This is a genomic window from Terribacillus sp. JSM ZJ617, assembly GCF_044383785.1.
Taxonomy (GTDB): Bacteria; Bacillota; Bacilli; order Bacillales; family Amphibacillaceae; genus Terribacillus.
This window is the reverse complement of sequence record NZ_JBISEQ010000004.1, coordinates 112459-343144: the sequence shown is the minus strand read 5'-3', so window position 1 is coordinate 343144 and position 230686 is coordinate 112459. Positions and strand designations below refer to the sequence as shown.

Here is a 230686-nt window from a genome sequence, read left to right as displayed (position 1 = left end):
GCTATATGTACTGCTCCTTTAAATAAAGAAGCACTTCATTTAGGCGGGCATAGATATCCTGGCCATACCGAGATCCTTGCAGAACTGACCGGAACCAAGGATTATTCGATGATGCTTTCCTCGCCAAGCCTTCGTGTCATCCATTTAACAACACATATTGGGTTGTTGGATGCCATATCCGCCATTAATCCGGAGCGGACATACACTGTCATTAAATTGGCGTATGAGACGCTGACAAAAGCGGGATATGATAATCCGCGTATCGCGGTATGCGGTATCAACCCGCATGCGGGGGAAAACGGTTTATTTGGAAATGGGGAAGAAGAGGAGAAGCTGACGCCTGCCATTGTGAAAGCACAGCAGGAAGGAATCGATGTCAGCGGTCCACACCCGGCAGATACACTATTCTTCCGTGCGGTCAGAGGAGACTTTGATATCGTAGTAGCCTGTTATCACGACCAAGGACACGTTCCGATTAAAGTGCTTGGATTAGAAGAAGGGGTTAACATAACAGTGGGTCTAAAAGGCGGACTGGTGAGAACCTCAGTAGATCATGGAACAGCATTTGATATAGCTGGAAAGAATATTGCGGATGAACGCAGTATGCTTGCAGCTTTACAGACTGCAGCCGATTTAGCTCCGAAACAATCCATTACAAGGTAATAGTTGAGCGGCAAGATGTATTACGTGCTAGTGCAAATGATGCATCTTCCGCTGTTCTTTTATAAGATGGTGAATTGATTCAGAATAAGCGCTATACGATGCACCTTAGAGGATTGATAGCTTGCTATTTATTGTAAGCGCTATCAAATTAGGGGGTAAAAGCGATGAATAAGAGCTTGAAGGAAAGTGAAGCACCTGTCAAGGAAATGAAAGAAGCACCATCTGCATTACCTAAAACATTTATGGAGTACATGCGCAGTCTGGGGCCGGGCCTTGTACTGGCAATGACTTTCCTTGGAACGGGAGATTTGGTCAGTTCTACAGTCTCGGGTGCAAACTACGGGTATGCGCTTTTATGGACATTGGTCGTCGCGCTGGCTGCTCGTTATTTCATGGTTTCCGCGGTAGCGAAGTATAAATTGCAGAACCGTCATGGAGATACTTCGATCCTGCAAGGATTTCAGAGAGTATGGCGCGGGTTCCCTTTACTGCTGGGTGTTGCAATTTTGTTCCTTGGAATAGTCATTCAGATGAGCTTCCTCCGTGCATGTGCTGTTGCACTTTATAATTTGTTTGGCGGATTCGGCGGTGAGACTTGGGGTGTCTTCCTCTTCAGTTTAGTGGTTGTCGGACTTACGTTCCTATTATTGATCAATCCAAACCAATATAGGTTATTGGAAATGCTGGCTCGCTTTGCTTCTGTAGCAATCATTGTAGCGTTCGTTTTTGCCCTCTTCCGAATTGGTTCATTTGATGTCATCGGGTTCTTGAAGGGACTGACATTCGATATGCCGCCAAACCAAGGGCCATTCAATGCCATATTTATAGCAGTTGCTACTATAGGAGCGATTGGCGGGTCAGCTGTAAATCTGCTGTATCCTTATTTCATGGATGATAAAGGCTGGGATAAACCGAAATACCGGAAGATACAGCAATTGGACCTAATTACGGGAATGCTGCCACTCTTGGTAATCAATGTGCTTTTCTGGGTAGTAGCTGCGGAAGTATTCTATGGAACCGGCATACCAGTCAGCAATGAAAATGACTTGGCGCTTATGATGGAATTGGCTGTTGGTCCAGCGGGTCCGACGATGCTTTGGGTCTGCCTGTTCCTAGCGGCTTTTACAAGTTTTCCAGCTCAAGCCCGCGGCTTTACTTTGCTGATGCTTAATGGCTTTCATCTATCCGCAAAGAAGGATTATAAAAAAACAGATGAAGATCCCAAATTCCGCTACTTATCCATTGGTCTATTTCTTTTGCTTCCTATTCTTATATCGATTCCTGGAGCGCCGGACTTGGTACTGCTGAATGTATTCGGCACTAGTGTCATCACTGCTTTGATCCTTCCGCCTATTGTCGTTGGATTGGTATTGATGACAAGCAGCCGGAAATATATGATGGATGGTTACAAAAATAGATGGTGGGAGACAGGAATCCTAGTAATTATTGCTGCTATCGGAATCTGGTCGACGGTGGAAATCATTCGTAATTTTGTCGATCAGATAAGTAAATTCATATAAAAAAAGAATCCGGTATTTACCGGATTCTTTTTTTATATGTCATAAGTCTTGTGAAGGATATGAATAGGAGGGTTAAAAGTCCTTTTAATAGATAAGATAGCTGCTGAAGTGGGGAATACGATAAAAGGGGTGTTTATATGTATATATTTCCCATATTGCTCGAGTTTAAGTTCTCTTCTGAGGGTTAGAGTTATAATAGATGAGATTAAAAAGAGCTTAGTTTCACAGCTTTCGGATAAAAGATAGACGTTAAAGTGTACTGTATTAACTAAATATAAATCTTTTGAACTGAGTACAAGGTTTTGATTGTACGGTTGATTAATTATTAAATCTAAAATTGACAGAAAATTATTACTATTATCCCGCAGGAAATCCCATCATCTACGCATATGCTCCTCTTTTCTCCCGACACTCTTCCCGTAACCGACAGAATCTCGTAATCTATCTATAACATCTGAGCGATATTACATAATCTGTCATTTAACAGGCGGAGGTGGATAAGGTTAACGGGCAGGACCAAATCAGGGAAAAGGAGAATGAGAAGATGCAAAAACGAATGGCAAAATGGCTCAGTATTCTGGCGGTCGGTGTTTTTCTCTTGTCCTTGCTTTCTCCTACAGCTTCACGAGCACAGTCTTCTGAGCGAACTTCTGTAAAAGCGAGTGAGGGTGTAGCAGCGAAGGTGGACAAGGATGTTACGTCGCAGTTCAAAGCGGATGAGCAGGTGACGTATCTAGTTAAGTTAAAGGAACAGGCGGATACGAAGAAGGCTGCAGAGATTGCTGTCGAGAAGGCGAAGAAGCAGATTGCAAGTTTGTCTGCCAAGGAACAGAAGCGCATCCAAAACTCAGCTGTGGTCAGCGATTTGCGGGTGACTGCAGATGCAACTCAAGCAAATTTGCTTGATTACTTGAAGCAGGCAAAGGACAAGGGCGTTGTTAAGGAGTATGACTCTTACTATATCGTCAATGCATTGAAGGTAACCAGCTCCAAAGAGGTGATGGAGGAGATTGCTGCTTCTGAGGAAGTAGAGAAAATCCTGCCAAACAGAGAGCGTAAAATTCTCGAGCCTGCAAAAGCAGAAGAAAAGCAGGTTGCCGCTTTGGCTGAGGAAGTCGAAGCTTGGGGCGTAGAAAGGGTCGGAGCACCTGCGGTATGGCAGGAAACTGGCTTGGATGGAACGGGTGTCGTCATCGGCGGGCTGGATACTGGTGTGCAGTATGACCATCCTGCGCTGCTGGAAAAATACCGCGGCTATAATCCAGCTGATCCGGATAATGTTTCCCATGAATTCAACTGGTATGATGCAGTCGATGGGGAAGCAGTACCGTATGATGACCTGGATCACGGTACACATACAATCGGTACAGCTGTCGGTGCAGAACCTGATGGCTCTCAGGATATTGGGGTTGCACCAGGTGCAAAATGGATTGCGGTAAAAGCTTTCCATCCTGATACCGGACAGGGGCAAACAACGGATGCCATCCTGCTCGATGCGGCTGAATGGATGCTTGCACCAAAGGATGAAGAAGGCAACCCGCATCCAGAGCAGGCGCCAGATATCGTCAATAACTCTTGGGGCGGCGGTCCAGGATTGGATGAATGGTATAGGGATGTTGTCCAAAGTTGGCGAAATGCTGGCATCGTCCCAGTATTCTCCGCTGGTAATGACGGGGACGGAGACGCAACAGTGTCAGCACCTTCCAACTATCCAGAATCGATCTCAGTCGCTGCAACAGATAGTGAAGATGGTTTGGCCAGTTTCTCCTCCCGAGGCCCTTCGCCTTATGAAGGAGAAATCAAGCCGGATATTGCGGCTCCGGGAGTGAATGTCTATTCTGCGGTAAGCGGCAGTGAGTATAGTGCAGCATTCAGCGGCACATCGATGGCAGCTCCGCATATAAGCGGTGTCATTGCTTTGCTTCTGCAGGCAGATAGCTCGCTGACTGTCGATGAGATCGAAACGATCTTGTACGATACAGCTGATCGCCAGACGAGCAGTGAGTATCCAGATGAAATCAATGAAGGATTTGGTCACGGTATTGTGAATGCATACTTGGCTGTATCCACGATTGCGACTGGTGTCGGAGAAATCAATGGCAACGTCTATCAGGACGGCGAGGACGAGGAACCTGCTGTCATTACACATGAAGCAGTGTCAGAAGTGTATCAGGGTGTTGCCACGCCACTCACAGCAGAAGTAACAGATAACATCAGCGCAGACACGGTAACGCTTCAATACAAAAAAGATGAGGGAGAATGGCAATCTGTTGAGGCAGCGCTTGTAGAAGGAAATGCAGCAAGCGGTACGTTTCAAGCGGTGCTGCCAGCTGAAGCGACAACAGGTGACACACTCGCATATAAATTCGTTGTAACCGACTTTGGCGGCAACACAACAGAGACGGATACGTACGACGTGGAGCTCATTGCACCACTGTCAGTTGGCTATAGCCAGGACTTTGAAGAGGAGCCATCTGGCTGGACATCATTTGGTGATCAGAACTCCTGGGAGTGGGGTGCTCCAGCTGCAGGCCCTGAGGCAGCAGCTTCTGGCGAGAATGTATACGGAACAGGTGCTTATCCAAACAATGCAGATGCGACTTTGCTAGCTCCGCCGGTAGCAGTGCCAGAGGATGGAGAAGCGTATTTGCAGTTCCAAACATGGTTCGACTTGGAAAGCCGTTATGATTATGGCCATGTGGTCGTTTCGACGGACAAGGAGAGCTGGGAGCAGGTAGGCACATACAATGGAGCAAATGGAGCCTGGTCTGCTGAACAAATCGATTTGGGTGACTTTGCCGGACAAACGGTTTACGTAGGTTTTCATCTGGAGACGGACGGAAGCATCAGCAAACAAGGCTGGTATATCGATGATGTAGCCATTTCGGATTCCTCCAATACCTCTGCTTCCATTATGAAGGACACAATGAAGGTGAAAGAGGACGCAAAGCAGACAAAGGATAGTGCAAAGAGTAAGAAGAAGGTAGATGCGAAGAAGCTTGCTCCAACACCGATCAAAAATGTACAAGGTCCAACGCTGCCGGATGGACAAGCAGATCCATCTGATATCAGCCCAGCTGCTTTACCGGTTGATGCAACAGTGACAGTACAAGAAACGGGCCGGAGCGTACAGACAGATCCAGCAGATGGCAGCTACCGCTTGCTGCAGGCTGCAGGTGATGTGACATTGGAGGCTTCCGCATACGGCTTCCACTCCAGCACAGCACCAGTAACCGTAACAGAGGGATCTGCCGTTACACAGAATTTCACGCTGGACCCTATTGCGGAAGGAACAGTTTCAGGCACTGTGACGAATGCCCAAACAGGTGAACCGATTGCTGGTGCCAACGTATATGTAGTCGAGGATGCGGCCATACAACCAGTACAAACCGATGAGAGCGGGGCGTATACGCTGACTGCTTATGAAGGAACGTACACACTTAAAATCACGGCACCATCCTTCAAAGGAGCAGAATTCGAAGTCACGGTGAATGCGGCTGAAGCGACAGAACAAAACGTTGAGCTGGAGCCATTCATCGGATTTGGCGGAGAAATCGGCTATGATGATGGAACTGCTGAGAATGCACATGCCTTCTATGATGGCGGAAATGGCTGGGCAGTTAAATTCACGCTGGCAGAAGGGCAATCTTCAGCACAGGTGACAGGCGGATTATTCCGTTTCTGGGATGAAAGCTTTCCGACACCTGGAGGCACGAACTTTGCAGTTGAAATCTATGATGATACCGGTGAAGACGGTGCACCAGGTAAGAAGCTCGCCGGACCAATTACTGGGGAAGCACTCCGGAATGGAGAATGGACCCAGGTTGATTTGGCGGGAGAAGGCGTTGTAGTGGATTCTGATTTCTATATTCTTTATGTCCAAACAGATCCGAATCCGAATACTCCTGCATTGGCGACGGATGAAGACGGAGAATTCTCCGGCCGCAGCTGGCAGAACGTAGGTGGGGAATGGAGCCCTGTGCCGGAAGAGGACGGGAACTACATGATTCGTGCTCTTGTTGATTACGAAGCACAGTCCCCAGTCATCACGTCGCCTGCACCGGACACAGTCACGAAAGAAGACAGTGTGACAGTGGAAGGAACAGCCGCACCTGGCGGGACAGTAGAGATCAGTAATAACGGTGAGGCTGCTGCGTCAGTAGAAGCATCGGATGAAGGGGCTTTTGCAGCGGAAGTAGAGCTGACAGAAGGGGAAAACAGTCTGACAGCCGTCACAAAACTGGAAAATGGCAGCACAGCCCCATCTGAACCTGTAACGGTAATCCGGGATCAAACGGCACCGGAATTAACGATTACAGCCCCGGAAGATGGTTCCAAGACAAATAAAGAGACGGTAACCGTTACAGGGACAGCATCAGATGATTATTTGAACAAGCTGACAATCAATGGTGCGAAAACAGATGTAAATGAAGACGGGACTTTCTCCAAACGTATCCTATTGGATGAAGGCGTCAATGAAATTAAAGTAGTCGCGACAGATGAGGCAGGAAATAAAGCAAGGAAAGTTATCGAGCTGGAAGCAGACTACACTGCGCCTGTACTGGAAAATGTGAAGCCAGATCAGGATGCAGAGGTGCAGCCTGGTGAAACAGTTTTGATCTCCTTCGAATCAGAGCCTGGTCTAGAGGATGCGACCTTCTACTTGAAGGCACCGCTGACCAATTTCCGGACATCATCCCAAGCTACAGAGCTGCCGATGAGGGAAACCGAAGATGGCCTTTATGTAGGCTACTGGACAGCAACGTCATCTGCGAAACTAGATGGAGCGGATGTGGTCGTGAAAGCAACAGATGCATTCGGGAATGAGACGGAAGCAACTGCGGCTGGAAAGGTATTTGTGGAATAACGAAGAAGAGGCTTCTCCGAATTATTGGAGAGGCCTTCTTTTTATCGTTAATCATCGATACGACATTGCTTTTAAGCTTTCGGACATAAGATTGAGGAATAGCTTCATGAAGAGTATGGAAGACGGAACTGGCGCAAAGGGTATGTACCATTAGGATAAACCCTTGTCTAGTTTAATTCATAATAATAATAATTCGGCTTACACTTTCCTTAATATAAAGAAGAAAGCTTTATCTGGTAATTGTTCTTTTATATCCATAATACCTAAAAGCGTGTTTGCATCAACTTTTCTAAAAACATCTATTATCCCTTTATTGTCGTAGATCATTGCTGAGGTAACTTTTCCTCTATGTTTTACTTTTCGTAACCTTGCTTTACTCTTATTTGTTTTTAAGATAGGTCGTAATATTGTCATAGATGAGGGGAGGATTTTCTTGGGAATGTTATGCAAGCTTTGCAAAAGAAAATTGATAGGAAGCAAATTTGGATTAATAGTATAGAGAACCTCATTACTTTTTTTGAAAATTAAAGGGTGGACATGTTCTTCACCGATAAATTCTTTGCCGTACCAACCTGATGCTGTTAAAAGTCCTTCCAGCGGGTGTCCAGTTACGATTTCTTCTCCTTTCCACATCCCTATCATTTCTTCTGGCTCAGCAATATCCAGCTGATCATAAAAAGCAAAGGCCTCTTCTTGTGACGTACCATTACGCAATATTACGTTTAGAAAATCGATATTCTCCATCTGTCCAACTCCTTTGTGATAAAGATCTTTCAAGACCAATCTAATAGTATCATAGGATTAATTCTGGACATGCTGCAGTGACAACTAAAGCTATAAGAAGAAGGACCCGTCACTGACGGGTCCTTCTTTTATATACCGATTGAGATATATTTTGTTTCCAGATACGGCTCGATTCCTTCGATTCCGCCTTCGCGGCCGACGCCGCTTTCCTTCATACCGCCAAATGGAGCTTGAACGGCAGATGGACCGCCGTCATTCCAGCCGACAATACCATATTTCAGATTCTCGGCAATATACAGGCCGCGGCGATAGTTTTCTGTGAAGAAGTATGCCGCCAAGCCATATGGTGTATCATTTGCCAGACGAATCGCTTCATCGATTTCTGTATAAGTGGTAATCGGAGCAACTGGCCCGAATGTTTCCTCATGCATGATGTCCATGTCATCCGTTACGTGATCAAGAACAGTCGGATTGACGAAGAAGTAGCCTTTGTCGGCATCTGCATTATACGTGCCACCAGTAAGGACTTTAGCGCCTTTGGACTTTGCATCATCAATTTGAGCCACAATTTTATCAAAGCCTTTCTTATTGATGACAGGGCCGATTGCTACACCTTCTTCTGTACCAAGACCTACCTTCATTTCGGAGACTGCTTTAGTGAAGGCTGTTGTAAATTCGTCTTTTATGGATTCGTGGACGAGCAGTCTATTGGCACAAACGCATGTCTGTCCCGCGTTCCGGAATTTTGATGCCAGAGCATGCTTCACAGCACGGTCAATATCTGCAAATGCATCAACAATAAGCGGAGCATGTCCGCCGAGCTCCATGGATACATGTTTGACACTATCGGCGCTCTGTTTCATGAGCAGTTTGCCGACAGGAGTAGAGCCGGTAAAGGAAATCTTCCGGATATGAGGGTGCTCAGTGAAGATTTTCCCTACCATCTCGCCATCAGCATTTACATATTGGATAACGTCTTCCGGAATTCCGACTTCATGTGCCATTTCGACTAACCGTATGGCTGTCAGCGGTGTATCGGGTGCGGGTTTGATAATGAACGTACAGCCCGCAGCCAATGCTGGAGCAGCTTTTCTTGTAATCATTGCTGCTGGGAAATTCCAAGGTGTGATTGCGGCTACTGGACCGACAGCTTCCCGAGTTACCAGCAAACGCTTATCGGTAGTGGAGGCAGGGATGGTACGGCCGTATACACGTTTTGCCTCTTCTGCAAACCATTCGATATAGCCAGCTGCATATAATACTTCACCTTCTGACTCTTTTAGCGGCTTGCCGTTTTCTTCTGTCATCAATGCAGCAAGCTCTGCTTTGTTTTCGATCATCTTGTCATGCCAAGCTCGGAGGAGCTTACTGCGTTCCGTTGCAGAAGTTCGGGACCAGGAAGGGAAGGCTTGATTGATTTTTTCTATTTTCTCGTTTATTGCTTCTTCTGAATCGATTGTTACTCTTTTGATCAATTCACCGGTGGCTGGATTCGTTACATCAAATGTTTCAGTCATGTCGAATGCCCCTTTTCTTGTTTATTTCATAGTAAAAGCATAACAAGGATTTTTTCTATCAGACAAAAAAATGCTCACAATTTTTGATGTTCATGTTTATATTCCTGTTATGAGAGGAAAATATGCAAGAAGAACAGAAGTAATAAAATTAGCTATAAACGTTGATGTACCGGGGTTTTTGGCAAGAGGGAAGGGGTGTAATCTACCGATTAATTATCTGAATTAAAAGAAATTAAGAAAGTGGGTTTACAAAGCCTTGCATTCCTGTATATAATAACTCTTGTCAGTTTCGAGTTACGAAAAACGTAACGATGAAAAACAGACATCCTGGCCCGTTGGTCAAGCGGTTAAGACACCGCCCTTTCACGGCGGTAACACGGGTTCGAATCCCGTACGGGTCATCAAGTTTTTGGAGGATTAGCTCAGCTGGGAGAGCATCTGCCTTACAAGCAGAGGGTCGGCGGTTCGAGCCCGTCATCCTCCACCACTTGCTTGAAAAAAGTAATTAAAAAGTGTTGACAAGTTGTTTGAATGATGATATGATATCATTCGTGACGTTCGAGTCAATGAATTAAATAGCTTGCCGGTCTAGCTCAATTGGTAGAGCAACTGACTTGTAATCAGTAGGTTGGGGGTTCAAGTCCTCTGGCCGGCACCACTTATGCTGGAGGGATAGCGAAGTTGGCCAAACGCGGCGGACTGTAAATCCGCTCCCATCGGGTTCGTAGGTTCGAGTCCTACTCCCTCCACCATTTATTGGGCTATAGCCAAGCGGTAAGGCAACGGGTTTTGGTCCCGTGATCGTTGGTTCGAATCCAGCTAGCCCAGCCATTTACTTCTTTTCAATAGAATGTTTTTGAGCCATTAGCTCAGTTGGTAGAGCATCTGACTTTTAATCAGAGGGTCGAAGGTTCGAGTCCTTCATGGCTCACTTTATAGATCAGTTCCAGTAACTGTTTCTATTACGCGGGTGTGGTGGAATTGGCAGACACGCTAGACTTAGGATCTAGTGCTTCGGCGTGGGGGTTCAAGTCCCTCCACCCGCATCATCATTACTATACTGCTGAGCGGAAGTAGTTCAGTGGTAGAACACCACCTTGCCAAGGTGGGGGTCGCGGGTTCAAATCCCGTCTTCCGCTCCATATGGGGCCTTAGCTCAGCTGGGAGAGCGCCTGCCTTGCACGCAGGAGGTCAGCGGTTCGATCCCGCTAGGCTCCACTCATATAAAAAATCGTCCATCTGGGCGGTTTTTTTCATTTTTTAAGGCATAGGAGTAAATCTCCTATGCCTTTTTTGTTTATTCTTAAGCCGATCGGGAAACAGTTTAGATAAAAGTCTTTTGGTAGGAGGATACGAATGGAGGATAGATCTACATATAAACGCAGGAATATCTTTTCTGGATTTATGTTCGGCGTCGGTCTGGTTGCCTTCATAGATGAAGCTGTTTTTCATCAGCTTTTGCATTGGCATCATTTTTATGATTTGTCTTCTACGGCTTTGGGGCTTGTATCGGATGGGTTCTTTCATGCGCTGAGCTGGTTTGCGACGGTTGGAGGATTATTCCTTTTTGCTGATCTTCGCAGACGCAGAGGTTTTATTCCGCTTAGATGGAGTGGTGCTGTTTTGGCGGGAAGTGGTGTCTTCCAGTTGTATGATGGCCTGATTCAGCATAAGTTGTTCCGCATTCACCAGATTCGATATGGAGTCGATATCTTCTATTATGACTTGGTTTGGAACATCATCGCTGTCCTGTTGATTGCGGCGGGTATATGGTGTATCCGTCTTTCGAGGGGGAAAGAGCATGTACGTTGAAAGATTGGCTCTGATTATAGCCTCCTGCTGTATACTGTCTTATCTGCTGGCAATGAAGTATTCTGCCAAGCGCTTCGAAACCTGGCCGCTGCGCAAGCTTGTGTTATTTGTAAGCGGCGTTGTAATCGGCCTTCAGGCTGTTGCAGGGCCAATAGCAATGCATGCGCATCATAGCTTTGTCTATCATATGATTGGGCATTTGCTGCTCGGCATGCTTGCTCCCTTGCTGCTCGTCTTATCGCAGCCTGTAACCTTGCTCCTGCGCGCGCTTTCGCAATCGGGAGCAAGGTCAGTTTCCCGTGTTTTTCGCAGCAGATATGCACGTTTCCTCATTCATCCGATCACTGCAGCCATACTGAATATCGGAGGTCTATGGCTTCTCTATACAACGCACCTATTCCATCTCATGCATGAATCAGCCGTGGTTTCGATGCTGGTCCATCTGCATGTATTTGCCGCGGGATATTTATTCACACTGGCTATGTTGTATACAGATCCCGTCCCATACCGGAAGAGCTATCTTTACCGGGTGATCGTATTTGTCTTTGCCCTTGCTGGACACGGCATACTGTCGAAGTATTTGTACGCTAATCCGCCTATGGGCATAGCTCCTGCTGATGCACAGCAGGGAGCAATATTAATGTACTATGGCGGTGATCTGATCGATCTCACTATAATCGTCATTTTGTGCTGGCAATGGTATCAAGCTGCTGCACCTAAAACTTCATTATCTGCTGCAAAAGCTGCCGAGTAAGGCAGCTTTTTTAATGGCTGCTGCTATTTTTGGTAAAAATACCGTTGTAACTGATTTACAAAGTGTCAAGACACCTGTAAACTTGATGTGTCACATAATACTTTTCGCAGAGGTGCTGGAATGGAACGAACAGTAGCAGGTCATAAAACAACTAAACCGATTTCAGAACGAAAACTTCTCGGGATTGTCGGAACAGGCTGGTTGTTTGATGCAATGGATGTTGGTATTTTATCTTTTATTATTACGGCGCTGACATTGGACTGGGGATTATCATCGCAGCAAGCGGGCTGGATTGGCAGTATCAATAGCATCGGTATGGCTGTTGGGGCATTTGTATTCGGAATTATGGCGGACCGTATAGGCCGGCGGACGGTCTTTATGATCACGATTTTGATTTTCTCCATAGCGAGCGGATTATCTGCTTTAGCAGCTTCTTACTTTATTTTCGTTGTGCTGCGCTTCTTTATCGGTGCAGGACTCGGCGGGGAGCTGCCGGTTGCATCTACATTAGTGTCGGAGTCTGTAGCACCAGAGAGACGGGGGCGCATGGTCGTGCTGCTGGAGAGCTTCTGGGCTGTAGGCTGGCTGCTTGCGGCGATTATCTCTTACTTCGTCATCCCCGATTACGGCTGGAGAGTTGCTCTCTTGCTGACAGCTATACCTGCGTTATTCGCGGTCTTTCTTCGTAAGAATCTGCCGGATTCACCGTCTTATACGAAGCTGAAACAAAAAACTTCTGTTATGTCGGGTATCCGTCAATTGCTGGCGAAAGGATTTGCTAAACGAAGCCTGATGCTCTGGATTGTTTGGTTCTGCATTATGCTCAGCTACTATGGCATGTTTCTGTGGCTGCCGAGTGTGATGGTAGAAAAAGGATTCGATATGGTGCGAAGCTTCGAGTACGTCTTGATCATGACACTCGCCCAGCTGCCAGGTTACTTCTCTGCTGCTTGGCTGATTGAGAAGGTGGGCAGGAAGCCGATACTTATCATTTATCTGGTAGGTACGGCCATCAGCGCAGTGCTGTTCGGCAATGCGGAGTCAGCAAGCATGCTGCTGACAGCGGGCATGCTGCTTTCGTTCTTCAATCTGGGAGCTTACGGTATTTTATACGCTTATACCCCTGAGCAGTATCCTACTGCTATCCGTGCAACAGGCTCGGGGATCGCAGCAACTGCCGGGAGGATCGGTGGAATCCTGGGGCCATTGCTAATTGGATATCGAGGCACGTTAGGTATATCTGTCAGCACTGTTTTCCTTCTATTCTGTGTCACAGTTCTCGTTGCTGCAGCGGCAGTTTGGCTCCTTGGAGAAGAAACGAAGGGTAAGACGCTTGCTTGATGCGTTCTTTCACTCCTGTATGGTAAAGTAGAGCGAGAGTAAGAAGGAGGGGTAACGCTTTGTTTTCCATACAAGATTATACTGAGGCAGTAAGTGTCTCCTTGGAGAAGCATTCGGAGGATGTCATAAACGAATTGAAGCAGATTTTCCAGCTGCCGTTCCTCCCGGAAGTGGAGAAAATTGCTTTTCGTATGTTCAAGGAGCCGATGGCTTTTGAGCTGACGATCATGTATTATGCACTCGATGCAGATGGTAATGAACGCTATTATGATGAAATGGGCGATAAATACGCTGGCGGAAGTGAAGAAGTGGCAGAGGAGATTCCGTACTTCCAGCTGCCGGATACGGCTTCTGATGCATTCGAAGCTTTCCGTGAACTGCAGGAGGACGCTGTGGATAAAGCGGATGAACAGGTGATGATTGCCTGGTTTGCTGACTGCTACAAGCGAGCGGGCGGAGATGCTTTCCTGCTTGAGGCGAGTGTCGGTTTTCATAATGATGTGAAAGCTTACTTCCTTAAACAAGGTGCTTGGGCAGAAGATCGCCATTAATAGAAAGTGCGTACCTCGTGTACGTGCTTTTTTATGCAAAAAAAATTAACAGCTTCCCTTACAGGCTGTTAATTGGCACTACATGTTTTTTCTTTGTTTTTCGTATTCATTCAATAGATCATCCAGTTCAACGCTAGCCGTGACAACTGCATCGGATGTAAGCGGCATGCGGCGTGAAAGGTTTAGCATATGATTGCGCGTCTGTTCGATTTTTTCCAAAAGATTGTCTAATGTAACCATTTTTACCTCCAGAATCTGATATACTATTTGCTGATAAGATTACCCTTTGCTCTTTCATTTAAAACGTCATTTTTAAAAAAAATATAAAAAACAAGAAAAAACTGTTGCTGGCCCACTTTAAGGTTTGAAATAAGATATTTTTTTGGGAAAGTGAAACCTTTTCGGAACGTCATTCGTTATCAAGAAGCCGCAGTTAGGCGGGAGGATTTTCATGGAGAACATCATAAAATATCATATAAAAAACGTCAAGAAGGGTGATCATGCGGCCTTCGAGGAGATTGTTTCCTTTTATCAGAACAAGGTGTACCATATCGTATACCGAATGGTCGGAGACAGCCACGAAGCGCAGGATATTGCCCAAGAGGCGTTTATCCGTGCGTATACCAACATCCATTCTTTTGACGAGAACCGGAAATTCTCCACATGGCTTTACCGGATCGCAACGAATTTGAGCATCGACCGTCTGCGGAAGAAAAAGCCGGATTTTCATCTGGATGCCGAGGTGAAGGGAACAGAAGGATTGGATATGTATTCTCAGCTGGCGGCTGATCAGGCACTGCCTGAGGAAGAAGTCGAAAGCATGGAGCTGCAGAGTTATATCCATAAGGAAATACTTTCCCTTCCGCCAAAGTACCGAAGTGTTATCGTATTACGGTTCCTGGATGATTTATCATTAGCGGAGATCGGCGAAATCTTGGACCTGCCGCTCGGGACAGTGAAGACGCGTATCCACCGTGGCAGAGAGCTACTACGGAAAAAACTGCGCCACGTATAAAGGGGGGTAACACATGAATTGCGAAGAAAGCATTGCGCTCATGCATCTGTATCTGGATGGAGACGCTTCGGAGGAAGAAGCACAGCAGCTTCGGGAGCACCTGAAAACCTGCCCAGATTGTAATCAGCATTACCGAGAGCTCAAACAGACGGAAAGCCTGCTTAGCGGCGCTGCCTATGAGTTGAGTGCACCGGCCGGCTTCACCGCCAGTGTCATGGCGAACCTGCCGAAAGAAAAGAAGCGCGCTGCATATATGAGATGGTTCCGTACGCATCCTGTCATCACAGCTGCTGCGGTATTCTTCCTATTCATGTTCACAAGCGGATTATCTGCTTGGAATAGTGATAGCAGTGTAAGTGTATCGAAGCAAGAGGGTTTGATAGTAGAGAATGATCTAGTCATCGTACCGGAAGGCGTCACGGTCAAGGGGGACCTGGTCGTCGAAAATGGCGATTTGGATATCAAGGGTCAAGTTGATGGTGATGTCACCATCATCAACGGCGACCTCGTCGAAGATCCTGGTGCTAATGTGAATATGGCTTCTGTTGATAATATATCAGGTGAATATCAGGAAATTGATCGGATATTCGGCTGGGCTTGGTACCATATAAAAGAATTGGTTACTTTCTAATAAGACTATGTTGAGCTGCTTGTAAAAGGGCTCTCTTTTTTTACCCTTAAATTATTGGCGGAACAAGCCCGTATTACGTTAAGATAACAGGGGACAGTAAGGTTTACATACACACCCTGTTGGTAAGCGACTGCTATAGGGGAACTGTGCTATAATGAACGAAGAAATTCGAGCTATTCATATATAAAAGGACGTGTATCCATGTTTGGGGGATTAAGTGAACTTTCTATATTATCCATACTGCGGATTATCGTGGACATTGCAGCAGTATGGTTCATTTTCTACAAAGTCTTAATGCTCATAAGGGGAACGAAAGCGATTCAGCTGCTGAAGGGGATCTTCATCGTTGTTATAATCGCTTTTTTGAGCAGTGAGCAGATACTCGACTTCCCGATGCTCGCCTTCCTGAGCTCACAGGCGATTACGTGGGGATTCGTGGCCATTGTCGTTTTGTTCCAGCCGGAGATCAGGCGTGCTTTGGAGCAGCTCGGACGAGGCAGCTTCTTCTCCCGGAACGTGCGATCGGAGGAAGAACAAACGAATAAGAACATAGAAGCGATCGTAAAGTCCTGTAATTATATGGCGAAGCGGCGAATCGGTGCGCTGATCACGATTGAACGCGAGACAGGCATGGGAGATTATATCGAGACAGGAATTCCGGTGAATGGTCACCTGACATTCGAACTGCTCACGAATATTTTCGTCCCGAATACGCCATTGCATGACGGAGCTGTCATTCTGAAAGAAAACCAGATTGCAGCTGCTGCCTGCTATCTGCCGCTATCGGAGAGTCCGTTCATTTCCAAGGAACTTGGGACGCGTCACCGGGCGGCCATGGGGATCAGTGAAGTGACAGATGCACTGACAATCATCGTTTCCGAAGAGACAGGGGCGATTTCCTGTACGAAGAACGGAGAGTTGTTCCGTGACATCACGCCAGATGCTTTGAAAGAGATTCTCGATAGAGAAGTAGGCGTACCAGCTTCCGGTTCCAAGGCGAGAAGATGGAGGGGTAAGAATGGATAAATGGCTGAAGAGTCCATGGACATTGCGTGTTGTATCGCTTGTGTTTGCTGTCCTTCTCTATGCCTATGTAAGTGCGGAATCGGACGTAGATAACCGTGCGGGTGAGGTTCCGATCACCAGCTCGGATGAAACAAACACAGTGGATGCACCTGTCGGCATCCGGATCGATGATTCCAAATATGTCGTCAGCGGCGTACCGGAGTATGTATCCATGCAGCTTGTCGGACCGGCAAGTGATGTAACGGCAGCGATACAGCAGAAGAACTATGAAGCGTATGTCGATCTGAGAGATCTGGATACCGGCACGCATACAGTGAAGCTGCATTATGAAAATGTCTCGGACAACCTGCAGGTATATATGCAGCCAGCCTCGATCGAGGTGACGATTCAGGAAAAAGCTTCACAGCAATTTAACGTAAACGTAGGCTATACCAATGAAGATCAAATGGCAGCAGGATTCCAAGTTGATAGCTCCACTGTGGAACCTCAGACGGTTTCAATCGTAAGTACACAGGAGGTCATCGACCAAATTGCCAGTGTGCGTGCTTATGTGGATCTGACAGATATCGATGCTGACATTAATAGCAGGGAAGCGCCTGTAAAAGTATATGACGCCCAGGGCAATGAGCTGAGTGTGAATGTACAGCCGGAAACAGTCGAAGTTTCGGTGCAGGTGAGCAATCCGAGCAAGACTGTCCCTGTAGAAGTAAAGACAAAAGGGCAAGCGCCAGATGATGTATCCGTTGCTTCGCTCACACCTGAAAAACAGGAAGTGACCATCTATGCACCTCAGGATACATTGGATGGTATCGATTCGATCAGTACCGAAGAGATTGATTTGTCCAAGGTGACGGAGAACCAGACGATAGATGCGGACTTGCGGCTGCCGGATAATGTACGCTCAGCAAGTGACGAGCAGGTATCAGTTGATATCGAGCTGGAAGAAACGAGCGAAACGACAATCGAGAACGTTCCAATTACAATCGAAGACCTGCCTGATGGTCTGGAAGCAACGCTTACAGATCCGCAGAATGAGCAGATCGATGTAACAGTAAGTGGAGCGCAGAGTGAAATCGAAGGCTTGTCGGCTGACGATATTACGGCGACAATTGATGGAAGCGGCCTGGAAGAAGGGGAGCAGACAGTCCAGATCGATGTATCAGGACCTCAGAACATCGAGCTTACCCCGAGCCAGGAGGAAGCCACAATAACTGTTCAATCCGCAGAAAATGCAACGAGTGAAGAAGATACGAATACAGATACACAGACACAGTGACTGTGAGCCATGTGAAGGAGAGGTAACAATGGGAAAATATTTTGGAACGGACGGCGTCAGGGGGATTGCGAATGAGGAGCTCACCCCGGAGCTGGCCTTCAAGCTAGGCAGATATGGCGGCTATGTGCTGACAAAGACAAGTGAAGACAGACCAAAAGTGATGATTGGCAGGGATACACGTATTTCTGGTGAAATGCTTGAAGGAGCGCTAGTTGCGGGCCTCTTGTCCATCGGGGCTGAGGTAATGCGCGTCGGTGTCATCAGTACACCAGGTGTTGCTTATCTTACAAAGAATATGGGAGCAGCTGCAGGTATTATGATTTCTGCATCCCATAACCCTGTACAGGATAACGGAATCAAGTTCTTCGGTCCGGATGGCTTCAAGCTTTCTGATGAGCAGGAGAACGAAATTGAGCAGTTGATCGATGCAGAGACAGATGAACTGCCTCGTCCATCCGGAGCTGACCTAGGTCAGATCAATGATTATTTCGAAGGCGGCCAAAAGTATATTCAATACTTGAAAGGTACGATCGATAACGATTTCGAAGGGCTTCACATTGCGATTGACAGTGCCCACGGAGCAACTTCTTCCATTGCGACTCACTTGTTTGCGGATCTGGAAGCGGATATCTCTTCGATTGGTTCATCGCCTGATGGATTGAATATTAACAAAAACGTCGGGTCCACGCATCCAGAAACATTGCGTGATTTCCTTCTGGAAAAAGAAGCAGATGTCGGACTTGCCTTCGATGGTGATGGTGACAGATTGATCGCTATCGATGAAAAAGGACAAATCGTTGATGGTGACAAGATCATGTACATCTGTGCTAAATTCCTGAACGATCATGGACGTTTGCGTCACAACACAGTTGTATCGACCGTCATGAGTAATATCGGCTTCTACCGTGCGCTGGATAAGCATAATATCAAGAGCAACAAGACAGCTGTCGGCGACAGATATGTGATGGAAGAAATGCGCCGCGGTGATTTCAATCTTGGCGGTGAGCAATCCGGTCATATCATCTTCCTGGATTACATGACAACTGGTGATGGGATGCTTGCAGCATTGCAGCTGATCAATGTTATGAAAGAAACAGGCAAGAAGCTGTCCGAGCTTGCTGAAGAAGTAGAGATCTTCCCGCAGATCCTGAAAAATGTGCCGGTAACAGATAAACAGGAGGCACTTGTGAACCAGCAAATCCTTGACTCCATCGCAGAAGTTGAGCAGGAGCTTGGTGATCAAGGACGCGTTCTTGTACGACCTTCCGGTACGGAATCGCTTGTACGGGTAATGGTGGAAGCACCAACGAAAGAAGACTGTGAGAAATATGCAGATAAAGTTGTTGCTGTCATCGAACAAGTACTAGGAACTAAATAAAATCAATGTATGTATGCGCAGAGGAACGGAACACTACCTTTGCGCATACTTTATTTACATGCAAGAAAGAATTGACCAACATGATTTCCTTCATGTAAAATGAAGAGGTTAGTCATTCAAGCAGGAAAGTGAGGATAGAGGTTACAACATTATAAAAGCGCCAGGACTTATCCCGAGCGGTGGGGTAAGTTGACGAGGTGGAGGTTTATCGAACCATTCGGCGGATGCCTCCCGATTGCACACATCTCAGTCGTCATGTTTTAGAGCTGAAAGCAGAGAGGCGACTCTCTGGATAAGGACAAAACAAGATGTGAAAAATAGATAAAACGAGAAAGGGGCAAACAACGCCCCTAAGCTTAGCGCAGGCCGTTCGTTTGCCCCTTCCAAGTCTTGAGGAGGACAACAACGACATGTGTGGAATTGTAGGATATATTGGACAGAATGATACGAAGGAAGTATTGCTTAACGGACTAGAGAAGCTGGAGTATCGCGGATACGATTCAGCTGGTATCGCAATCGAAAACGAGCAAGGTGTGAACCTTTTCAAAGTAAAAGGCCGTATTGCTGCATTGCGTGAAAAAGTAGATCACAGCGTTTCATCCACAATGGGAATCGGCCATACACGCTGGGCGACACACGGTGCACCGAACGAAGACAACGCGCACCCGCACCAAAGCGCTTCTGGCAAATTCACGATTGTGCATAACGGTGTAATCGAGAACTATGTCGACATCCGTAAAGAGTATCTTTCTGACGTAACATTGAAAAGTGATACCGATACAGAAATCGTTGTACAGCTTGTAGAGAAAATGTATGAAGAGACAGGGGATACAGCAGCAGCATTCCGTAAAGCGGTTAGCTTGCTTACTGGTTCTTATGCTCTTGCAATGATCGATAAAGACGATAAAGAAACAATCTTTGTGGCAAAAAACAAAAGCCCATTGCTTGTAGGTATCGGCGAAGGCTTCAACGTCGTAGCAAGTGACGCGATGGCAACACTTCGTGAAACAGATACGTACAAAGAGATCCGTGACAAAGAAATCGTTATCGTTCGCCGTGACAGCGTGGAAATCCAGCTGCTTGACGGTACGACAGTAGAGCGCGATAGCTTCAAAACGGAAATCGATGCAGCCGATACAGAAAAAGGCACATACGATCACTTCATGCTGAAAGAAACAGATGAGCAGCCATTCGTTATCCGTAAAATCATCCAGCACTACCAGGATGAAGCGGAACAAATCAAAATGGAACCTGCTATCCGTAACGCGATGATAAATGCAGACCGTGTTTACATCGTAGCGGCAGGAACAAGCTACAACGCTGGACTAGTCGGTAAACAATTCATCGAAAACCTGGCTAAAATTCCGGTTGAAGTGCATATCGCGAGTGAATTCGCATATAATATGCCGCTTCTATCTGAGAAGCCATTATTCATATTCCTTTCCCAATCTGGTGAAACTGCCGACAGCAGAGCCGTATTGGTGAAAATCAAAGAACTCGGACACCCAGCACTTACCATCACAAACGTGCCAGGATCCACCCTTTCTCGTGAAGCAGACTTCACATTGCCGCTTTACGCTGGCCCAGAAATCGCGGTAGCCTCTACTAAAGCATATACAGCACAGATGGCAGTTATGCTATTGCTAGCTGTAGACGCAGCAAAAGGCAAAGAAATCACACTTGATTTCAACCCGCTTCAGGAGCTTGCAATCGTTGCGAACGCAATGGAAGTACTGACAGACCAAAAAGAAACATTCGAAACACTAGCACAAAGCTATCTTAGTGAATCCCGCAACGCTTTCTTCATCGGCCGCGGCGTCGATTACTTCGTCTGCGTCGAAGGATCACTGAAACTAAAAGAAATCTCCTACATCCAAGCAGAAGGCTTCGCTGGAGGAGAACTGAAACACGGAACGATCGCCCTGATCGAAGAAGGCACACCGGTAATCGCGCTAGCTACACAAAGCTCCCTGAACCACTCCATCCGAGGTAACGTACAGGAAGTTAACGCACGCGGTGCCAACACATTGCTCATCAGCATGAAAGGCCTGGAGCATGACGAAGACGCCTTCGTCATCCCAGCAGTGCATGAGCTATTAACACCACTTGCAAGTGTCGTACCGCTTCAATTGCTTGCTTATTATGCAGCAGTACAACGCGGCGCTGATGTTGATAAGCCACGTAACTTGGCTAAGAGTGTAACGGTGGAATAAGTAATATAGTTAAGACTGTACCTATAGCGGTACAGTCTTTTTTATTTTAATTTAATTTTTATTCTGTAGTGACTTTACTTTTTTTACCATAAAGGAGATGATTTATACATCTAAAAAGAGCTAATTTATAAAGAAATCTATAATATAGAACTATGTCATATAGAGGGGGGATGCAACTATGAAGAAAACATATTTTATCTGGCTTGCTATCCACTTTATTGTCTGGATTTTGCCTTTTTGGGGAATTGCTACAGATCCTAATGCAAGACAATTGACAGGTATAAGTATCTTTATAATCTTACTATTCATTGTGCCGCTCCTTAACAATAAACCATTACTACAAACTTTAACATTCTGTATTCAATCTTTAATGGCAATCCTCATCTTTTACCCTGTAGATAATGAACTAAGCTCATATGCAATCCTCATACAATCCTTAGTAATGGCAGAAGCCGTCTTTTATCTTTCTCGTACTAAAAGTTTGATTGTAATAGCTGTACAGCTCGTGAGTGCTGCAGTGTTTTTAACGATATCGACAATAACTTTCGTACAATTAGTCTGGTGTGCATTATATTACCTTTTACTGGTAGCTGCTTTGCTATACTTTCAAGTTATACATAACCGAGAAAAAGAGGCTCGAATGAGCAATGAAGCCTTACTTGAAGAATACCGTAAGATGAAAAGACAACTACTTGTAGAGGAACAGCAGGCGAGACAAGATGAGCGAATGCTAATCGGCCATGAGATTCATGATTCGGTCGGGCACAAGCTGACGGCTTTGCTGTATCAGTTTGAAGCTTTTCGTTTAACGGCAGCAGAAAAAGACAAGGAAACGGTCGGGAAACTGAAGGATTTGGCTGAACAGAGCTTGGAGGAAACAAGGCAGGCGGTGCGTTCATTCAAGCAAAGGGAAGTGGGCGGATTGCAGGGTGTGATTCAGCTTATCCGGAAGTTAGAAATAGAGAGTTTTATGAAGATCAACTTTTCCGTAAAGCATGGGGCGTTTGCAGCCCCTTTGACGGGGGAGCAGTCTTTTGCGATTTATCGTGCTGTGCAGGAGGCGTTGACGAATATAATGAAGCATAGTTCCACTAGGGAGGCGCAAGTGATTTTTGAAACGCCTGGCGGGAGTATTTTTCGGTTTGAGGTGGTCAATGCTGCGACGCATGAACGCTACTTTCAAGAAGGATTTGGATTGAAGGCGATGCGGGATCGCTTAGAAAAAGTGGGCGGTTCGCTTGAGATCGATTATGATGCGCATCGGTTTTTAGTGAGAGGCACGATAAGATTAGCAGACTGGGGCGGTTCTGATGATTAAGATTTTATTGGCTGAAGATCAAGTAATGGTTCGTCAAGGTTTAAAGGCGATGATTGAGACGGATGAAGAGATTAGCGTTACCGGGGAAGCGAATAATGGGAAAGAAGCAGTCAGACTATGTGAAAAGCAGCTTTTCGATGTGGTGATTTTGGATATTCGTATGCCTGTGATGGATGGCATTGAAGCGGCGAAAATCCTACGCACGCGTTTCCCTCATATTAAAATCCTTATGCTTACCACCTTTGATGATAACGAGTATGTTATGAATGCTTTGAAGCTGGGAGTCAGCGGCTATATGCTGAAAAACGGAGATACGGCCTCACTTATTCGTTCCATTAAAAGTGCGTTGAGCGGCGGCTTGTCGTTGGAGGATCAGGTTGCTTCAAAGGTGATGCCGATTCTGCTGCAAAACCAAGAGGAGAGACAAATTGATCCGACGCTGACGCCGAGGGAAAGAGCGATATTGAAGTGTATCGGTGAAGGGCTGAATAATAAGGAAGTGGCGGAAAGGCTGGGGTTGTCGGTTGGGACGGTCAAGAATCAGACAAGTCATGTTTTAGATAAATTGGAATTGAGAGACCGCACGCAATTAGCCATTTATGCGATACGTCATCGTCTTGTATAAAAAAGTGACGAAAGTAATAAGTGCCCAATCGCGGAATGACCATAGTCAGTAGTGGCTTTGGTCTTTTTTCATTATGATGCAAGTAACAACATTAAAGGGGGCAGAAACATGCTGGAGACGATCAACTTAAGCAAGTCCTTCAAAGGTAAAAAAGTTGTGCAGGATCTAAACTTGTATCTTGCTGATGGCGAGTCGGTTGGTTTGCTGGGGCCAAATGGAGCGGGCAAATCGACGACGATTTCCATGATTTCCACTTTGATCAAACCGTCGGGTGGTAGGATTACGTTGAACGGTGTGAACGCGATTGATAAGCCAGGTGAAATTAGAAGGGTTTCAGGTGTGGTGCCACAGGAATTGGCGCTGTATGAGGAGTTATCTGCTTATGAGAATCTGAAGTTTTTCGGATCGATTTATAAATTGAAAGGCACTGAATTAGAGAGTGCGATTCAGCAGGCTTTGGAGTTTGTCGGATTGGAAGATCGCAAAAAGGACATGGTGAAGACGTATTCTGGCGGGATGAAGCGCCGGCTTAATATAGCGGCAGCATTATTGCATCGCCCGCAGATTCTTATCTTGGATGAACCTACAGTCGGTATCGATCCGCAGTCAAGAAATCATATCTTGGAAGCTGTGCGAACACTGAACAAGCAAGAAGGAACGACGATTCTTTACACGAGTCATTATATGGAGGAAGTGGAGCAGCTTTGCGATCGATTGTACATCATGGATCATGGCAAAGTCATTGCCGCTGGGACAAAAGAGGAGCTGCTTAGCATTTTATCAACTGAGGATAAAATAAAAGTGGAGGTCAGCAAGTTAGATGAAGCCTTTGTCCAGCAGGTAGAGGCGCTTGAAGGGGTTCATAAAATTGAAGCAGCTGAGTTACAGCTGAAGATTATCGCAGCTAAAGGCAGTAACTTGATCAGCAAACTTGTTCATCTAACCGAACAGCATGATATCCAGTTGATTAATTTCCATACAGAAACGCCTAGTTTGGAAGATGTATTCCTTCATTTAACCGGACGTACACTGAGAGATTAAAGGGGTGATAGGATGCGAAGTTTCATAAAGAAGGACTTATTGATTTTTTTGCGGGATTGGAAAGAGCTGCTTTCTGTCCTGGTGCTTCCTATCATTTTGGTCGTAGTACTGAATTTTGCCTTTGCTGGATTGTTTGGTGATGGTGACAAGGTATCGATGGATTTACAGCTAGCAATCGTGAATCAAGACGATGAATCAGAGGCTATGGAACAACTGAACGAAAGATTGGTCAGTGAAGCAGGTCTGGGAGAACAGGAAGCAAATGCGATAGTGGAAGCGGCAGGTGACATACAGCCTGTTCAACTGCTGTCGGATTATCTGGAAAGTGACGAATTAAAAGATTGGATGACGGTTCATCATCTGGAGGAAAAAGAAGCTGCCAACAAAGTGAAAGAAGGCGAACTTGATGGCATGCTGATCATACCTGATGGATATACGGCGGATAGTTTATATGCGAGCTTCGCAGACGAATCTGCAACCAAATCACTGGTTTATAAGATGGAAGAAGAGACACTCGACAGCAGTGCATTGCAGCAGCTCGTTCAGGGATTTATCAACCAACTAAATCATCAATTTGCGATTCAAGAAATTACGGGCGGAGCAGATATGGACGTGGTGCTCCCGGAAGGTGGATTTGAGGATTTAGACACGGAGCATAACTTCACGTTAACGCAGTATTTTACCATCTCGATGGGAGCTTTATTTGCATTGTTCGTAGTAACAACGGTGGCTATGAAAACGGGATTGGAAATCAGGGGCCAAGTATTCAATCGAATATTATTGACCAATAGCCATCCCATGCGGTTCCTGATTGGTAAGATGGTATCGACGATCTGTCTTGTGATCCTGCAAATCATCTTTGTCTTGATGGTGTCGCACTTCATCTTGGATGTTTTTCCGGGGCGCACGCTCGGCTTTTGGGGAGGTATCTTGGTAATGATCGTCCTGCTTGCCTTGGTAATGTCCGGATTGGCGGCTATCTTCACAGTAGTCTTATTACGGATGGCGAATATAGATGCAGCCAATGGATTGTTCATGTTTATTTTGTTGCTTCTTGGTACGCTTGGAGGAGGATTTGTTCCGATTTATATGATGCCGGAATGGATGCGATCCATAGGAGAATGGACTCCGAACGGTTTATTTCTGAAGATGCTGACAGGATGGGTCCAATTTGAAGACATCTCCTTCATCGTCCAGCCAAGCATATTCTTGATCGGCATATTCCTAGTATTCACTTTCATTGGTTTAGCTTTGTTTCCGAAAAGGGGGAAAGCACAATGAAATCTGTATTATGGGCGCAGTTTTTAAAGGACAAACGAAATCCTTTGCTCCTTCTGTTATTTATCGCAGGAAGTATTGTCGCTACGCTTATATTGGGTGGAGGAGTCCAATCACTGACGACAGTTGCCATTTTCAGTGAGAAGTCCAATGCTTCGGAAATTGAGGAGAAGTGGGAAGCATTGCTGAATACGAATGACTCCTTCAAATTTGAAGTTGTGGATCCGGAGAAAGCGCGGGAAGATGTGCGAAATGGTAATAGTGATGTCGCTGTAAGCTTGAGTGAAAATGATTACGAGCTACTTGTCGCGAGGAAAATGCCGAACGTTTCTTATGTGGAACAGCATGTGGCAAGCGTGTTTCAGCAGGAAGCGCAAATCAAAGCAATTGAATCGCAAAAAGAGGGCGATGTACGAAATGAAATGAAAGACTATCTGGCTGATGCACCTTTTCAGCTGGAATCGCAAGGCGTGGACGACGAACAAATTCCTAAGTTCAACATTCGCACACAGCTGCTGTTTGCTTTCATCTTCTTGATTTCCATGTTCATCATTGGATTCAAAGTGAATAATGTGACACAAGATAGAGTTTCTGGTATTTGGGATCGGATGATTTTATCACCGGTGAAGAAATCGAGTATGTACACCGGATATTTGCTATATAGCTTTTTAATTACGATGCTTCAAATCGTCATCGTGCTGATCGTGTTTAAATATATCATGAAGTACGATTTAGGAGATAATCTTTGGCTGATCATACTGATTAGCGCATGCTTCACCTTCGGCATGATCAGCATAGCGATGCTGATTACCGGCTTTGTCAAGACGCCCGAACAGTTTTATGCCATCTACCCGGCTCTGATTCCCTTGGTTCCGCTCGTCAGCGGAGCGTATATGATGCCAGGAACGATTACGAATCCAGTGTTACTTTTCATTGCTGATCTCTTTCCGCTAGCCCATGCCATGGAAGCAATCATGTCGATTGTATTTTATGGAGCAGGTCTGCAGGAAGTCACGATGTCGCTGCTGTATATGCTGCTGATCGGGATTGTGGCGATGGGGGTGGGGATAAATCTTGTGGAGCGGCGGAGTAGTTAGTGTAGGTCTTGATGATTATATTTTAAAAGGAATAGAATTAAAGGGAAGGGAACTCTGACAGAGATGGCTGATTTTAATGCAGCCATCTTTTTTGTGATTATTTACCGCGATTTTCATGTGCCCTTATGTCAAAAACCTGCAGTTGCACAAACGAACGTGACCACAAAGAATACTAATGGCATCAATAGTAAACAAAAAACTACATGTATTAGAATTAAAGCAATTTTCCATCCTTTGGTGGTAGCAAATGGAGCAGTTACAAGACCGAATAATGGGGATATTGCAACCAAAACTGCTGTTATGGGAAATAATCTTTTGGCGAAAGTCGACCATTCGCTGTAGAAAACAGGTTCATCGTCTAATAGCATATAAAATAGTACAGCAATAACGATGGTCCAAAGTGCTGTTATAGATGAAATTTTGGTCTTGCCCTCGAATATTCGCTTCACAATTTCACAGCCTTTCCGGGTCTTAACCAATACTGTTTCTAAGTCCTTTTAGTTTGAGACTTTTCGATAACAATAATTAATAATCACAGAAACGTTCCTGACACCCTTCCTTAAATTCGGGGAAACCTTCTTCCGTACTAATCCCTGCTACTCGTATATCTTCATGAAATTTCATTGAAAAGCCAGAATTATTCACTGCTCCATCTATAGTCAGGCTGCCCATAGGTGCAGTATAAGGTTCGCCTAAATCAATCGACTCGACACCTTCAAAATTAGCAGAAATATAGCTTTCAGCAGTGGCTTTAGCTTTGTTTACTGTTTCTTCATCGTACTCGTTCGCTTTACAACTTCCAAGTAGTATTACGGATAGAATAGAAACCAATGCAAAAAAGACAACTTTTCTCATATTTACACCTCGAAACCAGTATAGCAAAAGGAGAACTTATGATAATGAGCAAATGGAATGATTACTAATCAGGTTGAGGTTGATCACTAAATAATAGAACATTAGGGGAACTTGTTTGATGTATTAAAATTTTGAAAAAGATTCCTTGTTATTTCTGTACATTTTATTCCATCAACCAGATAATTTACATATTAATCTTGAGAATAAATATATAACCAATTAGGAGACTGTTAGAATGCGAGCAATGGAATTACCATACGTAGAACTAAGGAATTAACTATTGGGTTGTGGAGGAAGGTATATTGATGAAGGGTGGGGGATTGGTTGATCGGCTAAGGATGAGTATGCTTAGAAGTGAGTTTTTGTATAATGAGTTTCACCTGCGGAATAAAATGTAGTAGCTATGGATAACGGAAAGGAGCCGATCATAATAGAACTTTTAGAGTTGTATTACAAGAAATATACAAATACTGTACAGGCGTCGGATTATGTTGCATGGGCAATTGATCATTTATATTTAGAGGTTTATGAGATTAAGAAACTTGCCAGTATGACAGGGCGGTTAAATATATTTGAGATAGAAGAGATGTTTGAAGCTGCTAGGAAAAGCATACGGATAAAGCGCCTTCTGAAGAAGAAAGTGTTTCCTACCATATAAGACAGCTTTACGCTCAATTGATTACGCCTAATGTCAAGGCTGTTTCTATTGCAAAAGAAATCTATCGCTGTGCTATGACACATGAGTTATCGGAAATACAGATGCAGTGGCAGGAGATCAGTGACGCTATTGATGATTTTCAATATGGAAAAAATCAGGACGGTTATTCCTTGGATAAGTTACAAAGCATGATTGTAGCCCATGCATGCAGATTATGGCATATGCAACCCAGCGAATATACCTTCAAAGAATTCGTAGGTCAAAAAGTAACAGCAGTTAATTCAGAGACTCAGTTCATTATTCTTTTGGAAAAGGGATCTATTGTGGTGGAATGCCCGTGGCGAATCCGGGATGCAAATGGCATAAAAATAGGAGAAACAGATATACAAACCAATCAAAGCGAATGGAAGACTGTGCAATCCATGCTTACTGGTAAGACAATAGTAGATGTACAGCTGTTTGAACAATTTCCGCTTCTAATCATCCAAATTAATGATCTCTTTCTAGATATCTTCCATGCCAGCTCATTTTTTGATGGCTGGACATTATCCGATGATGAGGATTTTTACATGTTTTCTGTGCATGGCGGGGAGATTGGATAAATAAATCTTTGCATTAATTGATATCTGTACGATAAGAGACCTCTGATCTTTCTTGGTGAAAGGAGCGAGTTTATGAAAGTGCATGGACAAAAACTTCTGCATGTGGATCGACGACCGCCCAAACCAAGCAGCATGCGGTTTGATAGAAAGTATGTGTCGAAAGCTTGGAGGAATTTGATGATGGAAAGGAGCTGGAATGCGTGGAATCGATAAAAAAATTCGGAGCAATAATTGGGTATACGGCATTGGGTATCTTTATCTCAGTATTATTTATATATATTGCTGTTACTTCTGCTAAAGAAGTTTATAGTTCGCTATTTCCTAAAGCTGAGATCAACGACATCACCGTAGAAGGTAAAGTTGTTTACAATGACTTATTCGGCAATTTGACTTATTATGCAGCCGCTGATGAAAAGGCAGAAACTGCTTTAACCGTTGACGCGGAAGGTTTAATGCCGATCTCGGCTGAAGAGTACAAGACATTGCAAAAAGGGGATGTCATTGTTGGCGAAACGATTCAATCTTTCCTCTTGGAGAATTTGATTGATATAGATTTATTCGTTAACTTTCTTTTATTTATCGCATTCTCATTTATTATATTGTTCGCACTTGTAGGAGTTATAGAGGCGATTCCCGTTATTGGAAAGAAGACGGTTCTCTTGGGATCCATATTGAAATGGGTATACCTTGTGCTGATAATAGTTGGATTTTCTCTTGTTTACATATCCTTTGGTAAAAGTGTGGTTACTGCCATCCAAGCTCACAGCGGGGAACAAATTCAAACAGAAGCAACAATAACTGATAGCTATAGCGATCCCGGGTATGGCCGATATGAGTCTTCCTATTATTATTTAGCTTTATCATATGACGACGAGCAAGGAAATCCAATCCATATGACCAAGCAAGTAAAGCCCAGTGTCTATTATGAAAGTGATGATGCTATTATGATCAGCCACCCGTCTGGTGACCCATTCAAAGTACACTTTGGAGAAGCTGGTTCAATGGATCTGTTTTTTTATTTAGGGCATTTAATGATGTATATAATGATTTTCATTTTGACCGGTCTCTTTATCTTTGTAGCTGTATTAATGAGGAGACATAAGAAAACGGGTTCCTATTGGAAGAAGAAAGATAAAAAACAGGAAGTGGTTTAGGACAGTGGACAAAAATGCACATCCGTTTTCATTAATATTTGTACGTACAAGTGTATAGATTCTGTTTGAAAACATTCGTATTCTTAAAGATTAATAAAGAATCTATCTAATAAACAGGGATTTTATACTTATTGACAACTTTATCTATTCCTCCTAATCTTAAACCAGTAATATGAAAGCGTTATCATATGTTGAGGAGGAATGAGATGAAAGCTAATAAACGTATACTCGTAACGTCGATGCTGTCTGCCGCATTACTAATTCCTGCTATACCAGGCGCGGATACCCTGGCAAAGGATAAAGGGGGAAAAGAAAAAATACCTGTATTTGAGAATGCCTCTGTTCACGATCCTTCTTTCATTGAAGTAGACGACCAATACTATGTCTTTGGCTCTCACCTAGCTGCAGCAAAAACAAAAGACCTTATGAAATGGAAAATGGTCGACTCTGGTGTGCGTGATGGGAATAAGCTCATTCCTAATGTAACGGAAGAACTCAAAGAGACGCTAGAATGGGCACAGACGGATACGCTTTGGGCTGCGGATGTGATTCAGCTGGCGGATGGGAAGTTCTATATGTACTACAATGCATGTAAAGGGGATTCACCGCGTTCTGCGATGGGTGTGGCAGTGGCAGATGATATTGAAGGTCCATACAAGGATACAGGGATCATCTTGAAGTCAGGTATGTGGGACGAGCCAAGTGAGGATGGCACGATTTATGATGCGACAAAGCATCCGAATGTGGTAGATCCGGATGTGTTCTATGACGAGGATGGCAAGCTATGGATGGTGTATGGATCTTACTCTGGCGGTATTTTCATTATGGAAATGGATGAAGAGACAGGCAAGCCGCTTCCAGGGCAAGGGTATGGGAAGAAGCTAATGGGCGGAAACCATAGCCGGATTGAAGGACCGGCGATGATGTACAGCCCAGAAACAGATTATTATTATATGTTCCTATCATTTGGTGGGCTGGACGCTATTGGCGGCTACAATATTCGTGTGGCACGTTCTAAATCTCCAGATGGTCCGTTCTACGATGCAGAAGGAAATGACATGATTGATGTGAAGGCAGATCCGAATTTACCTCTATTTGATGATAAGTCGATTGAACCTTATGGCGTGAAGCTGCTTGGGAATAACTTATTCGAGAAGAAGGTCGGTGATCCAGGAGAGGACCCGGGTATTGGCTATGTCTCACCAGGACATAACACTGCTTTTTATGATGAAGATACGAAGAATCACTACCTCATTTTCCATTCTCGTTTCCCTGAGCGTGGTGAAGAGCATGAAGTGCGGGTCCATCAGATGCATATGAACGATAAAGGCTGGCCAGTCGTAGCTCCATCTCGTAATACAAATGAGAAAGAGGTAAAGATTAAACACAAGGATATGGCTGGTGACTATCAATATGTGAACCACGGAAAAGATATTTCTGCTGACGTGAAAACTTCTGAACAAATTACCCTGAAAGAGAATGGGAAAGTCGAAGGTGCTGTGAAAGGAAAGTGGAAGCAGGGCAAGGATAACGAGATTAACTTAACGATTGATGGCGAGAAGTATAATGGATTCTTCTTGAAACAGTGGGATGAAGCGGCAGAAGAATATGATACGACGTTCACCGCTTTATCTGACAAAGGTGTCGCGATCTGGGGTAATCGAATGGAGGATATGAAAGATAAAGAAGTTGTCGCAGCAGTTAAAAAGGATCTAAACCTTTCGAACAGCGACAGTCTGTATCAAAATGTGGAGCTGCCAATAGAAGGGACGCACGAATCCACGATAGAGTGGACTTCATCCAATCCAAAGGTGATCGAGGCGGATGGTACGATACACCGGCCTCAGGCAGGAAGTGGAGATGGCAAAGCTACACTGACTGCAAGCATTCAAGCAGGAAAAAAGAAAGATACGAAAACCTTCCAAGTCACGGTGAAGCAGCAGGCTTCCGAGCCGGAAATTGCGCAATATAACTTTGGCAATCTGGGCAGTAAGGAAGCAGCTGATTCCTCCGGCAGCAATCTGCCAGCACAATTGAAAGGAAATGCTGTGCAAACCGAGGATGGCAAGCTGGCGTTGGATGGGAAAGATGCTCATGTGGAACTCTCCCCTCTCGTTGCAGATGCAGAGGATTTCACATTCTCCGCCTGGGTGAACTGGCAAGGCGGTGCAGCATGGCAGCGAATCTTTGATATTGGCGAAAGCAACGGCAAAAACATGTTCTTCACACCGTCTGATGGCAGCGGCAAGCTTCGATTTACCATCCATAATGGAGTTGACCAGAACATAACAGCTGATAGTGCATTGGCTGCAGGTGATTGGGTACATCTTGCGGTGACACTGGAAGGTAATACCGGAAAGCTGTACGTGAATGGAGAGCTTGCGGGAACTAATGAAAATATAACGGCTAACCCATCTGATATTCTTGGAGATACTAATTATTTAGGGCGAAGCAGGTATGCTTCGGATGCGTTCTTTGGCGGGCAGATGGATGATGTTGCCGTGTATCGGAAGGCTTTGAGTGAAACGGAAATAAAAGAACTGGCTAACTAACCGGCAGTTGAGAACACCTCTTGTGAAGGAGGTGTTCTTTTGCTTTACTCATAGAATATTACCCAAGTTATCTGTTTCAATTAAGGTAAGTACTAATAGTGAATACAATATGGTTAAGGAATAATATTCCTATAATGTTTATAATAGAAAGTATATAGTGAAAGTTAAAGTAGGGTGATGATGTTGTTGCGTATCGAGAAATATAATCAGCAAACAGGGAATCCAGCTTATTGTCATGAAGCTATATTCTCTCTTATTATAGGAATCTTTTCGATTCTAGGAGTTATTTTTATGGATAATGGGGCAACACTAGGTGGATTTGGACTAGGAATTGCGTACATAGCGCATAGAGAGATTAAGAAGGGCAAACTAAAAGGGCGGAAGTTTGTAGTGTTAGGTATAGTGTGCAGTCTGATCGGTATAGTAGGCAGTTTCCTGTGGTAGATACCAAACCATCTAGCATAAAGTCGGTAATAGAATAGTCTCTATTACTAGTCATCTTTTCTTTTTCTAGGCTTGTGGTTATAGTAGAGATACAATAAGATCTTCGATAATTGTTTTTGGGGGTAAGTAAAATGATAACATTCGCAGATTATCTGGCTCAAATAGACAACCCACAGCATCGGGAACGAACGGAAGAAGTGCTGAAATGGGTGGCTGAGAAATATCCTAATATGGAACAGAAAATAGCCTGGAATCAGCCGATGTTTACTGATCATGGCACATTTATTATTGGCTTTAGCATCGCCAAACAGCATTTGGCTGTGGCGCCGGAAAAGGCAGGAATAGATCATTTTTCTGACGACATAATTCAGGCAGGCTATGACCATACGAAGCAGTTGGTTCGTATCAAATGGGATACGCCAGTTAATTATTCATTATTAGAAAGAATGATAGAGTTCAATATTACAGATAAAGCAGACTGTACGACTTTTTGGCGAAAATAATGAAAGTGAATGAAAAACACCTCTAAATGGTTTTTCTTTGCTGGGGATTCTCTCAGCGTGCTGGACAGAGTAAGGAGAAGACATATGGAACAATCTAATCAATTAAAACAGAATGCCTCACGTATTGGAGTCATTGTATTAGTCTTAAGTATTTTGCTTATCGGTGCTAACTTGCGTGCGCCGATAACAGGGTTAAGTCCTTTAATAGACAACATTCGTTCAGATACAGGCATTGGCAATGCTTCAACAGGCATGCTGACTACTTTGCCTTTGATTGCATTTGCGGTATTTGCGCTGGTTGCGCCAAGAATTGCTAGGCGTGCAGGTATTGAAAGAACTTTATTTGCCGGACTGATTATCATAGCTGTTGGACTTATATTTCGGTTTTTCTCACCGGTATGGATGCTTTTCGTTGGTACGGCTTTAGCAGGAATCGGAATCGCCATGGGAAATGTACTTTTGCCAGGCTTGATCAAGCGGGAATTCCCTAAAAATGTAGGCGTGATGACTGGAGCTTATGCAATGACCATGAATGGGATGGCTGCGCTTGCATCTGGAATTAGTGTTCCTCTTTCAAACGGTCTTGGCAGTGGATGGCATGGCTCACTCGCAGTATGGGTGATTTTGACGCTTGTAACGATGGTCGCTTGGATACCGCAGCTGCGCCAGAGAGTAACAACATCATCTATTTCCCTACCTAAGAAAGGAAAGAAACTGTGGTCGTCGGGTCTCGCCTGGAAGGTAACAGGTTTTATGGGATTGCAATCGCTATTGTATTACATCATGATCACCTGGATGCCCACAATACTTCAAAATCAAGGCTTTAGTGAATCAACAGCTGGCTGGCTTTTAGCTCTCACGCAGCTTTGTAGCTTGCCAACTTCATTCTTGCTACCGATCCTAGCAGGGCGTTTGGCGGGACAAAGGGGAATAGTAAGCATAATAGCTTTGTGTTTCGTTATGAGCTTCTCCGGGCTGTTGACGGGTATCACATGGATCAGTGTTATCAGTGTATTACTATTCGGATTAGCGGGAGGCGGTGTGTTCAGTCTCGCAACAATGTTTTTTGTATTACGGACACAGTCTGCTCAGGAATCAGCAGAATTATCTGGAATGGCGCAGTTTGTCGGGTATCTATTAGCCGCAGTAGGACCGACATTATTTGGTTTGCTGCATGATGTTACGTCAAGCTGGACAGTGCCGCTAGCATTGTTGGTTACTGTTGCTGTAGTACTCTGGATCGTTGGTATGGGAGCGGGGAAAAACGCTTATATCAATGAGCATCAGCACTAAACAAAAAAGGCTAACTCCTTATCACAGGGAGTTAGCCTTTTTTGTATATTGTTGTTAGCTGCCTTTTAGTTCGGCAGTGGTGCATCTGGTGAAATCAATTCTTTATCCAGCAATTCCTGCCAAAATGCTTCTGGTATATCTGCTTTCATGGCTGCCAAATCTTCCTTGATTCGTTCAGGGCGTGTAGAACCAGGAATAACGGCTGCAACCGCTGGATGAGCTGTTGAGAACTGAAGCGCCGCAGCTTTTAAGCTGACATCATGGCGCTGGGCGATTTCTTCGAATTGTTTTACCCGCTCTTTGATCTCTGCCGATGCTTCTTTGTAGTCAAAGTAAGGACCGCCGAGCAGGGCACCTGAGTTGAATGCGCCGCCGACAACAATGCCGATACCTCTTTCCTGAGCAGTCGGAAGCATACGCTGCAATGCTTTCTTATGCTGCAGCAGTGTATATTGCGTAGCGGATAAGCACAAGTCAGGCTGTACCTCTTCCAGCTCCATCGCTACTTCGATCGGAATGGTGGTATTGACGCCAAGGCCCCACGACTTAATAACGCCTTCCTCACGAAGACGCGAGAGCACACGGAAAGCGCCTTTTCTAGCTTCATCGAATTTGGCAATCCACTCATCGCCATGGAAATCAGGGGAAAGGTCATGTACATAGACAATATCAATCCGATCTGTCTGCAAACGTTCCAAGCTCTGTTCGATGGAACGAAGCGTGGCTTCCTCCGTGTAATCAGTGATGACTTTGTTTTTACGTCCTTCTTCATATAGGCCTTCCTTATCTTCCTCTTCCTCTGTAAGATAGCGACCTACTTTTGTGCTGATTACGTAATCATCCCGATCATATTTGGAAAGGACTTTTCCTAATCGTAATTCCGCCAAACCTGCACCATAGAAAGGCGCGGTATCAAAATAGCGAATACCTTGGTCCCATGCTGTTTGAATTGTTTCGATGGCTTCTACCTCTGGGACGTTGCGGAACATGTTTCCTAGTGGTGCTGTTCCTAAGCCGATCTTATCTTTTAATAATTGTTTAGAGTCGTTCATATTAATGTCCTCCTTAACACACATCTTCATATACTGATTTACATAGCCGTCTATCTCTAAGGTGAAACCTTTGAGTAATATTGAAAGGTGAACTGATTTGTGTTGAGAGAGGAGTTATATAAGAGACAGCTAATTAGGAGCATTCTGTTCCTTTTAAAGATCAAAATCAAAATTCACAATCCTTGCCTTGGCATTCTGCTTTCCGCTCAGGAAAGCCTGCATTTTCACCTATTGAATTAACGGAAAAATCACTGCTCAGACTCACCGAAAATCCTACTCCATTAACAGTACCATCTACCATAATACTTCCCATTGGCGACTCTTCTGGCTCCACTAACTCGATAGATTCTATATTGTTATAATTACTTTCTATATAACTTCTAGTTACAGCCTTTGCCTTAGAAATAGCCTCTTCATCATACTGTTCTGAACAACCGGTAATAACCAGTAGTAAAAGAAGTAATGAAATGATAGAGTGCCTCAAATTACATCACCTCGTTTAAAAGTATTTTAAAAGAACCCAAACTAATACTCGCAGCTTTTCTTTCTGCATGCTGCTTTTTCTTCGGGGAAATCATCACTTTGTATAACGAGGCTGGCAACAGTTAAATCTTCATTTAAACTAATAGAAAATGCCTTACCATTGTTAACTGATCCATCCACTGTCATACTGCCCATTGGTGACTTTACAGGTTCCTCTAGCTCAATCGATTCGATATTTTCATAATTATTTTCTAAATAACTTCTAGTTACAGTCTTAGCTTCGGCAACTGTAGCTTCGTCATATGTTTCCGAGCAGCCAGTAAATACTAAAATCATTGTGAAAAGCAGAAATAATATGGTTAAGTCTTTCATAATATTTGTCACCTGCTAAAGGTTTTTACAGTTAGTAATCGCAGTCCTTTTTTTCGCAAACATCTTTATGCTCCGGAAAACCTTCCTTTTCTCCTACTATAGCAACAGTAAAGTCTTTGTTCAGATCGATAGTAAAGCCGGCTCCATTTACTGTTCCGTCAATTGATAGGCTTCCCATTGGCGATTGATACTGTTCTTCTAACTGATTCTACATCTTGATAATTATTCCTAAGGTAACTTTCAGCAGTCTGTTTTGCTTTCGTGATCTTCTCTTCATCGTATTCTTCTGTACACCCAGTGAAAATCAAGAGTAGGATGATTAGCGATAATGATATGTTTAGCTTTTTCATATAGATATACTTCTAATTATAGTAAAGAGTGAATTGCGGTTTGTTCCTGCTATTCGCAAAATTGCTTCCTGCATTTTTTCTTTTCCTCAGGAAAACCTTCATCTTCCGCTATGCCTGATACGTTTAGATTTTCATCAAAGCTAATGGAGAAGCCTGCATTACCATTAACAGTACCATCTACTGTTAGACTTCCCATTTGTCCTCGATAAGGCTCATCTAACTTAATAGATTCTATGGATTCGTAATTGTTTTCAATATAACTTGTTGCTATTTCTTTAATGTCGCTGGCAATTACATTATCAATGTTAACCTGCGCAACGCAACCTCCCAATAGTATCAATATGATGATACATATAAGGGAATATATTATTTTGTGTTTGTGCATTATGACACCTCATATTCTTGGTCTAGCAAAGAAGAGCATATCTATATAGAAATTATTTACAAAAGGAGGGAGTAGATGAGGATTGCAAAAAGTGCCCACCAATAGAATTGGAAGGCACCTTTAATATACTTTTATTCATAAATAGAATCTTATCAGTATTCACAATCCCTCTCTTTACATTCCTCTTTTTTCTCAGGGAAACCTTCTTTTTTGCCAATAGAACTTACAGTAAAGTCATTGTTTAAATGTATTGTGAATCCTTTGTCATTAACTGTACCATCAATAGATAAACTACCCATTTGCGATTGATATGGTTCTTCTAATTCTATTGATTTTACATCAACGTAGTTATTTTTTAAGTAACTCTCGGTAGTTTCCTTGGCTTTACTAATAGTTTCATCATCATAATTGCCTTCATTATTATTCACATTACAACCTCCTAATATTATAATGGAGATAATTAATAAAAATGGAGTTATATGTAATCTATTCATAAAAACACCTCTTGATTGATTGTAGCAAGAAAAGGAGTCAGAATCCATGAGCGAAATGACGGATATTGAAGCAAGCATCTTGTCTCAAGGAGCTTACGAAGATGAACAAGGAGACTTTGAAAGTAAGGTTTCGGGTAGGAGTATTATCTGGGAAACCCAAGAGATTATAGAAGATAAAGAGACGGGTCTTTATGGGTACGTACTCCAAAACCCTGATACTAAAGAGGTTGTTATCAGCTTCCGCGGTACTGAACCCCCTAAAACTACCACAAAAGAAGTGGAACTTAAAGGTCTGGATGAACATACGAAGAATGCCATTATGAGTGAGGCTGGTGATAGAGCCACGCTTAAAGGTGATACTGTAATCTATGAATCTGATAAAAAGGTAGATTATTCCGGGTTCCTTAAAGATGTTTATGAAGATGCTTTTGGCGTAGTCGGTGGTGATTCCAATTATAGCAAAAAGGAATATGGAACCACAGCTTATGTGGCGACACCATCACAGGATGCGGCATTGCAGACGGGCAATGCAAAGCTAAATGACAATGGTACAATCACGTTTACAAACAAGAACCAATTTACCGAAGCGGAAGCTGCTGTTAAGAAGTACGTAGAGAAATATGGTGCCGAAAATATAACCTTTACTGGTCATTCTCTTGGCGGGGGACTAGCTCAATATTGTGCTGTGATGTATGATTCCAACGCAGTGACCTTCGCCGCAGCGGATGCTTACGGTCTTCTGGATGAAGACAAGCAGAAGCGTGTTCGCGAAGGGGATTATAAGGACAAGATTATTACATATGCACACCCGAGTGATGCAGTTGCTATGTTTCATGACAAAACAATCGGCTCCCTTTATTATATGGAAGACCCGGCTGGAAAAGATGGCTTAGGTGACCAAATGGCCGATATGCTGGGATCTCATGGTATAAAGAACTACACGGATGCAAGTCTATATAATGAAGATGGCTACTACAAATCAGATCTACTATTTGATGAAAAACTTCGCGCGGCTATCTCCACATCACCTCTCTTCCTAAAAAATAGTGGTGTTTCAGATTTCCCTATTGTTATTCAAACCGAATTAATGAAATCTTATGCTGCACAAGTAGAAGCTAGTGAAGATCTAATTGCTAAAACCAAAAAAGAGATGATGCAGTTCTTGGATGATTATCTCTCGGCGATGGAATATGCCAAGAGTAAATTCAAAGGGCAAGTTGGATCGGGCAGATATGATAAGCTGAATGGCTCCGATGTAGATGATATCTATCGGGATCTGACGGTAAGTGGTCCAAACGGGATTCCGATGTTATTTGAGATGGATTATTTTGATGAAGTGATTGGATTCCTGAAGGATGCACAATCTGACACTGGGGAAATCGCACATAATATGAACAAGATGGCGAAGGATTTTGCGCATATTGACGAAATGCTGGCGGGTTGGCTGAGGTTCTGATTCTTTAGTGGAAGGCATGATAAGAATGTTTGATATACTTGATGAATTTGACGAATTTCTGGAGAAACGAAAGCAAAAGAAAGAGTTGGAAAGAAGTATCAAGGACGATTTGGAAGCAGATGAGAAGTTTTATAAGAAGTATTTAGAGCGGTGCTACCATATTGAATCACTTTCGGAGGAGCATATAAAACTCAAGGATGCGTTGGAGGATTGCTTTGACGGAAAAGCGAATAAAGCACTGAGACAGCGTTTAGAGGAGAATATTATGTTATTGAAAGGAATAGAGCATTCTTATGTTATCTTAAGAGAAAGCATTAGAGTTCGAGGTGGATGGTGGTCTTAAATTCTGCTCGTTTATTAGAGGAACTTAGATCTGTAAAATGATGAAAGTTTTATTTAACAGAGATTGATTAGTTGTGAACATATATTACTACGAGAAACCGTCAGCATTTGTGCTGGCGGTTATTTTGATTGGCCTGTATGTTAGAACGCAGAATTTCACTCTATGTAATGGGGTATAGATACTGTAATAGTGTTGGTTACTGTTGCAGCTGATTCCTATATTTGGATTATTAAAAAGTATCGTATCCAGCCGGGGATGGTTGTATAATCATGAAGCATATATAGCAGACGTATTTAATACAACAGCAACATAGCCGTTATAAGATAAAGGAACTGTCCTACTAAGCAAGCCAGCAGCATGTGTTAAAGACCTAGCAGAACGAGGTGTTGCGATAGTGAATTTATATAAATCAACTAAAAATAAATGGAATGAAGAATTGAAGCTCGCACTTGATAGAGAGGAATTTCGTCTTCTTTACCAGCCAAAGCTCAACCTGCAGACGGGTAAGCTGTGCGGAGTGGAGGCGTTGATCCGATGGGAACATCCTGAGCAAGGAATCATTTCTCCACTGGATTTTATCCCTGCTGCTGAAGAGACAGGAATGATTCTTCCTATTGGAGAATGGGTGCTGCGGTCGGCATGTATGCAGAATAAAGCGTGGCAGGAACAAGGTCTGTCTTCTATGATTGTGGCGGTTAATCTTTCGGCTTCTCAATTGTATCAAGGTGATTTGGCAGAGAAGGTACAGTCTATTTTAGAAGAATCCCGACTCTCTCCGGAGTATCTGGAGCTGGAGATTACCGAATCTATGACGATGGATGTCGATTATGTATTGCCTGTATTGAATAAATTGAAACAGATAGGTGTTCGAATCAGTTTGGATGACTTTGGCACCGGATATAGTTCCCTCTATCACTTAAAGGAATTCCCGATAGATATCATCAAGATAGATCGGTCATTTGTGCGTAATTGTACCATTGATTCCAAGGATGCCACCATTGTCAAAACGATTATTGCAATGGCACATCAATTAAAGCTAGAAGTGATTGCCGAAGGTGTGGAATCCAAGGATCATCTTGTTTTCCTGCAGCAGAATCTATGTAATGAGGCGCAGGGATATCTTTTCAGTAAACCGGTTGAGCCCGAAGAATTTAAAAGAAGCATTCCTCGTTTGGAACAGATAATCCCGGATGAGGGTATCTCCTTAGAGAAGTCCAGGGAAACTTGGTTCAAAAGCGGTGTGGAAAATACGTATCAGGACTTGCAGGAGGCAGTACGGAAACAACAGGGAATGATTTTTAAATTTAAAAAAGAACATGAACGGTTTGTCCATAGTTTTTGTGATGGAGAACTGATCTACCGCTTGCAGTTTACTCCTGACCAGCTTATCGGAAAGGACTTAAAAGACTTTCTTCCGGCCGAAGAAGCGGAAAGAAAAATGGAATTCTATGAGCGAGCGTGGAATGGGGAAGAGAATGTCATATACGAGTCCAGAGTAAATGGTTTGTCGTATGTCACATCGCTGAGGCCAATCATCCGGGGAGGAAAAGTAGTCGAAGTAATTGGATGCTCCGTGGATATTACAAAGGAAACCGGAATTGTATTCAGCTCAGATGATGTGAAATATCGTCTGATTGCAGAAAATGTCCAGGATTTGATTTGTATAATAAACTCGGACTCCATTATACTCTATGCTTCACCGTCCCATCAAAAGCTGCTTGGTATAGCTCCTGAAACCTTTGTCGGAGAAAGTGCTTTTAAATGGATTCACACTGATGAAGTAGAATTGATTCAAAACCGGATCCATCAGATTGTGACATATAAAACAGCTCGGCAGGTGAAGTTCAGATACAAGTGCGCCAATAAAGGATGGCTGCTTGTCGAAGCTATCGGAACTCCTGTACTGGACGAACGGGGGGAAGTGGAATATATAGTGGTGGTGTGTCGCGATGCATCGTAGAGAAGAGGACTTTATGTTCGGAAAGTTAGATGTACAGCAGCTGATGCTCCTGGAATCATTACCTATAGCCATAGTCATTCACAGAGAAGGCAGCATCCTTCACGCAAATAAATCTTTTGTTGATCTGATTGGAGCTGCCTCTATACAGGAACTAAAAAGAAAATCGATTCTGGATTTTTCTCCCCCAGACTATGCAGATATAGTCGAAAAACGTTTCCGGCAATTAAATCGAGTCGGTGCAGTAATATCGCCGACAGAAGAGAAAGTAGTACGGCTGGATGGAGCAATCATTGATGTCGAAATAACTGGTGTTTCTTTAGAGTATGAAGGCGAGCTTTCTTACTTAATGATCATACAGGAGCACACCGGAAGGAAAATGGCTGAAGAAGCGTTGCGGCAAAGTGAAGCACGATACAGATTGATAGCGGAGAATATGACAGATTTGGTCTGTATCATCGACTGGGATGGCTATTTCAAGTACGCTTCGCCGTCCCATGTAACGGTGCTTGGGTTTCCTGCTGTCGCGTATGAGGGAAAACCAGCGAGGGATTTCATGCATGAAGATGACCGTATGAAGGTACGGCAGAAGATGGGTGAAATGGTGATGACAAAAGAGGGCTGTGTGCTAAAATTCCGTTTTAAGAATATCATGGGCAATTGGATTTGGCTGGAGGCGCAAGCAAGCCCTATCTTCGATGAACATGGGGTATTTGAACATTTCCTTTTTGTATCAAGGGACATTACAGAAAGATTGGCATATGAACAGCAACTGACGCATATGGCCTATCATGATACCTTAACTGGACTGCCGAACCGAAGGCTGTTCAAGGAAAAGCTGGAGCAAGCGCTGGAAGAGGCAAAGCAGAACAGGAAGAAAATAGCTGTCATGTATCTGGATCTCGACAATTTTAAATATATCAATGATACTCTTGGTCATGATGTAGGCGACGAGCTGTTAAAGCAATTCGCTAGCAGGGTCAAGGGATGCCTGCGGAATCAAGATGTGCTTTCGAGACAAGGCGGAGATGAATTTACGATTCTTTTGCCGGAAATTGAAGAGGAAAATGATGTTTTTCGTATTGCGGACGATATCCTTGAATCCTTTCAAAAAGCATGGAATATAGGCAGGAATCTCTTCAGGACAACATCCAGTATCGGGATAGCTTTCTACCCGGAGAATGGCACGAAAGAGTATGAGTTGATGCGGAGTGCTGATGCCGCTTTGTATCAGGCGAAGAAGAATGGCAAAAATATGTATCAATCATTTTAGGAGAGATCAGTTCAATAGAACTTCCTGCATGCAGTTGTTAACTGTAGCCAGGGAGTTTTTTTGTTTTCAGTAGATTGAGATCCAACATTGGTTTATGATGATGAATACATATGTAAAATATATACAAACATTGTTGGGAGGAAGTTTTACATGCAAACAGAACACATACTTGAGAACCTTCCATCCTTAGAAACCGAGCGGCTTCTTCTTCGTAAGTTGACCCTATCAGATGCAGAAGCAATATATGCCTATGGTTCCGATCCGGCTGTTTCAGAATTTGTCACTTGGCCTACGCACCAATCGATTGAGGATGCGCAGCAATTTTTGGATATCATTCTTAATTTATACGAAAATAATCAGGCAGTTTTTTGGGGAATTGAGCTTAAGGAGGAGAAGCGCCTGATTGGTACAATCAATTATGTATCTTGGCAGCAGAATCATCATGTTGGTGAAATTGGATATGTGCTGGCGCAGCCGTATTGGAATAAAGGTTATATGACAGAGGCAGCAAAGCAAGTCATTCAATTCGGTTTTGAGCGAATGGAACTTGAACTGGTTCAGGCAAAGTGCGATGTGAAAAATAGCGGATCGGAGAAAGTGATGCAGAAGGCCGGTATGTCGTTTGAAGGAACATTACGCAAGCTGCTATTTATAAAAGGAGCACAGCGTGATGTGAAAATGTATGCAATAACTAAATCTGATTTCTTACATACGAAAAAGACAGGTTGAAGACAACCTGTCTTTTTGTATAGGTATCAGCTCTCCATTCGATAGCTGATAAACGATAATAGGGATGCAATAAGAGCACATATCCCGCCCACAATCGCAAGGTTTTGCAGGTTTCCGTATGCTACGACCAATCCGCCTAGCGCAGAACCAAGTGTAATACCGATATTGACGGACACAGGAGTCAGCGAGGAAGCAAAGTCCCTGGCCGCTGTCGAATAGGCTGCTGCTTGATCCATCAGATAAATTTGAATGGTCGCATTCATGACGTAAATCATGACTGCCATTAGCATGATGCTGATCAATCCGGCAATTGTGATGTCCATTGTCACGTATAGGGAGCCAATGATGATTGCTTGGATGATGAATGCATAACGCAGATCTCCAATACCGTTACGGCCGGCTATCTTTCCAGCTAAGAAGTTGCTGGCGATGGAAAAGAGTCCGTATGCAAGCAAGACAAGTCCGACTGAGCTGGAGGCAATACCTAATTCATCCTCAATGATAGGCGTGATATACGTGTAGATTGTATACGTTCCAGCGATACTGAACGTCGGGATAAAGAAACCGACGAGGATTTTTGGATTCTTGAATAGGACAAGCTGCTTCATGATGGAACTTTTCTCGCCTGCTGCTGTCTTTGGCAGGATGAATAGACTGATGACAAAGGCGATAACACCGAGTAGTGCAGTCACCCAGAACGTCAGGTGCCATGATCCTAATTGGCCTATGAACGTACCAAGCGGTACACCCAGGACATTGGAGATCGTGAAACCGGCAAAAATGAGTGCAATAACCGAAGAACGTCTTGCCGCTGGCATTGTATCACTTGCTACTGTCATCGCTAAGGCGGTAAGGACACCACTTGCTGCTGCTGTCACGATTCTTGCTGCTAGTAATACCCCGAAAGAGGATGTTAAAGCACTAATAATATTACCTAAAATAAAGACAACAATTAGTGTGAGCATCAAAGGATATTTCGGAAAACGGCTTACCCAGCCAGTTAAGAGGGGAGTGCCGATTGCATAAGCAATGGCAAATCCCGATACAAGTGTTCCGGCCGATGCGACCGTTACGTTTAGATCAGCAGCGACCTCTGTCAGCAGGCCGACAATGACGAATTCGCTTGTTCCCATAACGAACGTCAATAAAGTTAATGTGAATGCTAAAAATATCTGTTTTTTAGTTAAAGCCATCGTGTCACTCCATTTGTTGTATATTTGTATATCGTAATAAATCGATATTCAAAGTTGAAAGAAAAGAAATCCATAAAGGATCCCTTGTAAGTCGTTACAATTCTTTATCCAGGTAAGCTGCTAGCTTCTGAATTGTTTCTTCATTTCTGCGGTAATACGTCCATTGGTTATAACGGATTGACTCCAATAACCCTGCGCGCTGCATCATGGCCAGATATTGCGAAACCGTGGATTGAGAGGCTTGGACTTTTTCTTGTATGTCTCCGACACAGACACCGCCCTTGTAATGAACCTCCTTCGGCAGATGTGCCTGCTGCTTGGGAAAATGCTTCTCCGGTTCTTTAAGCCAATGCAGTATTTGCAGTCGTTTCTCATTCGACAAAGCTTTGAATAGTTCGATTGTATTCATGAGTCTATTGTATATCGAGTTTTTCCGATAAAGCAATCATAAAGCTTCGTTTTTTTACAGCTGTTGTTGAGTCAGGATTAGCTAATAAGTTAAACTGCTAGGAGGTAAAGATGAATAAATATCGTTGGAATATCATTTCAAATGCATGCCGTTCTTGTTTTGTTTCTAGTGGTATTTGATTATTGGATAAGTTTTAATTTGGGCAGGCAGGTATGATTGCTGCAGGGATTTGGGGTATTTACCTGAATATTCATGCTCTGATAAAAATGCGAAACAGAATGAACAGATCAAGTATAGTTAATCATTGGTTTGGTTCTTCTGGCTCTCTGAATACAATAGTAAATGTATTCAGAGAGTTTTTTGTTTTCTTGGGTAACTAGAGATTAATCAATAGTCCATGAAGAGAGAAAAACATTTAATTTAGGGCTATTATAATGCATAATCAGTACTTTTTTTCACCATTGTTACATTTTGTTCTAAAATTGGATAATCATGTGCTATACTTTAGCGCGAGGTGATGAGATGAACAAAATGTACTTAATTGCATCATTTACTGCTCTTTTACTCTTCTTATGTGGTTGTGGATTGGATACGTCAGTTGATCAATCCTCTAAGAATGATGGCTCAAAAGAATCTAGTACATCAGTACCTAAAGAGGGAGAGGCTAATTCAAATGAGACAGAACAGTCAACGGAAGAAAAAAAGCCAGAACCAGATACAGACACCTATGTGATTGAAGATGGAAAATTTACATACGACAGCATTTCATTTGATATACCTTCTGAATTTGAATTAATCGAAGCGCCAGAAGAGGAGAGCGGAAGTATCACGTTCGGATTCCAAAATGATACTGCTGCGTTTGTATTAGTAGTTGATGATTTATCGTATATGCCGAATTTAACCCCGGATGCTTATGTTGAAATGGCTAAGCAGCAAGCTGGAATCGACTTTTTAAGTAATCGGAAATATGAAGTCAATGGTATAGAAACATATGAATTGGTTAGTCATGAAAATAATAAAATCGTACAAAACATTTTTATACATGATGAAAAAGCCTTTACATTCTCTTTTGGCCTTTTTGAAGACGAAATAAATCCAGATAACCCGTTCATAAAATCCATAGTAAATTCCGTTTCTTTTGAGTAGAAGCCATTAACCAGCGGTGTTGCAGTTATGTCAGTATCTTGCTATAATGCAATAAGAAAATGGAATACGTTCGTGTTACACTGTATAACCTCAATAATTTGGTTTGAGGGTCTCTACCAGGAGCCATAACTCCCTGATTACAGATTTATAATCTGTAATCAGGGAGTTTTTTTATGTGCCATTTTCGAATATAGGATATAGAAAGGAAATGAAAATTGAATTTCAGAGTCTTTATATTAGCTATTTCTGTTATATCGGTAGGGTTAGTTGAACTGATTGTCGGGGGGATATTGCCTACCATAGCGAATGATCTGCAGGTTTCGATTGGACAGGCAGGGCAGCTTATTACAGTGTTCGCTTTGGTCTATGCAGTGTCAGGTCCGATTTTATATACGATGACCGCAAATATTGAACGAAAGAAGCTTTTGCTTTTGACGTTAGGTGTATTTGTACTGGGGAATGTCATCACATACGTGAGTCCGTCCTTCCTATTTGTCATGATTGCTCGCGTCATTACTGCAATGAGTACAGCATTAATCATTGTTCTTTCTTTGACGATCGCGGCGAAAATCGTCAAGCAGCAGCATCGTGCGAAAGCAATCGGTCTTATTTACATGGGGATCAGTTCCTCGCTCGTACTTGGGGTACCGATTGGTATCATCATCAGTGATGCATTCGGCTGGAGAATGCTGTTTTTATTCATAGGATTAATGGCTTTGCTTTCCATGATATTAATCGCATTTACGCTCGATCGTATTGAGGTAGAACAAGTGCAATCCTTGAAATCGCAGCTGAAAGCACTGCGTAATAAAAAGATGCTGACAGCACATTTGACGATGCTGTTCCTGCTTGCAGGCCATTATACGATTTACGCTTATTTCACGCCTTTCCTTGAATCGGAGTTAGGTCTGAATACGCAATGGATTAGTATTTGCTACTTTATTTTCGGTATCGCAGCAGTTGGTGGAGGAGCCTTTGGAGGCAGTCTGGCAGATAAATTTGGATCCAAGGTGAGTATCATCCTTGTAGTGGCATCATTTGCAATTATTTTATTCCTGCTTCCATTCTCTACATTTTCCTTCCCATTATTCCTTGTGGTGATGGTTATCTGGGCTGCATTAAGCTGGAGTCTGGCACCGCCGCTTCAGAACTATATCATTGAATCGGATGCAGAGACAGCTGGGATACACCAGAGCTTCAACAATTCAGCGCTGCAGATAGGTATTTCATTAGGTTCGTTAGTAGGCGGTCTTGTCAATGGTGCTACATCCTCTATGCAGACGACAGCGCATGTCGGAAGTCTGTTAGTAATCTTCTCGCTTGCTTTTGCAGTTTGGTCGTTCCGAAGTGTGAATAAGTCGGCTTTACGTTCCAGATAGAGGGATTCGTATAGGTCGTGTCGAATATTCCCTTCAGACTGTTTCTTGCGAAAGGATGAACTGAATGGAGAAATTCGGCTTGTACGGGAGATTTCTAGTCCATAAAGATGATAGAGATGAATTGAGTTCGATACTGCTGGATGCAGCGGAGGCTATGGGGCATGTAGATGGCTGTGAAATATATCAGGTCAGTGTGTCTCATGATGAGCCGCAAGCAGTATATGTATACGAAGTATGGAAGGATGAAGCGGCTCATCAAGCCTCACTTGCTTTAGATGCGACACAAACATTAATCCGACGGGCAAAGCCTCTTATAACAGGAATGGAACGTATCAATACCCTGCAAACGCTCGGAGGGAAAGGTCTTCCTACTACATGAAAAGCGGACAATCAGTTGTCCGCTTTTTTTATTTCTGCAGCTGTCCTCCATGAAAGATTTTCAGGATGATATCCCATTCTGGCACTTCCAATCTTTCATATCCCCTTAAATAAGCTCTGTTGTCATAAGGTACTTCTATTACGGTTGTTCTAATATCTTCTTCTATCTCTGCAATTGCATAAGGTGCGATCGGTTTTGGCTGGCAGCCGAGAGAGCCTGGATTCAGAAAGATTTTTCGATCGTTACGAAAATGATGAAGTGGGTGATGATGGCCAAAACAAATGAGTTCTGTATCCTTTTGTTCCTGAAACAGCATCTCCAGATTTTCAAGAGAAGGTGCAACAATACGAGAGAAAGGATCCTCGCTTATGTGGGCATTCACTTTATCTGGGTGGATATGGTAGTGCGTGAACAAAACGGCATGCCCCTTGATATGCTGATTGATTTGGCGTGGCTGCTTATGAAGTAAGTCAAGGTAACCTGGATCAGTTCGGTCGGCAATCCACTGGTGATGTGCTCTTTCGTTCTTGTGGCTTTCGGGATAAGTCTCCTGTCTGCTTAGTGCCAGCACAGCTTCATCATGATTTCCGGTAATGATTGATATGTCATCTCTGCCAAATAAAAGCTCCAGTACACGATCAGTTTCATAACCGATCGCCAGCATATCACCGAGGCAGTATATGTGCTCGACATCTCCACGCTTGTCTATATCTCCTAGCACAGCCTGCAGTGCAGCAAGGTTTCCATGTATATCTGTCAGGACAGCAATGCGCATAACAATCAGCCCCATTCATACTTTTTATATCCTTCATATATTTCCAATTATGGTAACATGGTTTGTGAGTGGAGAATAGGGGTCGATTGCATGAGTGTGAAAGGAATGATTGTTGGAGCTGCATTCAGTATCACAGCTGCTGTACTTTGTACTTTTATTTTTGCGATTGTTGTCAGTACCTCTTTTCTAATGGCTGCACCCTCGATAATGTATATCGGGGTATTTCTTCAGGTCGTTGTGCCCTTTCTGATGGTTTTCAGTATTGCTGGAGCACAATTCAAAAGAATTGAACGAGTCAGTGAAGGGGTTAAATGGGCTATCAGCAGCATCATGGCTTTTATTGTGGTCGCCTATGCCGGTACGATTGGTTCCCTGACGACTCATATGGTCGTTTGGGGAAATAAACTGGAAAACTTAGCGGTCGGCGATATTATTGTGTGGGGTTTCATCTACGGGTTTCTGTTGCTGCCATTGGCGGCACCGGTCGGCCGATGGCTGATCCTTTTATTAGTAGACTGCTGTAAGTTTTTCGAAGATTCTAAAGAGAGAGGTGTTTGAAGTATGAGCGGATTAGAGAATAAATTGGAAAAGGTAGCAAAAGAAATAGATTTCTCTGGTGTGGCATACGTAGAAGAAAATCAAGAAAGCTTTTTCTTCCAAAATGGCTATGCCAATAAGCAAGACAAGCTAGCATTTGATAAGCAAACAAGGTTTGGAATAGCTTCTGGAGCAAAGATCTTCACAGCTGTGGCGATTGCGAAACTAGTGGAGCAAGGACGACTGGATTTCCAGACCAAGTTAATAGATTGTCTCCCGGTAGCATTTCCACATTTTCATAAGGACGTAACAATACACCAGCTGCTTACGCATACGTCTGGCATACCCGATTATTTCGATGAAGAAGAAATGGATGACTTTGAGGAGCTGTGGCAAACGCTGCCGATGTACCGAGTAAGATCGGGTGCGGATTTTCTGCCATTGTTCGAAGATAAGAAGATGATGTTTTTACCTGGTGAACGGTTCCATTATAACAATGCTGCTTTCATCGTGTTGGGATTAGTGGTGGAAGAAATTGCTAAAGAACCATTTACTGTTTTTGTCCAAACGCATATCTTTGAACCCGCTGGAATGACAGAGGCCGGATATTTTACATTTGATAAACTGCCAGGGAATACAGCAATTGGTTATATCAAGGAAGACGATGAGTATCGTTCCAATATTTATGCGTTACCAGTAAGGGGCGGCGCAGATGGCGGGGTGTATGTGAGTGTTACTGATATGGTGCATTTCTGGGATGCACTGACTCAGTATAAACTCCTGAACGAAGAACTTACCGGGGTGTTGCTGAAGCCGCATGTCCAGGTTGATGAGGAAACATCATACGGATATGGGATATGGATAAAAAAAGTGGAGGAAAAAATCAATAAGTATTATGTTGTCGGCTTTGATCCGGGCGTGAGTTTCCATTCTGCTTATTATCCAGAGACAGGAAGAAAGATAGTGGTACCTTCAAACCACGGAGCTGGCCCGTATTACATTGTTCAAGCAATCGAAGAATCGGAGGAAAGAAGCAAATGACTCAGGACTTGACCATCGATTTAGGTGAACAGATGCTGAATTGCCGGACGGCAGGCATTATTGTAAAAGATAGTCATGTGCTGCTGCATAGAAACAAGAAAGATCCGTTCTGGACACTAATTGGCGGACGTATTCAGTTAGGAGAAGATTCAGGACAGGCTGTGGAAAGGGAATTCGAGGAGGAACTTGGCATTCGCGCCAAGGTCGAGAGACTGTTATGGTCAGTGGAGAATTTCTTTAACTATCGAGAGAGCCTCTATCATGAATACAGCTTTATTTATTTGATACAGGATGTTGAAAATAGGCTTTACGGAACGGATGAAGTCATATCTCCTGAAGGAGGGGAGTTTCATTATGAATGGATTCCCCTGGAAAGAATCGCAGAAATGCCGTTAAGGCCAGCATTTTTGCAAGAGAAACTGGAGCGGATACCTTCCATACCGGAGCATATCATTCATAAGGAAGTATAAAAAACGCACCTGAACGGTGCGTTTTTAATTTAGGCTTTTAACCAAGCATTGGCCAGTAGCAAGGCGCCCTTGGCAGCCTCTGTATGTGCTAGGTCATTCAGCATGACAAAGTCGTGGATAATACCCTGGAAACGGACAGCCGTAACATCTACACCAGCTTTCTGAAGCTTCCGAGCGTATGCTTCGCCTTCGTCGCGGAGTACATCTGCTTCCGCTGTAATAATAAGTGCTTTTGGCAGGTCTTTTAGGTCTTCGATAGTTGCTCGAAGTGGGGAAGCTGTAATCTCATTGCGTTGCTGTTCATCAGTCGTATATTGATTCCAGAACCATTGCATACCATCGCGGCGCAAGAAGTAACCTTCAGCAAACTGATGATATGATTCTGTGTCGAAATTGGCATCCGTGACAGGATAGAAGAGCAGCTGTTTACTGATTTTAGGTCCTTTTCTTTCCTTGGCCATTAATGTTATAGCAGCTGTCATATTACCCCCGACACTATCTCCTGCTGCAGTAATATTTGTGGTATCCATCCCGTATTCGGTACCTTTTTCAGCTATCCATTCCAGAGCAGCGTATATTTCTTCAATCGCTACAGGGTATCTTGCTTCCGGTGATAGACTGTAGTTTGGGAAAACAACAATAGATTCAGAGCCGACTGCAAGTGTACGAATTAAACGGTCGTGTGTATGTGCATTTCCAAATACCCAGCCAGCGCCGTGAGAGTATAGGATGACTGGCAGTTTCCGATTGATTTGCTTCGGTTTTACGATACGAATAGAAACCTCACCAGATGGGCCGCCAGAAATTGTAATATCTTTTATCTCCGCCTCTGGTTTATCAATTTCACCAGACTGAACATCATCGACTGCTTTTCGGCCATCCTTTGGTCCAAGATCAAATAAGTACGGCGGATTCGCTGTTGCCTCGATGAATTTTTGTGCTTCCGTTTCTAGTACAGGTTTAATTTTTGTCATAGCAGATTCTCCATTCATATATATTTTGTGAAATAATATTGTGCAAAATATAAAAGGGGAAAAGAAAGTCGGATAATCATTTATCCAACATCCTATCTTTTCTGTAAATTCGTTGTGAGTTTCTTCACTAATCTATTCAGCTCATCCATTTCTTCAGAAGACATGCCACTGGAAGATACGAGTGCAAGGGGGATACATGTTGCTTCTTGTTTCAATGCCTCACCTTGATTGGTCAGGGTGACATAGACAACTCGCTCGTCCTCTTTGGAACGCTGTCGGTGAATAAGCTGCTTCGCTTCCATCCGTTTTAGCAGAGGTGTCAGCGTACCAGTATCCAGATCCAGCTTCTCTCCAAGCTGTTTGATTGTCTGTTTCTCCATTTCCCATAATGCCTGCAAGACGAGATATTGCGGGTATGTAATATCCAGCTTTTTCAGCAGCGGCTGGTACATCCTGAGAATTGCACGTGAGCTAGCGTATAAGGAAAAGCAAAGATGATCTTCTAGGTAGTAATCCTTTTCCAAGATTAAGTGTCCCTCCAATCAATTTTCCAAAATTATATTTTGCACAATATAAATATAAGGGAACTGAATTTGAATGTCAAATGAAAAAGTGAAAATTATTTGAAGAGTTATCTCTTGCGATATCTATGATAGAGGTGTAAGCTCTTACATATGGAGTAGGTAAATTAACCTATTTACACATATTGAAGGGAGCTTTGCTTATGTATGGGCAGAAAGTAGCGGTCATCACAGGAGGCGGCAGCGGTCTTGGACAAGCTGCAGCATTGCGACTAGCAGAAGAAGGTATCGCAATCAGCATCGTTGACGTGTCTGAGGCAGCCGGTAAAGAGACGGTTCGCTTAATAGAAGAAAAAGGGTCAAAAGCTATTTTCGTCAAAGCGGATGTAAGCAAGGCAGAAGAAGTAAAACATTATGTAGATAAAACGGTAGAGGCATTTGGAACTATCGACATGTTCTATAATAATGCTGGTATTTCTGGTCCTGGTGTAAAATTCGTGGATAATACGATTGAGCAGATCGATATGGTATTAGGAATTAATCTAAACGGCGCCCTTTACGGGTTGAAATATGTATTGGAAGTTATGCTTGCTAATGGCGGCGGGCGAATTGTCAACACGTCATCCACAGCAGGTGTCGTGGGACAAGCCACAGTTGGTACATATTCAGCTACGAAGCATGCAATGGTTGGGATTACGAAGACGTTGGCTGCTGAGTATGCCGAGCAAGGCATTGTGGTAAATGCAATTGCTCCAGGTACGACAGAAACGCCAATGGTTCGAGAATATAAAGAGAAGAATCCAGCTGCATTCAAGAATGCGACAGAACCGATTCCTCAGAAGCGTCTTGGCCAGCCGGAGGAAGTGGCAGAGCTTGTCGCGTTCCTATTGACTGGTAAAGCACCATATATAAATGGTGTAGTAGTGCCGATTGATGGCGGATTTACTGCAATTTGACAGAATCAGAAAAGGAGAGATTTTCATGAAACGTTTTGAAGATAAAGTAGTATTGATTACAGGTGGGGGTTCTGGATTAGGACGCGCAGCAGCTTTGCAAGTAGCAAAAGAAGGTGCAAAGCTTTCTCTTGTTGATTTAAGTGAAAAAGGTATGGAAAAAACGAAGCAGGAAATATTGGCTGCAGCACCAGAGGCAGAGGTTCTTACGATTGTGGCAAACTGTGCAAATGAGCCGGAAGTTGAGGCGTATGTAAAACAAACAATTGATCAATTTGGTAAGATCGATAGTTTCTTTAACAACGCTGGTGTGGAAGGAACGCAAAATCTGACAGAAGAGTATCCTGTAGACGAATTCGACCGCGTTGTGAACATCAACTTGAATGGCGTATTCTACGGCATGCGCCACGTATTGAAAGTAATGAAGGAGCAGGGCTATGGTTCTGTAGTAAATACAGCTTCTGTAGGTGGTATCCGCGGAATCGGCAACCAGTCCGGTTATGCAGCAAGTAAGCATGGTGTAGTAGGTCTTACGAAAAACTCCGGTATCGAATACGGACAATTCGGTGTGAGCATCAAAGCCATTGCTCCAGGTGCCATCATGACGCCAATGGTTGAAGGATCCCTTCGTCAGCTTGGCGGAGATAACTGGGAAGAAGCGGGCAAGGAATTCGTCAGCGTCAACCCAATGAAACGCTTTGGTAAGCCGGAGGAAGTCGGTTATCTTGTTGCATTCCTTCTTTCCGATCAAGCAAACTTCATCAATGCTACTGTTGTACCAATTGATGGCGGACAATCTTATAAGTACTGAGTCAGGCGCTGAAAAGACCATCTGTATAAAACCAGATGGCCTTTTCTTTTTTGTAATCAGAATCTTGCATAAAATGCTATTTATGTTACGATGTGGGTAAGTTCAATAAGTTTTCACACTAGGGGATCCCTTCATAAGGGCTGAGATGAAGAGTAGTGACTCTTTAAACCCTCAAAACCTGAACAGGTTCGGACCTGCGTAGGAAAGTGTAGACACTCGGGTTTACATGCTCTTTTGTATGTATCCATTCGCAAGTTTCACACCACTTTCCTTTGGGGAGTGGTGTTTTTTGTATGTCCGGCCTGTTCGTATCCAGGAGGTGATGGCAATCAAATTGATGGCAGTAACTGATGATGCATATGAAGCAGCAGATTTAATACGTATCTTGATGGAGATACACCCTTATGTCGATCATGTGCAGATCAGGGAGAAACGTAAGCCTGCTGGTAAAGTGTATCAGCTTTGTAAGGAGCTATTGGACGAAGGGCTGCCAGCGCATAAGCTTTGGCTTAATGACCGAATGGATATAGCTTTGCTGCTTGGCTTGAAGCAAGTGCATATACCAGGTCATGGCCTTCCACTGGAAGAATTGAAAAAGCTGTATCCTGATTTGCGGATTGGTGCGCCTGTCCATTCGTTTGAAGAAGCAGTACAGGCGGAGTCTGTCGGGGCGGCATACGCGCTGTATGGGCATTGTTTTCCGACAGCCAGTAAGAAGGGGAAATCACCGCAGCCATTAGCCAATTTAAGGTATATCCGTCAGAATACCCACATTCCGTTATACGCAATAGGAGGAATTGAAGTGGAGCGATTGGCTTCATTGAAAGCGTTTGAATTAGAAGGGGTTGCTGTTATGAGTAGTATCTTTTCTGCTGCAAACCCGCTTGATGCCGTGAAGAAATTAAGGGAGGAGTGTCTGCGTCTTGAAGAGATCCACTGAAGTAGCAATTGTTGGAGGAGGTATCATCGGCAGTGCAATCGCTTATTATTTAGCGAAAGCAGGCCATCAAGTCGATTTGCTGGAAGCAGGCCAAGTCGGATCAGGCTCGACGCAAGCAGCAGCTGGTATGCTAGGTGCCCATTCAGAATATAAGGAATTCGGTGCTTCGCTTTATCCCTTTGCCCGTACTAGTCAAAGGCTCTATGAACAGGCAGAAGAGGATATTCGCTCTCTGACAGGGATAGACATGGAACGTCGCCCAGGTGGTTTATTACAGCTTGTTTTTACAGAAGAAGAAACAACGAACTCTCCGTTCTCTTCGTTGGAAGGAGTAACATGGCTGGATCGTGCAACTGTGTCAAAGAAAGTACCTGGTCTGTCAGAAGCAGTTTCTGGCGCTCTTCATATGGCAGAAGATGTGCATGTCACACCTGCAATTGCCTGCAGAGGATTCCATACAGCTGCCCGTATGCTAGGTGCCCGGATTAACGCTTATACCAGGGTCGATGAGATTGTGAAGGAATCTGCTCATTATCGGTTACGGACTTCCAAAGGAGAATGGCAAGCACATCGTGTGGTGATTGCCAGCGGAGTTTGGAGTAATGCTTTGCTCCAGCGTTCTGGGTTGGGGACGCCGATTTTTCCAGTGAAGGGTGAGTGCATTGCTGTTACGAATACTCAAACTCCTCTTACATGCAGTTTATTCCATGATCAGCATTATATTGTTCCGCGTAACAACAATGAGCTGATCATAGGTGCAACAAAGGTCAAGAATGATTGGAGCACCGAGCCCACGCTTGGCGGATTACAGACTATCATGGAGAAAGCGAGAAAGATGCTGCCAGTGGTTGATAAAATGCCGTTCCTCAGAAGCTGGGCAGGTCTCAGACCTCAGACATACGATGGCAAGCCGCTGATTGGTGAGCATCCAGAAATGAAGGGCTTGTATATCGCTGCTGGCCATCAGCGCAATGGCATTCTGCTTGCCCCAGCTACGGGCAAGATGATTTGTGATTTGATAAGCAGCAATGAAGTTCTGGAAGAATGGAAGGAAGCATTTCGTGTCGATAGATTGAACACTGGCGAGGAGGTATTGATGTGAATATTCAGCTGAATGGCAGGCGGCAGGAATTATCCGCTGATATCAAGACTATAGCTCAGCTGTTAGCATCACTTTCCCTGGAGAAAAGGATTGTGATTGTCGAACTGAACAAAGAGATCATTAATAAAGCTTCGTATGCAGAGCAGCCGATTAGAAATGGCGATAAAGTCGAGCTGATTCATTTTGTAGGAGGAGGATGAAGAATGTTACAGATTGCAGAGAAGACTTTTGCTTCCCGCTTATTATTGGGAACAGGCAAATACCCGTCATTTGAGGTGCAGGAAAAGGCAGTCGATATTTCGAAGGCAGAGATACTGACATTTGCTGTGAGGCGGATGGATATCTTTGAGCCATCCCAGCCAAATTTCCTGGAACAGCTGGATCTGGAAAAGTACTCTTTACTTCCGAATACAGCAGGGGCAAAGACAGCAGAAGAGGCTGTTCGTATTGCCAAACTGGCTAAAGCTTCGGGGTTATGCGATATGGTGAAGGTGGAAGTGATTGGCTGTGACCGGACATTGCTTCCTGATCCAATAGAGACACTGCGGGCATCTGAAATGCTGTTGGAAGAGGGCTTCATTGTCCTGCCTTACACGTCGGATGATGTTGTCTTGGCCAAGCGGCTCGTGAATCTGGGAGTACATGCGATTATGCCAGGTGCATCGCCAATTGGTTCGGGAAAAGGTATCATCAATCCTTTCAACCTGCGTATGATCATTGAACAGAGCAGTGTACCGGTCATTGTTGATGCTGGTATTGGTTCGCCAAAAGATGCTGTGTATGCAATGGAGCTCGGGGCGGATGGTGTCTTGTTGAATACAGCTGTGTCCGGAGCTGCAGACCCTGTTCGAATGGCATATGCGATGAAGCTGGCTATTGAAGCAGGTCGTTTAGGTTTTGAAGCAGGAAGAATTCCCGAAAAAAATTACGCAGTAGCTAGCAGCCCGAATGAAGGTTTGTTTACCTGATGAAGGATCGTTATCGGAAACAGGAGCTGTTCATCGGCAAGGATGGGCAGGCACAGGTGGAAAACGGTAAAATTGTCTTAATTGGGATGGGGGCATTAGGCTCTGCTTCTGCAGAGATGCTTGTGCGTGCTGGTATTGGAGAACTGATGCTTATTGATCGGGATTATGTTGAATTCCATAATCTCCAGCGCCAGCAGCTGTATACAGAGCAAGATGCTGCTGCCTATTTGCCGAAAGCTTCTGCAGCAAAGGAGCGACTACAGGCAATCAATCAGCAAGTGACGCTGCATACCGTAATTGAAAATGTTGATTACCATAATATCGAGCACTTGATTGAAGGTGCTGATGTAATAGTGGATGCTACCGATAATTTCGAGACACGTTTAATCGTCAATGATGCAGCATTGAAGCACGGTATTCCGTACTTATATGGTGCATGTGTGGGCAGCTACGGGATAACCTACCCAGTACTTGCCAATAAAGATACTCCATGTCTTCACTGTCTCCTGGAACAGCTTCCGCAGCAAAGCGAAACATGTGATACGGCAGGAATCATCAGCCCGATTGTCCAATGGGTGGCGGCGATGCAAGTGACACAAGCATTACGAATCTTATGCGGTCAGGAAGTAAAGGCAGAACTATGTGCATTTGATATTTGGACAGGGGAATATACGAGAGTGGACGTGAAAAACCTTCGCAATTCAAGTTGTCCCAGCTGCGGCACACATGCAGGATTGCCTTTTTTGAATGGCTCCTCCCGGACGAGACTGGATGTCCTTTGCGGAAGGGAGGCTGTCCATATAAGGCCTAGCGTCAAAAAATCATTGAACCTGCGAGCTTTATCTGAAGAGTGGGTTTGTGCAGTCGACCAGATCACTGTTAATGAATACCTGCTGGCTTTTCAATACAATGGTCATAGAATTGTCCTATTTGCTGATGGCAGAGCAATCATTCATGGTGTGGCCGATATAAGCCGAGCACGTTCCCTTTATGACAGTCTTGTTGGGTAATGTTGTTAGAATTTTCAGTTGACTCTATATATTATTCATGCTAAACTCCTTCATAACAAATGAATACAAAACTCTTATCAAGAGCGGCGGAGGGACTGGCCCGATGATGCCCGGCAACCTGCAAGTGTAACTTTGACTTGTATAGGTGCTAATTCCTGTAGATGAGAGAAGACACAGCACGGTACATTCGTCTCCCTGTCCTCTCAGGGAGGCTTTTTTTATGCAGAAAATCATTCGAGGAGGCAAAGCAAATGACAGCAGTGAAGATTGGATTGATAGGATACGGCACAGTAGGAAGCGCTGTAGGGAGGACGATCCGCTCCCATCAGGAGAACCTGCAGGCGATTTTCGGGAAGGAGGTACATGTGGCAGGTGTCTTGGTGCGGGAAAAGCAGAAGTATGCGCAGCAAGTGACGGACGCATTGCTGACAGACGATGCAGCGGAGTTGTTCTCTATATCAGATCTTGATGTGATCATCGAAGCGAGTGTCGGAATTGAGCCTGCTTTCAGTTATTTAACGGAAGCAATCCAGCACGGCTGTCATATCATCACGGCGAATAAAGAATTGATTGCTTCCCGGGGCGCGGAGTTGAAGCAATTGGCAAAGGATAAAGGTGTTCGGCTGGAATATGAAGCAGCAGTCGCCGGCGGTGTACCGGTGATTGGGACGCTGAAGCAGCTTCTGCATATTAACCATGTCGTCAAAGTAGAGGCGATTTTAAATGGCACATCTAACTTCATTCTGACGGAAATGTACGATAAGGGCCTTCCATTTGGAGAGGCGCTGCGTCTTGCGCAGGAAGCTGGTTTTGCAGAAGCAGATCCCGCCAATGATGTTGATGGCTGGGATGCGTTTTATAAACTAATGGTGTTGAGTGATTTGTTATTTGAAGCCCAGCCGGATTGGGAGAAGGTCACGCGCAGGGGAATCCGTTCGGTTTCCTCACAAGATATCCGTGCAGCCGCAGAACAAGGGTGGAAAATTAAACATGTTGCCATGCTTGAAAATGCGGGTGGAGAAGTGACGGCATCTGTAGAACCAGTCATCCTAACAGCTGGACACCCGCTGTACAGTGTGGATGGAGTAGATAATGCTGTATGTGTGGAAGGTGATCTGGTTGGCAAGCTGAAGCTTCAAGGGCCAGGTGCCGGTGCCCTGCCGACGGCCAGTGCCATCGTCGAGGACTTGGCGAACCTCGTCCATCAGCGCAAAGAAATCAATGTTAAACGCGAAATCAAATTCACGGAGAAACGGGAGGCAGTTCCTTTTGTTCACTTGCCGTCTGGTGAGACAGTTCTTCTTCACGGAGAAAACGTCGTTGCATCTGATGGTCGCTATTATCGACTTGCCGCAAGAGCACAGGCTAAGGCAGAGGCTTAATGTAGGAAGTTGATAAGATGGACAAAAAAGAAGGTGTACATATGATGACTTATATATGCCTTTTTACATGCTTATTCTGATAAGTACTGCCTCTTTTGGCCTATTTTTTGTATAATGAGGAAGTACATAGAGAAATGTGCAATATTTTAGGTAAGGGGTAGATTTTATGGTAGCTTGTCCGTCATGTGGACACAACAATACAGAGGGGAGTAAGTTTTGCGAGAATTGCGGTGCGGCTTTGCAAGGGCAAACTGCAGCAGGTCACACACAGCAAGAGGCAGTTTTATCGGGTGAAAGTGCCAAGGCGAATGAGTACCTTGAGGTCACAAAACAGGCATCATTATCATTTTTCCATTATTTTGCTGATGTGATTAAACACCCATTTAGCTCAGGTAAGCGCTACGGTGTTAGCAATCTGACGAATAGCATCATCACGATGATTCTCTTCGCTGTGTTTTTAGGATTGACAGTTTATATCGGGATGAAGAATTTATTAAAGGAAATAAGCACTGTACCTCTTTTTGGAGACATGCTAAGTGCGGATGAACTAGACATTGAGTTATCATTTGTCGAGTTTGCTATCAAGCCGTTCATTTTCTTTGCGTTTTTTGTTTTCGTGGTGGCAGTTTTGGTATTTGCTGCGAGCAAACTCTCAAAGATTGAAACAAGCTTCAAATCTATAATAGTTAGGTACGGGAGCTATTTAATTCCTTTCCTAGGATTAGTAGCATTAGGTTTCCTGCTTGCACTAGTAAACATTAATCTTTTCTTGTGGTTTACTACTATTGGTTTCGTTGGTACCTTTTTCATTGTTCCAGTGCTTGTGTTGGTTAGCCTATATCGTGATAGCAGAAGTGGCTTGGATATTGTATACAGCTCTTTATTTGTGACTATCTGCACAATGATTGTTTTGTATATTGCTCAAAGAATGTATCTGGAAGAACTAATAGAACAAATGGAAGAACTCATGAATCAATTTTCAATCTTTTAATTAGGAAAAGAGACAGGAAATCCTGTCTCTTTTGTTTTACTCAATATTCGTCAGCTTCCAATCGTCTCCCGATTTCTCTGCTGTGTATGTCCAATCATAATCTTGTTGTTCGGACGTGCCGTCGCTGTATGAGATTGTAATTGTTTCTTTTGTTGTGATAGTTGCCGAATCACCGTCTTCTTCATAGCTGGTAATCTCGTAATCATCCAGGGATTCTGTGATGCTTTTGGATGTCAAATTATCAACAAGTGTCTGTTGGGATTCGTATAACGCTGATCCTTCTGCCATATATGGAGAAACGCTGCTGAAACTATCATCATTAATTGCGTCTATTAAGCCATGCAGGTAGTTGTCCATCAATGTGACTGCTGTGTCAGGAATATCTCCTTCAGCACTGCTGCCAGCCGTTTTTGTTTCATCGGATTTACTGGATCCATCCGCTTCATATACCGTAGGCTTCTTGTTCTCCACTATCTCGGTGTTATCACCGATGGAGCTGAAATAGGAATAATCGGCATCATATGCTTGCCATTTCTTTGCTTTTTCGTCATAAACCATGACGTAACTCAGTTCGTGGGACTGCTTCTCTAAATCAGCTGTCGATTCATCATAAATTTCTGCTTCATTGAATGTTTGGCTGACGTCCGCTGTTACCGCCCAGCCGGTGTCCAATTTGGTTACATTAAATGTATCCAGGTCGAATTCCGATGATAGGTAGGAACCCTCGTAGGAATAATCCCAAGAATCCAAACTGTCGATTTCGTCTTGGACCATCTGCTTAAATGGTTTTCCGGCATCTTTTAGCAGACTTGTGTCTTTGGCAGCTTTGGCATTTGCCAGCTGATCACCGACCGCATTGATCTGATCCATGATTTGTTTCCTCGTATCTTCTGTTATAGAACCTTCCACCTGCAGGTCACTGTATGGGTTCGTATCCTCGCTGTAGAGGTCCATACTTTCTGTTGCAGCCATTTCTATCATATCGTGTGTCAGTTCAGCTGATACTTCGTGAGTACCTGGTACAAATGGGCCGTATGTCTTTTCGAAATCATCTGCGTCTGCTTGCCCAACTTCTTTCCCATCTACTTTAAGCACCGTATCTTTATAAGCAGTAGATAGAGTTATGTAATAGGGCTGAACGTTAATTTCGTAATTATCATACAGAAGAAGTTTTTTCCCATCCTTAGAAAGGTGGATAGGACCAGTGGCATACGCAACTGTTTCCTCTGTTTGGCTTCTCATATCCGCTACTAAAATGTCCAATTCTTCCGGATTTTCATTGTAGTAAGCTATGAGTCCCTGTACGGAATCCTCATCAATCTTGAGCTCTTTATCATCTGTAGTAAGGACCTTCGCAAGTTTCTTTGCATCTTTCTCTGCTAAAGCCGTTTCAAACTCGTCGATCACCTTATCTTTACTGGTCATTGCTTCTCCAGTCTTGTAGCCGGCAAACAAGATAATCAGTACTGCGATGACACTCGCTAGGATGATCTTGTTCTTCTTACTCATTTTCTTCTTGGGCGCGGCTTGCTGCTGGCGCTGGGGAGTGGGTGTTCCGCTTGCGCTTGTGCCGCAGTTATTACAGAACTGGGCGCCGGGCTTCAGTTCTTTACCGCATTCTTTACAGAACTTCATAAGTTCTCCTTTCCCTGTCTCATCAGGATAATAGTATAAAAATAATAAAGACAGCATTATTATTATAATCTTATCCTACTAAATATCTAGATGGTTAAGGGAATTAAATTGGAAAAATGGAAGTTTTATTAAAGAAATCCAGTCAAAAGGACCTTGGTGACCGTAGAAATTGATAATACAAATTAAACAAGAATTAAAGCCGTTTACAGGTTGTAGTCAAAACGGACCATATCCCGGCACTGAATACCATTTTCAAAAATAGGTTCTTCATAGTTGCGAAGAAAGAAATCATGATCTATTGTTTTCATTCGGAAACCGCATTTTTGGTAGAAGGCGATTTGATCTATACTTGAATTGCCTGTCCCTACTTCCAATTTAGCATAGCCTTGTATGCGGGCTTGCCCAATGGCGTGGTGGATGAGTTTTTTACCGACACCCTTTCCTTGATCGGCTTCTCTTACTGAAATATTAACTACTTCCGCGGTGTCTGATTTAGTCTGCAATAGAACATAGATGCCGGAGATTTGATTGCCTATTTCTGCAATAAAACTGCTTCCGGAACGAAGGTATGCCTCTATCTTTGTTTTAGAAGGGTCTGCTTCGAGCAAAAGGTCCATGGGAGGGGTTTCAGTTGGGTAAAGCTTTCGTATCTTCATTACATCACTCCTCTTGGTTACTATAGCAGGTATTAAAAAGGCTGCCGAAATCATTCAGCAGCCTTTTGTTACGGCAGGTATTTGACGATCATGACAGAACATTTCGCGCGTTTCGCTACACGGCTGCTGACACTTCCGAGGACGATTTCCTGGAGTGGATTCAGTCCGCGGCTGCCCATGATAATGAGATCAGCTCGAGTATCACGTGCATGCTCTAAGATCATCGGTGCAGGTTCGCCGTGTTTCATGATCAGTTTGTAATGGATGGATGCTGCTTCGAACGCATCGCGAAAACGCTGGAGCTTTTCGTCACGTTTGCTTTGCAGTTGAATTGGATCCGTGCTGTGCAGAACATCTGCTTTTGTCTTTTCATAATCAAGTACTTGAATTCCTTCGACGTGGGTTCCCGGCTGCAGCTTTGCCAACTGTATGGCATGCTCTGCTGCAAGGAAGGAGTGGTCGGATCCATCAATTGCCACTACGATTTTCTTATACATGGATGCACCGCCTTTTAATGGTTTGATACGTTCACATGTGTTGAATCGCTAGTTGTCAATCTGTGCATGAGTGCTTGGCTATCCTTGTTCAACCCCTCTAAGGTAACGGAGGAGCCCTTCTCAATGAATTTTAGCACGACTTTGTCAATGGCTGCCACTGCGGAGTCATCCCAAACATGCGTGTTGGTGAAATTGAGTGTCACTTGCTTTGCTGTATTCTCATAAGAAAAGCTATCCGTGAAATCTGTGACAGAAGCGAAGAAAAGCTGTCCGGAAATAGTGTATCGAATATGACCTGATGCAGTGCCGATACTTTTTTCTACTTTTACTTTCGATATTTTCGCAACAAAGAAAATGGCACTCAACAGGATGCCGATGAATACACCGATAGACAGGTTATGTGTTGTCACTACAGCGATGACAGTCACGACCATAACTGCTGTATCCGATATAGGCACGCGGGTAATGCCGCGCAGGGAAGACCATTCAAATGTACCGATACAAACCATGATCATCACACCCACGAGAGCGGGCATAGGGATTTTCACTACCCAGTCTCCTAATACAAGAATCAAGAACATCAGGAATATACCTGCAACAAGCGTAGAAAGGCGTCCGCGTCCGCCGGATTTAACATTGATGACGGACTGTCCGATCATTGCGCAGCCTGCCATCCCACCGAAAAAGCCAGTTACTATGTTGGCAATACCTTGTCCGCGAGCTTCTTTGTTCTTGTTACTGCCTGTATCCGTCATGTCGTCGACGATGGACGCAGTCAGCAAGGATTCCAGCAATCCGACAATCGACAAAGCAAGTGCAGTCGGAAAGATAATTTGCAAGGTCTCCAAGTTGAGAGGAATGTCTGGAATCAGGAAAGAAGGCAGTGCTTGTTTAATTTCCCCTAAATCCCCGACAGTCCGAACATCAATATGCAGGAACAACGACAATATCGTCACTGCCAAAATGGCTACAAGCGGAGCAGGAACGGCTTTGGTGATGAGCGGGAACAAATAGATGATGGCGAGCGTGATCCCCACTACAACATAGGTAGTTGTATTGATTCCTATAAAATGCGGAACCTGTGCCATGAAAATCAGGATAGCGAGTGCGTTCACGAATCCGATCATGACAGAACGCGGGATGAATTTCATAAAACGGGCAATACCTAATACGCCGAATAAAAGCTGTAATACCCCAGTCAGGATCGTAGTGGCAAATAAATATTGCAACCCGTGCTCCTTCACCAAGGTTACCATCAATAACGCCATTGCTCCTGTTGCTGCAGAAATCATTGCCGGTCTCCCGCCGACAATGGCAATGACGACTGCCATCGAGAAGGAAGCATACAATCCGACCATCGGGTCCACGCCTGCGATGATGGAAAATGCTATCGCTTCAGGAATCAGAGCCAAAGCAACAACGATACCGGAAAGAATGTCTCCGCGGATGTTGCCGAACCATTGCTTATTTAATTGTACTGCTGCCAATTTACACACACCTCATCTTATATTATTTTGTTGACTTCTAAGTCTCATAGAAGTCGTGTCCGAATTTTGATAAGCTTACTGTAACACGAATCAGGTAGTTTTGGAACCAAAACTACCGTTTTTGGTACTTTATTTGGAGTGAGATAACATGATGATTGGATATATACGGGAATTCGTCCAGGAAAAATGGGGCCATCGGCCAGCAGAAATAATAAACTGCGAAACAGTGATAGAGGAGAAGGAAGACGCCCAGGGGCAACCTTTATTAGAGGAGCTCCTGGAGAACCTGCAGCCGGGTGATGTACTTGTTGTACGTAAGCTTTACAGCCTGGCAAATTCGACAAAGCATCTAATAGAAATTTGCCGTAATCTGCAGGAGAAGCAGACATCCCTCGTATCGATTGAAGATAATATTGATACAAGAGAGGATTCATTCTTTAAGCATTTGGAGCAGATTGCTGTTTTCCGGAAAGAAGTAGTAGGAGAAAGAACCAAAGCAGGACTTTCTGAAGCAAAAGCAAAGAACCGAGCGGGAGGGAGACCGCGCAAGCCAGATAGAAATGTCCAAAAAGCTATCGATATGTATCGCAGTAAGAAGTACTCGATAGCGGATATAACAATTGAAACAGGTATCAGTAAGACAACGTTGTATCGGTATCTTCAAGAATAGAAATTTGTTGGAATTTGTTTTATGATCAATCGTTTGTTTAGCTAATAAAAGCACCTTCATCGAATTTCGAAGAAGGTGCTTATTTTAGTATCCATTACTCTTGTTTTGTTAATCTACATCCGTACAGATCGCAACCACACACCAAGACTTAAAAATATAACCCCCGTCAAAAGAAGAATACCGAGTATGACGGGAAACTGGGCAGCAGCATCAAATAAATTAATCTGCAGACCGAATGTTTCTTTAAACTCATCTAAAATGAAGGCCGGAGCATCTGCGAAAGTAATGTCTATAGCAGGCTGCATCAGAACGTCACGCAGTGCAGCAACTCCATAAGTCGGTGGGAAGAACTTGGTTATTTCCTGTACGAATACTGGCAGCTGTCCGATAGGAATATAGATTCCAAGCAGGAATCCGGATAGGGTGCCAACCAGAGTACCCATGGAGGAAAATGATTTCCGTGATCGGATTAAAACTGTAATGGCAAATAGGAAGGCAGCTGAAGAAAAAGTAATTAGCATGATTAAACCGATTGCCAATAGCAAGCTATTCCAACTGACGGTAGGTTTGTCAGTCAGCCAAAAGTAGCTTTGGGCCAGCAATAATGCGCCTACAGAAAATAGAACAGCTATAAGCCAAGCGGATAATAAATATCCGATAACCAATTGGGTCCGGGTGATAGGTGTAATGAGCAGTGCGTGCAGCTGATTGCTCGCAGCATCCTCGATCATTGTGCCCAATACGGAAAGCGTGACTGTCAGTGAAATAACAACGATGATCCCGGCTAGAAGCCAGCTTTGCATGAGTTCTTTCATGCCGGCGGCTCCCTGCGCTGCTTGCTGGGCACTATCAGTTGTCACATCAGCGAGAAAAAGCAGATAAAGCACGATGATGATACCAGTCGTGAGTAGAGACATGAAGACAGCAGTTTTGTCACGAAAATATAGTCGGTTAGAGCGCTTTGTCAGCTGCCAGATTGTGTGCATGTATATTCTCCTTTACTAAGTTGATGAATACATCGTCCAGACTGCCTTTGATTAATTCAAAATCAGTGACAATACGTTCTAAATCTCGGAGGATAGGGTATGCTTGCAAGCTATTTGAAACTAGAATCTGGAAAATGTCGTTCTTTAGGCTATAGCTGTAACGATGTTCATCTAAATACCTTACTGTTAATTCGTTATCGTTCACTTGTAAGCGCAATGTATCTGAAGCGTAAAGCCGTTTTAACTCTGCGGGTGTTCCTTGTGCTTTGATTCTGCCTTTATCAATGACCACGATTTGATCGGCTTCTGCTGCTTCTTCCATGTAATGCGTTGTCAGAAAGACAGTCATCTGGAGCTGCTGCTGCAGACTTGCAATCGTCTTCCATACGTCGACTCTTGTTTGTGGATCCAGACCCGTTGTCGGTTCATCTAAAAATAGAATTGCTGGCCGGTGAAGGAGAGCCCGGGCGATTTCTGCACGCCGTTTCTGTCCGCCTGACAGCTGCCGGAATTGCTTTATAAGGATCGGTTCCAGCTGCAGGGTTTCGGTTACCCAGGAGATACTCTTCTGAGTCTCGTTTTTTGACAACCCATAGAACCTCCCCCACATGTCGAGATTCTCCTTTACGGTCAAAACATCATCCAGTACGTTATCTTGAAAAACCAAGCCGATCCGCTTGCGGATTTCTGCATCATTCTTGCCTGCTTGGAAGCCATCGACGAAGATAGATCCCTTTGACTGCTGGAGGCGGGTGGCGATCATATGGATGGTCGTCGATTTTCCCGCGCCATTTACACCTAGAAATGCGAAAAGATGCCCTTTCTCCACATCAAAGGATATGTCATCCACCGCTTTAAACTTGCCATAGTTCTTCGTTAGATTTTTAATTTCAATTATTTTCATTCGCTCCAGCCTTCTTCCTTTTATAATTAGCCAGTTCTTCATTCAATTGCTTTGCTTCAACACTGTGAATAAGGCGGTAGATGATCCACAGGACAACATAAATGAAGATAACAAGAGCAAATAACAACGCGAGCAGCTTCCAGTTACCTGTATCAAACCAGCCGAATAGGGCAGCGGAACCTGTGAAAGCACCCAAAACAACAAAGAGGAACAGAAGTGAGCGTGTAAAGATATTAGACTCATTTGCTCGACCCAGAATCAAAATCTGTATCCACGTAAGCACAAAGGTAATAAGCAGGTTTTGAGGTACAAGTGCAATATCCATTGTGCTATTTCCGATAAAGAGATAAATGTATATGCTTGTCGCCAAAATAGAGAACATAAACATGATGCCCCATGATTGGATGAAACTTACAAACGTCTTCATCGTTCATTCCTCCTTGCCAATTCCGAGTTTATGTTTGAGCTGCGGTACGTACTGCCTGGAAATCATTACTTTTTCCCCGTTTGTGAGGGTGGCTGTAAGTTTCCGGCCAAGTGCGGGCTTTATTTTTTCCACCTTGGAGAGATTGACGATAACAGATTTGGATATACGTATAAGATCGGGACTGAAATGCGACTCCTCAATTTGATACAGCTTTAATGAGGATTGATATACAGCGTTCCTATCATAAAGAAATACAGAATTATCCACTGACTCGATATAGTAGATAGAGTCAGGCTGCAGAAGATGCACTTCTCCATTCCTCTCTCCAGACAATCTTTCCTTACTGGAGGCGGATAAGATTTTGACGAGCTCCAAAATGCGAGAGTCAGTTTGACGGCAAGTGATTTGCACTTCGGTTTCGAGGCAATTATCGTCCTCTTGAATTGTGATTTTCATTGAGCGCCTCCTGTCTTTTATTTATTCGTATTTCCAGTGTAACGGTCAGCAGAGGAAAAACAATACCAGATGGTGTATCCTGCCAATAAGAGGAGTTAAGCTGCCATCTATGTATTGATCAAACGTTTGATAAAGATCGCTGACCGGGAAAAAGTAAATGATGAAGGAGGAGAATACAATGAAAACTGTTACCCTGCCGGATGGAACGGAACTCGCCGCAATCGGACAAGGAACTTGGAATATGGGGGATGACGAGTCAAGGCGACATGATGAAATTCAGGCTTTGCGCACAGGCATTGATCAGGAATTGCAGGTAATAGATACAGCAGAAATGTATGGAAACGGCCGCTCGGAACGCCTGGTACGGGAGGCGATAGCTAACCGCCGGGGGAAAGTATTCCTTGTTTCGAAGGTGCTGCCATCCAATGCATCGTACGATGATGTGCTGGCAGCCTGCGACCGTTCCTTGGAGCGGCTAGGAACTGACTATCTGGATTTGTATCTGCTTCATTGGCGGGGAAGAGTGCAGCTGGAAGAAACAGTTGCAGCTTTTGAACAGCTGAAGGAAGAAGGGAAGATTCGGCGCTGGGGTGTGTCGAATTTTGATACTGATGATATGGAAGAGTTATGGAATGTAGAAAACGGACAGAATTGTGCAGTCAATCAAGTGCTCTATAATCTTACTGCGCGAGGAATTGAATATGATCTGATTCCGTGGCAGAAGGAGAAAGGTATACCAATTATGGCGTATTGTCCGTTAGCGCAAGGTGATCGTAAGGAGATTCTGCACAATGCTGCAGTTCGTGAACTGGCAAAAACATATGATGTGTCCGTTTCCCAGATTGCTTTAGCGTGGACGATTCAGTCAGGACATGTGCTCAGTATTCCAAAGGCGGGACAGGCTCCCCATGCGGTGGAAAATGCGGAAGCTGCAAATCTTGTATTAAATAAAGAAGATCTTGCAAAAATAGACAAGGAATTCCCGCCACCGACGTCGAAAGTACCGTTGGAGATCGTGTGAATGCATAGGCATTTTGCATGACAGTTAATTCAGACAACGCTATACTAAACGAGAAAAACCGCTAAAGGAGTGCTTTTAAATGAACTATGTAACACTGAACAATGGCGTGAAAATGCCACAGCTTGGCTTTGGAGTTTGGCAGGTTGGAGATGAAGAAGCAACTGCAGCAGTAGCGAAAGCACTTGAAGTTGGTTATACAAGCATCGACACAGCAATGATTTACAAAAATGAAGCCGGCGTCGGCAAAGCCATCAAAGAAGCAAACGTGAACAGAGAAGATTTGTTTATCACAACAAAAGTCTGGAACTCCGATCAAGGTTTCGACAACACAATTGCAGCTTTTGAAGCAAGTCTTGACCGTCTTGGTCTTGAATATGTGGATCTTTATCTAATCCACTGGCCGACACCGCAATACGATGAGTACGTGGATACATTCAAAGCATTAGAAAAACTTTACAAAGACGGTCGCGTGAAAGCAATCGGCGTATGTAACTTCGAAATCGAGCATTTGGAGCGTCTATTGAAAGAAACAGAGATCGTGCCAGTCTTGAACCAAGTGGAGTGCCACCCGTACTTGGCGCAAAACGAACTAAAAGACTTCTGTAAAAAGCATGATATCTTTGTAGAAGCATGGAGCCCGCTTGATCAGGGCGGCGATGTTCTGAAGGATGAAGTTGTGACAGCAATTGCTGAAAAGCTTGGTAAAACAGCTGCACAAGTCGTGCTTCGCTGGCACCTTCAGAATGACACAATCGTCATTCCGAAATCTGTGACACCATCCCGTATCGAAGAGAACTTCCAAGTATTCGACTTCGAGCTTTCAGCAGAGGATATGGATGCAATCAATAAATTGGATTCAGGCCGCCGCAAAGGTGCACATCCAAATGATATGAATAAACGATAAAAAAGACAGGAAGAGCGCCGAAATGGCGCTCTTTTTTTTGCGTTGACAGATATAAAAGGGAGTATATGGGCGTGGGATAAAAAGAAGGCTGTCTGATTATCAGACAGCCTTCTTTACCATTCGCAGCCTACTCCATCTCCATCACGATCAAGATGTCTGCCATATCCAGGATCTCCATCGCGAACCGGTGCAGCTCCAGCTTCTTTGGCAGCAGTACAGTTGTCGAAATAAACACTGGTTGTCGCTGTGTTACTCGACGCCTCTTCATTAGTATTATCACTACTACTAGAAGCTGTTTGTACTGATGCTGTTGACTTGGATTCTAGGTTATCTATTTCGTCTTCAGCATTTGAGAGCTGAGTCGTTAATGTGCTGTTTTTTTCTTTCTCAGAGTCCAAATCACTTTGCAATCCGTCTTTCTCTTTTTCTAATGTTTCAATCTTAGCTTCTAATGATTCTTTATTTGAGCCGTTTTCCTCTACATCCTCGGTCAATTGATCGTTTTTCTTCGTAAGATCCGATACTGTATCTGTCAGATCTTTCACTTCCTGAACTGATGCGTCTAATTGATTCTGAAGTTCGCCCTTCTCTATAGTTAGAGTATCTAGTTTCTGTTGTAAGTCTGTGCTATTTTGTGTTGCTAAAGTTGCATTATTTTCACCTGTCATGGACATGAAGGATGCCATGCAAATGAAGAAGAGAATTATAGCACCTGGATAGACATAAAGGATGTGACGACGTTTCTTGAAGAAGGCTAGCTTTGGGTTAATCAACCCTAAAACAAGAAATATAAGTGCTGCTAAAAATAAAACCAGAAAGATTAGTGCAAGTGCTAACATTAAACAAAACACTCCTTATTTATATTTTGAAAAACAAGAGTATGTATGGGGGAGAATTTTGCTTTTCATGAGGATTATATACTATATTTATGGTTTTAGGTGGAAAAATATAGTTAAAATTACATTTTAGGAGTTTAATTGTAGTAATCAAAGAGGAAATGAAAGAATCTATCTACATAAGAGAAGATGATGAAGGAAAGGAGATGTATATGGAGAAAAAAGGACATATCTATAACCTTATATCTATTCTAATGATGGCGATTGGGCCTCTGTTAGCGAAGTTCGGTGTGCTGGAGATAAGTCCGGCACAAGCTGCAATCATCAATGTGCTGGTTATTTTACTGGCAAGCTACCTTTTCGGATGGATGAAAGGTAAAAAAGTAACCTTCTATGCAGACAAAGAGATGATTCTACTAGGGGTGCTGAATTCATTCGGTGTCATTCTCCTGTACATAAGCACCAGTTTGTTATCTCCAGTTGAGATAGGATTTATTGGCCGCTTCTATACGGTATTCGCCATCTTATTGTCTCTTCTCATTCTGAGAGAGAGACTGAACAAAAAAGAGACATTTTTTATCCTGGCAGCCCTGTTAGGGATTTTTCTATTCATTGATACGACGAACGTATATGGTGCCAGCTTGATAGGCAGCATATGTGCACTCTTCCAGACATTCTTCTTTGCTCTTTCCAATATCTATATTAAAAGGACTATGGCGACCGATAAGGACTCCAATTCAATCTTGTTCACCAATAACTGTATTGCGCTCGTTTTTGTGACGCTTTACGCAGTTGTTACTGGACAGCTTTGGGAAGGGAATTTATCGTTTGTGGGTGTAGGATTGATTGCATTATCTTCTTTACTGACGGGCTTCATTGGCACGTTGTTCCTATATGAAGCGTTAAAATATTTGAGATTTTCAATTGCCAACACGATACGCGCATTTAGCCCGATACTTCTCGCTGTTATCTCTTTTCCGTTCTTTCCGGTTGAGGTAACTTGGCAAAAAATCGCAGGGGCAAGTGTGATGCTGCTTTCAATTTTTCTTCTTACTGCAGATAAAAAGAAAAGACATCAGTCATCCAAAAAGAGTGCAGGTTGATGATAAGGTTTGTCCATGTCTATGCTATAGTAAAAGGGAAAATTAGAGGAGGGATCAGGATGCAGACAGAACGGTTACAGAAGCAGGATTTGGAAGCGGCAATGCAGATGTCAGAGTATGCTTTCCGGTACCGCATACCGGAAGATAAGCGAGACGCAAGACTGGAGCAGATGGATCAGCACCAGCAGCTTTTTGGTATCAAGGAAAATGGGAAGCTGGCTGCCAAGCTGCAGCTGCTGCCGCTTTCGATCAAACTTGGTGAGCAGACAATGCTGATGGGCGGGATTGCCGGGGTGGCTACTTATCCGGAATATCGCCGGAATGGATATATAAAGCGACTATTAACCGATACGCTTTATCACATGCGCGAGCAAGGGATGCCTGTTTCGATGCTGCATCCATTCTACGTTGATTTCTATCGCAGGTTTGGGTACGAGTTATTTGCGGATCGAACGATTTATACATTGAAGAAGAAAGATCTCATGCGCCTGACACCGGTGGACGGCACAATTGAGCGTATACAGAAAGAGGAACATACACAGGAAATTGAAGATATCTACAATGCTTACTCCTCTACATACAGCGGCATGCTTGCACGAGAGGATTTTTGGTGGAAGAATCGGGTATACCGCGACCATGATTTTATTGCTCTGTATCGTGATGTTGAAGGTAAAGCGCAAGGGTATATCATTTATGAGATCGCTTCACGTGACAAGCTGGATGTGTCGGAATTCGTTGCCCTTACGGCTGATTCTCGTATCGGGTTGTGGAATTTCCTTGCGCAGCATGATTCCATGTTTGAGGAAGTAAAGTTGGACCTGCCACCGCATGATCCGCTTATCTTTATGCTGCCGGATCCGCAGCTTGAGGTGAAGCATTATCCGTACTTTATGGCGCGTATTTTAGATGTGCCTGCCTTCTTTGAGAAATATGATTGGCAAGGAAGTCCTGCGGGTGTTGTGCTGCACGTAGAGGATACAATCATTCAGGAAAATAATGATACGTTTACTTTTAAAGACAAAAACACAGAAATCTCATCAGAGACGAAAGGCATTAAGCTATCTATCAACATGCTTTCTGCCATTGCGTTTGGTTACAAGCGACCGCTTGTCCTTTGGCAGGCAGGGTTGATAGACGGACCAGAGGAAATGATTCGGAAATTCGAGCAAAGTATACCAAGGCGTGAACCATACATCTATGATTTCTTCTAAGGAGATTACCATTATATGAAAAAGAAAGAGTTCCACCGGCTTGCACGTGCTGTGATCCGTAAAGGAGACAGCATCCTGCTGGCTAAGGCGGAAGGATGGCAAAACAGCTTCCTGCCTGGCGGTCATGTGGAAATTGGAGAAGGTGCTGAAACTGCCTTGCTGCGTGAGCTGAAGGAGGAACTTGGTGTGAAAGGAAAGCTTGTCAGCTTCCTCGGTGACTTCGAGCACAGCTGGCAGTATGAAGATACAGTACATTTCGAATTGACGCATGTGTTTGAGACGGTGATTGATGAGGAGCAGATCGAGAGCCAGGAACCGCATCTTCAATTCTTCTGGGCAACTCCAGGAGAATTCGAAGAGCTGGATCTGCAGCCTTATCCACTTATCAATGCCTTGCGAGAAGGCCAGCTTCCTCCGTCTGTGTGGCGGAGCACATTGGAGACAAACTGATTTTATCGGTTTGTCTTTTTTCTTTAAAAAATACTTGCGGTTGACGCTGCGTCAGCGTTTATCGTTATAAGCATAAGGAGGGAAGCATGATGACATACACTGTTCAAAAGCTGGCAGAGCTTGCTGGGGTGAGCAAGCGTACATTGCGCTATTACGATCAAATCGGTTTGCTGCATCCGGCTGAAATCAATGTGAGCGGCTATCGGATTTATACGGAAAAAGAGGTGGATCTGCTGCAGCAAATTCTTTTTTTTAGGGAGTTGGATGTGGATCTGGATACAATCAAGACCATTATTTATTCTCCGTATTTCAATAGGAAGAAAGCTTTAGAAGAGCACCGTGACCGTTTATTAGAGAAGCAGGAGCATATCCGTATGCTTCTTGGAAACGTGGAGAAAAGCATTGAAGCAATGGAAAGGAAGGTAACGATGGTCGATAGTGAGAAATTTAAAGGCTTCAAGGAACAGAAAATTGCTGAAAATGAAGCCAATTATGGAGAAGAAATCAGAGAAGCATATGGCAAAGAAGCAGTGGAAGCTTCCAATCAAAAATTCCGTGGTTTGACGGAGGAACAGTACAAAAAGATGAATGAAGTCGAGCAGCGTTTATTCGAAAAGCTGAAGACTGCAATGCAGGCAGGAGATCCAACAGCATCAGAAGCCTTGCACGCAGCTGAGCTGCATCGGGAATGGCTGGAATTCACTTGGCCTGCTTATTCCAAAGAAGCACATGCAGGTTTAGCAGAGATGTATGTCCAGGATGAGCGGTTCGCGGCTTATTACGAAAATAATATCATGGAAGGAGCAGCTCGATTTCTGCGGGATAGCATCCGTTATTATACAAAGCTTTGACGTCGCGCGCAGCTTTTGTATTCCAAAGCGAAGAGGTGATACACTAATTGGAAAAGGAGAGATGACATGAACAGAAAAGTTGTAGTGAACGGTATGGAATTGGCTGCTTATGATTATGAACATAAGTATGTCACGAAAAACGGCAAGGAATTGAATGAAATCAGCTTCAAGTTCCCAGTGACAAGTGAAGCTTACCATGATGTGGCTGTTATGCTGTATAAAGATGATTTCCAAGTGGAAGTTCCGGAAGAAAACATTGCTTTCGAAGCAGCAATCAAACAGTACAGCACAAGTATCACGAATCTGTATGAGAAAGAACAGATAGGCGAATATTCCCTCGTGCTGGAGGAGAAGGCAGGAGCTGCGCTATGAAGATTGTCGTAGCTCCTGACTCCTTTAAGGAGAGCATGACAGCATTGGAAGCGGCGTCTGCTTGCGAGCGGGGAATCCGCCGGGCAATTCCGGATGCAGAAGTCGTAAAGGTTCCGATGGCTGACGGCGGTGAAGGGACTGTACAATCATTGGTGGATGCGACGGGCGGGAGGCTGCATACCTGTGAAGTCACAGGACCGCTTGGAAATAAGGTAAGTGCGGTATTTGGTATGCTTGGTGATGGAAAAACGGCTGTTATCGAAATGGCTGAGGCATCGGGTCTCCATCTTGTCCCGCGTGACAAGCGGGATCCGCTTCGTGCTACAACGCGTGGAACAGGTGAATTGATGATGAAAGCATTAGATGCAGGAGCAGAGCATTTGATTATCGGTCTTGGCGGCAGTGCAACGAATGATGGCGGCGCAGGGATGGCTGCTGCTCTAGGAGTGAAATTCCTTGATGAAGAGGGTCAGCAGCTGGAAGATGGTGCACGTGCGTTGAAAGAGCTCTCCGAAGTGAAAGCAGAAGGACTAGATCCACGCTGGCAGCATGTTCAAGTGGAAGTAGCCTGTGATGTGGAAAACCCGCTGACAGGTGAAAATGGCGCATCCTTTGTGTTCGGACCACAAAAAGGTGCAAATGACGAAATGGTCATTCAACTGGATGACATACTCACACATTACGCTGCAAAAGTGGAACAGACTGTCGGTAAGAGGATTGACCAGCTGCCAGGTGCAGGAGCTGCAGGTGGATTAGGAGCCGGATTAGTGGCTTTTCTGCCAGCAGAACTGAAAAGTGGCATCACTATTGTGAAGGAAGCAGCAGGGCTGGCAGATCATATCAAGGGTGCAGATTTGGTTATTACAGGCGAAGGGAAAATCGATGGCCAGACGATTTACGGAAAGACACCGATCGGGGTAGCCAAATCAGCGAAACAATTCGGAGTGCCAGTCATCGCCATCGCCGGAAATGTAGGGGAAGGAAGCGAAGCAGTCTATGCACATGGTATAGATGCTGTGTTCAGTATCATGCCAGGTGTAATGAACTTGTCAGATGCACTTTCCAACGGGGAAACAAATATTGAACAGACTGTCTACAATATCTGTAAAACGATGCAAATTTCCCGGTCATTCTAAAAGAAATCTTTCCTTGGAAAACGAGATATGAAAGATACCATTCTTTATGTATAAAACTTCACAAATTGGTCACACTGTTATGTGTAAGCGGTTACTTTATAGCGTATACTAACAGTATAAAGTGGAGGGTATACAGAAAGGAGAGGCTGAGAATGATCTTGAAAGCGCTTAAGGAAACGGGTGATATGACGATCTCTTATTATGAGAACGGCATGCTGCATACCTTTACCGGAAGATATCATAATCTGAATCTCTTGGACCAAACGCTTTGCCTGGAAAATGATGAAAAGAAACGAATGATAATCCATATCGCGGGTATTCAGCATATACATTAACAAACAGCCGAAAGCATCTCTTGATGTTTTTCGGCGTTTTTTTTATGTTTTTTACCATTTTTGCGGTACAATAGATGGAACAAATAAGATACCCGTTTCCTTATGTAAACGGATACGGGAAAACAGCTGTCAGAAGAACGGGCTGATTAGTGGAGGTTTCAAGCATGAGTTCGCAATATCCAGATGATGGACTGACTTTACATACAGATCTTTATCAAATCAATATGGCGGAGACGTATTGGAGTGATGGGGTCCACGAAAGGAAGGCAGTGTTCGAGGTTTCGTTCCGCAAGCTGCCGTTCGGTAATGGCTTTGCCATATTTGCAGGATTGGAACGTGTTATAGAATATTTACAGCAATTTCGTTTCACAGAGAGTGATCTGGCGTACTTAAAGGATGAGCTTGGTTATGGGGAAGACTTCCTTGCTTATCTGAAGGATTTGCGTTTTACAGGGACTGTTTACTCGGTTGTTGAAGGAGAGCTTGTCTTCAGCAATGAGCCGCTTATGCGGATCGAAGCACCGCTGGCTGAGGCGCAGCTGGTAGAGACGGCAATTTTGAATATCGTCAATTACCAGACGCTGATTGCGACAAAGGCATCCAGAATCAAGCTCCTGCTTGGCGATGAGATTGCACTGGAGATGGGCAGCCGTCGCGCGCATGAGCTGGATGCAGCAGTCTGGGGGACGAGAGCAGCTTATATCGGCGGGTTCGAGGCAACTTCGAATGTCCGTGCTGGCAAGAAATTCGGAATTCCGGTAGCTGGGACATTGGCACACTCGATGATTCAGGCTTACCGCGACGAATACACTGCATTCACTAAGTATGCGGAGCGGCATACGAATTGTACATTCCTTGTCGACACATATGATACGCTTCGTTCTGGTGTACCGAACGCTATCCGGGTTGCGAAGGAACAGGGTGATAAGATCAAGTTCACTGCAATCAGACTTGATAGCGGAGACTTGGCTTACTTATCCAAGAAGGCTCGGAAAGCATTGGACGAGGCTGGATTTACGGACACGAAGATTTCCGCATCGAATGATTTGGACGAAGAAACGATTCAGAGCTTGAAATCCCAAGGAGCGAAGATCGATATCTGGGGTATAGGTACAAAGCTGATTACTGCTTATGATCAGCCGGCTTTAGGTGCGGTGTACAAGATGGTAAGCATCGAGGATGAAGGCGCGATGCAGGATACAATCAAGATCAGTGCCAATCCGGAGAAGGTATCGACGCCAGGATTGAAGAAGGTATACCGAATCGTCAATCGGATCAGTAAAAAATCCGAAGGCGACTACATCGCGATGGAGGATGAAAATCCACAGGAAGAGGATCATCTGAAGATGTTCCACCCAGTCCATACGTATGTGAGCAAGTTCGTGACAAATTACGATGCGGTTGATCTGCATCAGACGATATTCAAAGACGGCAAGCTTGTCTACGAGCTGCCTGCTATTGATGATATCAAGGCTTATGCGAAAGACAATCTTTCTCTGCTATGGGATGAATATAAACGTCCAAAAGCGCCGGAGGAATATCCTGTCGACCTCAGTCAGAAGTGCTGGGATAATAAGATGGCGAATATCCAAAAAGTGAAAGAGCATGTAAAATCTTTGCACACAACAACTTGATAGGGTTACAATTCATTTTATTGGGAATAACTGTATCATCCAGTTCTTATCTTCTAAATGGAAATCCTGTGAAAATGCTGTTGCAGCAATGTTAAGAATGCAGATTAATAGCCATGAACACCCGGATGCATGCTATAATAAGGAAATACGGGAACAGCCATGTTCCTGCATATTAATCTAAAACATACAGCTTTTACATCAGGTGAAGGTTATGTATAAATTTATCAAATGAGGTGTTTTTCATGAACAAAGCAGAATTAGTAGAAGCAGTAGCGCAACAAGCAGAACTATCTAAAAAAGATGCAAGCAAAGCAGTTGATGCACTACTTGAAACAATCTCTGAAACACTTGCAAAAGAAGAAAAAGTACAGCTTGTAGGCTTCGGTACTTTCGAAGTGAGAGAGCGTGCAGCACGTACTGGCCGTAATCCGCAGACAGGCGAAGAAATCACAATCCCCGCTTCCAAAGCGCCAGCTTTCAAAGCGGGTAAAGATTTCAAAGAAGCTGTAAAATAAGAAGGATTCCTTTATGGAAATAAAAAATGCCGACGCACTAGTGCGTCGGCATTTTTTTTATAGCTTGCTAATATGGATGATCGACAGTTGTCCGTTGTTTGCTTCGATTTTCCATAACGGTTCGAACATTGTACGTAAGGTGGCGACTGTATCTTCATCTGTCTTTAGACCTTGGATCGTCTTGTCCTCTACCGCATAATCTTTACCTTCCTCTAAACCGAAACGCAGATGCAGAAGATTCCGTACGCCGTTAAAGGTAGGGAAGGAAATGCTGTAGCCCTCTTTTAAAGCAGATGTTAGCTTGTTTTGCTGTGACTGGAGCATTTCTGGATCGGCTTTTGGATAGCTGTCCTGAATTGCACGCCATTTGCCTGCTTCAATTAGTTTTGCGGTTTGCTCTCTTCCCAGGCCGCTATGGGAGATACGTTCGATTTGATAGGCTTCTGCTTGAGATATTGTGATTGTCATGTTTATCTCTCCTTTAGTGAATGGCTTTATTCGATGGTGCTTGGATGGTGTAGGATTTCCGTCTTTTGTACAGATAGGCAATCAGCTCCAGCAAAAAGCCGGGTACCTTTTTCGGAAATAATTTTTTCTTGTAGAATCTTTCATAAGCCCGGTGAAGGTCCTCCCATTGCGTGCAATGCTTTTGCTGGCGGAATCGGGCAGGATCGATTAAGCGGATGTTCCCATCAGGTGTGATCAGGATGTTACGCAGATGAATGTCGGATGGATTCAATCCTTCTGCTGCTGCTGCGGCCAGGGCCTTGTCAATATCGGCTATATGATGATCTGTTATGGGGATTCCCTCACGTAGGCAATCGTACAATGTATGGCCGGGAATGTAATCCATTACCAAATAACCGTTACCGGCTGCGTGAAGAGCAGGAAAGAAATGGTTGCTCTCAAGTGTTCTATAGATTTCCGCTTCTTCCGCTGCAATATGACGGAAGGCAGGGAAAAATACCTTCATCACTTTAGAAGATTCCGTAAGGCGGAATGCGAATGCGCTTCTGCCAGTCCCGATTAGTACGAGAGAGGAAGGGTACGCTGTTAAATGGGGCATCGTATCAGAACCAGACATGTGGATCTGCTCAGCAATCTGTTCAAAATCAGCCATTTCCAGCACTCCTTTTCTTTGGAACAAGGGCTTGTACAGTTATCATACGCACGAACTCGGGAGTAGGTGCATAAAAATAGTAAAAAAGCTAGTCCATCCTCCGTGTTCCCAATCTTGGATTTTCCTGCTTTCTGGCTATTTTCATCGTTACAGGGACTGTTTTCTTTACCTTTCGGGAAAATAACTATATCGTCAATCTATAAAGCTCCTCTTTTTTCCAACCAAATCGAAATCATATAAAGAGAAAAGGTGATTACATGCAAGAGAGACCTAGTGCAACGGAATATCCTGCTTATTTCCAAGATTACATGAAACTTGTGCCTGAGGGAAACATAGTAGCTTTGTTCAAGGAACAGGAAAGACAAACATCCAATTTACTGCAGGGATTGACGGATGAACAAGCCTGTTTCGCTTACGATACGGAGAAATGGACGATCAAGGAAGTGATTGGCCACCTGACAGACACAGAAAGAATTATGTCTTATCGCTTGCTTACCATTGCGCGAGGGGATGTGACACCGCTGCCAGGATTCCATGAAGATTCCTATGTGCTGCAAGCGAAGTTCACGGAGATGACTGTAGCGAGCCTTCTGGCGCAATATAAGGCAGTGCGTTCCTCCACGATCGCTTTGCTGGAGTCACTGAATGATCAGGATTGGATCAGGCAGGGAATGGCAAACGGACATGTAACGTCGGTTCGGGCGCTAGCTTATATAATGCTTGGCCATGAACGTCATCACCACAATATCCTTCATGATCGTTACTTTGCTTCTGCTACGTATCCGCTGAACCGTATGTGAGTTGGGGTATATTGACAGAATCACTTAACTCGTGTATGCTATATTGCAGATTAATAGAATAGGATTGTGATTGCTCCAAAGGGGAGTAGCTTCCAGTTAAGTCGACAATACGTGATAGCTTGCTATCGCCGGTTTAACTGACAACGTCAAGTTGTTTGCCAGACCTTTGCCAATTTGGTGAAGGCTGATTACAGACGGGACCTTCACTCTGTGGGGGTCCTTTTCGTTTAGTACACACAAATGGAGGAATTATTTCCGTGTTGAAGAAATGCTTAGAACTGATGCAGCTGCGGGCACCATCGATAAGGCTCGAACTTAATCAGGCAAGCTATCATGCAGGAGAAAAAATTGAGGGACATTTTCAGCTTCTTGGAGGCTGGAAGGACCAAAATTTGAACAGATTAGATTGTGATTTAGTTATAAAAAACAGAGCAAACGATAAAATAGTGAATATAAAGAATGTATTAAGCATTTTTATGTCCAAGCAATTGAAATCGAATGAGCAAATGAAGAAGCCGTTCACATTCCGTTTGCCGGAGGAACTGGAACCAAGCTCTGGAACATTGGTCTATGAATTGCAGACGAAGCTTGTGTTCGCCAATGAAAAATGCGCGAAGGATGATAGGCAAGTACAGATAATAGCGTAGGCGCTAAGAGAAGGAGGAGATTGCATTGGGAAGGCTTTGCTGAAAATAACAACCTTGTATAACAGAAGTTTTGCTGGCGCTGCTCCTCGTCGAGGTGTCGCAGCTATTTTATTAATCTGCTTGTAAACTATCAAACAAATAAGCGAGGTGAGTCCCTTCATTCAAAGAAGGGAATTAATTGGACCCATCAATAGTCATTAATTTAAGTTTAGTAGTGTTATTCATCATTTTTACGGCCTTTTTCGTAGGTGCAGAGTTTTCAGTCGTGAAGGTACGTATGTCCCGGATCGACCAGCTTGTTGCGGAAGGGAATAAACGGGCAATCATTGTCAGTAAGCTAGTGAATAATCTTGATTATTACTTGTCAGCCTGTCAGCTGGGTATCACTGTAACGGCGCTTGTACTAGGTGCGTTAGGTGAACCTACAGTAGAGAAAATACTACACCCGCTATTCAATGATTTAGGATTGTCTGAATCTGTTTCCACCTTGCTTTCCTACGCCATTGCTTTTGCGTCGGTCACTTTCTTGCATGTTGTGATTGGGGAATTGGCGCCAAAAACACTGGCAATCCAGTACACAGAGCAATTGACCTTAATTCTAGGTCCGCCTCTGTATTGGTTTGGTAAGCTGATGGCTCCGTTCATTTATTTACTGAATGGTTCTGCACGTGTATTTCTGAAGTTGTTCGGCGTGAAGCCGGCTGCGCATGAATCAGCACACTCGGAAGAGGAATTGCGCATCATCATGACGCAAAGTTATCAAAGTGGTGAAATCAACAAAACAGAACTTAGTTATATGGAAAATATTTTTACATTCGACGAACGTGTGGCGAAGGATATCATGGTGCCGCGGACACAAGTGGTCACCTTGGAAAAATCCATGACAGCTGCAGAAGTGATCGAGATCATCGATGAACATCAGTTCACACGTTACCTTGTGACAGAGGATGGAGATAAAGACCATATCATCGGTTTCGTCAATGTGAAGGAAATGCTTACGGATTTTGCAGCGGGCAGAAGACAAAGCCTGCCTAACTTCATCCATGAGCTGCCGCTTATCCATGAAGGAACCTCCCTGCAGGATGCTCTTTTGAAGATGCAGACAGAACGCGTGCATATTGCACTCGTAGTGGATGAATACGGTGGAACCGCAGGTATTCTGACGATGGAGGACATTCTGGAAGAGATCGTCGGGGAGATCCATGACGAATTCGATGAAGATGAAGTGCCGGATATCCAGGAAGTGTCTGATCGTACGTATCATATCAATGGTCGGGTACTGCTGGATGATCTAGAGGATCAATTCGGCTCTGTGTTTGACAATCGAGAAGACGTTGATACGATCGGCGGCTGGATTTTCGTCAAAAATGACGACGTAGATTCTCAAACCACTGTTGTGGATGTAGCAGGAAATGAGTGGGAGGTTATCGAAATGGATAACCATCAGATCCTTAAGATTGAACTGCGCATCCTGGAACAAGAACAGCTTCCGAGGCTGGAAGCTTAAGAATCGTGAATAAAAAAAGAAAGGCCGGGATGCCTATTATGCATCCCGGCTTTTTTTATTGGAGGTAAACAAATCAAGATGATCAGACTTTATGAAAATAAGCATCAGGAAAAGAATGAGGTTGCCAGGCATCAGCATGACACCCATCAGCTGCTTTATGTCCTGGATGGCGAAGGGAAATGTGAATTGGATACCAGGAGCCAGAAACTGCATCGTGACAGCATCGTGCTAATCTCTCCTCATACAGAGCATGCGATCCAAGCTCATTCGAAGATGACGGTGCTCGTATTGGAATTCGATATCCGTCAATTAACGGAGGATGTCGTTTCTTATCTCGTTGAACCAGTATTCACAGTATCGCGTGCCTTGAACCTATCTCTGTTCGAAAGCAGTGAGATCCGTCAGCTGCTGCGGAAGTTGCTATTCGAACAATCACAGAACCATCCTATTCATGCGATGGGGCTGAAGCTCTTGCTTGCTCAAGTACTTTACCAGCTTGCAATCATGCAGCAGGAAGATACGACACAGGATACAAATACGAGACGTGCAAGGTGGCTCAAGCATCACCTGGAAACACGATATTTTGAGATTGCCAGTATGGAAGAAGTTGCAGCCAAAGCTGGTGTAAGCAGCCGTTATATGAATCAGATATTCAAAGAAATGTATGATACGACTCCTTATCAGTTCCTGACGGAGGTAAGGCTGCTTAAGGTGAAGAAAATGCTGCGTGAGTCCGATAGGGAAATTGTTTCCATCTGCTTTGAAGTTGGGTTTGAAGCTGTCTCGACATTTTATCGTGTCTTTAAAAAATATGTCGGTGTAACGCCGAATGTCTATCGGCGCACAACAGATGATTTCTGAAATTGAGAATATCAGAAAAGAATGATAAGAAAAATGTAAACGCTTTACTTATACTATCCTTAATATGGATAATGGGAGGCGTAAGTATGGCGACGAAGAATATTGGGATAATCATGAACGGTGTAACAGGCAGAATGGGAACAAATCAGCATCTAATCCGGTCCATTGCGGCAATCCGCGCAGAAGGCGGTGTGCTGCTTTCTAACGGAGACCGTCTGCTGCCGGATCCGATTCTTGTCGGGCGGAATGAAGAAAAGCTTGCGAAGCTTGCCCGGGAAAATAGTGTGGAGCGCTACAGTACTGATTTGGAAGCGGCTTTGGCCGATGATTATAATCTGATTTATTTTGATTCGCAAACGACGAATCGAAGGGAAGCGAGTATCAAGCAGGCAATTGAAGCAGGTAAGCATATTTATTGTGAGAAGCCAACTGCTACAAGCTTAGAGGGTTCCTTGGAACTGGCTAGATTGGCACGGGAGGCTGGTGTGAAAAACGGGGTCGTGCAAGATAAGCTTTTCCTGCCGGGATTGCTGAAGCTGAAGCATCTGATCGACAGCGATTACTTTGGGGAAATTCTATCCGTAAAACTGGATTTTGGCTATTGGGTATTCGAAGGCGATTGGCAGGAAGCACAACGCCCGAGCTGGAATTATCGAGCCGAGGACGGTGGCGGCATCATTGTTGATATGTTTGCACACTGGCGTTATGTCATCGATCATCTTTTTGGTGAAATCGACAGCCTGACTTGTCTTGGAGCAACTCATATCCCGTACCGGGTGGATGAAGCAGGCAATCGCTACAAAGCGACAGCTGATGATGCGGCATATGCCATTTTTGCCCTTAAAAACGGGATAGTGGTACAGGCAAACTCCTCTTGGACGACTAGAGTTGACCGAGATGATTTGGTTACCTTCCAAGTGGATGGGACGTTGGGAAGCGCAGTGGCTGGTCTTAGGGATTGCAAGGTTCAGCATCGTGTCACAACACCGAAGCCTGTGTGGAATCCGGATATCCCTAATGCAATTGACTTCCGTTCCCAGTGGGAGACATTGCCGGAGAATCGTTCGTATGACAATGGATTCAAAATTCAATGGGAACTATTTTTGAAGCATGTGGAAGAAGATGCTGCGTTTCCGTGGGATTTGCTGGAGGGTGCGAAAGGTACCCAGCTGTCAGATCTTGGACTCGAAGCATGGCGTGAGAAAAAGTGGGTCTCTGTTCCGAGTCTGGAAGTATAAAGGGGGAAGCAGTATGACAACGATTCTTTTACCAACGCAAGGTCGTTCATTGGAGGCGTACAAACTAGTCCATTCAGCTTCAACCTATCCGATAGAAGGAGCTTTCCGGACAAGGACAGCCTATTCTGCTGCTCACGTTGTTGCGGATGCACAATCTGAAGCACATCCTATCTTAGGAGGGGCAATTGATTGGGAAGCAACATTGAATTATCGGAAAGCATTGTGGAAGCTTGGTTTCGGTGTGGCAGAGGCAATGGATACGGCACAGCGAGGCATGGGACTCACATATGAGATGGCAAAGGAACTGATTTCCATAAGTGCAGAGGAAGCGAAAAAAGAGAATGTGTTGCTCGCTTCTGGTGCAGGGACGGATCATTTGCCGGCTGACAGTTCGTTTACGACGTCAGAGATTAAGCAGGCTTATGAAGAGCAGTGCGCATTCGTCGAGGGTACCGGAAGCCGGATCATCCTGATGGCAAGCCGCGCGCTGGCTGCCAGTGCACGATCGGCAGCGGATTACAAGGATGTTTACGGGCATGTGCTTAGCGGAGTGAAAAAGCCGGTTATCCTCCATTGGCTCGGGCCAATGTTTGACCCGAAATTGACTGGTTACTGGGGATCGGAAACAATCAGCCGTGCGATGGACGACTGTCTGGAACTGATCCATCAATATGAAGGGAAGATTGACGGAATTAAAATCTCTTTACTCGATAAGGACAAAGAAATCGAAATGAGAGCGAAGCTTCCTGCTTCGGTTCGGATGTATACAGGAGATGATTTTAATTACCCAGAGCTGATCCAAGGTGATGGAGAGCGGTATAGTCATGCGTTGCTCGGTATCTTTGATGCAATTGCAGCAGCTGCTTCCGAGGCGCTGCGGGCACTTGATGCAGAAGATCTTGACCGATACCGGGAAATCTTCGATAAGACAGTGCCGCTTTCCAGGCACATCTTTGAGACACCAACGTACGCCTACAAAACAGGCGTTGTTTTCCTGGCATATTTGAATGGGTATCAATCACATTTCCGGATGATCGGCGGTGCAGAAGGAGCTCGGTCGGTTCTTCATTTGAGTGAGCTATTCAGACTGGCTGATCAAGCGGGAGTCCTCGTGGACCCGGCACTTGCAGCAGAACGGATGCAGCTCGTACTGAAGCTGGCTGGTATCGAACAGAAGGTGATGTCATGACAAAAGCGGATCTGCAGCTTCTCAGTCTCAATCAGATTACGACAGAAAACTGGTCGCTGACCGAAGCAATCCAAGGCTGTGCCCGTCATGATATTCATTGGATATCCATATGGAGGCATAAGTTGGAAGAAATCGGTGTAAAAGAAGCGAAAAAATTGTTGACGGAATACGGCCTTCGAGTGTCAAGTCTTTGCCGTGGCGGAATGTTTCCGGCAGCTACAGAGCGGGAGAGGCAGCTGCGAATAGATGATAACAAACGGGCAATAGAAGATGCGAGGGCATTGGGGACAGATGTGCTGGTGCTTGTATGTGGTCCGGCTTCGGATAAAGATATCGCCAAGGCTCGTCATTGGGTGGAGGCAGGGATAGAAGCTATCCTTCCATATGCGGAGGATCTAGGTGTAAAGCTTGGCATTGAGCCGCTTCACCCGATGTATGCAGCAGATCGTTCTGTGATCAATACATTGGGGCAGGCCAACACTCTGGCAGGGAAGCTGCAATCCGAGCATCTTGGAGTTGTGGTAGATGCCTTCCACGTATGGTGGGATCCAGAGCTCCCTCACCAGATTGATCGGGCTAAGGGTAAGATACTCGGCTTCCATGTATCAGATTGGAAGGTGCCGATGAAGGATATGTTCAAAGGGCGAGCCATGATGGGCGAAGGCGTCATTAATTTGCGCGAGATGCGCAGCATGGTGGAGGAAGCAGGCTATCAGGGCCCGATCGAAGTAGAAATCATCAATCAGGAGATTTGGGATCAGCCAGGCGATGAGGTGCTTCATCAAATGAAGCGCTGCTACCAGGAACATGTATAAAAGGAGAGCTGATAAATGGCACTGCTGAATCAATTGGAGGAGCTAGCTCAAGAAGCTGCAACAGCTGCTGACACTCAGATAACAGCACCTTTCATTTTTTCTGCTGCGGGTCTGGATCATCCGCATATTTACAGTATGGTGCAAGGTCTCTTGGATGCAGGGGCAAAGCTTATGCACATCTATGATCGAAATCCAAATCAGGCAAATGCCCTTCAACATAGATTTCAAACAGGAGAAGTTGTCTCAGAGCTGTCCCAAATCCTGCATAGCGAGGTTGATTTGATTGTAACCAGCATTGTGCCATCCGAGCGCGGGGCTTTAGGCATTCAAGTATTGGAGCACAACAAGCATTTCCTTTCCGCAAAGGCGCCTTTTACGACAATGGCTCAATTGCATGCGGCAGAGGAAGCGGTGCGCCGTACAGGAAAAAAATGGGCGGTGTTTTATAGTGAGCGATTGGCTGTGGAGGCAGCCCTGCTGGCAGATAACATTATACAAGAGGGGCTGATCGGAGATTTATTCCAGCTTACTGGTTCGGGGCCTCACCGACTCCAGGAAGACACAAGGCCGGATTGGTTTTTCGATCCGCAGAAAAATGGCGGTATTTTATGTGATATCGGCAGCCATCAAATTGAGCAGCTGCTTCATTACACGAGAAGTAAAGAAGCTGAGGTACTGCATAGCAAGGTGGCGAATTATGCTCATCCGGAATATGGCTCCTGGCAGGATTTTGGTGATGCAACACTTGTTACCAACACAGGTGTCAGCCAATATTTCCGTGTCGATTGGTTCACGCCCGATGGACTTCGGGTCTGGGGAGACGGACGAACGATGCTGCACGGCACAAACGGGTTTGTGGAACTGCGAAAATACACGGATGTAGCTCGCTCGGCAGAAGGAGAACATCTTTATGTGGTGACGGATCGGGAGGAAGTGTATTTCTCGGCTAAGGGAAAGGTAGGAGTTCCGTATTTCAGACAATTGATTACTGATTGTCAGCAGGGAACGGAAACAGCGATGAGTCAGGAGCATACTTTCCAGGCAGCGGCTCTGGCTATCCAAGCACAGGAGCAGGCAATCAGCCTGACAAAGGTGGGGGAAAAGCAATGAAGCATGCAGTCGTTTTAATCGGAATGAATGGATATGGGGAGCATTACTTGGATGCATTGCTGAAGCGGGAGGACATCACATTCGCCGGAATCGTGGAAATCCATCCAGAAAGAAGCAGTCTGCTGGAAAAAGTTAAGCAGCGCGGGATTCCGATATTTTCTGCGGTGGACGCTTTCTACCAATACAACCGAGCGGATTTAGCCATCATAGCCACCCCTATTCATCTGCACACAGTGCAAGCACTATCCGCGCTTCGACATGGCTCCAATGTGCTTTGTGAAAAGCCGATTTTTGCCGATATGCGGGATCAAGTGAAGTGGGATCATGCAATCTCTGAATCCGGAAAGTGGGCTGCCATTGGCTTCAACTGGTCTTTCACTGCTCCAATTTTGGAGCTTAAGGAAGATATCCGGAAGGGACTCTACGGAAGGCCGAAGCAGCTGAAAACATTGGTGTTGTGGCCGCGGAATGAAGTATATTTTTCCCGTTCGGCTTGGTCGGGCAAACTGATGGCGCCGGATGGACGGCAAATTCGCGATAGTGTAGCCAATAATGCCGCTGCTCACTTCATCCATAATATGCTTTACATGCTCGGGCATGAGCTCCAGGAAACGGTGCATATCAAACGTCTGGAAGCTGAGTTGTATCGAGCCAATGATATCGAAACCTTTGATACATGTGCCATCCGCATGCATACGGAATCTGGGTGTGAGCTGCTCTTTTATGGATCGCATGCAACAGCAACAGAGCAAGGACCCCAATTCTTGTACACTTTTGAAAAAGGCTATATCGTATATGATTGCAATCTCGATCAAGGCATCATCACAGCGTATACAGAGGATGGTCAGGAAAGAATCTATGGAAATCCGCAGACCAATCATCTGGATAAATTGGATTATTGCATCGCTGCACTTACAGATGGACGGGATATTCCATGCACATATGAAACAGCGCTTGGCCACGCATCGATTATTGAGGCACTGCACCAGAATATTGCGGCTGGGCAGCCTTTCCCTAAAGAAGCAATCAAACAGACAGGCGGAAATCTTAAAACTGTTATCGAGTTAGAGCAGACGATGAATGCATGTTTTATGAGTGGTAAACTGCCTTATGAATTACAGATACCTTGGAGCAAGCCAGCTAAAAAGGCTGATGTGATCCTGACACTCCAGAAGGGGAGCGTCTGATCACACCCAGTCGAATGCTGATGTTTGTAAGCGCTTTATAATACCTTGTGGAGGGTGAAACATGAATCGAGCGAAAACGACGTGGCTAATTCTTGCTGTTTTGCTGCTTGGAATAGGTGTGCTGATGGTTGTCGCTCCTGCTACAGATGCTGCGGGCCAGGAGACGAGGAAGCTGACGATGGGGCACATCCATAACCCGAATAGTCCGGTTTATGCGAGTCTGGAGGAATTCAGCGGGGAGCTGGAGAAGCGCACTGACGGTGTGCTGACAACGGATATTTATACCGAAGGCGGTCTTGGTGACGAGAGGGTAATGCTGGAGCTTGTCCAGAATGGAGTAGTCGACATGGCTAAAGTAAATGGCGGTGTACTGGAGAGCTTCTATTCCGATTTCTCCGTCTTCAGTTTGCCATATGTATTTGAGGATGATGAGCATTTTAAACGAGTTATGGCATCCGATATTGTAAAAGACCTTTATGAAGAACTGGAATCCATTGGTCTGCATGGTATCGCTTATTACGATGCAGGGGCAAGGAGTTTCTATACAGCAGACACGCCGATTCAGAAGCCAGAAGACCTGCATGGACTGAAAATACGTACGATGACGAATACAACATCAATCCGGACGATGGAGCTGCTGGGAGCGTCCCCTACACCGCTTCCTGCGCCGGAAGTCTATACAGGGCTGCAGCAGGGTGTCATAGACGGAGCGGAGAGCAGTCCGATTGCCCTTACGGATGCGAACCATGGCGAGGTAGCCAAATACTTTTCTTACGACGAACATACGCGAATTCCTGATTTCCTCATTATGAGTGAGAAGACGTGGAAAAGTCTGAGCCCGGAGCAGCAGCAGGCTGTCGAGGAATCAGCAGCGATCTCTTCGGAAAATCATAATGCGCGCTGGGACCAGCTGATCGAAGAAAGCATCAAGAAAGCAGAGGATGAGATGGGTGTTACCTTCAATGAGCTTGATCAGGAGCCATTCAAGGAACTGGTGCAGCCGCTGATCGAAGAAAGGCGGGAAGATCCGGAAATAGCGAAAGTGCTGGATGACATCGCGGCGTTACAGTAAACGAAAAGGAGCTGAACGAGGTGGAAAAAGTTCGGAATTGGGTTGATAGATGTATTTTGCTCGTGACGTGTACGCTGACTGTCTTCTTGGTCGCAGGTGCAATATGGCAGGTATTCACTCGATTTGTCCTGCAAAATCCGAGCGTGTTCACAGAAGAGGTGCTTCGGTTTTCCTTCATCTGGGTCGGGTTGCTTGGAGCCAGTTATGCTTTTGGAGTGAAAGAACATATCGCGCTGACGTTCCTAATGTCCAAATGGAAACATGCAAAGGACAAAAAAGCTGCCGAGTTGATCATAGAAGTGACGGTGCTGGTGTTTATGGTAGTTGTCTTTATTATCGGGGGGACACAGCTGATGCTTGCCTCGATGACACAGACTTCACCAGTCCTTGGGCTCCCGATGGGCTACGTATATGCCGCACTGCCGCTGTCTGGCTTGCTGAGTGTTTATTATATAGTCACGAATCGATTAATGGCAAGCAGGGAAGCCGCTAGAGGGAGGGACGCAGCATGACGAGTGTCGTTCTTGCAGGTATCGTCTTATTCGGGTTATTTTTTCTCTTGATTTTCTTCGGTGTTCCGATTGCAATCAGCATTGGCTTGTCGTCGTTGGCAGCTGGAGCTATGCTGCTGCCATTTGATGAGATTTTAATGGTCGTTTCACAGCAGTTTGTCGCTGGCATCGATAGCTTTGTCCTGTTATCCCTTGTCTTCTTTACATTGGCTGGAAGTATCATGAATACGGGCGGAATCGCTTTGCGTTTGATCAATTTGGCCAAGCTTTTGGCGGGGCGCCTTCCAGGTTCCTTGGCTCACACAAACGTCATCGGAAACACTCTTTTCGGAGCCTTATCTGGTTCTGCTATTGCATCAGCTGCAACGATGGGGAAAATCATGGCGCCTATGCAGAAGAAAGAAGGCTATGATCCATCTTATTCTGCAGCAGTCAACGTAGCTTCCGCACCGGCTGGTTTGATCATTCCGCCAAGCGGTACGCCGATTTTATACTCTGTTCTAAGTGGCGGTACGTCGATTGGCGCATTGTTCATTGCGGGTTATTTGCCTGGTATTTTGATGTCTGTCTTGATTATGGTGACGGCTTACATAGTTGCAAAAAGACAGGGATATACGGTATCTGAACCAATCCGCTTCTCTCAGGCTGCCAAAGTTATCCTGGATGCTATTCCGAGTTTGATGCTGATTGTGGTCGTCATCGGAGGAATTTCTTTTGGGGTCTTTACGGCAACAGAGGGAGCGGCTGTAGCAATCCTGTACGCTCTGGTGCTTAGCATGATCTATCGCAGCTTGAAATGGAAGGATATCCCGGTGATTCTTCGTGATACAGTCATGTTCTCCGGCGTCATCCTTCTGTTAATTGGAGCATCAGGGGCTATGTCTTGGATTCTGTCATATTCCAAGCTGCCGCAGATGCTTTCATCTGGGATACTTGATTTCAGTGGTAATGCAGCCGTGCTGATGCTGATTATTGTTCTGATTCTATTGCTTGTCGGCACTTTCATGGATATCGCTCCTGCATTGCTGATTTTTACACCAATCCTGCTGCCCGTTGCTCTGGAATTCGGTGTGGATCCAGTCCATTTTGGGACAATTATGTCGATGGGACTTGCTATCGGTACGATTACACCACCGGTGGGAACGGTACTCTTTATTGGATCCAAGGTTGGCAATGTTACAGTGGAACAAATGACAAAACCATTACTGCTGTTCTACATTCCTGTGTTCGTTGCTTTCCTTGCAGTAGCCTATATTCCGGCACTGAGTCTATGGCTGCCTGAGCTTATGGGTGTACTCAATAAATAAGAACAGGCCTTCCCGCAGGAAGGCCTGTTTTTTTGCTTAAAAGCAACTAAATGCTGCAACTCGTCTGAGGTCAATGCCAAAGAACTGCCAACGGAACTGCTGCGGACGCCAGCGGAAGCCGGCAATCGAAGTACGGCCGACAAATACTGGGTAGTACCAGAAGCGCTGGCCGTTCTCAAGCTGCATATACGTGTAACGGAAGAGACAGAAACGGATTCCGCCCGGATCTATAGCAAAGGCAGAAGGACCACCACTTCCGCCTACTGGCTGCAGCTGCGGAATTTGAGATGGAGGAGGTCCAGGAGGTCCAAACTGCCCCTGCTGTCCTCCGCCTTGACCGCCAGCTCCCGGAGGGGGGGCGAATGGAAATCCGCCTTGCCCGCCGCCGAACCCAGGACCACCGAATCCAGATCCGCCTGAGCCAGGGCCGCCGGGACCGCCAAAACCAGGTCCGCCTGGAAATTGTATTTGTCGTTGCTGCTCTTGTTTGTCATCATTTTCGTAATACATCATCATTCTCCCTTCTTGCTTCTTCTTCATCGTATGTAGGCACCTGTGCAAGGGTAGCTTGCCTAACCTATTTTTACCGGTTTCTCTTCTGCACGGCATGGGTATAGCTTTTAAAACAGGAGAGGAAGACGACTATGGCCGATAAAACAGAAGCTAAACAAAAGGCAAAGGATACAAAGGAAGAAACAAAGCCATGGATTCGGAGGTTTGGACGAATCGGTTATATGTCTCAGGGGATAGTCTATGCCCTCATCGGTGTTCTTGCACTCTTAGCTGCGCTTCACGTGGGAGGAGATACGACTGACACAGGTGGTATGCTGCAAAAACTGGCGGGTATGCCCTTTGGAAATGTTTTGTTATGGCTGATCGGAATAGGATTAATCGGGTATGTATGCTGGGATGCGATACTAGCCATCAAGGATCCGAATAAAGAAGGAAACGGAAACCGTACAAAAGGTATCATTATTCGCATAGGCTATGGCGTCAGTACGGTCATATATGCGAGTATTGCATTTAATGCGCTCCGTTTTGCTGCCACGAATCAAGGAAGCGGCGGAGGGAGCGAGCAATCCCTGACAGCAAAGCTACTTTCATATCCCTTCGGACAGTGGCTGGTTGCAGCAGTCGGACTTATTATCATCGGATACGGCGTCTATGAATTTTTCAGTGGCGTGTCTGGAAGCTTTATGAATCGATTCAAGACAGCTGAAATGAATAAGCACCAAAAACGTGCTGCCCGCCAAGCAGGCCGCATCGGTTTGGTAAGCAGAGGCATTGTTTTCGGCGTAGTTGGATTCTTCTTCGTCCTTACAGCTATTCAGTCTGATCCAGATGAAGCGAAAGGACTGGATGGAGCGCTGGCAGAAGTTTCACAGCAGCCATACGGACGCTGGCTCCTTGCAATTGTATCAGTTGGGTTCATTCTGTTCGGGGTGTATAGTATCATTCGAGGCCGGTATGAGAGCATGAGCTTCGGGAAGAATGCATAATAATTTTAATATTTTTCTGGAATAGGGGAAAGCTACGTAAGCAAAAGAGTGTAAGGGCTTTTATTATGTCTTTTTTTCGATTATATAATAGGAAATGAAAAAAATCATTAACGTGTGTGAAATAACTTTTGACAAGATCTCCAAGTAGGAGTAAAGTTGTAGGTGGATATTTTGAGCAATTTGTGAACGTACAGTTGTGAACAAATTCACAACAAAGTATAATGTTTACGTATAAATATAATGCATTACCATAGCAAAGGAGAATACGTTATGTCAGAAACAAACGAAAGTGTTAGCCAGAGCCAACAGGACCTAGCTGCGCAATTGCTAAAACCTGAAGTGCAAGAATCATTGACTTCTTTGATTGAACAGCTTCCAAAAATCAATGAACTTGTGAACGCTTTGACTGCTTCTTACGACTTCGCACAAGCTGTAGCAACAGATGATGTGTTGAAATCCGATACAGTTAATGCAATTACAGAAGTGCTTCATCCAGTGACAGATTCTGTGAAAACAGTTGCCCAAACTGCGATTGAAGCTAAAGACCGTGCAGAAACAAGCAACGAAACAATCGGCCTTTTTGGTCTGCTTCGTCTGATGAAGGATCCACAAGCACAAAAGATGTTCCGTTTTGTTCAGAGCTATCTTGAAGTAGCGAACGAAAAAGAAAGACAAAAACAAAAATAAGAGCTTATAAGGTAAGGACGGAGGATTAAGTATGGCAAAGAATATCGTTATTTTAGGCGCCGGTTACGGCGGAGTCTTAGCCGCTCAAACCGTACGTAAGTATTACAGCAAAGCGCAAGCAAATGTAACGCTTATCAATAAAACACCTACACACCAAATCATCACTGAGCTTCACCGTCTTGCAGCGGGCAGCATCTCCGAGCAAGCAGTGGCAATGCCAGTTGAGAAGCTTTTGAAAGGTTTGGATGTAGACTTCAAAGTAGCAACAGTGGAAAGCTTCAATGTCGACAAGAAGGAAGTAGTTCTTGCTGGCGGAAATACACTTTCTTACGATGCTTTGGTAGTAGGTCTTGGAAGTAAGACTGCTTACTTCGGTATCCCTGGATTGGAAGAAAACAGCCTTGTTTTGAAATCAGCAGATGATGCAAACAAAGTGTATAACCAAATCCAAGATAAAATTAAAGCATATGCAGCATCTAAAAATCCTGCAGACGCGACTATCCTTATCGGTGGCGGCGGTCTGACTGGTGTTGAGCTAGTCGGCGAAATCGCGGACAAGCTAGCTTCTTACTGCTTGCCTCACGGTGTGGATCCAAAAGAAATCAAGCTTCAGCTTGTTGAAGCCGGTCCGAAGATCCTTCCGATGCTTCCACAGCATCTAATCGATCGTGCGCAGTCCAGCTTGGAAAAACGCGGCGTAGAATTCTTGCTTGGCTTGCCTGTAACGAACGTAGTAGGCAATGTCGTGGAATTGAAAGATGGTCAGAAAATCGAAACAAATACATTTGTATGGACAGGCGGCGTACAAGCGCTTCCAATGGTAGCTGAATCTGGATTGGAAACAGATCGCGGCCGTGCGACTGTGAACAACTTCCTTCAGTCTAAGAGCCACCAAGATGTATTCGTTGTCGGTGACAGTGCTGTATACTTCGGTGAAGACGGTCGCCCTTGGCCTCCAACAGCACAGATCGCTTGGCAAATGGGCGAGCTAGTAGGATATAACCTATTCGCTTACCTTGAAGGCAAAACAATGGAAAACTTCAGCCCGATCAACTCCGGTACACTTGCGAGCCTTGGCCGCAGGGATGCTGTAGCATTCATCGGTGCGAACCAAACACCATTGAAAGGTCTTCCTGCTACAATGATGAAAGAAGCAAGTAACATCCGCTACTTGACTCACGTAAAAGGACTATTCAGCCTAGCTTACTAAACATAAACATATCGAAAGCACCTCCCCATCGGAGGTGCTTTTTTGTATGTTGCGAAATGTAAGATATCAGTCATTTTTCTTATTTTTCCAGTTATAATGGAAGTCTAGGAGGAGAGACTATGCTAATTTTCATTCGTTTATGGAAGAGCATCACTGGGTTCAATTTTCTGGCAATAGCTTTGGCGTCTGTCCTTGTCGTGCTGATAGGAACCGTCGGTATTCATGTAATCGAGAAAGATAATTTCCCATCTTTGTTCGATGGATTCTGGTGGACGATGACAACTGTAACCACAGTCGGATATGGAGATTTTTATCCAGAGACGGTACCCGGAAGACTGCTTGGAATCTTTTTGTTCTTATTCGGAATCGGCGTAATTGGTGTATTGATCGGAAAGATTGTAGACGGTGCCTCAGCTTATAATCGCATGCAAAGGGAGGGGAAATTGATGATCAAAAGGAAAGGGCATTATATTTATATCGGTTGGTCAAAAAAGGTGAAGAGATCAATTGAGGAAGTGCTGGCAAGTGAAGAAAATGCCTTTATTGTTGTTGTTGATGATAGGAAAGAGCATCCATTCGATCATGAACAAGTTGCTTTTGTACAAGGAGATCCATCTGATGAAACGACTTTGATACAAGCAAATCTCCTGGAAGCTGCACGCGTTGCTGTGTTCTCAGATCCTGAACTGGAATCTACACTATTAGCAGATGCTAAAACACTTCTGATAGCTTCAGCGGTCGAAGGGCTTTCCAAAAAAGAAAATACGAATATACATACTGTTGTAGAAATCAATAATGAAACACATATTCCTAAGTTTGAGCATATATCCATTGACGATTTTATTCTATCCAATGACTCCGTTTCCCTTTTGATGGCCAAGGCTGTGATGGCGCCGGGAACATCAAATCTCTTCCGTCAGCTATTGAGCAAACAGTACGGGACGAATATTTTTGAGATACACCCTGCCTCTGTTTGGAAAACATATCAAGATGCGCAGGAAGCGCTGACGAGAGAAGGGATGGTCCTGCTATGTATCAATCAGGATATGAACTACCTAAGTAAAAGAGAAACCTCCCTTCAATCTGAAGACAGGCTGTATATCCTGGCAAGCGATGAAACTTACGAAAAGTTCTCACAACGTGTTGTACAGTAGCTCCTCACATGATATTATAGAAAAAATTTACAAGTGATGATGCGGAATAGTACAGCATGGACGCTCCTTTTACAGAGAATCCCTGTAATGCTGAAAAGGGTGAAGGAGTTCAGCTGGAACAAACCGCGGAGCTGTCTGCCGGATGAAGATGATGGCAGTCCGGGAAGTGCCCGTTAACGCACAAGGGTCTACGCAGCAATGCGTGTACTTTCTGAGCCTGGCTGGGTGACCTGCCGGGGAAACTAGGGTGGCACCGCGACGGTATCTCGCCCCTAAGATGACAATCTTGGGGGTGGGATTTTTTTATTGGCTTCACTTCAAACAGAGAGAGGGGAATGAAGATGAAGAACTACCGTTTACGCGCTATCGCAATGCTTACAGCAATTACATGTGCATCCTGCGGTGATTGGCTTTATTTGATTGCTTTGAATTTAATGGTATACGAGCAAGCAGATCAGGCTGCAGCAGCAGTTGCAATCCTCTATATGATCAAGCCAGCAGCTGGATTGCTGATGAACAGCTGGGCGGGCAGTATCATAGATCGGCTGGATAATCGGAAGCTGATGATTCTTTTGTACGCTATAAGGATTTTCGGTATAGCCGGGATGATCATCGCCACTTCCCTATGGCAAATTTATGTGCTTGTTTTCTTCGTAGCAGCTGCAGGGGCCATCTTTGAACCTGCAAGTTTGCCGTATATCACTGGGTTAATCCATAAGCGGCACTGGCAGAAATTCAATTCCTATCGTGCTATTGCAGATGGCAGCGGCTTTGTATTAGGGCCGGCAGCTGCAGGGATTTTAGTTGGCGCAGGATCTGTTGAGGTGGCATTAGGCGCTAATATCCTATTATTGTTGGCAGCAGTTAGTATATGCATAGCTTTGCCATCTGTAAAAGTTAGCTTGGAAGAAAGGACGGAGAAGGGTTGGCTAAAAGTTTGGAGAAAGGATTGGCGTCTTGTTACAGCATTCAGTAAAAAATTCGTCATGCTGACCCTGTTGCTGCTGTTGTTCAGCTGCATCACTGTCATGACTGCAGCTGTCGATTCTATGGAAGTTGCGTTTACTGCAGAAGCAATCGGATTATCAGAATCTGCTTATGGACTGCTTGTAAGTATTGCTGGAATCGGTTTTATTTCGGGTTCTGTATTGTTGACTATCATAAGTCGCCATTTCCGTTCCATTCAACTGCTTTCTTATGGAGGAGCTGGAGGGGCCTTAGGGTATATATTGTTTGCTTATTCTCAAAGCTTTCTCCCTGCAAGTGTGGGTGTATTCCTATTATCTGGTGCACTGGCTTTTGCGAATGCTGGGTATATGACTTATATGCAGGAGCATATTCCAATTGAGAAAATGGGCCGGATGATGAGTATGTATCAATCAATAGAATCCATCCTGATTATCGTGATGACAGCAGTTTTGGCCGTTATCAATCAGCTGACGGATGTAGCTGCAGCGGTGCAAATCGGCTGCCTGATCATGCTGTCGCTGACGGTAGTATTAATCTTAATCAGCAAAAATGCACCAGTGCGAGGAGAAGCCTGATATCCTTTCGGATACCAGGCTTCTTTTTATGCACAATTAGGGCCTGGACTGACGACCAACAGTATAAACTGATCGATTTTGGCGAATTTGATAATACTATAAAACAATACCGCACGCGGCGCCGAATAATACGATAACCCAAGCTGGAACTTTCCAGAAAGCCAGAAGACTGAAGAAAATAGCGGCAAATGCAATATCGATGGATGAATGGATCGTCGATGACCAGATAGGAATAAAGAATGCACTGATCAAAATTCCTACAACTGCGGCATTGATACCGGCAAAGGCTTTGCGGAAGCTGCTGTTTTTCTGCAGACCCGACCAGAATGGCAGGGCTCCGATTAAGAGCAGAAAAGCTGGCAGGAAAATAGCTGCGGTAGCTAGCAATCCACCTTGCCACCCATAAAGCACAGTTCCAAGATAAGCCGCAAATGTAAAGAGAGGGCCGGGGACTGCTTGAGCAGCTCCATACCCTGCAAGAAAGTCTTGCTGGCTGATCCAGCCGGTTGGGACGAATTCCTGCTCCAAAAGCGGAAGAACAACATGACCGCCTCCAAATACGAGGGAACCTGCACGATAGAAGCTGTCAGCCATAGCAAGAAGCGGAGCATCTGTTATAGCTCGCAGCACTGGCAGACCAGCTAATAAAAGTAAAAAAAGACTAAGACAGATGACACCGGTCTTCTTACTGATAGAAATATGTAAATGACCTGATTCCTCTTCGTTCAGTTTCAGATGAAGCAGGAGGTATCCAACACCAGCTGCAAGCAATAGTGCAAGCAGCTGTGACAATTGATGAGGCCATAAAAGTGTAAGAACTAGGGTGCCTAAGGCAATTCCCTTTGTGAGGGGGGTCGCTGTGAGCTTCTTGCTCATTCCAAGTATGGCATGAGCAACGACTGCAACGGCGACGAGCTTCAGGCCCTGAATCCAGCCTGCATTCGAAAGATTCGTTTGTCCAAGAAATAGAGCGAATAGAATGAGTATCAGAACTGAAGGCAACGTAAACCCGATAAACGAGATAATTCCTCCTACAATACCGCCTCTTATAATTCCGATGCCAATACCGACTTGACTGCTGGCAGGTCCGGGAAGGAACTGGCTCAGTGCAACCAAATTGGCATAAGTGTGTTCATCGATCCAGCGTTTATTCCGTACATACGTCTCCTGAAAATAACCGAGATGGGCAATCGGGCCACCGAACGATGTACAGCCTAAACGAAAAGAAATAATAAAGATTTCAAGAAGAGATGATAACTTTTTTTGGTCATGCGTCATATTTGGAGCTCCTTTCCATATATTAATCGTTGAAACAGCTTGAAACGTGCTATAAAATTCATTTGTACTATAACATTACCTTTTCTACAGGACTTTGAAATTTACAATAACTTTACAAACTAAATTGCAGATCACATTCTTGACAGGTTAAACGAAAAAAATTATTATTATCTAGACCAATCGTTATAATTTAAGGAGTGCAAGGTTGTATGGGACAGTGAAAAAGAAGGAAAGCACAAAAGAACTCATCTTACGTACCGCTTCAGAGCTGTTCCAGCGACAAGGCTATCATGGCACAGGCTTGAATCAGATTATAGAGGAAAGCGGTGCTCCTAAAGGTTCGCTGTACTATCATTTCCCGAATGGGAAAGAAGAGATTGCAGTAGAAGCAATTACGCTCATGAAGAAGCACGTATTAGAAGGAGCAGCACAGGATTTAAACGAGAAGGACACTGCAGCAGAGGCTTTTCAATATCACATCCGTAAAATTGCACAAGATTTTGAAAAAAAACATCAAATGGAAGGTGTGCAAATCGGACTGATTGCGTCGGAAACTGCGTCAACTCATGAAGTGCTGCGAAACAGCTGCCAGCATGCCTATGCGGACTGGCAGGCATTATACGCAAATCGATTGATTGCTTTTGGCTATGAAAAGGAAATGGCGAAGGATCTGGCCGTTACGATAAATGCCTTGATAGAAGGGGCAGTGACCCTGGCTCTGACAAGTGCATCGGGAAGCCCGCTGTATAGTGTGGCAAGACAGCTTCCGTCATTACTTAAACAATAATTCCATATTGGAGGAGAAAGCTTTGCAAATGGACAGTAATAATACAGCTACATCAGCTGTGAACAACAGTAATATCAAAGCTATGCCAATCATCATCTCATTTTTGATTGCTGGTTTTGTTGGTCTTTTCAGTGAGACAGCGCTGAATATTGCGCTGCAGAATATCATTAATGGATTTGGTATTTCAGCCTCCTCAGCTCAATGGCTGACTACAGGTTACCTTTTGACACTTGGTGTGCTTGTGCCGGTGTCCGGTTTAATCATGCAGTGGTTCACGACACGTCAGCTATTTTTGACATCTTTGGTGTTCTCAATCATCGGTACTATCATAGCTGCTGTTGCACCGTCATTCAGCGTGCTGTTAATTGCGCGTGTTGTGCAGGCAATAGGTACTGCTCTATTGCTTCCGTTAATGTTCAATACGATTCTTAACATCATCCCGCCGCATCGACGCGGTAAAGCGATGGGATTAATCGGTCTAGTTATTATGTTCGCACCTGCAGTAGGTCCGACGGTCTCAGGTCTGATCATCGATAAACTTACTTGGCATTGGATTTTCTGGTTCTCCTTGCCATTACTAGTAGTGGCACTTGTATTCGGTTCATTCTTCATGCAAAATGTTACACAATTGACAAAGCCTAAAATCGATATTCTATCTATTGTCTTATCGACTATCGGTTTTGGTGGTGTGGTTTACGGATTCAGCCATGCTGGTGAAGGCGGCGGTTGGGGCGATCCAATCGTTATCATTACCATTGCAGTCGGCGTTTTGAGCCTTATTTTATTTTCTGTTCGTCAGGTTAAGATGGAACAGCCGATGATGAACTTGAACGCATTCAAGTACCCGATGTTCGTTTTAGGCTTGGTGCTGATCTTAGTGAGCATGATGGTTATGCTTTCCTCTATGATCTTGCTGCCATTGTACCTGCAAACATCCCTAGCGCTTACTCCGCTTGTTGCCGGTCTTACAATGCTTCCTGGCGGTGTTATCAATGGTTTGCTTTCTCCAGTCATGGGAGGGCTATTTGATAAATTCGGACCGAGATTCCTTGTAACTCCTGGTCTTATCATTGTCACTTTGGTTATGTTCGGGTTCTCTACCATTTCCCTGGACACGTCCACTGGCTTCATCATTGGATTGCATATCGCTTTGATGATTGGTATCTCCATGATTATGATGCCGGCACAGACAAATGGCTTGAACCAGCTGCCTCCTAGTCTGTACCCAGATGGAACAGCTATCATGAACACATTACAGCAGGTTGCTGGTGCAATTGGTACTGCTGTAGCAATCTCTATTATGACTGCTGGACAGAAGAGCTTCATGGAAGATGCGGCCAATCCGCAAGATCCAGCAACAATGATTCAAGCATTCACAGAAGGTGTCCAAGGTTCATTTATCTTTGGTATCATTGTTGCTATTATTGGTGTGATCATCAGTTTCTTCATTCGACGAGTGAAAGTGGATCATCAAGCAAATTAATCAAAATCCTGCCGTATAAACGGCAGGATTTTTTTATGTGGAAAATTAAGGTATGATAAGTGAGTAAACAGAGATTGGGGGGATATGTTTGCTTACAATAGAACAATTAAAAGAAATAAAAAAACTTCAGCAAACTGTGGAGCAATATGACAGTATAGATCTGAAGCTGAATTGGGATATGCTCGAGAATAGAAGTGATGAGGATCAGACTGATTTCTTGTCATATGATTCGGGCCGCCTTGTCGGTTTTCTTGGCTTATATAGTTTCGGAAGCAAAATGGAAGTATGCGGTATGGTGCATCCAGATTACCGACGGAAAGGCATCTTCAGCAGACTATTTCATAACTGCCAGCCTGCCCTGGAAAAAGCTCGGAAAATCTTATTAAACGTTCCGGCGGATAGTCAATCAGGAAAACAATGGTTGGGCTCAATAGCTTGTACATATGAAGAATCAGAGTACATGATGAAATGGGAGGGGAACATACTTCCGGAATTGGATGAATCCATTCGTTTGCGACCTTCACGTGAAGAAGATATCGAAATGAAGATGAAATTGGATATCGTCTGTTTTGAGTTTAAGCCGGATGAAGCGAAAGTTTACAATGATAGATTGGAGAGGGATGGATTTCAACAGGAGTTTTTCATGATTGAGGCAGAAGATAAGATAGTCGGGAAGATTCGTATTCATCGTGAGAAAGAACGAAGTGAGATATATGGTTTTGCAATCCTTCCCGAATTCCAAGGAAAGGGATATGGGAGAAGGGCTTTGCAGGAAGCTGTGCGGATGGAGGCACAGCGGGGACAAACGGTTTATCTGGATGTCCAGCCAGAGAATGAAAAGGCGCTGTCTTTATATACGTCGACCGGATTCAAGAAAGAAAGCCAGCAGGATTATTATCTTTATTCCATATAAATAGGCCGCCTTAAAGGCGGCCTTACTTTATTTCTGTAATAAACGATTGATGCTTACCATCTCGACGCACAAGCATAGTACATCGATGGCTTTTTTCAGTTCTTCAGTTGGTGGTAGTGTTGGTGCAATACGGATGTTCCGGTCATATGGATCTTTACCGTAAGGGTAGGTTGCACCAGCACCAGTCAAGGTTACACCAGCTTTTTTGGCAAGCTCCACGACATCCTTCGCGCAGCCTTCCATCGTGTTCAAGCTGATGAAGTAGCCGCCGTTCGGATTCGTCCAATCGGCGATTCCTTTACCACCCAGTTTCTCCTCCAGGATTGTCAGGACGGTCTTGAATTTTGGCGCAATGATTGCGGCATGCTTTCTCATATGGGCAGCAAGGGTGTCTTTATCTTTTAAAAATGCTACGTGGCGCATTTGATTCAGCTTATCCGACCCAATGGATTGAACGGATAGATGCTTTTTATAGAAAGTAATATTCTTTTCGCTGGAAGCCAGAGCAGCAACACCAGATCCTGGGAAAGTTACTTTAGAAGTAGAAGTGAATTCCATGACACGGTCCGGATTCCCCGCAACCGCAACTGCCGTCATGATATTTTTAAGTTCATCTGGTTCTTCTGTAAGATGATGGACGATATAAGCATTGTCCCAGAAAATCCGGAAATCATCTGCAGCTGTTTTCATTCCAGCAAGACGATCAACCACAGCATCGGTGTATGTAAAACCATCCGGATTGCTGTATTTAGGTACACACCAGATTCCTTTGATTTGCGGATCAGCTGCGACGAGCTTTTCTACTTCATCCATGTCAGGACCTTCTGGTGTCATAGCAACAGGGATCATCTCGATTCCCAATGCTTCGCATATTGTGAAATGACGGTCATAGCCAGGGCTAGGGCAGAGAAATTTCACGTTATCCTGCTTGATCCATGGTGTCGCTTCTTCTGATACACCATGCAGCAAAAATTGAACGATGGAATCATGCATCAATGTCAGACTGCTGTTTCCTCCTACAATTACTTGCTTCGGTTCAACATCTAGGATGGAAGCAAAAAATGCCTTTGCTTCTGGAATACCGTCCAATACACCGTAATTCCGTGCATCTGTTCCATTTTCCGTTTTAACAGTGCTGCTAGACGTAATGATATCGAGCATCGGCTGGGAGAGATCAAGCTGCTCAGTGCATGGTTTCCCGCGCGACATATCCAGATGCAGCTGCTGACTGGCGATTGCCTCATATGCATCCTGCAGCGTATTGTATTTCTGTTGTAACGCTTCATTCGAAAGATCTTGATAATTAGCCATGGTTGCCGCCTCCGTTGCTTATTTTTCAATGATTATCTTAACACGAAAAGAGTGGAATTCCTAACGTGTTCGAATTATTCTATTAATATTACAAAGAAAGGAATGGGGGTTAAGTCAATGGGGAATGTTTTTACAAGAATTGGAGAAAAGATAAGTGATTATCCGTTATTTGCAGCGGAGTGGGAAGAGCGGGCTCGGGAAATTCTACCGGCTGGTCCTTTTGGATTTTTGCAAAGCGGGGCCGGAGATGAAGAGACGCTCGGGCAGAATAGAGAAGCATTCAGCGAGTACGACATCCTGCCGCGAGTACTGCGGGATGTCTCCAATGTAGATACTTCCATCCAGCTGTTCGGGCAGGCGCAAAGTATGCCTGTGATGCTGGCGCCGGTAGGTTTCCAAGGGATCTTCCATCCGGAGAAGGAGCTTGGCAGTGTGAAAGCTGCAGCAGCTGCCGGTATTCCGTTTGTTGCAAGTACGGTTACATCGGCTTCCTTGGAAGAGATTGCAGCGGCAGCACCGAAAGCAGTGAAATGGTTCCAATTGTATTGGTCTAGGAATCGTGCTTTAACTGCCAGTATGGCAAAACGGGCTGAAATAGCGGGCTATAAGGCAATTGTAGTGACGGTCGATACAGGTCTGCTTGGGTGGCGAAAACGAGATTACCGGAATGGCTATTCGCCGTTGAAGCTGTTAAAAGGAACAGCAAATTACATAAATGATCCTGTTTTTCAGGAATTGGTGCCACAGCTTACAGAGGAACATATAAGAGAGGCTATACTGGAGAATATCCATCACCCGAATCTTACATGGGATGATTTACTATTCTTGCGGGAACAGACAAACTTGCCGATTGTGGTGAAAGGCATCTTGCACCCAGCAGATGCCAAGCAGGCAATTGAATTAGGAATGGATGCTATCGTTGTGTCCAACCATGGGGGAAGGCAGCTTGATAGTGCCATTGCTTCTTTACGGGCACTGCCTGCAATCGCGGAAATAGTAAATGGAGCAGTGCCGATATTGATGGATGGCGGTGTGCGGAGCGGATCAGATGTATTTAAGGCAATTGCCTTGGGAGCGGATAGCGTCCTGATCGGCCGCCCTTATGTATACGGACTCGCTGCAGGTGGACAAGCTGGGGTGAGCCGTGTAATCGAGGATATGCGTACGGAGCTTCAATTGACCTATGCTCTGTCAGGTATATCATGCACGAAGGAAATTGATGCAGCTTATCTAGTAAAAAGATAGAGAAATAGGAATTTTAGAGGTGAAGTTATGCGGATAGAAACACATACAAAGAAAAAACGGACGAAGGCAACGATTGCAACCGTCCTGCAGTACGTATTGAATGTAGCCTTGATTCTTTTGGCTATCGCCATTTCCATATTGCTAGTGAAGGAATTGATTGATATTATCACCAATTCCTTATTCAATGAAGGCAATACTTCCCGACTGGAATTCTTAAATAAGATTCTCGTGTTTTTCCTTTATTTTGAGTTTATTGCCATGATTGTAAAGTATTTTCAAGAGGATTATCATTTCCCAATCCGGTATTTCCTTTATATCGGTATCACAGCATTGATTCGTTTGATCGTCGTCTACCATGACAGTGCGCTTAATACATTGTTTTTCTGTGGTGCGATTCTTTTGCTTGTTATTTGTTATTTCATCATGAATAGAGCGAATGAAAGATCAAAGAAAGAAGACTTCTAAAAGAGAGGAGCATGCTGCTTCAAGAGCTGGCATGCTTCTCTTTTTTCGGAAACAGGGTATAGCTGAAGCTGATGAGAAAATCTATACCAAGAATAATCGACCAGATTCTGAGGACACCCCTGAGTGCCTCTGTTCGCTCCGCGTCGTTGATCCAATAAATCACAGCAAGCAGGAGACCAGCGCCGATGATATATGCAAGCAAGTGCTGCAGCCAACCCTTCACTTCTTTCTTAGCATGTTCTTTGCCGTAAAGTTTTTTCGGTTTCTCACCTTGTTTTGTAATGTAATAGGCAAAGCGCTGATCGGCCCAGTGTATCATCGATTTTCCATATGCCAAGCTGACGCCGATATAGATGGCAGCAATGGCATGGGCAACAGTTGCTGTTGCACCGCGTGCAAGATCAAAGCCTGTAGCTAGTAACAATATCAAGTCAATCAGAGGGGTCGCGCCGAGCAGGATCATACCGAATTTTGGAAGCTTGAACACATAGCGGGCAATTAGTCCAGCAGCAATAAAAACCCAAAAACCGACTTCGCACAGAATGATTAAAACAATAATACTGTTCATTTTCCATCTCCTTTTTATAATACAGTTGTATTATTATGCTAACACGGGAATCTTTGTGATACAAGTGTATTAAATAAATTGATTTCATATATGATTTTTGCTAAAGTTAAGCTATGCCAAAAAAAATAGATCATGAAGCAAGAAAGCAAGATATAGCCAAAGCAACTTGGAAGGTCATCATGGATGGCGGGATGGAGGCAGCCTCTGTCCGGAACATTGCCAAAGAAGCAAATCTGTCACTAGGTGCTTTGCGTCATTATTTCACGACACAGGAAGAACTGCTTCAATATGCGATGGAGCTTGTGAAATCCCGTTGTGAAGCTCGGATCATGCAAGTGATTCAACAAGTATTGCAGCCAAAACAGCTTGTGACAAAGGTATTGTTGGAGCTTATCCCTATTGATAAGGAAACAATGGCCGAAATGCAAGTATGGTTTATGTTCACGCTGCATTTCAAATACAAGCAAGGGGATGCTTTCCGTCAGACAGATGGTATCCGGGAAACTGTGCTGCGTGTGTTGGTATTCCTTTCAGAAAGTGGATATATGAGAGAGGGGAGAGATCTGCAAAAGGAAACGGAAAAGTTATATGCGTTAATTGATGGACTGGCTTTCCACCGTTTCATTGATCCTGAGCATTTTTCCGGTGAATATGCCGCAGAACTCCTAACTGAATATGTAGATGATTTGTGCCGGGAAGAAAAGAGGAGTAATTGATACTCCTCTTTTTTTAGTTAAAAAAAGGTGCGAATTTAGCTAAAATTTATAGGTTAGCTTTTGCGGCTGGAGAGAATTGGATAACAAAAATGACATACTAATCTTATATGTTATATACTTAGAAACCTTGATATCATGGAAAAAATTTAATTATATTTTTTGAGCAAAATGATTCCATTATAAAAATGTTAGTAGTAGAATGAGTGTCAGAAACTTTTTTAAGTTTTTTAATTAAATAAACTAACTGCAACACGAGGAGGAAAAAGTAGTGGAGTCAACATTAACAGCACAACGTTATTATGTGAATGGCGAATGGAAAGAAAGCACCACCGGGAATGTAGTGGAAATCATGTCTCCGTACAAAGAGGGCGTCGTTGGAACTGTGCAGGCATTGTCTCAGGAAGAGGCGGCAGCAGCAATTCAATCAGCGAAGCAAGCACAAAAAGAATGGGCAAAGGTTTCCTTGCAGGAAAAAGCAGATTTGCTTTATAAATGGGCGGATGAACTGCTTGGAATGCAGGATGAACTTGCACAAACAATGATGCTTGAAGTCGGTAAGAGCCTGAAAGATGCCAAAAGTGAAGTGCAGCGGACATATGATTATATCCGTTATACTGCACAGGAAGCATTGCATACCAATGGCGAAAGCATGAGAGGCGATCGTTTCCCGGGTGGATCCAGTTCCAAGGTTGGTATTGTGGACAGAGTACCTTTAGGTGTCGTTCTGGCAATTGCGCCTTTCAACTATCCAGTAAACTTATCAGCATCCAAACTGGCTCCAGCACTTATTTCCGGTAATACGGTCATCTTCAAGCCTGCAACGCAAGGCTCTTTGAGCGGTATCAAGATGATGGAGGCATTCGACCGAGCTGGCTTCCCAGCAGGTGTTGTCAATATCGTCACTGGCCGCGGTTCTGTCATCGGTGACTTCCTTGTGGAGCATAAAGATATTAGCATGGTCTCCTTCACTGGAGGAACTAAAACAGGTGAGAACCTGGCGAAAGTAGCTGGCATGAAGCCAGTCGTTCTTGAGCTTGGTGGTAAGGATCCTGGTATCGTCCGCGAAGATGCGGATCTTGATAAAGCTGTGAAGAATATCATTAGCGGAGCATACTCCTATTCAGGTCAGCGTTGTACAGCTATCAAGCGCGTGCTTGTCCACGATAATGTGGCAAATGAGCTCGTTTCAAGACTGCAGGCCGAAGTAGAAAAATTGGCTGTCGGATCTCCGGAAGATGGCAATACAGTCGTACCATTGATCGACAGTAAATCTGCTGACGTTGTTCAAGTTTTGATCGATGACGCATTGGAAAAAGGCGCGACACTTGTTGCAGGTAACAAACGCGAAGGCAATCTGATTCATCCGACTTTGCTTGATCATGTAACGGAGGATATGGATGTTGCATGGGTAGAGCCATTCGGTCCGGTATTACCTGTTATCCGCGTTGGTTCCGATGAGGAAGCAATCGAAATTGCTAATAAATCCGAGTACGGTTTGCAGGCAAGCATCTTCACTCGTGATGTAGATAAAGCCTTCTATATTGCAAATGAATTGGAAACTGGTGCTGTCCAAATCAACGGACGCACAGAGCGTGGTCCAGACCACTTCCCATTCCTTGGTGTGAAAGGTTCTGGTATGGGAACGCAGGGTATTGCGAACAGCATTCTTTCCATGACAAGAGAGAAATTGACTGTATTGAATTTAGATAAATAATATAAAAAAGAGGAATCCCGTGGGATTCCTCTTTTTTGTGTGTTTTTAGTCTTCGTCGATGAGTGTAAGCTGACGCGTCTTCTCAGCTACTTCTTCTGGATCAACTGTAATGCGGTTGACGCCAGTATCCATCGCTGCTTTTGCTACTGCTTTCGCAACAGCTGGTGCAACACGCGGATCGAATGGAGCTGGGATAACGTAATCTTCATTTAGATCACTTTCGTCGATTAGCTCAGCAATCGCTTTGGCAGCTGCAATCTTCATTTCCTCATTAATTCCAGTCGCGCGAACATCCAGCGCACCACGGAAAATACCAGGGAAGGCAAGTACGTTGTTCACCTGGTTCGGGAAGTCAGAGCGGCCAGTACCGATAACGCGGGCACCTGCTTCTTTCGCATCAGCTGGCAGGATTTCCGGATCTGGGTTCGCCATTGCGAAAATGATTGGATCTTTTGCCATTGTGCGAACGTCGTCTTTGGACAATAGGTTTGCCAAAGATACACCGATGAACACGTCCGCATCCTTGATCGCATCAGACAGGCTGCCTTCCTGACGGTCACGGTTCGTGATTTTCGCTACACGGTCTTTCATCTTGTTCATGCCTTCTGGACGACCTTCGTAGATCATACCTTTGGAGTCACACATGATGACGTTGTTTACACCAAGGCTGTGCAGCAATTCGATGATTGCGATACCTGCAGCGCCAGCACCGTTAGCTACCACTTTGATGTTATCGAAGCTTTTGCCAACCAATTTCAATGCGTTCAGCAAACCAGCAACCGTAACGATTGCCGTACCGTGCTGGTCATCATGGAATACTGGAATGTCCGTTTCCGCTTTCAAGCGCTCTTCGATTTCGAAGCAGCGAGGAGCGGAGATGTCCTCTAGGTTCACGCCGCCGAATGTTGGTGCCATCAATTTCACAGTGCGAACGATTTCGTCCACGTCGTTTGTATCAAGCACGATCGGGAAGCTGTCAACACCTGCGAAGCTCTGGAATAGGACAGATTTCCCTTCCATTACCGGAAGAGAAGCTTCTGGACCGATGTTTCCAAGGCCAAGCACGGCAGAGCCGTCACTGACAACTGCAACCATGTTGCCTTTCATTGTGTATTCGTATACATCATCCTTGTTTTGATGGATTTCTTTACAAGGTTCAGCTACACCAGGGGAATAAGCAAGGCTCAAATCCGTTGCATTACGGACAGGGATTTTCGACTTCATCGTCAGTTTCCCTTTATTTTCGCGGTGTATTCTCAGTGCATCTTCTCGTAGATTACTCATCCTCTTACATCCCTTCTTTATATGTAAATATCTAATAGTAGATTTCTATACCAGCTTCGATTATACCTTTCTGCAGAGAAGGAAAGCGATTAATTGGCTTGTAATTCCCATTTTATAATTAAAATAACCGATAGTTAAACTAAAGAAAGTGAAATGCGGCCTCTTTTAGTCAGATTGACAGGGAATATCTGTTATGATATTTTCTATATAAAGCGTTTACAAGTGAACGAGGATTGTTACCGCATTGCGGGCAAAACCTGAATTTACACAAGCAGCCAGCTGCTATGTGTGAATTTGGGTTTTTTTCATTCTGTTAAGGAAGAGGGGGAAATCAATGAAGATAGAAAAGATCCTGAACAATAGTGTTGTGGTTACAAGGAATGATAAAAATCAGGAACTGGTCGTGATGGGAAAAGGCTTGGCATTCAAGAAGAAGATTGGAGATCCGATAGATGTATCTCAGATTGAGAAGAAATTCATCTTGGAAAAATCAGGTGTAGCCGATAAACTAGAGACACTTCTGCGGGATGTTTCTCCCTTTTATCTTTCTATTGCCGCTAAAATAGTAGAGTATGCTCGCGGTCATCTCCCGTACGACTTGGATGAATATCTTTATGTAGCATTGACTGATCATCTTAGTTTTGCGATCAGCAGAGAGAAACAGGGTATCACCCTGAAGAACCCGCTTGTTTGGGAAATACGAAAATATTATAAGCAAGAATATAAAATTGCGTGGAAAGCGCTGGACATCATCGAAGAGGATACAGGCTATCATTTAGGGGAAGATGAAGCTGCATCCATCGCATTGCATTTGGTCAATAGTCAGCTGACAGGCGAGCACATGCTGACGGCTGTACAAGTAACCGAAATAGTCAGCAACCTGCTGAATATAGTTACCTACTATTTGAAAGGGAATGTAGATGAGAACTCGGTCAATTATGAGAGATTCCTGACACACTTGCGTTTTTTTGCAGTACGTTTTCTGCGGGATGAGAGATTGCCTGAACTGGCTGAATCATTCCTTTATGATCAAGTGCGGCTGAAGTACAAGCATGCATTTCAATGTACAGAAAGAATGGATATTTACTTGAAGGAAAAGTTTGATTCTGGACTTACACAGGATGAACAATTGTATTTGACTGTCCATATACATCGCCTTACAGAACAGTCGCAGAAAAAATAAAAGTAAATAAATTGTAAATGTAAGCGTTGACATTTTGGGATTAAGGTGTTAAATTTTACTTATCAGCTGAATATCCTTCGAAGGAATGTTACCTTAATAGGGCATAACCTGATTAGCTTGGCTGCACGATTTCGTGCGCCGACCTGATCAGGTTTTTTATTTGCCAAATTCCAAATAAAAGGTGGGATTAAGATGAAGTATGAGCAACTGGCCAAAGATATCATCGAGCAAGTCGGAGGCCGCGAAAATGTTAACAGCGTTGTCCATTGTATTACTCGTTTACGCTTTAAGTTGAAGGATGAAAATAAAGCCGACACCGAAGCACTGAAGAACATGGACGATGTCGTTACCGTTCTGAAGAGCGGCGGACAATATCAAGTTGTCATCGGCAATCATGTGCCGGATGTATATAAAGCAGTAGCGCATGTTGGCGGGTTCACTGGTAACGAGCAAGCGTCTCAAGAGGAAGACAAGGATACAAATCCATTTAATAAGTTTATCGATATTATCTCTAGTATATTCACGCCCGTACTCGGTGTATTAGCTGCAACTGGTATGATCAAAGGTTTCAATGCAATGTTTCTTGCCTTTGGTTGGTTAAAAGCCGAATCTGGTACCTATCAGATCCTTAATGCTGTTGGCGATTCTTTGTTCTATTTCTTCCCTATTTTCTTAGGCTACACTGCAATGAAAAAGTTCGGCGGAAGTCATTTTATCGGGATGGCTATCGGGGCGGCGCTCGTTTATCCGACACTATCCGGTCTTACAACAGGCGATCCGCTGTATACGTTATTCAGTGGTACGCTGTTTGAATCACCAGTGCATATTACATTCTTGGGGATGCCAGTAATCTTGATGACTTATTCATCATCTGTTATTCCTATCATTCTGGCGACGTTCTTTGCAGCAAAAGTTGAAAGAGGCTTCGCAAAGATTGTACCTGATGTTATCAAGACCTTTGTTGTACCGTTCTTGACATTGTTAGTGGTTGTACCGTTGACATTCATGATTATCGGTCCGATTGCGACTTGGGCAGGTCAGCTTATCGGGCAAGCGACACTTAGCATCTATGACTTAAGCCCAATCATTGCTGGTTTGTTCCTAGGGGCCTTCTGGCAGATATTCGTTATTTTCGGTTTGCATTGGGGACTTGTACCAATCTCGATCAATAACTTGTCCGTCTACGGCGGAGACCCTGTGTTAGCACTCGTCTTTGCTGCTTCCTTTGCGCAAATCGGTGCAGTATTGGCTGTTTGGATCCGTATCAAGCAGAGAAAGCTTAAAACATTGAGCATACCAGCCTTTATCTCAGGAATATTTGGTGTGACAGAGCCGGCGATTTACGGTATTACATTGCCGCTGAAACGACCATTTATCATTAGTTGTATCGGTGGTGCTTTAGGTGGAGCTGTTCTAGGTATTTTCAAAACAACTGGCTACATGACGGGAGGATTGGGTATATTCCAGATCCCTACATTCATTGGACCAAATGGTTTTGATATGGGATTCTGGGGTTCATTCGTTTCAATTGGTGTAGCGTTTGGGGCTGCATTTGTACTGACAATGCTATTCGGATTCACCAAGGAAAACAACAAACCAGACACAGTACAAGAGCCAACAACACCGATTCAAAAAGAAGAAAAGCTCGCTATTGGTAATGATGTGATTGCCAGTCCATTCCAAGGTTCTATCGTTTCTTTATCTGAAATCAAGGATGAGGCGTTTGCGACAGGTGCACTCGGCAAGGGTGTGGCAATCATTCCATCAGAAGGGAAGCTATATGCTCCTGCTTATGGAGTTGTGTCGGTATTGTTCCCAACGAAACATGCAATTGGCATCACAACAGATAGCGGGGCCGAAATCCTGATTCATATCGGAATGGATACGGTTCAGTTGGACGGCAAATTCTTTGAAGCTCAAGTGAAGCAAGGAGATCGTGTGGAAAAAGGCCAGCTGCTAATAGAATTTGACTTGGAAAGTATCCAGAATGCCGGTTTCGATATTACGACACCAGTTGTGGTGACGGATGTAAGGGGTTACAATTTGGTTGCGGCAACAGAGGAGAAGCAAGTGAAATGGGGAGAGCCGCTCCTTACCTTGAATATTTAAATGCTTGATTAGTAGATATAAAGAGAGAGGGGAGCTGAGGATATGAGTATATTTCCTGAAGGTTTTTTATGGGGTGGCGCCGTAGCTGCCAATCAAGTAGAAGGTGCTTATCGTGAAGGCGGTAAAGGGTTGACGACAGTCGATTTGCTGCCGATAGGAGCAGATAGATTTTCAATCATGCAAGGTAATATTGAAACACTGGAACCAGTTGTTGGTGCGTACTATCCTTCGCATGAAGCAATTGATTTCTATCATAGCTACAAAGAGGATATCGCATTGTTTGCGGAGATGGGGTTCAAGGCGTTACGGGTTTCGATTGCCTGGGCACGCATCTTCCCGCAGGGGGATGAAGAACAGCCAAATGAAGAAGGGCTGCAGTTCTATGATAATCTGTTTGATGAGTTACGGAAGCATAAGATCGAGCCAGTTGTAACGATGGCGCATTTTGATGTTCCAGTCCATCTTGTACAGAAATACGGAAGCTGGCGGAACCGGGCGCTCGTATCTTTCTTTGAAAACTACGCTAAAACTATCTTTACAAGATATAAAGGTAAAGTAAAGTACTGGATGACTTTCAATGAAATTAATATGCTTCTGCATCTGCCGTTTGTAGGAGCAGGTCTTGTCTTTCGGGAAGGTGATGACAGAAAGCAAATTCAATATCAGGCAGCTCACCATCAGTTGGTTGCCAGCGCGTTAGCGGTGAAGCTCTGCCATGAAATCATACCTGGAGCAAGAATCGGCTGTATGCTGGCGGCGGGTACAACTTACCCGTACTCGGCAAATCCTGCTGATTATCTGGATGCAATGGATCGAGACAGAGATTCCTTCTTCTTTATTGATGTTCAGGCTCGCGGGGCTTACCCGGGCTATGCGAAGCGCTTTTTCAAGGACAATAACATCCATATTCAGATGGAACCAGAAGATGAAGCTATCCTCCGTCATACTGTCGACTATATCGGGTTCAGTTATTATGCCAGCCGCACGACTAGTACGGATCCGGAAGTACTCGGCAAAACGACAGCAGGAAATGTATTCGGTTCTGTGGAAAATCCATATTTGCCGAAATCGGAGTGGGGATGGACAATAGACCCTACAGGTTTCCGAATTACTGCGAATCAGCTTTATGATCGATATCAGAAACCGTTGTTTGTCGTAGAGAATGGACTGGGTGCGGTTGATACAGTCAATGAAGAAGGTCAAGTAGAGGACTCGTATCGTATTGACTATCTGCAAAAACACCTGGAACAAATGGGTGAAGCAATTGAAGATGGCGTCGAAATCCTTGGTTATACCAGCTGGGGACCGATCGATCTTGTCAGCGCCAGTACAGGGGAAATGAAAAAGCGATATGGCTATATCTATGTTGATAAGGACAACGATGGGAATGGCTCTCTTAAACGGATAAAAAAGAAAAGCTTCTATTGGTATAAGAAGGTCATTGAAACGAATGGCGGTAAATTGAGCGATTAATAGAACAGCACCTCCCGGATCAGCCGGAGAGGTGCTGTTCCATTGTAGGAAAAACTCAGCCTTTCTGTTTCGTCGGACGAATCAGCAGTTCATTGACTGCGACATCATCCGGCTCGCTCAAAGCATAACGGACTGCTCGTGCAATGCTGTCAGGTGTAACAGCTGCTCCTAATGTCTCGCCCATGCTTTCGCGGATTTCATCATCTGTGATACTATCCGGGAGTTCTGTTTTAATGGCTCCTGGAGAAATGATTGTTGTGCGGATATTGTTTTCTGCTTCTTCCTGGCGCAAGCCTTCCGTGATGGCACGCACAGCGAATTTCGTTCCGGAATAAACAGCAGTTCCCGGACCGGATTTATGCCCCGCAACAGAGGATGTATTGATGATATGGCCTTGCTTGCGCTCACGCATATGCGGCAGTACAGCAGCAATGCCATACAATACACCTTTGATGTTAACGTCTACCATCGTATCCCATTCAGAGATTTGCTTTTTATGCAGGTAGGATAGCGGCATTAGACCGGCATTGTTGAAGATGGCATCAATCTTGCCGTACGTTTCCAAAGCCAGCTGTGCCAGCTGTTCAACCTCTTCCTGTTTTGTTACGTCTGTGACTTGATAGATAGCTTCTCCGCCATCCTGCTTGATGGAATCTGCCAGCTCTTGCAAACGCTCTTCGCGTCGAGCAGCAAGGACAACCTTAGCACCATGCTGCGCCAATTCTTTAGCTGTTGCCTCTCCAATACCGCTTGATGCACCTGTAATAATGACAACTTTATCTTGAATATTTTCGCTCATGATTCGATTGCTCCTTCCGGATGTCTGGTTCTCCTAACTAATAACCCGTTTGGAAAATCTGAAACATAAAAAAAGAGCCTCCTATAGGAGACTCGTGTCATTCTTAGTCATCATCACCATCATCATCTTGCTCGTCATCGATGGTTTCTTTTTCTGTATACGTCACTTCGCCGGATTCTGCATCAACAGTCACTTCGATTTCATCCTTATCGGTACGAAGCTCCACATCATATTCCAGTCTGCCGTCATCTTCATCAAGGGAGATATCTGTAAGTACAGCATCTTTTTCCTGTGCGAGAGCTGTTTCAGCTGCCGTTTTGATGTCTACTTTTGGCTGTGGTGTTTGGTTATCATCGTCATCGTCATTATCTTTTCGTGATTCAACAGTTCCGTCATCGGCATTCACGCGTACATCGTATTCAGCTTTATCGTCATTTATATCCACCTCGTAATATGCCTGACCGCTGCGTGTAGTATCAAGTTCGACACTAGTCACTGTTCCTGCTTGTTCTTTGCTTGCATTGTCAATGGCTTGATTCAAATTCACTTTTGTATCAGCAGGTACTTTATCGTCGTCCGCACTTACATGCTGGAAACCTAGGCCTAATCCAGCTGCCAATGTAATCGCCAAACCGCTTGCTATTAAATTCTTTCTTTTCATATTATCCATCTCCTTGTTCGTTGTTATGGTACTACTATATCCAACGCATCTTAGAACAACATGAAGTGAAAATTAGAAAACGCTGAGAAAAGAAGGAGACATTTCACAGATGACTTGTTTAATCTCATTCAAAGGGGGAATTGTCTCTAAGTCGAGACAAATCGTAAGGAGGCGTTATCTTGCAAAAGCAGTTCGATTTACTTTATATAAATGGAGAATGGCGAAAAGGGAATAGCGAAGAAACGTTTGAGAATATCAATCCATATACAGGAGAGACATTGCTTACGATCCAAGGAGCGAACGAAGAGGATGTGGATGAAGCTTATCAAGCAGCAGCACGAGCACAGAAGGAATGGGCTGAGCAACCACCGCAAGTGAAGCGGGAACTGATTGAGAAAGCTATCCAGGTTATTGAACGGGAAAAAGAGCTATTCATCGAATGGCTGATCAAGGAAGCAGGAAGTACGTACCGAAAAGCTGTCGGGGAAATAACAACCGCGGTTAATTTTATGAAAGAAGCTGCTTCATATCCGAACCGGATGAAGGGGGAAGTATTTCTTTCCCATGTTCCAGGCAAGGTGAATAAAGTCTATCAGGAACCGTTAGGAGTAATCGGTGTTATTAGTCCGTGGAACTTTCCGCTTCATTTGACAATGCGTTCTGTGGCAGCTGCACTGGCTACAGGTAACGGGGTCGTTATCAAACCTTCCAAGGATACAACCGTGACAGCAGGCTCACTTGTAGCTGCTCTGTTCGAAGAAGCTGGAGCACCGAAAGGACTGATCAACCTTGTCAGCGGTAAGAGCTCCGAGATTGGCGATGCTTTTGTGAAGCATCCGATTCCGCGTATGATTTCCTTTACAGGATCCACCGGAGTCGGTAAACACATCGCATCTCTTGCTGCTGGCGAACTGAAAAGTACAGCATTGGAGCTTGGCGGCAACAACGTGCTTATCGTGATGGAAGATGCCAATATCGATGCGGCAGTGGAATCTGCTGTCTACGGTAAATTCTATCATCAAGGACAGGTTTGTATCGCGCTTAACCGCATACTTGTTCAGGCATCTGTAGCAGAGGAATTCACGAGCGAGTTCGTTGATAAAGTCAAAGAATTGCGTTACGGTGACCCTACAGATAAAAACACACAAGTAGGTCCTATTATAAATGAGCAGCAAGTGGACAGCATAAAAGAGCAGCTGCAGCGCGCGATCGACGCTGGTGCAAATGTTCTTACAGGTGGCAGTTTCCATGGCAATGTGTTAGAGCCTACAGTCGTCAATCAAGTAGACAACCAGTCATCGCTCGCAGCCGAAGAGATATTCGGACCAATCGCACCAATCATTACGTTCGAAACGGAAGACGAAGCAGTGGAGATGGCTAATGAACATCCATATGGTCTTTCCGGTGCAGTGCATTCTACAGTCGGACACGGGGAATTGATTGCAAAACGAATTGAAACAGGCATGATTCATGTCAACGATCAGAGCATCAATGACGAACCACAAGCACCATTTGGCGGTGTGAAGCAATCCGGTCTTGGCCGATTCAACGGCAAGTGGGCGTTGGAGGAATTCACGGAAACGAAATGGATCGGTGTCCAAAATGAACGCACGGATTACGATAGCTTTTTGAATTAAACAGAAATGAGGGATCAACATGAGCAAAGTATTCATTATTGGAGCAAACGGAAAAGTAGGAAAAAACTTAGTCAACGTTCTGAACGAGAAGAATGAGCATGACGTATCCGTCGGTTTGCGGAAGGAAGAGCAATTTCGGTATTTCGAGGAGAAGGGTGTAAAACCGGTCTACTTGAACTTGGAGGATAATGTAGACGCGATCACAGACGCTATCCAAGGATCGGATGTTGTCGTATTCACAGCAGGTTCCGGCGGAAGCACTGGAGCTGATAAGACGTTAGCGATCGATTTAGACGGAGCTGCTAAATCAGTGAAAGCTGCTGAAAAAGCAGGGGCGAAGCAGTTCATCATGGTGAGTGCCATTCACGCTGATTCTCCGGAAGAGTGGAGCGAAAGCATGAAGCCGTATTACATCGCGAAGCATTATGCGGATCAAATCGTTCAAGGCAGCGAGCTGAACTATACAATTCTGCGTCCAGGTGGATTATCTGATGATGCAGGAACTGGCAAAGTTACAACAGACCCATCCGAATTCAAAACAACGCAGATTCCGCGAGAAGATGTGGCGCGTGCAATTGTCGCAGCAATCGGTAATGAGAAAGCAAAAAGAAAGATTGTATCCCTGCTTGCTGGAGAAACGCCAGTTGAAGAAGTTTATAATTAAAACCTAAAGGAAGACCGCTAAATTAGCGGTCTTTTTTTATTGAGCAATATGAAGAAAGACGAATCTTTTTCTGTTTCCTAAAAGTACACTTACTTAGGTATAGATTTAGAGAGCATTATTCTAAGGAGGTTTACAGGTGAAAAGACATATAGAAAACAGATTGAAATATCTTTACTCTGGCGAATTAATAGCCGTAATTTCTTTTGTGATTCTCAGCTTGTTTATAAATCATAACTATCCAGATTTGAAGCTCTATTCCCTTTTTTCATTTTGGACAGCATTTCTTCTTTTGGAGTTCCTATTATTGCAAGGCACGATGTATTGGTATATCAAACTTAAAAGATTCAGGAATGAGAAGACATTTATCACTCCCACATATGTAGTAAACAAACTAATAAAACTCAGGAAAGTAAATGTGCTGCTAATTGGCATTCCGCTTCTTGCATTTATCTATGATTTCCTTCGCTTGCATTCCCCGTTTCCTATAGGCGGACTTTTTATAGCGTTATTTATATATGTCTTCGCTATATTGGAGTACATAAACTACTTCTATATACAGTTATCGTATGACAATATTTCTGACCTTAGATACTTAAAGCAGCGTAAAGTGCTGAAGCAAGCCAGCATACAGAGGGACATCAAACGATTATTACATAACAAAGAAAAAAAGAACCTCTAAAATGAGGTCGATGTATTACTTTTTGATGGGATCACTGATGAAGAGTTTATCAACTGTGGTATCCAATATAAAGGCTATATCAAACGCTAATTGTAACGTAGGATCGTATTTATCATTTTCAATGGCATTTATTGTTTGTCTGGAAACTCTACAGAGTTTAGCCAGTTCTTCTTGGGATAACTTAGCTGATTTTCGTAATTCCTTAATGTTGTTTTTCATTTAATCACCATATTTTTTCCTGTAAATTAGCAATGTTACCAGATATATAATTGAGATCACTGTCAGAAACATTATCGGTGAAATCCAATTACCATTATAAGAAGTATTCCCCTGAATAGTTAGATAAACTGACTGGGCAACATCTAAGATTAGCATACCCATAACTACGATAAACGCATATGATTGAGCTTTCGACTTGATAAACTTCCTTCTTTCATCACCTTTTTGAGAAGATGCTGCAACGAAAATCAAAATTCCGCAAGCTAACAATATGACTGAATACACAATTTTAACCCAATCCATTTTCAATTCACCCCTCATCTGAAATGTAAAAAGTATTTGACAATAATCATTGTATGTATTGGCTTTGGAAATGTCAAATCATTTTTACATTTATAAATATAATTTGAAGGCAAAGTCTTCAAGTTATATTTTCCAGAAAGATGCAAATGGAAAAGGATCCCGCATATTAGATATATCTAATATGCGGGATCCTTATAAAAACATTATTTTACTTCCAAAGCTCGGAAAGCAATGTATAGCTGTTTCTGCGTTTTTCCTGATCAAATATGTCGGCTGAAACGATGAGTTCATCAAACTGCGTTTTCGCATGGAATGCTTCCAACTCACTGGCTACTTTTTCTTTATCTCCGACGAAGGAGTAAGTCAGCGTATTTGTGACATGGAGCTTTTCATGCTCGTTCCAGATATGATCCATGCTCTCGACTGGAGCAGTGGAAGAACCTGAGCGGCCGCGGATGATGCTTAGGAATTTAAGCTTCAATGTTGTGGAAAGGAATTCCGCTTCTTCATTTGTATCCGCAACGATCCCGTTCACTGTAACCATTGCATATGGTTTGTCCAGGTAAGCAGATGGCTGGAATCGTTCGCGGTATAACCGCAGTGCATTGTGCAGCTCTCCTGGTGCGAAATGGCTGGCGAATGCAAATGGCAAACCGAGCATCGCAGCAAGCTGTGCGCTGAATGTGCTGGAACCTAATAAATAAACCGGTACATGCGTTCCATGACCTGGATGTGCTTTGATTGGCAAGTTTTCATCACCAAGATATTGCAGCAATTCCTGAACATCATCTGGGAATCTTTCCGCGGCTGTGTGAGCATCACGGCGCAAAGCACGGCTTGTCATATAGTCTGTACCAGGTGCACGACCTAAACCAAGATCGATGCGGTCTGGGTACATCGTTGCCAATGTCCCGAATTGCTCTGCTATAACTAGCGGTGAGTGGTTCGGCAGCATCACACCGCCGGAGCCGACGCGGATAGTGGAGCTATGTCCAGCAAGATAGCCGATCAATACAGAAGTTGCTGAGCTGGCGATGCTCGGCATATTGTGATGCTCGGCAACCCAGTAACGGTTATAGCCTAATTTTTCAGTGTGCTGAATCAGCTGTTTGCTGTTCTCGAAAGCTTCTTTGGGTGTTTTATTGTCTGGTACAGGTGATAAATCCAAAACCGATAAAGGTGTTCTGGTCATGATTCATACTTCCTTTCTGCGTGCTTCTTATTATTTATAATCGAATCCGTTTTGTTTCAGAACGTCTGTCACTTTTCCATATTCTTTATATCGTTCGGAATAGAAAGCAGCAATTCTTTCTGACCAAGGGTGAGCTTTTGTTTCGCCTGTTCGGGCTTTGATAGCGTCTTGCTGTCTTTTGTCCATTTCTTCGACAGCTTCCTGCTGGTTTTGTACATATGTTTCTTTATGATAGAATGCTTCCATTGGAATTCGCGGGCTTTGTGCTGGGAGCGGATCTGCCGGGTAGCCGATGGCCAAACCAGAGATTGGGAAAGCAAGCTCAGGCAGCTCAAGCAGCTCTGAAATTTCGGCTGGGCTTCTGCGGACGCCGCCGATCGGTACGGTGCCAATTCCCATGGATTCTGCTGCAGCAACAGCAGTACCGAGTGCAATGCCAACGTCAGTAGAGCCTACTAGGACAGCCTCGATATTCTCCATAACCTCAAGTTCCTTATCGTGTAGATCCGTTATATGCTTGGCACGGCTGTAATCCATGCAGAAAACGAGAAAAGCAGCTGCGTCATCAATATGTTTCTGATTACCGGAAAGCCTAGCTAGCTGGCGTTTTCTCTCTTTGTCAGTCACGACGACAACAGAAACCTGCTGGCCGTTGATCCAATTCGGAGCTTGGATAGCGGCGCCCATGATGGCATCCAATTGTTCCTGTGTTAGTTTTTTATCAGTGAATGTCCGTACGGAACGGTGATTTTGCAATTGATTGATGAAGTCGTTCATAATAGCCTCCTCGTTCGTCATGCGACTTACATGCTCTACGGAATATTATACGTAGGTGAAAGAATAGAAAGCAAAAGAACAGCTTACAAAGCAGAAAGCACGAGCGAAGAGCCCGTGCTTTCTGTTTAGTCCTTATTCAGTGTCAGCACTGTTTCAGCTGTTTCATTCAATACGTGAAGCTGCTGTTCTGGTGTTTGCGGGAAGTAATAGCCATGCTCCATCATATAGCTGAAAATGCGTTCATGCTGTTCGATGTGTTCGTGCAGCTTGGATTTCAGATCGGTGCGCAGCTGTTCATTTCCCGTTTCATTAATAGCTTTCGCGGTGTTGATGATGCCGGTTTTAACAGTGACCAGCAAATCAGTAACAATCACTTGATCTGTAATTTCCCGGGCGGACCCCATGATTTCAATAAGCTTATCCATGCTGTTCCTCCTGATTCAGAAAGCGCTGCAGCATATGGATATGACGTTTGTCTGCATCCGCTTGAGCTATCAGCAGCGTTTTCAGTCCATCGTCCTTAGCCAAGAATCGCATACCTGAGGACTTTGTCAGTGAAAGGCAAGCTGTATTCAAAAGCTCCATTGCTTCCATTGTTTCGTGGATACCAGATTGATGCATACGAATGTTCCTCCTCTTTTAACACTATCTTGTGAGAAACTGGCTGCTTTATACATACATAAAATTATGTGTCGGGGACAAGCTGATACAAGATAAGGAGGATGGACGATGAGTGATAATCAACAATTGGCCCCGCATGAAACGATGGAAGTTCATGAGCTGCTGAACTTCAAGACTACGTCAGTTATGAAAGCGAAGTTCCTGCAAGGTGTTGTGTTTGATCAGAAAATCAAGCAGCTGATGGAGAAAGACGTGGAAACCTCTGTACGCCAGATTCGGGAACTTGAGGAGCTGTACAGCAAGTCTCAGCTCGTAGAAGAAGGTGAAACAGATGCGTGACTACCTAGATCCAGAAAACGCCAAAGGCATGCCTGACCTGATGGATTCGGCCATCTGTACGGAGATGCTTATTACCGCAAAATCAGCAGTCAACAACTACGCAATCGCTATAACAGAAGCAGTAAATCCAGAGCTTCGGCAAACCCTTGTCCGACATTTGGATGAAGCGATTGAGATGCAGGGCGCTATTTCTGCCTTGATGGCACAGCACAACTGGCTGTTCCCGGCTGACCCTAATTCCCAGTATCCGTTCGATCGAAAAGCTGCCAATACAGCAATCGATGTGGTAAGTATGGACTTATTCCAATATGATACCGACCGTCTCGGTATGTTTGCGACGCCGACCAATACCGAATCGAAGGAGAATCAGTTATGAAGGCAGTGACGTATCAAGGGATAAAAGACGTTCGTGTAAAAGAAGTGAAGGCACCCTCGATCAAGAAACCGGATGATATCATCGTTAAGCTGACTGCTACAGCGATTTGCGGCTCTGATCTGCATTTGATACACGGGATGATTCCAAATATGCCGGAGAATTATATCATCGGCCATGAACCGATGGGGATCGTCGAGGAAGTCGGTCCCGAGGTAACAAAAGTGAAAAAAGGCGACCGTGTTGTCATTCCATTCAACGTGAGCTGCGGGGAATGCTTTTTCTGTCAGCATGATTTGGAAAGCCAATGTGACAATAGCAATAAAAATGGTCAGATGGGTGCCTATTTTGGCTACTCAGATAACAATGGCGGCTACCCCGGCGGACAAGCGGAATACATGCGGGTGCCTTATGGAAACTTTGTGCCTTTCAAAATACCCGAAAATTCCGAGGTTGCGGATGAACAGCTGATTCTGCTGGCAGATGCAGGGTCGACAGCTTTCTGGTCAGTTGATAATGGAGGCGTTAAGCCTGGTGATACAGTTATCATATTCGGATGTGGTCCCGTCGGCCTACTTGCACAGAAATTTGCCTGGCTGAAGGGTGCCAAACGTGTCATTGCAGTTGATTACATCGATTACCGTCTGGAGCATGCAAAGCGTACCAATAATGTAGAGATAGTGAATTTCGAGCAGCATGAGAATACAGGTGAATACCTCAAGGAGATAACAAAAGGCGGAGCTGACGTAGTCATTGACGCGGTCGGCATGGATGGGAAAATGACTCCAATGGAATTCATCGGCAGCGGGCTGAAGCTTCAGGGCGGAGCATTAGGTGCCTTTGTCATGGCAGCTCAATGTGTCCGCAAGGGCGGCAATATCCAAGTGACAGGAGCATACGGCGGCCGTTATAATGCGTTTCCTTTCGGTGATATATTCCAGCGGAACGTCACAATCAAAAGCGGGCAAGCTCCAGTCATCCACACGATGCCGTATTTACATGGACTGCTTCAGGATCGGAAGGTTGACTTGGCCGATATCATCACACATATCCTTCCGCTCGATCAAGCGAAAGAAGGCTACGAAAAATTCGATACAAAAACAGATGGCTGTATCAAGGTCATATTGAAACCATAAAGGACTGCTGCTCTTAGCAGTCCTTTTTCAATTGTATCGTCCTGAGTAGTGCAGATACAGCATATTCACGGCTGCTTGCAGATTGATTTCTTCCAATATTGGAGATTTATAGCCTTCCATTTTCTGCCCGCTTACTTGGATAATAATCTTTGCGTGCTGTCCTAAATAGCTGTTTGGGTTGCTCGTAATTGCTAAGATAGGAACTTCATTTCTAGACAATTCTTTTGTCAGTTTTATAATGAAACGCGTGTCCCCAGAGGAACTGATGACAATTGCAAGATCGTCAGGAATCATTGTGTTTGCCTCTGTGATCTGGTTTTCGTGGTTGCTGTAGGATGCCGTATGCTTTCCTAATCGCATGAATTTGATTTGTGCGTTTTTCGCGACGACATTTGAAAAAGTGACGCCGAAGAAAGATAGTTTATTCGCTTCCTGCATCAGTATAGCTGCTTGCTGTAATACATACACCTGAAGCAGATTTTCTGTATCGGCGAGTGATTCCTTTACTTGCTGAAAATAATTAGGTATGCCTGCTATACTGTCTGTTTCTGGTCTTTGAAATATTTCTGTCAGGTTAAAGTCATTGAATTCGCTGGCATGTTCCTTTAGTTCTTTGAAGGAGATATTCTCAAAACGACGGCAGAATCGGGAGACTGTTGCCGGAGAAAGATGGCACGCCTCTGCTAGTTCATAGATCGACATATCTGGAATTTCGGAGACATGGCGAAGGATATATTCTGCTATTGTATGATCGGAAGTAGAATGATCGGTCGATGCTTCCAGGAAGTTCTGCAGCTTTGCGAAGAAATTATACATCTCGTTTCTCCTCCCTTTCGTTCATTGTAAACCAAAAGTTTCATAATATGAAACTTTTTATGCAATCGCTTTCTTCGCTATTAGAGTAGTGGTATAGACATTAGTATTTGAGAATGGAGCTGACAGCATGAAGAAATTCAATATCCTTATAGTCGGGGGCGGAAGTACGTGGACACCTGGACTTTTGAAAAGCTTATGTGTTCGAAAAAACTCTTTTCCAATAGGGAAATTGACAATGGTCGACGTGAATGAAGAACGCCAAGCAGTTATCGGGGAATTCGCTAAAATACTATTCCAGGAAGAATACCCGGAGCTGGAATTTGAGTACACAACGGATAAACAAGCAGCATATGCCCAAGATCTTGATTTCGTCTTCGTACAGATGCGGACTGGGGGATATGGTATGCGGGAGCAGGATGAGAAAATTCCGCTCAAGCTAGGCGTGATTGGTCAGGAGACTTGCGGTCCAGGGGGATTCGCTTACGGATTGCGTTCTATCAAAGATATGGCACAGCTCGTTACGGATGTAAGGGAACATAATCCAATGGCATGGATTTTGAATTACACGAATCCTGCAGCGATTGTAGCGGATGCACTGCAGCAGCTGTTTCCGGAGGATAAGCGGATTTTGAATATTTGTGATCAGCCTGAGAACCTGCTCAGGTCCTACGGCAGATTGCTGGAATGTGACCCAAGATCATTCGATCCAGTCTACTTCGGTCTGAACCATTTCGGCTGGTTCACGCATTTATATGATGAATCGGGTAATGATCTGCTGCCGGAACTGCGCGATACGATTTTAGATGGCGGCTTTCGTCCTGTTGATTATGAGCAGCGTGATCAATCCTGGCTGGACACGTATGCGATGGTCGAACAGACTGTGCGTGACTTCCCGGATTATCTGCCAAATACGTATTTGCAATATTATTTATATCCAGATAAAGTGCTGAAGAAATTGGACCCAGCACATACGCGTGCGAATGAAGTGATGGAAGGCCGCGAGAAGCGTGTGTTCGAAGCATGCCGCCAAGTAGCCGACAAAGGAACAACAGTTGGTGCTTCTGTTGTGCACAACGATGCACATGGAGAGTTTATTCTGATTGTGGCGGAGTCTATCGCCTATAATAAAGGAGATAATTTTATCGTCATTATTAAGAACGAGGGGATCATATCCAATCTTCCAGACGATGCAATGGTAGAAGTGGCGGCGAGTCTGACGGCGTATGGACCGAGCCCATATGCGGTAGGGAAGATTCCGGTATTCTATAAAGGATTGATCGAAGGGCAATATGCTTATGAAAGACTGACAGTAGAAGCATATGTTGAAAACTCCTATCAAAAAGCACTGCAAGCATTGACGTTGAACCGTACGGTCGTTTCTGCTCAAAAGGCTCGGGAAGTACTGGATGCATTGATTGAAGCAAACGGTGATTTTTGGCCGGAATTGAAGTGAGGAAAAGGGGGAAGCTCCTTTTTCTTGCGTCATATAGTAAACGCTTTCTTTGAGGGGTGATGGAATTATGAAAGATATATTCAGCTTTGATTTTTTCCAGCGAGTCGGCAAGACCTTCATGGTCGTCATATCCTTGCTCCCGGCAGCAGGGCTGCTGCTTGGTATCGGCACAACCTTGCAGTCACCATACTTTATTGAATACTTTCCGTTTTTGGAAAGTGGCGGATGGCAGACATTCGGTGAGCTGATGCGAGGAGCGGGGAGTGTCATCTTTTCTAATTTAGGTGTCTTATTTGCCATCGGAATTGCGGGAAGCTGGACTGGCGGCAAGGCAGCAGCTGGCTTATCGGCTTTTGTCGGGTATATCATTATGCACACTGTCATCGGAATCGTAGTAGGTGTCACACCTGAAAACGCCAGCCAAGCAGGTTACACAACAGAATTAGGCATACCGACTTTGCAAATCGGAGTGTTTGGGGGTATTATCATCGGTTTTGTGGCAGCTGCGCTTTACCAGCGTTTCCATGATTTCCAGCTGCCCGAGGTGCTGTCCTTCTTCGGAGGAGCACGTTTTGTACCAATCGTAACAGCGGGTGTTTCGATCGTCATAGCACTTCTTCTTTCATTTGTATGGCCATCGATTCAGAATGGTATCTTCTGGTTGGGTAATCAGCTTGCAGGACAAAATACGCCGCCATTTTATCTATTCATCTATGGGCTGGTAGAACGTGCGCTTATACCATTTGGCTTGCACCACATCTTCTACATTCCGATTCGTTTCTCGGAAGTGGGTGGAACATATATGACGCTTGCCGGTCAGATGGTATCTGGTGACACAGCAATGTATATGGCGCAGCTTGCCGACCGTCAGGTGGATAATGCGGTAGAGATAACCGCAGGACGCTTTATGGCTGGTAAATTCCCATTCGTTCTATTTGGTTTGCCAGCTATCGCACTTGCTATGTATCACACAGCCAAACCGGAAAACAAAAAAGCAGTCGGCGGCCTTTTGCTCACGGCAGGTCTGACGGCATTCCTCACAGGGATTACAGAGCCGTTAGAATTCACCTTCCTTTTCGCAGCGCCAATCTTGTATATCTTCCATTGCTTGATGGCGGGACTGTCCTTCATGCTCATGTATGTACTTGATGTAAATATCGGATACGCTGGAGGCTCAGGCTTCATCGACTTTACGTTATTCGGTATCCTGCCGGGTGTTGGAGAACCGTGGTGGTACGTGCCGATTGTCGGGGTGTGCATGTTTGCGGTCTATTATGCTGTTTTCCGTTTCGCTATTCAGAAATGGAATCTTCAGACGCCGGGACGTGGTGCATCAAACGCGCTAGTGACAAAAGAAGAATACCAGAAAAAGCAAAAAGGGCAAAAGGACAACGACCAAGCATTGCAAGTTCTCTCTGCACTTGGCGGAGAAGGAAATATCAGCAATCTAGATGCCTGCATAACGCGCCTTCGTGTCGGAATCCATGATAAAAACAAGGTTGATCGAGTTGCATTGAAAAATCTTGGAGCCAAAGGAGTTCTGGAAGTAGGGAATGGCATTCAAGCTATCTACGGTCCGAAGGCCGAAATACTAAAGAATCAGATCTTGGATATTATCGAAAATGAGAAGCAAGCCAAGTAAAAAGCACCCTGATTGGGTGCTTTTCTTATGCCAATTTATCAATCCACAGCTTGCGGAAATTCGGGTGGCCGAAGCCGGTCAGCTCAAAATCCTGCAAGAAAGCAGTATGGGTTCGTTCTTTCATCGGATGGTTCTGGAAGATGATGAGTCGTTCCTGATGAAGGTAGGCTTCAATTTTATCGGCGATGTTATATCTATCCTTCGTTGTTTTACCGTTTTTGAAAGCTTCCAAATAGGTATCAATCTTTTGGAGGTGAGCTGGGCTAAAGTATGTCCGGAATAACAATGCTTCATTTTTAAAGGCCCCAATGAATGAAAGCTCTCGGTCAATATTGGCAACTTCGCCCATGAAGGCCATGTCGAATGCAAGCATCTCTTTTTTGTTATAAATACTGTCCAGTTCATATTCGCATAGTTCAAGGATTATGCCATACTTAGCTGCTTCTTGCGACAGCCATTCGGCTTGGATTCCAGCAGACTTATGACGCAGGACACCCACCTTTAATGACTCACCCTGGTAAGCTGATTTTCTCAGCGCTTCCAGTAGTTTTTGTTCACTTTTCATAGGTGCGACGGATTTCTCAAGGAAGAAGCTGCTTGCATGCTTCAATTTACCAAACAGATTCTCCAAGTTTAACTCGGTGAAAATTCTCTCTGTGTCTACTAAGTGATACATAGCTTCCCGGAAATATCTGTCCTGGATGATAGAATCACGATGAAAATTGAAGGCAAGGAACCGGAACCCTTGCTCAACTTCATAGTGTGACTGCGTCGGTCCCTGTTGGTCAGGCAAACTGTAATTGACTTTCTTTTCACCTGGTTTGATACGCCACATTTCGACTCTATCAAGGAAAGGGCGCATTTGGAAGTAAGAAGGGAAAACCTCTAGCACAAGTTTTTGCTCCGTTCTTTCTTTCAATTGATAAGGTCCGGTTGCTACCCATTCGTACTCATTGAAAGGCACGTCTCTTGGAAGGATTGCCATGCTTACACTCGCCATATAACGAAGGAAAAACGGATTAGGCTGTGCTAGCTGGAACCGGATGATATAACGATCGATCACTTCTGTCTGCGCTATATCACTAACGAGCCAGTAATATGGCGAATCCGGTTTGAAGCGGTCTATCGTATAAGCTATATCCTCTGCAGTCATCTCCCGTAAATGATGAAAAAGGACACCTTTTCGCAAATAAAAAATCCATTCGGTGCTATCTTCATTCGTTTTCCAATGATGGGCCAGATGGGGGTGTATGCTGTCCGTTTCTTGATCGTAGATTACTAGGGTGTCGCTGATCTGCTCAATCAGATGGCTTTCGAAGGTAATCGAGCTTGCACATGGATCAAGCGTTGTAATCGGCCGATTGAACACGGTACGAAGCGTATCCTGCCCTTCCTGCTGCTGGTAGCCGAAAAGCTGCTCCAGTTCCGTCATATGGGCATACCAGTGACGGGGGATCGGCAGTTGCAGGAGCTGGAAGAGGATAGTGGGTTTATCTTCCTGAATGCAGAATTTCATATACTTTTCTACATCTTCCCGAAAATCGCTCGGAAACGAAAGGATGGACTTTTTGCCTCTGCCTCGTCCAGGCTGATAGCGAAGATGCCCAAGTTCCTCCAGCTTCTTCAGTTTGCGGATGACATGCCTTCTCGTGCATTGCCAGATAGCTTCGATTTCCTGCAGCGTACACGATACTTTTCCGTCCTTTTCTTTCTCGTATAAATGGGCTCGTATGAGGTAGTAGCTAATATCCAAGTCGTTTCCCCTCCTAAAAGGTGACATCTTTAATGGAATTATACACTTTTTACCTCTTTTCAACTTCTACATAATGGAAAAAAGAGAGAGGGGGAGCAGAAATGTTCAGAAGTCTGCATCCGAATATTAGAATACGAATTTATACTTCATTTATGAGCCGCATGATCGGAAGCATGATCTTCCCATTTATGGCGGTCTATTTTGTACAAGAAATGAATGCGGCAATTGCAGGGATACTCATGATGATCAACGTCATTATTCAGTTTCTGGCAAGTCTTTATGGCGGGCACTTAGCCGATCGAATCGGAAGGAAGCGGATGATGGTACTTGGTGAAGCGGCAAAAGCAGCAGCATTCATCGGAATGGTCTTGGCCAATACACCAAGTTTCACTTCCGCAATCATCACATTTGCAATGTTAATGGTGATCAGTATTGCCAGCGGGATGATAATGCCAGCCCAAGAGGCGATGCTCATTGATGTGAGTACACAGGAAACTCGTGCTTATATGTACGCTATCAACTATTGGGCAAATAATCTGGCTATGATGATCGGTCTCACGATCGGTGGCTGGCTTTTCCAGGAGTATATGTTCCAGCTGCTTATCGGATTGGTGGTCATGTCTATCATCACCATGGCTATTACAATGATGTTCATCCAAGAAACATACACGGTCCGCACAACGGCTGGAGAAAAGAGGGACCTTGGATTGAAATCTTTATTCCGGAGTTATCGCAGTGTTGGTAAGGATAGAGTCTTTTTGTTGTTTGTGCTTAGCGGCATCGCCATCCTATCGCTTGAATTCCAGCGAAGCAATTATTTGACGGTTCGTATGGAGAAGGACATCGCAGAAATGAGCATGTCTATTTTCGGCTTCAGTTTATCCGTAGATGGACTGCGGCTGGTCAGTCTCCTGACTGTGGAAAATACACTGATAATTGTGCTCTTCACCGGATTGGTCACCAAGCTGATCAAAGGGCATAATGAGCGTCTGGTTATGTATACAGGCTTTATTCTTTTCGGCGCAGGTTTTGCCATCATGGCTGTCAGCAACAGCCCATTTCTTTTGGCAGCAGCAGTTCTGATCCTGTCCTTAGGAGAACTGATGTATGTACCAACCAGGCAGAGCATGCTGGCTGACATGGTCGATGATACGAAACGCGGGACGTACATGGCTTTTCACGGCTTTGTGTTCCAATTCGGGAAGCTGATCGGTGCCGCGGGCATCATCATGGGAGAATCGGTCGGCAAGTACGGAATGGGATTTAGCTATATTGTCTTTACACTGCTTGGCATCTTGTTCTGTGAAATGGCACTGCGCCAGCGGTATGAAAGTGTTGAGCGTGTCACTCCAAAAGAAAAAACCAAACTTATTTAGAAATTGGAACAAAAACTTCCGTATCTTCGTATGAAGGGAATAAAGAATTTGCGGAGGTGCGGCAATGGGGACTTATTATATCAAACAGAGAGTATTCAGCTTTAAGGATAGCTTTTCGGTATTCGATGCAGAACAGCAGGAGCTGTACCGTGTCAAAAGCAAACTCTTTTCACTGCAGGATCGACTTACGATTACCGATCTTGATGATAGGCCGCTTGTGGAAATCAAGCAGCAGCTAGCCTTTTTGAAGCCAAGATATATCATCGAAGAGAATGGACAAAAAGTTGCCGAAGTGACCAAGAATTTTACCTTCTTCAAAGCTGACTTCTCGTTAAAGCCGCAAAACTGGAGTCTGCATGGCGACGTTTGGTCGCATCAGTACACACTGACGGATGAAAATGGTCCATTGATGCATGTAACGAAGAAGTGGTTCACCTGGGGCGATACGTATGAAATGCAAATAGAGGATGAATCCCATTTGCTTACGTATATTGCTGTTATGATTGTAATGGATATGGTCTTGCATAATAATAGTACTTTCGCGTTTGATGGGGGCGGCGGGGAATAAGAGGGTAGCGCACGATGTGCCATCCCATATTCAAAGAAACGTGTAAGAGTAGAATCCGGACAAAGGGTGGAAAACATATGAAATTGGAGCGTATGATTTCTATAATCTACAAACTGTTGAACCACGAAGTTCTGTCTGCATCTGTGCTCGCTGAAGAGTTCCAAGTTTCCCCGAGAACTATCTATCGGGATATCGATGTGATTTGTGCTGCAGGAATCCCGGTTATATCGTATCAGGGAAATAAGGGCGGCTATGGCATTATGGACGGATACAAGATGGACAGAAGCTTGCTCGGTTCATACGATGTTGATTATCTGGTTACGGTGCTCCGCAGCCTAGCCACTGTGTTTGAAGATGAACGTGTACAGAGCACCATTGAGCGCCTTCAAACAATTGGGGAGGATAATCAAAATCAGAATCTTTCGGTGGACTTTGAAAGCTATCGGACGGCGCCGGATGCACTTCGTCGATTACGTTCTGGCATCACGGAGCGAAAAGTTATTTCCTTTGACTATATAAATGCACAAAATGAACGTACCACCCGTGATGTGGAACCATTGCAGCTTCATTATAAGTATAGCAATTGGTACCTTACTGGATTTTGCCGAAAACGGAAGGATTATAGGGAGTTCCGATTGTCCAGGATGCTGAAGCTGTCTTTGACGCAGGATTCGTTTCAGCCACATGACGAGATTCTGAAGGAGGATTATACTTCTGACAACGAATGGGAAAATAAGGTGTCTGATGTGGTAATAAAGGTTAGACAGGAGGCATTGGCGGAAGCGATGGATCAGTTTCACCAGGTTGATAAGCAATTTCATGATGATGGCAGTATGACGATGAGAATCCCGGTTCATGAGCCGTTGAAAGCACGATGGTTATGGTCCATTCTGCTGAGTTTCAGCAGCGGAGTCGAAGTCGTCCAGCCGCACGCCCTTCGAGTCATTTTAAAAGAGAAGCTGAAAAACACAATTAAACTTTATGAAGAAGTATGACAGACTGCTGTCATACTTCTTTTTTTATAATGAGATCCGTTACAACCTTAATCTATCTATATTAAAAGGAGAAGATACGAATGAATCATCCCGAACAAATGTTTAACTACCATTCTTGGGCCAATCAAACCCTCCTAAACCAGATCAAGGAGCTTCCAGCCAATGTGCTGCGCGAGGAAGTGAACACCGCGTTTCCTACTATTGCCCAAGCTTTCAGTCATATCTATGCAGTGGAAAGTGTCTGGTATAGGGTTTTAAATGGTGCTCGAATGCAGGAAGCTCTGGAAATGTGTATGCCACTTGAAAAGGAGAATCTTCTGCACTCTGCAGATCAATTTGCAAACGACTTCGCACAGTCAGCGGAACATTACAAAGAATGGTTAAGAGACCAGGACGACTTGGAGCAAACTATTCTGCTCGAGAACCCATATGCTGGAACAAGAGAAACTCGGTTATCAGAAATTGTACTGCATGTAGTCAATCATGGTACCTATCACCGGGGCAATGTCTCTGCAATGCTGCGCCAGTTGGGCCACGCCTCTACTATGAACGATTATTCACTCTTTTGGTATCAGTAACTTGCATGCTGATACACGGTGTGAGCAGCTTTTTAGTGTAGAACTTTCAAAAAAGGCAGCACATAATGTGCTGCCTTCTTTCAATTCTTTGTCGCAAGCTGTGGTATTTGTAAACCGGACTGCTTCTTATGGCGGACCAGACGCTCGAGATGCTTCCGATACAAGAACATAACGAGCATATGGATAGGTGCCTGGGTATATTTATAGACGAACCAAGGCAAGGAAGGTAAGTATTCGTGTATGGCCACGACCATCTCCTGCTTTCCTGGTATTTGACGAAATTCAATGCGGCCCCGCTGGCTTTCTTTTACATTCGCGAACAAGCCGCCAGTAATGTAATACAATGCGCGGTGGGCTGTACTTCTTTCTTTGGCGTAAGAAAGTATCAGCAACGGCTGCTTGGTAAATGTCAGATAGATTTTGCAGTTAAGCTGATCATCAACCTCGGTCCGAACAAAAGGTCGAAGGGACTCGGATACCCAGCTCATGTAATGCTTCGCTGCCCATCCTGCATCTCTGCCAGAAGGTATCGGCATGCGTTGTACAGAGCGCACGTCCTGGCGAGGCGGTGGGGAAGGGAGCCTCAGCTTTTTACTATGCTTGGAATCTTTACTTTTCTGCTCTTCATCCATGGCAGTCCTGGCAGCTTCATCAAAAGGAATTTGACCATTACTGATGCCTTCCACGTAGTGAGAAGACTGTGCCACCATTGGATGTGACAGGCTCTCGATCAGTGGGTAGACTGTTTCTTTCGGCATACCGCTGATAAGTTTTACCCATAGACGGGAAAGCTTAACAGTCGGGAAAGGTACATTGAAACTTCGGAGCTTCTTACCCATAACGCCCGCTAGGTGTTCCAGCATTTCCTTGTATGTCATCACCTCTGGGCCGCCGACATCAATCGCCTTATCAGCGACCTCTTTGTTTCCAACGCTTTTTTGTAAGGCCATAAGTACATCAGCAAGTGCGATTGGATGTGTTTTCGTCCTTGTCCAGCTTGGCAAGACCATGACAGGCAGCCGTTTGACCAATTTTTCAGCAATCGGAAAAGAAGAGCCTTTCGGACCGACGATCAATCCAGCTCGGACTGTCGTCACAGGTACGCCGTAAGATCCAAGAATTTTTTCTACTTCCAATCGGCTGCGAAGATGACGGGACAGTTTTTCCTCCGGCGGTATGATCCCGCTTAAATAAACGATTTGCTTCACGCCGTTCTTCTTGGCTGCTTGGGCAAAGTTATCGGCCAAAATGACATCCATATCCTCAAATCTCGCCTGTGTGAGCTTGGCGGAGGGGCTCATCGAGTGAACAAGGTAGACGGCGATATCTGCTCCTTGAAGACCCTTCTCGGTATCAATCTGGGAAAATAGATCGCATGAACGCCATGTTACCCGATCAGTGTTTTCCCGCTTGTCACCGCTCCGTGATAGGGCGATGACGTCAAAACGCTCTTTCAATTTATCCAATAAATGACTGCCAATGTAGCCGCTCGCTCCTGTCAAAGCGACGACGGGGCGTTTTTTCTGTTCGGTTTGCATGATATACCGCTCCTGTCTTCTGGTTCTTGTGTTTAATCGTACCCTTCTTTCTCATACCTGTAACACAAAAAAACCTTCTCTGTAGTCAGAGAAGGTCAATTCGGTGCAAGCTTGCCTGCATCATTTGTGCTATAAAGCTGGGTAAGAGCAGACTGCAGCTGGTTGAGCTCCCGCTGTAAATCGAGCTCATCATACTTTTCAAAGGATACTGGCTGCCGTGTTGTAAGACTGGTCATAATGCTGCCAAGCTGGTTTTGAATTGCATCATATTGTGTTTCTGTTATTTTATCTTTGTTCTTGCGGAGGGACATGAGCAAATAGCCTGCGTGCTGGGCATGCATGATGGCTGGCCATAACACCTCTGCCTGCTGCTGGGAAGCCGAGAAATCGCCAAGACTTCGATCATATGCCGCGCGTAATTCGATCAAACTGTTCATCAGTTTCTTTGTATGTCTCTTTTCCTGATCTCCTGAATGAACTGCACGAAGGAGCTCCTGCATATGAAGAATTGTTTCTTTTAATATAATCGGGAGGAAGCGGGTATGGATACCGCGCCATAAAAGCAAAACAGCGATTATGGCAATCAAGCTTCCAACAATCGTGTCGACAACCCTCGCTGTCACAAAATAGCTGACGGTATTGCCTGGATTCATTGTTTCTACCAATACAAGAACGAGAGGCGCAATGAACATATTAGCAAAAACATAGTTACGTACAATCACCAGTTCCACACAAAGCTGCAGCAGACCGACAATAAGAATCAGATAAAAACCTGATGGTTCCAGTGATAAAATCAATCCGCCTATTATGGTACCGACAATGGTGCCGAGAGAGCGCTGGATTGCCCGATGAATAGTGAGCGTCGTATTTGCACCAATAAGTACAGCTGCACAGGCTACTGGCACCCAATAAGGTCGGTTAAATCCCAGGCTGTGTGCCAGCAGCGATGCAATCATAATAAACAGTCCGTAGAATAAAGCGTGCCGGACAGTGATGTTTTTACGTGAAATACCGTTACGAAGAACAGTCCACGCGGATTCTTTCTCAACCTGAATTGATTCCTCTGCAGTTGCTTGTGAAGCAAGATCATATGCCTGTTCCAATTCAAGCTGGAGATTGTGGACTACTGTCTGTTCCGACTTTGTATATGCAGGCCAGTTGCCTTTTGCGTCTTCGAGTGCATCAATCACCGCGGTCAGCTGCTTCTCAAGTGAGATTCGCACATCTGAGCTAAGGTTTTCATTATTGAGCTGTGTCAATGTATAGAAAATATCTGCTGCCAGCTCATGTAAACGCAGCGTAGATGGCTGCCTTTTGGATGCATAGATGATACGATCGGCTTGTCTTAACGTCAGGACTGTAAGATGCTGCATCTGATAGAAAGCTGGTGTTCCAGCGGATTGCAGCATTGCCATAAGCTGTCTGTAAGACTTGATAAGAACTTGTTCATCGTGGTTCTTTTTCGTCCAGAGCCAGCTTGCCATGGCTAGAAGCCAGGATAGTGCTCCGCCAAGCAGGACGTAAAATCCTCGTTCCCACGCGCTATTTTGGTCTACTGGCAGCCCTGTAGCCATGCAGAATATCAGGACGAAGAACATTGGACCCGGAATGAGAAGCTGCAAGGTGTTCAGGACATAAAAGGCTATTAAGCCGATAATACCTGCGACTATAGAGAGTACAATTGTATACGGAGCAAGCAAACTTCCGAGCACCATAGCAGTAGCAAGGCATATAGCCACGGCGGCTAGTTTTTTTGCGCGTTGTTTATACGTTTCTGCTCCTATATATAAGAATGTGAAAGCGCCAAGCGCGGCTGAAAATCCATGGATGATGTCCCCCAGTAATAAACCGATCAATATCGGCAGGCAGGTGGCAAGACCTGATCCTATTGCCCGATTCCAAGGATAGGCAGCAGATCTGACACGTAATGCATCTCGCAGACTAAGCCGTGCAGGCGCCTGTGGTAAATGATAATCCTTCAAGTAAATCCCTTCTTTTCTTTCCATGATACCCATAAAAAAAGGTCATAATCAGAACTATTATATTGTAATGCAATTCACAAACTAATTCAAACGGGTGAAGTATCTTGTGAAAGAATTTCGCATGAAAATACCTGTAATCAAATTTGTTGCAAGGCATCCATTTTTACTTTTTAATGTTATGATGTTATGTGATAGAAGAAATCTATCATCTTATTTCTGTAATAAAGGAGCGATAGTGAGATGGCAAAAAAGAAGAAATCCGCAGGCAATACATCAGGAGCTGCTTCTAAAGCATCCAAGGTCATTGTTTGGGTTGTCTTGGCGATTGTCCTTTTAGTAGTAGCACTGGTCCTCATTAATAATTATACAGGGGCTTCCAGTGATGAGGCGTCGCAGGACATCGACTACAGCAGTCAGCCCTTCCTCGGCGATGAAAATGCCCCGGTTAAAATAGTTGAATTTGGCGATTACAAATGTATCCACTGCCAAGAGTTCCATCATAATAATTTCCCTGTAATCGATCAGGAATTGATTGATACTGGTAAGGCTAGCTTCTATTTCATGAATATGCCGATCATCAATGCTGACTCAGAGAAGGGCGCACAATTCAGTGAAGCAGTTTACCAAGTGCTTGGAGATGATGGATTCTGGAAATTCCACGATGTTCTCTTCGCAGAGGATTTGAACACAAGCTTCACGGATGATTTCCTGATGGACAAGCTTCGTGAAGTAGTCAGCGATGAAGAAGCGGAAGAAGTGCTGCAAGTGTACAACAAGGGAACCGATGATGCTGTTTCAACAGATACAGAACTTGCAGATGAACTTGGTGTGCAAGGTACACCTACTATCTTCGTCAATGGAAAACTATTCGAAGGCCAAGATATGAACGATTTGATCGACATGGTAGATGAGGAAACGCAGGAGGCGAACTAATGAATAAGAGCCTGTTATTTGCCTGGATAACGGCAGTCATTGCAATGCTGGGCAGTCTCTATTTCAGTGAAATCATGAAATTCGTGCCATGCACACTATGCTGGTACCAGCGTATCCTCATGTATCCGCTGGCTATCATACTAGGTATCGCATTTTATAAAAATGATGTTCGTATCTATAAGTATGTGCTGCCGCTTAGTATTCTCGGAATACTAATTTCAGGCTATCATTACCTGCATCAGAAAGTGCCAGCTTTAGAAGGAGCGAGTCTCTGCTCCAGCGGTGTACCGTGCTCAGGTCATTATATCAACTGGCTCGGGTTCATCACGATTCCGCTGCTGGCATTCACAGCTTTCGTGATTATCACAGTATGCATGTTCATCCTTCGCAGAAAACATGCATAAGAAAAAGCATTTGCCATTTTCGGCAAATGCTTTTTTTCATAGGATGGTGATGTTCAATAAGGAAGGAATAAGCAGGCCTCCCCAAATCAATGTCATACCGGCAGCCATGATCATGCCGATAGTCGAGAACGTACCCTCTTGTTCCCCATATTCCATTGCTTTGTTAGTGCCCACTCCATGGGCTCCCATTCCAAGCGCCAAACCACGGGCAACAGGCGATTTTAATGCCATAAGCCGAATGACATATGGGCCGATGATACCGCCTGTAACACCAGTCACGATAACGAAGACAGTCGTCAGGGTCGGCAGACCGCCAATTGTTTTTGATACTTCAATCGCAATTGGTGTTGTAATGGATCGTGGCAGGATACTGATCAGTAAATCGCCATTGAAGCGCATAACAAGACTCAAAAGCAAGGAAGAACCGATTGCTACCAATGTACCGGCTGCAATGCTTGTTAGAATGATCATGATATTCTTACGTAATAGATGAGCATGTTTGTAAATTGGTATAGCAAAAGCAACTGTGGCTGGGCCGAGCATATGTGTCCATAAACTTGAAGATAGGGCGTATTCACTTGGCTCTAAATGTGCCAGCTGGATAATGCCGATAAGAATCAAAGGACACAGCAGCAGCGGATGGAAGAATGGCATTGGCCATTTCTTGTACACAACTTTTGAGGCGCGGTAGATGACGTAGGTAACAATGGTGCCTATTAAGATGATAAGTGCGGTAGTCATTGTGTGTGTCCTCCTTTTCTTTTTCTTCTATACAGCTTCTCAGCGGTGAATCCAGTAGCGGCCATCACGATGAAGGTGCTGATAAGGATCAGCAGCACAGTCTCCAGACCTTGCCAATTCAATATCTCTTTATAATTCAGGATACCAACAGCTGATGGGACAAAGAAAAGCAGAAGTTCAGCCAACAGCCAGCCCCCTGCTTTCTCGATCCATTCCAGTTTGACGATGCCTGCAAATAAGCTTAGTAATAACAAGACCAGACCTACGATAGAGCCTGGTACCGGAAGAGATAATATATGTGCTAAGCCGACACCGGCAAAATAAAATACGTGAATGATCGCTAGCTGAGAAAGCATGGTAATCGTTTTTCGTACCATAAATCTTCCTCCTAACAGAAAGTTATCCATAACTTTTATTGATAACTCCATCATACTGCGGTCTCACGTATTCGTAAAATACATATATATTATATTGTCTATAACTTTAAGTTATATTGACTTAAAGGAAAAACTCAATGAAACGCCTTCCGGCATAGGAAATATACTTGTCCTTTTTTGTGATGATTGCCAGGTTCCACGGAATGGAAGGCGTTAAATCGATAATGCGGATATCAGCATTATAGGTTCGGTTACAAATGGATTCAGGAAGCAGGCTGACTCCTAAGTTTGCTGCGACCATTTCACTGATGAAATCCCATTGCGCGCTTTTGAAGAGGATATGTGGTTCGAAGCCTTCCTCGATGCAGCGTTTCCGCATAATATCGTGCAATGCAAATTCCTCATTATAGAAAATGAAGTCTTCATCCTTTAATTCCTTCAGCTCAACTAATTCCCGATCAGCGAGCGGATGGTCGCGATGCACCATCAGCTTCATCTCTTCTTCTACAATCGGATAATAGTTGAACTCCGTTTCATCAAGGGGCAGAACAGCAACGCCAAGCTCAAATTCTCCTTCGTCTACTGCCTTTACGACACGTGCAGCCCCATATTCGGTAATATTGATCGTGACATTCGGATAGGTCTGGTGGAAGCGAGCCATTACCTTTGGAAAGAAGAGACTGCCTATTATCGGCGGAATTCCGATCGTGACAGCTCCTTGCTTCAGATCAGTAAGATCTTGGAGTGTCGTTTGCATTTCGTCCAATTGGGCAAGTACTTGCTGACCATAGGTATGTACCACTTTGCCGGCATCGGTCAAGGTAGTGGATTTGTTCGTACGTTTGAATAAGGTGATTCCGAGTTCTTCTTCCAGACTCTTGATTGTTTTACTGAGAGCAGGCTGAGATACATGCAAGCTTTCTGCTGCTTTTGTCAGTCTCTTCTGTTTCACAATTTCGATCAGATAGCGTAGCTGCCGCAATTCCATAACGATACCGTCCTTTCTTAAGTTCAAGTATACCCATTTCTCTATAGAAGGAAAATGCTATAATACAAGCAATAACTGATAGAAGGAGTCCTTTTAATGGGATATGAGATAAAATCGTTAACAGCAGATGATGCGTATGCAGTATTGCATTGGCGCTATTCCCCGCCTTATGATCTCTATAACCTCACCTATACGGAGGGTGCGGTCATGATGCTCATGGTAGGTGATTATTATGGAGTCTACGAAGACGGGATTCTGCTTGGATATTTCTGTGTTGGAGATGATGCGCGAGTGCTTGGCGGTGACTATAGTGACCAGACCTATTTGGATATAGGAGTAGGGATGGCACCTGAAAAGACCGGACACGGAAGAGGCTCGCAGTTCTTCACTGAAATACTCAATTGGATCAAGATAAATATCGAGCAGGACCAATACCGGCTAACAGTAGCAGCTTTCAATGAACGAGCTGTCCACCTTTACGAAAAGGCTGGTTTCCGGGAGGTAAATCGTTTTAACCGCGAGTCCGATGGCTTGCTGTTCCTAATCATGACAAAGAGCCCATGATGACATGGGCTTAATTTATTCTAACGCGCCTTCTGGATTGTAAGCAGAAATATCGATATTGGTTTCTTGTCCTAATATCAGCTTGGTGAGCTGAGAAGCAACAAACGGCCCCATTGTAAGGCCTGACGCGCCTAATCCATTCATTGCATAAAGATTTTTATGCTTTGGCAGACGGCCGAATACCGGGAGAAAACCAGGGGTAAATGGCCGGAATCCAACCCGAGTCTCAGCCAGTACTGCTCCTGCTAATTCTGGAGCAAGCTGCATAGCCTTACTCAGTACTTCATGTACTCCGCCGGCCGTGATTTTCGTATTCATCTCTGTATCATTCTCGTGAGTGGCTCCTGCTACCATTCTGCCGTCTGGGAATGCGAGCAGATATTGATCATTAGGCGGTATTATAACAGGCCACGTCTCTGTTTGGGCAGCATCCAGCTGTAAATGACAGATTTGGGCTTTTTGGAAGCTGACTTGCAGTGAATAGCCTAACGGTTCCAAAAGCTCTTTGGCCCAAGCTCCGGCTGTGACGACAACTTGATCAGGTATCCATTCTTCATTGCCGGCTGTGATGGTGATTTGCCCTTTTGTCATCGAAAGGCGGGCTTCGCCTGAAACAAAACGAGCATTGTATTTTTTGGCTGCCCGATGCAAGCTGTCGCGTAATGCTCTTCCGTCTACACGAGCAGCTCCGCTGACGTGCACGGCTCCAAACCCTGGTGCGATCAGGGGGAAGAGCTGGCGGACTTCGTCTTCCTCCAACAGGCTAATAGTACCCATTTCCGGGGCATCGTCCCTGCGTTTTTCTGCCCGTTTCTGCATGGCTTCTAATTTCTTGTGGTCGTGATGCAAGCTCAAGGCACCCACACGGGAATAGCCTGTTTCCACTTCACCATCAAGACGAAGCTCTTCAATAATTTCCGGGTAATAGCGAGCACCGCCTTTGGCCAGCTGATACCAATCTTTGTTGCGCCGCTGGGAGAGCCACGGACAGACGATTCCTGCTGCTGCATCTGTTGCTTGTCCTTTATCAAAACGATCGATCACGGTTACCTGCATGCCGGCTTTGGCAAGTTTATAAGCGGTAACAGATCCTGCTATTCCTGCACCTATAATTGCTATATGCATGTCGAACATCCTTTTCTTCATTTAGCTACAATATACCATAGCATATTCACCCTTTTTTCAGTATTATAATCGAATGATAGATAGTAGAAGTGAGATGTAACATAAAATATCATAAAAGGAATTGTATAGACATGGCGACTAGAAGCAGAAAGCTGTATCACCGTATAAAAATCAATCCGCCGCAATTCTTTGCGCTGGGATTTCTCGTATTAATCGCATTGGGGACGTTTCTTCTGATGCTTCCGATGGCAACAGCGGATCGGCACCATCTTTCTTTTATTGATGCACTATTCGAGGCAACTTCAGCTGTTTGTGTGACAGGGCTGGTAGTAGTTGATACACAGACCACCTTTACTTTATTTGGCCAAATTGTACTGTTATGTCTTATCCAGATAGGCGGATTAGGATTCATGACGCTCACAGTATTCATCGCAATGCTGCTTCGCCGCAATATAAGCTTTGAGGAGCGGCATTTAGTCAAAGAATCACTCAATCAGAGTTCGTACGAAGGTATTGTCCGGATGGTACGGTTTGTTCTCTTATTCACTGTTTTTTGTGAGATGATTGGAACGCTTATCCTCGGGCTTCACTGGGGAAGTGAATTTGGCTATTCGAAATCTTTTTATTACGGACTTTTTCATTCAATATCTGCATTTAATAATGCCGGATTTGATATAATGGGGGATTTCAGCAGCATGACTGCCTATGTTGGTGATCCAATAGTCAATTTTACGTTGACAATTCTTCTGATATTAGGTGGAATCGGCTTCATCGTCGTAGCTGATGTCATCCAGAAGAAAAAAGGGAAACGGCTGACACTTCATACGAAAGTTGTTCTTTGGATGTCAGCTGTACTTGTCGCTGGCGGGACACTATTAATTTTTCTATTGGAGTATGGTAATCCAGCTACTATCGGACATCTAGCGTGGAATGATAAACTACTGGCTTCCTATTTCCATGGTGTAGTTCCAAGGACTGCTGGTTTCAACTCGCTGAATACAGCTGATCTGACATTGGGGTCACAGCTGGTTACAATGGCGCTTATGTTTATCGGCGGCGGAACCGGTGGAACTGCAGGGGGCATAAAAGTCACTACGTTTGCCATATTGCTGTTTGCAGTATGGGCACTGATAAAAGGGAAGCAGGAAGTGAATATCAGAAATCGTCGGATACCTGGGGACTTAGTGTTCCGGGCATTTTCGATCACGACATATTCAGTCCTTCTCGTATCGCTATTCGTGTTTTTGCTTTCTATCACGGAGAAAGGTGCTGCACTTAATTATATTGCATTCGAAGTGCTTTCAGCTTTCGGGACGGTTGGGATGACACTTGGACTGACGCCGGACCTTTCAGAACCAGGTAAGATTCTTCTTTCCCTTCTCATGTTCATGGGTCGTGTTGGGCCGATTACTATCGCATTCGCGCTAGCTTTCCGAATCAGGAAGACTGCCGTGCGGAATCCGGAGGAACGGATCATCATCGGCTAATATAGCTGGTGTATCCGTTTTCGGTTTCTCAATTCTTTGTTTTCAGATAAAATAGAACTACATCATTAAGGTATTAGAGGAGTGACCAACTTGGATAAGAAAGAAATAGAAATATTAGAGCTTTTAGAGAAAAACGGCAGAATGGATGTACATATGATAGCGCGGATGGTTGAGCTATCCGTTGAGGAAGTAGAAGCTGCTATCCGTAAATTCGAGGAAATGCAGATTGTTCATGGTTATTCAACGTTGATTGATTGGACGGAAGTGCGGGGCTATGAAGGTGTGACCGCTATGATTGATGTAAAGGTAACGCCTGTTCGAGGCAAAGGGTTCGATGATGTAGCAGAACGTATTTATCGCTTCCCAGAAGTGAAAGCTGTCTATTTGATGTCAGGCGCATACGATTTGTCTGTATCAGTAGAAGGAAAGACGATGTCACAGGTGGCCCGCTTTGTATCGGAAAAGCTATCCACATTGGATACAGTTATTTCGACGACTACGCACTTCATCCTGAAAAAGTATAAACATGATGGCATCATCTTCGGTGAGGATGACGATAATGATCGCAGAATGCCGGTGAGTCCATGAGTCTGGATACAAGCCGCTTCATTGCGGAGCATGTCGATGCTTTGAAACCATCCGGCATCCGGCGTTTCTTCGACTTAGCTTCGACAATGGATAATGTTATTTCTTTAGGGGTTGGTGAACCAGATTTCGTCACGCCCTGGAATGTGATTGAAGCAAGCTACCATTCACTCGAGCAAGGGTATACAGCCTACACAGCGAATGCTGGACTGATGGAGCTGCGTGAACTGATTTCTGATTATCTCAAAACGACATACTCTGTGAGCTATCGTCCGGCAGATCAAGTGATCGTGACGGTAGGGGCCAGTCAGGCAATCGATATTGCGCTGCGGGCTATCCTTAACCCGGGTGATGAGGTTATCATTGTCGAGCCGTGTTTTGTTGCTTATGCTTCGGCTGTTTCATTGGCAGGGGGCGTACCAGTCTCTGTCGGGACAAAAGCGGAGAATGGCTTCAAGCTGCAGCCGGTAGAGTTGGAGAGTGCCGTTACGCCAAAAACAAAGGCAATCATCCTATGTAATCCGAATAACCCGACTGGCACGATGCTGAATCGGGAGGAGCTGCTGCCGATTGCAGAGCTTGTGGAAGAACATGACTTGCTCGTCCTTTCTGATGAGATATATGCAGAGCTGAGCTATGAAGCTGATTACGTGAGCTTCTCCAGCTTACCGAATATGCAGGATCGCACAATTCTCATTTCCGGATTTTCCAAATCGTTTGCGATGACAGGCTGGCGTCTCGGTTATGCCGCGGGACCTGCTGAACTGATCCAAGCAATGACGAAAATTCATCAGTATACAATCATGTGCGCGCCGACGATGGCTCAATACGGTGCGGTAGAAGCGCTGCGAAGTGGATCTGCCAGTGTAGAGCATATGAGAAAAAGCTATCGTCAGCGGAGGAACTTTGTTACATCAGCTTTCGAAGAAATGGGCTTGATGACAAACAGACCAGGCGGAGCTTTCTATATCTTCCCATCCATCAAAGAAACCGGATTGAGTTCCGAAGCCTTTGCAGAAGCATTGCTGATTGAAGAAAAGGTTGCCGTCGTACCTGGAAGTGTATTCGGGGAAAGCGGAGAAGGCTATATTCGCTGTTCTTATGCGACTTCGATGAAGCAGCTGACAGAAGCGATGAAACGGATCAAGCGTTTTGTTGAAAAGCAGCGCGCATAAAAAAGACCCTCTCGTATGAGAGGGTCTTTTCGTTTATTCGTTCAATAGAAGTCTGTCACGGCCAAACTGGAACCAGTCTTTAACAACTTGTTTTTGGTCCTTGTCGAGGCTAGTCAATCCTTTATCAGATTCTGCTGCGAATACAGCATCGCCATATAATTTGCCGAGTTCATGAACATGGTCATTGTGACGCTGGAAAATAGTAAAGTTCAACGGATCATTTTCCGTAGCACTTTCATTGCTGACGACAACAATACCGTCAACCAATCGTGTCATGATAGGTGAACCGCCGACAAACTTCTGAATGCCTTGTGGGTCTGATGGTACGGACTTTGCAGCAAAGTCTCTTTCTGGTTTAAGTACTAATGCTGATATTTTTGCCATGTGGGTTCTCTCCTTCGAACGCTTTTATTCCATTAAAGCATAATAGGATGCGCTTCGCTATTACTCTGCTTTTGTCGGAACCCAGCCTTTTGTTTGCAGGATGATATTCCAAAGCGGTTCTGGAATGCCATGATGATCTTCGCGGGCGGGGTCGATCAAACGGATGATTTCGTCTTCACGTCCTTCTTTAAGCTTCGTTGCGAATTCCGGATCAATTAGCAATTCACGACCCAATGCAATCAATGGGACACCAGTTGCTTTCGCTGTAGCTACGTCTTCAGCGGAGTACAAGGATCCAACACCGACCAATGGTATTCTGTCATTGATTCGTTCTTTGATCAAATCAATACGTTTCGCATTTGTATCAGCACCGCGTCGAGCTGTGGAGTGGAAGTCCATCAGGGATACATGCAGGTAATCCAAAGGTTTTTCTACAAGTGCATCAATTAACTCGAATGTTTCTTTCATTGTCAATCCAGGTGTTTCCGGTTCTTCTGGGGAGAAACGATATCCTATGATAAAGTCTTTGGAACCGTGTTTTTCTACAGTTTCCTTCACTTTATCGATGACAGCTAATGGGAAGCGCAAACGCTCGCCCCATTCATCAACACGACGATTGGAGAATGGAGAATAAAACTGCTGAATGATATAGCCGTTTGCACCATGGATTTCTACACCATCGAAGCCTGCTTCGATAGCGCGGCGGGCAGCTTCACCAAAATCGTCTACGATTTGCTGAACCTCTGCTGTTTCCAATGCGCGCGGAGTAGCCGCTCCTTCTTTTTCAACAGCGCTTGGAGCAACAATATCTCCATTAGGCACAAGATCAGCAACTGCTTCACGCCCGCCGTGGTGTATCTGGAGGATTGCTTTTGCTCCTTCAGCCTTGATTGTGTCAGCCTGTTTTTTCAAGCCAGGGATGTCTGTATCATGAGCCACGGAAGGCTGTCCAGGGAATGCCTTCCCGCTATCAGAAACATTGGTTGCAGCAGTGATGACCAAGCCGATATCCTTGGAACGCTGTGCGATATATGGAAGTTCCTGATCAGAAATCGTACCATCAGGATTGGAAGAGTAATGTGTCATCGGAGCGAGTACGAAGCGGTTTTTCAACGTAACGCCATTCGGTAAAGTTAAACTCTCGAAAAGGGAAGCGTATTTTTCATTCATTGGAATCATTCCTCCTTTGTATGGACTATATTCTAGAGAGTTGTGAAAAAGGTAGCAAACAAAATGCTCATTCGTAAGCGAGTTATTTTTTGTAACAGCCATCTGCAAAAAATCTATGGCCATGCTATACTGTTGAAACAACAAAGACAGGAGCAACGATGGTATGTTGAACAAATATGATTATTATTATGGTGCCTTCCTTTCCAAGCTAGTATCCATGCAGATTGTACCTGCGCTGATCGAGGAAAGTAAGGAAAGGCGTGTATACCAGCTGGAAACAGGTTCGAATCGGATGAAAGTGTACTCGAAGTACGCGACAAGTTCGACTAATACGTGGAATTTCCGCTTCTCGGATGAGGAACGGGAACGTCTGCTGCAATGGTCTGAAGAAGAACGGCACCAGCTGTTTGTGCTTATTTGCAGTAAGAAAGACCTTCTCGGCGGAGAAATCGCAATCCTGACATTCGACCAGCTGCTTGCGTGCATGGATGTGCGGGAGAAATACAAAGAAGCCAGCTGCCGTGTTGCAATCAGGAAAAAAAAGCATAGCCCGTTCCTTTATGCTTATGGTACTTCCCGAAGCTTGGATGATGCCTTACCGCTAACGCGTAATTTCGCGGATTTATTATTGCATACTTCGATACCAGAGCCCGTATAAAGAAGTGTATAGCAGAAAATAGCTATACACTTTTTCTATATAGGAAAGAAAGCGGATTCAAAAATGTTATACAAAGGACTAATTATCTATTACAATGGCGTTATGAATAAAAAAGGAGATAGTCTATGGGGAAATCCTTTTCTGTCCAAAAAATACTCAATAATAATGTACTGATAGCCGAAAATGAGGATTCAAAAGAAGTCGTCCTGATCGGTAAGGGCGTCGGTTTTGGTAAGAAATCAGGCAGTAAGCTGGAGGAAGGCGAATTTGAAAAGCTGTTTGTGCTTCAAGGTGAAAAGGAGCAGAACAGCTACAAGCAGATGCTGGATCATATCGATGAAGAACTGGTTGCAGTTATGAATGATGTCATTTATCTAATCGCAGAGCGGATGGGGCAGCAATTAAATGAGCATATTCACATCGGGCTGACCGATCACTTAGCCTTTGCGATGAAACGACTGGAGCAAGGCTTGGATATCAAAAATCCTTTTGCAGTGGAAACGAAATTCATCTATCCGAAGGAATATAGCGTAGCTAGTGAGGCTGTATCACTTTTGAATGAACGGCTCGGCATCCAGCTGCCGGAAGGTGAAATCGGTTTTATTACGCTGCATATTCACAGTGCTTGTATCAATCAGCCCGTAGGAGAACTAAGTCAGTATACAAGGCTGATTGCGCGGATGTTCCAGGTGATCGAGACAAGTTTAGCTATTACAGTCGATCGGGAAAGTATTAATTATATAAGGCTTGTCCGTCATTTCCGTTTTGCAATCGACCGGATAAAACGGGGTGAGGAAGTTCGCGAACCTGATAAGATCATGAACCTATTGAAAACTGAATATCCGCTGTGCTATAATACTGCTTGGAAGCTAGTCAAAATATTACAGCAAACGTTAAAACGTCCTGTACAAGAAGCAGAGGCAGTCTATCTCACTTTGCATCTGTACCGTTTGACCAATAAATTATAATGTGCATGGCATTTATGCGTGTAACTGAACTGATCAGGCATGAGGATAAAAGGATGCGCAAGAAGAATTCATTTCTTTTTGTGTGATTTTCTTTATCGCTCATGTCTTTTTTATTGATATTTTGTGTAAACGTTATCAGGATGTAACGGAATTGGAGTGTATAGTAGATGAAAAATGCTTTTGGTGTCCTGCAGAAAATCGGCCGGGCGCTTATGCTGCCTGTCGCAATACTACCTGCTGCCGGTATTTTGCTGGCATTGGGGGATGCATTACAGAACCCGGATCTGATGGGGAATATCGGCTTTTTGAACAGTGCCTGGGTGCAGCTCATTGCTTCTGTCATGCAAAGTGCCGGCTATATCGTATTTGATAACTTGCCGTTACTATTTGCGGTAGGTGTTGCCATTGGACTAGCGAATGGAGATGGTGTGGCAGGTATTGCAGCCATCATCGGTTATCTGATCATGAACGCGACGATGGGTGCGGTGCTCATCGCTAATGGCAGCATTCCGGAAGATGCTGTAGAACAAGCAGGATTCTTTGCAGGGAATAATCCGGCCTATACGACGATGCTCGGAATCCCGACACTCGCCACAGGAGTATTCGGCGGGATCATTGTCGGTGTGCTGGCAGCCATTATGTTCAATAAATTTTATAAAATTGAATTGCCGCAGTATCTGGGATTTTTCGCCGGAAAGCGTTTTGTTCCCATTGTGACATCTCTTTGTGCATTGGCACTTGGTCTGTTGATGCTTGTTGTCTGGCCGCCAATTCAACATGCATTGAATAGCTTCTCGAGCGGCTTGTTATCTTCCAATATGACGCTGACGGCTTTCATTTTCGGTGTCATTGAGCGGGCATTGATTCCATTCGGTCTGCATCACATTTTTTATTCACCATTCTGGTATGAATTCTTCAGCTACACGAATGCGGCGGGAGAACTGATCCGCGGTGATCAGCGTATTTTCATGGCGCAAATCAGAGACGGGGCGGAGCTGACAGCAGGTACATTCATGACTGGCAGATATCCGTTCATGATGTTCGGTTTGCCGGCGGCAGCCTTGGCTATTTATCACGAAGCAAGCCCTGAAAGAAAGAAAGTTGTTGCTGGGTTGATGGGTTCAGCGGCACTGACTTCCTTCTTGACAGGAATCACAGAACCGCTTGATTTCTCTTTCTTGTTCGTTGCGCCATTATTATACGCTGTACACTGTGTATTTGCTGGACTTTCCTATATGACGATGTACATGCTGGATATTAAAGTCGGAATGACATTCTCCGGTGGATTCATTGATTTCTTCTTGTACGGAATCCTGCCAAACCGGACGGATTGGTGGCTGGTTATTCCTGTAGGATTAGCTTTTGCGGTAATCTATTATTTCGTATTCCGATTCGCAATTCGTAAATTCAATCTCATGACGCCAGGTCGTGAAAGAGAAGTGAAAGAAGAAACAAATGCAAGAAACGCTCGGGCTGGAAGATTGGCGTATCATGTGCTTGAAGCGATGGGTAATAAAGAAAATATCAAATACTTGGACGCATGTTTAACACGTCTTCGAGTCACAGTGAATGATAAGAACAAAGTTGATAAAACTGAACTGAAGAAATTAGGGGCAGCTGGTGTGCTGGAAGTCGGGAACAACATGCAAGCCATATTTGGGCCGAAATCGGAAGGGCTGAAAGAACAGATACAGGATATCATAATGGGCAAGACATCAAGTTCGCAAAATGAAGCTGCACCTGCAGCGGAAGACGTTTTACAGGTCGAGGATATCCAGTCAAACCTGCTTAAAAATGACCCATTCGTCATACCGATGTCTGGAACACTGCGTTATTTGGAGGATGTACCGGATCTAGTCTTCTCTGAAAAACTAATGGGAGATGGCTTTGCGATCGAACCTGTCAATGGAACTGTTGTTTCTCCGATTAACGGGAAAGTCATCAACATTTTTCCTACAAAGCACGCCATTGGTTTAGAGACAGACAATGGTCGTGAGGTGCTGATTCATATTGGATTGGAAACGGTGAATTTGAAGGGAGAAGGATTCGAGGTTTTTGTGAAAGAGGGAGACAGAGTCGTAGCGGGTCAGAAACTAGTGGAAGTTGACCTTGCAAATATAGAACCACAGGTCCCGTCTTTGCTGACCCCGGTTGTGTTTACGAATCTGGTACCTGCTGAGAAAGTTGTCTTCCAAGCGGGAAAAAAAGTAAAAGCGAACCAGAAAAACAGAGTTAAAATCGAAATGTTTTAGAAAAGACAGCTATAGCGATAATGCTATAGCTGTTTTCATTCGTTTAAATATGTCTTTTCCAGATAGTCCTCTTTATTTCCGTATACCTTGACGATATGAGATTCACCCCAGCTGCACAAGGAATCCAGTATCCCTTGCAAACTCCAGCCATACTCGCTCAGTTCGTATTCGACACGCGGCGGAAGCTCATGGTATTGAATCCTGTTAATGATCCCGTCTGCCTCCAACTCGCGAAGCTGCTGCGTGAGCATTTTCTGGGAGATATTCGGCATAAGCCGCTTCAATTCGCTTGTCCGTTTCTTTCCGTGTGTCAGATGGCAGAGAATGACCGTTTTCCACTTCCCGCCTATTACCTCAAGTGTTGCTTCTACACTAATATTATATTTCTTTTGCATTTTCTTCTCTCCTTATAGGTACTAAAAGGTGCCTATAGCACAAAAAAGTACGTACTGTTCAATGTGAATCCTATACGACATAATAACATTACTCCGGCTGATGCGGGAGATATAAGAAATGGAAAGGAAATGTAATATGAAAGGAAAACAATCTTTTGCCTTGATCGCTTTGGCTATTACGGCTTTTGCGATCGGCACAACAGAATTCATCAGTGTGGGTCTGTTGCCGCTGATTGCGGATGACTTTCACTCATCAGTGCAGGCGGCTGGACTTACAGTGTCCCTATATGCCATCGGAGTTGTTGTCGGTGCTCCGATCCTGACACCGATGCTTTCCCGTATACCGAAAAAGAAGCAGCTTCTTTTGGTTATGCTTGTCTTTTTGATAGGTAATAGTATAGCCGCTGCTGCTCCTAATATGTCTATTCTGCTGGTAGCTCGTTTCATCTCGGCGCTTGCGCATGGCGTATTCATGTCGATCGGCTCTACAATCGCTGCGAGTTTGGTTCCGCCAAATAAGCGGGCAGGAGCAATCAGTATCATGTTCACCGGGCTTACGGTTGCCACGATTACCGGTGTGCCGTTCGGGACATTCATCGGTCAGCAGCTAGATTGGCGAATTGCTTTTCTATTTATTGTCGTTATTGGACTTCTTGCTGGTTTGGCTAATCTGGCATTGCTGCCAAATACGCTGCCTAAAGGCGTAAAAGTAAGACTTAAAGATCAAACTAGTCTCTTGCGGTCAGTCCCAATCGTTCTGGTTCTTCTTATTACGGCACTTGGCTATGGCGGCACATTCGTCGTCTTTACGTATTTATCACCACTTTTGCAGCAGATAAGCGGATTTCAGCCGGGGACAGTGACGTGGCTTTTGCTCGTGTATGGTATTGCAGTAGCAATCGGCAATATTACTGGTGGTAAGCTGGCTAATAAAAAGCCGGTTCATGCTTTATTTTATATGTTTGCCATACAGGCAATTATACTAGCTGCCTTATACCTTACATTACCTGTCAAAGGACTTGGTTTGCTGTTCATACTGCTTATGGGATTGTTCGCCTTTATGAACGTTCCCGGTTTACAGTCGTATATCGTTGTGCTTGCCGAACGGCTTGTGCCGCAGGCGGTTGATGTAGCTTCTGCTTGGAATATTGCAGCTTTCAATGCTGGAATTGCGCTCGGGTCCTATTTGGGCGGAGTTATTACAGAGCAGCTCGGTCTGCTTCATACAAGCTGGGTAGCAGCTATTATGGTTGCAGCAGCAGTTGGTTTAACAGCTATTTCGAGAAAACTAGAAAACAAAGGAGTAATATCCCATGAAATCAGTAAAGCTCAATAACGGCAATTCTATGCCGATGCTAGGTTACGGTGTCTTCCGTGTAGAGGATGGAGAGGAACTAGCTGAAAAAGTCTATTTTGCTATCGAGCAAGGATATCGCAGTATCGACACTGCTGCTATTTATGGAAATGAGGCAAGTGTCGGTCAAGGAATTAACCGGGCCATCCAAGCAGGGTTAGTGAAAAGAGAAGATTTGTTTGTCACCTCTAAAGTATGGAATGCAGGTCTGACGTTGGAACAAACAAAAGCAGCTTATGGAGAGAGTTTGGAAAAAATGCAGCTTGATTATCTTGATCTTTATTTAATCCACTGGCCAGGGAAAGATAAGTTTTTAGAGCCATATCAAGCACTGGAAGAACTATACGAAGAGGAGAAAGTGAAAGCGATTGGTGTGAGCAACTTCCAAGTTCATCATTTGGAAGAATTACTAAAAACCGCTTCTGTGGTGCCGGCAATCAATCAAATTGAATTCCACCCGCGCTTGATCCAAGCAAAACTGCGTGCATACGCGAAGGGAAATGGAATCCATTTGGAAGCATGGTCACCTCTTATGAACGGAGAACTGCTGGAGCAGCCATTGCTGCAGGAGCTATCTAGCAAATACGGGAAATCCCCGGCCCAGATTGTACTTCGCTGGGATATTCAGCATGGTGTCATCACGATACCAAAATCAATGACAGACAAACGTATCATCGAAAACAAGGAAGTTTTCGATTTTGAAATTCAACCAGAAGATATGGAGCGCTTAGATCAATTGGATGATGGTACCCGCAGTGGCCCGCATCCGGACGAGTTCGATTTTTAAGATAAAGAAAGGCAGCTGTCTGCAGAAGACAGCTGCCTTTTTCATTTATATTGCTTAAACCATTTTATCCACCTGGATTTGCTTGCTTGCAGCAGTGATTCGGTGGTTCTGTCATGCTTTTGCTTCTGATATTCGATAAAGCTGGCAGAGCCAATCAGCAGAATGCCAGCTCCAATCAGATATAACCACCATGGTGCGCTTCCCCAAAGGGTACGGGTGTTGAAGAATAAGTTAAACACAACAGTGATCGTCCCCGTCAGGAAATACGCACGATATTTCCGTAAGAAACCAATGACAGCGGCCAGTAAAGAAAGGCTGCCAAGAGATAAGGCATCATAAATTGTCATTGAAGACAGCCCATCAAGCACGAGGATGCCGAACCCAATTGTTAGCAAAACTAACTCGATATGCGGTGTTACATCGGGATCATAGAAAAACAGTCGCAAGATGATAAGAACTAGTAATGCAATCGGTACGACATATAGCTCTGTTGTTAAATATGGACTGATGTCTGCGACTTGCAGGACGAGTATATAAGGGTACAAACAAGATACGATGGCAGCAAGCCGTACATAACGTCTTTCAGCTGCTGGTGCTGTGTATATACTGATCGCATATAAAAGTACCGGTACTGATAAACCAAATAGCGTATCAGCAAGGCCTGATTCATAGGCTGCAACACCTGCCAGACTGCCGACGATAGTATAAACGATAGCACCGATCCGATATATATCCACTCTATTCGAAACAGAACTCTTGCCCGCTTCGGCAACGAAAGATTGGTAATTGCTGAAGCTGGTAAGTGCTAATCCTGTTGCGCCGGCAAGCAGTAAGTAAGCTAAACGGATTTCCTGGCCGATGCTTCCATAGAGAAGCGAAATGGCGAGAAGTAACAGCAACGTGCAGGCAGAAACGATGCTTAGCTGCCATTGATGCTGTTGATAGATTGCAATTACCCCGACAAAGATAGCCAGCAGGATGATTTGCCAGGAGAATAGGCCAGTAAGCTCTGCTAATGCGAACAGCAGAATAACGTTATAGCCAGTCAGCAGGCTAATCCGCAATAAGGAACGCCAGCTAGGCAGCAGAGCATATGCCAAGGCAATGCAGCCTGTTGTCAATGCTGCAGCCAGTGTAAATTGATGACTCAGATTCGTGTACTGATCCATATGGGTGATCGAGATAAGGAAGACAATTAAAATACTGGCATTCGCAAATATATACTTTTCTATCATTCTCGTAACAATGTGTGCAGACAACACGAATGGAACGAGCGGAATAAGAAGCCAGACAGGCGGAACAAAATCCAACAACTGTGCAAGCAAAACCCATAGCGTGCCGAAAATAATCAAAGCATGACTGCACCAGAAGAAGTAGACCGAACCAATCGGAGCTTTCTTCTTCATGTATAGGCTAGCTGCAAAGAACAGCATTCCGCATAACAAGCCATAAGCTGTTAATATATTCGAGTCCCGAATTTCGAATAGATCTTGCAGTGATACATATGTCACAATAATGGAGCTGAGCACTGCAAGCCATAATGGATGCTTCCGAAAGACTTGAAGAGCCATTGATTGAATACCGACATTGATAAGTGAAACAATCGTAACTGTGACTGCAGGTAAATTCCACGAAAAGATGGCAATCAGAACAGCGCAACTCTGCAGGATTTGACCTGTTAGGAAAAACGATAAAAATAACGGCCGGTATCGATATCTACGGCATAGGAATGCAATTGCAATGGCTATCAATGCAATCAAAGTTGCATGTCCTGAAATACCGATTTGTTCATGATAAAATTCATTTTCAGTATATAGACGGTAACCACCTAGTAATAATGCTGCGATCAAGCTAATCGGGGTAATGATCTTACTGATGAGCACAACCTCTGCGTTTTCTTTCTCGTAACAGAAGAAACCTGCTGCAGCCACTAATAGCAGCAGATAGCTATTGGCTTCATAATATCCATAGCTATGATTCACCAGGAATATAGGGATGACAAGCCCTGCGGCTGCCCAGTTAATCGTAATTTGGAATGGCTCTAAGAATGTTATCTTTCTTGGCCAAATATAACTGTATGAAAGCCCGATGAAACATAACGTCGCCAACGCACTTGTACGGATCCAAATTGGAGCATCTACCATATAAAGCAGCCAGTAGACGACAAGCAGGAACAGTCCGACGCTAGGATAGCTGTAATAGACTTTGCGTGATGAAGCGGTCCAGATCGTATACTGGATCAGTAAGAATAAAATCCCGATTAAGTACGCCCAATTAAAATCAAAATAATAAAGAAGACTTGTGAAAAGGATAAAAAGAAAGCCATTTATTGCATGGATAAAAGATTCATAGACCACTTGCAGCCAGCGAGGCAAATTCCATGTCAACCTGACGAGAATGAAGCCTAAGCCTATGAATTGACCAAAGAACATATTGAAATAAGAGTTAATCTCCAAAAGCAGCAAGATGCTGCCAATCAAGGTAAAAGCGATAAATCCAAAATGATAAAGTTTACTGAAGTTCTTGGCTGCCAAAATCAGTGCGTTAATGCTAATCACCAGTAAAGTCAGATCATAGGTGATAGCACTGCTCATCAGAATGATTGTGATGATGGCTTCTGTTCCAAGTTTCATTTGCAAGTAATAAGGCCAATAACGCTGCAGTGTCTTTAGTTTAAATGTATTGCGGATCGTTCGCTCGAACAAAAGCAGCAGGAAGTTGGCCAGCTGCAAGCAGAATAGAAATGCACTATACGTAGTCGTGACATATAGTAATGCTGAGATTAAGGTGGACGATAAGCCGACATATGTTACCCATATGAATGCTTTGGATCCTGTACGGGCTGCCACTGCATAGTACAAAGCTGTACAGCTTAATGCCGCAGCAGTTCCTATCAATGCTGCACCGTCACCGCCGAAGGACAAATAGCTGCCAAACAGCTGATAGTAGGATGCTGAGAAGATGACTATCGGTACAAACAGCGCTGCGAGCATTAAGAATGCGAAGGCTGTTTGCGGGATCCTAACTTTATAGCTGATATAACTCAATCCTGCGAAAAGGAAAGGAATCAGGCTGATTAATAGCACTTTTCCTAAAGATGAGAAGTTCCCCCAGTTTGAAGTGCCGAGATATAACCCGCCAAAGAAAAGCATTATGATCCCGAGAACGAGAATGATAGTCAGATTGCGCTCTCGGATTTGTTCAGGAGTCTTTTGTTTTTTCTGTTTCTGGTTGGCTGATGAATTCCAATAGACAGCAGTTTCTGGTGTAGTGTACATCTGTTCAGCCGCCGCAGCCGTCTGACGTGCTGGGGAAATCTCTGGATGTGTTTTTGTTTCAGTCTGTTTTGAAGCATCATAAGCCAGTTTGGTTCGATACCCTGTCATTGCGTTCGAGTATGTTTCGTTAGATATATAGCCTTGATCTAATAATTCCCGAAGTCTTTGTTCGAACAGATCTCCGGTTTTATTGGGAGGCGTAGTATCCATTTTTTCACCTCGCGATTATTTGGTTGTTATTTCCAAACTTTATTATATAGAAGTAAGACTTGTCTGAACAGCCGCCTCATTCCTTTCATTTCTGTTTTCTGTTATGATAGGCGGTAGAAAACGTGAACGAAGCTGTTCATATAGAAGGAGAATGAAAATGAAGGATTTTCTACAATTACAGGATAAGCACATCGTCATCATGGGTGTGGCGAATGATCGCAGTATCGCATGGGGCGTTGCGCAATCGTTATATGCCGCTGGTGCGAAGCTGATTTTTACATATCGCCAGGAGCGTTCCGCTAAAAAGTTGAACAAGCTGTTGGAAAAGAATGAAATGGAAGCAGCTGTTATCCAGTGTGACGTAAACGATGATGACAGCATCGCGTCTGCATTTGCAGAAATCAAAGACAAGTTCACAACTGTCCATGGTCTTGTGCATTCCGTAGCACATGCACATCAAGAAGATTTGAGAGGTGATTTCATCGACACTTCTCGTGACGGCTATGCATTCGCACAGGATACAAGCGCCTATTCATTAGTAGCTGTTGCAAAAGCAGTCCGTCCGTTAATGACAGAAGGCGGCTCCATCGTGACAATGAGCTACCTTGGTGCTGATCGTGTGCTCCAGGGCTACAACGTCATGGGTGTTGCAAAAGCAGCTCTGGAAGCAAGTGTACGCTACTTGGCGAATGATCTTGGTCCGGATAACATCCGTATTAACGCTATCTCTGCAGGTCCAATCCGTACATTGGCTGCAAAAGGCGTACCTTCTTTCAATGACATCCTTTCAAAAGTGGAACATACTGCACCGCTTCGCCGTAATGTTTCTGCTGAGGAAGTTGGCGATATGACTGTTGGTTTGCTCGGAGCTCTTTCCCGCGGTGTAACTGGTGAGATTGTTTACGTGGATGCTGGTTTCAATATCATCGGTATTGGTTAATTTGCGCTTTAACCCGTTCTAATTATGATTAGGACGGGTTTTTATGTTTAGCAAGAATTTAAAATACGTGGCAGTGAAACGGGAATATCATACATCTGATTTCTATTGATTTATTGGAAAAGCTAAATCTTATGATTTGGCTTTTTTTATTTTTTGGAAAAAAGTTCTTTTCAAATGGAAAGTGCTGGTGTATACTTTTGTGTATCAAGTGTACTACTATAACTAATACAGTTAATACAGAATCTCGAATGAGGTGAATACATGTTTGAACTTGACTTGCGAAGCGGCAAGCCGATATATGAACAAATCGTTGATAAGTTCAAAGAACTGATCATCAATCAGGTGCTGGAAACGGACGAGAAGCTTCCTTCGGTACGGGAGCTCGCCCAGCAGCTGACGATCAATCCGAATACAATCCAAAAAGCATACCGGGAGCTTGAAAATCAAGAATTGATCTATTCCGTAAAGGGACGGGGGAGTTTCGTGAACGCGATTAGTTTACAGGTCGATCCGCAAAAGGTGAAGCAGATGCAGGAGGAATTGAAAAAACTGCTTACCGAGGCACTGTATATCGGTATGACAGCAGATGAAATTCGAAATGTGGTGGAGCAGCAACTGCTTAATGGGGGAGGAAGCGAAAAATGATCAAAGCAGTAGAATTAAGTAAAAAATTTGACCGGAAACAAGTGTTGGACCAAGTTGGTTTTCAGGTTAAAAAAGGGACGATTTACGGTCTACTTGGCTCGAACGGCGCAGGAAAGACAACTATAATGCGTATTCTTGCCGGTATACTGAAGCAAGACAAAGGGTCTGTCCTGGTAGACGGCAAAACGGTATTTGAAAATGTGGCAATGAAACAGCGCATCATCTTCATGCCAGATATCCTTTATTTTCTCCCGCAGTATACAGTGAAGCAGATGGGGCAATTTTATGCGGATATGTATGCAAATTGGGATCAGCAGCGATATGACCAGCTGATCAGCCAATTCAAACTGGAGAACAAGAAAGTCTCTACCTTTTCGAAAGGGATGCAGCGACAAGTGGCATTTTGTCTGGCATTGGCAGCAAAGCCGGATTTTCTAATCATGGACGAACCGCTGGATGGATTAGACGCAGTTGTGCGGCAGCGAATTAAAGGCTTACTCATCAATGACGTAGCGGAGAGAGAGATGACCGTCCTTATTTCTTCCCACAATCTGCGGGAAATGGAGAACCTCTGTGATGACGTTGGAATCGTACATAAAGGAAAAATGATTCTGGAGCGGAATCTGGATGATATGAAGACAGAGGTGCAAAAGGTTCAGTTCGCTTTGCGCAAAGGGCAGGATATGAGTTTCTTAGAAAAATTAAATATCCTTCACCAGGAAAAACGCGGGAGCATCCATCTGCTGATCGTCAAAGCAGACCATCAGGAGTTAGAAGGAATACTTGCAGCACAAAACCCAGTCGTACTGGATATGCTGCCGCTATCCTTGGAAGAAATCTTTATCTATGAAATGGGAGGTGCTGGCTATGCCATCGAAAACATCCTTGATTAAGAAGCAAATCATTTTGCATGATGTCCGACAGGTTGGTTGGTTAAGTGTATTATATTTTTTAGCTCTACTATTAATTCTGCCGATACAAATTATCATCCAGTATTCTGATCTGCCAAATAGAGAATATATGGAAAAGGGCGATCTTTTCCTATATATTCCGGATGTCCAGTGGCTTCTGTCCATTACAGTGCCAGTGCTTCTGGGGATATTATTATTGCGTTACTTGCATAAGAAACAAGTATCCGATTTCATCCACAGTATGCCTATTAAGAGGACGTCATTGTATCATCACCATCTAGTTGTAGGACTGATATTATTATTCATTCCTATTGTATTGAATGCGCTGATTCTGATTGGTTTACAGGCTTTCACTGGCATAGGGGATTATTTTAATGGGATGCATGTGTTATCTTGGCTGGGCATAATGCTATTTCTTAATACTTTTATGTTATTGGCCACGGTTTTCACAGGCATGATAACAGGAATGTTTTCCATGCACTTTGTACTAACTTATATCTTAGTCTTGCTTCCAGCGGGTCTTGCTCTCCTGCTAATTGCGAATATGAGCATTTTATTCGTAGGTTACCCGATGGATTATTATGCAGATATGGCGATTTTTAAATTCTCACCAATCTCGTATTTCTTTGTTAACTTTGCTCCTGGTTCTGATTTTTCCTGGATTGTGATGTCGGCATATGCAGCCGCGGGTTTGCTATTATATCTGGCTGCTTTCTGGTTATACGCTCACCGGCAAATGGAAGCTACTTCACAAGCAATTGTATTTCCTTTCTTGCGACCTGTCTTCCAATACGGCGTGACTTTCAGCTTTATGATGGCAGGCGGTTATTATTTCCATATTGCGTCTTCGTCATTTGCTTGGGTTATATTTGGCTATGTTGCAGGATCGCTAATCGGGTTTATTATAGCTGAAGCGATATTGAATAAAACATGGAGAGTTTATAGTAACTACAAATCTTATCTGATATTCGCAATTTCCTTAGCAGTTGTTCTTATTGCTGTGAATCTAGTTAAAGAGAATTATGAAAATAAGATTCCTTCCGCTGACAACATTGAAAGAGTTTATTTTGGAGATACCTATACTTACACAGAGGATCGGGAATATTTGCAACCGGGTATTAAACCGCTATATTTCACTGATAAGCAAGATATAGAGTTGGTTCGGGATTTACATGAGCAAGCAATAGATACTCCGAGGGTAGATGATTGGTATGAAGGAAATTTGCGTTCCACGTTCGTCGTTTATGAGCTGAAAAACGGAAAGAAGATAGCTAGATCATATACGTATTCTCTTGATGACAATCCTGAACTGAAAAGTCTGCAGCATAAGATTGAAGGATCAAAGGCGTATAAGTATGCAAATAACGCAGTCTTTAATATTGAGTCCGATGAAATTTATGCTGTGGATGTACAATCAAATAACATTAAGCAAAGCAGCACCAGGATTTCCGATCCAGAATTGATACATGCGCTTATTGAGGCTATCAAGAAAGATATAGAGCTTAAAGATCCACAGGCGTATTCAGAGGAAGCACTAACTTATTCAGTGGATCTAATGACTAATAAAGATCAAGATTACTATTATGCAAATTTTGATGACAGTGATAAAAATACGATTAAAGTATTACAGGATGCGGGGCTTTATGATGATCTAAAAGTATATTCCGAGGATATATCAAGTATTGATTTGGAGGATTCCGAACGGAATAATACGGTAACTATAGAAGATGAAGATGTAATCAAGCAAATACTCGATCACATTACTTACTATAGCGAAGAAGAGGATTCCGCTTTTGTAACTTTCAACCTTAACAGGGGACAGAGTATGCAAGATGAGCTCTCTATCGAATACGATGACCTCCCCGAATCAATCAAAAACCAACTGGAGGAATAAAGCGTGGCTAGCGAGTATGTATATGTGACGGAGTCGGTGTTTCAGCATATCTATTCGCTCTACCATCAGCGGGTATATCATGCAGCGCAGAAGGTGCTGCGTGATCCGCAGCTGGCAGAGGATGCGGCGCAAGAGACGTTCATCAAAGCTTATCGTAATCTGGACAAGCTGGAGGATGTGTCGAAGGCAGGTGCATGGCTTGCAACAATTGCTTCACGTACAGCCATTGATATGCTTCGCAAAGAAGGTAAAAGCAAGTTCATTAGTATAGAATTGGCCAGCTGGGAGCTTGAGCAGCATTATCTCGAGCATATCGTCATGGAAGAGGTCGAACTGCGGGAGACGAAACGTGAACTCGAGCAGGATATTCGAAAGCTGAAACCGAAGCTCCAAGAAGTATTCGCGTTGCGTTATGTGAATGATATGAAAGAAAGTGAAATTGCTGCTAACCTATCTTTAACCAAATCAACAGTGAAGACTCGATTGTATAGGGCAAAGCAACTAATAAAAGCAGAGCGGGCAAACCGCGATATGATAATGGTAAGAGAGACATGGTAAAGCCTGTCTCCCTTTTTGGTGAACAATAACGGAGTAAAAATAAGAAAAAATCATTTAAATCCGAACAATATATTGAATTGGTTTGTTAAAGTATGTATAATGACCTTACCGCATACATGACAGGTGGTTGTTGGCATGCTAGAGAATAGCAATGAAATCAAGAAGAAGCTGTCACATATGTACAATGATGTGTCGAAGGAATTGTTCGGTGTCGGAACGACATTATTGAAGGTTTCCATCGATCAGAACATCATCACCATCCAAGCCAAGCATCGGCGTTCACCGCGATCTGCAGCTTTGGAAGGCGAGGCTCCCAGCTTGAAGCAGGAGGTCGACTTCCGGTTATCCATGCTGTACAAAAAACGCTTGGCAGAAAAACTTAATACCGAAACGGAATGGCACATTGAGTCTATACTACGAGATTACGACGCAGCCTCTCAACGTGCTTTTACCAATATTGTCTTAGGCAGTTAAGCCAACACCGGATTCATCTGGTGTACGGTTTATGCCATAGAAAAGCTTGATTGGTCTGACCTTTGTTTATCGAAGAGAAGATGATCTAGTAGAATGCTCGCATTCTATTAAGATTGTCTTCTTTTTTTGCTTTTATAAATCACTAACTATATGGGGGTTTTTCACATGAATGGTCGTATTAAAATGCTTTTGGGTTCAGCTGCAATCGCTTCTGCACTTACTTTATCTGCTTGTGGCAGTGACAGTGCTGGTGCTGGGAAAGAAAAGCTTGTCATCTCTACTTGGGGTTTCTCGGAAGATTTCTTCAATGAAGATGTGTATGCGCCATTTGAAGAGGAACACAATGTCGACATTGTAGTAGAAACAGGAAATAACGCAGAACGATTGAACAAAATACGACAAGGCAACTCAGACGTTGATTTAGTCTATCTATCTGACTATTACGCGCAGCAAGGGGTGGATGATGGCTTGTTCGAGGAGCTGGATTCTTCCAAGCTGACAAACCTGGATAAGATCTATGATGCAGCCAAGACTCCTAACGGTGAAGGATATGGACCAGCATACACAATCGGCCAGTTCGGGATTGCCTATAATCCTGAAATGGTGAAAGGATCCGTTGCATCATGGAAGGATCTGTGGAGTGCAGAGTGGGAAGGTAATGTAGCGATTCCTGGAATTACGACTACAACAGGACCGATGTTCCTTGATGCAGCTTCCAAAGTAAGCGGCAATGATTCATTCAATGAAGATGCAGCATTCAAACAGCTCGAAGCGTTGAAGCCTAATATCGTAAATGAATATAATCAAACATCCGAGTTCGTCAATATGTTTGGACAAGGCGAAATCGCAGGCGGACCGATTATGGAAATGTATTTCAGTTCTTTGAAGGAAGCAGTTCCCGAAGCTGAATTTGTTACACCTGAAGAAGGCGGATATGCTGTCATGAATACAGTTAACGTAGTGAAAGACAGCGATCAAAAAGAATTGGCTGAGGAATTCATCAATTATCAGCTGAGTACAGAAGTACAAGAAAAGACAGCAAAAGCGAAGGTGGATTCTCCGGTTAATACAGAAGTGGTACTTTCCGATGAAGAGCAGGAAGGTGTTACGTACGGTGAAGATGTCATCGAGGAACTACATGTCCTGCCAGCAGACTTCCTAGTCGAGAACTCTAAGGGATGGATCGATCGCTGGAATAAAGAAGTGACCAAGTGAGGGGGAGCATGATGAAGAAAGTCATATTGGATGTAGATACTGGTATTGATGATGCAATTGGAATCATGCTTGCTGTGAAAAGCGAGGCGCTGGATGTCGTTGGTATCACGACTGTCAGCGGCAATGTCTCTTTGGAAACAGCTACGACCAACACAGCCAAGATACTCGATCTGCTTGAAGATGATAAGACTCCTATATTCTCGGGAGCTGCCAAACCGCTGACCCGGAAACCTCATTTCGAGCATCGTGTGCATGGAGAAGACGGTATTGGAGGCGCACTGAAAGGTGTTGCTACGCACCGTGAGATACAAGAACAATCTGCAGCTGATTTTATACAAAACCAAGTCATGGCCGCACCAGGCGACATCACATTGATCATGACAGGTCCACTGACTAATCTGGCTGAGGCCGTACAGCAGTATCCTGAAATTGTATCGGCAGTGAGAGAGGTCATCTTTATGGGTGGTGTCGTGAAAGGGGTTGGCAATGTGACGCCGGTGGCGGAGTATAACATGTTCGCTGACCCAGAAGCTGCATCCATTGTTTTCGACGCAGGGTTCCAGTCCTTAACACAAGTCGGACTGGACGTTACGAGAAGTGCTTTGCTGAAGGATGAACATATTGATTTAATACATAATCCAGTATTACAGGATTATGTTCGGACAAGCACTGCGACATACCGCAATAGCTATTTTGAGCGGAATGGCGTATGGGCTTGTGCAATGCATGACCCGCTAGCCGTTGCCATTGCGATCGATTCCGAGCTGGTAAAAACAGAATGGCTGCACGTTGCGATGGAAACAAACAGTACCTACTGTGACGGTCAGACTGTCTGCGATTTCCAGAACCGGCTAGGACATCCAGCGAATATGCATGTTTGTCTAGAGCTCGATGAAGCTCGTTTCTTCGACCTCTTTCTCAAGCTGTTGAACGCTTAGACAAAAGAACGGGAGTTAATCATTATGCGAAATTATTATAAGTATCTCCTGATCTTGCCGGGGGTTCTATTTCTAACAATTTTCATGCTCGTCCCAATCGGCATGACAATCATTTCGACCTTCTTTCCAAATCAAGCAGCAGCTGATACAAGCAATTACGCCAGTCTTTTCCGGGATTCATACTTTTTGGAGATTCTATGGACAACCCTGCGGGTAAGCCTTTTGACTACTATCATTTGTATGGTGATTGGTTTCCCGGCTGCGTATTTTATTGCAAGATTGTCTGCGAAAATGAAGGCAGTCCTGTTGATTTTGACTATATTCCCGCTGCTGACAAGTCCTGTTGTGCGTTCCTTCAGCTGGATGGTCATCATTGGCCGCAATGGGCTGGTCAATGAAGCATTGATGGGAATTGGCATTATACAGGAACCTTTGGAAATTCTGTATACGCCAACTGCTGTCATCATCGGGCTTGTCCACCTCTTCCTGCCATTGACCATCATTACATTGGTTGGTGTTATGGAAAGTATTGAGTCAGATTTGCTGACGGCAGCAGCGAGCCTTGGTGCTAGCCGATTTGGAGTGTTTACGAAGGTAGTCCTGCCGCTTTGCGTACCTGGTTTAGTAATTGGTGCTATTCTGGTTTTCGTCGGCAGTTTTACCGCGTATACGACACCTGCTTTGCTAGGAGGTCAGCAGCGTGTCCTTTCGACGCTGCTCTATCAAAATGCTAATACATTAAACGACTGGCATATGGCCAGTATTCTAGCTGCCATCATGATTGTTGTGACGCTCATTGTCATCACATGCATGAATTTACTGGCAAATAGATTGAATCCGAGGAGGTAGACGATGCGGGAAAAAAATATAGGACTTGGTATATTCACGTTTCTAGTATTCGTTTTCTTGCTTGGGCCATTGGTGATTATTTCTGTCACTTCTTTTGAACAAGGGACGGTACTTCGGTTTCCGCCAGAATCCTTCTCGCTCGATTGGTATAAAAATATATTCGAGGTGAGCGGCTTTCTGGAAACGTTCAAGGTTTCCATCTATCTCTCCTTGGCGGGCAACCTGCTTGCGCTGTTGATCGGCATACCAGCAGCTTATGCCTTGAATCGATTCGATTTTAAAGGGAAGGCGTTTTTGGAAGGTATATTCGTATCCCCGATCATCATTCCGGGTATCGTGCTAGGTTTTACGTTCCTGCGCTTTTTCATAACATACTATCAGCTTCCGATCTATGCAGGTCTGTTTATCGGGCATACTGTCATTATGCTGCCCTTCATTATCCGTGTCGTCTCTTCAAGCCTGGCTAACTTTGATTTTTCCATCGAAGAGGCGGCAGTCAGTTTAGGGGCAAGCAGAATCGGTACTTTCTTCAAAGTAGTTCTGCCGAATATCAAATCCGGTATCATTGCCGGAGTTCTGATAGCATTCCTGGAATCATTCAATAATGTGGACATTTCAGTCTTCATGACTGGACCTGGCGTAAGCACACTGCCAATTGAAATGCTCACGTATGTGCAGAATTACTTCGATCCGACAATCGCTGCTTTATCCGTTGTATTGATGATCATCACAGCTTTATTCATGTTCTTTGTCGAACGGTTGCTTGGCTTATCTTATTTCACGAAACGGTAATTAGGAGGCTTTATCATGTCTTTGTTTACGCTGCAGGATGTCACGGTTGCTTATCAGAAACAAGCTATTCTACAAGACTTCAATTTGTCTATCGGAGAAGGGGAACTCGTTTCCCTTCTTGGTCCAAGTGGTTGCGGGAAAACGACCACGCTTCGTTTGATTGCTGGATTCCTGCAATCAAAACAAGGTAAATTCTTGTTCCGCGAGAAGGATTATACGAAAGTTCCGGTAAACAAACGCAATTTCGGATTTGTTTTTCAAAATTATGCTTTGTTCCCGCATATGACGGTATTCGATAATGTTGCTTTCGGCTTGCGTCAGCGAAAAGTATCGAAAGCGTCGATCAAGGATAGAGTGCTGCGGGTGCTTGATATTGTCAGTTTGAAAGGTTTCGAAGAACGCTTTCCAGCTGCATTGTCAGGCGGACAGAAGCAGCGTGTCGCAATTGCCAGAGCGTTAGTCATTGAGCCGGATCTCCTGTTATTCGATGAACCTTTAAGCAACTTGGATGCCAACCTGCGTGTGAATATGCGCGTGGAAATCAGAAGGATACAGCAAGAGCTTGGGATTACGACAGTATACGTCTCGCATGACCAGGAAGAGTGCTTTTCCATTTCGGACAAGGTAGCCATCATGAATAAAGGGATCATTGAACAGTTAAGTGATCCTGCTACTATTTACAGACAGCCGAAGACGAAATTTGTCGCGGACTTCATCGGATTCAAGAACTTCATCCAATTCGACAGCCGACGTCAGGAGGCAGATGAAATCGCTGCAACTGTACAAGGAATAACTTTAACTGTCCAGCAGCAGGACAATGCCGCTGGATTGGTAGGAGCAATCAGACCGGATGATCTGCGTCTGTATCCAGTGGATGCAGCACCAATGTCGGTGGAGAATGCTGTACAAGGGAAAGTACTGATCAGCACGTATCTAGGCCGCAGTTATCAATATGAAGTGCAAACGAGTATTGGACAGTTCACCGTAAATGATGCTGCAGCAGCACCACTGGCAAATGGCCAGGACGTTCTACTCGAGATTCCAAAGAAACAAATCGTGCTCGTCGATTAGGAGGGTGTACCATGCTTGTTGATTTACTGATCCGCAACGTGCGGGTATTTAACAGCTATCGAAAGAAATTCATCGATGCCGATGTTGCTATGCTGGATGGGAAATTCCTTTATATCGGTAAGAAAGATACCGATAAACTGCAGCCAGAAAATGTGATAGATGGAGCAGGAAGGTACATGGTACCAGGTTTGATTGATATTCATTTGCATATTGAGAGTACGATGATTACGCCCTCATCCTTCTCTTATGGCGTCATTCAAAACGGCGTGACGACTATTGTGCCTGAACCCCACGAGATGGCAAATGTTTTCGGAGTAGACGGTGTGAAAAGTATGATGGAGGCAAGTGCGGATTGCGCTGTGGACATGTTTTATGCTATTCCGAGCTCCGTGCCGGCCACATCGATGGAGACGACAGGCGGAGAGATTGATATCCATGATATCGATTCGCTGGTGCTGTCAGGTAATATACAATGCCTTGGTGAGATTATGAACTATTATGATGTTATATCAGCTCCTGATAGTAAGACGAATCGTATCCTGGAGCATGTAAGACAAGCATATCCCCAATTAATTATTGAAGGTCATGTACCAAAGCTTTTGAATCTTGAATTGCAGCGAATGATTTATGCCGGTGTCGATTCCGATCATACGCATCAGACAGTGGAAGGCATGGAGCAGCGAATCAATGCAGGAATGTTTGTAGAATTGCAGGAAAAATCTATGACGCAGGAAATCGTAGATTACGTAATTGAAAACGATGTAAGTGAACATTTCTGCTTTGTAACGGATGACGTCATGGCAGATAAATTGCTGGAAGAAGGGCACCTGAACCAGCTTGTCCAAAAGGCTATAGATATGGGGATGAAGCCGGAGCAGGCAATATATGCAGCTACTGCTGCACCTGCAAAACGAATGCAGATGAAGGACCGAGGTATAATCGCTCCTGGGAAGATAGCTGATTTCATCTTGCTTGATGATTTACATACCTTCTCCATCCAAGAGGTTTTCAAGCGCGGACAACAAGTTTACGATAAGGACGCTGTAAAGGAGCAAATCGTTCTTGAACCACAATTTCCTCCATTCTACTATGAGAGCATTAAGCTGGATGAACTGAGGCATGACGATTTTCTTCTATTGAATGAAACAGACGAAAGTGATGCTCAGTACCGTGTTATGGAAATAAAAGATGGTTCGACATTCACGACAGAACGGCATGTTCGTTTGGCTATTGAATCTGGACAGGTGCAATGGCAGGAAGCAGGACTTGCGCTTGTCATGACTGCGGAAAGATATGGGAAGAACGGTAATCGTGCCTTTGGTCTGTTAACAGGGGATATGCTGAAAGAGGGGGCGATTGCCACTACATATTCGCATGATAACCATAACTTGCTTGTTATCGGTCGTGATATAGATGATATGGTCCTCGCGGCAAATGAAGTGATTCGTCATCAAGGCGGCATCTGCTGTGTGAAGGATGGTCAAGTTCTATCTATGGTGCAATTGCCTGTTGGGGGTATTCTGTCGGAAGCACCATTGAAGGAAGTGGCAGCACAAGTTTCTGACCTGACAAAGTCTATTAAATCACTCGGTTACAAGCATTATAATGTTCTTATGTCGATCAGTACCCTTTCGCTGCCGGTGAGTCCTGCATTGAAATTGACGGATCAAGGCTATATCAGGGTGAACGAGGGACATATCGTACCTTTGGGAGTTTAGAAGGAGTCTGCATCGGCAGACTCCTTTTTTACGTGCTCAAGATAGAAGCGCTTCGGCGGTTCCGTTATAATAAAGGCAAATGAGAAAAGATGAAGGAGAATCGCATGCCAGGTATGAACAAAGCATTATATGACTATATCATGGACAACGCCTCATATATAACAGATCGATGGGCCGCATTATTATATGACTACAAAGATTCGATCTATGCAGATGATGCTGGAAAAGAGATGCGTGCGAAATTAAGAAAACAGCACCGAATGACAATCGTCACCGTTGCCAGTGCACTTTTGGAGGACGAAGAGCAATATAGTCAGAATCTCAAAATATGGGTAGAAAAAGTGGCGAATAGCCGAGTTAAGACCAATACACCAATTCATGAAGTGCTGCAGGCAGTAGGGAAATCAGGAACGGTCATTTGGGAATTTATCGAGTCATTTACAGAAGAGCACAAAGAGGATGTCACGCCTGCGATGGTCATCCGGTGGTCGAAGAATCTTCATCGTGCCCTAGATGAAGTCATCAATAAATTCACAAAGTTCTATTATGAGCTGACAGACAGGAAAATCAGAAGTCAGCGCGAAGTAATCCATAAGACTAGTTCACCTGTTATTCCAATCATGAAAGGTATCGGTGTTTTTCCATTGGTCGGAGAAATAAGTGAGCGGAGGGCAGAGCTGATCGTCGGGCATATGCCGCAAGCTTGCAAGGAAAAAGGGATAGAAACGCTCTTCATAGATATGTCAGGAGCGAGTTTTACAGATGCACTGGTAAGGGAAAAACTCAGACAGATGGTGCAGATCCTGCAGATGCTTGGAATAAACTGTGCAATTTCCGGTGTCCGTCCAGATTTGGCACAGACTTTAGGAGGAGATAGACAGGTGGGGGATATACTTTTCTATAATTCCTTGCAGCAGGCATTGTCGCATTATGGATTGACCCGAAGTTAGACGAGGAGGATATGAATGAGAGTCGAGCATTTGACGGTAAAAGCGAATGGAATGAACATGCATATGGCTGCAGCTGGTCCGAATGATGGTAAATTGGTGATACTCCTGCATGGTTTCCCGGAATTCTGGTATGGGTGGAAGGAACAGATCGTTCCGCTTGCAGAAGAAGGATTCCGAGTGCTTGCCCTTGATCAGCGAGGCTATAATTTGAGTGATAAACCAGAAGGTACGGCCAATTATGTATTGGACGAGCTCCGTGACGATGTTATAGCAGTGATCCGTCTCTTCCAAAGAGAGAAAGCAATTATCATTGGCCATGACTGGGGTGGAGCTGTCGGCTGGCATCTGGCAGTCACTCGGCCGGAACATGTAGAGAGATTCATTGCTATCAATATGCCGCATCCTGCAGCTATGCCAAAAATACTCGCAACCAATCCGCTGCAGTGGTTCAAGAGCTCTTATATGGCCTTTTTCCAAATGCAGGATGTACCGGAAAAATCATTGGCGGCTAATGACTATTACGGTCTTGCAATGGCTTTGACAAAGTTCAGCCAAGAAGGTACGTTTTCTCAGATGGATGTAGATAATTATAAAGAAGCATGGTCTAAGCCAGGTGCGCTGACAGGCATGTTGAACTGGTACCGAGCATTGACAGAAAAGGATAACATCAGCGTGTACGGCCAAAAGAATGCAGTGATGGTTCATGTGCCTACCAAGATTATTTGGGGAATCAAGGATCAATTCCTTTTAAAGAAACTGGCGCAGGAATCTACCAAGTACTGTTCCGATTACGAGCTGGTATATATTGATGATGCGACACATTGGGTGCACCATGAGCAGCCGGAAATCGTCAATATGCTGATTAAAGAATTCCTGGTAGAAAAAACGCAAGTAGCCGAAGGGGTAGGGGTATGACATTCGATTTGCATACACATCATTATCGATGCGGGCACGCTGAAGGACAAATAGAGGATTATATTATTGCTGCGATTGAGAAAGGCTTGCACTATATCGGGATAGCGGATCATTCTCCTTATTTCTACAGTGAGGAAGATCAGCTTTATCCTGGTATTGCGATGCCGATCAGCGGATTTGAAGCATATGTACAGGAAGTGCTGCAACTGAAAGAGAAATATAAGGATCAGATTCATGTCCTTTTAGGTGTAGAGAGTGATTTCTTCCCGCAGCATGCTGCTTTATATGCGGACTACTATAAAAAGTATCCATTCGATTATATTATCGGTTCCGTTCACTATGTTGATGAAGTGAATATCTTCAAGCAAGGCAGATGGGATGGCTTATCAGAAGCAGACCACATCAGGGTGAAAGAAACTTATTACGATATGATTCAGCAATCGGCTAAAAGCGGCATATTTCAAGTGCTTGGCCATATTGATGCGATGAAAGGCTTTTATCCTGCGTTTTCTGAGATTCCTGCAGATCATGCGATTGAACAAACCTTAAAAGTTATCGGGGAAACTGGTGTTGCAATTGAAGTGAATACATCCGGAGGGACGAAGGCAGTAGGCGGATGGTATCCTTCAGACCGGATTTTAGAGCGGGCACTGCATTATGGCGTGGACATATCCTTTGGCTCTGATGCCCATGTACCATCCCGGATCGGCGAGGATTTCGATAAAGTGAAAGAGCGTTTGAAGGATATCGGATTCAAGGAAATGGTCTATTTCGTGCAAAAGCAAAAAAGGGTACTGCCATTGTAATTACAGTTTTTTTGTTTACTTTCATTATGACGGGGTATTTATACAGCAATACGGTAAACAAAAAGCTAAGGAGTGATTATGATGGTACAAGCACAACAAGTAGACAAGCAAGAAGTGAAAGAGCAGGCTAAAGCAGGTTCCAAACTATTGACCGGTGCAGTTGCTGGAGCAGTTACAGGTGCGGCAATCGTTTTACTTAACAAACAGACACGTCAAAAGGTATTTCAAAATGTCGGCGTGGCAAAGGATACAGTTGTCAGCTTCGTAAAAGAAGCGAAACAGGATCCGCAAGGCACGAAGGAACAGGTTATGTCCAAAGTGCAGGATGCAACTGAGCTTGCAAAGGATGCAGCTAATGACGTTAAGAATGTTTACGATAAAGCTCAAAATGAAATTATGTCTTCTGTCAACGATGTCCAAGAGGATTCTAAATCTGCCCTTGGCACAGTAAAAGAAGTGAAGGAAGATTTGAAAAATGCAGGCAGTAAAGCGAAGGAAGCTTCTAACAAATTAATGGAAGCCAAACCGGAAAGTGCTCCGAGCAATCCGATGACAAAGTCAAAAAATGAAGGCAATAGCGGTTCTGATGAACAAAAGAGCCAGCCTATCAACAAAACAACTACAGCACCTACTACTAAAACAACACCGCCTACTCCTAATAACAAGCAATCTATTTAAAAAAATCGCCTCCCTTAGGGAGGCGATTTTTTAATTAGTGATATCTTTGATATATTGTCCTATATCATTGCTTTGCGTATCGAGATTTTGAATATCTTCCATAAACTCTACCATTACACGGGATTGCTCTTCTGAAGCGGTAGATACCTCGCCTATACTCAACGTAAGGTTCTCCATATTTGTCCGGATCTCCTGAAGGGATTGGCCGATTGTTCCGACAGCTTCCTTTGTACCGATAGAGAGCTTGCGGATTTCGTCTGCAACGACACCAAATCCTCTGCCAGCGTCACCAGAGCGAGCTGCTTCAATAGCTGCATTCAAGCCTAGTAGGTTCGTCTGTGTGGAGATATCTTCGATTAGTTGCACAACTTTACTGATTTCCTGAGAGTTTTCATTTGCATGGGATGCCTGGCTATCAATATCTGTGCTCGTAGCAGAAAGTTCCTCTGCTTGAGCTGCTACTTGTTGTACTTTTCCTTGTAGGCTGCTTACAACTGTGCGTAACTCATCAAGCTGCTTATCCAAGATTTCTTCATCTTTCAATGTTTTGGTAATCTGAAGAACGCCTACAATCTCACCGTTCTCATCTCTAATTGGGTTGGCAGAATTCTGCATCCCAATACCGTATCTTTCTTTTGGAATATGTACTTGTACTTTTTCGCCTTGAAGCGCTTGACGTAGAAGATCATTATCTTCTGTAAAAGCGAATTCGCCGACTTTAATACCGACATCCAAATCCTTAGAAGGAGAGAAATAAACATAATTCTCCGTATCTGTAACGACAACAACGTTATTTTCTCCAACATTCTTTTTGATTTCCGGTGCTAGATGTACCAAAGCTTGTATCGTAGGGTGCATAATGTATAACCTCCTTATTCTTGGTTTGTTACTTTTTTCATTGTTTCGATTATCTGTTTGCTCTTTTCATCCAAAGCCTGAATATCATCCATGAACTCGACCATTATTACTGACTGTTCCTCAGAGGAGGTAGATACTTCATTTATGCTAAGAGTCAGGTTTTCAATACTTGATCGTATTTCAGTCAAGGACTTGCCTATCGTTTGGACGGCTTCCTTCGTGTTATCGGAAAGTTTTCTGATTTCATCTGCAACGACACCAAACCCTTTTCCTGCATCACCAGAGCGAGCTGCCTCGATGGCTGCATTAAGACCAAGTAAATTGGTCTGTGTAGAGATCTGTTCGATTAATTGTACTACCTCACCAATTTGGCGGGAGTTTTGGTTGGCGCTATTTGCCTGCTCATTGATATCACTGCTTGTGGCAGAGAGTTCTTCTGCCTGTGCAGCGACATGCTGTACTTTTCCTTGTAGTGCATCTATTACTTGATTTAATTTGTTAAGTTCTTTATCTAGCTTCTCTTGATGCTCCAATGTACGTGATAGTGATAATAAGCCGACGATTTCATTCGTCTCCATATCGCGAATCGGGGTAATGGAGGTTACGACTGGTGCACCAAGCGCTTCGTAATCTTCCGTGATGGAAAAGACAATATGCTCTCCTTTGATAGCGCGCAAATAAACTTCATGTTCATCCAGTCTTGTTCTTCCGGCTTCAATGTCTAGTGATAAGAGTGTGGAAGGGGCAAAGTAAATAAACTTTTCGGTGTCCAGCACACCCATCGCAGCTGTCGGTCCAAGCGTATCTTTTATAATAGGGGCAATATTGACTACTGCCTGTAACGTAGAATTCATAAAATGAGCTCCTCTGCACATGGTTTTCCTTTATATCGGTAAGAAGTACCAGGAAGTGAAGAGTACCACTAGAAAAAGTCCTATTTTGTCATAATTTGTAGAAAAGTTTCTGTTTGCAAGATTGGGGGAAAAGCAGAGAAGAACATAAATCGGGAGAGGGGAAATCTGCATGTATGATGATTTAAGAGGAAAGACAGCTATCGTCACTGGATCTTCCAAAGGTATTGGGCGAGCAATCGCAGAGCGTTTCGGACAAGAAGGCATGAATGTTGTCGTCAATTATCATGGGGATGAAGATGGTGCTAATCAAGCAGCTGAGACTATTCGGGAAGCTGGCGGAAGAGCCGTTGTCATTCAAGCTGATGTTTCCAAGAAAGAAGAGGTTCGGAAATTGCTGGATGCGGCTTTGGAGGAATTCGGCGGATTGGATGTAATGGTGAATAACTCAGGCTTTAGCAAGCCGCAGCCGTATCATGAAATGGAAGAGGATACGTGGAGAAGTGTCATTGATGTAAACCTGACTGGCACATTCCTTGGCGGCCAGGTAGCTCTTCGTTATATGCTCGAGAATAATGTGAAAGGCAGCATTATCAATATGTCTAGTGTACACCAGCAAATACCGAAGCCTTCGGACAGTCATTATGCAGCATCCAAAGGCGGTATCAAGCTATTGACCGAAACAATGGCACTTGAGTATGCAGCAAACGGAATCCGAGTAAACGCTATTGCGCCAGGAACAATTGATACGGAGCGGAACGAAGATACCAAGCCGGAAAACGAAGCTAGACAGATGAAGAAAATACCGATGCAGTCATTTGGTAAACCAGAAGAGATTGCAGCAGCTGCTGCGTGGCTTGCATCCAAGGAAGCGAGCTATGTCACAGGTACTACTCTTTTCGTCGATGGAGGTATGACACTGTACCCGTCTCAGTTGGAACTGTAAGAGGTGACATAATCGTCACTTCCCGGCAATTAATGTTACCGGAATGACAGGAGCTCATGCTGCTTTCCTTCTATTATAAGACGTAATAGAACTTAAAGAAGGAGAGAATCCACATGGAGCAGATCGTCTTTTTGAGTGCTATGCTGATGTTGGGACTTACCTTTGTACTTACAATTGCAGCTATTTTGTCCAATGGTTTGAAGGTGTTGTTCGATCTCACAAGTAATTACATGCGCGTAGCCGTTTTTTGTTTTGCTATCTATATTATCAGTTTTAGCGCTTATCTTGTCTTGGCTAACTAAAAAGCGCCCATGGGGGCGCTTTTTCCTTAGTCAATATGCATTTCCAGATGCGGGTAATCCTTGAATCCTGGCCAATCTCCGCCCCATTCGAAGCCGAGATCTTTGGCAATTTCGACTACTTCCATCCAGTCGGATTTCCCGTTCTTATTCCCGTCATATTCCATATCCCAGATCACATTGCCTGGTTCTGGTTCCAGGGCAAAGTCAATGGCAAGTCCATAATTATGCATGGATTCCCCGCCTTGGACCTGGGTGACAATTTGTCCGTCCGTTGTGCGTCCTTGGGCGTAGAGCTTGTCTTGTTCTTCCTTGGAACGATAGTCATCCGTAATTATAATGGAGATACCGATGTCAGAAGTTTTTTCTATTAATTTACGCATGTTTTTTTCTACTGTAGGATGTAGTCCGGTAATGTCATCTGCATTCATGGAATCAGTGGGAGTGGTTTGATTGGGCGGAAGCTGCTCTATATGCAAAAAGCCGAATAGGATCAACGCTGCAACTGTCATAAGCAAAGTAGTTACTATAATCCTTTTCCAGTGCAAATTCGCTATTCTCCTTTTTGAAATCTTGTATATTATATTCTAGCATAGCGGAATAGGTACTAGATTGCACGTTTTGAAGCGAAGTTTTGAAAGGAAAAATAGGAGATTTAAGGAAGGGGGGAGGGAAGCGGACATGATCAGCTTGTCTGGACTTGTCTCATCATGCGCTTCTCGATGCTTGCGTCCAATTTCCGGATGCGTTTCAGTGCTTCTTGCTGAGATATGGTCTTGTAATGATGTGCACCGCCTGTTTCTTCATCAGCTGTATCTGCTTCCGCTACTACTTGCTGTAATGGGTCAAGCTTCAAATTATGCTCAGGCAGGTAAGAATCTGTATGCAGAAGGATAGCCAAGGAAATTGCTTTGGCGGCCTGCGGCTCTTCACCTAAACGAATCAAGAGCTTATGCGCACGGGCAGCACCCTTAATAGCATGGATATCATTCTGTTTATACATATCGTAATCCCATTTTCCATCGCTATACCATTCATAATGGCCAATATCATGCAGCAATGCAGCTTTGACCGCCATGTCTGGATCAACCTGCTTTTTCTCACTTATAGCCAGTGCGTGTTCCGCCACCGATATGGCATGCGCCTGTCCGGAACGTCCGAGGTATTTCTGTGCGATTGGGTGTGTATAAATCTGCTCTAATGTCACTTTTCTCATTTCTTTATCTCCTTTCTCTGTAAAAGTATATTGTTCAAGATATTAACACGTTAAGCGAAAGACTGCAAGTGAAAAAAACGGGGGATTTCATGTATATGGAATAACCGTTTCTACTCAAACTAAAACATCCTGCCTTCCTGAGCCTTGAGCAAAAGGGGGGAGCGTTGCATTCAATTTATGCTATGCTAAAAATATTGTTACCATAAACTGCTACATATAAAAATTACAAAGAAGGAAGAGACAGCATGAAGGAATATGTAAGCTTGTTACGCCAGGGAAGTAAATCAGCCGCATTGGCTGCAGTGGTCAATTTGGTCATTGCACTTGTCAAAGGAGGGGCTTTCTTGTTGACAGGGAATGTGGCAATGTTTGCAGAGACGATGCATAGTTTTGGGGATGCTGCTAACCAGCTGTTCGTCTATGTCGGTTCTGCACTCAGTAAAAAAGCCCCGACAGAGCGGTTCCCGGGAGGATTTGGCCGAGCTGTCAACTTGGTGCTGCTCGGTGCAGTCCTGATCGTAGGTATCCTTGCTTATGAAACCATTCGTGAAGGGATTACGCATCTGGCCCATCCATCTGAATCTGAAGGATTATGGATCAGTATTACAGTTCTTGCACTAGGCTGCATACTTGAGGGATTCGTACTGCTTAAAGCGATGCGTGAGATTGCCCATGAGAGTGAATCAGGTGCTAAAGGGCTGGCGGTTATTCCGATGAGCTTCGTGCATGTAAAACGTGCAAAACCAGCTACAAAATTGGTCTTTATGGAAGACTTGGTTGCTACTAGCGGCGGATTGATTGCCATCATCGCCATTTTGATAGCTGCTTACACACCGTTTTACCAGGCGGAAGGAATTGCTTCTATTATAATTGGCGCGATGATGTTTCTTGTCGTAGGACGCGTTTTCCTTGATAATGCAGCTGGTGTCATCGGGGAAGCGGATGAAGAGATGGCTGACAAAATCGGAGACATTTTGTTTGCTGATAAAGATGTAAGAGATGTGCAGGAAATGACTGTTGTAAAAGAAGGGGAATCCTTCCATGTCGAAGCTAAACTGGAAATTGACCCGACAATTACGGTAGCTGCCGCTGATGACATCAAGGATCGGCTTGAAGCCCAAATCATGGAGCATAGAGGCGTAACGGATGTCATTATTGAATTTGACGAAGACGATAAAAATCAAGCATGGAAAAGCAAAGAATAAGGAAGCCGCATATGCGGCTTCCTTATTCTTATTACGAAGACATATAATCGCCGCCGTTTACGTGGATGAATTGTCCAGTAATGTAGGCAGCTTCATCAGAAGCCAGGAGAACGTAGCTGCCGATGAGATCGACGGGCTGGCCAGGTCTGCCGAGAGGAGTCTGGGTACCGAAGTTTCCGATTCCGTCTTGCGGCAAGGTAGCAGGAATGAGCGGGGTCCAAATCGGTCCAGGTGCAACTCCATTCACACGTATTCCCTTGGAAGCCAACCCTTTTGCCAATGATCGAGTGAAAGCAACGATCGCTCCTTTAGTGGACGTATAATCGATCAATGTAGGGTTGCCGATATATGGAGTGACGGAAGACGTATTAATAATACAGTTTCCTTTTCCAAGATGCGGCAGGGCGGCGCGTGTCAGATAAAAGTAGCTGAAGAAATTGGTCCGGAAAGTCCGTTCAAGCTGTTCTGGCGTAATATCCGTTAAATCGTTCTGTACTTCCTGACGTGCAGCGTTGTTGACCAGGATATCAAGCTTATTGAAGTCCTCTATTACTTGTTTGATAAGATTTTCGCAAAAAGCAGCGTCACTTATATCTCCAGGATACAGCACACATTTGACGCCTTCCTGTTCAATCCGCATCTTTGCGTATTCCGCGTCCTCCTGTTCATCCAGATAGGAAATCGCTACGTCAGCACCTTCTTTTGCATAAGCGATAGCTACAGCACGCCCGATACCGCTGTCTCCTCCTGTAATAAGGATAACCTTGCCCTGCAGTTTTCCGCTTCCCTTCCAATGTTCGAATTCTTCAATCGGTAGCGGATCCATTTCTTGCTGGATTCCGGGCTGGCGGTTTTGTTTCCTTCCAGGGTTGCCGTCTTTCATAAAATCATATAAATCCATTTTCTTAACCTCCTTATATTCCATAAAGATAGTTATTTGCAAAAACAGCATGTTCTAAAACGCGAGGCCTGCGAATAAGTTCCTTTGGATGGGTTTTTTTCGGCAGGGATTTAGGCTAGAATAGACGAAAGAAGAATTGGAAAGGAGATGGTTGCGATGCGAGCTTATGAAAACTACATTGCAGAGCTTTTCACATTTGACGATCCATTCTTTCGTTCAACAGACCTTGATTTTGATATAGATGTCCAGCGTATGGAAAAGACAATGGAGGATATGGAAGCATATCTGAACAGAAAACCCGCGGAGAACTGATCCGCGGGTTTTATTTTTCGTCTTTTAAGGTACGATTGGTTTATACTAGAAAAAGAGAGCATGATACATAAATAGATTACGTTCCAGGTTGAGAGGGAAAAGAGTACTATCAACATTATCGAGGAGGCAAAATTATGTCTAATCAATCCAGAATTATTTCAGAGCTGCAAGTAAAACCAACTATAGACGCTAAAAAGGAGATCCGCAGCCGAATCGACTTCCTGAAAGATTACCTGCTGAAGACCGGTGCAAAAGGATTCGTCCTTGGTATCAGCGGTGGTCAGGATTCTACTTTGGCTGGACGTCTTGCGCAATTGGCAATCGAAGAGCTGAAGAAGGAAGGCAAGGATGTGACCTTTGCTGCTGTTCGTCTGCCTCATGGAGAGCAAGCGGATGAAGAAGATGCACAGCTGGCACTGGATTTCATTGATCCGGCTGAATCTTATGTTTACAATATCAAATCCCCAGTTTCAGAAGCAGCAAAGGCGTACGAAGATGCAACTGGAGACAAGCTTGCAGATTATCATAAAGGAAATATCAAGGCGCGTATGCGCATGATCGCCCAATATGCTATCGGAGGTCAGGAAGGGCTGCTGGTCATCGGAACAGATCATGCTGCAGAGGCTATTACCGGTTTCTACACGAAGTACGGAGATGGCGGAGCAGACATCCTTCCGCTGAGCGGTCTGAACAAGCGGCAAGGTAAACAGCTTCTCATCGAGCTGGGGGCACCAGAGCGTCTGTATGAAAAAGCGCCAACAGCTGACTTACTAGATGAGAATCCGGGACAAGCTGATGAAACAGAACTCGGACTCTCTTATGAGGATATCGATGATTACCTAGAAGGGAAAATTATCGAAGAGAAGACAGCTAAACTTTTGGAAGATCGTTATTTCAAAACAACGCATAAACGGCAAATGCCTGCCACCATCCATGATGATTGGTGGAAAGAACTTTAATGTGAAAGAAGAGACTCCCTCTAGGGGTCTCTTTTATTTTTGTAATGGCCATACTTGAAAAAGGGAATCAGATGCGTAAGAATGGTACTAGCTTTAAGGAGGTATACATACTATGCTCAAGGAATTCAAAGAGTTTGCGTTACGCGGTAACGTCGTGGATTTGGCTGTAGCCGTAGTGATCGGTTCAGCGTTCAGTGCTATCACGACTTCCCTCGTCAACGATATCATCATGCCGCTTATCGGTATCATTACAGGAGGGCATGACTTTAGCGGGCTGCAGTTCACTGTTGGCAGTGCTGTAGTAAAGTATGGCGCATTCATTCAAACTGTCATTAATTTCTTTTTGATAGCTTTAGCATTATTCATGGTCGTTAAAGTCATGAATAAATTAAAACGCAAACAGCCGCAGACAGAAGAGGTTGTCCAGAAACTTTCAGTGGAACAAGAGCTGCTCACAGAAATCCGCGACCTATTGAAAAATGAAGAGAAAATGAAGGATCAGACATGAGTCTGGTTCTTTTTTTGATTAATTTATAACCAGGCCGGGAATGGAAAAACAGAAGCCTTGTAATCTGCTATAATTTGGATTACGAGGAGTTGAGACAGCATGCACGTTTTACGCACACTCCATCCTTACAGCTGGACAATCATCATTGGAACGGTGTTCGGCAGGATGGCAACTAGTATGAGTATTCCTTTTTTGGCAATTTATCTGACGCAGGTGAAAGGGGCGTCAGCAGGATTCACTGGTTTGATCATCGCTATCAGTTCTTTGGTCGGTATCCTGTCCAGCTTCTATGGCGGATACTTTTCTGATCGATTCGGAAGAAAGATAATCATCGGTATCAGCATATTCGGCTGGTGCGGGGTATTCGTAGGATTCGCATTGGCGGATGCTATTTGGGTATTCTTTGTCATGAATGCACTGAATGGATTATGCCGTTCGTTGTTCGAGCCGACGTCCAAAGCTCTATTGTCGGATGTGACCGATCAAAAGAACCGTTTACTCGTTTTCAATATGCGCTATACAGCAATCAACATAGGTGTCGTATTCGGGCCTCTTTTAGGTCTGTACTTTGGTTCTGCTGCTTCTACCACGCCATTTCTGATAGCAGCTTTGGTTTATTTCGCCTACGGACTTGTCCTTATTTTTCAATTTTTACGAGTCAAAGTGGAAGAGACAGCTGCAGCAGGAGCCAATATAATTAGTGTCCGTGAAGCCTTCCATGTGACGCGAAAGGACACTCTGTTTATGTTCCTGCTGATCGGGGTCACCATCAGTGTGTTCGGATATTCGCATTTCAGCGCCACTCTGCCTCAGTTTTTCGCAGCTGCGCCCAGCATTGAAGATGGAGCACGGCTATTCAGCATGATGCTCACGCTGAATGCGTTGACAGTTCTGATTGTGCAATATCCGATAGTTGCTATTGCGAAAAAGTATTCACTTGTATTGTCGTTGATGCTCGGAAATATACTGATTGCCCTCAGTTTGCTAAGTATGGCCTTTTTGCACGAGATCATCTGGATTGCAGCTGCGGTCATTCTTTTTACAATCGGAGAAGTGCTGTTATTTTCCATGTCGGATATGTTCATAGATGAGATTGCCAATCCCGATATGAAAGGGACATATTTCGGAGCTATGGGCTTTACAGGATTTGGGAGTGTGGCAGGACCGCTGATTGGAGGCATGCTGTTGGATCATTTCGATGCTGTTCATCCGATTCCAATATTCACAATCATAGCCTTCCTAGTTATTATTGGTGCCCCATTCTTATTCCGAGTTTGGGTAATGCTAAAAGGGAAGGAGAGAAATCCGAAACCTGTATTAAAGAAGGAGCATGTTAGATGACAAGTTATCCGCCCCTGCCTCAGTCATTTTACGAGCAGCCTACACTAGATTTGGCTCAAAGCTTATTGGGATGCCTGCTTGTACACGAAACACCGGAAGGGATCACATCCGGTTATATCGTAGAGACCGAAGCGTACCGAGGAGCACTCGATCGCGCCGCGCATAGCTTTAATAACCGGCGAACAAAACGGACGGAAATCATGTTCCATACGCCCGGGCATATATACACGTATACGATGCATCGTCAAGTGCTGCTCAATGTAGTAAGTGCAGAGGCTGAGATACCGGAGGCTGTCCTTATACGGGCGCTTGAACCGAAGGAAGGCATAGCACTTATGGAAACGCGCAGACCTGGACGCAAGACGAGGGAGCTGACCAATGGACCTGGTAAGCTTTGCCAGGCAATGGGCATAATCCAGTCACACTACGGCGGTCATTTCACCAATCCGCCATTATATATAGCTCCTGGGTATTCACCCGAACAGGTGGAAACAGGGCCGAGAATCGGAATTCCGAATGCGCAGGAAGCCAAAGATTTTCCGTGGCGCTTCTGGGTGCATGGGAATAGGTATGTTTCCAGGTGAGTCACTTTTTAAAATGGCTATAATCATGTAAAATGAATACATCATGTCCGGCACTCGCCGGCAATGCAAAAAGGAGAGATAGGCAGTGGGTAAAGTACTCGTCTTCGGACATAAGAACCCGGATACAGATGCGGTTACATCCGCAATTGCATACGCGCATTTGAAAAATAAACTAGGTATGGAAGCAGAAGCAGTCCGCCTGGGAGATTTGAATGAAGAAACAGCATACGCTTTGAAAACCTTCGGATTGGAAGCACCTCGTTTGATTGAGGCAATTGATGGAGATGCTGAGCAAGTCATCTTAGTCGACCATAACGAAAAACAGCAAAGTGTTTCCGATATCGACACAGTTTCTGTAATTGAAGTTGTCGACCACCACCGTATTGCTAATTTTGAAACAGCTGATCCGCTTTATTACCGTGCAGAGCCAGTTGGATGCACAGCAACCATCATCAAGAAAATTTACAAAGAGCATGATGTAGAGATTCCAAAAGAAATCGCAGGTGCGATGCTGAGCGCCATCATCTCTGATTCTCTATTGTTCAAATCACCTACATGTACGGAACAGGATATTAAAGCTGCAAAAGAACTTGCAGGAATTGCAGATGTCGACGTGGATACATACGGCTTGGATATGCTGAAAGCTGGAGCTGATGTAAGCAAGAAAACTCCTGAGGAATTGATCACACTTGATGCGAAGGAATTCCAGATGGGAAATGCAACAGTGGAAATCGCACAAGTAAACGTTGTAGATGAACAGGATGTTCTTGTGCGTCAAGCTGAAGTGGAAGCAGCAATGAAGCAGAAAATCACAGATAAAGGCTTGAAGCTCTATCTCTTCGCTATCACAAATATCCTGACAAATGACTCCACTGCCATCGCAATCGGAGCGGATACAGAAGCTGTCGAAAAAGCGTTCCAAGTGAAGCTTTCCAATAACACAGCTACACTTAAAGGTGTGGTATCCCGCAAGAAACAAATCGTGCCAGTTCTGACAGAAGTCATGAATGGCTAATGGTTTATGAGCAGTCACACTATGTGATTGCTCATTTTATTTGCTGTAGGCATGGCCATAATGCTAAAGTGGATATACACGCCCCAGAGGAACAACCCCGTAATAGCTTCTTCCAATCAAGAACTCTGTTTTTTTTCTGTACTGGCATAGGATATTTTTCTTATCAATAAGGGAATAGGAATGCACACTGCTTACTTACTTTTCAGAATAAAAGGGAGGTTTTTCAGGATGAAATATACAGCTATACCAGGAATGGAGCGCCCGCTATCAAAATTAATCCTGGGAACAACAAAATTCTTCAAAGATAATAAAAATGATGTATTCGCTGTACTGGATGCCTTCTTACAGGCAGGCGGCAATACGATTGATACAGGCCCAAAATACGCAAAATACCAAGCTGAGAAGCTGATTGGCCAGTGGATGCAGGAGCGTGGTAACCGTGAGGATGTGATTCTCATCTCCAAAGGCGGTCATTACCACATTGATAAGGATGGTACACATCACCCGGAAATGAAACGTGTCGATCCTGCCGAAATTACAAAAGACCTGCATGATAGCTTGGAAAATCTGCAGACAGATTTCATCGATATCTATCTCATACATCGCGATGATCGAAGTGTTCCGGTCCAGGTGCTGATGGATATGCTGCATGAGCATCAGCAATCTGGAAAAATCGGTGTATATGGCGTTTCCAATTGGCGGTATGATCGCATTGAAGAAGCTAATGCCTATGCAGATGCCAAAGGATATAGCCGGCTGTTTGTAAACAGTCCAAACTTGAGCCTTGCACAGCTGAACGAGGTGCGATGGGCGGAGACGGTAGCTCTGGATAATGACTATCTCGCCTGGCATCGCCATACAGGGATGCCTGTCATTTCCTGGGCGTCTCAGGCAGGTGGTTTCTTTACCGGTACTTATGATAGGAATCATGTGACAGATGAAGAAATTGCCCGAGTTTATTACAATGATGACAACTGGAAACGTTTTGACCGTGCAGCAGAAATTGCCGAGAAAAAAGGCGTGACAGCAAATCAGATTGCGGTCGCTTATGTCCTGCATCAAGAATTCCCGACATGTGCCATTGTAGGATGTAAAAATGTACAGCGATTAGAAGAAGCACTGCCGGCCGTTGATATCGAACTGACAGAGGAAGAAGTAAAGTGGCTGAATCTGGAGCTTGCGGATGCCGCAGTAAAGTAGGGTATTTCTCTCTTACGATTTTTTGATTTATCGTATACAATAGTACATAATGCAACGTATACGATTTGTAAGGAGAGGAGATTCAGCGTGCGGACAATGAGCAGACAGCATATACCCGTGCGGGCGAAGAATATCGTCCTGATCGGATTCATGGGTGTCGGGAAAACGACCATCGGCAAAATGGTTGCCGATAAACTTTACAGAGATTTCATCGACGTCGATATCGAAATCGAACGCCGTTATAACAAGACAATACCAGAAATATTCGCTCAGCATGGGGAAGGATATTTTCGGGAGATTGAACGGAATACGGTTATTGATATTTGTGATAATAAACAATGTAATATCGTTTCTCTCGGCGGTGGCGCTTTTAAGCAAGAAGCCATCCGGGAAAAATGTCTCGACAGCTGTCTGGTGCTTTTCCTTGATCTGAGCTGGGACCGCTGGAAGGAACGTATGGATCTTCTGATTGAAAACCGTCCTGTATTGCATAATAAGTCTGTCGACGAAGTCCAGCAGATTTTCGACGAACGGCAAGCGATTTATGCAGAACATAATGCGCGGGTTACAACCGATAATCTGAATCCGGAGGAAGTTGCGGATTATATCGTAGAAATACTGAAGCTGGGCTGGGAACTACATCAGCCGCTATCCTCCTGATCGCATTTTATCAAAGAGCTATTGCAATTAACTTGTTGTAATAGCTCTTTTTAACCGGAATAATTGTCCTAATTGTCAAATAATTACCGGTCCTATCTGCTTATTTTTGCTGGTAAGGGTTTTCCGGACCAGAAAGCAGGGTATAGAAACCTACGATTTCAAAGGAGGATGAACGTCTTGCATCACAAAGATACGATTCATGTTGTTTCCAGTGCGGATGATAATTATGCCCACCACCTCGGTGTGATGCTGGCATCACTGCTTACAAATGTCAATAAGAACAGACGAGTCATGCTATATGTAATCGACGGGGGCATAACAAAGCCAAATAAACGGATGCTGATGAAAACAACGATGCAATTCGGTGTTCCAATCCGTTTCCTATCCATAGATACAGAATCCTATAAGAATGCAACAGAAAGCAGATATATCAATAAAACGGCTTACTACCGTATCTCCATTCCCGAGGTCATAACAGATCCGAGTGTGGAACGAGTCATCTATATCGACTGCGATACGCTTGTGTTGACGGATATCGCCCAGCTGCACGATATCGAGCTGGATGGAAGTCTGATGGCAGCAGTGGAAGATGCCGGCCAGCTTCAGCGTTTGGAGAAAATGAATATAACCACAGAAGGCAAGTACTTTAATTCGGGTATGATGGTCATTGACATGGAAGGCTGGCGCAAAGAGAATATATCGAATAGAGTGCTGCAATTCATTGATGAAAACAATGATCCAGAGTTCCTTTACTTGCATGATCAGGATGCCTTGAATGCGATCCTATGGGATAAATGGAAGCCGATCCACCCGAGATGGAATGCGCAATCCTTCATCATCCTAAAAACGAAAACACCGAGGGAATTAGCAGAGCGCAAGCGTTATAAAGAAGCTCGCCAATCTCCAGCGATCGTTCATTTTACTGGTGCGAATAAACCATGGAATTCAGATGTCGGACATCCATTTGCTCCGCTATATTTTGAATTCCTGCAGCAGACACCATGGAAAGTACTTCCCGGAAAAAAGGAACAGGAAGTGTACGCGGACTAAGACACAGCTAGTATGGCTGTGTCTTTTTTATTTGTTATAATACAGGAAACAATGAAAAAGGACGGATTAGAGATGGGGCAGGAAAAAAAGAAGTTATTGGGAAGTACGCGCAGAAAGTGGTTATTGAATAAGCTGCAGACAGCAGACGGTCCGCTCAAGGGGAGTGAACTGGCAGAGGAGGCAAATGTCAGCAGGCAAGTGATTGTGGGTGATGTGACGCTGCTGAAGGCGGAGCAGCATCCGATCATTGCTACTAGTGAGGGATATGTACTGCAGCAGCATCCTGTCTATTCAGTCGAAAGGATCGTAGCTTGTCAGCATGCGCCTGAACGGACAGAAGAAGAGCTGCAATTGCTCGTAGACTTAGGGGTTACAGTGAAGGATGTCCGGGTGGAGCATCCTGTTTATGGACAGATAACGGCTTCTATCATGGTTTCCAGTCGAAGGGAAGTAAAGAAGTTCATCGAAAGGATAGCCAACAGCAAAGCAGGTTATTTATCCGAGCTGACGGACGGGATCCATCTGCATACATTGGCAGCAAATGATGAGTCAGTAATGGAGGAAGCGATTGAGTTGTTGAGCCATCATGGTTTTTTGGTACCAGAATGGGATTGATCATACGGTCAGCCCCACTTTTCTTTCGCTCATTGCCCAAAGCTGCTTAGCTAGTTCAGCATCATCTGCCTGTCCCTTTACTTCCTGGATCTGCCGCTTATAAAAGTATCCTCCCGTTACATGCTGCACTTCTGAGCTTTCCGCAAGATACAGGGCAGTATCTGCTCCGTCTGCAGGTGATTGGAAAAATGGGCGGAGTAGCTGATGGATCTTTTTACCGAAGCCGGTATGCCTGTCTACACCGAGACTCGTGCTCACTGCTCCAGGATGTACTGCATTTACCGTAGCATTTGAATGATAAAGACGGAGAGAAAGTTCCTTGGTGAATAAAAGATTGGCAAGTTTGCTGTGCCCGTAATTTTGCCATGGTGTAAAGGATTCAGCTCCGCCTAGATCATCCAGATTTATTTTTCCAATTTTATAAGCACCGGAAGATACAACGACCACACGCCCTTGGGGTGCGGTTTTGATCTGCTCTAACAGCAAATTAGTCAACAGGAAGTGGCCAAGATGATTCACACCCATCATCATCTCCAAACCATCAGCAGTGAATTGTTTTCTTGTTGTCACGACGCCGGCATTGTTGATAAGTACATCAATAACAGGGTGCTGGGCTTTCAATGCTTCTGCACAGGCGTGAATACTAGTAAAGGATGCCAAGTCGCATACATATAGATACATATTCTCTGAACCGCTTTGCTGTTTAGCTTCCTTCAGAGCTTGCATGCCTCGTTCTTCAGAGCGGCACAGCATACATACGGTATATCCTCTTCTGGCTAACGACACAGCTGTGGCATATCCCATACCGGAATTCGCGCCAGTGATTACGACTGTTTTTTGCATATTGTACACCACTCTCCGTGTTATTCTGGACGTTTCAGTGTGAATAGCTCTCCAAGTTTACTATAATCATTCCCTGCCAAGCGACTGATTGGCTGGATGGCTTTTGCATCCAGATAGCCGGTGTTCTCATCATAAACTTCCGGTGACAGATGATACCCAGCCACCTTTGCGAGCAATAAGTCTGCTGTAATAGCTCCATCATCGTCTCTTATCTCGAGATGATCATACAAGGTGCATTCCATCCTGATAGACGCTTCCGTAATTCCGGGCACCGAGACATATGTGCTCGGAGTGAGTGTCAAGCTCGTGTGGTCAAGCTCACTTTCTTCGGGAGGCAGCACAGCGGCGGTTTTGTTCAATTCATCCACGATCGACTCTGTGCTGATATGGACAACAAGCTCGCCGGATCCAATAGCATGGCGTGCTGTATCCTTTTGTTTGCCTGCTGCACGCTGAATCGAAATGCTAATAAGCGGCGGATTCGCGCTGACGATCGAAAAGTAACTGAAGGGAGCAGCATTGACTACTTCTGATTCTGGTGACTTGGTCGTGACGAAAGCTACGGGTCTTGGGATGATGCTCCCTGTGAGTATTTTGTAATGTGTCTTTGCTGAAAGATCATTTGCGTTGAATGTAAACAAGTTTATTGCTCCTTTCTGTCAGCCTATCATAGGAACCTTACATGCACTTAACAGTTCTATTACCTTTTGAAGATATTCTTAAGCACGGATGTAAAGGAGTGCTCCGATTTATTGGTCATTTCCGTCGTTTTTTCTTCCTCGTGTAAAAAGATGTCCGTTTTATCAATTGCATGATCAACATGCAGAACGAGTGCAATATCCACATCGACACCCTGATTCGTAACGGATGTGTACGGGATGCGGTATGAAGTAGCGAGGGTCTTGTACGGTTTGAAGAAACGCATTGTGACTTCTCCGGAAAAGCGCAAGCATGCATCGGGGTAGCTTTTCATAGCATTCTCCAGCTGTTTTAATCCCTTCTGCTGGACGACCTCTCCCTCTGTCAGTGCAAGGATCGTTCTCTCCCGCAATGTCCCCAAATACTCTTTCCTTTCACTTGCCTTCGTTTCTTTTGTTCCATATATTCCTTCGTTTAGGTAATCATCTATATCTTTTTTCAATGGTCTTCATCTCCGATTCGGTATTTCCAATTCATGGAGTTAGCTTTACAATATAAGTAAAAGAGGGAGGCAATACATTATGACTACACTGCAATTCGAAAATCTCAGCAAAACATCTCATAATACGATGCTTCTGCCTCCAATCGATATTGAGCTGAAAGCTGGTGAATGTTATGTCATTCGCTGTAATAAAGTGATTGGAAGCCAGCTGCTGAAAATAATCAACAAACAAGAAAACCCGTCTACCGGTAGTGTACTACTATTTGGTGAAAATATCGAAAACCTGCGTTCTGTGAATGATCGGATCGGCTTCCTGTATCTCGATGATGCAGTATATACAAGGATGAAGGTGAAGGAGTATCTAAGTTTCTTTCGGAAGCTTTACGGCAGCAGCGTCGATATTGGTGAGGTGATTCAGCAAATAGGCTTGCGTGAGTGCCAATTAACTAAAATAAGCAAGCTGACTTTTTCGCAGGAACGGCGCTTGAAAATTGGCAGGCTCCTCATACAGGATCAGCCGGTTTTGATTATGGAAGAGCCGGAACAAAATGTCGATCTCGAAACAAGCTTGATCATTCACCGCATCATCGGTGAGCTGAAAGAAAAAGGTAAAACGATCCTTCTTACTACTATAGACTTGGAAAATGCATTAGCACTTACCAATTATGTATATACCTTGACGGATAAGAGCTGTAAGCGAATAGCTGTCGAAGAGGAAAATGAAGAACTGGCAGCTGGCGAAGATGTAATCCAACCGGTCAAGCTGAAGAAGATTCCAGCAAAAATCGATGATAAGATCATTCTTTTCAATCCTTTTGATATTAACTTTATTGAAAGCAGTGAAGGAGTGGCACAGCTGCATCTTCAAGACGGAGTCTATCCGTGTACATATACTTTACAAGAATTAGAGGAACGGCTGCGAGCGTTCGGCTTCTTCCGCTGTCATCGTTCTTACCTAGTGAATCTGCAGCAGGTGAAGGAAGTGGTGACCTGGACACGAAACAGTTTCAGTTTGATCCTTGATGATCATTCACGCAGTTCGGTTCCGCTGTCTAAGAATCGATTTGAGGAATTAAAGGGTATGCTCGGGCTGTAACCTGTTCCATTCAGCCTGAGATTTTGCACTATTCGGCTGCTGATTTGCTCCACTCAGCGTTTTTGGGTTCTGTTAAGCCTGATTTTACTGCGTTTTTCTAAAAAGGGTAGTAAGCTTTGATTATCAACCGTCTTGAACGGAAAGGGGCATTTCGATATGGACTACGCATTACAAGTGAAGGAGCTGTCCAAGGTATTCGGACAGCAGCGGGCATTGCAGCAAGTTTCATTTAATGTAAAAAAAGGTGAGGTCTTCGGTTTCCTGGGGCCGAGCGGATCCGGGAAGACAACGACAGTCAAAATTTTGACTGGTCAGCTTATGCAGACAGCTGGGGAAGTTAATATACTTGGCAAACCAGCTGCTAAAATGAAAGATGCTGACTTAGGCAGAATAGGTATCCTGACTGACAACAGTGGACTATATGAGCGGATGACAGTCCAGCAGAATCTGGATTTCTATGCAAAGCTTTATAGTGCTGCAGCTGGAAGAGTAGAAGAGGTTCTGCAGCTGGTTGGCTTAGCAGAAGATAAGAAGAAGCCGGTAAAAAAACTGTCAAAAGGTATGAAGCAGCGTGTGCTTCTTGCTCGTGCTGTTCTGCATAAACCGGAAGTTCTATTCCTGGATGAACCGACTTCTGCTTTAGATCCTGGAAATGTCCAAAAAATGCATGATCTTTTAAGGGATTTAAACCGCGAAGGGACGACGATTTTCCTGACCACCCACAATATGGAGGAAGCTGCACAGCTGTGCGACCGGGTTGCATTTCTTCATGAAGGACGAATACGGGAAATGGATGCACCGAACCAATTACAGCGTAAATATGCAAAAAACACAATCCACCTGGAATTGAAAGATGGTCGCAGCGAAACTATCGAGAATGATAAGGCAGGAGCAGAACAACTTTATCGATACATGCAAGCAGAGGAAGTCCTTGCTGTGCATTCCGATCAGCCGACATTGGGAGATATATTTATTGAAGTAACAGGGAGGAAATTAGCATGAATGCAGCTCGAATATCCGCAATGCTTGTGAAAGAATACCATGATATGAAATCTAATGTTCAAGTACTATCAATCCTGATTGTTCCTATATTTTTGGCCATCCTTTATAGCAGGATGGATGGCGAACAGGACTTTGCAGCTTCCTTTGTCTTTATTATTACTGTTACGTTTGTCACGATGTATGTTCAGGCTCTGTTGCTGGCAGAAGAGAAAGAAAAGAATACGCTGCAGGTTTTGTTGCTTTCACCTGCTAGCTCTGCTGATATCATGGTCGGTAAAAGCATCATTTCTGTTATCTTGACGATTATTATGTTCGTGGTATCCATGCTGATTATAAACGTAAGTGTAGAAAGTCCGGTCATGCTCTCCGTCATTCTGCTAATCGCTGTCATCCTCTTTGTTGCATTGGGAACCTTAGTTGGTTTGCTTAGTGAAAACCTAGTTCAGACTACGGTATATCTATTACCGTTAAGCTTCGTGTTCGGGTTTGGTCCTATGATCCAGATGTATTTCTCTGAGGGCATAGTGGCAGATATTTTAGGCTATACGCCAGGAAGTTTCATGATGGAAGCGTGTTTGGCAGCGATTAGCGGGGAGGCGTTTTCGGCTTATCGAGAAGACGTTATCTGGCTTGTTGGATGGACGGCTGCTGCTTTAGTAATAACCTTCATTACCTTCAAAAAGAAAAGTCTATCCAATTAAAAAAGCCGCCCATAACGGGCGGCTTTTCATTATCCTACACTACTGCGTTTGCGCAGATCCTGTTCGATTTGTTCCAGGCTCTTTCCGCGTGTCTCGGTCGTGAAGAATTTGACGAATAGAAAGGCAAGGATACCGATGACAGCGAAAATATAGAAAAGGTAGCTGATACCGATCGCATTGAGCAAAATCGGAAATAGTAATGACACAATCAAGTTAGCGCCATGCAGTGCGAAAGTGGCTACACCTGTTCCGATCCCGCGTACCTTTGTCGGAAATAGTTCTGGAAGCATGATCCAGACAACTGGTCCCCAAGTTGTCGAGAAAGAGACAATAAAGGTTCCAAGACAAATGATAATAGCCCATGTTGCGGCTGTGGAATCAGGTGCCAGTAAGTTAACTGTGGATAGAACGACCAAACTGACTACCATCCCGATATTACCTGCCATAAGCAAGGTCTTACGGTTGATCTTGTCCACGAAACGGATGGCGATGATCGTCATCAACACATTGACTGCACCGATGCCGACTGTACCGAGAATGGCAGCGGAATCTGCGAATCCAGCATTCTCAAGTGTTATTGGCGTGTAATAGATGATGGTGTTGATACCGATGAACTGCTGTAAGAAAGCAATACCCATTCCAGCAATCAATGCGGGCCGCACCCAGCTGGAAAACAGTTCTTTTATGCCGCCTTCATCCTCTTTTTCTGCTTTCTTCACTTCGGAAACTTCTTCGTCAATTGAGGCATTTTCACCCCGGACACGTTTTAGGATAGCGCGTGCTTGTTCTTCTTTTCCTGCCGTCAGTAGCCAGCGTGGGCTTTCGGGCATGAAGAACATACCGATGATTAAGATCGCTGCTGGTATGACAGCCAGTCCAAGCATCCAGCGCCATGCGCCTGCATCTGACAATGCGTAGTTTACGAGATAGGATGATAAAATACCTATCGTTATCAAAAGCTGGTTTAATGAAGCGAGAGAACCTCGTTTTTCTTTTGGTGCAAGTTCTGATAAGTATAGTGGAACAATTGTAGTGGAACAACCAACTGCCAAGCCGAGAATAACTCGGGCGATAACCATTGTAGTTACATTGACTGCAAGTCCAGCTGACAATGCGCCAATCAGGAATAAGATACCGGCTGCTATTATCGTCTTTTTACGTCCAATTTTATCTGTTACGCGGCCAGTAATGGCAGCACTGATGATAGCTCCTACTAATAGTGAGCTGACAACGAGCCCCTCCGTGAAGGAGTTCAGTCCGAGATCTTCGTCTATGTACAGCAGTGCACCGGAGATGACTCCAGTATCATATCCATAGAGCAGACCGCCAAGTGCACCAAAAAAATACAATAAGCCATTGGATTGCTTTTTCTGCATATATTGCTACCTCCTAAGTTGTGCGAAAACTATGTTATAATATGTAAGCCTTTTCCTCTTTCCGTATAAAATGAAACCTTTGCATCTGCTCTCGATTGAAAAGTCCCACAATAAACCATTATAATTTACTAGTATCAGAATTGACTACCTAAAAATATTATTAGGAGGATTTTACTTGGCTAAAAAAATGATAGCAATCGACCTGGATGGAACGTTATTGAATACCGAGAGTCAAATCCCCGAAGAAAATAAAGCGGCAATCAAGCGTGCTATTGATGCTGATATGCTCGTTTCTATCAGTACTGGACGTGCAACATTCGATGTAAAGTCTCTTGTTGGAGATGACTTGGATATACCGATCATCGCTTCCAATGGGGGGACGATCCATGATGTTGGATATAAATTACTTAATACAATCACCTTTGAAAAAGAACTGGCAAGGGAAATAGCGACGTACCTCATTGAACAGGATATCTACTTTGAAGTGTATACAGAAACAGAGCTGCTCTCTCCTTATAATGGACAAGAAAAACTCCAGGCAGAGTTGGATAAAGTAATCTCTGCCAACCCTGATGAAAGCTTGGAGAAGCTTTGGATTGGTGCTATGTCCCAGTTCAAGCAATCTGGTATCCGCTTTGTACCGGATATCGATCATATTTTCACCGATGAAAATACGATATTCAAGATCCTTGTCTTCAGTTTTGATCTTCAGAATCTGGCGAAAGTGTATAAAGCTATCAGGCAGAATGCGAAAATCACGGTTACATCTTCTGGAGAGCATATTCTCGAAATATTGCCTGAGAAATCTGGTAAAGGTTATGCAGTAACGATGCTTGCAGAAAAGTATGGAATTCACAAGGAAGATATCTATGCAGTTGGAGACAGCCCGAATGATATCAGCATGTTTGAGGTTGCTGGCAACGGTGTCGCGATGGAGAATGCGATGACGGAGCTCATGGAAATTGCTACGCATGTTACAAAAACAAATGATGAACTGGGTGTGGCGTACTTTATTGATAAGCTGATTGCTGGAGAGCAGGAAGAGCTGCGCAGAGTCGAAGAAGGCGTATAGGATAAACCTGGCACAGGAATGTGCCGGGTTTATTTTTTTCCTGTTCATGCTGATTTGTTAGGAATTTTCCAATAAAGGGATGCGTAAGCTGCGAGTTCCATGTAAAATAGAGTGATAATCATTCTCAGAAAGAAGTGTTGGTTCTTGTTAAAGGAGTTTTTCGCTTTTTATAAACCGTATAAACGGCTTTTCATGCTGGACTTCGGCAGTGCTGTGTTCGTAGCAATATTGGAGCTTGCCTTTCCAATCGGAGTAAATATGATGGTAGACCGACTGCTTCCAACGGAAAACTGGAGCTGGATTGTGACAGCGTGTATTTTGCTGTTCATCGTTTATGGCTTGAGTACAGTCACGCAATACATCGTTACCTATTGGGGACATAAGCTCGGGATCAATATCGAACGGGATATGCGCAAACGGCTATTCGAGCATATACAAAAGCTGAGTTTTCGTTTCTTTGATAATACAAAGGTAGGGAATCTGATTTCCCGTTTGACGAACGATTTGTTTATGATCGGGGAGATGGCTCACCATGGCCCGGAGGATCTTTTCATCGCGTTAATGACCATTGTTGGTGCGCTGACAATCATGTTCTTCATCAACTGGCCGCTTGCGCTTATGACGATGCTCGTTGTTCCGGTATTGTTCTGGATCGTTCTATATTGCAACAAGAAAATGACAGAAGCCTCTAGAAGGATGAACGAAGATACGGCTGATTTCAGTTCCCGTATCGAGAATACAGTCGGGGGTATCCGCGTTGTTCAGGCTTTTACAAATGAAGCGCATGAAGAAGCACGATTTAAGGTTAACAATGAACGTTACCGTCTGACGAAACTGCTCTCCTATAAAATCATGGCATTGAATCTATCTGTCACGTATATGCTGATGCGATTCATAGCTGTGTTTCAGTTAGTTGCCGGAGCGTGGTTCATTATTCAAGGAAGGATGTCTTACGGAGATCTTGTAGCCTTCATTCTACTGACAAACGTATTCTTCCAGCCGATTCAGAAAATCGGCGCAATCATCGAGCTTTATCCAAAAGGAATCGCAGGATTCCAGCGCTATATGGACATCATGCGGCTTGATCCTGATATCAAGGATGCACCAAATGCCAAGCAGGTTGATGGTCTTACAGGGAATATCCGGTATGATAACGTCTCTTTTGGGTACAAAGAGGGCAGCTCGATTCTCAAAGATATTAGTTTCTCGATAAAGGCAGGGGAGACGGTTGCTTTTGTCGGACCTTCTGGAGCTGGCAAATCTACGATATGCAGTCTGCTGCCGCGCTTTTATGAGCGGAATGCAGGGGAAATCACTATTGATGGCATTCCGACTGATGAAATGACATTGGCATCTTTGCGCAGTCAAATCGGCATCGTGCAGCAGGATGTATACTTGTTCGGCGGCACCATCAGGGAAAATATCGCATACGGCAAGCTGGATGCTACTGATGCAGAAATTGAGGAAGCGGCTAGAAGAGCCCAACTGACTGATTTTCTTGCTGAATTGCCGAAAGGCTTGGATACCGTCATCGGGGAGCGTGGAGTCATGATTTCCGGCGGTCAGAAGCAACGTATTTCAATAGCCCGTGTATTCTTGAAGAATCCGCCAATTCTTATACTGGATGAAGCAACATCCGCATTGGATACTGAAACGGAAGTCAAGATACAGGAAGCTCTGGATGAGCTGTCAGCGGGGCGTACCACTTTAGTAATTGCCCACCGTTTGGCAACAATCAAGCATGCTGATAAAATCATCATGGTAACCAAACAAGGTATAACGGAAGAAGGAAAGCATAAAGAACTTTTGGAAAAAGAGGGTGCTTATCGCCGCCTTTATGATGCACAGTTCGCTCATTGATTCATCGAAACAGGAAGTTTTCTTCCATAAGGGAGAAGTAACTTCCTGTTTTTTTGTAAGAAATGAAAGCGTTTTCTCAAAGTGTGTGTTAGAATATTTTACAATGAAATTAGAATTATTAGATTTTTTCGACGATATACTATTGCGGATTTGCTTGTATTTAGGTAACATCACAGGGAAGGAAAGCTCACATGAATTTTGATACATAGGAGGAAGAGCTAATGAGCACTATTTCGATTGATAGTCTTATAAGAGATAAAGCGGAAAAACTATGCGCGGTAAGTGAACGTATTTGGGAGTTCGCGGAACTGCGTTTTCAAGAGAAACGATCAGCAGCGCTTCTTGCGGATGTGCTGGAAGAGGAAGGGTTTGACGTCCAGCGCGGTATTGCAGGTATCGAAACCGCATTCGTAGCAAACTTTGGTGCAGGCAAACCAGTAATTTCCTTTTTGGGTGAATTTGATGCGCTATCCGACTTGAGTCAGGAAGCTGGTGTGATTGAACAGAAGGCGATTGTGCCTGGAGGTTCAGGACATGGCTGCGGGCATAATTTGCTTGGTACAAGTGCACTTGGTGCAGCGTTGGCAGTAAAGGAGTATTTACAGGAGAACGGATTGAGCGGTACTGTTCGTTACTACGGCTGCCCAGGAGAAGAGGGTGGATCAGGCAAAACCTTCATGGCTAAAGAGGGCGTTTTTGATGATGCAGATGCAGCTATTACATGGCATCCATTTACGCACAGCGGGGTGCAAAGAGCTGAGACGTTGGCCAACTATCAAGTATATTTCAAGTTCAAAGGTAAAAGTGCGCACGCAGCAGGCGGACCGCATTTAGGGCGCAGTGCGCTGGATGCGGTCGAGCTGATGAATATCGGCACCAACTTCCTGCGGGAGCACGTTATACAGGATGCGCGTTTGCATTATGCGATTACGAATGCTGGGGGCGTTTCTCCAAACGTTGTCCAGCCAGAAGCGGAAGTTCTTTATTTGGTCAGGGCTCCGGAAACAGAGCAAGTAGAAAGTATCTACCAGCGTGTAGTGAAGATTGCCAAAGGGGCAGCTCTGATGACAGAAACAGAGTTGGAAATAACGTTTGATAAGGCTTGTTCTGGTTTCATCCGCAACACAATCCTCGAGCATGTTATGCAGGAGCAGGTGGAGCGTGTCCAAGTGCCTGAGTATTCAGCAGAAGAACTCGATTTTGCAAGAGGTATTCAAAAGACCTTAAGTGAAGAGGATATTTCTTCTGATAAAAAATCAATTCTCCAGCTAATCGGAAAGGATGCAGCATTGTGGGAAGAGGAAATGGAGACATCACCTATTCTTACAACACCAATTCCGTACCATGATGGAGACAATTTCCAATACGGCTCTACTGACGTAGGGGATGTAAGCAGAATCACACCTACTATCCAATTCCATGCAGCTTGCTTTGCCATTGGTACTCCATTGCATACGTGGCAAGTAGTATCACAGGGTAAAACACCTTTAGCACAAAAAGGAATGCTCTATGCGAGTGAAGTAATGGCAGCTACTGCGCTGTCCCTATTCGATAAGCCGGAAAAGCTGGAAGCTGCTAAGCTTGAACTGCAAAAGCGTATAGGTCCAAATGGATATACGAGTCCTATCCCGGATGGTGTCAAGCCAACCATTTTAGCTTAACTAACAGATTGGGGGTAAAGAGATGGAAAAACAAACACAGAATGGCGGTTCGCAAAAGCCCGGAAAAGAAGAGGGGAAAGTTCTAAGGTTTCTCTCAGCTATAGAACGGGCTGGTAATAAGCTGCCTGATCCATTTATGCTTTTTATTTACTTAGCTATCTTTATTGCTATTGTTTCATGGATTATGAGTATGCTTGGCGTATCCGTCACCACACCGGAAAATGAGGTTGTGGAAGTAAACAACATGATATCGGAAGAAGGATTGATCTTCGCTTTATCCTCTATGCTGGAAAACTTCACGGGATTTGCTCCGCTTGGTCTTGTACTGGTCATGATGTTCGGTATCGGGCTCGCGCAGCATGTAGGATTCTTTGAAGTAGTCATGCGCGGTATGGTAATGAACATCCCGAAAAGTCTTGTTACGTATATGATCATTTTCACTGGTGTTTTGGGGAATATTGCATCGGATGCTGCAATGGTAATTATACCGCCGCTTGCTGCCATGATTTATTATTCTATCGGAAAGCATCCGATTGCAGGGCTCCTGACATCATTTGTTGCTGTATCCGCAGGATTTACAGCGAACTTCTTGATTGCAGGTACGGATGTCTTGCTATCCGGTATATCGACTGAAGTTATTCAAGGGCAGTATCCTGATGCGCGTGCAGTTTCGCCGTTGGATAACTGGTACTTCATGGCTGCCTCTACTATAATGCTCGTCTTTGTCGTATCATTTGTTTCCAAGAAATTGATTGAACCTCGTTTGGGTGAATATGATCCTTCTTTTGCAGATAAAGGCATCTTGAACGAGCAGATTGAAAAACTTCGTCCGGAGCAGAAACGCGGCATTCGGAATGCATTGATTGTTGCTGGAGTTTATATCATCCTAATTTCGCTGCTTATCGTCCCTTCTAATGGCATTCTGCGAGGGGAAGAGGGAACAATCATCCCTTCGCCATTTTTAAGTAATATCGTTCCGCTGATTTTAGTCCTTTTCATTATCTTGGCTGTAGTTTATGGGTTTACTGCAGGGACATTGAAGAAAATCTCCGATATCCCAGAGAAAATGGGAATTGCAATGAAAGAGATGTCAGGATTTATTGTCCTGGTATTTGCAGCTGCGCAATTCATTGCTTACTTTGAATGGACAAATATTAGTACCATCATTGCGGTAAATGGTAGTATCGCACTGGAAAATATGAATGTAACAGGTGTTGGAGCGATGGTCGGCTTCACATTAATCAGTGCGATTGTCAATCTGTTCATCACAAGTGGTTCCGCGCTTTGGGCACTGCTTGCACCGGTATTCCTACCGATGTTCTACCAATTGGGATATGATCCAGCTTATACGCAGGTGGCCTTCCGTATTGGGGATTCTGCCTTCAATATTCTATCACCGATGAGTCCTTACGTTGTTATGCTGCTTGGGTTCATGAAGCGGTACGATAAACGGGCAGGTCTAGGAACACTGATGTCACTCATGCTGCCATTTGCAGTCATCATATTAATTGCTTGGATCATTATGTTCGTTGTTTGGAGTTTGCTTGGGCTGCAGGTTGGTCCGGGTGTCGATATTCGCTTATAAGAAATTGGGCGCGCGCTTATGTGGCGCCCTTTTTTATTGACGTTTTCTTTGGAATAAGATACATTAATTACTGAAAGTAACTCGATAATTATAAGTAACTAATAGATGGTTGCTTAGTCGGGTATGCTATCAAACGGTACTACAATTTTTGGAGGGATATATAATGACTCAAGATTTTTTCAAAGCTTTAGAAAACAGAAGATCTATTTATGGACTAGCAAAGGAATCTCCTGTTTCTGATGAACGTATTCAGGAAATTGTGGAGTTTGCAGTTAAATACACACCATCTGCTTTCAACTCTCAAAGCACACGTGTAATCGTGCTTCTTGGAGACAAGCATGATCGTTTCTGGGATCTTACTGAAGAGCAGCTTCGTGCAGTAGTGCCTGCTGATAACTTTGCGCCGACGGAAGAAAAAATTGCATCTTTCCGTAATGGATATGGTACGGTTCTATTCTTTGAAGATGAAACAGTTGTAAAAGGTCTTCAAGAGCAATTCGCGCTTTATGCAGAAAACTTCCCAATCTGGTCCGAGCAGACTTCTGGTATGCACCAGCTTGTGGTCTGGACTGCATTGGAGATGGAAGGTCTTGGTGCGAGCCTGCAGCACTATAACCCATTAGTGGACGAGGCTATCCAAAAAGAATGGGATATCCCATCCAACTGGAAGCTTCGCGGTCAGATGCCTTTTGGTAAACCGACAATGCCAGCTGGCGATAAAGAATTCCAGCCTTTGGAAGAGCGCGTTAAAGTCATTAAATAAAAAAAGTGCTATTGTCGCATATGGACAATAGCACTTTTTTTAGATATAATTATTTGAAAATTCTGTTACAATTATATTACATATGTTTCTTCTGCAGAAGGCCGGGGTATATAATAGCTACCACTACTATAAATGCGAAAGGAAGGAAGTAAAGTGAGTGCATATCCATATAAAAAGTTGCAGCATGCCGGTGACTTGTCAGATGATGAACGAGATGAGATTCTGACTACCTTGGAGCGATACATGGATTACTTGCGTGATGAATTGTCGAAATCAGATGACCTTCCTGCTGTTAAATAGAAAAAAGGAGTATCCCTCATTGGGATACTCCTTTTATTCTTACATAATTGCCGTGATCAAGAATGGCAAAGTGACGATAGAAAGGATTGCACTGATTACGAAAGCAGATGCAACCTCTGTTTCCAAGCTCTTGAAACGGATTGCAATCATAGTTGCAACGGCAGAACCCGGGAAAGATACAAGCAATACTGCTTGAACGAAATCATTATGTGTCAAACCAAGCGCAAGTGCAATTCCAACCATAACAAGCGGTTGAACAACTGCTTTTAAAATAGCAATTGAAAATGCAGAGAAGCTAAGTTTGATTTTGTTAATACCGATTGTTACACCAACTGCGAATAGTGCAACACCAGATACGACATCACCGATTTGGTCAAGTGATTTCTCGCCTAATTCCGGAAGGTGGAAGTTAAAGACTAGAACAAGTATAAGACCGATAATTGGTACACATGCAAGCGGTTCTGTAAGACCGTGTGCGATAGATTTCATTGTTACTTTGAAAAGGCTCTCTTTGTTTTCAGCTGATTCAGCATCTTTATTACGTGTTCCAATTGTACCGAAGATAGTAGACATTGGATCGAGCACAGCATTTACGATGATACCCATAAGGGCGATCGGAATTGCAATTGCATCTGCACCGAAGATACTACCCATTACTGGGATACCCATAAAGGCGAAAGTTGGCTGTGTTGAATTCAGTGAGAACATCGTTGAAGTAACAAAGTCATATTTAGTAGTCCATTTTGTAATAAGTAGTAAAACGATAAAGAATCCGATAACACCAATCAGCAAAGCTACAAGGAATGAAGCTTTATCAAAGATTGTTTCGCGGGAAGTTGTTGTGATCCCAACGAATAAGTGTGCTGGCAATGCGATTTTTGTTACAAGTGTGTTGATCCCTTTAGATGTTTCTTTGTTGAAGATGCCGCGATTCCCAGCGATGAATCCAAGAAGGATAACGAAGAAAATCGGGACTAGTATGATGAAAATTTCACCAAAACTCATGTTCTTTCCACTCCCTACAGTAGTTATAATGCTCATGTTGTCAAAATTAATACAGGTGCCTCCTTTTGGAAGGAGTCACCTGCACCATGAGAAATTCTTTAAAGGCTTAGCCTCTGATGGATTTATATTCTGGTTTCCAAACAGATTTAGCTATTAGGTCTTTGATTTCTTCAGGTTTTGCATCAGATACGCCATCTTCGATTGCAGCTTTAGCAACAGCTTCTGCAACAGCGGTTGAAACTGGTTGAAGCTCATCGATTGCTGGAAGCAAAGAGCCACCTTGAGTATTGCTGTTAACCATGTCTGCAATTGCATTAGCTGCTGCTGCAAACATAGAAGCTGTGATCAAGTTCGCTTTAACAGCGATGGATCCAAGTCCAAGACCTGGGAACGCGAATGCGTTGTTTGCTTGACCGATGTGGTAAGTTGTTCCTTTGTATTCAACAGGATCAAACGGGCTGCCTGTTGCGATTAGAGCTTTACCGTCTGTCCATTCAAGCAAGTCTTTTGGAATTGCTTCCGCAAGTGGTGTTGGGTTGGACATAGGCATGATAACTGGATGCTCTACGTGTTTAGCCATCTCTTTAATGATTTCTGCACTGAAAGCACCAGCTTGGCCAGATGTACCGATTAAGATAGTTGGTTTCACTTGGCGGATAACTTCAGCAAGACCGATTATGCCATCTTCTCTATTCCAGTCTTTTACTTCATCAGCGGAACGAAGGTAAGGTTTCTGGAATTCAGCAATGCCGTCCATGTCATCAGTCAAAAGACCGCGTTGGTCGATTGCCCAGAAGTTTTTCAATGCGTCTTCTTTAGAGATCCCGTCAAGTACCATCGTAGCCGCAATTTGGTCTGCGTTACCGATACCGGCAGAACCAGGACCGAATACAACTACACGCTGTTCGCTGATTGGAGTACCAGTGACTTTGGAAGCACTCATTACAGCTGCAAGTGTGATTGCGCCAGTACCTTGGATGTCATCATTGAAAGTAAGGATCTTATCGCCGTATTTATCGATGATGTTACGTGCGTTACGGTTACCGAAGTCTTCCCAGTGAAGAAGTACGTTAGGGAACTTCTCAACAGTTTTGCTGATGAATGCATCGATGAACTGATCGTATTGCTCACCGCGTACACGTTTATGACGGTTACCGACATAAAGTGGATCGTTAAGCAATGTTTCGTTGTCTGTACCAGCATCAATTACTACAGGAAGTACACGGTTAGGGTCGATACCAGCAGCAGCTGTGTAAACAGCCAGTTTACCGATAGCGATATTCAATCCGCCGACACCCCAGTCACCAATTCCAAGAATGCTCTCAGAGTCAGTTACTACGATCAAATCGATTTCATCTGTGTTAAGCAATGTATTTTCGTATGCTTGCTCGATGCTGTCCGGGTTGTTGATATCAAGATAAACACCGCCTGGACGCTGGTACTCATGGCTGTATTCCTGGATAGCTTGTCCTACAGTTGGAGTATAAACGACAGGAAGCATTTCGCTTAGATGATCAGTCAACAGACGATAGTAAAGAACAACGTTACGGTTGTACAGCTGGTTCAATGTGTTGTTTTTCAACAAATTATTAGGCTGTGCATTGAACTGTTCGTAAGCGCGTTTTACTTGCTCATCCAATGTTAAAACGGTCGCTGGCAAAACACCTTCAAGACCAAGCTCAGCTCGTTCTTCTTTCGTAAAAGCGACACCTTTATTTAGAAAAGGATTTGAAATTAAGTTCTTACCTCTTAGAGAAGTGGATATGGATCCATCTTCATTATTGCGATATGTGTTCATATCTGATTCCACCTTTTCGAATGATTACTTACCTTTTGTAACTGCCACAATCCATTCTATCACTATTCAATTGTTAATCAATTTTAACAAAGTATTTAAAATAACTATTGCATTTACTGAGTTTGTGTGATATTTCACATACTAATTGACCGTATGAAAAACCGCGGTATCAAAGTATTTTACTGATGTGAAATAAATTCGATCATTACTTTTTTATTGTTTTTTTTAATTACATAAATATACAATCCATGGTTTGCTTTATTATATTTAATTATTCTGACTGTTCGGCTTTTTAAATCAAACCCTTCATGTTAAGCTTGTTCTTATAAGAAAGAAGGGGGATTTAGGCATGGACATTGTGAAAGAATTGAGTAAAATGATTCATCCCGGGAGGATATCAACAGCGGCGGCAGTCATCAGCCAGCACAACCATGATGCATCCTATCACCCAGCGGCTGATCCAGATGTGGTCATCTTTCCCGAAAATGTACAAGAAGTCAGCGCAGTTCTATCGTTTGCCAACGAACATGGAATACCTGTTACTCCTTTCGGTAAAGGTTCCAGTTTAGAGGGGCATGCAATTCCTTATGACGGAGGCATCTCCCTCGACCTTGGATTAATGAATGACTTGAAAACCCTTAGTGAGGAAGATGGTTTTGTCGTTGTCGGAGCAGGCCTGACACAGTTTCAATTGAATGATGCCCTAAAGAAACATAAATTATTCTTCAGTGTAGATCCTGGTGCTGAGGCGACACTTGGAGGTATGGCAGGCACGAATGCAAGTGGTTCTTATACTGTCAAATACGGCACAATGCGGGACAATATCTTGGACATGGAGGTTGTTTTGCCGAGCGGGGAAATCATACATACTGGTTCGAAAGCCGTGAAGTCCTCTTCCGGGCTGCATTTAACGGGGTTATTTGCGGGCTCAGAAGGCACGCTTGGTATTATTACAGAACTCACTCTCCGTGTGTATCCAATTCCAGAAGCAAGTGTAGCAGCCCGTGCTGTGTTCGATGACTTTGAAGAAGCCGTGGCAGCTGTAGTGAGACTACGTACAGCAGGACTCGACTTGGCTAGAATCGAGTTTGTTGATGCGGCCTCAGTAGCGCATGTCAATCGTTTCGCTAATACATCTTATATCGAACAGCCGACAATCTTTTTCGAGTTGAATGGTGAGGTTGAGCATCTTCAGCACCAAATCAAACGGATGGAGAAATTATTGGAGCCGTTTCATGTGGCGGAATTCCTAGCAGAAACGGATTTGGCATCGCAGGAGCGTCTATGGGATGCGCGGCATAATCTTGCTTATTACTACATTCAAGCCGCACCAACAAAACGGATGCTCGTGACAGATGTATGTCTGCCAATATCAGAGCTTGCGGAGGCAATCCTGCACGCAAGACAAGCAGTAGATGGCAGCGGCTTGGAGGCGGGTATCGTTGGTCATGTAGGCGACGGGAATTTCCATATCATCGCGATGGCAAATTTTGAGGATGCAAATGAAGTAACGGCAGCTAAACAGCTCCATAAGGAAATAGTGGACTATGCGCTTGACCATGACGGCACATGTACAGGTGAGCATGGTGTAGGAGTAGGGAAGAAGAGCTATCAGCCAAAAGAACACGGTACAGCTTACGAATTGATGCGAACCATCAAGCAAGCTATTGATCCGCGAGGAATCATGAATCCTGGCAAACTTATTGATTAAATAGAAAAAGAGCGTATTCCCCCTCAAGAATACGCTCTTTTTGTTTATCCTTTTTTGCTGAATAGGTCTGTAATTGCGTGCACCAATTCAATGCCTTGGAAAGCAAAGATGGATAATGCACTGATGGAAAATGCTACGACGATGATCGCTCTTGCCACAAACATTTTCGTCCCCTCCTTTGGAATGCTAAGAAACCTTCAAGCAAAAGGGAAGACTATTCAGCGGTAACTCGATTGATAGAAGACGGCCAGCAGGAAATGCCGGACCGCCTGCTTCGTCTGCATCATGCGTGCCTGCATCATGCTTGCAACAAGCAGCACGGGCAGAAAAGTCAGGACTGCTGTTTGTGTTGAGATCGGGAACCAGTGTTTTTCATCATCCGGTAAATCAGCCTTATGGATAACGACGTGCTGTGGTTGAATATCATTTGCTTCCCAATGATACATTGGATGCAGCACCATTACTTGCAGCATGATAGACAGCACGAGTCCGATAAATAAAAGAGCAGCTTTACGTTGCATTTCCTCCCCACCTCCTATCCGTTTTGATTTCTTAACTATATACCCATTTTGCAGGATTGTAAATGGTTATTTATTAATATTCTTACTATTCGGAATTTTAATCAAGTAAAAAAACCTGTCCTATTAAAAGGGCAGGTTCTTGGAAAGGGTTATTATTTTGTTTGGGCTGGTTCATCCGGTGTAACCCATTTTTCCGCCCATTCTCTTATGGAAGTAATCACAGGGCGCAATGCATGACCCTTTTCAGTCAGTTCATATTCAATACGGACGGGTGTGTCCGGATATACTGTTCTTGTTGTAATGCCCGCTGCTTCCAGCTCTTTAAGACGTTCAGATAGCAAACGCCCGCTGATTGGCAGGGACGATTCCAATTCAGAGAATCGCTGTGATCCTTCTAAGAGGCGGAAAATGATTAGACCAGTCCAACGTTTGCTTAAAAGCTCCATTCCTGACTCAAAGCGTGGACATAATTCTTCGGATTTCATCTATCATCACCTCTGTATAAACGCTGTATACTTCAACTGTTGTTTTTCATTATATATGAGGTTACGAAAAGTAACAAGTATATTGTTCCTATAAGCAGAGGATTCTATACTGACTTCCTGGCTAAAAATTAAGAAAAATTCTATAATTGAAAGGAAAGTATGATGTAGGAGGAGAGAAGATGGATCATCATTATTACATAGATTATGCGTGCAAATTAGCGGTTGCCAATGTGAACAGCGGCAAGGGCGGGCCATTCGGTGCCGTCATTGTAAAAGATGGAGAGATTGTCGGTGAAGGTACGAACTTAGTGACAAGCTTGCATGACCCAACGGCACATGCAGAGATACAGGCCATACGTAACGCAACGAGCAAATTGGGTCATTTTGAGCTTGAGGATTGTATCATTTATTCCAGCTGTGAGCCTTGCCCGATGTGCTTGGGAGCAATTTATTGGGCTCGTCCGAAAGCATTGTACTTCGCTTATACGAAAAAGGATGCTGCTGTAATTGGATTCGATGATGATTTCATTTATCAAGAGATAGAAAAACCTTATGAGGAACGAAAGATTCATACGGTACAGCTCCTTGGTGATGAGACAGCAGATCCAATGAGAGCATGGACAGAGAAGGAAGATAAGGTGGAATATTAAAGAAAAGGCGATTCCTTTATATGAGGGTCGCCTTCTTTTTATGTGTGGCATTGAAAGTATCGAGATAAGTTAGGAGCTCGGACACTTGCAGCGGTTTGCTAAACATATAGCCTTGTGCATAATCACACTGTAAGTTTTGTACCCAAGTCAGCTGTTCTTGGCTTTCCACACCTTCTGCTACTATAGAAAGCTGGAGTTTTTTCGCTAACGTCACAATGGAAGAGACGATGGCTTGATCCTGAAAATCCTCGGGCAAATTCGCAATGAAGGCGCGATCGATTTTTAGTGTGTCTACAGGCAATTGTTTTAAGTAATTGAGACTATTGTAGCCTTTACCGAAGTCATCGAGCGCAATACGAATTCCTAATCCCTTTAACTCCATTATTGTATGTGCAGCACCTTCTACATCTTGAATTGCGGTTTCCTCTGTTATTTCGATTTCAAGTTTCGTTACATCTACTTCAGGATATATCTCCATCTGTTTGCGAATGAAGCTTAAGAAGCGATTGTTATAAAATTGCTGGGTGCTGATGTTAACCGCAACATGAAGATCCCGGAACGCTTCTTTGTTCATTTCGGCAAAGACAAGTTCAATCATCTTCATATCTAACGCAATGATGTCTCCATTCTTTTCTGCCAATGGGATGAACTTAGCTGGCGGAATGATTCCGTGGATGGGATGAATCCAGCGGCATAGAGCTTCGACACCATAGACATGATCCCCGGCGCTTGCCATCTTAGGCTGGAAATACACCTGAATTTCTCCATTTGAGATGGCGGTGCATAATTCAGATTCCAGCAGCATTGGTTGTGAGTCATGAAGGCTGTCATTGGCAAAGAACTTATAATTCGACCTGCCGCTTTCTTTTGCTAAATACATGGCGATATCAGCAAAACGCATTACTTCCTTAATCGTTGTCCCATTATCAGGAATCAAAGCGATTCCGATACTTGTGCTGACACTCACTTTCCGCCCTTCAATGAAAAATGGCTCTTTTACGCATTGTATGATAGCTTGTGCCAGCTGTGTCGCATCTTCCTTTTCAGCAGCTGGATAAAGCAAGGTGAATTCATCTCCGCCTAGTCGAGCAAGCATGCTCCGTTCTGGAAGCATCCGTGAAAGGCGCAAGGTGACAAGCTGCAGCAGCTTGTCGCCGAATTTATGTCCGAGCGTATCATTGACTGCTTTAAAACGATCCAAATCCATGAAGAACAGAGCTGCTTGGCCATTTTTACGCTCTTCTAAATAGCCAAGCAGCTGCTGTTCAAAGTAACGGCGATTCGGTAGATTCGTCAATTCATCATGATTTGCGATATATTGCAATCGGTCTGCTTGTTCGGCCAGCTTCTGATCCGTCGAAGTAGAGACAAAAGCCAACACCTGTATCAGCAGGATCACAAGCATCACGCTAATAGCGAGATTGATGTTATTCGGCGTAAACACAGGTTCCGGCAGAATGGAACTGCTGTTCACATGGACGACAGCCGATTTCATTGCCGTATAATGCATGCCGCAAATGGCAACGCCCATCGTAATTGCGCTGGATAACTTAAACAGATGCTGTGTTTGACCGGTTTTGTTTTGGAAGTAATGGAACAAGAGCAGTGAGACACAAGATGCTATAATAGCAATGATTATTGATAAATAGTAATAGGCCCCTCCATGGTGCATCATACCTTCTAGGCGCATGGCCATCATGCCTATGTAATGCATACTTACAATTGCTGCTCCCATAGAGATGCTTCCTGCAAAGAGACGGAATGCAGTCATTTTTATAGAAGAAAGATAAAAAGCGATAGAGGTACCAGCAAAAGAGAAAATCATGGACAAGATGACAATGCCAGGATCGTAGGTGACCTCCACGGGCAGTTTATACGCCAGCATGGATATGAAATGCATCGACCAGATACCGAGAGCCATCAGAAGTGAACTGGAGATAAACCAAAAGAATTTACGCCAGCCTGTCGTGCGGTTTATCCTGGAACACATATCCAGGGCGATATAAGATGAAAGAATTGCAATGAATATAGACACGACAACAAAGGTGACGTTATATGTACCAGTGACTTCCTGCATGTAAAACCTCCGAGTTGTTATGTGGTCAAATAGTCTTAGGGATATTGTATACTCGAGGGACGGAAAAGCAAACAACTATTCATTAAATTATAGTGAATTATTCTTAGCCAACAGGAGGATATGACAGTGCGGAATGATTTTATCTACGATGTGATCATCGTAGGAGGCGGAACGACCGGATTATATACTTCCTTTTATACAAAGCTGCGGAAGATGACGACTTTATTGATTGAAGCCACTTCAGATTTCGGCGGGAAAGTAGCGCAGTTCTACCCGGAAAAGCATATTTATGATGTAGGTGCTTATCCTGTTGCTACTGGGGAAGAAATGGTTGCCAGACTGCTTGATCAAAGCAGGAAGGCAGAACCGGAAATCATAACAGGAGAGTTTGTCGGGCAGATTAGAAAACAAGAAAATGGGATATTCGAAGTTGAAACAACCGCCAGTAAGCTGTATATGGCTCGTACAATCATCCTCACCTGCGGAATGGGAACCTACCAGATGAAACCGCTGCTGCTTGAGGAAGCGCCTCTCTATGAGGATAAAAATCTCCATTATTATCTTAAGTCAGCTGAAAAATTCCGTGATAAGCGTGTCACAGTCTATGCAATGAATCGGACGGGAATCGATTGGGCGATGTCGCTTGAGAAAACCGCTAAGGAAGTGACATTGCTAAATCAGCGTGATTATTTCTTATATACGCCACCGCAAGTGATTGAAGCGCTTGAGAAGACATCAATACGCGTAAAATACAATCATAAAGTGACCAAGCTATTAGGAAACAGCCAAGGATTGCATACATTATTGGTGGAACAGGATGGTCTGCAGATGATGTATGAAACAGATGCGCTGTTGTATTATGAAAATGTCAACCTTACCCAAACTCCATTTGCCAACTGGGGAATCGAGACAGATAAGAACAAGGTCATCGTGGACCATAAGATGGCAACCAATGTACCGGGCATCTACGCAGCGGGAGATGCTGTTCAATATAGCAATAAGAATATGCTGATTGCGACAGGATTCGCAGAGGCAATCACAGCGGTCAATAGTGCAAAGTTGTATTTGGACCCTTCAGCGAGTGCGCAAGTATACAGTACAATTGAATACCAAAAAAATAGAGGCTGATATCAGCCTCTATTTTTGTAGTATTTCATGTTCGAGCATATGGGCGACGCCATCTTTCTCATTCGTTTCGGTTGTATAATCACAATGCTGCTTCACCTCATCCGTTGCATTGCCCATCGCTACCTTCGTTCCAGCGATTTCCAGCATCGGCAAGTCATTCATGCTGTCTCCGATAGCAATGATATCATCTTGCTTCACGTCTAATTTCTTTGCCAGTTTTTTCAATGCGTTTCCTTTTGAAGCTTTAGCATTAACGATTTCTAAATTAAAATCGGCTGAAGAAAATAAATTCAGTCCTTTCTTGCTTAATGTATCGGCCGCTACGCGTCGTCTTTCTTCATCAAAGCTTACAATCGTTATTTTATAAATTTCTTTTTCTGACTGAAAGACCTCGATATAGTCTTCTATCTCCTGGATATTCGCCTGTCCAAGCTGGCGCTCGCGAGCGCTCTCCATCTCACTTCTGTCCATATTCCGGACGATATCCATTTCATCCTGGAGCAGCTGTTTTGCTTTACTCGTGATAAAGATGTCATTATCCGTGACGATTTCGTAATAATAGTTTTCTTCATTTAGCCAAGTTATCATTTCTTTTGCATAAATCGTTTCCATTGGCAAAGCAACTGACAAATTCCCTTCTGGGTCGTAAGTGGTAGCTCCGTTTGCTCCGATAACCCAAGTAGAAAGCTGCTCATTTTGAAAGAGGCGCTGCACATCGAAGTTTGCTCTTCCTGTTGCTATGACAATTTCTGCTCCTTTTTTCTGTGCTTTTTTTACTGTGCTGGCATGCAGAGAGGATATAGTGTAATACTGATTAAGAAATGTTCCATCTAGGTCTATTGCTACTAATTTGCGCATTTGTTAGTGCTCCTTTACTCCTTTTTTACATACATTCCCTATTTCGGATAGGATGTAAACTGACGAAATTAGGGTAGTAAAGTATAATAAGGAGTCAAGCCGCTCACAATTTTAACAATACATATAGAATGGTTTATACCTAATGGAGGGAAAAGAATGGCTGGGAAATTACTATCCGTAATTGTGCCTTCGTTTAATGAAGCGGAAAATGTAAAGCTCTTCTATGAAGAACTTGCCAAAGAATTACAATACTCACCTTATGACTATGAAGTGATTTATGTGGATGATGGCAGTTCTGACACAACGCTATTGGAACTGAAGGAATTAGCCGATATGCATTACAATGTGCAGTATGTGTCTTTCACAAGGAATTTCGGAAAAGAGGCTGCAATATTGGCCGGCTTCCAACATGCCAAAGGCGATTGTGCGGTCGTCATCGATGCGGATTTACAGCATCCAGTTGCGCTGCTGCATGAATTGCTAGCCGGTTTTGAAGAGGGCTATGATCAAGTTATCGCAAGAAGAAACAGAAAAGGGGAAAGCCTTCCACGCAAAGTGCTTTCGACAATGTACTATAAGATCATCAACCGATTCATCGATGTCCGTATCCAGAATGGTGTTGGGGATTTCCGTTTACTCAGCCGCCGGGCTATCGACGCCCTATTAATCCTGAGCGAGGGCAATCGATTTTCAAAAGGATTATTTTCTTGGATCGGATTTGAGCAGAAGACAGTCTATTATGATAACGTCTGCCGTCAAAACGGGGAATCCAAATGGTCTTTTGGAAAACTGTTTGACTATGGTATAGATGGTATCGTATCTTTCAATACAAAGCCATTGCGTGCCTGCTTGTATGCTGGTTTCGTAGTGTTATTCCTATCGCTGGCGTATATCCTTTATACATTTGTGGAAGTGCTAGTCCGAGGAGTGGTTACACCGGGTTATTTCACTTTGATCACTGCCATCCTGTTCCTGGGCGGAGTGCAGTTAGTCAGTTTGGGCGTAATCGGAGAATATATCGGCCGTATTTACAATGAAACAAAACGAAGACCACATTACCTGGTGAAAGATACGAATATCGAGGTAAGGAAACATTATGAAAAAAATATGGAAGCTTGAATTTACCCGTTTTATTATCGTCGGTGTACTGAACACCATCTGCTATTACCTGGTATACCTGCTCTTCTATCAGTTTGCAGATATTTATTATCTCGTATCCCACTGGATCGGGATCATCATCAGCATGATTTTTTCGTTTTTCTTGAACAGTTATTTCACGTACGGTGTACGGCCAACGTGGCGGAAGTTTTTCCAGTTCCCGCTGACGCAGGCTGTCAATATAGCCGTATCTTCTGTTCTAGTGTACATATTCGTCGAAGGCTTCGGCTGGAGCGGTACAGTGGCGCCGATTGCAGCTGTTTTCTTCACTGTACCGATCACGTTTGTCATCACAAGTAAAATCATGAAGAATGGGCGTGGGGATGTAACAAATGAAGCGTAGTTGGAAAGTGGTGCTGCTTGTTTTAGCGGCACTCACATTTGCTATTTTAGTACATATGCATTTCATCCGAGAATACGTGGATGGCCGTTTCATGCTGGGACCAAATGATGGAATGGCACAAATGCTGCCCTTTAAGCAGCATTTGTATGATCAATATACGCAGGGGAATTTCTTCTATTCATTCTCCTTTGGACTTGGCGGCGGAATTTACAGTCAGCTGGCTTATTATTTCTCGACCAGCATCGTTTATCTGATCACATTGCTTGTGATAAAGCTGCTGGACATTGCCAATGTGATCGGAAGCCCGGATGTCATCACGTGGGCGAAAGCGATCCTGCCAGTTAGTATCATTAGGCTTACAGCAGCACTCTTGCTGGCAGTGGGTGTGTTTCGGTACTTACGCATACCGCTTGTACCTGCTTTTATCGGAGCGTGCTTCTATGCCGGCAGTGCCATCTATTTCAGGCACGTCGTGTATTGGGAATTCTTCGCCAATGCCTTTTTGTGGCTGCCGCTCCTTGTACTAGGAGTGGAGAAAATTATCCGGGAACGAAAACCTTACTGGTTCATTGCTGCAGTGGCAATCTCCGTTTTCGATAATTTCTATTTTTCATACATAAGCTTTATTTTTATAGGGATTTATGCGATAGCGCGCTGGTTCATCAAGCTATCAGAAGATGAGCTGCCTATCAAATCCCAGCTGCTCTTTTTCATACCGTCCGTATTGCTTGGGTTCGGGATCGGTTCCATTTCATTCATCCCGTCTGTCTATGCCTTTTTGAATAATTACCGGCCGGCATTCGAAGACCCGATACCTTTTTATGGGAACGATGATAACATCTTATTCACAAGCAGAACGTTACTTCTGCCGGTATTGTTTGTCTTCTTAATTTGTGTAGGAGGCTTTTATAAGAACAAGCTGTTCCGGTTGTTTGCACTGCTGAGCATCTTGTTCATTTTCTTCCAGGGAAGTCCTCGTATAGCGAGTATTTTCAATGGTTTTTCAGCTCCGCAATACCGTTTTGAGTATTTATCCATGTTCGTTGTTGCAGGGACTATAGCTGTGGGCCTTACACAATTACACAAGGTGAGGAAATGGCAGCTGCTGGTTGCTATAGGACTTACAGTTCTGTTATATAGTCTTTATTTGCACCACGATATGACGCTGGATTTGGCGGATGACTGGGCGAAGTATGTTTGGACCGGAGCAGCGCTTGTGCTGCTGGCATTCCTTTTCTATATTCTAAAAAGGAAAGCATGGATGTTAGGTATCTGTCTGGCGGTTGTTTTTGCAACGTATATACCGCTGATTAATGCCCATCAGGAGAAGCAGCTCTCTGATGCTGGGAATGTAGAGAATTCCACGCAGCAGCTACTGACAAGTGATAAATATGCAAGTAATGAACAGCGAGGACTGATAGATGATGTACTTGCGTCAGACGAGAGCTTTGCAAGACTCGAATGGAAGACAAATGATAATAACACAAATATGCTCCTAGGCTTTCCGGGTATCAGTATATATTCGAGCATTTTGAATAAGGAGCTGCTGTTTTTCTATTATCATGATTTGAATATCGATATGAAACGGGAAAGCGTCAGCCGTTATTCGGGCTTTGGAAACAGAGCGAATTTGTACAGTATGCTGAATGGAAAATATATAATGTTCGATAAAGAAGAGAAAATAGCTGCACCATATGGTTTTAGACCGTACATGGAGAGCAGTAATTATATTGTTTACCGGAATGATAACTTACTGCCATTTGCAAGAGTTACTGCAGCTGCGTTTGATGAGAAGGAAATGGAAAGTCATACACCGCTTGAACGGGAGCATGCAATGCTTGATGGTATTATTCTTTCTGACGGCAGGTCGACTGAAGAGGCAGAATCACTCCCGGATCTGATGGATAAGGTGTCAGTGGAAGCGGCAGGAGGAACCTACCAGGATGGTCAGCTAAAAGTAGATCAAACAGAGGGCGGCCTGGATCTGAAGCTGGGTGATGATTTGCCGCAGACAGGTGATTATTACGTTAGTTTCTATCTGAAGAATAACGATGCCAGTGCACCATTATACGACTTGACCGTCAATGAGTTTGAAACTAACAGAAAATCGCAGCAGTCAATTTATCGTACGAAAGTCGACGAATTGACAATTCGAGTTAAAGCGGCAGATACTATCCGGATACGCTTGCCAGAGGGAAGCTATACGATGGAAGACTTCCGTTTGCAGCATGAAGACTATCAAATGCTTGATTCTGCCGTTGCTGAAGCAGAGGACATTCCATTTTCCATAAGCCATAATCGGGTAACAGTAGACTATGATAATCTGCAGGAAGGCAGCTATCTAAAAATACCTGTACCCTATGAGAAAGGCTGGCAGGTAACCGTCAATGGTGAAAGCCGGGAGCTTTTGAAAGCAGATTATGCGTTCCTAGGCGTACAGCTGCAGAACGGAGAGAACCACATTGTTTTCACTTATCGGCCGCCTTATTGGAATATACTGGTCGTTCTATGTATCGGAAGTCTGCTCGTTTCTCTATTATGGGGAATTCTCTTGCGAAAACGTCATATGGCGGGTGAGAAAGGTGAAAAAGAAGCGTAAAAGAAAGCAGCAATCTCTTTCTACAGCACTCGGAACAGTATTTTTATTCGGATTGGGTCTCTTCTTTCTGCTATTCATTATCTCCGTTTTGGTAGAGAATGACGACAAAGAGCAGCAGGAAGGCAGAGTGCTGTCTGAAGATGTGCTAGCTTATCGGGATACGGTAGAACAGGAATTGGCTAAATCGAATCAGGAGTCTCTGGCGCCGCTCGTTCTCTCGGTTATGATGCAGGAATCCGGCGGCAGAGGAGATGATCCGATGCAGTCTTCAGAAAGCAGATGCGGTGAGGTTGGCTGCATCAAGGACCCAGAAGAGTCAGTTTCCTACGGTGTTGCCCATTTTCTCCGGATGCTGGAAGAAGCGGATGGAGAGGAAGCTGTCGCTATCCAGGCTTATAACTTCGGAAGGGGCTTTATCGGTTTTGTTGAAGAAAACGGTGGCGAGTTCAGTGAGGACTTGGCAGTTCAATTCGCTCAGCAGCAATATAAGAAGGTTGATAATCCGGAAGACTACCGCTGTATAAGGCCTGAGTCCGAAGAGCTGGATGCATGCTACGGAGATATTCATTATGTGGATGCAGTCTATAGCTATTTGCCGGCTGCTGAATCGGCTTATAAAGAAAAATAACCCCCACGCTTAAGCAGATGGGGGTTTGAAATTAGAAAACACATTGAAATCACGCCACGCCTCCTCGATTGTTCGGAGGCGTTTTTTTACGTCTGCAGCCTTTTCTTTTCCGATCAAAGCGATGAATGCATGAATCAGGCTGATCGGAGCAGTCAAGGAATGTGTCAGCGATGGAGATTTACTAGAAGCCATGAATGAATAATCCGCTGCTGTAAGCAATGGTGATGACAGCCCATCTGTAATGGCGATTGCTTTTGCACCACGGTCCTTTGCCATTTGGAACAATCGCAGCGTGTGATTGGAATACCGTACGAAGCTCAAAGCAATTAGTGCGTCATCTTCCCGTATCGTGGAGATCTGGTCTATTGCCCTGTCAGATGGTTCGACGATTTCTACATTCTCAAAGATGAATGAAAGATGATAATGCAATAGATCAGCTACACTGACTGCACTGCGATTCGCTAAAATGAAAATCCGTCTGGAGTTGATGACTGTATCAGCTGCTGCATGGAAGGCATGCATATCGATTGCCTCCATCGTTTCCTGGATGTTCGCTTGATCGCGCAGGAAGATGGCATATAAATCTTGGTCCTCTGACTGAGCTTCTTCCGAAGGATGCTTGAACTGTTCGGTTGCATTCAGCTGCTCCTGCATAGCATTCTGCAAGGCGAGCTGCATCTCGGGAAACCCACGGTAACCCATGAAAGCAGCAAAACGGACGATCGTTGCATCACTCACACCTGCTGCATTCGCCAGTCCCTCTACATTGAGGAAAGGTGCCTGGTTTGGATGTTCGATAATGAAATTGGCAATTTTCTTCTGGGACTTCGACATCTGCTCCCGCTGACTGGAAATACGATGGTATATATCCGGCATGACGGAAAAGACCCCTTTCGCTTTCAGAGTTTACGCAAATATACGTCTTCGACCTCGTGATTGTTTCCTTTGCGAAGGATAAGGTCGGAACGGCCTTTCGTTGGCAGTATGTTCTCATGTAAGTTCTTAGCGTTGATTTCCTCCCAGATTTTATCCGCTGATTCCAATGCTTCTTCAAGGGATACTTCTGCGTAATGGCGGAAGTAGGATTTAGGATCCTGGAAGGCTGTCGCGCGCAGCATGAGGAAACGTTCTTTGTACCATTTTTCAATGTTTGATTCATCAGCATCGATATAGATCGAGAAATCGAAGAAGTCGCTGACAAAGAATTGATATTCCTTCTTCACTTGCAGTACATTCACGCCCTCAACAATCAGAATGTCTGGATCGGATACTAATTCTGTCTGTTCAGGCAGTACATCGTAGGTGAGATGGGAGTATTGCGGTCCCGTAATATTTGTGCTGCCAGATTTCACCTGTCCCATAAAATCGATCAATGCCTTTATATCGTAGCTTTCCGGAAATCCTTTTCGCTGCATCATCTGCTTTTCTTTAAGGACAGCATTCGGATACAAAAATCCATCAGTCGTTACAAGCTCTGTTTTCTTATCAGGCAGTGCACGGGAAAGCAGTAATTGAAGCAATCGGGCGATAGTACTTTTTCCAACTGCCACACTTCCAGCGATGCCAATGATGAAAGGAACTTTCTTCTCGTTCGTACCGAGGAAGTTACCTGCTTTAGCGTGAAGCATTTCTGCTGACTCCAAATAGTAAGAAACAAGCTGTGTCAGCGGCATATAAGCAGTTTCTACCTCTGGCAAAGAAATCCTCGTATTTATTCCCCGGATTTCCTCAAGCTCTGTTTGAGTCAGGGGCGGTGTTTTAGTTTCCGAAAGAGCAGCCCACGCCTCCCGGGGAAAATGATAATAAGGTTTGTATGTATGCATGATTACCCTCAACTTCTGTCTGCGGATTTGAGAAATAGTGCAAAGTAAAAACGTTTACAAATACTTTTCCATTTTACTACGACAAAATTTAATAATCCAGAGCTGAATCTTGGGGTATAGAAGAGTAGGTATTTCTTGCATAACTTGTATATACAAGTTATGCTAATATTGTATTCGCTTACATTACAAAACTAGGTGAGGTGGCAGAAGTGGATCTAAGACAACAAGCAGAAGAAATACTGGCAGCACTTGGAGGAAAAGAGAATATCCAAGCTGCAACACATTGCGTCACGCGGCTACGGCTGGCGTTGGCCGATGAGAGTAAAGTAGATAAAGATGCACTGCAGAACATTGATGTTGTAAAGGGTTCTTTTTCAGCGAATAACCAGTATCAGGTTGTTATCGGTCAAGGTACGGTGGATAAAGTATATAAAGAGTTCATTCAGGTTGCCGAAGTCGGGGAATCTACAAAGGATGAAGTGAAGGAAACGGTAAGTAAGAAGGGTAATCCGCTGCAAAGAGCATTAAAAACGCTTGGCGACATTTTCATTCCCATTTTGCCGGCTATCGTAACTGCAGGTTTATTGCTAGGTATTCATAACATCTTAAATAATCCAGGAATCTTCTTCGACAATGCATCAATCATTGAGGTTTATCCACAATGGGCGGGTATTGCTGATATGATTTATGTAATCGCTAACACGGCCTTTGCCTTCCTGCCGGCACTGATAGGCTGGTCGGCAGTCAAGAAATTCGGAGGCAGTCCGCTGCTGGGAATGGTGCTCGGATTGGCATTGATTCATCCGTCCCTATTGAATCCGACTGATTATGCCAGCGCTGCCCTGGAAGGAAATGCGCCAGTGTGGAATCTGTTCGGACTGGAAATCCAGCGTATCGGATATCAAGGGCAAGTGCTGCCGGTACTTTTCGCAGCATGGGTCTTAGCTAAAATAGAAATATTCCTTCGTCGTAAAGTACCAGATAGTTTTCAGCTGCTCGTTGTCGCTCCTGTAGCACTACTGCTTACTGGTATTGTAAGCTTCATCGTAATCGGACCAATTATGTTCATTGTTGGAAATGCCATTACAGATGGCTTCGTAGCTGTATTCGATACAGTCGCTCCAGTTGGCGGTTTACTGTACGGTGCTCTTTATGGAGCTTTGGTCGTCACCGGGCTGCACCATACATTCCTTGCGTTGGATCTACAGCTGATTGCTAATACAGGAGCAACCTTCTTATGGCCGATACTGGCATTGTCGAATATATCCCAAGGTTCTGCAACGCTTGGTGTGATGCTGGCAACGAAGGATGAGAAGCTGAGAGGGTTATCACTGACGTCTTGGATCAGTGCTTGGCTCGGCGTAACAGAACCAGCAGTGTTCGGTGTGAATCTGCGATTCCGTTATCCATTCTTCCTTGCTCTTGGAGCTTCGGCTGTCGCTGGTACGTTCATTGCCTGGAGAGGTGTAGAGGCAAGTTCAGTAGGAATCGGCGGTGTACCGGGTATCTTTTCTATACTGCCGGGGAGCTGGGGAGCCTTTGCAATCGGTATGGGAATAGTCATTGTGGTGCCGTTCGTCACAACGTATCTAGTAGCTAAAAGAAAAAAGAATGTGTAATCAAGGAAAGGAGATTATAATGCGCGAACCATGGTGGAAGAGGAGTACTGTATATCAAATTTACCCGAAAAGCTTTCATGATACGACAGGCAGTGGAATGGGGGATTTGCAGGGAATAATCGAAAAGCTCGATTATTTGAAGGAGCTCGGTATTGATATGGTATGGCTGACGCCAATCTATCGATCGCCGCAGCGTGATAATGGGTATGATATCAGTGATTATTACGAGATTGAACCTGCTTACGGTACGATGGAAGATGTGGAAAGATTAATAGGGGAATTGCATGAGCGTGATATGAAGCTGATGATGGATATCGTCATCAATCACACCTCAACAGATCACGAATGGTTCCGCCAGGCGAAATCTTCAAAGGATAATCCTTACCGTGATTATTACATTTGGCGAGATCCGCACGATGGTGCAGAACCGAATAACTGGGTATCCAAGTTTGGAGGTAATGCATGGAGTTTAGAGGAACATACGAATCAGTATTATTTACATCTTTTCGACAAGACGCAGGCGGATCTTAACTGGGAGAATGAAAAGGTGCGGAAAGATTTGTTCAAGATGATGAATTTCTGGGCAGAGAAGGGTCTTGATGGATTCCGTCTGGATGTTATCAATCTTGTTTCAAAAGTCCAGAGCCTGCCCTATGATCATGATGTCCCAGATGGTCAATTTGGGAAAGAGTACTACACAGACGGACCTCGAATCCACGAATTCATGCATGAAATGAACCAGGAAGTTTTCACCCCTCATAGTCTAGTAACAGTTGGCGAGATGTCGTCTACTAGCTTGGCTGCTTGCCAGCAGTATACAAAACCAGATGCCGAGGAGTTGAGTATGACATTCAATTTCCACCATCTGAAGGTGGATTACGATAACGGAATGAAGTGGACAGATGGTAAGCTGGAGTTCATTAAGCTGAAGCAGATTTTATCTGACTGGCAAATCGGTATGCATGAGGTAGGTGGCTGGAATGCCCTCTTCTGGTGCAATCATGATCAGCCGCGTATTGTCAGCAGGTTCGGAGATGACGGTGAATACTGGAAAGAATCAGCAAAGATGCTGGCAACCGTTCTGCACATGATGCAAGGAACTCCTTATATTTATCAAGGAGAAGAGATTGGAATGACCGACCCGAAGTTTTCTAACATCGAAGATTATAATGATGTAGAAACTCACAATGCATTTCAAGCTCTCAAAGAGGATGGTATGGACAGTGAACTAGCCTTGAGAATCATCCAGCGCCGCTCCCGGGATAATTCGCGTACTCCGATGCAGTGGAACCAAGAAAAAAATGCTGGCTTTACTGATGGAAATCCGTGGCTTGCAGTGGCATCGAATTATGCAGATATCAATGTTGAAAAGGCGCTGCGGGATGATGATTCGATTTTCTATCATTATCAAAAGCTGATTAGATTGCGGAAGGAATATGCTATCATAACCCATGGAGACTATGAACCGATATGTATGGATGATGAACGTGTCTTCTGTTATGAACGGAAGTGGAATAGTGAAAAATTGCTTGTCGCAGCGAATTTCTTTGGAGAGACAGCAGAATTTTCCTATCCGAAAGAACACATGGCAAAAGCAGAAATCCTGCTTTCCAATTATGCTGATAGTCCGTCAGATTACAGAAAGATACGGCTTCGTCCGTACGAAGCGGTCATTTACCATAGTAAAGCGTAAAGGCCTGATAGGGATGGAGAAGAAATTTCAAACAATCTATGATTTGTTAGCAAGAGAAATCCAAACAGAGAAAATCAAGGCAGGACAGCTGTTGCCTTCTGAAAACGAACTGACGGAGAGATTTGCGACATCCAGGGAAACGGTTCGCAAAGCCTTGCAATTGCTGTCCCAAAATGGGTACATCCAAAAGCTGCAAGGAAAAGGCTCGGTCGTGCTTGAACAGGATAAGCTGCCTTTGCCGGTCAGCGGATTGACGAGCTTCAAGGAGCTGGCCCGCTCGATGTCGCAGAAGGTGGAGACATATGTATCGTCACTTTCTAGTAAGGAAGCGAGTGGCATTACCCAACAGCTGCTGCAATGTGAGGAAGGTGCGCCTGTATGGGAGCTTCATCGTTTGCGTAAGCTGGATGGCGAAGGGGTCATCTATGATAAAGATTTACTGTTGAAGGAACTTGCTCCTGGTTTGACAGAAGAAATAGCAGCTGATTCAATCTATGATTATCTGGAACAGGATCTAGGATTATCCATTAGTTATGCAAAGAAAGAAGTTGTCGTTGAAGAAGCTCAAGCTGAAGATAAAGCAATAATGGATTTAGGAAGTTATCAACAGCTTGTCGTGGTGCGCAGTGCAGTTTATCTTGAAGATACAACTTTATTCCAATATACCGAGTCGAAGCATCGACCGGACAAGTTTCGTTTTGTCGATTTTGCTCGAAGAACAAAATGAGAAATAAATAAAATGTGCATAGCTAAGAGGCTATGCACATTTTATTGTGGGTAAAGAGAAGCTTGTACACAGAAAAATTCTGTTTGTTCACATAATTTGTGTGTAACGTAAGTTATGCACAGAAAAATTTGACGAATGCTGGTGCAATGCATTTTATCCACAGGTGGATATCATTTAAGGGCGAATCCGCTTGCCTAAAATAACTAAATCCCGCTCGATGCCATCCAATTCGGCTACGTTCGGCATATCTGCCCAGCGCTCAAATCCGAAACGCTCAAAGAGTTTAATGCTCGGTTCATTATGTCCAAAAACGAAACCTAGAACGGTCTTGAAATCCAATGCTTCGGACTGGTCCAGAACGAACTGGAGCATATCTTTTCCTAATCCTTTTCCTCTGGCATCCTGATGAATATAGATGCTGACTTCCACTGTTTTGTGATAAGCTGCCCGGCCATAAAACGGCTCCAAGCTGATCCAGCCCAGTACGATTCCGTCTTCCTCCACGACCCAAAGCGGTCGCTGTTCTGTATGATGCTGGAACCAACCCAGTCTGCTTTCCACTGATATCTCATCCAAGTCTGCGGTGACCATTCTGCCGGCAATCGTGGAATTATAAATGGAAACAATTGCAGGAAGATCATGAAGTTCTGCGATGCGGTATTGCATGTCCATTCCCCCATGGTTTTTGACTAATTATACTAAACGGTTAGATAGAAGAATAGTCTGAATGAGTTTGGGGTACTAGGTAAGCAGGTGAAATGGCAGATGAGAGGATGTGGATTATGTATTCAGTAACATTCGGTAAATTGCTGCAATTCGCTGCTATCGGCTTAGTGATTGGCTTCATCATTGGTATAGTCGCTATGCTCGGCTTTGATTTAAACTTTATGGCTATGATTCTAAGTGTATTGCTCAGCATCATTGGAGCATTTGCGGCAGGTATGTACGCGGAGCTGTATCATATTAGGCAGGCAGTGAATGAACAGACGGAGAAGACATTGAAAAAAAGAGGGTAATAAGAAATTTCGGCTGCTGCATATAGCGGCTGAACTTTTTTTTGATAAAATTTATTTCACATGTATGAAATAATAATGTATACTAATACTAGTAGAAAGCAGTAATTGGGGGTCTGTAAGTGGAAAGCAGAGATATGATTGATTTTATCGAATTAGTACGTAATGTCAATAAAGCGTTGCGTAAGGAATGGGATTTTCAGATTTCCGGACCGCAGCTTGTCTTGTTGCGGCTGTTAAAAAATAGCGGGCCGATGCGTATGTCTGATTTGGCTGAGGAAGTGGGTATCAGCTTTAGCGGGGCAACGAACTTAGGTAACCGCATGATCAAGGAAGGCTACTTGGAGCGAATCCACTCAGAAAAGGATCGCCGGGTTGTCATGCTTGCAATTACGCAAAAGGGATCTGACTTCTATGAGAGTTTTTCTGGAGCAAGGGACAAAGCATTCAGTTCTTTCCTCGGTAAACTAACAGAAGAAGAGAAAAATGAGTTCATCCGGCTCAGCCGTAAGATGCTCGCTGATTAAAAGAAAGGGGATGAGTGTATGTCGGACATTCGAAATGAAACGATACCCGATGGACACGAAATCGAACAAGCGGAAAATGAAATCAAGGAAGACGCACATAGTATAAAACGGATATTCAAGCAACCGAAGGCGGCATGGGCGGTTGCTTTTGCATGTGTCGTTGCATTTATGGGGATTGGTCTTGTCGATCCGATTCTTCCATCAATCGCTGCACAGATGGATGCAACGCCGAGTCAAGTAGAATTATTATTCACGAGTTATTTGCTCGTTACCGGAATCATGATGCTGATCACAGGCTGGTTATCCAGCCGGATCGGTCCGAAAATGACACTGCTCATTGGGTTGGTCATCATTATATTATTCTCCACTTTAGGAGGATTAGCCGGCAGTGTGGATGAATTGGTCGGCCTTCGTGCGGGCTGGGGGCTAGGTAATGCATTATTTATCTCCACAGCACTTGCCGTAATCGTCAGTGTTGCCAGCGGTGGTTCAGCAGTAGCCATCATGCTTTATGAAGCAGCTCTTGGATTAGGGATGTCAGTCGGACCGCTTCTGGGCGGACTGCTTGGATCCATCCATTGGCGTGCGCCTTTCTTTGGTGTGGCGGTATTGATGCTGATCGGATTGCTGGCGGTGTGGATATTGCTGACAGACGTACCAAAACCAGCGAAGAAAATTCCGCTTTCTGCACCATTCCAGGCATTGCGTCACCCGGGACTTTTGACGATAGGGTTGACAGCTTTATTTTATAACTTCGGTTTCTTTACGTTGCTGACATATTCACCTTTTGTCTTGAATCTCGGTGAATTCGGTATCGGATTCGTCTTCTTTGTTTGGGGAGTCATGCTGGCAATTGGGTCGATCTTTATAGCACCTTCTTTCGAAACGAAGCTAGGTACGAAAAGATCACTAAGTTTGGTAATGGTGGGTATCATCATTACGTTGGCTTTGATGGGGATTGGCGCAGATTGGCCGGTATTCCTGATAGTGATGATTGCAGTAATGGGATTATTACTTGGTATTAACAATACGGTCATGACAACAGCTGTTATGGAAGTCTCGCCGGTTGAGCGTTCTACAGCATCAGCTGCATATAGTTTCCTGCGTTTCACCGGTGGTTCGATTTCACCATGGCTCGCGGGAAAAGTGTCAGAGCATATATCGATTGGAGCTCCATACTATGTCGCGGCAGCGGCGGTGCTCGTCGGATTGCTGTTATTCACTGCTAGAAGAGGTGCAATGGATCGTTTGAGTTAAGAGAAAGGCCATGGTCATTTGACCATGGCTTTTTTTGTATGGGAAGACAAAGGTAAATGCTATAACTGTATTTCGGATTATGATACGCTGATAGTATTCGAGTCTATAGCAATTGGGGGGATTCCATGTATATCGTCCATTCGATTTTTGATGTTCCAGCGGAAAAGGCAGAAGAAGTAATTGCTATTTATCGAAATCGATCGAAATTGGTGGATCAAGCACCAGGTTTCCTACAGTTCCAGCTGCTGCATAATCAAAAGAAGCCTGGGGAGCTGACGGTTGAAATCACCTGGGAGGACAAGCAGAGCTATGTAAACTGGGTGAGCGGAGAGGATTTTAAACGAATTCATGATCTGGAGAAAAAGTATCCGGATCAAGAGCTCGCCGCTATCCGGCCAATCGTTAAGATGTACGAGGTGGTGGCCAAATGAACCAGCAGTCAGGAAAAGATGCAATACTTGATAAAATCGTGGAAGAAATCTTCAACGCTTATCCTTCTTTATATGAACGATACGGGGAAAACGGAAAGAAGCGGACACGGGAGGATAATCAGCACCATCTTGATTACCTGCAGACAGCTTATGATGCAGATGACTCGAAACTGTTTGTGGGCTACACCATATGGCTGTATGAATTGCTGTCTGCCCGTGGTATGAACGAAAGAATCATCATTGATAATTATGAACGGCTCATTCCGCTCTTGGAAGAGTACATGGACCAGGGGAAATACCTCTTTTTCAAAGTATGTCTCGAGGAAGGAATTGAGGCATTGCTTGCAGAAAAAAACTAGGACGAAGACAACTGAGGGTGATACGTGATGACAGAAGCATGGCAGCGTTTTGCTGCTGCGTTGCTTGCGGGCGATGAGCGGCAGGCGTACACAGTTTTAGCAGAGGATACAAGACCAAGTATACATGTGTACAAGGAAATCATTACACCGGCAATGTATGAAATAGGGGAGAAATGGCTGCGTAATGAAATCACTGTAGCAGATGAGCATTTGGCGACGAGCGTCTGTGATTTTGCGTTGGCACAGTATATCTATCCATTCAAAAGGCGAAACAGACAATCAGGTAAAAAAGCGATGTTTCTTTGTTTGGAGGATGAACAGCATGTTATCGGTTCAAAGATGGTTGCAGCTCTATTTGAGGAAAACCATTGGCAGGTCAGGCATATGGGACCGAATCTTCCATTATCTCATGCATTGAAAAGTGCAGAGCAATGGCAGCCCGATGTAGTCGGTTTATCGGCGGCCATTCCTTATCGAATCACTGCCTTAAAAGAATATATAGCTGCATTTGAGCAATTATCCTGGGTACCTCGGATTTTGGTTGGGGGAAGAGTTGTCGCTATGCATGATTTAAGAGCTTATTGTGGCAGACAGACAAGCATCATCTACGATCTCGAACAGATTGCTGCATGGCTTGAGGTAAAAACGGAGGCCTCGGCAGATGGTGTCCGGTAAATTCCTTCCCCTTCCGTATTTTTTGCTTGATGAGGAGCTTACCATACTGGATTATTCCCGTCCTGCCAGCGATATCTTTTTAATTGGCGATAATTTCATTACGTTGGTCGATGAAGACAATAGGCAGAAAGTCAGCCAGTATATACAGCCTCATTTTTCGGAAATGAAAATAGAACTTAATATGAAAACGAAACACGACCCTCTCGCGATGTTCGGCATTTCTGTGCAATGGGAAGGCAATAAAGTGCATATACTATGTGTGGAAAAAACAAAAGAGGTAGACACTCTCTCAGATCAGCTGATAAAGCTCCGAAGCAGACTGTCAGAAACAGATTTTGAACTGCTTGAAAAGAAGGAAGAGCTGGAGGATGCGATAGCTCGAATTCATAAATTGAGCGGTCCATTCATCCCTCTTTATGCAGAAGCGGGGCTTGTCCCGTTGTTCGGAGATCTTCAAGCTGATAATCTGCAGGTGATTGAGGAGAACATTTTGTATCGTATTGAGGAAGGGGATTACGAGCAAGTATTCTTCGACTTCCATGCAGTAGGGAATATAACGGACGATGGAAAAAGGCGGCTTGGTCAACTATTCGAAACTATCCAGCTGATGGGGACAAAAACAGTAATCGTCGGACTATCTCCGACACAGGTCAGTGGACTTAAGTCAAAAGGGACGCTGCAGGCGGCTTCTATGGCCAGCTTAAAACAGGCGATAGCCAAATATATAAAAAAGCAGAACCAAAAGTAGTTCTGCTTTTTTTTCTTATAGGTCGACTGTATAAACGTCGCTTTTGTTCACATTCTTCAAATATATCTTGTCTGGGTTGATTTCCAGTACAACATAATCTGGATCATTTGGTCCGTCAAGCCAAGCGCTGAAGCTATCCTTCCAAAGCTGCTGTTTCAGTTCCGAAGATTCACTGACTTTTGCTTCAGCCTCGATTTCAACATACTCATCTCCGACCCCGTCGCCGTTATATCCTAGCAGGATATGGACGTTATGATTGTTTTCGATATCGTCCACCTTGTGTGAACTGCCGCTTGTTGCGCAATATAATGTATATCCTTCGTTGAAGAAGGCCATATAGCGAGTATAAGGCTTACCACCTTGAACGGTAGCAAGTGTGCCGATCTTTTGGTTTTCCAGGATCTGTTCCACATGTTTTCTGACTTCTGCTTGTTCCATCATGATCTCCTCCTTCTGATTTCTAAAGGTAGTATCCCTTTTTTGGCAGCTTATTAAACCCGAAAAAAGGGAAGTGTATATGGAGTGGAAGAAAGACTCGTCTAAAAGCCAACTAATGGAGGGAATCGTATGACTAAGATGCAGGAAGAGAAAAAACCACAAACAAAGTGCCAGTCAGAATTTGGCGAGTTAAAGCATGTTGTTGTCTGTCCGCCGGCATATATGGAAATACGCAAAGTCATTAACGAAACACAAAAGCATTATCTGAATCATAATATCGATCAAGATCTAGCTATGAAACAGCATACTGACTTTGTAAAAGCTTTACGGGATCACGGAGTGGATGTGATGTCACTGCCGGCTCATGAGCAATTTAATGAACAAGTATATACCCGGGATATCGGTTTTTGTATAGGCGATACATTATTTACTGCAAATATGGGTGATGAAATACGCAAAGGGGAAACGAAAATACTTCGGGAATGGCTGGAAAAACAAGGACTTACATACAAGATGGTAGATGAGGGGACAATTGAAGGCGGTGATGTCGTTGTTGACGGTCAGCGTGTATGGATTGGCCTCAGTAAACGGACAGATGAGAAAGCCGTACAGCAAGTACAGCAGCAGCTGCCGGAATATGAAGTGATCCCAGTAAGGATCCGTGAGGATATCCTTCATTTGGATTGTGTCTTCAATTTGGTCCGGGAAGACCTGGCAATTATTTACCCCGATGCTTTTGAAACGGACGATCTAGAACGTTTCCGTAAACTGTACAATACAATCGAGATTTCGGAAGAAGAACAATTCTATATGGGTACGAATATCCTTTCCTTTGCACCTGATAAGCTATTAAGCCTGCCTTCAAATAAGCGGGTCAATGAGGCATTGCGTGAGGAAGGAGTGACAGTAATCGAAGTAAACTTCTCGGAAATCATCAAGTCGGGCGGTTCTTTCCGATGCTGTTCCCTCCCGCTGCAGCGCCAATGAACGTATAAAAAAGAAAGAAATATATATCCTAAGGCTTGGCTGGCATGAGCGGATTGCTTTACTTCTGTTCCAAGCCTTTAGCATAATAAAATGTGGAGGCGATCAGATTGGATAATTTTACGTTTTATAACCCAACAAAATTGATTTTCGGTAAAGACCAATTAGATAAATTGAAAGAAGAAATTCCTGCATATGGCAAGAAAGTATTGCTTGTCTATGGCGGCGGAAGCATTAAGCGCAGCGGCTTATATGAAAAGGTATTGAAAGAACTAGAAGAAATCGGTGCAGAAGTATTCGAACTTTCTGGAGTAGAACCAAACCCGCGTGTTTCTACTGCGCGTAAAGGTGTGGAAATCTGCAAAACGGAAGGAATCGATGTATTGCTTGCAGTTGGCGGCGGAAGTGTAATCGACTGTACGAAAGCTATTGCAGCAGGTGCGAAGTATGATGGAGATGTATGGGATATCGTAACGAAAAAAGCATTCGCAGACGATGCTCTTCCATTCGGTACTGTACTCACCCTTGCAGCGACAGGTTCTGAAATGAACTCCGGTTCTGTTATCACGAACTGGGAAACAAATGAAAAGTACGGCTGGGGAAGTCCTCATACATTCCCGAAATTCTCTATCCTGGATCCGCAGAACACATTCACTGTACCGCGTGATCAGACGATCTACGGTATCGTCGACATGATGTCACACGTATTGGAGCATTATTTCCATTCAACGACGAATACAGAATTGCAGGATCGCTTCTGCGAATCCCTATTGCTTACGGTAATGGAAACAGGACCGAAGCTGCTTGATGATCTGGAAAATTACGATTACCGTGCAGCTATCCTTTACAGCGGAACAATGGCTTTGAACGGCGTATTGAACATGGGCTATCGCGGCGACTGGGCAACACATAACCTTGAGCATGCTGTATCTGCTGTGCATGACATTCCGCATGGCGGCGGTCTGGCAATTCTATTCCCGAACTGGATGAAGCATGTACTCGACGATGAGACTGCACCGCGCTTCAAACAGCTTGCTGTCCGTGTCTTCGGTATCGATCCAACAGGCAAAACGGATAAAGAAGCTGCACTTGAAGGAATTGATGCATTGCGTGCTTTCTGGAACAGCATTGATGCACCAGCTACGCTTCGCGACTACGATATTTCCGAAGACAGCTTGGAATTGATGGCTGAAAAAGCATACGCGAACGGAGAGTTCGGCGGCTATCGCAAACTGAATAAAGAAGATTCACTTGAGATCTACAAAGCATCTTTCTGATAATCAGAAGAGAGCCTGCGCAAATATGCGCAGGCTCTTTTTTAGGAGCTTACCATCGTACCGCCGTTCACATGAATGATCTGACCAGTTACATAAGAGGAATCTTCAGAAGCTAGGTAAACATAGGCTGGAGCAAGCTCATAAGGCTGACCGGCACGTTTCATTGGTACATCCTGCCCGAATGTGGCAACATCCGCTGCTGAGAAACTGGAAGGAATGAGTGGTGTCCAAATTGGCCCCGGCGCGACGCCATTCACTCTGATCCCTTGTGTTGCAAGATTTTGGGATAACGCTCTCGTGAAACCAACAATAGCACCTTTTGTGCAAACATAATCAATCAGATCTGGTTTTCCTTCATACGCAGTCACTGATGTTGTATTAACAATCGTGCTTCCTCTTTTCAGATGCGGCAGTGCAGCTTTTGTCAGATAGAAGAAAGCAAAAATATTTGTGTGGAATGTTGCATCCCATTGAGCGGTAGAGATATCGGTCAGCGAATCCTGAGGGAATTGGACACCATGATTATTTACGAGAATATCCAATTTTCCATAAGTGTCGATTGTATGGGAGATAACAGCCTGGCAATGTGCTTCGCTCCGCAAATCACCGACAATCAGTGTGCAGCGCTGCCCAAGCTGTTCTATCCGGTTCTTAGTCCGTCTGGCATCTTCGTTTTCATATTCATAATAGTAGGCAATAACAATGTCGGCACCTTCCTTGGCAAAAGCGATGGCAGCGGCTGCACCAATTCCGCTGTCCCCTCCAGTGATGATTGCTGTCTTTCCTTTCAGCTTTCCTGAACCTTTATAGGTGTCTGTCTCAATAATTGGCTTTGGCCGCATCAGCCCCTCTATTCCGGGCTGCTGGTCTTGGTGCTGAGGCGGAAAGTAAAAGTTCGTGCCGGGTTGGACCGGCCGGTTTTTGCTATATTGCTGCTGCGTCAATTCTTGTCCTCCTCTTCATACGTGGCTCCAAATGAAATATATGCAAAAGATGCTCTTGATTTGCCAAAAAAGAGGAATTTTACGTTAGGAAACAGAACAGAAGGGGAAAAGGATTCAGAATGTGATTTAATACGAGTTGGAAAGGGGTCTTATTCATGGAAAAAGTATTTATCAGTCCAAGCCGGTATGTTCAAGGAAAGGGTGTACTTCAGAAAGCTGGGGAGTATGTGAAAAAAATCGGGGACAATGCCCTTGTCCTTGCAGATGAATTTGTCTGGGACTTGGCGGGAAATACAGTGCTTGAGAATCTGGAGCAGAGCGGTATCCAAACGAAGAAGACCGTATTCGGCGGAGAAGCATCAACAGAAGAAATCAAGCGTATTGCTGCTGATGGGAAGGAAAGTAATGTTGTCATCGGTATCGGAGGCGGAAAGACACTTGATACTGCAAAAGCAGTAGCAGACGAGCTGAAAGTTGGTGTGGTGATCCTGCCGACAACAGCATCAACTGATGCTCCTACGAGCGGATTGAGTGTTATCTACTCTGAGGAAGGAACATTCGAAAGCTATAAGTTCTACGACAAAAACCCGGACCTTGTCCTTGTCGACACAAAGATCATCGCGCAGGCACCACCTCGTTTCCTGGCTTCCGGAATTGCAGATGCAATGGCTACGTGGGTGGAAGCACGTGCTTCTATCGAGGGACGCGGCAAAAACATGGCTGGCGGACTGGCTACGATTGCTGGACAAGCGATTGCAGAAAAAGCGGAAGAAGTTCTCTTCGAATACGGACTGCTTGCTTATGAGGCCAACAAACGACAAATCGTTACACCTGCTTTGGAAGCGGTTGTCGAAGCAAATACACTGCTTAGCGGACTTGGGTTTGAGAGCGGCGGACTAGGTGCGGCACACGCCATCCATAATGGCTTCACCGCGCTGCATGGTGAGATTCATAGCCTTACCCATGGTGAAAAGGTTGCATTTGGTACGCTGACACAGCTTGCGCTCGAGGATCGTACACTTGATGAAATCAACACGTACATTGATTTCTACCTTTCCCTCGGTCTCCCAGTTACACTGGAAGACATCAAACTTAAGGATGTTTCGGATGAAGACTTACTGAAGGTTGCCGAGCTTGCAGTGCAGGAAGGTGAATCGATTCATAACCTGCCTGGTACCATTACAGCAGATCAAGTCGTAGATGCCATTAAAGCAGCAGATCAATACGCAAAAGCATATAAAGAGTTGATTGGCTACGAAGCCTGATTAACAAAGATAAAAAGCTGGAACAGGAAAAAATGTTCCAGCTTTTTTCTTTTGCCCA

The 230686-nt window shown here is 44.3% G+C and carries 234 protein-coding genes, 9 tRNA genes, 1 pseudogene and 3 riboswitches (1 of these 247 cut by a window edge); of the genes and pseudogenes, 174 read left to right on the top strand and 70 right to left on the bottom strand.

Annotation, left to right across the window (positions count from 1 at the left end; genetic code table 11):
- The 3 genes from pdxA to ACH6C1_RS15310 all read left to right on the top strand — a co-directional run.
- Positions 1 to 663 carry the 3' portion of a 4-hydroxythreonine-4-phosphate dehydrogenase PdxA gene (pdxA, locus tag ACH6C1_RS15320; protein WP_374078557.1) on the top strand. It extends 345 nt beyond the left edge of the window, so 663 of the gene's 1008 nt are visible here — the last part of the coding sequence; its start codon lies beyond the left edge, outside the window; it ends in the stop codon at positions 661 to 663.
- 164 nt (positions 664 to 827) lie between these two features.
- Complete coding sequence (locus tag ACH6C1_RS15315) at positions 828 to 2183, top strand: Nramp family divalent metal transporter (protein ID WP_374078555.1); 1356 nt, start codon at positions 828 to 830, stop codon at positions 2181 to 2183.
- 544 nt (positions 2184 to 2727) lie between these two features.
- Entirely contained in the window at positions 2728 to 7050 is a 4323-nt protein-coding gene (locus tag ACH6C1_RS15310; RefSeq protein ID WP_374078552.1) for a S8 family serine peptidase, read from the top strand.
- Between the two features lie 198 nt (positions 7051 to 7248).
- Here ACH6C1_RS15310 and ACH6C1_RS15305 read toward each other — a convergent pair whose 3' ends face one another.
- Both ACH6C1_RS15305 and ACH6C1_RS15300 read right to left on the bottom strand, forming a co-directional pair.
- Entirely contained in the window at positions 7249 to 7794 is a 546-nt protein-coding gene (locus ACH6C1_RS15305; protein ID WP_374078550.1) for a DUF4334 domain-containing protein, read from the bottom strand.
- A 128-nt stretch (positions 7795 to 7922) separates the two neighbouring features.
- A complete protein-coding gene (locus tag ACH6C1_RS15300; RefSeq protein WP_374078547.1) occupies positions 7923 to 9311 on the bottom strand; it encodes an NAD-dependent succinate-semialdehyde dehydrogenase in 1389 nt (462 codons plus the stop codon).
- Positions 9312 to 9640: 329 nt separating this feature from the next.
- On the opposite strand from ACH6C1_RS15300, the gene ACH6C1_RS15295 reads away from it, so the two are divergent.
- The 13 genes from ACH6C1_RS15295 (at position 9641) to ACH6C1_RS15235 (ending at position 13769) form a co-directional block, all read left to right on the top strand.
- Positions 9641 to 9712 (top strand) — tRNA-Glu (locus ACH6C1_RS15295).
- A gap of 10 nt (positions 9713 to 9722) precedes the next feature.
- Positions 9723 to 9798 (top strand) — tRNA-Val (locus tag ACH6C1_RS15290).
- Positions 9799 to 9893: 95 nt separating this feature from the next.
- Positions 9894 to 9969, top strand: a tRNA-Thr gene (locus ACH6C1_RS15285).
- A gap of 8 nt (positions 9970 to 9977) precedes the next feature.
- A tRNA-Tyr gene (locus ACH6C1_RS15280) sits at positions 9978 to 10063 on the top strand.
- Positions 10064 to 10068: 5 nt separating this feature from the next.
- A tRNA-Gln gene (locus ACH6C1_RS15275) sits at positions 10069 to 10142 on the top strand.
- Between the two features lie 27 nt (positions 10143 to 10169).
- Positions 10170 to 10242: transfer RNA gene (locus ACH6C1_RS15270), tRNA-Lys, on the top strand.
- Between the two features lie 35 nt (positions 10243 to 10277).
- Positions 10278 to 10357 (top strand) — tRNA-Leu (locus ACH6C1_RS15265).
- A gap of 21 nt (positions 10358 to 10378) precedes the next feature.
- Positions 10379 to 10453: transfer RNA gene (locus tag ACH6C1_RS15260), tRNA-Gly, on the top strand.
- 3 nt (positions 10454 to 10456) lie between these two features.
- Positions 10457 to 10529, top strand: a tRNA-Ala gene (locus tag ACH6C1_RS15255).
- 138 nt (positions 10530 to 10667) lie between these two features.
- Complete coding sequence (locus ACH6C1_RS15250; protein WP_374078544.1) at positions 10668 to 11123, top strand: DUF2243 domain-containing protein; 456 nt, start codon at positions 10668 to 10670, stop codon at positions 11121 to 11123.
- Entirely contained in the window at positions 11113 to 11877 is a 765-nt protein-coding gene (locus ACH6C1_RS15245) for a cytochrome c oxidase assembly protein (RefSeq protein ID WP_374078542.1), read from the top strand. Before ACH6C1_RS15250 ends, ACH6C1_RS15245 begins: the two co-directional genes overlap by 11 nt.
- Positions 11878 to 11997: 120 nt before the next feature.
- The gene (locus tag ACH6C1_RS15240; protein ID WP_374078540.1) at positions 11998 to 13218 is read left to right on the top strand and encodes an MFS transporter; all 1221 of its coding nucleotides are present in this window, start codon (positions 11998 to 12000) and stop codon (positions 13216 to 13218) included.
- A 59-nt stretch (positions 13219 to 13277) separates the two neighbouring features.
- Complete coding sequence (locus ACH6C1_RS15235) at positions 13278 to 13769, top strand: hypothetical protein (protein ID WP_374078538.1); 492 nt, start codon at positions 13278 to 13280, stop codon at positions 13767 to 13769.
- 78 nt (positions 13770 to 13847) lie between these two features.
- Here ACH6C1_RS15235 and ACH6C1_RS15230 read toward each other — a convergent pair whose 3' ends face one another.
- Positions 13848 to 14009, bottom strand: coding sequence for a Spo0E family sporulation regulatory protein-aspartic acid phosphatase (locus ACH6C1_RS15230; RefSeq protein WP_374078535.1), 162 nt, complete (start codon positions 14007 to 14009; stop codon positions 13848 to 13850).
- 211 nt (positions 14010 to 14220) lie between these two features.
- Between ACH6C1_RS15230 and sigW the strand changes: the two genes are divergently transcribed.
- The 12 genes from sigW to ACH6C1_RS15170 all read left to right on the top strand — a co-directional run bounded on the left by sigW (position 14221) and on the right by ACH6C1_RS15170 (position 27009).
- Entirely contained in the window at positions 14221 to 14784 is a 564-nt protein-coding gene (gene sigW, locus ACH6C1_RS15225) for an RNA polymerase sigma factor SigW (protein WP_095220470.1), read from the top strand.
- A 13-nt stretch (positions 14785 to 14797) separates the two neighbouring features.
- Positions 14798 to 15415 (top strand): zf-HC2 domain-containing protein, encoded by a 618-nt coding sequence (locus ACH6C1_RS15220; protein ID WP_374078532.1) that lies wholly within the window; start codon positions 14798 to 14800, stop codon positions 15413 to 15415.
- Between the two features lie 201 nt (positions 15416 to 15616).
- Positions 15617 to 16441 (top strand): diadenylate cyclase CdaA, encoded by an 825-nt coding sequence (cdaA, locus tag ACH6C1_RS15215; protein WP_366248491.1) that lies wholly within the window; start codon positions 15617 to 15619, stop codon positions 16439 to 16441.
- On the top strand, positions 16434 to 17717 hold the full coding sequence (locus tag ACH6C1_RS15210) for a CdaR family protein (protein WP_374078528.1): 1284 nt from the start codon (positions 16434 to 16436) through the stop codon (positions 17715 to 17717). Before cdaA ends, ACH6C1_RS15210 begins: the two co-directional genes overlap by 8 nt.
- A gap of 28 nt (positions 17718 to 17745) precedes the next feature.
- Positions 17746 to 19095, top strand: a complete 1350-nt coding sequence (gene glmM, locus ACH6C1_RS15205; RefSeq protein ID WP_374078526.1) for a phosphoglucosamine mutase — start codon at positions 17746 to 17748, stop codon at positions 19093 to 19095.
- A gap of 410 nt (positions 19096 to 19505) precedes the next feature.
- On the top strand, positions 19506 to 21308 hold the full coding sequence (gene glmS / locus ACH6C1_RS15200; RefSeq protein ID WP_095224540.1) for a glutamine--fructose-6-phosphate transaminase (isomerizing): 1803 nt from the start codon (positions 19506 to 19508) through the stop codon (positions 21306 to 21308).
- A 178-nt stretch (positions 21309 to 21486) separates the two neighbouring features.
- The gene (locus ACH6C1_RS15195) at positions 21487 to 22626 is read left to right on the top strand and encodes a sensor histidine kinase (protein ID WP_374078523.1); all 1140 of its coding nucleotides are present in this window, start codon (positions 21487 to 21489) and stop codon (positions 22624 to 22626) included.
- The gene (locus ACH6C1_RS15190) at positions 22619 to 23251 is read left to right on the top strand and encodes a response regulator (protein ID WP_374078521.1); all 633 of its coding nucleotides are present in this window, start codon (positions 22619 to 22621) and stop codon (positions 23249 to 23251) included. The genes ACH6C1_RS15195 and ACH6C1_RS15190 overlap by 8 nt, the downstream gene beginning before the upstream one ends.
- Positions 23252 to 23359: 108 nt before the next feature.
- Positions 23360 to 24292: an ABC transporter ATP-binding protein gene (locus ACH6C1_RS15185; RefSeq protein WP_374078519.1), complete on the top strand. Its 933-nt coding sequence runs from the start codon at positions 23360 to 23362 to the stop codon at positions 24290 to 24292.
- 12 nt (positions 24293 to 24304) lie between these two features.
- Complete coding sequence (locus ACH6C1_RS15180; protein ID WP_374078517.1) at positions 24305 to 25573, top strand: ABC transporter permease; 1269 nt, start codon at positions 24305 to 24307, stop codon at positions 25571 to 25573.
- The gene (locus ACH6C1_RS15175) at positions 25570 to 26667 is read left to right on the top strand and encodes an ABC transporter permease (protein WP_374078514.1); all 1098 of its coding nucleotides are present in this window, start codon (positions 25570 to 25572) and stop codon (positions 26665 to 26667) included. Before ACH6C1_RS15180 ends, ACH6C1_RS15175 begins: the two co-directional genes overlap by 4 nt.
- A 63-nt stretch (positions 26668 to 26730) precedes the next feature.
- The gene (locus ACH6C1_RS15170; RefSeq protein ID WP_374078512.1) at positions 26731 to 27009 is read left to right on the top strand and encodes a hypothetical protein; all 279 of its coding nucleotides are present in this window, start codon (positions 26731 to 26733) and stop codon (positions 27007 to 27009) included.
- Between the two features lie 183 nt (positions 27010 to 27192).
- Here ACH6C1_RS15170 and ACH6C1_RS15165 read toward each other — a convergent pair whose 3' ends face one another.
- Positions 27193 to 27522, bottom strand: coding sequence for a DUF1433 domain-containing protein (locus ACH6C1_RS15165; protein WP_374078509.1), 330 nt, complete (start codon positions 27520 to 27522; stop codon positions 27193 to 27195).
- A gap of 675 nt (positions 27523 to 28197) precedes the next feature.
- Here ACH6C1_RS15165 and ACH6C1_RS15160 point away from each other — a divergent pair.
- The 6 genes from ACH6C1_RS15160 to ACH6C1_RS15135 all read left to right on the top strand — a co-directional run bounded on the left by ACH6C1_RS15160 (position 28198) and on the right by ACH6C1_RS15135 (position 34728).
- Positions 28198 to 28782, top strand: coding sequence for a hypothetical protein (locus ACH6C1_RS15160; RefSeq protein ID WP_374078506.1), 585 nt, complete (start codon positions 28198 to 28200; stop codon positions 28780 to 28782).
- 200 nt (positions 28783 to 28982) lie between these two features.
- A complete protein-coding gene (locus ACH6C1_RS15155) occupies positions 28983 to 29936 on the top strand; it encodes a hypothetical protein (RefSeq protein WP_374078504.1) in 954 nt (317 codons plus the stop codon).
- Positions 29937 to 30142: 206 nt separating this feature from the next.
- Positions 30143 to 32488: an arabinan endo-1,5-alpha-L-arabinosidase AbnB gene (abnB, locus tag ACH6C1_RS15150; protein WP_374078501.1), complete on the top strand. Its 2346-nt coding sequence runs from the start codon at positions 30143 to 30145 to the stop codon at positions 32486 to 32488.
- Between the two features lie 291 nt (positions 32489 to 32779).
- Positions 32780 to 32932, top strand: coding sequence for a hypothetical protein (locus ACH6C1_RS15145; RefSeq protein ID WP_374078498.1), 153 nt, complete (start codon positions 32780 to 32782; stop codon positions 32930 to 32932).
- A 131-nt stretch (positions 32933 to 33063) separates the two neighbouring features.
- On the top strand, positions 33064 to 33435 hold the full coding sequence (locus ACH6C1_RS15140) for an iron chaperone (protein ID WP_374078486.1): 372 nt from the start codon (positions 33064 to 33066) through the stop codon (positions 33433 to 33435).
- Between the two features lie 84 nt (positions 33436 to 33519).
- Positions 33520 to 34728, top strand: coding sequence for a CynX/NimT family MFS transporter (locus tag ACH6C1_RS15135; protein WP_374078483.1), 1209 nt, complete (start codon positions 33520 to 33522; stop codon positions 34726 to 34728).
- A gap of 65 nt (positions 34729 to 34793) precedes the next feature.
- Here ACH6C1_RS15135 and ACH6C1_RS15130 read toward each other — a convergent pair whose 3' ends face one another.
- The 5 genes from ACH6C1_RS15130 to ACH6C1_RS15110 form a co-directional block, all read right to left on the bottom strand.
- Complete coding sequence (locus ACH6C1_RS15130) at positions 34794 to 35780, bottom strand: aldo/keto reductase (RefSeq protein ID WP_374078481.1); 987 nt, start codon at positions 35778 to 35780, stop codon at positions 34794 to 34796.
- A gap of 166 nt (positions 35781 to 35946) precedes the next feature.
- Positions 35947 to 36264 carry a hypothetical protein gene (locus ACH6C1_RS15125; RefSeq protein WP_374078478.1) on the bottom strand — a complete coding sequence of 106 codons (318 nt, stop codon included), beginning with the start codon at positions 36262 to 36264 and terminating at the stop codon, positions 35947 to 35949.
- Positions 36265 to 36305: 41 nt separating this feature from the next.
- Positions 36306 to 36635: a DUF1433 domain-containing protein gene (locus ACH6C1_RS15120; RefSeq protein WP_095224530.1), complete on the bottom strand. Its 330-nt coding sequence runs from the start codon at positions 36633 to 36635 to the stop codon at positions 36306 to 36308.
- 399 nt (positions 36636 to 37034) lie between these two features.
- A complete protein-coding gene (locus tag ACH6C1_RS15115) occupies positions 37035 to 37370 on the bottom strand; it encodes a hypothetical protein (protein WP_374078475.1) in 336 nt (111 codons plus the stop codon).
- Between the two features lie 152 nt (positions 37371 to 37522).
- Positions 37523 to 37798, bottom strand: a complete 276-nt coding sequence (locus ACH6C1_RS15110) for a hypothetical protein (RefSeq protein WP_374078472.1) — start codon at positions 37796 to 37798, stop codon at positions 37523 to 37525.
- Between the two features lie 112 nt (positions 37799 to 37910).
- Between ACH6C1_RS15110 and ACH6C1_RS15105 the strand changes: the two genes are divergently transcribed.
- The 5 genes from ACH6C1_RS15105 to ACH6C1_RS15085 all read left to right on the top strand — a co-directional run bounded on the left by ACH6C1_RS15105 (position 37911) and on the right by ACH6C1_RS15085 (position 43622).
- The gene (locus tag ACH6C1_RS15105; protein WP_374078470.1) at positions 37911 to 39320 is read left to right on the top strand and encodes a Tle-like phospholipase domain-containing protein; all 1410 of its coding nucleotides are present in this window, start codon (positions 37911 to 37913) and stop codon (positions 39318 to 39320) included.
- Between the two features lie 25 nt (positions 39321 to 39345).
- Complete coding sequence (locus ACH6C1_RS15100) at positions 39346 to 39663, top strand: hypothetical protein (RefSeq protein WP_374078467.1); 318 nt, start codon at positions 39346 to 39348, stop codon at positions 39661 to 39663.
- A 394-nt stretch (positions 39664 to 40057) separates the two neighbouring features.
- Positions 40058 to 41623: an EAL domain-containing protein gene (locus ACH6C1_RS15095; protein WP_374078465.1), complete on the top strand. Its 1566-nt coding sequence runs from the start codon at positions 40058 to 40060 to the stop codon at positions 41621 to 41623.
- Positions 41613 to 42893 carry a diguanylate cyclase domain-containing protein gene (locus ACH6C1_RS15090; RefSeq protein WP_374078462.1) on the top strand — a complete coding sequence of 427 codons (1281 nt, stop codon included), beginning with the start codon at positions 41613 to 41615 and terminating at the stop codon, positions 42891 to 42893. Before ACH6C1_RS15095 ends, ACH6C1_RS15090 begins: the two co-directional genes overlap by 11 nt.
- Before the next feature lie 150 nt (positions 42894 to 43043).
- Positions 43044 to 43622, top strand: coding sequence for a GNAT family N-acetyltransferase (locus ACH6C1_RS15085; RefSeq protein ID WP_374078459.1), 579 nt, complete (start codon positions 43044 to 43046; stop codon positions 43620 to 43622).
- Between the two features lie 26 nt (positions 43623 to 43648).
- Here the strand turns inward: ACH6C1_RS15085 and ACH6C1_RS15080 are convergent, their stop codons facing one another.
- The gene (locus ACH6C1_RS15080) at positions 43649 to 44815 is read right to left on the bottom strand and encodes an MFS transporter (RefSeq protein WP_374078456.1); all 1167 of its coding nucleotides are present in this window, start codon (positions 44813 to 44815) and stop codon (positions 43649 to 43651) included.
- A gap of 94 nt (positions 44816 to 44909) precedes the next feature.
- Positions 44910 to 45224, bottom strand: coding sequence for an ArsR/SmtB family transcription factor (locus ACH6C1_RS15075; RefSeq protein WP_038565330.1), 315 nt, complete (start codon positions 45222 to 45224; stop codon positions 44910 to 44912).
- A gap of 522 nt (positions 45225 to 45746) precedes the next feature.
- Here ACH6C1_RS15075 and ACH6C1_RS15070 point away from each other — a divergent pair.
- From ACH6C1_RS15070 to ACH6C1_RS15060, 3 genes are all read left to right on the top strand, one after another.
- Positions 45747 to 46370: a hypothetical protein gene (locus ACH6C1_RS15070; RefSeq protein ID WP_374078454.1), complete on the top strand. Its 624-nt coding sequence runs from the start codon at positions 45747 to 45749 to the stop codon at positions 46368 to 46370.
- 60 nt (positions 46371 to 46430) lie between these two features.
- Positions 46431 to 46530: riboswitch (purine riboswitch) on the top strand.
- A gap of 55 nt (positions 46531 to 46585) precedes the next feature.
- Positions 46586 to 47749 carry an MFS transporter gene (locus ACH6C1_RS15065; RefSeq protein ID WP_374078451.1) on the top strand — a complete coding sequence of 388 codons (1164 nt, stop codon included), beginning with the start codon at positions 46586 to 46588 and terminating at the stop codon, positions 47747 to 47749.
- Between the two features lie 64 nt (positions 47750 to 47813).
- The gene (locus tag ACH6C1_RS15060; protein WP_374078448.1) at positions 47814 to 48128 is read left to right on the top strand and encodes a putative quinol monooxygenase; all 315 of its coding nucleotides are present in this window, start codon (positions 47814 to 47816) and stop codon (positions 48126 to 48128) included.
- A 28-nt stretch (positions 48129 to 48156) separates the two neighbouring features.
- Here ACH6C1_RS15060 and ACH6C1_RS15055 read toward each other — a convergent pair whose 3' ends face one another.
- A complete protein-coding gene (locus ACH6C1_RS15055) occupies positions 48157 to 48903 on the bottom strand; it encodes a metallophosphoesterase family protein (RefSeq protein ID WP_374078445.1) in 747 nt (248 codons plus the stop codon).
- Between the two features lie 90 nt (positions 48904 to 48993).
- Here ACH6C1_RS15055 and ACH6C1_RS15050 point away from each other — a divergent pair, with 90 nt between their 5' ends.
- Genes ACH6C1_RS15050 through ACH6C1_RS15040 form a run of 3 tightly spaced genes read left to right on the top strand, consistent with a single transcriptional unit; the run spans position 48994 to position 50951 of the window.
- Positions 48994 to 49461 (top strand): hypothetical protein, encoded by a 468-nt coding sequence (locus ACH6C1_RS15050; protein ID WP_374078443.1) that lies wholly within the window; start codon positions 48994 to 48996, stop codon positions 49459 to 49461.
- Between the two features lie 3 nt (positions 49462 to 49464).
- Positions 49465 to 50481, top strand: coding sequence for a serine hydrolase domain-containing protein (locus ACH6C1_RS15045; protein WP_374078441.1), 1017 nt, complete (start codon positions 49465 to 49467; stop codon positions 50479 to 50481).
- Positions 50478 to 50951: an NUDIX hydrolase gene (locus ACH6C1_RS15040; RefSeq protein ID WP_374078438.1), complete on the top strand. Its 474-nt coding sequence runs from the start codon at positions 50478 to 50480 to the stop codon at positions 50949 to 50951. The genes ACH6C1_RS15045 and ACH6C1_RS15040 overlap by 4 nt, the downstream gene beginning before the upstream one ends.
- A 29-nt stretch (positions 50952 to 50980) precedes the next feature.
- Here ACH6C1_RS15040 and ACH6C1_RS15035 read toward each other — a convergent pair whose 3' ends face one another.
- Together ACH6C1_RS15035 and ACH6C1_RS15030 are read right to left on the bottom strand one after the other, a co-directional pair.
- Entirely contained in the window at positions 50981 to 51925 is a 945-nt protein-coding gene (locus ACH6C1_RS15035; protein ID WP_374078436.1) for an alpha/beta hydrolase, read from the bottom strand.
- A 92-nt stretch (positions 51926 to 52017) separates the two neighbouring features.
- On the bottom strand, positions 52018 to 52449 hold the full coding sequence (locus tag ACH6C1_RS15030) for a MarR family winged helix-turn-helix transcriptional regulator (RefSeq protein ID WP_374078434.1): 432 nt from the start codon (positions 52447 to 52449) through the stop codon (positions 52018 to 52020).
- A gap of 200 nt (positions 52450 to 52649) precedes the next feature.
- On the opposite strand from ACH6C1_RS15030, the gene ACH6C1_RS15025 reads away from it, so the two are divergent.
- The 9 genes from ACH6C1_RS15025 to ACH6C1_RS14985 all read left to right on the top strand — a co-directional run bounded on the left by ACH6C1_RS15025 (position 52650) and on the right by ACH6C1_RS14985 (position 60603).
- Positions 52650 to 53402 carry an SDR family NAD(P)-dependent oxidoreductase gene (locus tag ACH6C1_RS15025; RefSeq protein ID WP_374078432.1) on the top strand — a complete coding sequence of 251 codons (753 nt, stop codon included), beginning with the start codon at positions 52650 to 52652 and terminating at the stop codon, positions 53400 to 53402.
- Between the two features lie 25 nt (positions 53403 to 53427).
- Positions 53428 to 54210 (top strand): SDR family oxidoreductase, encoded by a 783-nt coding sequence (locus ACH6C1_RS15020; protein ID WP_374078430.1) that lies wholly within the window; start codon positions 53428 to 53430, stop codon positions 54208 to 54210.
- A gap of 110 nt (positions 54211 to 54320) precedes the next feature.
- Positions 54321 to 54432, top strand: a riboswitch (TPP riboswitch).
- Between the two features lie 100 nt (positions 54433 to 54532).
- Positions 54533 to 55150, top strand: a complete 618-nt coding sequence (locus ACH6C1_RS15015; RefSeq protein ID WP_374078428.1) for a thiamine phosphate synthase — start codon at positions 54533 to 54535, stop codon at positions 55148 to 55150.
- Positions 55134 to 56252 carry a glycine oxidase ThiO gene (gene thiO / locus ACH6C1_RS15010; RefSeq protein WP_374078425.1) on the top strand — a complete coding sequence of 373 codons (1119 nt, stop codon included), beginning with the start codon at positions 55134 to 55136 and terminating at the stop codon, positions 56250 to 56252. Before ACH6C1_RS15015 ends, thiO begins: the two co-directional genes overlap by 17 nt.
- A complete protein-coding gene (thiS, locus tag ACH6C1_RS15005; RefSeq protein ID WP_374078423.1) occupies positions 56249 to 56452 on the top strand; it encodes a sulfur carrier protein ThiS in 204 nt (67 codons plus the stop codon). Before thiO ends, thiS begins: the two co-directional genes overlap by 4 nt.
- 3 nt (positions 56453 to 56455) lie before the next feature.
- Complete coding sequence (locus ACH6C1_RS15000) at positions 56456 to 57220, top strand: thiazole synthase (RefSeq protein ID WP_374078421.1); 765 nt, start codon at positions 56456 to 56458, stop codon at positions 57218 to 57220.
- Positions 57220 to 58230, top strand: coding sequence for a ThiF family adenylyltransferase (locus ACH6C1_RS14995; RefSeq protein ID WP_374078417.1), 1011 nt, complete (start codon positions 57220 to 57222; stop codon positions 58228 to 58230). Before ACH6C1_RS15000 ends, ACH6C1_RS14995 begins: the two co-directional genes overlap by 1 nt.
- A gap of 71 nt (positions 58231 to 58301) precedes the next feature.
- Positions 58302 to 58398: riboswitch (SAM riboswitch) on the top strand.
- Between the two features lie 83 nt (positions 58399 to 58481).
- The gene (locus ACH6C1_RS14990; RefSeq protein ID WP_374078414.1) at positions 58482 to 59612 is read left to right on the top strand and encodes a homoserine dehydrogenase; all 1131 of its coding nucleotides are present in this window, start codon (positions 58482 to 58484) and stop codon (positions 59610 to 59612) included.
- A 166-nt stretch (positions 59613 to 59778) separates the two neighbouring features.
- Complete coding sequence (locus ACH6C1_RS14985; protein WP_374078412.1) at positions 59779 to 60603, top strand: zinc ribbon domain-containing protein; 825 nt, start codon at positions 59779 to 59781, stop codon at positions 60601 to 60603.
- Between the two features lie 36 nt (positions 60604 to 60639).
- Here the strand turns inward: ACH6C1_RS14985 and ACH6C1_RS14980 are convergent, their stop codons facing one another.
- The 4 genes from ACH6C1_RS14980 to ACH6C1_RS14965 all read right to left on the bottom strand — a co-directional run bounded on the left by ACH6C1_RS14980 (position 60640) and on the right by ACH6C1_RS14965 (position 64878).
- The gene (locus tag ACH6C1_RS14980; RefSeq protein WP_374078410.1) at positions 60640 to 62238 is read right to left on the bottom strand and encodes a zinc ribbon domain-containing protein; all 1599 of its coding nucleotides are present in this window, start codon (positions 62236 to 62238) and stop codon (positions 60640 to 60642) included.
- A 203-nt stretch (positions 62239 to 62441) separates the two neighbouring features.
- On the bottom strand, positions 62442 to 62894 hold the full coding sequence (locus tag ACH6C1_RS14975) for a GNAT family N-acetyltransferase (RefSeq protein WP_374078408.1): 453 nt from the start codon (positions 62892 to 62894) through the stop codon (positions 62442 to 62444).
- Between the two features lie 68 nt (positions 62895 to 62962).
- The gene (locus tag ACH6C1_RS14970; protein ID WP_374078405.1) at positions 62963 to 63391 is read right to left on the bottom strand and encodes a universal stress protein; all 429 of its coding nucleotides are present in this window, start codon (positions 63389 to 63391) and stop codon (positions 62963 to 62965) included.
- A 14-nt stretch (positions 63392 to 63405) separates the two neighbouring features.
- Positions 63406 to 64878: a SulP family inorganic anion transporter gene (locus ACH6C1_RS14965; RefSeq protein WP_374078402.1), complete on the bottom strand. Its 1473-nt coding sequence runs from the start codon at positions 64876 to 64878 to the stop codon at positions 63406 to 63408.
- A 148-nt stretch (positions 64879 to 65026) separates the two neighbouring features.
- Here ACH6C1_RS14965 and ACH6C1_RS14960 point away from each other — a divergent pair, with 148 nt between their 5' ends.
- Positions 65027 to 65548 carry a recombinase family protein gene (locus ACH6C1_RS14960; protein WP_374078398.1) on the top strand — a complete coding sequence of 174 codons (522 nt, stop codon included), beginning with the start codon at positions 65027 to 65029 and terminating at the stop codon, positions 65546 to 65548.
- A 113-nt stretch (positions 65549 to 65661) separates the two neighbouring features.
- On the opposite strand, the gene ACH6C1_RS14955 is transcribed toward ACH6C1_RS14960, so the two are convergent.
- From ACH6C1_RS14955 to ACH6C1_RS14940, 4 genes are read right to left on the bottom strand one after another with little or no spacing between them, the layout of a single operon-like run.
- Positions 65662 to 66534 (bottom strand): ABC transporter permease, encoded by an 873-nt coding sequence (locus ACH6C1_RS14955; RefSeq protein WP_374078396.1) that lies wholly within the window; start codon positions 66532 to 66534, stop codon positions 65662 to 65664.
- Positions 66500 to 67438 (bottom strand): ABC transporter ATP-binding protein, encoded by a 939-nt coding sequence (locus tag ACH6C1_RS14950; RefSeq protein WP_374078394.1) that lies wholly within the window; start codon positions 67436 to 67438, stop codon positions 66500 to 66502. Before ACH6C1_RS14950 ends, ACH6C1_RS14955 begins: the two co-directional genes overlap by 35 nt.
- Complete coding sequence (locus tag ACH6C1_RS14945) at positions 67425 to 67865, bottom strand: hypothetical protein (RefSeq protein ID WP_374078392.1); 441 nt, start codon at positions 67863 to 67865, stop codon at positions 67425 to 67427. The genes ACH6C1_RS14950 and ACH6C1_RS14945 overlap by 14 nt, the downstream gene beginning before the upstream one ends.
- Positions 67866 to 67868: 3 nt before the next feature.
- Positions 67869 to 68321 carry a LytTR family DNA-binding domain-containing protein gene (locus ACH6C1_RS14940; RefSeq protein WP_374078389.1) on the bottom strand — a complete coding sequence of 151 codons (453 nt, stop codon included), beginning with the start codon at positions 68319 to 68321 and terminating at the stop codon, positions 67869 to 67871.
- 178 nt (positions 68322 to 68499) lie between these two features.
- Between ACH6C1_RS14940 and ACH6C1_RS14935 the strand changes: the two genes are divergently transcribed.
- Both ACH6C1_RS14935 and ACH6C1_RS14930 read left to right on the top strand, forming a co-directional pair.
- Complete coding sequence (locus tag ACH6C1_RS14935; RefSeq protein WP_374078386.1) at positions 68500 to 69342, top strand: aldo/keto reductase; 843 nt, start codon at positions 68500 to 68502, stop codon at positions 69340 to 69342.
- 79 nt (positions 69343 to 69421) lie between these two features.
- On the top strand, positions 69422 to 70246 hold the full coding sequence (locus ACH6C1_RS14930; RefSeq protein WP_374078384.1) for an aldo/keto reductase: 825 nt from the start codon (positions 69422 to 69424) through the stop codon (positions 70244 to 70246).
- Positions 70247 to 70359: 113 nt separating this feature from the next.
- Here the strand turns inward: ACH6C1_RS14930 and ACH6C1_RS14925 are convergent, their stop codons facing one another.
- The gene (locus tag ACH6C1_RS14925) at positions 70360 to 71085 is read right to left on the bottom strand and encodes an excalibur calcium-binding domain-containing protein (RefSeq protein WP_374078382.1); all 726 of its coding nucleotides are present in this window, start codon (positions 71083 to 71085) and stop codon (positions 70360 to 70362) included.
- 209 nt (positions 71086 to 71294) lie between these two features.
- Here ACH6C1_RS14925 and ACH6C1_RS14920 point away from each other — a divergent pair, with 209 nt between their 5' ends.
- The 9 genes from ACH6C1_RS14920 to ACH6C1_RS14880 all read left to right on the top strand — a co-directional run bounded on the left by ACH6C1_RS14920 (position 71295) and on the right by ACH6C1_RS14880 (position 78689).
- Entirely contained in the window at positions 71295 to 72185 is an 891-nt protein-coding gene (locus ACH6C1_RS14920; protein ID WP_374078379.1) for a DMT family transporter, read from the top strand.
- A 59-nt stretch (positions 72186 to 72244) separates the two neighbouring features.
- Positions 72245 to 73396, top strand: a complete 1152-nt coding sequence (locus tag ACH6C1_RS14915; protein WP_374078376.1) for a GNAT family N-acetyltransferase — start codon at positions 72245 to 72247, stop codon at positions 73394 to 73396.
- Between the two features lie 15 nt (positions 73397 to 73411).
- The gene (locus ACH6C1_RS14910; RefSeq protein ID WP_374078373.1) at positions 73412 to 73846 is read left to right on the top strand and encodes an NUDIX domain-containing protein; all 435 of its coding nucleotides are present in this window, start codon (positions 73412 to 73414) and stop codon (positions 73844 to 73846) included.
- Between the two features lie 86 nt (positions 73847 to 73932).
- Positions 73933 to 74697, top strand: a complete 765-nt coding sequence (locus ACH6C1_RS14905) for a MerR family transcriptional regulator (RefSeq protein ID WP_374078370.1) — start codon at positions 73933 to 73935, stop codon at positions 74695 to 74697.
- 66 nt (positions 74698 to 74763) lie between these two features.
- On the top strand, positions 74764 to 75069 hold the full coding sequence (locus ACH6C1_RS14900; protein ID WP_374078367.1) for a DUF3219 family protein: 306 nt from the start codon (positions 74764 to 74766) through the stop codon (positions 75067 to 75069).
- Entirely contained in the window at positions 75066 to 76205 is a 1140-nt protein-coding gene (locus ACH6C1_RS14895) for a glycerate kinase (protein ID WP_374078364.1), read from the top strand. Before ACH6C1_RS14900 ends, ACH6C1_RS14895 begins: the two co-directional genes overlap by 4 nt.
- A 152-nt stretch (positions 76206 to 76357) precedes the next feature.
- Positions 76358 to 76540, top strand: a complete 183-nt coding sequence (locus ACH6C1_RS14890) for a YolD-like family protein (RefSeq protein WP_095224488.1) — start codon at positions 76358 to 76360, stop codon at positions 76538 to 76540.
- A gap of 164 nt (positions 76541 to 76704) precedes the next feature.
- The gene (locus ACH6C1_RS14885) at positions 76705 to 78174 is read left to right on the top strand and encodes a nicotinate phosphoribosyltransferase (protein ID WP_374078360.1); all 1470 of its coding nucleotides are present in this window, start codon (positions 76705 to 76707) and stop codon (positions 78172 to 78174) included.
- A 242-nt stretch (positions 78175 to 78416) separates the two neighbouring features.
- Positions 78417 to 78689, top strand: coding sequence for an HU family DNA-binding protein (locus ACH6C1_RS14880; RefSeq protein ID WP_038557662.1), 273 nt, complete (start codon positions 78417 to 78419; stop codon positions 78687 to 78689).
- Positions 78690 to 78746: 57 nt separating this feature from the next.
- Here the strand turns inward: ACH6C1_RS14880 and ACH6C1_RS14875 are convergent, their stop codons facing one another.
- Together ACH6C1_RS14875 and ACH6C1_RS14870 are read right to left on the bottom strand one after the other, a co-directional pair.
- Positions 78747 to 79157, bottom strand: coding sequence for a hypothetical protein (locus ACH6C1_RS14875; protein WP_374078356.1), 411 nt, complete (start codon positions 79155 to 79157; stop codon positions 78747 to 78749).
- 13 nt (positions 79158 to 79170) lie between these two features.
- Positions 79171 to 79809, bottom strand: a complete 639-nt coding sequence (locus ACH6C1_RS14870; RefSeq protein ID WP_374078353.1) for a protein kinase family protein — start codon at positions 79807 to 79809, stop codon at positions 79171 to 79173.
- Between the two features lie 257 nt (positions 79810 to 80066).
- On the opposite strand from ACH6C1_RS14870, the gene ACH6C1_RS14865 reads away from it, so the two are divergent.
- The 12 genes from ACH6C1_RS14865 to ACH6C1_RS14810 all read left to right on the top strand — a co-directional run bounded on the left by ACH6C1_RS14865 (position 80067) and on the right by ACH6C1_RS14810 (position 92054).
- Positions 80067 to 80609, top strand: coding sequence for a DinB family protein (locus tag ACH6C1_RS14865; RefSeq protein ID WP_374078351.1), 543 nt, complete (start codon positions 80067 to 80069; stop codon positions 80607 to 80609).
- Positions 80610 to 80866: 257 nt separating this feature from the next.
- On the top strand, positions 80867 to 81256 hold the full coding sequence (locus tag ACH6C1_RS14860; RefSeq protein ID WP_374078348.1) for a sporulation protein: 390 nt from the start codon (positions 80867 to 80869) through the stop codon (positions 81254 to 81256).
- Between the two features lie 178 nt (positions 81257 to 81434).
- Positions 81435 to 82763, top strand: a complete 1329-nt coding sequence (locus ACH6C1_RS14855) for a hemolysin family protein (protein ID WP_095224482.1) — start codon at positions 81435 to 81437, stop codon at positions 82761 to 82763.
- A 78-nt stretch (positions 82764 to 82841) separates the two neighbouring features.
- Positions 82842 to 83624: a helix-turn-helix domain-containing protein gene (locus ACH6C1_RS14850; protein ID WP_374078345.1), complete on the top strand. Its 783-nt coding sequence runs from the start codon at positions 82842 to 82844 to the stop codon at positions 83622 to 83624.
- Positions 83625 to 83710: 86 nt separating this feature from the next.
- Positions 83711 to 84862, top strand: a complete 1152-nt coding sequence (locus ACH6C1_RS14845) for a Gfo/Idh/MocA family protein (protein WP_374078343.1) — start codon at positions 83711 to 83713, stop codon at positions 84860 to 84862.
- A gap of 13 nt (positions 84863 to 84875) precedes the next feature.
- Entirely contained in the window at positions 84876 to 86051 is a 1176-nt protein-coding gene (locus ACH6C1_RS14840; protein ID WP_374078341.1) for a dihydrodipicolinate synthase family protein, read from the top strand.
- Positions 86048 to 86866 (top strand): sugar phosphate isomerase/epimerase family protein, encoded by an 819-nt coding sequence (locus ACH6C1_RS14835; protein ID WP_374078338.1) that lies wholly within the window; start codon positions 86048 to 86050, stop codon positions 86864 to 86866. Before ACH6C1_RS14840 ends, ACH6C1_RS14835 begins: the two co-directional genes overlap by 4 nt.
- Before the next feature lie 15 nt (positions 86867 to 86881).
- Positions 86882 to 87976 carry a Gfo/Idh/MocA family protein gene (locus tag ACH6C1_RS14830; protein ID WP_374078336.1) on the top strand — a complete coding sequence of 365 codons (1095 nt, stop codon included), beginning with the start codon at positions 86882 to 86884 and terminating at the stop codon, positions 87974 to 87976.
- Positions 87973 to 89163 (top strand): Gfo/Idh/MocA family protein, encoded by a 1191-nt coding sequence (locus tag ACH6C1_RS14825; protein WP_374078334.1) that lies wholly within the window; start codon positions 87973 to 87975, stop codon positions 89161 to 89163. Before ACH6C1_RS14830 ends, ACH6C1_RS14825 begins: the two co-directional genes overlap by 4 nt.
- A 61-nt stretch (positions 89164 to 89224) precedes the next feature.
- Complete coding sequence (locus tag ACH6C1_RS14820) at positions 89225 to 90235, top strand: TRAP transporter substrate-binding protein (protein WP_374078332.1); 1011 nt, start codon at positions 89225 to 89227, stop codon at positions 90233 to 90235.
- 20 nt (positions 90236 to 90255) lie between these two features.
- Positions 90256 to 90747: a TRAP transporter small permease gene (locus tag ACH6C1_RS14815; protein WP_374078330.1), complete on the top strand. Its 492-nt coding sequence runs from the start codon at positions 90256 to 90258 to the stop codon at positions 90745 to 90747.
- Positions 90744 to 92054, top strand: coding sequence for a TRAP transporter large permease (locus ACH6C1_RS14810; protein ID WP_366248556.1), 1311 nt, complete (start codon positions 90744 to 90746; stop codon positions 92052 to 92054). The genes ACH6C1_RS14815 and ACH6C1_RS14810 overlap by 4 nt, the downstream gene beginning before the upstream one ends.
- Positions 92055 to 92090: 36 nt before the next feature.
- Here ACH6C1_RS14810 and ACH6C1_RS14805 read toward each other — a convergent pair whose 3' ends face one another.
- A complete protein-coding gene (locus tag ACH6C1_RS14805) occupies positions 92091 to 92567 on the bottom strand; it encodes a transporter (protein WP_374078608.1) in 477 nt (158 codons plus the stop codon).
- A gap of 131 nt (positions 92568 to 92698) precedes the next feature.
- Between ACH6C1_RS14805 and ACH6C1_RS14800 the strand changes: the two genes are divergently transcribed.
- The 5 genes from ACH6C1_RS14800 to ACH6C1_RS14780 all read left to right on the top strand — a co-directional run bounded on the left by ACH6C1_RS14800 (position 92699) and on the right by ACH6C1_RS14780 (position 98148).
- Entirely contained in the window at positions 92699 to 93553 is an 855-nt protein-coding gene (locus ACH6C1_RS14800) for a DUF1206 domain-containing protein (protein ID WP_374078327.1), read from the top strand.
- Between the two features lie 270 nt (positions 93554 to 93823).
- Positions 93824 to 94240, top strand: coding sequence for a helical membrane plugin domain-containing protein (locus tag ACH6C1_RS14795; RefSeq protein WP_095224471.1), 417 nt, complete (start codon positions 93824 to 93826; stop codon positions 94238 to 94240).
- Between the two features lie 31 nt (positions 94241 to 94271).
- Complete coding sequence (locus ACH6C1_RS14790; protein WP_374078325.1) at positions 94272 to 95450, top strand: NAD(P)/FAD-dependent oxidoreductase; 1179 nt, start codon at positions 94272 to 94274, stop codon at positions 95448 to 95450.
- 119 nt (positions 95451 to 95569) lie between these two features.
- Positions 95570 to 96604: a potassium channel family protein gene (locus tag ACH6C1_RS14785; RefSeq protein WP_374078322.1), complete on the top strand. Its 1035-nt coding sequence runs from the start codon at positions 95570 to 95572 to the stop codon at positions 96602 to 96604.
- Between the two features lie 341 nt (positions 96605 to 96945).
- Positions 96946 to 98148, top strand: a complete 1203-nt coding sequence (locus ACH6C1_RS14780; RefSeq protein WP_374078320.1) for an MFS transporter — start codon at positions 96946 to 96948, stop codon at positions 98146 to 98148.
- A 96-nt stretch (positions 98149 to 98244) separates the two neighbouring features.
- Here ACH6C1_RS14780 and chrA read toward each other — a convergent pair whose 3' ends face one another.
- Positions 98245 to 99426, bottom strand: coding sequence for a chromate efflux transporter (gene chrA, locus ACH6C1_RS14775; RefSeq protein ID WP_374078318.1), 1182 nt, complete (start codon positions 99424 to 99426; stop codon positions 98245 to 98247).
- Positions 99427 to 99631: 205 nt separating this feature from the next.
- Here chrA and ACH6C1_RS14770 point away from each other — a divergent pair, with 205 nt between their 5' ends.
- The 3 genes from ACH6C1_RS14770 (at position 99632) to ACH6C1_RS14760 (ending at position 102609) form a co-directional block, all read left to right on the top strand.
- On the top strand, positions 99632 to 100213 hold the full coding sequence (locus ACH6C1_RS14770; protein ID WP_374078315.1) for a TetR/AcrR family transcriptional regulator: 582 nt from the start codon (positions 99632 to 99634) through the stop codon (positions 100211 to 100213).
- Between the two features lie 28 nt (positions 100214 to 100241).
- Positions 100242 to 101696, top strand: a complete 1455-nt coding sequence (locus ACH6C1_RS14765; RefSeq protein ID WP_374078312.1) for a DHA2 family efflux MFS transporter permease subunit — start codon at positions 100242 to 100244, stop codon at positions 101694 to 101696.
- An 88-nt stretch (positions 101697 to 101784) separates the two neighbouring features.
- On the top strand, positions 101785 to 102609 hold the full coding sequence (locus tag ACH6C1_RS14760) for a GNAT family N-acetyltransferase (RefSeq protein ID WP_374078309.1): 825 nt from the start codon (positions 101785 to 101787) through the stop codon (positions 102607 to 102609).
- A gap of 27 nt (positions 102610 to 102636) precedes the next feature.
- Here ACH6C1_RS14760 and ACH6C1_RS14755 read toward each other — a convergent pair whose 3' ends face one another.
- The gene (locus ACH6C1_RS14755) at positions 102637 to 103920 is read right to left on the bottom strand and encodes an aspartate aminotransferase type Ic (RefSeq protein ID WP_374078306.1); all 1284 of its coding nucleotides are present in this window, start codon (positions 103918 to 103920) and stop codon (positions 102637 to 102639) included.
- 117 nt (positions 103921 to 104037) lie between these two features.
- Between ACH6C1_RS14755 and ACH6C1_RS14750 the strand changes: the two genes are divergently transcribed.
- Positions 104038 to 105165, top strand: a complete 1128-nt coding sequence (locus ACH6C1_RS14750) for an alpha-hydroxy acid oxidase (protein ID WP_374078303.1) — start codon at positions 104038 to 104040, stop codon at positions 105163 to 105165.
- Positions 105166 to 105192: 27 nt separating this feature from the next.
- Positions 105193 to 105630 carry a phosphate-starvation-inducible protein PsiE gene (gene psiE, locus ACH6C1_RS14745; protein WP_095224462.1) on the top strand — a complete coding sequence of 146 codons (438 nt, stop codon included), beginning with the start codon at positions 105193 to 105195 and terminating at the stop codon, positions 105628 to 105630.
- A 19-nt stretch (positions 105631 to 105649) separates the two neighbouring features.
- Here psiE and ACH6C1_RS14740 read toward each other — a convergent pair whose 3' ends face one another.
- Positions 105650 to 106198, bottom strand: coding sequence for a hypothetical protein (locus ACH6C1_RS14740; protein WP_374078300.1), 549 nt, complete (start codon positions 106196 to 106198; stop codon positions 105650 to 105652).
- A 113-nt stretch (positions 106199 to 106311) separates the two neighbouring features.
- On the opposite strand from ACH6C1_RS14740, the gene ACH6C1_RS14735 reads away from it, so the two are divergent.
- Together ACH6C1_RS14735 and ACH6C1_RS14730 are read left to right on the top strand one after the other, a co-directional pair.
- Positions 106312 to 106914 (top strand): TetR/AcrR family transcriptional regulator, encoded by a 603-nt coding sequence (locus ACH6C1_RS14735; protein ID WP_374078298.1) that lies wholly within the window; start codon positions 106312 to 106314, stop codon positions 106912 to 106914.
- A 268-nt stretch (positions 106915 to 107182) separates the two neighbouring features.
- Positions 107183 to 108628 (top strand): NADP-dependent glyceraldehyde-3-phosphate dehydrogenase, encoded by a 1446-nt coding sequence (locus tag ACH6C1_RS14730; RefSeq protein ID WP_374078296.1) that lies wholly within the window; start codon positions 107183 to 107185, stop codon positions 108626 to 108628.
- A 45-nt stretch (positions 108629 to 108673) separates the two neighbouring features.
- On the opposite strand, the gene ystJ is transcribed toward ACH6C1_RS14730, so the two are convergent.
- Positions 108674 to 109912 (bottom strand): NADP-dependent malic enzyme, encoded by a 1239-nt coding sequence (gene ystJ, locus ACH6C1_RS14725; RefSeq protein WP_374078294.1) that lies wholly within the window; start codon positions 109910 to 109912, stop codon positions 108674 to 108676.
- A 334-nt stretch (positions 109913 to 110246) separates the two neighbouring features.
- On the opposite strand from ystJ, the gene licT reads away from it, so the two are divergent.
- The 3 genes from licT to ACH6C1_RS14710 all read left to right on the top strand — a co-directional run bounded on the left by licT (position 110247) and on the right by ACH6C1_RS14710 (position 114677).
- Positions 110247 to 111095: a BglG family transcription antiterminator LicT gene (licT, locus tag ACH6C1_RS14720; RefSeq protein WP_374078291.1), complete on the top strand. Its 849-nt coding sequence runs from the start codon at positions 110247 to 110249 to the stop codon at positions 111093 to 111095.
- A 192-nt stretch (positions 111096 to 111287) separates the two neighbouring features.
- Positions 111288 to 113204, top strand: coding sequence for a beta-glucoside-specific PTS transporter subunit IIABC (locus ACH6C1_RS14715; protein WP_374078289.1), 1917 nt, complete (start codon positions 111288 to 111290; stop codon positions 113202 to 113204).
- A gap of 42 nt (positions 113205 to 113246) precedes the next feature.
- Entirely contained in the window at positions 113247 to 114677 is a 1431-nt protein-coding gene (locus ACH6C1_RS14710; protein ID WP_374078287.1) for a 6-phospho-beta-glucosidase, read from the top strand.
- A 55-nt stretch (positions 114678 to 114732) separates the two neighbouring features.
- On the opposite strand, the gene ACH6C1_RS14705 is transcribed toward ACH6C1_RS14710, so the two are convergent.
- Together ACH6C1_RS14705 and ACH6C1_RS14700 are read right to left on the bottom strand one after the other, a co-directional pair.
- Positions 114733 to 115476, bottom strand: a complete 744-nt coding sequence (locus tag ACH6C1_RS14705; protein ID WP_095223859.1) for an SDR family oxidoreductase — start codon at positions 115474 to 115476, stop codon at positions 114733 to 114735.
- A 103-nt stretch (positions 115477 to 115579) separates the two neighbouring features.
- Entirely contained in the window at positions 115580 to 116137 is a 558-nt protein-coding gene (locus tag ACH6C1_RS14700; protein ID WP_374078284.1) for a PepSY domain-containing protein, read from the bottom strand.
- Between the two features lie 179 nt (positions 116138 to 116316).
- On the opposite strand from ACH6C1_RS14700, the gene ACH6C1_RS14695 reads away from it, so the two are divergent.
- The 3 genes from ACH6C1_RS14695 (at position 116317) to ACH6C1_RS14685 (ending at position 119117) form a co-directional block, all read left to right on the top strand.
- A complete protein-coding gene (locus ACH6C1_RS14695; protein ID WP_374078281.1) occupies positions 116317 to 117774 on the top strand; it encodes an aldehyde dehydrogenase family protein in 1458 nt (485 codons plus the stop codon).
- Positions 117775 to 117793: 19 nt separating this feature from the next.
- Positions 117794 to 118438 carry an SDR family oxidoreductase gene (locus ACH6C1_RS14690; RefSeq protein ID WP_374078279.1) on the top strand — a complete coding sequence of 215 codons (645 nt, stop codon included), beginning with the start codon at positions 117794 to 117796 and terminating at the stop codon, positions 118436 to 118438.
- A 136-nt stretch (positions 118439 to 118574) separates the two neighbouring features.
- Positions 118575 to 119117 (top strand): general stress protein, encoded by a 543-nt coding sequence (locus ACH6C1_RS14685; RefSeq protein ID WP_374078276.1) that lies wholly within the window; start codon positions 118575 to 118577, stop codon positions 119115 to 119117.
- Between the two features lie 15 nt (positions 119118 to 119132).
- Here ACH6C1_RS14685 and ACH6C1_RS14680 read toward each other — a convergent pair whose 3' ends face one another.
- From ACH6C1_RS14680 to ACH6C1_RS14655, 6 genes are all read right to left on the bottom strand, one after another.
- A complete protein-coding gene (locus ACH6C1_RS14680) occupies positions 119133 to 119336 on the bottom strand; it encodes a helix-turn-helix transcriptional regulator (RefSeq protein ID WP_374078274.1) in 204 nt (67 codons plus the stop codon).
- Positions 119337 to 119639: a hypothetical protein gene (locus ACH6C1_RS14675; RefSeq protein WP_374078272.1), complete on the bottom strand. Its 303-nt coding sequence runs from the start codon at positions 119637 to 119639 to the stop codon at positions 119337 to 119339.
- Between the two features lie 208 nt (positions 119640 to 119847).
- A complete protein-coding gene (locus ACH6C1_RS14670; RefSeq protein ID WP_374078269.1) occupies positions 119848 to 120831 on the bottom strand; it encodes an LLM class flavin-dependent oxidoreductase in 984 nt (327 codons plus the stop codon).
- Between the two features lie 30 nt (positions 120832 to 120861).
- A complete protein-coding gene (locus ACH6C1_RS14665) occupies positions 120862 to 121608 on the bottom strand; it encodes an NADPH-dependent oxidoreductase (protein ID WP_374078266.1) in 747 nt (248 codons plus the stop codon).
- Between the two features lie 125 nt (positions 121609 to 121733).
- The gene (locus ACH6C1_RS14660; protein WP_374078263.1) at positions 121734 to 122033 is read right to left on the bottom strand and encodes a spore coat protein; all 300 of its coding nucleotides are present in this window, start codon (positions 122031 to 122033) and stop codon (positions 121734 to 121736) included.
- Complete coding sequence (locus tag ACH6C1_RS14655; RefSeq protein WP_374078260.1) at positions 122026 to 122229, bottom strand: hypothetical protein; 204 nt, start codon at positions 122227 to 122229, stop codon at positions 122026 to 122028. The genes ACH6C1_RS14660 and ACH6C1_RS14655 overlap by 8 nt, the downstream gene beginning before the upstream one ends.
- A gap of 108 nt (positions 122230 to 122337) precedes the next feature.
- Between ACH6C1_RS14655 and ACH6C1_RS14650 the strand changes: the two genes are divergently transcribed.
- Genes ACH6C1_RS14650 through ACH6C1_RS14640 form a run of 3 tightly spaced genes read left to right on the top strand, consistent with a single transcriptional unit; the run spans position 122338 to position 124077 of the window.
- Positions 122338 to 122568 carry a spore coat protein gene (locus tag ACH6C1_RS14650; RefSeq protein ID WP_374078257.1) on the top strand — a complete coding sequence of 77 codons (231 nt, stop codon included), beginning with the start codon at positions 122338 to 122340 and terminating at the stop codon, positions 122566 to 122568.
- The gene (locus tag ACH6C1_RS14645) at positions 122561 to 122944 is read left to right on the top strand and encodes a spore coat protein (protein ID WP_374078254.1); all 384 of its coding nucleotides are present in this window, start codon (positions 122561 to 122563) and stop codon (positions 122942 to 122944) included. The genes ACH6C1_RS14650 and ACH6C1_RS14645 overlap by 8 nt, the downstream gene beginning before the upstream one ends.
- Positions 122941 to 124077 (top strand): zinc-dependent alcohol dehydrogenase, encoded by a 1137-nt coding sequence (locus ACH6C1_RS14640; RefSeq protein ID WP_374078251.1) that lies wholly within the window; start codon positions 122941 to 122943, stop codon positions 124075 to 124077. Before ACH6C1_RS14645 ends, ACH6C1_RS14640 begins: the two co-directional genes overlap by 4 nt.
- 27 nt (positions 124078 to 124104) lie before the next feature.
- On the opposite strand, the gene ACH6C1_RS14635 is transcribed toward ACH6C1_RS14640, so the two are convergent.
- Entirely contained in the window at positions 124105 to 124893 is a 789-nt protein-coding gene (locus tag ACH6C1_RS14635; RefSeq protein ID WP_374078248.1) for a MurR/RpiR family transcriptional regulator, read from the bottom strand.
- Between the two features lie 127 nt (positions 124894 to 125020).
- Here ACH6C1_RS14635 and ACH6C1_RS14630 point away from each other — a divergent pair, with 127 nt between their 5' ends.
- Together ACH6C1_RS14630 and ptsG (ACH6C1_RS14625) are read left to right on the top strand one after the other, a co-directional pair.
- Positions 125021 to 126346 carry a 6-phospho-alpha-glucosidase gene (locus ACH6C1_RS14630; protein WP_374078245.1) on the top strand — a complete coding sequence of 442 codons (1326 nt, stop codon included), beginning with the start codon at positions 125021 to 125023 and terminating at the stop codon, positions 126344 to 126346.
- Positions 126347 to 126413: 67 nt separating this feature from the next.
- Complete coding sequence (ptsG, locus tag ACH6C1_RS14625; RefSeq protein WP_374078243.1) at positions 126414 to 127988, top strand: glucose-specific PTS transporter subunit IIBC; 1575 nt, start codon at positions 126414 to 126416, stop codon at positions 127986 to 127988.
- 25 nt (positions 127989 to 128013) lie between these two features.
- Here the strand turns inward: ptsG (ACH6C1_RS14625) and ACH6C1_RS14620 are convergent, their stop codons facing one another.
- Positions 128014 to 129741: an ABC transporter substrate-binding protein gene (locus ACH6C1_RS14620; RefSeq protein ID WP_374078241.1), complete on the bottom strand. Its 1728-nt coding sequence runs from the start codon at positions 129739 to 129741 to the stop codon at positions 128014 to 128016.
- Positions 129742 to 129842: 101 nt separating this feature from the next.
- Between ACH6C1_RS14620 and ACH6C1_RS14615 the strand changes: the two genes are divergently transcribed.
- From ACH6C1_RS14615 to ACH6C1_RS14600, 4 genes are all read left to right on the top strand, one after another.
- Positions 129843 to 131117, top strand: a complete 1275-nt coding sequence (locus ACH6C1_RS14615; protein ID WP_374078238.1) for an MDR family MFS transporter — start codon at positions 129843 to 129845, stop codon at positions 131115 to 131117.
- A gap of 64 nt (positions 131118 to 131181) precedes the next feature.
- Positions 131182 to 131685, top strand: coding sequence for an LURP-one-related/scramblase family protein (locus tag ACH6C1_RS14610; protein ID WP_374078236.1), 504 nt, complete (start codon positions 131182 to 131184; stop codon positions 131683 to 131685).
- A gap of 77 nt (positions 131686 to 131762) precedes the next feature.
- On the top strand, positions 131763 to 132680 hold the full coding sequence (locus tag ACH6C1_RS14605) for a helix-turn-helix transcriptional regulator (protein ID WP_374078234.1): 918 nt from the start codon (positions 131763 to 131765) through the stop codon (positions 132678 to 132680).
- A gap of 80 nt (positions 132681 to 132760) precedes the next feature.
- A complete protein-coding gene (locus ACH6C1_RS14600; protein WP_374078231.1) occupies positions 132761 to 133258 on the top strand; it encodes a DinB family protein in 498 nt (165 codons plus the stop codon).
- Positions 133259 to 133338: 80 nt separating this feature from the next.
- Here ACH6C1_RS14600 and ACH6C1_RS14595 read toward each other — a convergent pair whose 3' ends face one another.
- Both ACH6C1_RS14595 and ACH6C1_RS14590 read right to left on the bottom strand, forming a co-directional pair.
- Positions 133339 to 134796 (bottom strand): NAD(P)H-binding protein, encoded by a 1458-nt coding sequence (locus ACH6C1_RS14595; RefSeq protein ID WP_374078229.1) that lies wholly within the window; start codon positions 134794 to 134796, stop codon positions 133339 to 133341.
- Positions 134797 to 134891: 95 nt separating this feature from the next.
- Positions 134892 to 136778 carry an FUSC family protein gene (locus ACH6C1_RS14590; protein ID WP_374078226.1) on the bottom strand — a complete coding sequence of 629 codons (1887 nt, stop codon included), beginning with the start codon at positions 136776 to 136778 and terminating at the stop codon, positions 134892 to 134894.
- A 240-nt stretch (positions 136779 to 137018) separates the two neighbouring features.
- Here ACH6C1_RS14590 and ACH6C1_RS14585 point away from each other — a divergent pair, with 240 nt between their 5' ends.
- Entirely contained in the window at positions 137019 to 137711 is a 693-nt protein-coding gene (locus tag ACH6C1_RS14585) for a DsbA family protein (protein WP_374078223.1), read from the top strand.
- Positions 137711 to 138115, top strand: a complete 405-nt coding sequence (locus ACH6C1_RS14580) for a disulfide oxidoreductase (RefSeq protein ID WP_366248596.1) — start codon at positions 137711 to 137713, stop codon at positions 138113 to 138115. The genes ACH6C1_RS14585 and ACH6C1_RS14580 overlap by 1 nt, the downstream gene beginning before the upstream one ends.
- Positions 138116 to 138151: 36 nt before the next feature.
- Here the strand turns inward: ACH6C1_RS14580 and ACH6C1_RS14575 are convergent, their stop codons facing one another.
- The 3 genes from ACH6C1_RS14575 to ACH6C1_RS14565 all read right to left on the bottom strand — a co-directional run bounded on the left by ACH6C1_RS14575 (position 138152) and on the right by ACH6C1_RS14565 (position 140221).
- Positions 138152 to 138856, bottom strand: a complete 705-nt coding sequence (locus tag ACH6C1_RS14575) for an LrgB family protein (protein ID WP_374078220.1) — start codon at positions 138854 to 138856, stop codon at positions 138152 to 138154.
- On the bottom strand, positions 138853 to 139233 hold the full coding sequence (locus tag ACH6C1_RS14570) for a CidA/LrgA family protein (protein ID WP_038557742.1): 381 nt from the start codon (positions 139231 to 139233) through the stop codon (positions 138853 to 138855). The genes ACH6C1_RS14575 and ACH6C1_RS14570 overlap by 4 nt, the downstream gene beginning before the upstream one ends.
- Before the next feature lie 121 nt (positions 139234 to 139354).
- Entirely contained in the window at positions 139355 to 140221 is an 867-nt protein-coding gene (locus ACH6C1_RS14565; protein WP_095223883.1) for a LysR family transcriptional regulator, read from the bottom strand.
- A 96-nt stretch (positions 140222 to 140317) separates the two neighbouring features.
- On the opposite strand from ACH6C1_RS14565, the gene ACH6C1_RS14560 reads away from it, so the two are divergent.
- Positions 140318 to 140785 (top strand): GNAT family N-acetyltransferase, encoded by a 468-nt coding sequence (locus ACH6C1_RS14560; RefSeq protein WP_374078216.1) that lies wholly within the window; start codon positions 140318 to 140320, stop codon positions 140783 to 140785.
- Positions 140786 to 140800: 15 nt separating this feature from the next.
- Here the strand turns inward: ACH6C1_RS14560 and ACH6C1_RS14555 are convergent, their stop codons facing one another.
- On the bottom strand, positions 140801 to 141910 hold the full coding sequence (locus ACH6C1_RS14555; protein WP_374078214.1) for an NAD(P)/FAD-dependent oxidoreductase: 1110 nt from the start codon (positions 141908 to 141910) through the stop codon (positions 140801 to 140803).
- A 131-nt stretch (positions 141911 to 142041) separates the two neighbouring features.
- Between ACH6C1_RS14555 and ACH6C1_RS14550 the strand changes: the two genes are divergently transcribed.
- From ACH6C1_RS14550 to ACH6C1_RS14540, 3 genes are all read left to right on the top strand, one after another.
- Positions 142042 to 143397, top strand: coding sequence for a TrkH family potassium uptake protein (locus ACH6C1_RS14550; RefSeq protein ID WP_374078211.1), 1356 nt, complete (start codon positions 142042 to 142044; stop codon positions 143395 to 143397).
- 90 nt (positions 143398 to 143487) lie between these two features.
- Complete coding sequence (locus ACH6C1_RS14545; protein WP_374078209.1) at positions 143488 to 143985, top strand: Lrp/AsnC family transcriptional regulator; 498 nt, start codon at positions 143488 to 143490, stop codon at positions 143983 to 143985.
- A complete protein-coding gene (locus ACH6C1_RS14540; RefSeq protein WP_374078206.1) occupies positions 143982 to 145157 on the top strand; it encodes an aminotransferase in 1176 nt (391 codons plus the stop codon). The genes ACH6C1_RS14545 and ACH6C1_RS14540 overlap by 4 nt, the downstream gene beginning before the upstream one ends.
- Positions 145158 to 145190: 33 nt before the next feature.
- Here the strand turns inward: ACH6C1_RS14540 and ACH6C1_RS14535 are convergent, their stop codons facing one another.
- Both ACH6C1_RS14535 and ACH6C1_RS14530 read right to left on the bottom strand, forming a co-directional pair.
- The gene (locus tag ACH6C1_RS14535; RefSeq protein WP_095223889.1) at positions 145191 to 145541 is read right to left on the bottom strand and encodes a DUF3846 domain-containing protein; all 351 of its coding nucleotides are present in this window, start codon (positions 145539 to 145541) and stop codon (positions 145191 to 145193) included.
- Between the two features lie 60 nt (positions 145542 to 145601).
- Positions 145602 to 146711: an NADH-dependent flavin oxidoreductase gene (locus ACH6C1_RS14530; RefSeq protein ID WP_374078203.1), complete on the bottom strand. Its 1110-nt coding sequence runs from the start codon at positions 146709 to 146711 to the stop codon at positions 145602 to 145604.
- 163 nt (positions 146712 to 146874) lie between these two features.
- On the opposite strand from ACH6C1_RS14530, the gene ACH6C1_RS14525 reads away from it, so the two are divergent.
- From ACH6C1_RS14525 to ptsG (ACH6C1_RS14515), 3 genes are all read left to right on the top strand, one after another.
- A complete protein-coding gene (locus ACH6C1_RS14525) occupies positions 146875 to 147369 on the top strand; it encodes a hypothetical protein (RefSeq protein WP_095223891.1) in 495 nt (164 codons plus the stop codon).
- Between the two features lie 125 nt (positions 147370 to 147494).
- The gene (gene glcT / locus ACH6C1_RS14520; RefSeq protein ID WP_374078201.1) at positions 147495 to 148337 is read left to right on the top strand and encodes a glucose PTS transporter transcription antiterminator GlcT; all 843 of its coding nucleotides are present in this window, start codon (positions 147495 to 147497) and stop codon (positions 148335 to 148337) included.
- A 167-nt stretch (positions 148338 to 148504) separates the two neighbouring features.
- Positions 148505 to 150589, top strand: coding sequence for a glucose-specific PTS transporter subunit IIBC (gene ptsG / locus ACH6C1_RS14515; protein WP_374078198.1), 2085 nt, complete (start codon positions 148505 to 148507; stop codon positions 150587 to 150589).
- A 35-nt stretch (positions 150590 to 150624) separates the two neighbouring features.
- Here ptsG (ACH6C1_RS14515) and ACH6C1_RS14510 read toward each other — a convergent pair whose 3' ends face one another.
- Positions 150625 to 150984, bottom strand: coding sequence for a winged helix-turn-helix transcriptional regulator (locus ACH6C1_RS14510; RefSeq protein ID WP_095223894.1), 360 nt, complete (start codon positions 150982 to 150984; stop codon positions 150625 to 150627).
- A gap of 118 nt (positions 150985 to 151102) precedes the next feature.
- Here ACH6C1_RS14510 and ACH6C1_RS14505 point away from each other — a divergent pair, with 118 nt between their 5' ends.
- Positions 151103 to 152320 (top strand): MFS transporter, encoded by a 1218-nt coding sequence (locus ACH6C1_RS14505; protein WP_286160779.1) that lies wholly within the window; start codon positions 151103 to 151105, stop codon positions 152318 to 152320.
- Entirely contained in the window at positions 152298 to 153125 is an 828-nt protein-coding gene (locus ACH6C1_RS14500) for an aldo/keto reductase (RefSeq protein WP_374078194.1), read from the top strand. The genes ACH6C1_RS14505 and ACH6C1_RS14500 overlap by 23 nt, the downstream gene beginning before the upstream one ends.
- A 41-nt stretch (positions 153126 to 153166) precedes the next feature.
- Here ACH6C1_RS14500 and ACH6C1_RS14495 read toward each other — a convergent pair whose 3' ends face one another.
- Positions 153167 to 156613: a hypothetical protein gene (locus ACH6C1_RS14495; protein ID WP_374078191.1), complete on the bottom strand. Its 3447-nt coding sequence runs from the start codon at positions 156611 to 156613 to the stop codon at positions 153167 to 153169.
- A gap of 157 nt (positions 156614 to 156770) precedes the next feature.
- Between ACH6C1_RS14495 and fabI the strand changes: the two genes are divergently transcribed.
- The 16 genes from fabI (at position 156771) to ACH6C1_RS14415 (ending at position 171967) form a co-directional block, all read left to right on the top strand.
- A complete protein-coding gene (gene fabI / locus ACH6C1_RS14490; RefSeq protein ID WP_095223897.1) occupies positions 156771 to 157553 on the top strand; it encodes an enoyl-ACP reductase FabI in 783 nt (260 codons plus the stop codon).
- Positions 157554 to 157814: 261 nt separating this feature from the next.
- Positions 157815 to 158198 (top strand): GntR family transcriptional regulator, encoded by a 384-nt coding sequence (locus ACH6C1_RS14485; protein ID WP_095223898.1) that lies wholly within the window; start codon positions 157815 to 157817, stop codon positions 158196 to 158198.
- On the top strand, positions 158195 to 159091 hold the full coding sequence (locus tag ACH6C1_RS14480; RefSeq protein WP_374078188.1) for an ABC transporter ATP-binding protein: 897 nt from the start codon (positions 158195 to 158197) through the stop codon (positions 159089 to 159091). The genes ACH6C1_RS14485 and ACH6C1_RS14480 overlap by 4 nt, the downstream gene beginning before the upstream one ends.
- Positions 159066 to 161003, top strand: a complete 1938-nt coding sequence (locus ACH6C1_RS14475) for a hypothetical protein (RefSeq protein ID WP_374078185.1) — start codon at positions 159066 to 159068, stop codon at positions 161001 to 161003. The genes ACH6C1_RS14480 and ACH6C1_RS14475 overlap by 26 nt, the downstream gene beginning before the upstream one ends.
- Positions 161004 to 161006: 3 nt before the next feature.
- Positions 161007 to 161561 (top strand): RNA polymerase sigma factor, encoded by a 555-nt coding sequence (locus tag ACH6C1_RS14470; RefSeq protein ID WP_374078183.1) that lies wholly within the window; start codon positions 161007 to 161009, stop codon positions 161559 to 161561.
- A gap of 135 nt (positions 161562 to 161696) precedes the next feature.
- Positions 161697 to 162035 carry a Na-translocating system protein MpsC family protein gene (locus tag ACH6C1_RS14465; protein ID WP_095223902.1) on the top strand — a complete coding sequence of 113 codons (339 nt, stop codon included), beginning with the start codon at positions 161697 to 161699 and terminating at the stop codon, positions 162033 to 162035.
- 165 nt (positions 162036 to 162200) lie between these two features.
- Entirely contained in the window at positions 162201 to 163250 is a 1050-nt protein-coding gene (locus ACH6C1_RS14460) for an ABC transporter substrate-binding protein (RefSeq protein ID WP_374078180.1), read from the top strand.
- An 11-nt stretch (positions 163251 to 163261) separates the two neighbouring features.
- The gene (locus ACH6C1_RS14455) at positions 163262 to 164188 is read left to right on the top strand and encodes a nucleoside hydrolase (protein ID WP_374078178.1); all 927 of its coding nucleotides are present in this window, start codon (positions 163262 to 163264) and stop codon (positions 164186 to 164188) included.
- Positions 164189 to 164212: 24 nt separating this feature from the next.
- Positions 164213 to 165037 (top strand): ABC transporter permease, encoded by an 825-nt coding sequence (locus ACH6C1_RS14450; protein ID WP_374078175.1) that lies wholly within the window; start codon positions 164213 to 164215, stop codon positions 165035 to 165037.
- 3 nt (positions 165038 to 165040) lie between these two features.
- A complete protein-coding gene (locus ACH6C1_RS14445) occupies positions 165041 to 165829 on the top strand; it encodes an ABC transporter permease (protein ID WP_374078172.1) in 789 nt (262 codons plus the stop codon).
- A gap of 15 nt (positions 165830 to 165844) precedes the next feature.
- The gene (locus tag ACH6C1_RS14440) at positions 165845 to 166900 is read left to right on the top strand and encodes an ABC transporter ATP-binding protein (protein ID WP_374078170.1); all 1056 of its coding nucleotides are present in this window, start codon (positions 165845 to 165847) and stop codon (positions 166898 to 166900) included.
- Positions 166901 to 166911: 11 nt separating this feature from the next.
- Entirely contained in the window at positions 166912 to 168618 is a 1707-nt protein-coding gene (locus ACH6C1_RS14435; RefSeq protein WP_374078168.1) for an adenine deaminase C-terminal domain-containing protein, read from the top strand.
- A gap of 104 nt (positions 168619 to 168722) precedes the next feature.
- Positions 168723 to 169568, top strand: coding sequence for an STAS domain-containing protein (locus tag ACH6C1_RS14430; protein ID WP_374078165.1), 846 nt, complete (start codon positions 168723 to 168725; stop codon positions 169566 to 169568).
- A gap of 15 nt (positions 169569 to 169583) precedes the next feature.
- A complete protein-coding gene (locus ACH6C1_RS14425) occupies positions 169584 to 170483 on the top strand; it encodes an alpha/beta fold hydrolase (RefSeq protein WP_374078162.1) in 900 nt (299 codons plus the stop codon).
- Positions 170480 to 171289, top strand: coding sequence for a histidinol-phosphatase (locus ACH6C1_RS14420; RefSeq protein WP_366248622.1), 810 nt, complete (start codon positions 170480 to 170482; stop codon positions 171287 to 171289). Before ACH6C1_RS14425 ends, ACH6C1_RS14420 begins: the two co-directional genes overlap by 4 nt.
- A gap of 81 nt (positions 171290 to 171370) precedes the next feature.
- Positions 171371 to 171967, top strand: coding sequence for a hypothetical protein (locus tag ACH6C1_RS14415; RefSeq protein WP_095223912.1), 597 nt, complete (start codon positions 171371 to 171373; stop codon positions 171965 to 171967).
- A gap of 30 nt (positions 171968 to 171997) precedes the next feature.
- On the opposite strand, the gene ACH6C1_RS14410 is transcribed toward ACH6C1_RS14415, so the two are convergent.
- Positions 171998 to 172825: a methyl-accepting chemotaxis protein gene (locus ACH6C1_RS14410; protein ID WP_374078158.1), complete on the bottom strand. Its 828-nt coding sequence runs from the start codon at positions 172823 to 172825 to the stop codon at positions 171998 to 172000.
- Positions 172826 to 172839: 14 nt separating this feature from the next.
- Positions 172840 to 173172: pseudogene (locus ACH6C1_RS14405) on the bottom strand (methyl-accepting chemotaxis protein); the annotation flags it as partial.
- 676 nt (positions 173173 to 173848) lie between these two features.
- Here ACH6C1_RS14405 and ACH6C1_RS14400 point away from each other — a divergent pair.
- The gene (locus ACH6C1_RS14400; protein ID WP_374078156.1) at positions 173849 to 174622 is read left to right on the top strand and encodes a glucose 1-dehydrogenase; all 774 of its coding nucleotides are present in this window, start codon (positions 173849 to 173851) and stop codon (positions 174620 to 174622) included.
- Between the two features lie 113 nt (positions 174623 to 174735).
- Positions 174736 to 174924, top strand: coding sequence for a hypothetical protein (locus ACH6C1_RS14395; RefSeq protein WP_095223916.1), 189 nt, complete (start codon positions 174736 to 174738; stop codon positions 174922 to 174924).
- Positions 174925 to 174950: 26 nt separating this feature from the next.
- Here ACH6C1_RS14395 and ACH6C1_RS14390 read toward each other — a convergent pair whose 3' ends face one another.
- Entirely contained in the window at positions 174951 to 175469 is a 519-nt protein-coding gene (locus ACH6C1_RS14390) for a M15 family metallopeptidase (RefSeq protein ID WP_374078153.1), read from the bottom strand.
- Between the two features lie 137 nt (positions 175470 to 175606).
- Entirely contained in the window at positions 175607 to 176137 is a 531-nt protein-coding gene (locus tag ACH6C1_RS14385) for an HD domain-containing protein (protein WP_095223917.1), read from the bottom strand.
- A 245-nt stretch (positions 176138 to 176382) separates the two neighbouring features.
- Between ACH6C1_RS14385 and ACH6C1_RS14380 the strand changes: the two genes are divergently transcribed.
- A complete protein-coding gene (locus tag ACH6C1_RS14380) occupies positions 176383 to 177342 on the top strand; it encodes a cation diffusion facilitator family transporter (RefSeq protein ID WP_374078149.1) in 960 nt (319 codons plus the stop codon).
- A 31-nt stretch (positions 177343 to 177373) separates the two neighbouring features.
- Here the strand turns inward: ACH6C1_RS14380 and ACH6C1_RS14375 are convergent, their stop codons facing one another.
- On the bottom strand, positions 177374 to 178243 hold the full coding sequence (locus ACH6C1_RS14375; protein WP_374078147.1) for an SDR family oxidoreductase: 870 nt from the start codon (positions 178241 to 178243) through the stop codon (positions 177374 to 177376).
- A 156-nt stretch (positions 178244 to 178399) separates the two neighbouring features.
- On the opposite strand from ACH6C1_RS14375, the gene ACH6C1_RS14370 reads away from it, so the two are divergent.
- From ACH6C1_RS14370 to ACH6C1_RS14325, 10 genes are all read left to right on the top strand, one after another.
- Positions 178400 to 178555, top strand: coding sequence for a hypothetical protein (locus ACH6C1_RS14370; RefSeq protein ID WP_374078145.1), 156 nt, complete (start codon positions 178400 to 178402; stop codon positions 178553 to 178555).
- Positions 178556 to 178689: 134 nt separating this feature from the next.
- Positions 178690 to 179514: an ammonia-dependent NAD(+) synthetase gene (gene nadE / locus ACH6C1_RS14365; RefSeq protein ID WP_374078143.1), complete on the top strand. Its 825-nt coding sequence runs from the start codon at positions 178690 to 178692 to the stop codon at positions 179512 to 179514.
- A 112-nt stretch (positions 179515 to 179626) separates the two neighbouring features.
- Positions 179627 to 180022 (top strand): large conductance mechanosensitive channel protein MscL, encoded by a 396-nt coding sequence (gene mscL, locus ACH6C1_RS14360; protein WP_374078141.1) that lies wholly within the window; start codon positions 179627 to 179629, stop codon positions 180020 to 180022.
- A 99-nt stretch (positions 180023 to 180121) separates the two neighbouring features.
- Positions 180122 to 181363 carry an MDR family MFS transporter gene (locus ACH6C1_RS14355; protein WP_374078139.1) on the top strand — a complete coding sequence of 414 codons (1242 nt, stop codon included), beginning with the start codon at positions 180122 to 180124 and terminating at the stop codon, positions 181361 to 181363.
- The gene (locus ACH6C1_RS14350) at positions 181360 to 181947 is read left to right on the top strand and encodes a DNA-3-methyladenine glycosylase (RefSeq protein WP_374078137.1); all 588 of its coding nucleotides are present in this window, start codon (positions 181360 to 181362) and stop codon (positions 181945 to 181947) included. Before ACH6C1_RS14355 ends, ACH6C1_RS14350 begins: the two co-directional genes overlap by 4 nt.
- Positions 181948 to 182032: 85 nt before the next feature.
- Complete coding sequence (locus ACH6C1_RS14345; RefSeq protein ID WP_095223924.1) at positions 182033 to 182962, top strand: manganese-dependent inorganic pyrophosphatase; 930 nt, start codon at positions 182033 to 182035, stop codon at positions 182960 to 182962.
- A gap of 228 nt (positions 182963 to 183190) precedes the next feature.
- Positions 183191 to 184162, top strand: a complete 972-nt coding sequence (locus ACH6C1_RS14340; RefSeq protein WP_374078135.1) for an aldo/keto reductase — start codon at positions 183191 to 183193, stop codon at positions 184160 to 184162.
- Positions 184163 to 184258: 96 nt separating this feature from the next.
- Positions 184259 to 184822: a shikimate kinase gene (locus ACH6C1_RS14335; RefSeq protein WP_095224077.1), complete on the top strand. Its 564-nt coding sequence runs from the start codon at positions 184259 to 184261 to the stop codon at positions 184820 to 184822.
- 177 nt (positions 184823 to 184999) lie between these two features.
- Positions 185000 to 185872 (top strand): glycosyltransferase family 8 protein, encoded by an 873-nt coding sequence (locus ACH6C1_RS14330; RefSeq protein WP_374078132.1) that lies wholly within the window; start codon positions 185000 to 185002, stop codon positions 185870 to 185872.
- Between the two features lie 72 nt (positions 185873 to 185944).
- Complete coding sequence (locus ACH6C1_RS14325; RefSeq protein ID WP_095223927.1) at positions 185945 to 186487, top strand: transcription repressor NadR; 543 nt, start codon at positions 185945 to 185947, stop codon at positions 186485 to 186487.
- On the opposite strand, the gene ACH6C1_RS14320 is transcribed toward ACH6C1_RS14325, so the two are convergent.
- Genes ACH6C1_RS14320 through ACH6C1_RS14310 form a run of 3 tightly spaced genes read right to left on the bottom strand, consistent with a single transcriptional unit; the run spans position 186488 to position 188471 of the window.
- Positions 186488 to 187330, bottom strand: coding sequence for an SDR family oxidoreductase (locus ACH6C1_RS14320; protein ID WP_374078129.1), 843 nt, complete (start codon positions 187328 to 187330; stop codon positions 186488 to 186490).
- 20 nt (positions 187331 to 187350) lie between these two features.
- Entirely contained in the window at positions 187351 to 187971 is a 621-nt protein-coding gene (locus tag ACH6C1_RS14315; protein WP_374078126.1) for a flavin reductase family protein, read from the bottom strand.
- A 59-nt stretch (positions 187972 to 188030) separates the two neighbouring features.
- A complete protein-coding gene (locus ACH6C1_RS14310; RefSeq protein ID WP_374078124.1) occupies positions 188031 to 188471 on the bottom strand; it encodes a YueI family protein in 441 nt (146 codons plus the stop codon).
- A 79-nt stretch (positions 188472 to 188550) separates the two neighbouring features.
- On the opposite strand from ACH6C1_RS14310, the gene ACH6C1_RS14305 reads away from it, so the two are divergent.
- From ACH6C1_RS14305 to ACH6C1_RS14295, 3 genes are all read left to right on the top strand, one after another.
- Positions 188551 to 189567: a LytTR family transcriptional regulator DNA-binding domain-containing protein gene (locus ACH6C1_RS14305; protein WP_374078122.1), complete on the top strand. Its 1017-nt coding sequence runs from the start codon at positions 188551 to 188553 to the stop codon at positions 189565 to 189567.
- A 156-nt stretch (positions 189568 to 189723) separates the two neighbouring features.
- Positions 189724 to 190569 carry an ABC transporter ATP-binding protein gene (locus ACH6C1_RS14300; RefSeq protein ID WP_374078120.1) on the top strand — a complete coding sequence of 282 codons (846 nt, stop codon included), beginning with the start codon at positions 189724 to 189726 and terminating at the stop codon, positions 190567 to 190569.
- Complete coding sequence (locus tag ACH6C1_RS14295; RefSeq protein ID WP_095223933.1) at positions 190566 to 191270, top strand: ABC transporter permease; 705 nt, start codon at positions 190566 to 190568, stop codon at positions 191268 to 191270. The genes ACH6C1_RS14300 and ACH6C1_RS14295 overlap by 4 nt, the downstream gene beginning before the upstream one ends.
- 29 nt (positions 191271 to 191299) lie before the next feature.
- Here the strand turns inward: ACH6C1_RS14295 and ACH6C1_RS14290 are convergent, their stop codons facing one another.
- Positions 191300 to 192646 carry a sugar porter family MFS transporter gene (locus tag ACH6C1_RS14290; RefSeq protein ID WP_366248645.1) on the bottom strand — a complete coding sequence of 449 codons (1347 nt, stop codon included), beginning with the start codon at positions 192644 to 192646 and terminating at the stop codon, positions 191300 to 191302.
- A gap of 187 nt (positions 192647 to 192833) precedes the next feature.
- On the opposite strand from ACH6C1_RS14290, the gene ACH6C1_RS14285 reads away from it, so the two are divergent.
- The 6 genes from ACH6C1_RS14285 to ACH6C1_RS14260 all read left to right on the top strand — a co-directional run bounded on the left by ACH6C1_RS14285 (position 192834) and on the right by ACH6C1_RS14260 (position 199887).
- Positions 192834 to 193718: a Cof-type HAD-IIB family hydrolase gene (locus ACH6C1_RS14285; protein ID WP_374078604.1), complete on the top strand. Its 885-nt coding sequence runs from the start codon at positions 192834 to 192836 to the stop codon at positions 193716 to 193718.
- Between the two features lie 144 nt (positions 193719 to 193862).
- Positions 193863 to 195578 (top strand): ABC transporter ATP-binding protein, encoded by a 1716-nt coding sequence (locus ACH6C1_RS14280; RefSeq protein ID WP_374078117.1) that lies wholly within the window; start codon positions 193863 to 193865, stop codon positions 195576 to 195578.
- 221 nt (positions 195579 to 195799) lie between these two features.
- On the top strand, positions 195800 to 197239 hold the full coding sequence (locus ACH6C1_RS14275; protein WP_374078114.1) for a M20 family metallopeptidase: 1440 nt from the start codon (positions 195800 to 195802) through the stop codon (positions 197237 to 197239).
- 22 nt (positions 197240 to 197261) lie between these two features.
- Entirely contained in the window at positions 197262 to 198824 is a 1563-nt protein-coding gene (locus ACH6C1_RS14270; protein ID WP_095223937.1) for an AbgT family transporter, read from the top strand.
- Positions 198825 to 198987: 163 nt separating this feature from the next.
- Positions 198988 to 199587: a nitroreductase family protein gene (locus tag ACH6C1_RS14265; protein ID WP_366248648.1), complete on the top strand. Its 600-nt coding sequence runs from the start codon at positions 198988 to 198990 to the stop codon at positions 199585 to 199587.
- A gap of 153 nt (positions 199588 to 199740) precedes the next feature.
- The gene (locus ACH6C1_RS14260; RefSeq protein WP_170937651.1) at positions 199741 to 199887 is read left to right on the top strand and encodes a hypothetical protein; all 147 of its coding nucleotides are present in this window, start codon (positions 199741 to 199743) and stop codon (positions 199885 to 199887) included.
- A gap of 39 nt (positions 199888 to 199926) precedes the next feature.
- On the opposite strand, the gene ACH6C1_RS14255 is transcribed toward ACH6C1_RS14260, so the two are convergent.
- Positions 199927 to 200892, bottom strand: coding sequence for an AEC family transporter (locus ACH6C1_RS14255; protein WP_374078110.1), 966 nt, complete (start codon positions 200890 to 200892; stop codon positions 199927 to 199929).
- 106 nt (positions 200893 to 200998) lie between these two features.
- Positions 200999 to 202690: an NAD-dependent malic enzyme gene (locus ACH6C1_RS14250; RefSeq protein WP_374078106.1), complete on the bottom strand. Its 1692-nt coding sequence runs from the start codon at positions 202688 to 202690 to the stop codon at positions 200999 to 201001.
- Between the two features lie 349 nt (positions 202691 to 203039).
- Between ACH6C1_RS14250 and ACH6C1_RS14245 the strand changes: the two genes are divergently transcribed.
- A complete protein-coding gene (locus ACH6C1_RS14245; RefSeq protein WP_374078103.1) occupies positions 203040 to 204401 on the top strand; it encodes an FAD-binding oxidoreductase in 1362 nt (453 codons plus the stop codon).
- A 218-nt stretch (positions 204402 to 204619) separates the two neighbouring features.
- Here ACH6C1_RS14245 and ACH6C1_RS14240 read toward each other — a convergent pair whose 3' ends face one another.
- Positions 204620 to 204922: a hypothetical protein gene (locus tag ACH6C1_RS14240; protein ID WP_374078101.1), complete on the bottom strand. Its 303-nt coding sequence runs from the start codon at positions 204920 to 204922 to the stop codon at positions 204620 to 204622.
- A gap of 152 nt (positions 204923 to 205074) precedes the next feature.
- Positions 205075 to 205407: a winged helix-turn-helix transcriptional regulator gene (locus tag ACH6C1_RS14235; RefSeq protein WP_095223943.1), complete on the bottom strand. Its 333-nt coding sequence runs from the start codon at positions 205405 to 205407 to the stop codon at positions 205075 to 205077.
- 179 nt (positions 205408 to 205586) lie between these two features.
- Between ACH6C1_RS14235 and ACH6C1_RS14230 the strand changes: the two genes are divergently transcribed.
- Positions 205587 to 206057: a nucleoside deaminase gene (locus tag ACH6C1_RS14230; protein WP_095223944.1), complete on the top strand. Its 471-nt coding sequence runs from the start codon at positions 205587 to 205589 to the stop codon at positions 206055 to 206057.
- A 16-nt stretch (positions 206058 to 206073) separates the two neighbouring features.
- Here ACH6C1_RS14230 and ACH6C1_RS14225 read toward each other — a convergent pair whose 3' ends face one another.
- Positions 206074 to 208134 (bottom strand): bifunctional diguanylate cyclase/phosphodiesterase, encoded by a 2061-nt coding sequence (locus ACH6C1_RS14225; RefSeq protein ID WP_374078096.1) that lies wholly within the window; start codon positions 208132 to 208134, stop codon positions 206074 to 206076.
- A gap of 126 nt (positions 208135 to 208260) precedes the next feature.
- On the opposite strand from ACH6C1_RS14225, the gene ACH6C1_RS14220 reads away from it, so the two are divergent.
- Positions 208261 to 209262 (top strand): NAD(P)/FAD-dependent oxidoreductase, encoded by a 1002-nt coding sequence (locus ACH6C1_RS14220; protein ID WP_374078093.1) that lies wholly within the window; start codon positions 208261 to 208263, stop codon positions 209260 to 209262.
- Between the two features lie 9 nt (positions 209263 to 209271).
- Here ACH6C1_RS14220 and ACH6C1_RS14215 read toward each other — a convergent pair whose 3' ends face one another.
- Positions 209272 to 210120 carry a Cof-type HAD-IIB family hydrolase gene (locus ACH6C1_RS14215; protein ID WP_374078090.1) on the bottom strand — a complete coding sequence of 283 codons (849 nt, stop codon included), beginning with the start codon at positions 210118 to 210120 and terminating at the stop codon, positions 209272 to 209274.
- A 156-nt stretch (positions 210121 to 210276) separates the two neighbouring features.
- Here ACH6C1_RS14215 and ACH6C1_RS14210 point away from each other — a divergent pair, with 156 nt between their 5' ends.
- From ACH6C1_RS14210 to ACH6C1_RS14195, 4 genes are read left to right on the top strand one after another with little or no spacing between them, the layout of a single operon-like run.
- Positions 210277 to 211239, top strand: coding sequence for a glycosyltransferase family 2 protein (locus tag ACH6C1_RS14210; protein WP_374078088.1), 963 nt, complete (start codon positions 210277 to 210279; stop codon positions 211237 to 211239).
- Positions 211217 to 211621, top strand: a complete 405-nt coding sequence (locus ACH6C1_RS14205) for a GtrA family protein (RefSeq protein ID WP_374078085.1) — start codon at positions 211217 to 211219, stop codon at positions 211619 to 211621. The genes ACH6C1_RS14210 and ACH6C1_RS14205 overlap by 23 nt, the downstream gene beginning before the upstream one ends.
- The gene (locus tag ACH6C1_RS14200; RefSeq protein ID WP_374078082.1) at positions 211611 to 214220 is read left to right on the top strand and encodes a YfhO family protein; all 2610 of its coding nucleotides are present in this window, start codon (positions 211611 to 211613) and stop codon (positions 214218 to 214220) included. Before ACH6C1_RS14205 ends, ACH6C1_RS14200 begins: the two co-directional genes overlap by 11 nt.
- On the top strand, positions 214204 to 214848 hold the full coding sequence (locus ACH6C1_RS14195; RefSeq protein WP_374078080.1) for a lysozyme family protein: 645 nt from the start codon (positions 214204 to 214206) through the stop codon (positions 214846 to 214848). The genes ACH6C1_RS14200 and ACH6C1_RS14195 overlap by 17 nt, the downstream gene beginning before the upstream one ends.
- Before the next feature lie 9 nt (positions 214849 to 214857).
- Here the strand turns inward: ACH6C1_RS14195 and ACH6C1_RS14190 are convergent, their stop codons facing one another.
- On the bottom strand, positions 214858 to 215724 hold the full coding sequence (locus tag ACH6C1_RS14190; RefSeq protein WP_374078078.1) for a MurR/RpiR family transcriptional regulator: 867 nt from the start codon (positions 215722 to 215724) through the stop codon (positions 214858 to 214860).
- Positions 215725 to 215747: 23 nt separating this feature from the next.
- The gene (coaA, locus tag ACH6C1_RS14185) at positions 215748 to 216671 is read right to left on the bottom strand and encodes a type I pantothenate kinase (RefSeq protein ID WP_374078076.1); all 924 of its coding nucleotides are present in this window, start codon (positions 216669 to 216671) and stop codon (positions 215748 to 215750) included.
- 209 nt (positions 216672 to 216880) lie between these two features.
- On the opposite strand from coaA, the gene treP reads away from it, so the two are divergent.
- From treP to treR, 3 genes are read left to right on the top strand one after another with little or no spacing between them, the layout of a single operon-like run.
- Positions 216881 to 218290, top strand: a complete 1410-nt coding sequence (gene treP / locus ACH6C1_RS14180; protein ID WP_095223954.1) for a PTS system trehalose-specific EIIBC component — start codon at positions 216881 to 216883, stop codon at positions 218288 to 218290.
- A gap of 19 nt (positions 218291 to 218309) precedes the next feature.
- Positions 218310 to 219983, top strand: a complete 1674-nt coding sequence (treC, locus tag ACH6C1_RS14175) for an alpha,alpha-phosphotrehalase (protein WP_374078073.1) — start codon at positions 218310 to 218312, stop codon at positions 219981 to 219983.
- Between the two features lie 13 nt (positions 219984 to 219996).
- Positions 219997 to 220710: a trehalose operon repressor gene (gene treR / locus ACH6C1_RS14170; protein WP_374078071.1), complete on the top strand. Its 714-nt coding sequence runs from the start codon at positions 219997 to 219999 to the stop codon at positions 220708 to 220710.
- A gap of 174 nt (positions 220711 to 220884) precedes the next feature.
- On the opposite strand, the gene ACH6C1_RS14165 is transcribed toward treR, so the two are convergent.
- Positions 220885 to 221376, bottom strand: a complete 492-nt coding sequence (locus tag ACH6C1_RS14165; RefSeq protein WP_374078068.1) for a GNAT family N-acetyltransferase — start codon at positions 221374 to 221376, stop codon at positions 220885 to 220887.
- A 116-nt stretch (positions 221377 to 221492) separates the two neighbouring features.
- Between ACH6C1_RS14165 and ACH6C1_RS14160 the strand changes: the two genes are divergently transcribed.
- From ACH6C1_RS14160 to ACH6C1_RS14130, 7 genes are all read left to right on the top strand, one after another.
- Positions 221493 to 221726 carry a hypothetical protein gene (locus tag ACH6C1_RS14160; protein ID WP_286160781.1) on the top strand — a complete coding sequence of 78 codons (234 nt, stop codon included), beginning with the start codon at positions 221493 to 221495 and terminating at the stop codon, positions 221724 to 221726.
- 119 nt (positions 221727 to 221845) lie between these two features.
- Entirely contained in the window at positions 221846 to 222250 is a 405-nt protein-coding gene (locus tag ACH6C1_RS14155) for a MarR family winged helix-turn-helix transcriptional regulator (protein WP_095223958.1), read from the top strand.
- Positions 222251 to 222331: 81 nt separating this feature from the next.
- Entirely contained in the window at positions 222332 to 223507 is a 1176-nt protein-coding gene (locus ACH6C1_RS14150; protein WP_374078602.1) for an MFS transporter, read from the top strand.
- Between the two features lie 125 nt (positions 223508 to 223632).
- Entirely contained in the window at positions 223633 to 223938 is a 306-nt protein-coding gene (locus tag ACH6C1_RS14145; RefSeq protein WP_095223960.1) for an antibiotic biosynthesis monooxygenase family protein, read from the top strand.
- Positions 223935 to 224297 carry a hypothetical protein gene (locus ACH6C1_RS14140; protein ID WP_374078064.1) on the top strand — a complete coding sequence of 121 codons (363 nt, stop codon included), beginning with the start codon at positions 223935 to 223937 and terminating at the stop codon, positions 224295 to 224297. Before ACH6C1_RS14145 ends, ACH6C1_RS14140 begins: the two co-directional genes overlap by 4 nt.
- Positions 224298 to 224324: 27 nt before the next feature.
- Positions 224325 to 224972, top strand: a complete 648-nt coding sequence (locus ACH6C1_RS14135) for a cobalamin B12-binding domain-containing protein (protein WP_095223962.1) — start codon at positions 224325 to 224327, stop codon at positions 224970 to 224972.
- Positions 224959 to 225720, top strand: a complete 762-nt coding sequence (locus ACH6C1_RS14130; protein ID WP_374078061.1) for a hypothetical protein — start codon at positions 224959 to 224961, stop codon at positions 225718 to 225720. The genes ACH6C1_RS14135 and ACH6C1_RS14130 overlap by 14 nt, the downstream gene beginning before the upstream one ends.
- A 15-nt stretch (positions 225721 to 225735) precedes the next feature.
- On the opposite strand, the gene ACH6C1_RS14125 is transcribed toward ACH6C1_RS14130, so the two are convergent.
- Complete coding sequence (locus ACH6C1_RS14125; RefSeq protein WP_374078058.1) at positions 225736 to 226161, bottom strand: pyridoxamine 5'-phosphate oxidase family protein; 426 nt, start codon at positions 226159 to 226161, stop codon at positions 225736 to 225738.
- Between the two features lie 126 nt (positions 226162 to 226287).
- On the opposite strand from ACH6C1_RS14125, the gene ACH6C1_RS14120 reads away from it, so the two are divergent.
- Together ACH6C1_RS14120 and ACH6C1_RS14115 are read left to right on the top strand one after the other, a co-directional pair.
- Positions 226288 to 227145: a dimethylarginine dimethylaminohydrolase family protein gene (locus ACH6C1_RS14120; protein WP_374078056.1), complete on the top strand. Its 858-nt coding sequence runs from the start codon at positions 226288 to 226290 to the stop codon at positions 227143 to 227145.
- 107 nt (positions 227146 to 227252) lie between these two features.
- Entirely contained in the window at positions 227253 to 228419 is a 1167-nt protein-coding gene (locus ACH6C1_RS14115) for an iron-containing alcohol dehydrogenase (RefSeq protein WP_374078054.1), read from the top strand.
- Between the two features lie 41 nt (positions 228420 to 228460).
- On the opposite strand, the gene ACH6C1_RS14110 is transcribed toward ACH6C1_RS14115, so the two are convergent.
- The gene (locus tag ACH6C1_RS14110; protein WP_095223967.1) at positions 228461 to 229363 is read right to left on the bottom strand and encodes an SDR family oxidoreductase; all 903 of its coding nucleotides are present in this window, start codon (positions 229361 to 229363) and stop codon (positions 228461 to 228463) included.
- Positions 229364 to 229518: 155 nt separating this feature from the next.
- On the opposite strand from ACH6C1_RS14110, the gene ACH6C1_RS14105 reads away from it, so the two are divergent.
- Complete coding sequence (locus tag ACH6C1_RS14105) at positions 229519 to 230628, top strand: glycerol dehydrogenase (RefSeq protein WP_374078051.1); 1110 nt, start codon at positions 229519 to 229521, stop codon at positions 230626 to 230628.
- The last annotated feature ends 58 nt before the right edge of the window (positions 230629 to 230686 follow it).

Bases quoted from the DNA above. Each gene is read 5' to 3' on its own strand.
- ACH6C1_RS14530 (WP_374078203.1), bottom strand. From the start codon at position 146,711: ATGAATGAAAAATACGCTTCCCTTTTCGAGAGTTTAACTTTACCGAAT.
- ACH6C1_RS14265 (WP_366248648.1), top strand. From the start codon at position 198,988: ATGACTCAAGATTTTTTCAAAGCTTTAGAAAACAGAAGATCTATTTAT.
- ACH6C1_RS14350 (WP_374078137.1), top strand. From the start codon at position 181,360: ATGACAAGTTATCCGCCCCTGCCTCAGTCATTTTACGAGCAGCCTACA.
- ACH6C1_RS14605 (WP_374078234.1), top strand. From the start codon at position 131,763: ATGAAATTGGAGCGTATGATTTCTATAATCTACAAACTGTTGAACCAC.
- ACH6C1_RS14375 (WP_374078147.1), bottom strand. From the start codon at position 178,243: ATGGATTTATATGATTTTATGAAAGACGGCAACCCTGGAAGGAAACAA.
- ACH6C1_RS15085 (WP_374078459.1), top strand. From the start codon at position 43,044: ATGCAAACAGAACACATACTTGAGAACCTTCCATCCTTAGAAACCGAG.
- ACH6C1_RS14820 (WP_374078332.1), top strand. From the start codon at position 89,225: ATGAATCGAGCGAAAACGACGTGGCTAATTCTTGCTGTTTTGCTGCTT.
- ACH6C1_RS15305 (WP_374078550.1), bottom strand. From the start codon at position 7,794: ATGGAGAATATCGATTTTCTAAACGTAATATTGCGTAATGGTACGTCA.
- ACH6C1_RS14825 (WP_374078334.1), top strand. From the start codon at position 87,973: ATGAAGCATGCAGTCGTTTTAATCGGAATGAATGGATATGGGGAGCAT.
- ystJ (WP_374078294.1), bottom strand. From the start codon at position 109,912: ATGAGTAATCTACGAGAAGATGCACTGAGAATACACCGCGAAAATAAA.
- ACH6C1_RS14635 (WP_374078248.1), bottom strand. From the start codon at position 124,893: ATGTATAATTTCTTCGCAAAGCTGCAGAACTTCCTGGAAGCATCGACC.
- ACH6C1_RS14380 (WP_374078149.1), top strand. From the start codon at position 176,383: ATGAAGGAATATGTAAGCTTGTTACGCCAGGGAAGTAAATCAGCCGCA.
- ACH6C1_RS14810 (WP_366248556.1), top strand. From the start codon at position 90,744: ATGACGAGTGTCGTTCTTGCAGGTATCGTCTTATTCGGGTTATTTTTT.
- ACH6C1_RS14865 (WP_374078351.1), top strand. From the start codon at position 80,067: ATGCAAGAGAGACCTAGTGCAACGGAATATCCTGCTTATTTCCAAGAT.
- ACH6C1_RS14600 (WP_374078231.1), top strand. From the start codon at position 132,761: ATGAATCATCCCGAACAAATGTTTAACTACCATTCTTGGGCCAATCAA.
- ACH6C1_RS14105 (WP_374078051.1), top strand. From the start codon at position 229,519: ATGGAAAAAGTATTTATCAGTCCAAGCCGGTATGTTCAAGGAAAGGGT.
- ACH6C1_RS14145 (WP_095223960.1), top strand. From the start codon at position 223,633: ATGTATATCGTCCATTCGATTTTTGATGTTCCAGCGGAAAAGGCAGAA.
- ACH6C1_RS15230 (WP_374078535.1), bottom strand. From the start codon at position 14,009: ATGGTTACATTAGACAATCTTTTGGAAAAAATCGAACAGACGCGCAAT.
- ACH6C1_RS14985 (WP_374078412.1), top strand. From the start codon at position 59,779: ATGGTAGCTTGTCCGTCATGTGGACACAACAATACAGAGGGGAGTAAG.
- ACH6C1_RS15105 (WP_374078470.1), top strand. From the start codon at position 37,911: ATGAGCGAAATGACGGATATTGAAGCAAGCATCTTGTCTCAAGGAGCT.
- ACH6C1_RS14780 (WP_374078320.1), top strand. From the start codon at position 96,946: ATGAAGAACTACCGTTTACGCGCTATCGCAATGCTTACAGCAATTACA.
- ACH6C1_RS15055 (WP_374078445.1), bottom strand. From the start codon at position 48,903: ATGCGCATTGCTGTCCTGACAGATATACATGGAAACCTTGCTGCACTG.
- psiE (WP_095224462.1), top strand. From the start codon at position 105,193: ATGCGGATAGAAACACATACAAAGAAAAAACGGACGAAGGCAACGATT.
- chrA (WP_374078318.1), bottom strand. From the start codon at position 99,426: ATGACGCATGACCAAAAAAAGTTATCATCTCTTCTTGAAATCTTTATT.
- mscL (WP_374078141.1), top strand. From the start codon at position 179,627: ATGCTCAAGGAATTCAAAGAGTTTGCGTTACGCGGTAACGTCGTGGAT.
- ACH6C1_RS14535 (WP_095223889.1), bottom strand. From the start codon at position 145,541: ATGGCAAAAATATCAGCATTAGTACTTAAACCAGAAAGAGACTTTGCT.
- ACH6C1_RS14120 (WP_374078056.1), top strand. From the start codon at position 226,288: ATGACTAAGATGCAGGAAGAGAAAAAACCACAAACAAAGTGCCAGTCA.
- ACH6C1_RS15100 (WP_374078467.1), top strand. From the start codon at position 39,346: ATGTTTGATATACTTGATGAATTTGACGAATTTCTGGAGAAACGAAAG.
- ACH6C1_RS14235 (WP_095223943.1), bottom strand. From the start codon at position 205,407: ATGAAATCCGAAGAATTATGTCCACGCTTTGAGTCAGGAATGGAGCTT.
- ACH6C1_RS14505 (WP_286160779.1), top strand. From the start codon at position 151,103: ATGGAAAGGAAATGTAATATGAAAGGAAAACAATCTTTTGCCTTGATC.
- ACH6C1_RS14455 (WP_374078178.1), top strand. From the start codon at position 163,262: ATGAAGAAAGTCATATTGGATGTAGATACTGGTATTGATGATGCAATT.
- ACH6C1_RS14305 (WP_374078122.1), top strand. From the start codon at position 188,551: ATGACTACACTGCAATTCGAAAATCTCAGCAAAACATCTCATAATACG.
- ACH6C1_RS15140 (WP_374078486.1), top strand. From the start codon at position 33,064: ATGATAACATTCGCAGATTATCTGGCTCAAATAGACAACCCACAGCAT.
- ACH6C1_RS15020 (WP_374078430.1), top strand. From the start codon at position 53,428: ATGAAACGTTTTGAAGATAAAGTAGTATTGATTACAGGTGGGGGTTCT.
- ACH6C1_RS14805 (WP_374078608.1), bottom strand. From the start codon at position 92,567: ATGATGTATTACGAAAATGATGACAAACAAGAGCAGCAACGACAAATA.
- licT (WP_374078291.1), top strand. From the start codon at position 110,247: ATGAAGATAGAAAAGATCCTGAACAATAGTGTTGTGGTTACAAGGAAT.
- ACH6C1_RS14875 (WP_374078356.1), bottom strand. From the start codon at position 79,157: ATGACAATCACAATATCTCAAGCAGAAGCCTATCAAATCGAACGTATC.
- ACH6C1_RS15245 (WP_374078542.1), top strand. From the start codon at position 11,113: ATGTACGTTGAAAGATTGGCTCTGATTATAGCCTCCTGCTGTATACTG.
- ACH6C1_RS14165 (WP_374078068.1), bottom strand. From the start codon at position 221,376: ATGCAATACCGCATCGCAGAACTTCATGATCTTCCTGCAATTGTTTCC.
- ACH6C1_RS14640 (WP_374078251.1), top strand. From the start codon at position 122,941: ATGAAGGCAGTGACGTATCAAGGGATAAAAGACGTTCGTGTAAAAGAA.
- ACH6C1_RS14270 (WP_095223937.1), top strand. From the start codon at position 197,262: ATGGAAAAACAAACACAGAATGGCGGTTCGCAAAAGCCCGGAAAAGAA.
- treR (WP_374078071.1), top strand. From the start codon at position 219,997: ATGGAGAAGAAATTTCAAACAATCTATGATTTGTTAGCAAGAGAAATC.
- ACH6C1_RS14140 (WP_374078064.1), top strand. From the start codon at position 223,935: ATGAACCAGCAGTCAGGAAAAGATGCAATACTTGATAAAATCGTGGAA.
- glcT (WP_374078201.1), top strand. From the start codon at position 147,495: ATGGGGAAATCCTTTTCTGTCCAAAAAATACTCAATAATAATGTACTG.
- ptsG (WP_374078243.1), top strand. From the start codon at position 126,414: ATGAAAGATATATTCAGCTTTGATTTTTTCCAGCGAGTCGGCAAGACC.
- ACH6C1_RS14630 (WP_374078245.1), top strand. From the start codon at position 125,021: ATGAAGAAATTCAATATCCTTATAGTCGGGGGCGGAAGTACGTGGACA.
- ACH6C1_RS15170 (WP_374078512.1), top strand. From the start codon at position 26,731: ATGGCTGATTTTAATGCAGCCATCTTTTTTGTGATTATTTACCGCGAT.
- ACH6C1_RS14355 (WP_374078139.1), top strand. From the start codon at position 180,122: ATGCACGTTTTACGCACACTCCATCCTTACAGCTGGACAATCATCATT.
- ACH6C1_RS14585 (WP_374078223.1), top strand. From the start codon at position 137,019: ATGGCAAAAAAGAAGAAATCCGCAGGCAATACATCAGGAGCTGCTTCT.
- ACH6C1_RS14795 (WP_095224471.1), top strand. From the start codon at position 93,824: ATGTCAGAAACAAACGAAAGTGTTAGCCAGAGCCAACAGGACCTAGCT.
- ACH6C1_RS14960 (WP_374078398.1), top strand. From the start codon at position 65,027: ATGATGATTGGATATATACGGGAATTCGTCCAGGAAAAATGGGGCCAT.
- ACH6C1_RS14295 (WP_095223933.1), top strand. From the start codon at position 190,566: ATGAATGCAGCTCGAATATCCGCAATGCTTGTGAAAGAATACCATGAT.
- ACH6C1_RS15060 (WP_374078448.1), top strand. From the start codon at position 47,814: ATGGAGAAATTCGGCTTGTACGGGAGATTTCTAGTCCATAAAGATGAT.
- sigW (WP_095220470.1), top strand. From the start codon at position 14,221: ATGGAGAACATCATAAAATATCATATAAAAAACGTCAAGAAGGGTGAT.
- ACH6C1_RS15075 (WP_038565330.1), bottom strand. From the start codon at position 45,224: ATGAATACAATCGAACTATTCAAAGCTTTGTCGAATGAGAAACGACTG.
- ACH6C1_RS14435 (WP_374078168.1), top strand. From the start codon at position 166,912: ATGCTTGTTGATTTACTGATCCGCAACGTGCGGGTATTTAACAGCTAT.
- ACH6C1_RS14675 (WP_374078272.1), bottom strand. From the start codon at position 119,639: ATGGATTGGGTTAAAATTGTGTATTCAGTCATATTGTTAGCTTGCGGA.
- ACH6C1_RS14765 (WP_374078312.1), top strand. From the start codon at position 100,242: ATGGACAGTAATAATACAGCTACATCAGCTGTGAACAACAGTAATATC.
- ACH6C1_RS14410 (WP_374078158.1), bottom strand. From the start codon at position 172,825: ATGCACCCTACGATACAAGCTTTGGTACATCTAGCACCGGAAATCAAA.
- fabI (WP_095223897.1), top strand. From the start codon at position 156,771: ATGAAGGATTTTCTACAATTACAGGATAAGCACATCGTCATCATGGGT.
- ACH6C1_RS14240 (WP_374078101.1), bottom strand. From the start codon at position 204,922: ATGCAACGTAAAGCTGCTCTTTTATTTATCGGACTCGTGCTGTCTATC.
- ACH6C1_RS14980 (WP_374078410.1), bottom strand. From the start codon at position 62,238: ATGAAGTTCTGTAAAGAATGCGGTAAAGAACTGAAGCCCGGCGCCCAG.
- ACH6C1_RS14395 (WP_095223916.1), top strand. From the start codon at position 174,736: ATGGAGCAGATCGTCTTTTTGAGTGCTATGCTGATGTTGGGACTTACC.
- ACH6C1_RS14700 (WP_374078284.1), bottom strand. From the start codon at position 116,137: ATGAAAAGAAAGAATTTAATAGCAAGCGGTTTGGCGATTACATTGGCA.
- ACH6C1_RS14595 (WP_374078229.1), bottom strand. From the start codon at position 134,796: ATGCAAACCGAACAGAAAAAACGCCCCGTCGTCGCTTTGACAGGAGCG.
- ACH6C1_RS14910 (WP_374078373.1), top strand. From the start codon at position 73,412: ATGAAAAAGAAAGAGTTCCACCGGCTTGCACGTGCTGTGATCCGTAAA.
- ACH6C1_RS14990 (WP_374078414.1), top strand. From the start codon at position 58,482: ATGACAGCAGTGAAGATTGGATTGATAGGATACGGCACAGTAGGAAGC.
- ACH6C1_RS15165 (WP_374078509.1), bottom strand. From the start codon at position 27,522: ATGAGAAAAGTTGTCTTTTTTGCATTGGTTTCTATTCTATCCGTAATA.
- ACH6C1_RS14870 (WP_374078353.1), bottom strand. From the start codon at position 79,809: ATGGCTGATTTTGAACAGATTGCTGAGCAGATCCACATGTCTGGTTCT.
- ACH6C1_RS15050 (WP_374078443.1), top strand. From the start codon at position 48,994: ATGAGTGTGAAAGGAATGATTGTTGGAGCTGCATTCAGTATCACAGCT.
- ACH6C1_RS14890 (WP_095224488.1), top strand. From the start codon at position 76,358: ATGATCTTGAAAGCGCTTAAGGAAACGGGTGATATGACGATCTCTTAT.
- ACH6C1_RS14440 (WP_374078170.1), top strand. From the start codon at position 165,845: ATGTCTTTGTTTACGCTGCAGGATGTCACGGTTGCTTATCAGAAACAA.
- ACH6C1_RS14480 (WP_374078188.1), top strand. From the start codon at position 158,195: ATGATCAAAGCAGTAGAATTAAGTAAAAAATTTGACCGGAAACAAGTG.
- ACH6C1_RS14565 (WP_095223883.1), bottom strand. From the start codon at position 140,221: ATGGAATTGCGGCAGCTACGCTATCTGATCGAAATTGTGAAACAGAAG.
- ACH6C1_RS14135 (WP_095223962.1), top strand. From the start codon at position 224,325: ATGACAGAAGCATGGCAGCGTTTTGCTGCTGCGTTGCTTGCGGGCGAT.
- ACH6C1_RS14850 (WP_374078345.1), top strand. From the start codon at position 82,842: ATGATCAGACTTTATGAAAATAAGCATCAGGAAAAGAATGAGGTTGCC.
- ACH6C1_RS14415 (WP_095223912.1), top strand. From the start codon at position 171,371: ATGGTACAAGCACAACAAGTAGACAAGCAAGAAGTGAAAGAGCAGGCT.
- ACH6C1_RS14915 (WP_374078376.1), top strand. From the start codon at position 72,245: ATGCAGACAGAACGGTTACAGAAGCAGGATTTGGAAGCGGCAATGCAG.
- ACH6C1_RS14935 (WP_374078386.1), top strand. From the start codon at position 68,500: ATGAAAACTGTTACCCTGCCGGATGGAACGGAACTCGCCGCAATCGGA.
- ACH6C1_RS14465 (WP_095223902.1), top strand. From the start codon at position 161,697: ATGCTAGAGAATAGCAATGAAATCAAGAAGAAGCTGTCACATATGTAC.
- ACH6C1_RS14880 (WP_038557662.1), top strand. From the start codon at position 78,417: ATGAACAAAGCAGAATTAGTAGAAGCAGTAGCGCAACAAGCAGAACTA.
- ACH6C1_RS14735 (WP_374078298.1), top strand. From the start codon at position 106,312: ATGCCAAAAAAAATAGATCATGAAGCAAGAAAGCAAGATATAGCCAAA.
- ACH6C1_RS14660 (WP_374078263.1), bottom strand. From the start codon at position 122,033: ATGGATAAGCTTATTGAAATCATGGGGTCCGCCCGGGAAATTACAGAT.
- ACH6C1_RS14800 (WP_374078327.1), top strand. From the start codon at position 92,699: ATGGCCGATAAAACAGAAGCTAAACAAAAGGCAAAGGATACAAAGGAA.
- ACH6C1_RS14715 (WP_374078289.1), top strand. From the start codon at position 111,288: ATGAAGTATGAGCAACTGGCCAAAGATATCATCGAGCAAGTCGGAGGC.
- ACH6C1_RS14255 (WP_374078110.1), bottom strand. From the start codon at position 200,892: ATGAGTTTTGGTGAAATTTTCATCATACTAGTCCCGATTTTCTTCGTT.
- ACH6C1_RS15220 (WP_374078532.1), top strand. From the start codon at position 14,798: ATGAATTGCGAAGAAAGCATTGCGCTCATGCATCTGTATCTGGATGGA.
- ACH6C1_RS14225 (WP_374078096.1), bottom strand. From the start codon at position 208,134: ATGCAGGAAGTCACTGGTACATATAACGTCACCTTTGTTGTCGTGTCT.
- ACH6C1_RS15015 (WP_374078428.1), top strand. From the start codon at position 54,533: ATGGCAATCAAATTGATGGCAGTAACTGATGATGCATATGAAGCAGCA.
- ACH6C1_RS14750 (WP_374078303.1), top strand. From the start codon at position 104,038: ATGGGGAATGTTTTTACAAGAATTGGAGAAAAGATAAGTGATTATCCG.
- ACH6C1_RS14160 (WP_286160781.1), top strand. From the start codon at position 221,493: ATGTATTCAGTAACATTCGGTAAATTGCTGCAATTCGCTGCTATCGGC.
- ACH6C1_RS14740 (WP_374078300.1), bottom strand. From the start codon at position 106,198: ATGAACAGTATTATTGTTTTAATCATTCTGTGCGAAGTCGGTTTTTGG.
- ACH6C1_RS15145 (WP_374078498.1), top strand. From the start codon at position 32,780: ATGGATAATGGGGCAACACTAGGTGGATTTGGACTAGGAATTGCGTAC.
- ACH6C1_RS14670 (WP_374078269.1), bottom strand. From the start codon at position 120,831: ATGACCAGAACACCTTTATCGGTTTTGGATTTATCACCTGTACCAGAC.
- ACH6C1_RS14930 (WP_374078384.1), top strand. From the start codon at position 69,422: ATGAACTATGTAACACTGAACAATGGCGTGAAAATGCCACAGCTTGGC.
- ACH6C1_RS15080 (WP_374078456.1), bottom strand. From the start codon at position 44,815: ATGGCTTTAACTAAAAAACAGATATTTTTAGCATTCACATTAACTTTA.
- ACH6C1_RS14755 (WP_374078306.1), bottom strand. From the start codon at position 103,920: ATGGCTAATTATCAAGATCTTTCGAATGAAGCGTTACAACAGAAATAC.
- ACH6C1_RS14430 (WP_374078165.1), top strand. From the start codon at position 168,723: ATGCCAGGTATGAACAAAGCATTATATGACTATATCATGGACAACGCC.
- ACH6C1_RS14705 (WP_095223859.1), bottom strand. From the start codon at position 115,476: ATGAGCGAAAATATTCAAGATAAAGTTGTCATTATTACAGGTGCATCA.
- ACH6C1_RS14945 (WP_374078392.1), bottom strand. From the start codon at position 67,865: ATGAAGACGTTTGTAAGTTTCATCCAATCATGGGGCATCATGTTTATG.
- ACH6C1_RS14250 (WP_374078106.1), bottom strand. From the start codon at position 202,690: ATGAACACATATCGCAATAATGAAGATGGATCCATATCCACTTCTCTA.
- ACH6C1_RS14555 (WP_374078214.1), bottom strand. From the start codon at position 141,910: ATGCATATAGCAATTATAGGTGCAGGAATAGCAGGATCTGTTACCGCT.
- ACH6C1_RS14500 (WP_374078194.1), top strand. From the start codon at position 152,298: ATGAAATCAGTAAAGCTCAATAACGGCAATTCTATGCCGATGCTAGGT.
- ACH6C1_RS14920 (WP_374078379.1), top strand. From the start codon at position 71,295: ATGGAGAAAAAAGGACATATCTATAACCTTATATCTATTCTAATGATG.
- ACH6C1_RS15240 (WP_374078540.1), top strand. From the start codon at position 11,998: ATGGAACGAACAGTAGCAGGTCATAAAACAACTAAACCGATTTCAGAA.
- ACH6C1_RS14845 (WP_374078343.1), top strand. From the start codon at position 83,711: ATGGCGACGAAGAATATTGGGATAATCATGAACGGTGTAACAGGCAGA.
- ACH6C1_RS14125 (WP_374078058.1), bottom strand. From the start codon at position 226,161: ATGATGGAACAAGCAGAAGTCAGAAAACATGTGGAACAGATCCTGGAA.
- ACH6C1_RS14690 (WP_374078279.1), top strand. From the start codon at position 117,794: ATGAGCAAAGTATTCATTATTGGAGCAAACGGAAAAGTAGGAAAAAAC.
- ACH6C1_RS15090 (WP_374078462.1), top strand. From the start codon at position 41,613: ATGCATCGTAGAGAAGAGGACTTTATGTTCGGAAAGTTAGATGTACAG.
- ACH6C1_RS14830 (WP_374078336.1), top strand. From the start codon at position 86,882: ATGGCACTGCTGAATCAATTGGAGGAGCTAGCTCAAGAAGCTGCAACA.
- ACH6C1_RS14525 (WP_095223891.1), top strand. From the start codon at position 146,875: ATGTTGAACAAATATGATTATTATTATGGTGCCTTCCTTTCCAAGCTA.
- ACH6C1_RS14905 (WP_374078370.1), top strand. From the start codon at position 73,933: ATGATGACATACACTGTTCAAAAGCTGGCAGAGCTTGCTGGGGTGAGC.
- ACH6C1_RS15115 (WP_374078475.1), bottom strand. From the start codon at position 37,370: ATGCACAAACACAAAATAATATATTCCCTTATATGTATCATCATATTG.
- ACH6C1_RS14210 (WP_374078088.1), top strand. From the start codon at position 210,277: ATGGCTGGGAAATTACTATCCGTAATTGTGCCTTCGTTTAATGAAGCG.
- ACH6C1_RS14955 (WP_374078396.1), bottom strand. From the start codon at position 66,534: ATGCACACAATCTGGCAGCTGACAAAGCGCTCTAACCGACTATATTTT.
- ACH6C1_RS15210 (WP_374078528.1), top strand. From the start codon at position 16,434: ATGGATAAATGGCTGAAGAGTCCATGGACATTGCGTGTTGTATCGCTT.
- ACH6C1_RS14710 (WP_374078287.1), top strand. From the start codon at position 113,247: ATGAGTATATTTCCTGAAGGTTTTTTATGGGGTGGCGCCGTAGCTGCC.
- ACH6C1_RS14940 (WP_374078389.1), bottom strand. From the start codon at position 68,321: ATGAAAATCACAATTCAAGAGGACGATAATTGCCTCGAAACCGAAGTG.
- ACH6C1_RS14215 (WP_374078090.1), bottom strand. From the start codon at position 210,120: ATGCGCAAATTAGTAGCAATAGACCTAGATGGAACATTTCTTAATCAG.
- ACH6C1_RS15175 (WP_374078514.1), top strand. From the start codon at position 25,570: ATGAAATCTGTATTATGGGCGCAGTTTTTAAAGGACAAACGAAATCCT.
- ACH6C1_RS15250 (WP_374078544.1), top strand. From the start codon at position 10,668: ATGGAGGATAGATCTACATATAAACGCAGGAATATCTTTTCTGGATTT.
- ACH6C1_RS14400 (WP_374078156.1), top strand. From the start codon at position 173,849: ATGTATGATGATTTAAGAGGAAAGACAGCTATCGTCACTGGATCTTCC.
- ACH6C1_RS15000 (WP_374078421.1), top strand. From the start codon at position 56,456: ATGTTACAGATTGCAGAGAAGACTTTTGCTTCCCGCTTATTATTGGGA.
- ACH6C1_RS14950 (WP_374078394.1), bottom strand. From the start codon at position 67,438: ATGAAAATAATTGAAATTAAAAATCTAACGAAGAACTATGGCAAGTTT.
- ACH6C1_RS14885 (WP_374078360.1), top strand. From the start codon at position 76,705: ATGAGTTCGCAATATCCAGATGATGGACTGACTTTACATACAGATCTT.
- ACH6C1_RS14460 (WP_374078180.1), top strand. From the start codon at position 162,201: ATGAATGGTCGTATTAAAATGCTTTTGGGTTCAGCTGCAATCGCTTCT.
- coaA (WP_374078076.1), bottom strand. From the start codon at position 216,671: ATGCATACATACAAACCTTATTATCATTTTCCCCGGGAGGCGTGGGCT.
- ACH6C1_RS14895 (WP_374078364.1), top strand. From the start codon at position 75,066: ATGAAGATTGTCGTAGCTCCTGACTCCTTTAAGGAGAGCATGACAGCA.
- ACH6C1_RS14645 (WP_374078254.1), top strand. From the start codon at position 122,561: ATGCGTGACTACCTAGATCCAGAAAACGCCAAAGGCATGCCTGACCTG.
- ACH6C1_RS14840 (WP_374078341.1), top strand. From the start codon at position 84,876: ATGACAACGATTCTTTTACCAACGCAAGGTCGTTCATTGGAGGCGTAC.
- ACH6C1_RS15310 (WP_374078552.1), top strand. From the start codon at position 2,728: ATGCAAAAACGAATGGCAAAATGGCTCAGTATTCTGGCGGTCGGTGTT.
- ACH6C1_RS15180 (WP_374078517.1), top strand. From the start codon at position 24,305: ATGCGAAGTTTCATAAAGAAGGACTTATTGATTTTTTTGCGGGATTGG.
- ACH6C1_RS14190 (WP_374078078.1), bottom strand. From the start codon at position 215,724: ATGCCGGATATATACCATCGTATTTCCAGTCAGCGGGAGCAGATGTCG.
- ACH6C1_RS15130 (WP_374078481.1), bottom strand. From the start codon at position 35,780: ATGAACGACTCTAAACAATTATTAAAAGATAAGATCGGCTTAGGAACA.
- cdaA (WP_366248491.1), top strand. From the start codon at position 15,617: ATGTTTGGGGGATTAAGTGAACTTTCTATATTATCCATACTGCGGATT.
- glmM (WP_374078526.1), top strand. From the start codon at position 17,746: ATGGGAAAATATTTTGGAACGGACGGCGTCAGGGGGATTGCGAATGAG.
- ACH6C1_RS14680 (WP_374078274.1), bottom strand. From the start codon at position 119,336: ATGAAAAACAACATTAAGGAATTACGAAAATCAGCTAAGTTATCCCAA.
- ACH6C1_RS15185 (WP_374078519.1), top strand. From the start codon at position 23,360: ATGCTGGAGACGATCAACTTAAGCAAGTCCTTCAAAGGTAAAAAAGTT.
- ACH6C1_RS15040 (WP_374078438.1), top strand. From the start codon at position 50,478: ATGACTCAGGACTTGACCATCGATTTAGGTGAACAGATGCTGAATTGC.
- ACH6C1_RS15035 (WP_374078436.1), bottom strand. From the start codon at position 51,925: ATGACAAAAATTAAACCTGTACTAGAAACGGAAGCACAAAAATTCATC.
- ACH6C1_RS14200 (WP_374078082.1), top strand. From the start codon at position 211,611: ATGAAGCGTAGTTGGAAAGTGGTGCTGCTTGTTTTAGCGGCACTCACA.
- ACH6C1_RS14370 (WP_374078145.1), top strand. From the start codon at position 178,400: ATGCGAGCTTATGAAAACTACATTGCAGAGCTTTTCACATTTGACGAT.
- ACH6C1_RS14900 (WP_374078367.1), top strand. From the start codon at position 74,764: ATGAACAGAAAAGTTGTAGTGAACGGTATGGAATTGGCTGCTTATGAT.
- ACH6C1_RS14425 (WP_374078162.1), top strand. From the start codon at position 169,584: ATGAGAGTCGAGCATTTGACGGTAAAAGCGAATGGAATGAACATGCAT.
- ACH6C1_RS14475 (WP_374078185.1), top strand. From the start codon at position 159,066: ATGCCATCGAAAACATCCTTGATTAAGAAGCAAATCATTTTGCATGAT.
- ACH6C1_RS14790 (WP_374078325.1), top strand. From the start codon at position 94,272: ATGGCAAAGAATATCGTTATTTTAGGCGCCGGTTACGGCGGAGTCTTA.
- ACH6C1_RS14975 (WP_374078408.1), bottom strand. From the start codon at position 62,894: ATGAAGATACGAAAGCTTTACCCAACTGAAACCCCTCCCATGGACCTT.
- ACH6C1_RS14290 (WP_366248645.1), bottom strand. From the start codon at position 192,646: ATGCAGAAAAAGCAATCCAATGGCTTATTGTATTTTTTTGGTGCACTT.
- ACH6C1_RS14610 (WP_374078236.1), top strand. From the start codon at position 131,182: ATGGGGACTTATTATATCAAACAGAGAGTATTCAGCTTTAAGGATAGC.
- ACH6C1_RS14925 (WP_374078382.1), bottom strand. From the start codon at position 71,085: ATGTTAGCACTTGCACTAATCTTTCTGGTTTTATTTTTAGCAGCACTT.
- ACH6C1_RS15190 (WP_374078521.1), top strand. From the start codon at position 22,619: ATGATTAAGATTTTATTGGCTGAAGATCAAGTAATGGTTCGTCAAGGT.
- glmS (WP_095224540.1), top strand. From the start codon at position 19,506: ATGTGTGGAATTGTAGGATATATTGGACAGAATGATACGAAGGAAGTA.
- ACH6C1_RS15300 (WP_374078547.1), bottom strand. From the start codon at position 9,311: ATGACTGAAACATTTGATGTAACGAATCCAGCCACCGGTGAATTGATC.
- ACH6C1_RS14450 (WP_374078175.1), top strand. From the start codon at position 164,213: ATGCGAAATTATTATAAGTATCTCCTGATCTTGCCGGGGGTTCTATTT.
- ACH6C1_RS14835 (WP_374078338.1), top strand. From the start codon at position 86,048: ATGACAAAAGCGGATCTGCAGCTTCTCAGTCTCAATCAGATTACGACA.
- nadE (WP_374078143.1), top strand. From the start codon at position 178,690: ATGTCTAATCAATCCAGAATTATTTCAGAGCTGCAAGTAAAACCAACT.
- ACH6C1_RS14615 (WP_374078238.1), top strand. From the start codon at position 129,843: ATGTTCAGAAGTCTGCATCCGAATATTAGAATACGAATTTATACTTCA.
- ACH6C1_RS14130 (WP_374078061.1), top strand. From the start codon at position 224,959: ATGGTGTCCGGTAAATTCCTTCCCCTTCCGTATTTTTTGCTTGATGAG.
- ACH6C1_RS14445 (WP_374078172.1), top strand. From the start codon at position 165,041: ATGCGGGAAAAAAATATAGGACTTGGTATATTCACGTTTCTAGTATTC.
- ACH6C1_RS14665 (WP_374078266.1), bottom strand. From the start codon at position 121,608: ATGAACGACTTCATCAATCAATTGCAAAATCACCGTTCCGTACGGACA.
- ACH6C1_RS15120 (WP_095224530.1), bottom strand. From the start codon at position 36,635: ATGAAAGACTTAACCATATTATTTCTGCTTTTCACAATGATTTTAGTA.
- ACH6C1_RS14205 (WP_374078085.1), top strand. From the start codon at position 211,217: ATGAAAAAAATATGGAAGCTTGAATTTACCCGTTTTATTATCGTCGGT.
- ACH6C1_RS14650 (WP_374078257.1), top strand. From the start codon at position 122,338: ATGAGTGATAATCAACAATTGGCCCCGCATGAAACGATGGAAGTTCAT.
- ACH6C1_RS14285 (WP_374078604.1), top strand. From the start codon at position 192,834: ATGATAGCAATCGACCTGGATGGAACGTTATTGAATACCGAGAGTCAA.
- ACH6C1_RS14785 (WP_374078322.1), top strand. From the start codon at position 95,570: ATGCTAATTTTCATTCGTTTATGGAAGAGCATCACTGGGTTCAATTTT.
- ACH6C1_RS14325 (WP_095223927.1), top strand. From the start codon at position 185,945: ATGGGGCAGGAAAAAAAGAAGTTATTGGGAAGTACGCGCAGAAAGTGG.
- ACH6C1_RS14560 (WP_374078216.1), top strand. From the start codon at position 140,318: ATGGGATATGAGATAAAATCGTTAACAGCAGATGATGCGTATGCAGTA.
- ACH6C1_RS14580 (WP_366248596.1), top strand. From the start codon at position 137,711: ATGAATAAGAGCCTGTTATTTGCCTGGATAACGGCAGTCATTGCAATG.
- abnB (WP_374078501.1), top strand. From the start codon at position 30,143: ATGAAAGCTAATAAACGTATACTCGTAACGTCGATGCTGTCTGCCGCA.
- ACH6C1_RS14275 (WP_374078114.1), top strand. From the start codon at position 195,800: ATGAGCACTATTTCGATTGATAGTCTTATAAGAGATAAAGCGGAAAAA.
- ACH6C1_RS14335 (WP_095224077.1), top strand. From the start codon at position 184,259: ATGAGCAGACAGCATATACCCGTGCGGGCGAAGAATATCGTCCTGATC.
- treC (WP_374078073.1), top strand. From the start codon at position 218,310: ATGCGCGAACCATGGTGGAAGAGGAGTACTGTATATCAAATTTACCCG.
- ACH6C1_RS14540 (WP_374078206.1), top strand. From the start codon at position 143,982: ATGAGTCTGGATACAAGCCGCTTCATTGCGGAGCATGTCGATGCTTTG.
- ACH6C1_RS15315 (WP_374078555.1), top strand. From the start codon at position 828: ATGAATAAGAGCTTGAAGGAAAGTGAAGCACCTGTCAAGGAAATGAAA.
- ACH6C1_RS14575 (WP_374078220.1), bottom strand. From the start codon at position 138,856: ATGACTACCGCACTTATCATCTTAATAGGCACCATTGTTACCTACGTC.
- ACH6C1_RS14340 (WP_374078135.1), top strand. From the start codon at position 183,191: ATGAAATATACAGCTATACCAGGAATGGAGCGCCCGCTATCAAAATTA.
- ACH6C1_RS14550 (WP_374078211.1), top strand. From the start codon at position 142,042: ATGGCGACTAGAAGCAGAAAGCTGTATCACCGTATAAAAATCAATCCG.
- ACH6C1_RS15070 (WP_374078454.1), top strand. From the start codon at position 45,747: ATGAACAAAATGTACTTAATTGCATCATTTACTGCTCTTTTACTCTTC.
- ACH6C1_RS14485 (WP_095223898.1), top strand. From the start codon at position 157,815: ATGTTTGAACTTGACTTGCGAAGCGGCAAGCCGATATATGAACAAATC.
- ACH6C1_RS15135 (WP_374078483.1), top strand. From the start codon at position 33,520: ATGGAACAATCTAATCAATTAAAACAGAATGCCTCACGTATTGGAGTC.
- ACH6C1_RS14300 (WP_374078120.1), top strand. From the start codon at position 189,724: ATGGACTACGCATTACAAGTGAAGGAGCTGTCCAAGGTATTCGGACAG.
- ACH6C1_RS14245 (WP_374078103.1), top strand. From the start codon at position 203,040: ATGGACATTGTGAAAGAATTGAGTAAAATGATTCATCCCGGGAGGATA.
- ACH6C1_RS15195 (WP_374078523.1), top strand. From the start codon at position 21,487: ATGAAGAAAACATATTTTATCTGGCTTGCTATCCACTTTATTGTCTGG.
- ACH6C1_RS14570 (WP_038557742.1), bottom strand. From the start codon at position 139,233: ATGGTACGAAAAACGATTACCATGCTTTCTCAGCTAGCGATCATTCAC.
- ACH6C1_RS15025 (WP_374078432.1), top strand. From the start codon at position 52,650: ATGTATGGGCAGAAAGTAGCGGTCATCACAGGAGGCGGCAGCGGTCTT.
- ACH6C1_RS14655 (WP_374078260.1), bottom strand. From the start codon at position 122,229: ATGCATCAATCTGGTATCCACGAAACAATGGAAGCAATGGAGCTTTTG.
- ACH6C1_RS14320 (WP_374078129.1), bottom strand. From the start codon at position 187,330: ATGCAAAAAACAGTCGTAATCACTGGCGCGAATTCCGGTATGGGATAT.
- ACH6C1_RS14385 (WP_095223917.1), bottom strand. From the start codon at position 176,137: ATGAGAAAAGTGACATTAGAGCAGATTTATACACACCCAATCGCACAG.
- ACH6C1_RS14970 (WP_374078405.1), bottom strand. From the start codon at position 63,391: ATGTATAAGAAAATCGTAGTGGCAATTGATGGATCCGACCACTCCTTC.
- ptsG (WP_374078198.1), top strand. From the start codon at position 148,505: ATGAAAAATGCTTTTGGTGTCCTGCAGAAAATCGGCCGGGCGCTTATG.
- ACH6C1_RS14495 (WP_374078191.1), bottom strand. From the start codon at position 156,613: ATGGATACTACGCCTCCCAATAAAACCGGAGATCTGTTCGAACAAAGA.
- ACH6C1_RS14420 (WP_366248622.1), top strand. From the start codon at position 170,480: ATGACATTCGATTTGCATACACATCATTATCGATGCGGGCACGCTGAA.
- ACH6C1_RS15045 (WP_374078441.1), top strand. From the start codon at position 49,465: ATGAGCGGATTAGAGAATAAATTGGAAAAGGTAGCAAAAGAAATAGAT.
- ACH6C1_RS14510 (WP_095223894.1), bottom strand. From the start codon at position 150,984: ATGCAAAAGAAATATAATATTAGTGTAGAAGCAACACTTGAGGTAATA.
- ACH6C1_RS14230 (WP_095223944.1), top strand. From the start codon at position 205,587: ATGGATCATCATTATTACATAGATTATGCGTGCAAATTAGCGGTTGCC.
- ACH6C1_RS14995 (WP_374078417.1), top strand. From the start codon at position 57,220: ATGAAGGATCGTTATCGGAAACAGGAGCTGTTCATCGGCAAGGATGGG.